Source organism: Pseudomonas peradeniyensis (assembly GCF_014268935.2).
Taxonomy (GTDB): domain Bacteria; phylum Pseudomonadota; class Gammaproteobacteria; order Pseudomonadales; family Pseudomonadaceae; genus Aquipseudomonas; species Aquipseudomonas peradeniyensis.
This window is the reverse complement of the sequence record NZ_JABWRJ020000004.1, coordinates 461,373-672,813: the sequence shown is the minus strand read 5'-3', so window position 1 is coordinate 672,813 and position 211,441 is coordinate 461,373. Positions and strand designations below refer to the sequence as shown.

Genomic DNA, 211,441 nt, shown 5'->3' with positions numbered 1-211,441 from the left:
TGTGCTGGAACAACAGCGCCGTATCGCGTTGTCGCGGATGTGCCAGCTCCAGTTGCACCTGCTCGCCGATGCGCCCCGGATTGGCCTCCATCACGATCACCCGGTCTCCCAGGTACAAGGCCTCCTCGATATCGTGGGTAACCATGATCACCGTGCAGCGCTCCTGCACCCAGATGCGCTGCAGCTCCTGCTGCAAGCGCACGCGGGTCAGGGCATCGAGGGCGCCGAAGGGCTCGTCGAGCAGCAACACCTTGGGCTTGTTCACCAGCGCCCGGGCAATCGCGCCGCGCTGGGCCATGCCGCCGGAGAGCTGGTGCGGATAGGCCTGCTCGTAGCCCCGCAGGCCGACCAGGGCGATGTGCTCGTCGACCAGGCGCTGCTTCTGCGCCGTGCCCAGGTCATGGTTCTTCAAGGCCAGGGCGATGTTCTGCTGCAATGTCATCCAGGGAAACAGGCGGTGGTCCTGGAACACGATGCCGCGCTCCAGGCCCGGGCCGTTCAGCGGCTGGCCGTCGAGCAGGATCTGCCCCTGGTAGTCCGGGTCCAGGCCGACGATCAGGCGCAGCAGGGTGGACTTGCCGCAGCCGCTGGCGCCGAGGATGCTGACGAACTCGCCGGGGCGAATGTCCAGGTCGATGCCTTGCAGCACCGGCACGGGCCGGCCCTTGAGCGGGTAGGTCTTGCTCAGGTTGCGGATGCTCAGCGCGCCGGTCTGCACGTGGGCGGGAAAGGATGGGGCGATGGCGTTCATGGTCGGGCCTTTCAACGGGTGGGGCGCCAGCGCAGCAGGCGGCGGGCGAGCAGGGTGGACAGCCAGGTCATCAGGTAGCCGCACAGGCCGATGCACAGCACGCAGATCACGATGATCTCCATGCGTGCGCCGGCCTCGGCGTTCATCATCAGGTTGCCCAGGCCGGCGCCGGAGGCGAGGAACAGCTCGCTGCCGACCGCCGTGACCCAGGCGAAGGCCAGGGCCTGCAGCACGCCGGTGGCGATGCTCGGCAGGGCGGCGGGCAGCAGGACCAGGCGCAATTGCTGCCAACGCCCGAGCGCCAGTACCTGGCCGACTTCGCGATGGCGCACATCGACCTGGCGCAGGCCCTCGAAGGTGTTGAGCACCATCGGGTACAGCGCCGCCAGGCTGACGATCAGTAGCTTCGATGCTTCGCCGTTGCCCAGCCACAGGGCGATCAGCGGGATCCAGCCGAGCATCGGCACCTGGCGCAGGGCGTGAAACAGCGGTGCCACCAGGCGGTTGGCCAGGGGCGACAGGGCCATCAGCGCGCCCAGAGCGACGCCACCGACGATGCCCAGGGCGAGGCCGGCACTGGTGCGGGCCAGGCTGGCCAGCAGGTTGACCAGCAGCTCGCCGTTGCCCAGCAGTTCCACCAGGGCGTCGCCGATGGTCGCCAGTGGCACGAACGCATAGGCGCCGGCGGCGTCCTGGCGCGAGGCCAGTTCCCAGGCGCCGATCAGCAGCAGTGGCAGCAGCAGGCCACGCAGGTTGCGCAGTTTCATCATCACCTCCCGGCCACTTGCCAGCCGGACAGACGCCGCTCGACACGGCGCAGCGAGAAGTCCAGGGCAAAGCCGATCACTCCGGTGATCGCCACGCCCACCATCACCACATCGATGCGCAGCATCTGCCGGCCCATCTCGATCATCTGCCCCAGGCCGCTGTCGGCCGCCAGCAACTCGCAGGCCACCAGCACCACCCAGGCGCGGGTCAGGGCCACGCGCACGCCGGTGACGATGGCTGGCACAGCAGCGGGCAAGGCGATGCGTGCGACCAGGGTCGGCCAGCGCAGACGGTACACCGCGGCCACCTCGAAGTGGCTGCGGGGGATGGCGCGGATGCCCTCGACCGTGGCCAGGGCCACCGGGAAGAACGCAGTCTTGGCGACGATCACCACCTTGAAGGTCTCGTCGATGCCCAGCAGCAGCACCAGCATCGGGATCAGGGCGATGCTGGGGATCTGCCGCAGGGTATGGAACAGCGGCGCGCAATAGGCCTCGACCGTGTCCGACAGGGCCATGGCCGTGCCGAACGCAAGGCCGGCCAGCGCGCCGGCGGCGAAGCCCAGCGACAGGCGCGACAGGCTGCCGGCCAGGTGTTCCTGCAATTCGCCGGTGGCCAGCAGGTCTGCGAAGCTGCGCCAGACCTCCAGGGGTGGCACCAGCAGGTTGGCCGGGAACAGTGCGGCGTCGGCGACCGCAGCCCACAAGGCGAGCAGGGCCAGGGGCGAGACCAGCCAGGTGAGGGCTTTGAATGGGGACATGGCGAACCTTGTGCACGGCGGGTGATACCGAGGTATCGCAATCGCCGTGCCAGGGATCAGGCTACGGTTTTACAGGGGCTGCGAGCGGGGTTGCTGGTGGCGCAGCAGTGGGGTGTTGCTGTGGCAACAGTCGCTCAGCAATGGCCCGGGATATTCGCGGGGGACTGGCTTGCGGCGTCCTGGCGGGAAAGCCAGGCCACGGCACACAGCGCCATCCCCGCCACATTCAGCGAAACCGGGTTGAAGGCATCCACCAGCATCGAGGGTTGCATCACCGCTACATCCACCAGCAGGCCCAGCAGTACCGCTGCGCCGACCAGTAACGGCCAGGCCAGCCGTTGCACCAGCAGCAGGGCGGCGAGCGCCAGTTCGGCCACGCCGGCGGCCTGTGACAACCAGGTGGCGTGTGCCAGCCCGTGAGCTTGCAGCAGCACCTGTTCACCGGGGCTGAGAATGATCAGCTTGGGCACCAGCCCATGGTAGGCGAACACGAAGGCCAGGCTGGCCCGGGCCAGCCAATGGACCTGGTTTTGACGGTTCATGGCTGCTCCTCGAGGAAACGACGCTGGTGGTCCGGGCTGGGCAGCAGGCATTGCTCGTATCGGCCGAACAGCCGATAGCGGTTGAGCGCCACGCGGTCGTACAGCCAGTCCCGCAATCTGCGGGGACAGAGGCGCAGCACGCGCAGCAGCGGCCAGGCGCCGGGCAGTTGGCGCACCACCTCGAAGAAGGCCTCGGAGCGTACCCAGTAGTGTCGATCACGGATCACCGCCATGGTGTCGAACGCAGTCACCGGCAGGCCTGCCCAGGCCAGCAGGGCCTGGCCTTGCGCTGACTGGACCGTGGCCAGGCGGATACGCAGGTGGCGATCATGGCGGATAACGAACCTCGCCCAGCCGTTGCACAGCCTGCACACGCCGTCGAACAGCAACACGGTTTCCCCAGGCGCAAGCAGTGGGGCAGGGGAAGGGCGTATCAGTGAGGCGGGCATGGCTTGCTTCCGTTCAGGCTGGAAGTGGCATTTTAGAGGGCTTGAGCGGGAAATGGCGAGCCACCGGCGCAGGGGGCAAAGCGCCCACTCGGGGATTGGTCGGTTCAAGGACGATAGCCGAACCGTTATCATGCGCGCCCGACAGTGGAGCGCCCCATGGCCAAAGACATCGACAACCCCTGCGTCTCGCTGTGCCAGCTCAACAGCGAGTTGTGCGTGAGCTGCGGCCGTACCCGGGACGAGATCCGCAAATGGCGGGGCATGAAACGCCCGGAGAAGATGGCGACCGTACAGCGGGCCGCGACGCGGATGAAGGCTATCGTCAAGAAAAACGCCAGGCGTTCGATCTGAGAGACGCCGAACACCTAGACTTGCGCTGACGACCGTTTCCGTGGGAGAGCGCCCATGCGCAGACTCTGGCAAAAGTACCTCGCACTGCTCGACGCCGACCTCAGTGCCAAGGTCTTCGACAATTTCAAGAACCTGCTGGTGTGCGCGCTGCTGTTCGCCGCAGGCACCGAGGCGATCCACGGCAACCAGCAGGTCCTGCTGGGGCTGTGGGTGTTCAGTTTCACCGGTTGGGGGTTGATCCTGGTGTCGGCGCTGCTGTTTCTGCTGAATGTCAGCGATACCTTGCACCGCCTGGCGAAGTTGCCCTACCACACGGTACTGCAGGTGATCCTGTGCCTGGTCTACCTGATCCTGGCGTCGCGGGTGGTCGAGATTGTCTGGAGTTTTCGGGCAGCATGAACAAGTAGTCTGAGTCTTTCTCGCACTTGACGTCATTGGTCGATCAGATTGTCGGACGGTTGTAAGCCTGGTGATAGAATATCTTTCGAGTTCGACGAATCGTGTAGCGCTTTTCAGGTTCATCATCGACTTCGAATCTTATGAACTCCTCTGCCTCATCCCAGTCATGAGCAAGTACTTGGCTACTGCGTGGAGAAAATCGGCGTGAGGCAGGTTCGAGGATGAATGCATAGATATCGAATTCATTGTCTTTCGCTGGGATGATTTCGAGGTGCTCGTCCAGCGGGAAGTCTGCTGGGATGTCGCTGAGGTAGCCATTTTTATACTCCAGTTTGAGTTCACCTGTACGCCAGTCCGAGAAACTCAAGTGGTGTTGATTTCTGAAATGTTTGATAAAAGGCATCACGGTAGTCGTGCATCCCAGATAGGAGTCGACGATGTTCTTTTCATCATGAATAGAAAATACCAGCGGATAGCTTGAATATAGCTGCAGGTCTCGAGATTTTAGTTCGTTAACGACGTCTTCGTGCTCCTCAATAATCGCGCTGGGAGGTGCTTCGAAACTGCTGAAAGCGATGGCTGCATAGCGCGGGGCGTCAATTGCCTCGTAATTATCATTGATCAACTTCTCCAGTTTTTTACTGAAGACGAACCCCAAACTGCCGGCCTCGTCGTCAGAGGTGTCCAGGCTGAGCAAAGTATGGTGCAGTTGCCTGTCCATTTGGATGGCTGTTGCTGTGTGTCTGGACTTGTTGAGGATCACCACGTAGTCGAATCGGCCGGAGTCAAATATCCGCTGCGCCTCGAGTAGGGATTCATCCAAGGCATCATCGCAGGTTTTCCTATTGTCTTGTCCATTGCCGATAGTCAGGCACATATGGGTGTTTACAATGCAGAAATGATCTGGTTTTGTTCGTGTTAGTGTGCAGGTGGAATCACCCAGGTATGGCAATTCTCCGCACAGCAGATAACAGATATCGGGCTGCTCGTGAACGCCCTTCGTGGTGACATGTACGCCCGTGAAACTGCCGCCAATGCCGTTGTCAGACAATGTTGGATTATGCATTCCATATATCTGCAGTAACGCAAGCATGCGGATCAGCATGAATTCATTGGCTTTTTCATGCGTTTTCACTTCTTCCTTCCAGCAATCATGAAAGGCCTTGTGAAATACACTGGTATACTGCTTTAAATCTCTAGGTGGGCTGCCCAGCTCCACCAGTTGATTTGCTATCGATACAGGATTTTGCGCAAGCGTATCGAGAACGGTAATGGTCGGCTCAGGAGCGCAATGGACAGCTGCTATCTTCACTGGCGGTCGCTGGTTGAAGTCAGGGAAGTTGTTACAGGCGAGAGTGAGGGCCTCATGTGGTGACTTGTTGTTCTCCAGGTGGGTCAAGGTCAGGTTGACCAAGGATAGGCCAAATTCCAAATCGCCCGACAAGCAGAGTGCAACACTGGTAGTTCTGAAAATCTTGAAGGCTCCCTCGCATACATATTTTGTCCCAGCAATGAGTCCTTGGTGCTGGCCCAGAGAAGATGCGCCTTTGGGGTTGCCGCTTATATTGTTGCCATAGCTGGTCACCGCACTGTCAGCGGCAATGAAAGCCGCATGCTCGGTTTTCCATATTACACAGTAAGTCATTGGTGTTCCTAGTTGTATAGCAAAGGCTGCTAGTCGAAGCGGAGCGGTCTACCAAGGGAGCTGTTTTGACAGCAGCGTCATCGAATGAGTCAAGGGCGCACCTTGAAATGTCTCATTAGTGCCATTCCTTTTATAAAAGCTTGCATATCCTGATGGTTGATCTGGCCTAGGTCTCGATGTCGGCAGAAGTATTCGTGTCCTGCTGGAAGGTGGTTGTTTCCAAAAGCCCTATAATCTTCATCGGTCAATACAAATAATGTGCGCAGGTGTCGAATTGACAAGGTTATGTCTGCGCTCGGCTTGTGCTCGAACCAGCCTGAAGCCTCCCAGGTTTTTCGCTGACCACCTTTCTGCACTGTCGTTGGCGAATCAAGCCATTCATGGGGGAGCGTGATGTGGATATTTCCCGACACGGGCGTGTATCTGGATCGCTTGTCATTGAAATTTTGGTTGTTGCAACAAACCTCAATCGCGATGACGTCCGCAAAACCACTGGGGATGTGGACATAGAGGTACATGCCGTCCGGCCATGTCTTCAGGATTGTAGCTCCCGGCGAGTGCAGGAACGGGCGTTTTGCAGGGTGTGGACAGGCTTTGATCCAGTAACCTTTATATCCCGGAATTGGCCAGGCGTTGGTTCGTCCCGGCCATTTCCCTTTGTCCTCGAGGATCGCTTTCGCTTGTGCGTCGCTGAGTATCATTCCTTGTACCTCTTGGTTGACGTAGTGACCGCTGCCAGGGTTTGTATGAAAAGTCGCTGAGCGGCGATCAGGCAAGGCGAAAACAGGCGAGGTACGCTCGGAGTCGCGCTCGACTTTGCGGGTTGCAAATGAGCATTCCGAGCTTGTTTTCAATGCAGCCTGATCGTCGCGCAGGCACTTTTCGTACAAAGCAGGATGGCACTCTGCCATGACTGAGGTGTTGATACTACTAAAGCCTTGCAGCGCTCGGCTGACGCGCAAGGAGGGATGAGGGATGAGGCGCTCAATCCTGTGACGGGAAATTGCTCGTTCAGGTGCGTTTCAACACTTCCCGGCAAAAATCCCGGATAATGCCCGCCATTTATCCGTTCCCGCCCGCTTTTGGTACCCCTGCGCATGGAAATCAAGGTCAATTTTCTCGACAACCTTCGTCTCGAAGCCAAGTTCGACGACTTCACGGTGATCGCCGACCAGCCGATCCGCTACAAGGGCGACGGCTCGGCCCCGGGGCCGTTCGACTATTTCCTGGCCTCGTCGGCCCTGTGCGCGGCGTACTTCGTCAAGCTTTACTGCCAGACCCGCGATATTCCGACCGAGAACATCCGCCTGTCGCAGAACAACATCGTCGACCCCGAGAACCGCTACAACCAGATCTTCAAGATCCAGGTCGAGCTGCCCGAGGACATCTCCGAGAAGGACCGCCAGGGCATCCTGCGCTCCATCGACCGCTGCACCGTGAAGAAGGTGGTGCAGACCGGCCCCGAGTTCATCATCGAGGAAGTCGACAACCTCGACGCCGACGCCCAGGCGCTGCTGATGCCGGTGTCGGATACCAGCACCTACATCCCGGGCAAGGACCTGCCGCTGGAGCAGACCATCGCCAACATGTCGGCGATCCTCGCGGGCCTGGGGATGAAGATCGAGATCGCCTCGTGGCGCAACATCGTGCCCAACGTCTGGTCGCTGCACGTGCGCGATGCGCAGTCGCCGATGTGCTTCACCAACGGCAAGGGCGCGACCAAGGAAGCGGCGCTGGCCTCGGCGCTGGGCGAGTTCATCGAGCGGCTGAACTGCAACTTCTTCTACAACGACCAGTTCTGGGGCGAGGACATCGCCAACGCGGCGTTCGTGCACTACCCCAACGAGCAGTGGTTCAAGCCAGGCCCCAAGGACGCGCTGCCGGCCGAGATCCTCGACGAGCACTGCCTGGCGATCTTCAACCCCGATGGCGAGTTGCGCGGCTCGCACCTGTACGACACCAACTCGGGCAACAAGGAGCGTGGCATCTGCTCGCTGCCGTTCGTGCGCCAGTCGGACGGCGAGACGGTGTACTTCCCGTCCAACCTGATCGAGAACCTGTACCTGAGCAACGGCATGAGCGCCGGCAACACCCTGGCCGAGGCGCAGGTGCAGTGCCTGTCGGAGATCTTCGAGCGGGCGGTCAAGCGCGAGATCCTCGAAGGCGAGCTGTGCCTGCCGGACGTGCCGCAGGAGGTGCTGGCCAAGTACCCGGGCATCGTCGCCGGCATCCAGGGGCTGGAGGAGCAGGGCTTCCCGGTGCTGGTCAAGGACGCGTCGCTGGGCGGCGAGTTCCCGGTGATGTGCGTGACCCTGATGAACCCGCGCACCGGCGGCGTGTTCGCTTCGTTTGGCGCCCACCCGAGCTTCGAGGTGGCGCTGGAGCGCAGCCTTACCGAACTGCTCCAGGGCCGCAGCTTCGAGGGCCTGAACGACCTGCCGCAACCGACCTTCGACAGCCTGGCGCTGACCGAGCCGAACAACTTCGTCGAGCACTTCATCGATTCCAGCGGCGTGGTGTCGTGGCGCTTCTTCGGCGCCAAGGCCGACTTCGAGTTCGTCGAGTGGGACTTCTCGGGCCACGGCGAGGACTCCAACCAGCAGGAGGCGCAGACCCTGTTCGGCATCCTCGAGGACCTGGACAAGGAGGTGTACATGGCCGTGTACGACGACCTCGGCGCCACCGCCTGCCGCATCCTGGTGCCGGGCTATTCGGAGATCTACCCGGTCGAGGACCTGATCTGGGACAACACCAACCGCGCCCTGGGTTTCCGTGCCGACATCCTCAACCTGCACAAGCTGGACAACCGTTCGCTCAAGCTGCTGCTCAAGCGCCTGGACAACGCCGAGGTGGATGACTACACCACCATCACCACGCTGATTGGCGTCGAGTTCGACGACAACACGGTGTGGGGCCAGTTGACCATCCTCGAACTGAAGCTGTTGATCCACCTGGTGCTGCAGCGCTTCGAGGAGGCCAAGGAGCTGGTCGAGATGTTCCTGCAGTTCAATGACAACACCGTCGAGCGCGGGCTGTTCTACCAGGCGCTGAACGTGGTGCTGGAGGTGGTGCTGGACGATGAGCTGGAGATGGCCGACTACGAGCACAACTTCCGTCGCATGTTCGGCAATGAGCGGATGGACGCGGTGCTGGGCTCGGTTGACGGCAGCGTGCGGTTCCATGGGCTGACGCCGACCAACCTGCAGCTCGAAGGGCTGGACCGCCACCTGCGCCTGGTTGAAAGCTACAAGAAGCTGCACGCGGCGCGGGCGCGGGCGGCCGGGCTCTGAACCGAGTCGCTCGAATGAATGAAAAGGGTCGCTTGGCGACCCTTTTTCTTTAGCGCAACCGCAATACCCGGTCCAGGGACAGTGCCCCGCCGCCCCGGGCGATCAACAGCAGGAGCAGGCCGGCCCAGGAAAGGTGGGTGGGCCAGGCATCCGGGTAGACGAAGATCTCGATCACCAGGGTCATGCCCAGCAGGGCCAGGGCCGACAGTCGGGTGAACAGGCCGAGCACCAGCAACAGCGGGAACAGGTGCTCGGCATAGGTCGCCAGGTGCGCCGCCAGCCAGGGTGATACCAGCGGCAAGGCGTACTCGCTCTGGAACAGCTCGTAGGTGCCGGGGGTGATGCTCAGCAGGCCTTCGACCTTGGTCCGACCGGACAGAAAGAAGATCGAGGCGATGCCCAGGCGGGCGACCAGGCACAGGACGCTGTCGCCGAGCAGGCGTTGCAGTTGTTCGGCGACGAGGTTCCAGTAAAGGCGCAGGCCGTGGGGCGATGGGCTGGCGTGGCTGATGTCCATGGCGTTTTCCTCAGGTGAAGGCGAGCGGGCGCAGGGCCCGGGCATTCAGCAGCCTGCCAAGCAGGTCGCTGAAGTCCAGGTCAGGTTGGGCGTGCAGGGCGAGCTGTGAGGCTTTGTCCAATGTGCAGCCGGCGGCACAGGCATCGAGGAAGGTGCATCCCCCCAGGTTCAACGGCTGGTGGACGACGCCTTCGTGGTCGCCGCTGAGCAGGGCGCCCTCGGCCACCCAAGGCTGATCCTCGGGCCAGGCCCTGGCGTCGCGGCTGTGGTGCCAGAGGCTGTAGGCAGGGTGCTGGTCGAACCAGTGCCAGCGTACGCCGGTTCGCGGGCTCAAGTGGCTGCGTTCGAGGTCCGAGGCGGTCATGCCGGCCAGGTCGGCCAATGTCAGCCAAGGATCGTCGACGGTACTGAACGCTTCGCACCAGGCGAAATCCAGCCGTGCGACATCCGCCAGGTAAGACAGACCATGAACCGGCTGCAATGCCTCGAGAAACGCCGGAAATGCCGCGCCATAGCGGATCAGCCGCACGTCACAGGGCGGCGATTGCCGGGCATATTCCGCGGCGGTGTCGTGCATCCATTGCTGCCCGACCAGTGTTTCGACGCTCGGAAAGTTGGCGCGCAGGGCCTCGACGCAACCGGCCAGCACTGTGTTGCGATACACGGCGAACGCGGGCTGCGCCGTCAATGCCGCCAGCTCAGGCGCGGGACGCTGGTAGAGCGCGTCGATGAAGGTGTTCTGGAACTGGCCGAGGCTGAGGTTCATGGCAAGGCTCCTGCCAGGTCGAGGGTGGCCTGGGCGAGGGCGCGTTCGGCGAGCAGTTCGTCGAACGCGGGGATGTTGCCGTCGCGTTCTATCAAGGTCGGACGCGGACCGATGCGGGCGATCAACTGCTGGTACAGCGACCACACCGGCGCGGCGATGGCGGCATCGTGGGAATCGACCAGCAGTGTGCCCTGGGCGTCATGACTGTGTCCGGCCAGGTGGATCTCGGTGATGGCCTGGACAGGGAAGCGGGCGAGGTAGTCGGCGGCATCGAAGCCGAGATTGTGGGCACTGACGTACACATTGTTGACGTCCAGCAACAGGCCGCAGCCGGTGCGTCGCACCAGCTCGGCGAGGAAGTCGATCTCATCCAGGTCATGGCCCTGCAGGTGCAGGTAGTGGCTGGGGTTCTCGATGGAGATGCGGCACCCCAAAGCGTCCTGGGTGCGCTGGATGTTGTCGGCAATGCGGGCCAGGGCCTCGTCGCTGCGGGGGACGGGCAGCAGGTCCGGATGATACTGGCCGCGCCAGGTCGACCAGGCCAGGTGTTCCGACACCAGGGCCGGGTGTACCTGGTCGATCAGGGTACGCAGGCGTCGCAGGTGCGTGGCGTCAGGTTCGGCATCCGCCGCCAGTGACAGTGCCACGCCGTGCAGCGACAGCGGATGGCGCTCGGCCATCCGCGCCAGCCAGGCCAGGCGAGGGCCGCCGACCATGTAGTTTTCCGGATGGACTTCGAACCACAACCCTTCGGCGTGGCAGGCCCAGGCCTGGTCATAGTGCTCGGCCTTCAGGCCGAGCCCTGCGCCCATCGGCGTCTTTCCGTTCATGGTCGATGGCCTGTGCTCAGGATTTGATCGGGGTCAGCGAACCCATGCCGTTGGGGGTCTTGATCGAGGTGCAGGTACCCGCAGGCACGTTTTTCCACTGCATGCCGTCGTAGTCCTTTTTCGCGCTGCCGGCGCAGGTGGTACCGGCGCCGGCCTTGCAGTCGTTCTTGCCGGCCATGGCCACGCCGTAGCATTTCTCCATGGTGGCCGCCTTGGTGGTGTCGTCGGCCAGGGCTGCGCCTGCCAGCGAGGCGAGGGCGAGGGCGGCGGTGGCGAGGGCGAGGGTTTTCATGGTGTCGTCTCCAGAAGGTGGGGCCGTGGCGAGGTACCGGCGGCTCATGGAGTAGTTCGCGGCGATGGGCGAGGCGGTTACAGCGCCTGCAAAATATTTTTCGCCACCTGTGCCGGCCTCCTAAGGTAAGGAGGTAGCGTCGGTGCTTGCGCAGGGCGTTGCGGCGATGGTTGGATAAAAAAGAAACCCACAGACGGTGTAACCCCGGCGGCCGATGCAACGAACTAACCCACAGGATGTGCTCAGCGCACGCGAGTCGCAGCTGCAGGCCCTGCTATTGCTTGGGCTGGCCGGTGACGCCGGGGCCTATCGCGAATTCCTCGCGGCGCTGGCGGTGCACCTGCGTGGTTTTTTGCGTCGGCGCCTGGCGCAGCGGCCGGCCGAAGTCGAGGACTTGCTGCAGGAGGTGCTGCTGGCGGTGCACAATGCCCGTCACACCTACCAGGCGCAGCAACCGTTGACCGCCTGGGTGCAGGCGATTGCCCGCTACAAGCTGGCCGACCACTGGCGCGGCCAGGCCCGGCGTGAGGCGCGCCATGAGCCGCTGGAGGATGACAGCGAGCTGTTCGCCTGTGCTGATGAAGAGCCGGCCCAGGCCAGCCGGGACCTGAACAAGCTGCTCGGGCAGTTGCCCGACCGCCAGCGCCTGCCCATCGTCCACGTCAAGCTGGAGGGGCTGTCGGTGGAGGAAACCGCACGTATCACCGGGCTGTCCAGTTCGGCGGTGAAGGTGGGCATACACCGGGGGCTCAAGGCCCTGGGAAGGTTGATTCGAGGTAAAGACGACCATGAAGACCGATGAGCTGATCAGCCTTCTGGCGACCGCCGCAGAGCCGGTGGATCGTCATGCGCTGGCGCGTCGCCTGCTGCTGGCGCTGCTGGCCGGCATGTTGGGCGCGTTGCTGATGACCGTGGCCATCTACGGCGTGCGCAGCGATCTGGCCGAGGTGGCGCGCACGCCGCTGTTCTGGGCCAAGCTGGCCTTGCCCACCAGCCTGGGCCTGCTGGCCCTGTGGCTGACCCAGCGCCTGGCCAGGCCGGGTGTGCGCGGTGGCGCGCTGTGGGGGTTGCTCGGCCTGCCGCTGCTGCTGGTATGGCTGGGGGCCGCCGTCAGCCTGGCCGGCGCGCCAGTGGAAGCCCGCGCCGACCTGATCTTCGGCCGCACCTGGCGCACCTGCGCGTTGAACATCGCCCTGCTCTCGGCACCCGTGTTCGCCGCCGTGTTCTGGGCCCTGCGCGGCCTGGCGCCGACCCGGCTGCGCCAGGCCGGCGCAGCCGGTGGGTTGCTCGCTGGATCCACCGCGACCCTCGTGTACTGCCTGCACTGCCCGGAAATGGCGGTGCCGTTCTGGGGGCTGTGGTACCTGCTGGGGATCTTGTTGCCGACCGTAATCGGGGCGTTGGCAGGGCCACGACTGCTGCGTTGGTGATCGGGTGCGGGGTTGCGGTGCTGCGCAGCCCTTTCGCGGCACAAGGCCGCTCCTACAGGGCAACGTGTTAAGCCTTCAGGCTGTCGTGACCAGAGGCAATGTTACCTGCAGTGCCAGCCCGCCTTCGCTCCTGCGCTGCGCCGAGATGCGGCCACCATGGGCCTCGCAGATGGCCTGGGCGATCGACAGGCCCAGACCACCACCACCGCTGACCCGCGCCCGCGACTGCTCCGCGCGCCAGAAGCGCACGAACATGTTGCCCAGGTCCTTCTGCTCGACCGCTTGCCCACGATCAAGGAATTCCAGCTGCACGCAGCCTTTGGCCTGGCGCACGGCGACGCTGAGCTCGCGGCCGTCGGAGGCGTACTTGAGGGCATTCTCGATCAGGATGTTGATCAGCTGGCCGACCCGCGCCGGGTCGGCCTCGATCACCACGTCATCGGCCAGCGCCGTGTGCAACTGCATCCCGGCGGCCTCGAACTGCGGCGCGAACCAGGCCAGGCGCTCCTCGACCAGCCTGGCCGGGGAGAACCGGCTGATGTGCAGGGACAATTGCCCTGCATGGGCCAGGGACAGCAGGTGCAGGTCGCCCACCAGGGTATTGAGGTTGTACAGCTGGTTCTGCACCAGGCGCAATTGCTCGGGGCACAGCGGGAACACCTCATCGAGCATGCCCTGTACCCGGCCCAGGGCGGCATTGAGCGGGGTGCGCAGTTCATGGGCCAGGTTGGAGCTCGACTCGGCCACTTCGCTTTCGTACAGCGCCAGGCGTTCGACCAGCTTGTTGAAGTCGGTGCACAGGCGCTGCATTTCCTTGGGCTGGCGCGGGTGCTGGCTGACCCGCACGCTGAGGTCGCCCTCGGCCACCCGCCGTGCCCCAACGGCGATCTGGCGGAACTGCCGGGACAGCGGCCTGGACAGGTACAGGCCGACCATCAGGGTGAACGGGATGACCACGATGACGAAACCGTACAGCACCAGCCAGTCGATGCTGTTGCCGGGACCCGGAAGGAAGTCGTGGATGTCGTAGTAGGTCTGCAGCAACTGCCACAGCCTGGACTCGTTGCGCGGCACATCGGCCAGACCGGCCAGCATCGCGGCGCGGTCCTCGGGCCGCATCGACTGCAGCACCAGGAAGTCGCTGATCCAGAAGTACAGGTACATGCACACGGTGATGGTGATCACCGCGCCGACGGCGAGCAGGGTCATTCTCAGGCCGACCCACAGCCACAGCGGACGTTTGCGCATGGCGGTCAGCGGAATCGGTAGCCTACGGAGCGGACGGTCACCAGCACGCCAGTCACGCCCAGGGCCGCTAGCTTGCGCCGCAGGTTGAGCACGTGGGTGTCGATGATGCGCATCAGTGCATCGCTCTCGGGCATGCACAGCTCCAGCAGTTCCTCGCGGCTGAAGGCCTTGGTCGGGGTGCGCAGCAGCGCGGCGAGCAGCAGCAGTTCCGAACGGGTCAGGTCGAGCACCTGCTCTTCGCCATCGCCGGCCCGCACTCCAGCCACGAAGCGCTCTGCATCGACCCAGACACCCTGGCACTCCAGGCGCTGGCGACTGTCGGCCGGCGCGCCGTAGCGGCGCAGCACCGCGTGTACCCGGGCCACCACTTCCTTGGGGTTGCAGGGTTTGACCACGTAGTCGTCGGCGCCGTAGCGCAGGGCGCCGATCTTGTCCGGCTCGTCGCCGATGGCGGTGACCATGATCACCGGGGTGTCGGCGCCGCGGCGGATCTCGGTCAGCAGCTCCGGCCCGGACATTTTCGGCAGCATCATGTCCAGCAGCACGATCGCCGGCATGCGCTGGCGGAACAGGGCCAGCCCACGGGCACCGTCTTCGGCGATGTCCACCTCGAAGCCGTCGCGCTTCAGGTAGGCCTCGAGGATGCTTGCACCATCGGCGTCGTCCTCGACGATCAATACGCGCTTGGCGGTCATGGGTTGCCTCGTGGGTCGCGCAGCCCGGCCAGTACCTCGGCGGCGGTGGTGACGTGGCCGAAATGGTGTTTCCACAGGTCGATGCCCAGCTGCCCGGAACGGTCCAGCGAGGAGCCCATGGTCAGGTCGGTAACCAGCGTCGGCGTCAGGCCCGCATCGAACAGGGCGAAGCCGGCGGCCAGTACGCAGGTCTCGGTCTGCAGCCCGCACACAAGCACGCGCTCGACGCCCAGGCGCTTGATGTAGTCCAGTGTCTCGGCGGTCTGGCCATAGCCATGCTTGACGAACACCTTGTCCGCCTCGACCAGGGCCACGTCCTCAGCAGCCGGGTGCCAGCCGAGCTGGCGCTGGAACGGGGTCACCTGCTCGTCGTGCAGCTCGATCGAGGCGATGGTGGGGATGTGCGCCGACAACACGCGGATGCCATCCACCAGTTTCTCGGAGGGGCTGAAGGTGGATTGCACATCGACGATGAGCAGGACTTGCTGCATGGCGGATTCCCGGGCGCGGTTCGAAGGTGGGCGAGTATACCGCCGCGCGCGGGAATTTTGCGCCAAGGGGCTGGCACCGTGCCCAGCCAGGGCTCATACAAGCTGCTAGGCCGCCAACCGCCCGCTGGCAATCGCCTCCGACGCCGCCAGCATCGCCCGCAGCAGCACCGCGCAGCCGGCCGCGAGGTCCTCGGGGGCGGCGTTCTCGATTTCGTTGTGGCTGATCCCGCCCTCGCAGGGCACGAAGATCATCCCGGCTGGGCCCAGCTCGGCGAGGAAGATCGCGTCGTGCCCAGCGCCGCTGACGATGTCCATGTGCGCCAGGCCCAGGTTGCGCGCCGAGTCGCGCACCGCCTCGACGCAGCCCTTGTCGAAGTACAGGGCCGGGAAGTCGGCAGTGGGCACCAGTTCGTAGCTCAATCCGTGCTTGGCGGTGGTGGCCTCGATCACCTGGCGCACCTCGGCGATCATCGCGTCCAGTTGCTGGCCTTCGAGGTGACGGAAATCCAGGGTCATGCGCACTTCGCCGGGGATCACGTTGCGTGAGCCGGGATAGGCCTGCAGGCAGCCGACCGTGCCGCAGGCGTGGGGCTGGTGGGCGAGGGCGGTGCGGTTGACCGCCTCGACCACGGCGGCGGCGCCGACCAGGGCGTCCTTGCGCAGGTGCATGGGGGTGGGGCCGGCGTGGGCCTCGACACCGCGCAGGGTCAGGTCGAACCACTTCTGGCCGAGGGCACCGAGCACCACGCCGATGGTCTTGCGCTGGTCCTCGAGGATCGGGCCCTGCTCGATGTGCGCCTCGAAGTAGGCGCCCACCGGGTGGCCGGTCACGACGCGGCTGCCGGCGTAGCCGATGGCGTTCAGCGCCTCGCCGACGCTCACGCCCTGGGCGTCACGCTTGGCCAGGGTCTCCTCGAGGGTGAACTTGCTGGCGAACACCCCCGAGCCCATCATGCAGGGGGCGAAGCGCGAGCCTTCCTCGTTGGTCCACACCACCACCTCCAACGGCGCCTCGGTCTCCACGCCCAGGTCGTTGAGGGTGCGGATCACCTCCAGTCCGGCCATCACGCCGAAGCAACCGTCGAACTTGCCGCCGGTGGGCTGGGTGTCGATATGGCTGCCGGTCATCACCGGCGGCAGCTTGGCGTTGCGCCCGGGGCGGCGGGCGAAGATGTTGCCGACCGCATCGATGCTCACCGTGCAGCCGGCCGCTTCGCACCACTGCACGAACAGGTCGCGGGCCTGGCGGTCGAGGTCGGTCAGCGCCAGGCGGCAGACGCCGCCCTTGGCCGTGGCGCCGAGGCGGGCGAGGTCCATCAGGGACTGCCACAGGCGGGCGCTGTCGATGTGGTGCTTGCTCGATTGCAGGACTTCCTTGGCGAGGGTGGTCATGGGTGTCTCCTCAGACTGTTGTTATGAGCATCACGTGGGAGCGGGCTGCCCCGCGATGCGCTACATCACGGCAAAGGTTTCGCCAGCCGCGCCGGCCCGCGCACCGCGAGGCCGCCGAGTGCGTAATAGAGCCCGCCGCCAAGCAGCGAGCCGGTGAACCAGCCATAGTCGTAGAACCAGCTGAAACTGCTGTTGCCGATGGCCATCACGGTCAGTGCCACCGGCACGCCGAAGGCGACGAACCCGGCCCAGTTCCAGGCCGGGTACACGTCGTCGCGGTACAGCCCGGCCAGGTCCAGGTGCTGGCGGCGCACCAGGAAGTAGTCCACCACCATGATCCCGGCGATCGGCCCAAGCAGGCTGGAGTAGCCCAGCAGCCAGTTGGAGTACACGCTCTCCAGGCTCAGGTCGGAGACGATCCAGCCAAGCTTCTTGAGCAGCTCGTGACCCATCAGCGCCAGGCCGATGAAGCCAGTCAGCCAGACCGCGCGGCTGCGCCCGATCAGGCGTGGGGCGATGTTCTGGAAGTCGTTGGTGGGCGAGACGATGTTGGCCGCGGTGTTGGTCGACAGCGTGGCGATGATGATCAGCGCCATGGCCAGGGCCACCCAGCCGGGGCTCTGGATATGGCCGATCAGGCTCACCGGGTCGGACACCGTCTGGCCCACCAGCGAGGCGGAGGCGGCGGTCATGATCACGCCCAGCGAAGCGAACAGGAACATGGTCAGCGGCAGGCCGAAGATCTGCCCGAGGATCTGGTCCTTCTGGCTCTTCGCGTAACGGCTGAAATCGGGGATGTTCAGCGACAGCGTGGCCCAGAAGCCGACCATGGCGGTAAGCCCGGCGCAGAAGTAGCCAACCACGCTGGCGCCCTCGGGGCGCTTGGGCGGCTGCGCCAGCAGCTCGCTCATCGACATGTGCGGCAGCGCCCAGAACAGCAGGCCGACTCCGACCGCCACCAGCAGCGGCGCCGACAGCGTCTCCAGCCACTTGATCGACTCGGCGCCGCGCAGCACCACCCACAGGTTCAGCGACCAGAACAGCATGAAGCCGATCACCTCGCCGGTGCCGCCCAGTGCCTTCCACTCGGGGAACAGCGAGCCGAGGAACAGGTGGATGGCCAGCCCACCGAACATGGTCTGGATACCGAACCAGCCGCAGGCCACCACGGCGCGGATCAGGCACGGCACGTTGGAGCCGAACACGCCGAACGAGGCGCGCAGCAGCACCGGGAAGGGAATGCCGTACTTGGTCCCGGGGAAGGCGTTGAGGGTCAGCGGAATCAGCACGATGAGGTTGGCCAGCAGGATCGCCAGCAGCGCCTCGCCCACGCTCAGGCCGAAGTAGGCAGTGAGCACGCCGCCGAGGGTGTAGGTGGGCACGCAGATGGACATGCCCACCCACAGCGCGGTGATGTGCCACTTGTTCCAGGTGCGCTGGTGCACCTTGGTCGGGGCGATGTCGTGGTTGTAGCGGGGGCTATCGAGGACGTCGCTGCCGGCGTCGAGCTCGAACAGGCCATGCTGCTCGACCACTTGCGATCTGCTCTGTTGCATGGGGTTCTCCAGGTCTTTTTTCTTGTAGTTGTCGCTCATCGGGCTGACGCGATGGCCGGAGTACACACACCAGCAGTACTGCACCTCCGGCCCGGCCAGGCGGTTGTGGCCTGCGTTTTCAACAAACGTGCCGGGAAAGCCCGCGCCTTCCCGGCGGCCGCCGCCAACCGGAGGTAACTCACTGTCTTGCAAAGGCATTCTTCAGCGCGACGACGAGGGTGGGGTGGGCACCCTGGTACGCCGTCCGTCTGGCCGGTCCATCACCCGCGTGGTTCAAACGGGTGCAACCTGGAAAACCACCGGCGCGGCCTGCGCCATCCAGCCAGGAAACAAACAGCTGATTTTGCATAGGAAATCTTGACCAATTTGGCTTCCTGTCAAGTGCGTCAAAATAGTGAAGGGGTGTCACATTTTGGTGATTTATATAAATTATTGTTAATAATCAACAAGATACAAAATAGGAAATTTGCATAGATTTTTTCTTGATCAATATCCGATCAGATACTAGCCTCGATTCTTGTCAGGCCTGACAGGATTGAGTGAATCGCCTCCAGCGCCCGGCCCGAAACAATTCCAAGAACCGGCCAAAAGACCGGTCAGCCTGCGAGGAAAACGGCATGTCCCTGTTGATCCGTGGCGCCACCGTGGTTACCCATGAAGAGAGCTACCGTGCAGATGTCCTGTGTGTCGACGGCCTGATCCGCGCCATCGGCAGCCACCTCGAAACCCCCACTGATTGCGAAGTCCTCGACGGTTCTGGCCAGTACCTGATGCCCGGCGGCATCGACCCGCACACCCACATGCAGCTGCCGTTCATGGGCACGGTGGCCAGCGAGGACTTCTTCAGCGGCACCGCTGCGGGCCTGGCCGGGGGCACCACCTCGATCATCGACTTCGTCATCCCCAATCCGCAGCAATCGCTGCTCGAGGCGTTCCACACCTGGCGCGGCTGGGCGCAGAAGAGCGCCAGCGACTACGGCTTCCACGTCGCCATCACCTGGTGGAGCGAGCAGGTGGCCGAGGAGATGGGTGAGCTGGTGGCCAAGCATGGGGTGAACAGCTTCAAGCACTTCATGGCCTACAAGAACGCGATCATGGCCGCCGACGACACCCTGGTGGCCAGCTTCGAACGCTGCCTGCAACTGGGCGCGGTGCCGACAGTGCACGCCGAGAACGGCGAGCTGGTGTATCACCTGCAGAAAAAGCTGCTGGCCCAGGGCCTGACCGGGCCCGAGGCGCACCCGCTGTCACGCCCGTCGCAGGTCGAGGGCGAGGCCGCCAGCCGCGCCATCCGCATCGCCGAGACCCTCGGCACGCCGCTGTACCTGGTGCATGTCTCCAGCCGCGAGGCGCTGGACGAGATCACCTATGCCCGGGCCAAGGGCCAGCCGGTATACGGCGAGGTGCTGCCGGGCCACCTGTTGCTGGACGACAGCGTCTACCGCGACCCGGACTGGGCCACCGCTGCCGGCTACGTGATGAGCCCGCCGTTCCGCCCGCGCGAGCACCAGGACGCATTGTGGGGGGGGCTGCAGTCGGGCAACCTGCACACCACCGCCACCGACCACTGCTGCTTCTGCGCCGAGCAGAAGGCCATGGGCCGCGACGATTTCAGCCGCATTCCCAACGGCACCGCCGGCATCGAGGACCGCATGGCGGTGCTGTGGGATGCCGGGGTGAACAGCGGGCGCCTGTCGATCCACGAGTTCGTCGCGCTGACCTCCACCAACACCGCGAAGATCTTCAACCTGTTCCCGCGCAAGGGCGCGATCCGCGTCGGCGCCGACGCCGACCTGGTGCTGTGGGATCCGCAGGGCACGCGCACGATCAGCGCCCAGACCCATCACCAGCGGGTTGATTTCAACATCTTCGAAGGCCGCACCGTGCGCGGCATCCCCAGCCACACCATCAGCCAGGGCAAGGTGCTCTGGGCCGATGGCGACCTGCGCGCCGAGCCGGGCGCAGGGCGCTACGTGGAGCGACCGGCGTATCCGTCGGTGTACGAGGTGCTGGAACGCCGGGCCGAGCGGCAGAAACCGACGCCGGTTCAGCGCTGAAGCCGTTGGGCTGCTGCGCAGCCCTATCGCCGGCAAGCCGGCTCCCACAGACGTACCGCAGACCCTGTGGGAGCCGGCTTGCCGGCGAAAGGGGCGCAAAGTGCCCCCTGATAACAACACACATGCTCCTGTTGACTGCCATCCCCCAGAACGGACCGGCGCCTGACCACCGCCGCCTCCAATAAAAACGAGAGAGGCTACAACCGTGATCGACGCCCTGAACCACTTGCCGCGCCCCCGGGCCGGCGCCGACCAGTTGGCCGAGGCCTTCAGCGACCTTGCGCCCCCGCTCACCGCCCGCCAGGCCGCCGTCGAGAGCGCGCGCTGCCTGTACTGCTACGACGCGCCCTGCGTCAATGCGTGCCCCAGCGAGATCGACATCCCCTCGTTCATCCACCGCATCAGTGACGAGAACCTGCAGGGCGCCGCCGAACGCATCCTCTCGGCCAACATCCTCGGCGGCAGCTGCGCCCGGGTGTGCCCGACCGAGATCCTCTGCCAGCAGGCCTGCGTGCGCAACAACGCCCAGGAATGCGCGCCGGTGCTGATCGGCCAGTTGCAGCGCTACGCCCTGGACCACGCCGGCTTCACCGAGCATCCGTTCCAGCGCTCGCCGGCCAGCGGCAAGCGTATCGCCGTGGTCGGCGCCGGCCCGGCCGGGCTGTCTTGCGCGCACCGCCTGGCCATGCACGGCCATGACGTGGTGATCTTCGAGGCGCGGGAGAAAGCCGGTGGCCTCAACGAGTACGGCATCGCCCGCTACAAGCTGGTGGACGACTACGCCCAGCGCGAAGTGGAATTCCTGCTGGGCATCGGCGGTATCGAGATCCGCCATGGCCAGCGCCTGGGCGCCAACCTGTCGCTGGGCGAGCTGCATGCCCAGTACGACGCGGTGTTCCTTGGCCTGGGCCTGGCTGCCGTGCGCCAGCTGGGCCTGGCGGACGAAGACGCACCAGGCCTGCTCGCCGCCACCGAGTACATCCGCGAGCTGCGCCAGGCCGACGACCTCACCCAGCTGCCGCTGGCCGACCGCTGCCTGGTGCTCGGCGCCGGCAACACCGCCATCGACATGGCCGTGCAGATGAGTTGCCTGGGCGCCCGCGAGGTCAACCTGGTGTACCGCCGTGGCGTGTCCGACATGGGCGCCACCGATCATGAGCAGGAGATCGCCAAGCACAACCAGGTACGCCTGCACACCTGGGCCCGGCCCGAGGCCGTGCTGCTGGATGATACCGGGCGCGTGCGCGGCATGCGCTTCGCGCGCACGCAACTGGTCGATGGACGCCTGGGCGATACCGGCGAGACCTTCGAGCTGGCCGCCGATGCGATCTTCAAGGCCATCGGCCAACGCTTCGACGACGCAAGCCTGGCTGACCCGCTGGCGGCGCAACTGGCCCGCGACGGCGAGCGCATCCAGGTGGATGCGCATATGCAGACCTCGGTCCCCGGGATCTACGCCGGCGGCGACTGCACCGCGCTGGGCCAGGACCTTACCGTCCAGGCGGTGCAACATGGCAAGCTGGCCGCCGAAGCCATCCATGCCCAACTCATGCTCAACGTGGAGGCTGCGTAAATGGCCGACCTGTCCATCGAATTCGCCGGCATCAAGGCACCCAATCCGTTCTGGCTGGCCTCCGCGCCACCCACCGACAAGGCCTACAACGTGGTCCGCGCCTTCGAGGCCGGGTGGGGCGGGGTGGTGTGGAAGACCCTGGGCGAGGATCCGGCGGCGGTCAACGTGTCGTCGCGCTACTCGGCGCACTTCGGCGCCAACCGCCAGGTGCAGGGCATCAACAACATCGAGCTGATCACCGACCGCTCGCTGGAGATCAACCTGCGCGAGATTACCCAGGTGAAGAAGGACTGGCCTGACCGCGCGCTGATCGTGTCGTTGATGGTGCCGTGTATCGAAGAATCCTGGAAGTTCATCCTGCCGCTGGTGGAGGCCACCGGCGCCGACGGCATCGAACTCAACTTCGGTTGCCCCCACGGCATGCCCGAGCGCGGCATGGGCGCGGCCGTCGGCCAGGTGCCGGAGTACGTGGAGATGGTCACCCGCTGGTGCAAGACCCACTGCGCGCTGCCGGTGATCGTCAAGCTCACCCCCAACATCACCGATATCCGCCAGTCGGCGCGTGCCGCGCACCGGGGCGGGGCGGATGCGGTGTCCTTGATCAACACCATCAACTCGATCACCAGCGTCGACCTCGACCGCATGGTCGCCCACCCCATCGTCGGCGACCAGAGCACCCATGGCGGCTATTGCGGTTCGGCGGTCAAGCCGATCGCCCTGAACATGGTCGCGGAAATCGCCCGTGATCCCGAGACCCAAGGCCTGCCGATCTGCGGCATCGGTGGTATCGGTACCTGGCGCGACGCCGCCGAGTTCATCGCCCTGGGCAGTGGCGCGGTGCAGGTGTGCACGGCGGCGATGCTGCATGGCTTTCGCATCGTCGACGACATGAAGGACGGCCTGGCGCGCTGGATGGACCAGCACGGTCACCGCAACCTCGAGGCGTTTCGCGGCCTGGCCGTGGGGCACACCACCGACTGGAAGTACCTGGACATCAACTACCAGTCGGTGGCGCACATCGACCAGGACGCCTGCATCGGCTGCGGGCGCTGCCACATCGCCTGCGAGGACACCTCGCACCAGGCCATCGCCAGTACCCTCAAGGCCGATGGCACCCACGCCTACAGCGTGATCGAGGCCGAGTGCGTCGGCTGCAACCTGTGCCAGATCACCTGCCCGGTGGAGGGCTGCATCGACATGCAGGCGCAGGACACCGGCAAGCCGTACATGAACTGGACGCAGGATCCCCGTAATCCCTATCGCGAGGCGGGTTGAGGTCGGCGCAAGGCAGACCTCACGCAGTTCTCTCGTGGGAGCGAGCTCTTGCCTAGCCGTACAGGCCGCTGTGTGAGGTTTGCCCGATCACCTCGAGGAACGCCCGCACCAACGGGCTGCGTTCATGCCGGCGGGTCAGCACCAGCAGTGGCGCGCAGGCCTCGGGTTCGGCCAGGGGCAGATAGGTCACGTCACGCCTGCCCAGGTTGCGGGTGCAATGCGGTACCACCGCCACGCCACGGCCTGCGGCCACCAGGGCGATGATCGAGGTGATCTGCCGTCCGGCCGGCCCCAGGCGAGGCCGCACGCCATGGCGGCGGTAGAGTGGGTCGAGGATTTCGTAGAGGCCCGAGCCGTAGTCACTGGGGAAGGTGATCAGCGGGTAGGCACTCAGCTCGGCCAGGCTCACCTGCTGGCGGCGGGCGAGGGGATTGTCGCTGGCGATGGCGGCGATCAGAGGCTCGCTGCCCAGGCTCAGGACCTGCACCCGCGCATCATCGTCGGGGGGCGGCATGCGGCTCATGGCGATGTCCAGGCGGCCTTCGACGAGTTGCGGCAGCAGGGTGCTGGAGGCCCCTTCCTCCGCGGTCAACTGCACATCCGGATTGGCCGAGCAGAACGCCTGGATGGAATGGCTGAAGACCTCCGACAGCGCGATCGAACTGGCATGGCCAAGCGCCAGGTGTCCGGCGGCCCCGGCCGCCAGCTTGGCACTGATGGCGGTGGTCAGGTCGACCTGCTCCAGCACCGAGCGGGCATACGGCAGGAACTGCCGACCCTCGGCGGTGAGCGTGACATGGCGCGTGCTGCGGTCGAACAGGCGAAAGCCCAGTTCGCTTTCCAGTGCCGATATCTGCCGGGTCAATGGCGGCTGGGCCATGTGCAGGCGGGCCGCTGCCCGGCCAAAGTGCAATTCCTCGCTGACCAGCAGAAAACAGCTTAGGCGACGTAGGTCCATCATCTTCGTCCTTGAGGTGTCAGTCAGTTGGTCGGGCATGCCATTGGATCCAATCCCTGGTCCATCTTATAAGGCATCGGGAAAGCTTGACGAGGGGGCAGGGATGCTTTTGCGTGGTTGTCTTCGAAACATCCTGTTACTTGGCCGATGTGCGGTATGCCTCCATCGCCGCAGACGCTGATCCGTTCGTCAGCATCCTGACCCTGCAAGTATCAATGGCGACCGAATCGGTATTGGCATTTTCTCAGGTTTCCTTCGCAGAATCCGGCCAATCGCTCCCTGATCGGGGATATTCACGACAATGTCGTCATGCAAGGAACGCCTTATGCAGCTCATCGTTTTCTGCCCGCCGAAGATCATTCTCCAGCACGACGCTGCCAGCTGGACCGCCGCGCTTGGCGAGGGAGGGCTGCTGCTGAGCTGCAGCTCCCGGGCCCGGGAAATCACCGCGCACCTCGGCGATCAAGTGGCGTACCGGCTGTTCGACAACTTCAACGACAATGCGCTGGTCGAAGTGGATGTGCATGAACTGGCCCGTGGATTGACAGCGCCCTTGTGCGTGGCCCTGGCCGAGATCGATGTGCTGCGTGTCGCGCGGATCAACGATCGCCTCGGTGTCAGCACGGGTGCCGAGGGGCGGGCGATGTTCTACCGCGACAAGTTCTTCATGAAACAGCGTACCCGTGACCGAGGCCTGAAGATTGCCGAGATGGCGCCTCTGCCCCATGCCAGCGAAGCGCTGCGCTTCAGCGAGGCGCACGGTTTTCCGGTGGTGGTCAAGCCGCGCGACGGCCGAGGCTCCAACGGCGTGGAAGTGCTGCGCGACCTGGCCCAACTGCGCCAGTGGCTGGCCCGGCAACCGTCGACCACCTTCCACAATCTGATGATCGAGCGTTTCGTGCGCGGCAGTCACTACATCGTCAACGGCCTGTACATCGACGGCAAGCCGATCCTGGTGTCGCCGGTACGGGTGATGACCTCGGCGCTGGATTTTCTCGGCGGCAAGTCCCACGACCTGCACATGCTCGATGCCGGCAACCCGATGCGCGATCGTCTGGTGCGCTATGCACGAACGCTGGTCGAGGATGTGCTGCCCTCCGAGCCGACCATGCTCTTTCACCTGGAACTGTTTGTCGACGAGCAGGACGAGATCGTCCTGTGCGAGATCGCTTCGCGTCTGGGCGGGGTGTTCTTCAACCAGGAGATCACCCATGCCTGGGGCCTCGATCCGCGCATGGCATTCCTGCGGGCGCTGCGTGACCCGGCGTATCGCCCGGCGGCGATGAGCGAGCCGCGACAGATGGTCGGGCACATCAGCATTCCGCCGCGGGTGGGCCTGCTGCGCGCGGTACCGACCGAGTGCACGCTCGACGAGGTGCTGGAGCACCGCATCTCGGCAAGCCGGATGACCACCTACCGTTCGATGGAGTTCACCAACTCGGAAATCTTCAACGCCATCGTCGCGGGGCGTGACGAGCGTGAACTGCAGCTGCGGCTCGCCGAGGTGGAGCGCTGGTTCCATGCCAGCTGCGACTGGGCGGGCATCGAAGTCGCCACTCCGGCCTGAGTCTGGCCTCGCTCGATTTTTCCTTCATTGCTGACGCCCTCCGGCAACAAGGGGCGTCAGTCCGCAGACAGGTAAGCCTGCCATGAAACCCTTGATAGAAAGCCTTGTTCCCATTCCAGTAGCGGCCTTCGGCGCCTGGGTCGGATTTCTCAGCGGCCTGCCGCTGGGCGAGCTGATCGGCGCCATCTGCGCGGTCACCGCCTTGAGCAAGTGGGGCGTGCGCATGCGCATGCCGTTCCCGTTCGTGGCCACCGTGCAGTTGCTGCTGGGGATCAGCGTCGGCTCCACGGTCACCGCCTCGATGATGCACGAGCTCACCGACTTCAGCATTCTGCTCGGGCTGCTGGTGTGCATGACCACGCAGATCCTGGTGGGCTACAACTGGCTGCGACGCATGGAGAAGTGGGGCCATATCGAAAGCCTGCTCAGTGCGATTCCCGGCGCCATGGCGGCGGTGATGACGGTGTCGGGAGAAGAGGGGCCGGCCTCCGGACGCATCGCCTTCGTGCACATTGTCCGGCTGCTGGCGCTGTTGCTGGTGGTGACGCTGATCGCAGGCGGGCATGGCGACAGTGCGGCGCCGGCCACCGGCACCCTGGGCGACTACCTGCGGATCGTCCCGGTGGCGCTGGTCGCGGTCGCCGCCGGCTATCTGCTGGAGCGCTTCGATGTGCCCGCGCCGTACATGCTGACCGGCCTGGTCTGTGCGGCTGCGGTCAATATCGGCATGCCCTCGGTCAACCTGCATGTGCCCGACCCGGTGGCGATGGTGGCGTTGATCCTGCTGGGCGGCTTGATCGGCATCCGCCTGCGCGACATCACCCTGGGGGACGTGCTGCGATACGTGCGTGCGGGTCTGGTGGTGACCACGCTGACGTTCTGCACCACCTTGCTGGTGGCCGCGCTTGCCGCCCAGCTCACTGGCAAACCCTTCCTCGCACTGTTCATGTCTTGGGTACCGGGCGGGGTCGAGGTCATGACCGCCGCAGCGCTGTTGCTCAAGCTCGACCCTGCTTTCGTCATGCTCAACCACGTGGTGCGCATGTCGATCATCCATATCTCGCCGGCGTTCCTGCCCAAGCGGCTACTCCAGCCCGAGCCGGTTACCGAATCACCGCGCAACTGAACCTTCGATCACAAGGACTCGATCTCGATGACCGCTGCAATCGCCATTCATGATCCGACCCTGCGCGACGGCAATCATGCCGTCTCCCATTCGTTGAGCCTGGAAGACATCGCCGCCTATTGCCGTGCAGTCGACGGCTGCGGCCTGAGCGTGGTCGAGGTGGGCCACGGCAATGGCCTGGGGGCATCGTCCCTGCAACTGGGCCTGGCCCGCCACGCCGACACCGAGATGCTCGAGACCGCGCGCGCCAATCTCAGTCGCACGCGCCTGGGCATCCATATGATTCCAGGCTTCGCCAGGCTCGATGATATCGATACCGCGTTGCGGATCGGTGTCGAGGTGCTGCGCATCGCCTCCCATTGCACCGAGGCGAGCGTGACCGAAAGCTATATCGAGCATGCCCGCGCCAACGGCGCCTATGTGCATGGCGTGCTGATGATGTGCCACATGGCCAGCCCCGAGCGGTTGCTCGAGGAGGCGACTAAACAGCAGGGCTATGGCGCCAACGCCATCGTGCTGATGGACTCGGCGGGCCACCTCGATCCGGACAGCACCCGTGAGCGTATTGCCTTGCTCAGCAGCGAACTGTCGATTCCGCTGGGCTTCCATGGCCACAACAACCTGGGCCTGGCTATCGCCAACTCGCTGGCCGCGGTCCAGGCCGGGGCGACCATCGTCGACGGCTGCATGCGCGGCTTCGGCGCCGGCGCCGGCAACACCCAGCTGGAGACCCTGTGCGCGGTGCTGGAGCGCTACCGCTTCGCCACCGGCGTGGACATCTTCGCCCTGTGCCGCGCCATCGAACAGCTGGAGAGCATCGCCCCGGTCAGCACGCCCACGGTCGTCAAGACCGCCAACCTGATCAGTGGCCTGTATGGCGTGTGCAGTGGTTTCGAGAAGCATGTCGCACGCGCCGCCAGCGAGTTCGGCGTCGAACCACGGCGAATCTACGAAGCCCTGGCCCAGTGCAATGCGGTGGCCGGCCAGGAAGACCTGATCATCTCGGTGGCCAGCCGCCTTTCCCAACCTTCCGTTGCCTGACCCTGGAGTGCGTTCATGTCCCTGAAAACCGCCATTATCGGCAGCGGCAACATCGGTTGCGACATCCTGTGCAAGGTCCTGGCCCACCCTGACCTGGACTGCACGCTGGTCGCCGGACGTTCCCCGCACTCCGCGGGCCTTGCCTTCGCCCGTGAACGCGGGGTCGCCACCACCGCCGATGGCATCGAAGGCCTGTTCGCCCGGATCGGCGAGTTCGACCTGGTGTTCGACGCCACCTCGGCCGCCGACCATGAGCGCCACGCGCCGCGCCTGATCGAGGCCGGCAAGGTGATCATCAACCTCACCCCGGCGGCCCTGGGCCAACTGTGCGTGCCTTCGCTCAACGGCCTGGAGCTGACCGGGGCGAGCAACGTCAACATGATCACCTGTGGGGGGCAGGCCTCGATTCCGCTGGCCGCCGCCATCGCCCGGGCCAACCCGGCGGTGCGCTACATCGAGGTGGTGTCGTCGATCAGCGCCGAAAGCGCAGGCCCCGCCACCCGCCGCAACCTGAGCAACTACATCACCACCACCGAACAGGCGCTGCGGCGCTTCACCGGCTGCGCTCAGGTCAAGGCGATCCTCAACATCAACCCGGCCAAGCCCAATGTCTACATGCAGACGGCGGTCTCGGCACTGATCGCCCAGGCCGACCTGGCCGCCACCCGTCGCGAGGTGGAGCGGGCCGTGGCGCTGGTGCGCGAGGCCGTGCCGGGCTACGAGGTGATCGTCGACCTGCACTACAGCGAAGGTCGCCTGTTCACCATGGTGCGGGTCGAGGGAGCGGGGGACTACCTCGATCCGAGTGCCGGCAATCTCGACATCATCACCGCGACGGCCACCCACATGGCCGCGCTCATGGCGCGTGGCCGCATGGCCGTGCGCGCCGCCTGAAACGGACTTCTGGAGAATCCTGCATGCCTACGCTTTCAGCAGACCTGGAATTCGCGCGATTCTGTCCGATCCTCGGGGTGGCGCAGAAGGTCAGGGAGGCGCCGCAGCCGGTCATCGACCTGGGTGTCGGCGTGCCCGGCTTCCTGCCGGCGCCCCATATCGTCGAGGCGGCAGTGCGGGCGGCGCACGAGGACACCGGCGGCTATGGCGCCAGCCGTGGCGACCCGGCATTGCTCAAGGCCTACCTGGGCTACCTGCGGCGCCTTGGCCACGCGCATTTCGACGAACGCAACCTGGTCGCCGGCCTCGGCGCCAAGCACCTGCTGTTCAGCGTGCTGCGGGCGATCATCCGCCCAGGTGACAAGCTGCTGGTGTCGACCCCGTGCTGGCCGACCTACTTCGATATCGCCGATCTGGTCGGAGCGGGTGTCGTCGATGTGCGCTGCACCGCGCACAGCGGCTACAAGATGTCCCCCCAGGCCCTGGAACAGGCGCTCGACGAACAGGTGCGGGTGGTGCTGCTCAACTCCCCCGGCAATCCCACAGGTGCCGTGTACTCGGCCGAGGAACTCCAGGGGCTGGCGCAAGTGCTGCGCAATCATGACGTCTGGATCATTTGCGATGACGTCTACCAGCGCTTCGTCTACGACATGGACAGCTGTCCCGACCTGCTGACGGTGGCGCCGGATCTGGCCGGGCGCATCATCAAGATCGACAGCGTCTCCAAGCTCTATGGCATGCCGGGGTGGCGGGTCGGCTTGCTGGCGGCGGACCGGCGGATCGCCGACGCGGTCACCACGCTCAACTCCAACTCGATCTCCAACCTGCCGGCCCCCGCGGCGGCGGCGGCGACGGCGGCGCTGGAGGGTGACCAGGCGTTCTCCATCGCCGCCCGGCAGCGTCTTGCCGGGCAGCGCCAGGCCTTGCTCGAGGTGCTGCACGGTGCGCCGTTGCTGCGCTTCTGCGAGCCTGCCGGAGCGTTCTACCTGTTCCTCGATATCGGCCAGGCGCTGGGCCGGTCGTTCCGCGGGCAGGTGATCGGTGATGACGAGTCGTTCTGCGACGTACTGCTCAGGGATTTTGGCGTTGCCCTGATCCCCGGCAGTTTCTTCGGCGCGGCGGGGCATGCCCGGCTGTCGTACTCCGGCGAAGCCGGCAAAGTCCTGGCCGGTGCCGAGCGCATCAAGGCTTTCCTGGGCGAGCTCGCCTGAGGCTGGAGCGGAATCCGTGGACAGGGACGCATTACTGGAGAGGGACGCAAGTTGATGAAAAACGCCTTTGCAATCGTCGGCTGCGGCGCGACGGCCATTGCCTTCCTGCAACGCCATCTGGACCGCGTGGCCGCCGGCAGCGCGCCGGCCGGCGTCATCCACCTGTTCGAGAAGCGGGATGATTTCGGACGCGGCGCGGCCTATGAGGCCGACCTGGAGAGCAACCTGCTCAACACCAGGACCGGCCTCATCACGCCATACCCGCATCTGCCCGGGCATTTCCTGCAGTGGTTGCAGCAGAGCCCGCAGGCCTGGCGCCGCGCGTACCCCGATTTTCGTCCCGAGGCGGACGGATTCGCGCCGCGGGCGCTGTTCGGCATCTACCTGCAGCACCAGCTCAAGCAGATCGTGCTGCGCGGCGCGACCCTGGGTTGCCAGCTGGTGCAATTGCAGGCTGAGGTCTGTGCGATCGACCTGATCGATGGCGTGGAAACCCTGCGCACCCGCTGTGGCCTCAGCCTGCCGACTGGCAAGGTCGTGCTGTGCTGTGGCCCGCTGGGCAAGAAGCCGGAGCCGTCCGGTGACCCGCGGGTGCTGGATACGCCGTATCCGGTTTCCCGCCTGCTGCGCGTGGTGGCGCCCCACGAGCGGGTGGCGGTGGTTGGCGCACGGCTGAGCGCCATCGATACCGTCATAGCCCTGATCGAGCGGGGGCATCGAGGCCCCATCCGCATGCATTCGCGCAGTGGTTACTTTCCCGTGGTGCGGGGGACCCAGGAACCGGTCACGCTGCGCTACCTGACCCGTGAAGGGCTCCATGCGCTGGTGGCGCAGAACGGCCGCCTGCAGATCAGCGACCTGGTCGGCCTGTTCCGCAAGGAACTGGCTTTCCAGGAACCGGGCAAGGCCAGCGCGGTGATCCCCATGCCCGCGCCGCCGGCCGACATCGCCGGTTTCATCGAGGCTGAACTCGAGCATGCCCGCTCAGCGCGGACCTGGCAGGCGATCCTCTATGCCACCAACGGGTTCGTCGAGGATATCTGGCAGGCACTGGACGATGCCGCGCAGGCGCGTTTCCTGCGCGAGTACTTCAGCTTTTTCATGGCTTATCGGGTCTCCATCCCGGCGCAGAATGCGCGCAAGATCCTCAGCTACCTGCGCAGTGGCCAGCTGGAGTTCGTCGCCGGTCCGTTCGCCGCGCCGCAGCGGGGCGGCGATGGGCTGGTCCTGCAGGGCAGCGGCTGGCGCCATGTCTACGACCGGCTGATCCATGCCATCGGCTCTCCGCGCGACGCCGACCTGCTCGACTCGCCGTTGCTCGCCACGCTGCTGGAAAACGGCACGGTCACCCGTCACCCGCAGGGGGGGGTCTGCATCGACCCGACGAGCTATCGCGTGCAGGGCCGGACCGGCAGCACCCGGCAGATCCATGCGGTGGGCGAGCTGACGGTGGGCCAGTTCTTCTTCACCTCAGCGTTGGACATCAATGGTCGTCACGCCGCCAGCTGTGCCGATGGGCTCGACTGGAAGCAGGGCGTGCGCGCGGTCGGGCGTGTGGAAGAGCATGTCTGAGCTATCGTTGCCGGGGCACCTTTGACCGGCAACTTCACAGGATGAACCATGACCTATCGATTCGAACGCATTCTGTTGACCAACGACGATGGCATCGACGCGCCCGGCCTGGCCGTGCTGGAACAGGTGGCGGCCAGGCTGGCCAGGGAGGTGTGGGTAGTGGCGCCGCACCGCGACCAGAGCGGCACTTCCCATTCGCTGAGCCTGCACGCCCCGCTGCGGGTAAGCAGCCATGGCGAGCGGCGCTTCGCCGTCACCGGCACGCCGGGTGACTGCGTGGCGCTGGCGCTGGGGCATCTGCTCAAAGACGCCAGGCCTGACCTTGTGTTATCCGGTATCAACCGTGGGGCGAACCTGGGCACTGAAACCGTATTCTCCGGAACGGTCGGCGCGGCGATGACCGGGCTGCTGCTGGGGGTACGCTCGATCGCCCTCAGCCAGGCCTACAGCGACCGCGACGCGGTGCCCTGGGACATCGGCCTGAACCTGGCGCCCGAGGTGATTCTCGGCGTGCTGGATATGCCTTGGCCGGCCGATGCCTGCCTCAACGTCAACTTCCCTGATTGTGCCCTGGAGGCCGTCCGGCCGTTGAAGGTGACGCGCCAGGGTGTCGGGCCGTTGAACAGCGTCTCGGTGCGTACCGAGGTCGACCCGCGACACTTCGAGTACCACTGGTTGCAGCTGAACAATCACCGCACCGAGGATGAGCCCGGCAGCGAAATGGCGGAACTGGCACGAGGTCACGTGACGGTGACGCCGTTGCAGTTCGAGCGCACCCATGGCGCTGTGGAACGAGCCATGTCTGATTGATTGGCCGGGGTTGCAGACGCGCAATCGCCTAGGCAATCGCGGTTTCATGCAGGCAGCGCCACACCACCCCACGGTCACTGCATTCGAGCAACGCCAGCGACCAGCGCGCCTGCGCCATGCCCTGCGAGCGGTGGGTTTCCTTGTAGCGCACCGCCACATTCAACCCGGCCTGCCACACCACTTGCACATCGCTGACGGTGATCTGCAGCCCGGGCCTTGTCCCGGCGGCCCCCTTGAACAGCTGCTCGACCTGCTGGCGAGTGACCTGCGTGCCTGTCGTGCCAACCATGCTGAAATCATCGGCGAACACCGCCATCAGCCCCCCGAGCACCGAGAGGGTCTCGGCCGCCGGGCGAGTGAAGACCATCTGGATCAGTTCGTGGACGTGATGAATGCTGCGCTCGGCGCGGGCAATCGCGTGTTCAGGCATGGGCGTGATTCTCCTTGGGCAGTGTGTTGAGTGACAGCAGTGGCGTCAGCCCCAGCAGCGCGGCCAGGGCGAAGGTCAGGTGATAGGCCGCAGGTGAGTCCAGACCCACCAGCAATAGGTTGAAGATCATCAACAGCAGGGCGGCGCCGACGCTGAACGCCATCTGCCGATTGAGGTTCCACAGCACGCTGGCCTGCTGCATCCGCTCGCCGCCGAAGTCGAGCAGCGCGGTGGTCTGGGCGGTGTTGGCGCCGATGCCGCCGCCAATGCCCATGAGGCCGTAGGCCGCAACCAGTACCGCGCTATCGGTCTGCGTGTCGACCATGACCAGCAGGCCGATACCCAGGCTGTGCAGGAGCAGGCCGAGCAGCAACAGTCGGGCGGCACCGACGCGGTTGTAAAGCCGGCCGGCCAGCAGCATGGCGGCGAAGGCCCCGGCGGCATAGACCAGCATGAACAGGCCGGTGGCCTGGGCGCTCAGGCCCAGCACGTCCTGCAGGTAGAAGATGTTCAGCAGGTTGACCCCGGTGAACACCCCGGGGATCGCATGGTAGACCTGCATCGAGACCCGCAGGCGAGGGCTGCCGAGCAGCTTCAGCTCAATGATGCCCCCGGCCGAGCGTTGGTAGTGGGCGCGGTAGAGCAGGGCGCAGGACAAGCCGGCCAGCAGGCAGGCGATGGCCAGCGTGATGCCATGGCCGGCACCGTACAGCGACAGGCCCAGCAGCAGGCAGGCGAGGGCGGCGCTGACCAGCAGCAAACCCTTGAAGTCCGGGCGTGGCGCCGCCGGGGCCGGTGCCTGGTCAATCCAGGCCCAGGCCAGCGCCGCCGTGAGCAGGGCCAGCGGGATGTTGCAGTGAAAGACCCACGGCCAGCGGCCATGGTCGACGATCATTCCGCCGAGGGTGGGTGACAGCGCCGGCGCCAGCAGCGCCACGGCCATCACCAGGGTGGACACGCGGGCGCGCTCCGGGCCCTGGAACCGCTCGAAGGTCAGTGCTTGCCCCACCGGGATCAGCAAGCCACCGGCCATGCCCTGGAGCAGGCGCCAGGTGATCAGCGCGGCGAAGCTTGCGGCTTCGCCGCAGCCCCACACGGCCACGCTGAACCCCAGCATGGCGGCGCACAGCAGGCGCCGCGCGCCCCAGCGGCTCGCCAGCCAGGTGCTCACCGGCACGGCCAGGGTCAGCCCGAGCATGTAGGCATTGCCGACCCAGGCGCTGCTGGCGTTGCCAATGGCGAACTCGGCCGCGATCCGCGGCAACGCCACGGTCGGCATGAACAGGTTGATGCAATCGATGAAAAAGCCCATCAGGAAGATCGTTGCCACGCGATACCGATACGTCATTGCTACTCCTTTTCGGCGCGCAGCGTAGGTGCCGTGGACTGTCCCTGTCGATGTCGCTACCCTTGAAACTCTGTTTGATGGAAGTGAACAATGCCGCGCACGGCCCTCCACACCCAGCTCAACCGGGTGCAGACGTTTCTGGCGGTGGTCGATTTCGGCTCCTTCACCAAGGCGGCGGACTTTCTCGGCATCAGCAAAGCCATGGCCAGCCAGCACGTCAAGGCACTGGAGCAGGCCCTGGGGGTGACGCTGCTGGCGCGCAGCACCCGCGCCGTTGCCCCGACCGAAACCGGCCAGGGCTTCTACGACGATTTCAAGGTGATCGTCAGCGACGTCGAAGGCGCCTTCGACAGTGTGCTGCGTCGGCACAACGGCGTATCGGGCAGACTGCGCATCAGCACCACCGGGGAGTACGGCGAGCGCTTCATCCTGCCGCTGATCCCGTTGTTCGCCGAGCGCTACCCGGCGCTGTCGATCAGTTATGAAACCGACTCGTCGCTGAGCGACCTGATTGCCGAACGGCTCGACCTGGTGGTGCGCCTCGGCGCCTTGACCGACTCGAACCTGCGCAGTCGCAAGTTGGCCGACTACGACATCCTGCTGGTGGCCTCACCGGACTTTCTCGCCCGCCATGTAATCGCCCAACCCGCCGACCTGGCCGATGTGCCCTGGATCGCCAACAGCAACCTGCACAGCCCGACCAGCTGGACCTTGCACGGCGCGCGGACGGGCAGCATGAGCGTGGTGGGCAGGGCGGCCTACCAGTCAAATGCGTCCCACGCCATCCGCGCGATGGCCTGCGCCGCGCTGGGAGTGGCGGTGCTGCCTGCCTGGCTGGTCGAGGAGGATCTGGACGCCGGCAGGTTGCGGCGTGTGCTACCGGATTACAGCCTGCCGGCGCAGCCGATCAGCGTGGTCTACCCCAACGGCAACCATGTGCCGCACAAAACCCGGGTGTTCATCGACTTCCTGTGCGAGCACCTGGGCCGCTAAGGCTCCAGGCCGATACCGCGCAGGATGACGCCGGTGACGGTCTGCACCGCCTGCTCGAACGCCAGGTCGGACAGCGGCTCGCCGCCATTGAGCAGGTTGACCTGGTAACCGAAGTCGGCGTAGTGCTGGGTCGCGGCCCAGATCATGTACAGCAGCGCCGACGGCTCCACCGGCAGGATGCGCCGGTCCTCGACCCAGCTGCGAATCTTCGCTTGCTTGAGCTGCGCCCAGGGCACCAGGATTTCGTCCAGGCTGGCGCCGAGCAGCGGGGCGCCATGGAGCATCTCCTCGGCCCAGATCTTCGAGCCCAGTGGCCTTGAGCGCGAGTGGCCCATCTTGGCGCGGATGTAGCTGGTCAGCACCACCCGCGGGTCGTCGAAGTGCTCGAAGCACAGGGCGTCCTGCTTCCACACATCCAGCAGGTCCTGCAGCACGGCGCGGTACAGTTCGTCCTTGGTGCTGAAGTAGTAGTGCAGGTTGGAGCGCGGCAGTTGCGCCCGCTCGGCGATATCGCCCATGGAGGTGGCGGCGTAGCCCTTGTCGGCGAACACCTGCTCGGCGGCTTGCAGGATCTTCTCGACGTTGCGCCGGCGGATCTCGATCTTGTGGTTGGCCATGGGCTGTCCGTGGTGACCTGAACAGGGCAAGGCTAACAGCTTTGCCGTGTCCGAAGTAAACGGGCCGCTCCTACAGGTGAACGCGTCAGCCCTGGCTGTTCGGCAGCAGGGTCAAGGTCTGGTGGCTTGCCTCGCGCAGATCATGCGCAGGCACGCCGTCGCGGGCCTGTACGGAAATGCCGTGGAGAAAGGTGGCATAGAAGTGGCCGAGGGCCTCGACCTGCGTGTCGGCCGGCAGTTGCCCTTGGTCACGGGCCTGGCGCAGGCGCTCGATGATCGACTCGGTGCGCTGCCGGCGATGCCCGGACAACCACTGCTGGACGGCCAGGTTGTCCGGCGCCACGCCGCTGGCGGCGCTGACCACCAGGCAGCCCCTGGGCTCGTCGGCGCGGGTATAGGTGCTGATGGCGTCCTCGAACATCCGCGCCAGGGCCTGGTGGATGTCCGGCAGGGCCAGGGCGCGGTCAGCGAAGCCACCCTCGGCTGACTCGTACAAGGCCACGGCCTCCTCGAACAGTTGCTGCTTGCTGCCGAAGGCCGCGTAGATACGTGCGGAGGCGATGCCCAGCGCGGACACCAGGGCCGACATAGAGGTGCCTTCGTAGCCATGTTCCCAGAACAGGCGCATCGCCTTGCGCAGCGCCTGTTGCTTGTCGAATTCCCGAGGTCGCCCTGCCATCGCTCGCCTGCCTGAATACGCAAAATGCGCATTCTAGCCAATTTGCGATTGACGGGCAGCGTCGTTCGATCCTATTGTTTGTCGATCAACAAATAATAGGATGAAATCATGCGAACACTCAAGGGACCGAGCCTGCACCTCGCGCAGTTCAGCAGTGACAAACCGCCGTTCGACAGCCTGGACAGCATTGCCGACTGGGCCGCGGGGCTTGGCTTCAAGGGCTTGCAGGTGCCGGCCTGGGATGCCCGGCTGTTCGATCTGGAACTGGCCGCGCAGAGCAAGGGTTACTGCGATGAGATCAAGGGACGGCTGGCCGAGCGCGGCTTGCAGGTCAGCGAGCTGACCACCCACCTGATCGGCCAACTGGTCGCCGTGCACCCTGCCTACGACACGATGTGCGACGCCTTTGCCCCGGCCGCGCTGGCCGGGCATCCGGCGGAACGCACCGCCTGGGCGATCGAGCAGATGAAACTGGCGGCGCGGGCCAGCCGCAACCTGGGGCTGGACGACATGGGCACGTTCTCCGGCGCGCTGGCCTGGCCCTACCTGTTCCCGTTCCCGCAACGTCCCCAGGGCCTGGTCGAGGCCGCCTTCGAGGAGCTGGCGCGGCGCTGGCGGCCGATCCTCGACTGCTGTGATGAGCAGGGCGTCAACCTGTGCTTCGAGATCCATCCGGCCGAGGACCTGCATGACGGCACCAGCTTCGAGCGTTTCCATGCCCTGGTGGGCGAACACCCGCGCTGCCGCATCCTTTTCGACCCCAGCCATTTCGTCCTGCAGCAGCTCGACTACCTGGCCTACCTGGACCTCTACCACCCGTTGATCCGCATGTTTCACGTCAAGGACGCCGAGTTCAATCCGAGCGGCCGGCAGGGCCTGTACGGCGGCTACAGCGATTGGACCGAACGTGCCGGGCGCTTCCGCTCGCTGGGCGATGGCCAGGTGGACTTCAAGGCGATTTTCGCCAAGCTGGCGCAATACGACTTCGCCGGCTGGGCGACCCTGGAGTGGGAGTGCTGCCTGAAGAACCAGGAGGACGGCGCCCGTGAAGGCGTCGAGTTCATCAACCGCCACATCATCCAGGTCACCGACCAGGTGTTCGACGACTTCGCCGGCGCGCCGATCGACGCCCGGCAGATCCAGCGCATGCTGGGCATCGACAAGGAGGTGCGGGTATGAGCTTGTCCGTCGAGTCCTTGGGTGATGCCTTCGAGCATGTCTATGTACAGGTACAGGGCCAGCGTCTGCACTGTGTCGTGGCCGGCGCGGGCGAGCCGGTGCTGTTGCTGCCGGGCTGGCCGCAGACCTGGTACGCCTGGCGCCATGTCCTGCCGATCCTGGCTGCGCGCGGCTTTCGCGCCATCGCCATCGACCCGCCGGGCCTGGGTGATTCGGATCGTCCCGAGCAGGGCTACGACACCGGCAACGTCGCCCGTGTGCTGCATGCCGCCATGGCCCGACTGGGGCATGAGCGCTACCACCTGGTCGGCCACGATGTGGGGATGTGGGTGGCCTATGCCATGGCCAGCGACCTGCCGCAGGCGGTCCGTTCGTTGACGGTGGCCGAGGCGGTGATCCCCGGGCTGGCCGAGGCGCCGCCGATCTTTGTAACGCCGCAGGAGAACATCTTCCTCTGGCATTTCCTGTTCAACCAGGTGCGTGACCTGCCGGAGTTCCTGATCGCCGGGCGCGAGGAGGGCTACCTCAACTTCATGTTCGATCGCTGGGCGGTGCGCAGGCACGCGGTGGCGGCGGATGTCTATATCCGCGCCTACGCCTCGCCGGGCGGAATGCGGGCGGGCTTCGCCTATTACCGGGCGATCCCCGAGACCATCCGGCAGAACCTCGAACGCGCCAGGACGCCGCTGCCCATGCCGGTGCTGGCGATCGGTGCCGAGCATGCCACGGGTGATGCGCCGCTGCTGACGATGCAGGGGCACGCCGACTCGGTGCGTGGCGTGATTCTGCCGGGTTGCGGGCATTTCGTGATGGAGGAAGCGCCGGTATCGTTCAATGAGCACTTGCTGGCGTTTTTGGAGGAGGTCGAGGTCAACCGCTGATCGCGGTCCCGGCCCTGGCGGCGTCGGTCACCACCTGCGGGCGGCCGGCGCGCGATACAGCCAGTTTGCGCTGCTCGTATTCCTCCAGGCTCAGGCCCTGACGCTGCAACGCTTCGAGTTGCAGCTGGCGGGCTTCCTCGGCGGTATAGGGGCGCAGCTCGGGATGACTGGCACAGCCGCTCAGCACGGCGATAGCCAGGGCGGCGAGGAAGAGGCGGGCGGTGGTGTTCATCGGGGCGGTTCCGTGAGCCTGGGATTCGAGGGTGTCGAATCGATGGGCTCAGGTTATTGGCCACGTTGACGCTTTGGAAATTGCTGCGCTCGATAGTGACTATTGAAGGATAAGCATATCCTGCAGATACGGGCTTGCGCTGTCTGGTCCGTCCTCAGCGCGGCATGTAGCCCAGTTGCCAGGCCCGCGGAATGACCACTGTCACCAGCGCCAGCAGACAGGCCAGGCCGCAACTGGCCGCCAGCGCCTGCAAGCCGAGCCGCTGCTGCAGCCAGGCACCGAGCGCGGCGCCCAGCAGCATGCCGCTCCAGGGCACCAGTTGCACCCGCCAGCCATCGCGCCGCTCACCCAGCAGCCAGCGTCCCAGGCCACGGCCGAAGCGCGACAGCGCGCCGGTGACGTAGGTCAGGCCGATCGGCAGGCCGTTCACCTGTTCGACCACGGCATTGAGCATGCCCATGGCCAGGGTGGCGGCGATCAGCGCGGGGAAGGTGATCGACGCCGGCCAGGCCGCGGCGAAGGCCAGCAGGGTGGCGACGATCAGTAGCAAGGGCGCGGCGCGCCGGTTCAGGCGCCGGGCCAGCAGGACGCCCAGGGTGTTGCCCAGCACGAAACCGAGGATCGCCAGGGCCAGGCGCAGGATCAGCGCCAGGTCCGCCTGGCTGATGGCCACCGCCAGGCGCGTGGTGTTGCCGCTCATGAACGAGACGAAGTCGCCCAGCGCCAGCAGGCCGATGGCATCGGTCATGCCGGCCAGCACCGACAGCCCGGCCACCAGCCCCAGGCCGACCCGCCCGCGCAAGGCCTGCAAGCGAACGCGGCGGGCACTGTGCTGGGAGGAGGCGGTGGGCAGCATGGGACGGGTCTCCGGGGCAGGGGGCTCTGATCTTATACCCGAGCCATGGCCTTGCGCATGGGGATGCAGGACAGTTCGAGGCCAAAGGGCGACTGGTAGCTCGATAGTGCGTCACCGATGTAGCCGCAGCGGCGATAGAACGCGGCGGCGTTGAGGGTGGCATCCAGATGGACCGTTTCCAGGCCCTCGGCCCGGGCGATACCTTCGAGGTGTTCGACCATCCTGCGGGCGATGCCCCGGCCCATGAACGACGGCAGCACGAACAGCGCGCCCAGCTCGCCGCTGTGCAGGTCGAGCATGCCGGTGGCGGCAATCGTGCCGTCCACGCAGGCAAGGTGGAAATGGTCGGCGACCAGCGCCGCGTAGCCTTCGGTGAACGGTACGTCGGCCCAGGCCTGGGCCAGCACGTCGCCGTAGGCCTCGGCGCATTGATGCAGGATTGCCTGGCGGCGGATGGTGTAGGTTTCCAGCGCGTCGTGGCGGCTGGCGCGGCGTATTTCGAGCATGGGTTCCCTCCCGGTTGAGCCCGGATGATAACAAGGGCGTCCGGGAAAACGCTGATTGGCGCGGTGCAATGGGATTGTGCTGTTCAATCACCGTGGCAGGTCGCATGCTGCGGGCTTCCCGCAAGCACAGTGTCGAGGCAGGCAATGGCAATGGATACGCCCGTGGTAATGGTCAATGGCCTGATCGGCTGCCTGGATCACCCGACGTTTCAGCGCACCCTGCGACCCAGGAAGGTGTTTGCCCCGGACCTGCTCGGCTACGGCAGCCTGGACGACACGCCATTGAAATTGATCGACATCGACGCCCAGGTCGAGCACCTGCGGCGGATCCTGTTGGCGCGCAACCTGCCCTATGTGCACCTGCTCGGCCACTCCGTGGGCGGGGTGGTGGCGATGCTGTTCGCCCGGCGCTATCCGGCCAGTGTGGCGAGCGTGATCAGTGTCGAGGGCAATTTCACCTTGAAGGATGCGTTCTGGTCGGCGTCGGTGGCGCGCATGGCCCCAGTCGAGGCCGAGGTGTTGTTGCAAGGTTATCGTGACGATGCCTCTGCCTGGCTGGCGCGCTCCGGCATCATGGCCGATCCTGGGCGCCTGGCCCTGGCGGAACAGTGGCTGGCCCACCAGGGCGCGGGCACGTTGCAAGCCATGGCGCGCTCGGTGGTCGCGGTGACCGGCGCACCCGGCTACCTGACGGAGCTGCGTACGTTGTTCACCACGAAACCGGTGCACCTGGTCGCCGGCGAACATTCGCGGGCCGGCTGGGATGTGCCGCACTGGGCCGAGGAGCAGGCGGCCAGTTTTACCGTGCTGCCGCGGGTGGGTCACCTGATGATGCTCGAAGACCCGCAAGGCTTCGCCAACACCATCGCCCGCCTGCTCGACTGACCGGGCTCAGAACGATCCTGTCTGCACCTCGCCGCTGCGCACGTAGTGGGCCAGTAGTACCCCGTTGGGCGTGCTGCTCGATTCCACCAGCTTGAAGGCCGCGGCCTGTGCATCGTCACCGAACAGGCGCTTGCCGCGCCCCAGCAGCAGGGGATGGATCAGCAGGCGCAGCTCGTCCACCAGCCCGGCCGCCAGCAGTTGGCGTACCAGTTCACCGCTACCTTGGGTAAGCAGCGCCGGGCCATCCTGTTGCTTGAGCGCGCGCACCGCACCCATCACATCGGCGCCCAACGGGTGGCTGTTTTTCCAGTCGATGGATTCAGGGTGGTGGGTGGCGACGTGCTTGGCCACGCCATTGAACAGGTCGGCCAACGGACGATCCGGCGCCTCGGGCCCGACTTCTGGCCAGAACCCGGCGAAGATGTCGTAGGTGCGCCGCCCCAGCAGCAGTTCGAACGGTTGGCTGAACAAGGTCTGCATGGCCTGGCCGAAGGCCTCGTCGGCCAACGGTGGGATCCAGCCGCCATGGGTGAAGCCGCCGCTGGTGTCCTCCTGCGGACCGCCGGGGGCCTGCATGACGCCGTCGAGGGTGATGAAGGCGGCGACGATGAGCTTGCGCATGGGATGAATCTCCTCGGGTGGGTGTGCTGGATAGTCGAACGGGGTTGGCGAGAATCGACAGCAGTGCTGAACGATAGTCAGGGTTCGGCGGGTAGGTGCATATGAGGAGAGAAAGCAGGGGAGGGATATGCGTTCGTCTGTAGGAGCGGCTTCAGCCGCGATGCAGGCACCGCGGTATCTGGCACCCGCTTTGCGGGTGATCGCGGCTAAAGCCGCTCCTACAGATGGTTCGGCTACAGCCAGTAGGTCACCGCCCACCAGCCCAGGCCACCCATGACCACGGTGTAGGGCAAGGCCATCCACACCATGCGTCCATAGGACAGCCGCACCAGCGGCGCGATCGCCGAGGTCAGCAGGAACAGGAACGCCGCCTGGCCATTGGGCGTGGCCACGCTGGGCAGGTTGGTGCCGGTGTTGATCGCCACCGCCAGGGTCTCGAAGTGCTCGCGGCTCATCGCGCCATTGACGAACGCCTGCTTGACCTCGGTGATGTAGATGGTGGCGACGAACACGTTGTCGCTGATCGCCGACAGCAGGCCGTTGGCCAGGTACAGCATGCCCGGCTGCTGCTCGCTGGGCAGGGCCAGCACCCAGGCGATAAGCGGGCTGAACAGCTGCTGCTGGTGGATCACCGCGACCACGGCGAAGAACACCACCAGCAGCGCGGTGAACGGCATGGCGTCCTGGAACGCGCGGCCCAGGCGGTGCTCGTCGGTGATGCCGGTGAAGGCGGTGATCAGCACGATGACCATCAGGCCGATCAGGCCGACCTCGGCAATGTGCAGGCCCAGGCAGACGATCAGGATCAACGCGGCCAGGCCTTGCACCACCAGGGCGATGCGTTGGGCCGGAGTGCGCGCGGCGTCGTCCTCGGCGGCGTAGGCGGCCAGTACCTGGCGCACGCGTTCGGGCATCAGCGTGCCGTAGCCGAACAGGCGCAGCTTCTCCAGCAGCACGCAGGTCACCAGGCCCGCCGCCAGCACCGGCATCGACACCGGCGCGACCTTGAGGAAGAAGTCGGCGAAGTGCCAACCCATTTCATGGCCGATCAACAGGTTTTGCGGCTCGCCCACCAAGGTGCATACGCCACCCAGCGCCGTGCCCACCGCGCCATGCATCAGCAGGCTGCGCAGGAAGGCGCGGAACTGGTCGAGGTCGTCACGGTGCAACTGTTCGACCTGGTGGTCGCTGTCCAGCGCCGACTCCTCCCGTGGGTTGGTACCCGAGGCGACCCGGTGGTAGACGGCATAGAAGCCCACCGCGGCGCTGATGATCACCGCGGTCACGGTCAGGGCGTCGAGGAACGCCGAGAGAAACGCCGAGAGCACGCAGAACAGCAGGCTCAGTATCGCCTTGGAGCGCACCCCCAGCAGGATCCGCGAGAACAGGTACAGCAGCAGCTCCTTCATGAAGTGAATGCCGGCGACCATGAACATCAGCAGCAGGATCACCGGGAAGTTGTGCTGCAGCTCTTCGTACAGGGCCTCGGGCGTGGTCATGCGCAGCAGCAGCGCCTCGACCAGCAGCAGGCCGCCGGGCATCAGCGGGTAGCACTTGAGCGCCATGCCTAAGGTGAAGATGAACTGGATCACCAGCACCCAGCCGGTGACCACCGGGCCAAGGGTTGCCAGCAGCAACGGGTTGAGGACCAGGAACAGGCAGATGACGGCCTTGTACCAACGCGGCGACTGGCCCAGGAAGCCGTGGGCGAGGGCGCCGGTCAGGGAACGGGACATGAATTTGTATCCTTTTGATTCAGCAGTGGCGCAAGGTGCCGCATCGCGCCTCGGGGTGCAAGCCATCCAGTCCGGCTTTTGGCACATGTGCAGCCTTGCGGGTGCGCTAAGATCCGGCGTTGTGAATCCTTTTCCCACAGGAGTGCCGCTCGTGACCGAATACACCGCGTTCAAGGTCGAACTGACCGACAACATCGCCCACGTGCAGATCAACCGCCCGGACAAGATCAACGCGATGAACGCCGCCTTCTGGGAAGAGCTGGTCGAGATCTTCCAGTGGATCGACGACACCGACGCGGTGCGCGTGGTGGTCATCAGCGGTGCCGGCAAGCACTTCTCCTCCGGCATCGACCTGACGATGCTGGCCACCCTGGCGCAGCAACTGGGCAAGGACGTCGGCCGCAACGCCCGGGTGATGCGCCGCACCATCCTGCGCCTGCAAGGCTCGTTCAACGCCGTGGACAACTGCCGCAAGCCGGTGCTGGCGGCGATCCAGGGCTACTGCATCGGCGGCGCCATCGATATGGTCTCGGCTTGCGACATGCGCTACTGCGCCGCTGACGCGCAGTTCTCGATCAAGGAGATCGACATGGGCATGGCCGCCGATGTCGGCACCCTGCAACGTTTGCCGCGTATCATCGGCGACGGCATCATGCGCGAGCTGGCCTACACCGGCCGTCGGGTCGACGCCCAGGAGGCGCTGCGCATCGGCCTGGTCAACCGCGTCTATGATGACCAGGCGGCGCTGCTCGACGGGGTCTTTGCCATCGCCCGCGAGATTGCCGCAAAATCGCCGATCGCCGTGGCCGGCACCAAGGAGATGATCAGCTACATGCGCGACCATCGTATCGACGATGGCCTGGAGTACATCGCCACCTGGAACGCCGCCATGCTGCAGTCCGAGGACCTGCGGGTGGCCATGGCCGCGCACATGAGCAAACAGCAACCGACGTTCGCCGACTGACTGGACAGTGGCGGGCGCCATCAAGGGACCCGAACCATGTCAGCACGCTGGACAACCGCAGTACTCGACCCGCAGATCACCGGGGGGCTGGCTGTCGCCCGCAGCCCGGAGGGGTTCCTGGTGGACGCCAACGGCGCGCTGTTCCCCCGTGACTGGCTCAAGCGCCAGGGCCTTGATGTGCTGTGCGAGCATGGTATCGGCCATTTCGACGGCCAGCCGGTGTTCCTGCTGGAGCTGCGCGGGGCCGGCGAGGTGCCGGGGTGTCACTGGCAGGGGCTGCGCCGGTTCATGCTTGAAGGCGACTTCGATACCTACAAGGTACTCGGGTACGCCGCGCAGATCGGCACCTGGGCTCGCGAGCACCGCTTCTGCGGCAGTTGCGGCCAGGCCATGACGCAGATTCGCTGGGAGCGGGCGATGTACTGCCAGCCGTGCGACTTGCGCAGCTATCCGCGGATTTCACCGAGCATGATCGTGTTGATTACTCGTGGCGACGAGGTGCTGCTGGCCCGTTCGCCGCGCTTCGTCACCGGGGTCTATAGCACCCTGGCGGGCTTCGCGGAGCCTGGGGAGTCGGCCGAGGACTGCTTGGTACGTGAGGTGCGTGAGGAGGTGGCGGTCGAGGTGAAGAACATCCAGTACGTTGGCAGCCAGTGCTGGCCGTTTCCGCATTCGATGATGCTGGGGTTTCATGCCGAGTATGCTGGGGGGGAGATTGTCATGCAGGCGGATGAGATCGAGGATGCGCGGTGGTTCAATGTGCATGAGTTGCCGCCTTTGCCGGCGGGGCGGTCGATTGCTCGGTATCTGATTGATCTGTATGTTGCTCGGCGGTTGGGTTTTCCTGAACCGGTTTTGTCTGCCTGAGTTGGGTTGGTTTGTTGGTTTTGGAAGTTGTATGCGCATTCATTTGTGATGGTGACGCTTATTCACCTTTCCGCCCTTACGTGAACTGACCCCCGAAAGTTGGACAGGGTACGCTATGGGTTCAGCGCTTGGGTCCGAAATTGTACCGGACTCAAGCCATTTAGTCTGAGACTGATGCGTTCTTGGTTGTAGTAAGCGATGTAATCCTCTAGCCCTGATGCCAGTTGTTCAACACTCTCAAACGATTCCAGATAAAAGAACTCGCTCTTGAGCGTGCCAAAAAAGCTTTCCATCGCGGCGTTGTCCAGGCAGTTTCCCTTTCGCGACATGCTCTGCTCGATATTCTTCCCGGCCAACATGTGCCGGTAAGCTGGCTGCTGATACTGCCAGCCTTGATCGGAGTGCAATATTGGTTTGTCATCTTGATTCAGCCGCTCGAAAGCTTGCTCCAGCATTGTCGAAACCATCCTGAACTCAGGGCGTCGGTTGATCTGATAAGCGAGGATCTCGCCGTTGTACAGGTCCATCACCGGCGAAAGAAATAGCTTCTGGCCCTTTACCTTGAACTCTGTCACGTCGGTTACCCATTTTTGATTAGGGGCCTGCGCCTTGAATTCACGCTTGAGCAAATCAGATGCAACAAGCCCCTCGGAGCCTCGATACGAGCGATATTTCTTCACTTTGACTAGCGATTTGAGGCCCATCAACTGCATCAGCCGCTGCACCTTCTTGTGATTGATCACCTCGGCATTGTGCCCAAGAACCGCAGTGATACGGCGGTAGCCATACCGCCCCTTATGCTGGTGATAGACCCTGTCGATGCGTTCCTTGAGGGCAGCATGCCTGTCGGTCTGCAACACTTTGCTTTGGTAGTAAAAGGTACTGCGTGCCAGGCCTGCAGCGCGCAACAGCAGAGCGAGTCGATGCTCACGCCTTAATCCTTGGACAGCTTGCGTTTTCTTGCCTGCGCAGTGCGTGGGTCCGCTTGGATCAAGGCATCGAGCTTTTTTAGATAGGCATTCTCCGCGCGCAGATATTCCAGCTCTTCGAGCATTTGCTCAGGCGTGAGCTCACGATCCGAAGGTGCAGAAGGTCCTGCGCTGGATTGCTTTGATGGCTTGCGGGGCATGTTTAACTCTCGGGCACGGTTCGGATGAAGGGCTTCTATTCCGCCTTCATCGTACAGCCTTTTCCATTGCCTGATGCTGCTCGGCCCACGGATATCAAACCTTACGCATGCTTGCTGAGCAGACAGCCCGTCTTGCTCGATGCATTGCAAAACCTTTAATTTGAACTGAGCATCGTAGTGACTGTACTTGGGAATCAAACCGGCTGCGCCGTGTTTCTCATAGCCCTTTACCCAGCGGCGCAGCAGCGAAGGGCTCAGCTCATGCTTCAGTGCCACTTCATGAACACTGCGGGCAGAAAGGCACTCTTCGATGAGTGCCTGCTTGAGCGCCAGGTTGTATTTCGTCATGGAACACCCTCCAAGGGATAAGGTGTCCAACTTTCGGGGGTCAGTTCAACGGCGGGTCACTTTTTGTCAAACGCGACAAAAAGTAACCAAAAAACGCTGCGCTCCGTTCATCCGGCCCTACGCTTCGCTCCGGGTTCCCTCACTCCGGTCTTGCTCCCGGGAGGACCGCGCTGCAGGGCCCATCCTGGGCCCCAGCGCTTGACGGGCATCCATGCCCGTCACCTCCCTCCGCAAGACCTCCGTTCGGCCTCCTGAAGTCGCGAAGTTACGGGCGGCGCCTAGACTGGCGCAGCTGTCGCTAGTTGGAGATTAATTAATCTCTCGATCGCATCGCGGGGCAAGCCCGCTCCCACGCAATAGTCGCCGTTATATATAACCCTGTAGGTGCGGACTTGCCCCGTGAAAGGGCCGGGACAGTCAATACATAACTAATGGTCAAACAACTAACTTCGCATTTCTTGCTCTTGCTCTTGCTCTTGCTCTTGCTCTTGCTTCTAAGCGCGCAATAGTCCAAGCGCCGCCAATTGCGACTTCAGGAGGCCGAGCGGAGTTCTTGCGAAGGGAGGTGACGGCCATGGATGGCCGTCAAGCGCTGCGCCCCAGGATGGGGCGTTCAGCGCGGTCCTCCCGGGAGCAAGAACGGAGCGAGGGAACCCCGGAGCGCAGCGTAGGGGCCGGATGAACGGAGCGGAACGGTTTTGCCTACTTTTCCCTAGAGAAAAGTAGGTCGCCGTAAAGGCGAAAAGGTGACTAAATGTCGACATCGCCTACGAATGCGCATGCAAAAATCAAAACAATCACCCCCAAACCTTACCCGAACCAGTGTTGCCACGCCAAGCGAACGGTTAACGCCAACACCACAGCAATAAACACCGGCCGAATAAACCTGCTCCCCCCACTGATCGCCGTACGCGCCCCGAAGAACGCCCCGACCATCACCGACACCCCCATGCACAGCCCAACGATGTAATCCACCTGCCCGGAAATGATGAACACCGTCAGCGCCGCAATGTTGCTGACGAAGTTCATGCTCCGCGCCACACCACTGGCGCGAACCAGGTCGATGGGATAGAGCAGCAACGTGCTAACGGTCCAGAAGGCACCGGTGCCGGGCCCGGCGACGCCGTCATAGAAGCCCAGGGTGAAACCTTGCGGGAACTGCCACTTCTTCCTGATCGGCGCCTCGGCGTCCAAAGGCGCCTTGGGCGTGCCGCCGAACAGCAGGTAGACGCCACAGGCAAAGACGATCACCGGCAACATCTTGTTCAGCCATTCTGCGGGCATGTAGTGGGCCACCACTGCGCCGATCAGCGCGCCTACCAGGGTGCCGACGATTGCCAGGCGCCACTGCGCCGGGTGGAACAGCTTGCGCCGGTAGTAGGTGATGCTGGCGGTGGCGGCACCGAAGGTCGAGCTGAGCTTGTTGGTGCCCAGCACCAGGTGCGGCGGCATGCCGGCGGTGAGCAGCGCCGGAGTGGTCAGCAGGCCGCCGCCGCCGGCAATGGCGTCGATGAAGCCGGCGACGAAGGCGACCAGGGCGAGGATCAGCAGGGTGAGCGGTTCAACGGTGAGTTCGAAGGGCATGGGTGGCGTGCGCAGGCTGGAAGGCGGGGTGCGGCAAAAGGCCGCGCTAGAGGTTGTGCATGGTAATACCAGGAGATAGCGGGTGCCAGTGCCGGTCTCATCGCGGGGCAATCCCGCTCCCACGCCAGTCCGGGATCGTTGCGTGGGAGCGGGCGTGCCCCGCGATGGATGTCAAAGGAACCAGCGATATTCCCGCGCACTGACCTCCTGCAGAAACGCCAGGTGGTCCTGGCGCTTGTTCTCGCAATAGACCATCACGAATTCCGCGCCCAACCCTTCGTTGATGGCCGGATGCCCGCGCATCGCCGCCACCGCGCCGAGCATGTCCTTGGGGAAGTCGATCCCGCTGCCTCGATCCTCGTTCAGCGGCGCGATCGGCTCCTGCGCGGCATCCAGCCCATGCTCCATGCCGCAGAGTATCGCCGCCAGCACCAGGTATGGATTGGCATCCGCCCCGGCCAGCCGGTGCTCGATCCGCAGGTTGCGCGCATCCGACTCGGGGATGCGGATGCAGGCGTCGCGATCCTCGAAGCCCCAGCTCGCACGGCTGGCTGTGTTGACCATGGCGCCGTAGCGACGAAACGCGTTGTGGTTGGCGGCGAACACCGGCATGCAGTGCGGCAGCAGCGCCAGGCAGCCGGCCACGGCATGGCGCAGCGGGCGCTGGGCGTCGGCGGCGAGCAGGTTGTTGCCGGCCGGGTCGTAGAGGCTGACGTGCACATGCATGCCGCTGCCCGGCGCATGCAGGTAGGGCTTGCTCATGAACGAAGCGCGCAGCCCATGCTTGAGCGCCACGCCCCGGGTGCTGCGACAGAACAGCGCCGCCCAGTCGGCGGCGCGCAGGCCGTCGTCGCAGTGAGCGAAATTGATCTCGAACTGGCCAGGGCCCAGCTCGGCGGTAATGACATTGGCGTCCACGCCCTGGGCGTTGGCGGTCTCGACCATCTCGCGCAACACATCGGAAAACCGCGAAAGGCGCTCGATATGCATGTTCGGCTGGTCGTCGGCATCGCCACTGGCCGGGTCGCGGGGGAACTGCGGCAGGCCGTCCTTCAGCGCCCGGTCGAACAGGTAGAACTCCAGTTCGAACGCCACCACCGGGCGGATGCCGCGACGCTCGAGACGCTGCAGGACGCGGGCCAGCACCTCGCGAGGCTCGAATTCGATGGGCGCCGCAGTACCGTCCGAAGTGATCAGCATCTGCCCCAGCGGCTCGCGCTCCCAGGTCACCGGCTTCAGCGTGCCGGGTACCAGGCGGCGCGGGGCATCCGGGTCGCCGTCGTTGAAGCAGTAGTCGCCGATGGGGAACAGCCCACCCTGCGCGCCGAGCAGCACGCAGTTCTGCGGCAGCTTGAGTGGGCTGCCGGCGGCCACCTTTTCCAGCATGTCGATGGGGTAGCGCTTGCCGTAGAAGTGCCCGGGGATGTCCAGGCTGATCAGGTCGACATAGCGCACCTCGGGGTGTCGGGCGCGGAAGGCGCGTACTTCGCTGAGCAGATCGGGGAAGCCTGTTGTACTTGTCATTGGCATGCTCTCAACGGAAGACCCAGAGAACCCGGGTCGTTCGGGCGGTCAGGTTGGCGTAGCGGAACTGGCTGTGGGGTGGCAGTTGAAAGCTGTCGTTGGGGTACAGGGTGACGGCATCTTCCTGGCCTTCGAGCCACAGGGTCAGCTCGCCCTCAAGGACGAAGCCACCCTGTTCCGAGCTGTCGTCCAGATGCCCTTCGCCGCTGCTGGCGCCGGGCGCCAGGTGGCTTTCGAGCATGGCGAAGCGGCCGGTGAGGGTCGGCGAGACCAGCACGTCGGTGACGCCAGCGGCGTAGTACAGGGTGCGCCGCTCGCCGGGGCGGGTGACCCAGTCGAGCGCCCGGGGCGGCACGGCCTGGTAGAAGTAGGTGGTGGGAACCTGCAGCGCCTCGCTGATGGCGGTGAGGTCGGCCACCGTGGGACGCGACAGACCGCGCTCGACCTGCGAGAGAAAGCCCAGCGAGCGCTTGACCCGCCCGGCCAGCTCGTCCAGGGTCAGCCCGCGGTGCTTGCGCAGGTCGCGCACCAGCCGCGCCAGGCCCTGGTTGTCGTCGATCGGCTCAGACATGGTCGCGCATCCTGTACCAGGCCTTGGCGGCCGCTTCCAGCGGCGCGGCCAGCAGATCACCGCCGGGGAAGCGGCCATTGTCGATGCCCTGGTAAAGCGCGAGCAGGTCGTCGTCACCCAGGATCGCATCACTGACGGCGCGTGCGCCGGCCAGGGTCGGCAGCACGCCGTGGCCGGAGAATCCTTGCAGCCAGTAGCGTTGGCCTTGACGGCCGATATCCGGGGTGCGCTGGATGCTGCAGTCGAGGTGCCCCCCCCAGGCATGTTCGATGGCCACCCCACGCAACTGCGGAAACACTCGCTCCAGATAGGGCCGTGTGGCGCTGGCGATGTCCTTGGGGATGCCGCCCAGGTAGGTGCAGCCGCCGCCGAACAGCAGGCGGTGGTCGGGCGTCAGGCGGAAGTAGTCGGGAACGAACTGGTTGTCGATCACGCAGCTGTTGCGCGGCAGCAGCGAGGCGGCGAACTCGGCGTCCAGCGGCGCCGTGGCCACCTGGTAGGAGCCCACCGGCAACAAGCGCCGCGACAGGGTGCGGTCGAGGCGGTCGATATAGGCGTTGCAGGCCAGCACCAGTACGCGACTGCGCACTTCGCCCTGATCGGTGCGGGCAACGAAGCCGTCGGCGTGTTCGTGGTAGTCGAGCACCTGGCTTTGCTCGAAGATCCGCCCGCCGTTCGCCTCGATCACGCCGGCCAGGCCCTGGGCCAGCTTCAGTGGGTTGAGGTGGGCGCCATTGGGGTCGTACAGCGCGGCCTGGTAACGGGGGCTGTCGATCCACTCGGGCAGTTCGTCGCGGCCGATCAGGCGCAGGCAGTCGTAGTCGAACTTCTCCTGTGCTTCGCGTCGGGCCTCCTCCAGCAGTTTTACCCGGCGTGGCAATACGGCGGTCCACAGGCTGCCCAGGCGATAGTCGACGTCGAAGCCATGGCGCTGGGGCAGTTGGCTCAGCTCGCGGGCGGCCCAGCACATGCTGTCCCATAGGCGTCGGCTGCGCTCCAGGCCCAGGGCTCGCTCCAGCGGGGGCATGTCGCACGACCAGCCCAGCAGTGCCTGGCCACCGTTGCGGCCCGAGGCGGCCCAGGCCACCCGGCTGGCTTCCAGCAGGGTCACGCGCTGGCCGGCCAGTGTCAGGCGCAGGGCCGTGTGCAGGCCGCTGAAGCCGGCACCGACGATCAGGATGTCGGTGTCATGGGGGCCCTGCAGGGTGGGGCGAAGGGGGATGGTGGCGGGATAGGTGCTGGCGTAGTAGCTGGCGACGTGCTGGGCGGATTGCTTGAACATGTCGGGGCCTCGTGAAATTTTTTCTGATTATTTTCATGAAAAAATAGCAGAGGATTTTCATAGCGCCAGTAGATGGCGCCATCGCGGGGCAAGCCCGCTCCCACGCGTCGAATACGAACAGGCGTGGGAGCGGGCTTGCCCCGCGATTGGAACGCGCTAGGTCGCTGCCTTGCGCCGCGGCTGCCGGGGCTTGCCGGTTGCTGTCTTGCCCTTGGCAGCACCCTTGCGCTTCTTCTTCCACGGCGCCGCCGACTTGCCCGCCGCAGGCCCGCTGATGGTCAGGCGCAGGCCGCTGCAGCGTTGCACCAGCTTGCCCATCCAGGCCGACTGGCGGGTGACGAACTCGTCCAAACTCATCTCGCCGCTCTGCACCATGTCCAGCGCCTGTTCCCAGATCGCCGTGGTGCCGGGGTCGGCGATGGCCCGCGGCACGGCATCGATAAGGCTGAAGGCGGTGGGCGTGGCCGACAGGGCCTTGCCGTTCTTGACCAGGTAGCCACGGTCGAGCAGGCCCTGGATGATGCTGGCGCGGGTGGCCTCGGTGCCGATGCCGGTGGTTTCCTTGAGCTTCTGTTTCAGCCGAGGGTCGTCGACCAGCTTGGCGACGTTCTTCATCGCCTTGATCAGGTCGCCTTCGGTGAAGGGCTTGGGCGGCTGGGTCCACAGGTCCTTCAGTTGCAGGTCCCGCACTGCGCAGTCCTGGCCTTCGCGCAGCGTCGGCAGCACCTGGGCCGGTGGCGCCTCGCGGCCCTTGGTTGGGGTCAGTGCCTCGGGCAGCGCCCGGCGCCAACCCGGCTCGACGATCTGCTTGCCCACCGCCCGCAGCGCATGACCGGCGCAATCGAACTCGGCCTGGGTGCGGTCGTACTCGTGGTTGGGCAGGAACTGCGCCAGGTAGCGGGCGCGGATCAGGGTATACACGGCCTTGTACTTGGGCGGCAGGCGCGACGGGTCGCTGGCGGCGGCGGTGGGGATGATGCCGTGGTGGGCGCTGACCTTCTGGTCGTTCCATGCCCGTGAGCGGCGGCCCGGATCCAGGTGCGGTCGCAGCGGCGCGAGGCTGTCGTCGGCGCGCTGCAGGGCAGCGAGGATGCCGGCGGCCTCGCCGTGCTGGCTGAGGGGCAGGTAGCCGCTGTCGCTGCGCGGGTAGGTGATGAGCTTGTGGGTTTCGTACAGGGCCTGGGCGATGTCCAGGGTCTCCTGGGCGCCGAGGCCGAGCTTCTTCGAGCACACTTCCTGCAGGGTGCCGAGATCGAAGGGCAGGGGAGCCGCCTCGCGCACGCGTTCGGTGACGATCTTGCGCACCCGGGCGCTGGCGGCCGCCTGCATGTCGGCGGCAGCCTGCTGGGCCAGTTCCTGCTTCAGGCAGCGGCCCTGGTCGTCACAGGCGTCCTCCGGCGCGCGCCACTGGGCGTTGAACACGCTGCCGGCGCTTTCCAGCTGCACCTCGATGGCCCAGAAGGGCACCGGCACGAAGTCGGCGATGCTGCGGTCGCGGTCCACCACCAGGCGCAGCGTCGGTGTCTGCACACGGCCCACCGGCAGCACGCCCTGGTAGCCGGACTGGCGGCCGAGCAGGGTGAACAGGCGGCTCATGTTCATGCCGATCAGCCAGTCGGCGCGCGAGCGGCCAAGGGCCGAATGGTACAGGCTGAAGGTCTCCTGGCCCGGCAGCAGGCGGCCGAGCGCCTTGCGGATCGAGGCATCGTCCAGCGCTGACAGCCACAGGCGCTGGATCGGCCCCCGGTAGCGACAATGCTCGACCAGCTCCCGGGCGATCATCTCGCCCTCGCGGTCGGCGTCGGTGGCGATCACCAGTTCGCGGGCCTCGCCGAGCAGACGCTTGACCGCCTTGTACTGGCTGGCGGTCTTGGGCTTGACCGTCATCTTCCACTTTTCCGGGATGATCGGCAGGTCTTCGAGGGTCCAGCGCTTGTAGCGCTCGTCGTAGCTGTCGGGTGGGGCGGTCTCGAGCAGGTGGCCGATGCACCAGGTCACGCAGACATCGGTTCCTTGCCAGCAGCCGTCGCCGCGACGCTGGGCGCCGAGGACCTTGGCGATGTCTTTTGCCTGGGAGGGTTTTTCGCAGAGGAAGAGGCGCATGGCCGAAACGCTTGATCACGGAAGATGGGCACTAGGATGCGCAAGCCAGGGCGTGCAGGCAAGCTTTATCTGTATGCATGTACAGGTTTTTCGCCCGCATGTTTGGCAGGGTAGTCACCCCTTGGGGTTGGACGATTCGGCAATTGCGTGCCAGCTTTGCCTTTCGCCCGCCAGTCGTGTCACTGGACGATGTCGCTGGGGTGTCCTTCCTACAAGAACAACAGGGATGTAAACCAATGCCCGTTTTCGATTACCGACAGCTCGACAGCACTGCCTCTTCCTCGCTCTATAAAGATGCCATGGCCCTGGCCACCTATGCCTACCATGGCATCGACGATGGCTTCAGCGCCGGCTACCAGAAGCACGGCTTCGGCCTGGGCCTGCCGGCCACCCTGGTCAAGGCGCTGATCGGTGGCACCGACAGCCAGGGTGTGATCCCCGGCATTCCCTGGAACCCCGACTCCGAAGCCCGCGCCCTGGCCCAGGTCAAGGCCGCCGGCTGGACGCCGATCAGCGCGGCGCAACTGGGCTACCAGGGCAAGACCGACGGCCGTGGCACCTTCCACGGCGAAGCGCCGGGCTACACCTCGGCGCAGGTGGAAATCCTCGGCCGCTACGATGCCGCCGGCCAACTCAGCGGCATCGGCATCGCCTTCCGCGGCACCAGCGGGCCGCGCGAGAACCTGCTGGGCGACACCATCGGTGACGCCATCAACGACCTGCTGGCGGCGATCGGCCCGGCCGGATATGCCCGCGACTACGCCGGTAACGCATTCGGGCAACTGCTCGCCGATGTGGCGGCTTTCGCCAAGGCCAACGGTCTGAGCGGCGCCGATGTCACCGTCAGTGGTCACAGCCTCGGCGGCCTGGCGGTCAACAGCCTGGCCGATCTGAGCGGCTCGCGCTGGGGCGGCTTCTACCAGGATGCGCGCTACGTCGCCTTCGCCTCGCCGACCCAGGCCGCCGATGCCAGCAAGGTGCTCAATATCGGCTACGAAAACGACCCGGTGTTCCGCGTGCTCGACGGCACCTCGGCGACCTGGGGCACCCTGGGCGTGCACGACGGCGCCAAGGCTTCGGCCACCAACAACATTGTCAACTTCAACGACCACTACGCCTCCGACGCCTGGAACCTGCTGCCGTTCTCCATCGGCAACATCGCCACCTGGCTGTCGCACCTGCCGACGGCCTACGCCGATGGCCTTGGCCGGGTGCTGGGGTCGTCGTTCTATCAATGGACCAGCCGCGACTCGACCATCGTGGTCAGCAACCTGTCCGATGTCACCCGAGGCTCGACCTGGGTCGAGGACCTCAACCGCAATGCCGAGCCGCACAAGGGCAGCACCTTCATCATCGGCTCCGAGCAGGACGACCTGATCCACGGCGGGCGCGGCAACGACTACCTCGAAGGCCGCGCCGGCAACGATACCTTCCGCGACGACGGCGGCTTCAACCTGATCGACGGCGGTGCCGGCCAGGACACCCTGAAGCTGCAGGACGCCCTGGCCAACCTGAGCATCGCCCGGGACGGCGAGGGCATGCTGTACGTGCGTGACGCCCAGGGCGGCATCAGCCTGGTGCGCAATGTCGAGAACCTGGTGAGCAAGGAGTCGAGCCTGCTGATCTTCAGCAAGGAGGTCAGCCACGGGGTCGCGGCGCAGGGTCTGTTCGAGAGCGGCAAGGTCACGCCCTACGCATCCTCGCTCAATGGCACCCAGGCCGGCGACCAGCTGGTGGCCGGCAATCAGGGCCAGTGGCTGTTTGGCCTCGGCGGTGATGATCGGCTGCAGGGCGGCGCTGGCAATGACGTGCTGGTGGGTGGCGCGGGCAACGATGTGCTCATTGGCGGCGCGGGGCGCGACACCTTCCTGTTCAGCGAGCATTTCGGCCAGGACCGGGTGCTGGACTTCACCGGGCAGGACCGGCTGGTGTTCATTGGCGTGGACGGCGGCACGGCGGCGCCGGACTGGCGTGCCCATGCCAGCCAGGTTGGCGATGACCTGGTGCTGAAGTTCGGCGGGGACAGCGTGACGCTGGTGGGGATCTCGGCTCAGGGGGTGGGGGATGGGCAGATCGTGATTGCCTGACCCAGGGGGCCGCTGGGCGGCCCTTTCGCCGGCAAGCCGGCTCCCACAGGTACAGCGCCGTTCGTTGTGGGAGCCGGCTTGCCGGCGATGGCCGGCGGCAGCCGGCCCGTTGCTCAGGCCATCTCGCGCGAGTCGCGAACCATGTCCACGTGCGGGATGCCGGCCTCGAGGAACTCCTCGCTGACCACGCGGAACCCCAGGCGTTCGTAGAACGGCGTGGCGTGCACCTGGGCGCTGAGCATCTGCTGCTTGAGGTCGCGGTTCTGCGCCTCGACGATCACCGCGCGCATCAGCGCGTCGCCCACGTTCAGGCCGCGCCAGTCCTTGAGCACCGAGACCCGGCCGATGGTGCCGTCGGGCAGCAGGCGGGCGGTACCGATCGGGTAGTCGCCCTCCATGGCCAGGAAGTGCACGGCGGTCGGGTCCTCGGCGTCGAATTCCAGCTCCGGCGGCACGTGCTGCTCGGCGACGAACACGGCGCTGCGGATGCGGTGGATGTCGGCGTTGTCCTTGTGCCAGTCGGCCAGTCGAACACTGATCTTATTCATCGGCGAATCCCAGGCTGCCTTGCATGACCAGCTGTTGTACCAGCATCAGGCCGTCTTCGTCCTCCAGCCACTGCCCAAGGTTCTCGCTGTGCAGGGCGTCGGCGGAGCAGATCAGCTTCAGCAGTTCGCGCAGTTTGCCTGGCAGCGGGCAGCTGCGACCGCTGGCGAACAGCAGCAGGTCGTCGCCGAACTCCGACCAGGCCAGGCGCGCGCTCGGGTTGCGGATCAGGATGGCGCCCTGGCCGAGGTAGTCGAGCAGCTCCTGCTCGCTTAGCTCTTCGCCTACCACCTGCTCGGGATAACGCGGCTCGGTCATGAACTGGCCGAACCAGGTCAGCAGCAGGTCCTTGTCGGCCATGTGCTTGTCGATCAGCGCCTTGAGGCGGTCGAGGGCATCGTGCTGGATCTGGTGCGGGTCGCTGACCGGCTGGGCGTCGGCGTCGCTGTAGCGTTCTTCATCGGGCAGGAACTGGCCGAGGAAGTCGGTGAAGTGGGTCAGCACTTCGGCGGCGCTCGGGGCACGGAAGCCTACCGAGTAGGTCAGGCACTCGCTCTCGGCAACGCCGTAGTGGGCCAGGCGCGGCGGCAGGTAGAGCATGTCGCCCGGCTCCAGGGTCCACTCCTCGCTCTGCTCGAAGTCGGCCAGGATGCGCAGGTCGGCGTGGTCGATCAGCGCGCTGTCGCTGTTGCACATCTGCCCGACTTTCCAGTTGCGCGTGCCGTCGCCCTGCAGCAGGAACACGTCGTAGTTGTCGAAGTGCGGGCCGACGCTGCCGCCGGGCGCCGCGTAGCTGATCATCACATCGTCGATGCGCCAGCTGGGCAGGAAGCGGAATTCTTCGAGCAGCTCGGCGACTTCCGGCACGAACTGGTCAACCGCCTGCACCAGCAGGGTCCAGTCGCGCTCGGGCAGGTCGGCGAAGGCGTCCTCGGCGAACGGGCCGCGGCGCAGCTCCCACGGGCGCTCGCCGTGCTCGAGCACCAGGCGCGACTCGACTTCTTCTTCCAGGGCCAGGCCGGCCAGCTCGTCGGCGTCGATGGGGCTGACGAAGTCGGGGAAGGCCTGGCGCACCAGCAGCGGCTTCTTCTGCCAGTAGTCGCGCAGGAATTCACGGGCCGTGAGGCCGCCCAACAGTTGCAGTGGAGTATCAGAATTCATGTTCAACCTATTGAAAAAACTTAGTTTTCGTACGGGAATAAAAACGCCCGGCCAGGCCGGGCGTTAAGCGCGGAGCGCAGGTCAGATGCGTTTGGCCTGGGCTACCGCGTTGCCGATGTAGGTGGCAGGAGTCAGTTGCTTGAGCTCGGCCTTGGCTTCGGCTGGCATGTCCAGGCCGTCGATGAAGGTCAGCAGTGCTTCAGGGGTGATGCCCTTGCCACGGGTCAGCTCCTTGAGCTTCTCGTAGGGGTTCTCGATGTTGAAGCGGCGCATCACGGTCTGGATCGGCTCGGCCAGGACTTCCCAGCAGGCGTCCAGGTCGGCGGCGATGCGGGCGGCGTTGACTTCCAGCTTGCCGATGCCCTTCAGGCTGGCTTCGTAGGCGATGACGCTGTGGGCGAAGCCCACGCCCAGGTTGCGCAGCACGGTGGAGTCGGTCAGGTCGCGCTGCCAGCGCGAGATCGGCAGCTTGCTGGCCAGGTGCTGGAACAGCGCGTTGGCGATCCCCAGGTTGCCTTCGGAGTTCTCGAAGTCGATCGGGTTGACCTTGTGCGGCATGGTCGAGGAGCCGATTTCGCCGGCGACGGTCTTCTGCTTGAAGTAGCCCAGCGAGATGTAGCCCCAGACGTCACGGTCGAAGTCGATGAGGATGGTGTTGAAGCGGGCGATGGCGTCGAACAGCTCGGCGATGTAGTCGTGCGGCTCGATCTGCGTGGTGTAGGGGTTGAACACCAGACCCAGCTCGTCTTCGATGAAGGCACGGGCATTGGCTTCCCAGTCGATCTGCGAGTAGGCCGACAGGTGGGCGTTGTAGTTGCCCACGGCGCCGTTGATCTTGCCCAGCAGCGGCACGGCGGCCACCTGGGCGATCTGGCGCTCCAGGCGGTAGACGACGTTGGCCAGCTCTTTGCCCAGGGTGGTCGGCGAGGCCGGCTGGCCGTGGGTGCGCGACAGCATCGGCACTTCGGCGTGGGCGTGGGCCAGGGCGCGGATGGATTCGGCGATCTGGCGCATCAGCGGCAGCAGCACTTCATCACGGCCAGCGCGCAGCATCAGGGCGTGGGACAGGTTGTTGATGTCCTCGCTGGTGCAGGCGAAGTGGATGAATTCGCTGACCTTGGCCAGCTCAGGCAGTTGAGCCGCCTGCTCTTTGAGCAGGTACTCGATGGCCTTGACGTCGTGGTTGGTGGTGCGCTCGATTTCCTTGACGCGTTCGGCGTGCTCGAGCTTGAAATCGGTGGCCAGGCTGTCCAGCACGGCGTTGGCTTCGGCGGAGAACGCCGGCACTTCGCCGATCTGCGGGTGGGCGGCCAGGCGCTGCAGCCAGCGTACTTCGACCAGGGCGCGGAAACGGATCAGGCCGAATTCGCTGAAGATGGGGCGCAGGGCCTGGGTTTTGCCGGCATAACGGCCGTCTACAGGGGAAACCGCAGTGAGCGAGGAGAGCTGCATGGGGTGTTCTCGGACAGTCAGGCTTTTGGAAGGGCGCATATCATACATGAAAATCGCGCCCGAGTCGGGTGGCTGACCAAAGGTCGGGCCAGTATTCAGCAAACTGTGGGCCCTGTGGGAGCGGCCTTGTGTCGCGAAAGGGCTGCGCAGCAGCCCCAACAATATTGAGTCAAGTTCGAGCCCCTGGGACCGCGTTGCGGTCCATCGCGACGCAAGGCCGCTCCCACAGGGGCCGATGTACGCCCGTCAATCAGCGGTACGCATCATCCCGTACAGTTCATTGAGCAACTTGCGGCGGCTGAACACCAGCTGCCAGCGGTGCCCGCCCAGCTGGCGCCACAGGCGCGCGGCGCGGATGCCGGCCAGCAGCAGGGCGCGGATCTTCGAGGCATTGCTGGCCTGCTGCAGGAAACGCATGTCGCCGTGTACCTGGATGCGCTGGCGCAGGGTGCTCAGGGTGTCCTGGTACAAGGCTCCGCTGGAAGCGATGACGTTTTCGTGAACCAGGCCGAAATGCTCGGCCTGGGACTGGATCTGCGGCAGGCGGTTGCCGATGGTGTCGAGCATGTCGCCACGCTTGTTCAACTGGCGCTCCAGGCCCAGCATCGACAGGGCATAGCGCAGCGGCTCGCGTTGCAGGCTGCTGGGGTCGCGCTCCAGGGCGCCGACCAGCGCGCGGTAGCCGTCACGCAGGTTGAGGTCGTCGCCGCCGAACACCTCCAGGGTGTCCTTCGGGTCGCGCACCAGCAGGCTGCCGAGCATGCAACCGATGTTGGCTTCGCTGGCCTGGCCGGTACGGGCAATGCGGTCGACCAGCACCGCGGCCTGGAACACGCCGCCCAGGGCGACCAACTGCTCCTGAAGGTTATTCATCGACGCGGGCTCCACGGCTCGGCGATCTCGATCACACCGCCGCCCAGGCATACCTCGCCGTCATAGAACACCACCGACTGGCCCGGGGTCACGGCGCGCTGCGGCTCGTCGAACACGGCGCGGTAGCCGCTCTCGGTGCGTTCCAGGGTGCACTGCTGGTCGCCCTGGCGGTAGCGCACCTTGGCGGTCAGCCGGCGCGGGCTGGACAGGTCGATCGGGTTGACCCAGAAGATCTCCGAGGCCAGCAGGGCACGGGAGAACAGCCACGGGTGCTCGTTGCCCTGGCCGACCACCAGCACGTTGCGCGAGAGGTCTTTTTCCAGCACGTACCACGGCTCGTCGCCGGCGTCCTTCAGGCCGCCGATGCCCAGACCCTGGCGCTGGCCGATGGTGTGGTACATCAGGCCATGGTGCTGGCCGATCACCTCACCCTCGGTGGTCTGGATCTCGCCGGGCTGGGCCGGCAGGTACTGCTTGAGAAAATCGCTGAAGCGGCGCTCGCCGATGAAGCAGATGCCGGTGGAATCCTTCTTCTTGGCGGTGGCCAGGCCGTGTTTCTCGGCGATGGCCCGTACCTCGGGCTTTTCCAGTTCGCCGACCGGGAACAGGGTGCGGGCGATTTCCTTGCCGCCGACGGCGTGCAGGAAGTAGCTCTGGTCCTTGTTCGGGTCCAGGCCCTTGAGCAGCTCGGTCAGCTCGCCTGTGTCGCGGCGGCGCACGTAGTGGCCGGTGGCGATCAGGTCGGCGCCCAGGGACAGGGCGTAGTCGAGGAACGCCTTGAACTTGATCTCGCGGTTGCAGAGGATGTCCGGGTTGGGCGTGCGGCCGGCCTTGTACTCCTCGAGGAAGTGCTCGAACACGTTGTCCCAGTATTCAGCGGCGAAGTTGGCGGTGTGCAGCTTGATGCCGATGCGGTCGCACACGGCCTGGGCGTCGGCCAGGTCTTCGCGGGCGGTGCAGTATTCGGTGCCGTCGTCCTCTTCCCAGTTCTTCATGAACAGACCTTCCACCTGGTAGCCCTGCTCGATGAGCAGAAGGGCGGAGACGGAAGAGTCCACGCCGCCGGACATGCCGACGATGACGCGGGTCTTGGCGGGGTCTTTGAGTGCTGGGCTGGTCATGGCTACCGATGTGTATCAGAGGGGAAAAACGCCGATTCTATCAAACCCGCGGGCTGGCGTCAGTCGCGCAGCAACTCGAGGCTGTGCAGCGGGCCTGCCAGGTAATCGTCGAGGCAGCGCGGTACCAGCTCGCTGCGCCAGCGCGACGGCTCGGCCAGCAGCTCGTCGCGGGTCAGCCACACGGCGCGGACGATGTCGCTATCCAGCGCCAGGTCCTGGTGATGGCGCAGCGGGCGGGCGGCGAAGCAGATGCGCTGGTAGGTGACGCCGTTGCTCGGGGCGGTATAGAGGTAGATGCCGACCACGCCGGTGAGTTCGACTTCCCAGGCGGTTTCCTCGAGGGTTTCGCGCAGGGCGGCCTGGGCGATGGTTTCGTTGGCTTCGAGGTGGCCAGCGGGCTGGTTGAACACGTGCTGGCCGGCCTTGAACTCCTCGACGAAGAGGAACTTGCCGTCGTGTTCGACGATGGTGGCGACGGTGATGTGGGGTTGCCAGGTCATGCAGTGGGCTCCATGGCGGGGGCGTGGGAGCGGGCTTGCCCCGCGATTGCGCCCATACAGGTTCAGCGCAATCGCGGGGCAAGCCCGCTCCCACGGGAGATTTCACAAACTTCAAAAAGCACAAACCCCGGTGCGTGGCCGGGGTCTGTGCTGTTACGTCAAGCGAACCTTACAGTGCGGCGATGGCGCTGTTCAGGGTCTGGCTTGGGCGCATCACCTTGGCGGTCAGCTCGGCATCCGGGGCGTAGTAGCCGCCGATGTCGGCCGGCTTGCCCTGGACGGCGTTGAGCTCGGCGACGATGGTCGCCTCGTTCTCGCTCAGGGTCTTGGCCAGCGGGGCGAAGCGCGCCTGCAGGGCGGCGTCGTCGGTCTGGGCGGCCAGCGCTTCTGCCCAGTACAGGGTCAGGTAGAAGTGGCTGCCACGGTTGTCGATACCGCCGACCTTGCGCGAAGGCGACTTGTTGGTGTCGAGGAACTTGCCGGTGGCCTGGTCCAGGGTGTTGGCCAGGACCTTGGCGCGCGGATTGTCGTAGGTGTTGCCCAGGTGCTCGAGGGAAGCGGCCAGGGCCAGGAACTCACCCAGCGAGTCCCAGCGCAGGAAGTTCTCTTCGACCAGCTGCTGCACGTGCTTCGGTGCCGAACCGCCGGCGCCGGTCTCGAACAGGCCGCCGCCGTTCATCAGCGGAACGATCGACAGCATCTTGGCGCTGGTGCCCAGCTCCATGATCGGGAACAGGTCGGTCAGGTAGTCGCGCAGCACGTTGCCGGTCACCGAGATGGTGTCCTTGCCTTCGCGGATGCGGGCCAGGGAGAACTTGATGGCGTCGACCGGGGCCAGGATGCGGATGTCCAGGCCGGAGGTGTCGTGATCCTTCAGGTACTGTTGCACCTTCTCGATCATCACGCCGTCGTGGGCGCGGGCCGGGTCCAGCCAGAACACCGCAGGGGTGTTGCTCAGGCGGGCGCGGTTGACGGCCAGCTTGACCCAGTCCTGGATCGGCGCGTCCTTGGTCTGGCACATGCGGAAGATGTCACCGGCTTCGACGTTCTGCTCCAGCACGACCTTGCCCTTGCCATCGACCACGCGCACGACGCCGTCGGCCTTGATCTGGAAGGTCTTGTCGTGGGAGCCGTACTCTTCGGCTTTTTGCGCCATCAGGCCGACGTTCGGCACGCTGCCCATGGTGGTCGGGTCGAAGGCGCCGTTGGCCTTGCAGTCTTCGATGGTGGCCTGGTAGATGCCGGCATAGCAGCGGTCCGGGATGATCGCCTTGGCGTCCTGCAGTTCACCGGCGGTGTTCCACATCTTGCCCGAGTCGCGGATCATCGCAGGCATCGAGGCGTCGACGATGACGTCGCTCGGTACGTGCAGGTTGGTGATGCCCTTGTCCGAGTTGACCATGGCCAGGGCCGGGCGAACCGCGTACAGGGCCTGGATGTCGGCTTCGATCTCGGCTTGCTTTTCAGCAGGCAGATCCTTGATGCGGGCGTACAGGTCGCCGATGCCGTTGTTGGCGTTGAAGCCCACCTGGCCGAGTGCTGCTGCGTGCTTGGTCAGCACGTCGCCGTAGAACTCTTCGACGATCACGCCGAACATGATCGGGTCGGAGACCTTCATCATGGTGGCTTTCAGGTGCACCGACAGCAGCACGCCGGAGGCCTTGGCATCGGCGATCTGCTCGGCGATGAAGGCTTTCAGGGCCTTGCGGCTCAGGGTGGCGCAGTCGATGACTTCGGCGGCCTTGACGGCGGTTTTTTCTTTCAGGACGGTGGTGGCGCCGTCCTTGCCGACCAGCTCGATGCGCAGGCTGTCGTCAGCCTCGATCAGCGCGGCCTTTTCGCTGCCGTAGAAGTCGCCCTGGGTCATGTGGGCAACGTGCGACTTGGAGTCGGCGGCCCAGGCGCCCATCTTGTGCGGGTGCTTGCGGGCGTAGTTCTTGACCGACAGGGGGGCGCGACGGTCGGAGTTGCCTTCGCGCAGGACCGGGTTCACGGCGCTGCCCTTGATGCGGTCGTAGCGGGCGCGGGATTCTTTTTCCTCGGCGCTGGCCGGCTCGTCGGCGTAGTCAGGGATGTTGAAGCCCTTGGCTTGCAGCTCCTTGATCGCGGCCTTCAGCTGTGGAACCGACGCGGAGATGTTCGGCAGCTTGATGATGTTGGCTTCCGGGGTGGTAGCCAGTTGGCCCAGTTCCGCCAGGTGATCGCCTACCTGCTTCTCGGCGCCCAGTTGCTCCGGGAAGGCGGCGAGGATACGGCCGGCCAGGGAGATGTCGCGGGTTTCGACGGCGATATCGGCCGAAGCGGTGAAGGCCTCGACGATCGGCAGCAGCGAGTAGGTGGCGAGGGCGGGGGCTTCGTCGGTGAAGGTGTAGATGATCTTGGAACGGGTGGGCATGCGGGTTAACTCTCTATGTGCTGAGCGTACTCGAGTCTCGAGGTGCGCAGGGTAGGCGCTTCGCCCTGGCGACGCCATGAGCGGAAAGTCGAGAGGCTGCGAGCGGTGATGGTGGATGCATCAGTCGAGCGTCAAGTGCTGGGCCGCGGTAACAACCCAGGCTTTGCGGTCATTCATGACCAAGGGCGAGCCGCATTTTCCTAGGGTTCGCCCCGATGACCCCATGGTCGCGCCGGAGTATATCAAACCCTTTGGGCTATTCAGCAAGGCGAAGTGGTATCAGCGCATTTATAAGACCAAAGACGTAGGAGCAATGTGGCGTGTTGCCGCAGGCTGCCAGGGGGATTTTCCAGTCCTTTTTCGGCTGTCGTGGCAGCGAGCTTGCAGGTCGGCAGATGTGGTTTAGGCTCAGTGGATCGCACGATTTCCAATCACACCAGGAAAAGCGGAGTAGTGCAGCATGGGATACCAGAAAATCAAGGTTCCGTCTGATGGTGCCAAGATCACCGTCAATGCAGACCATTCGCTCAATGTTCCCGATAACCCCATCATTCCCTACATCGAAGGCGACGGCATTGGCGTGGACGTCTCGCCGGTGATGATCAAGGTAGTCGACGCAGCCGTGCAGAAAGCCTACGGCGGCAAGCGCAAGATCGCCTGGATGGAGGTGTACGCTGGCGAGAAGGCCACCCAGGTCTACGACCAGGACACCTGGCTGCCCCAGGAAACCCTGGATGCGGTGCGCGACTATGTGGTGTCGATCAAGGGGCCGCTGACCACCCCGGTCGGCGGCGGCATCCGCTCGCTCAACGTGGCCCTGCGCCAGCAGCTCGACCTTTATGTGTGCCTGCGGCCGGTGGTCTGGTTCCAGGGCGTGCCAAGCCCGGTGAAAAAGCCGGGTGACGTCGACATGGTGATCTTCCGCGAGAACTCCGAGGACATCTATGCCGGTATCGAGTGGAAGGCCGGTTCGCCCGAGGCGAACAAGGTGATCAAGTTCCTCAAGGAGGAAATGGGCGTCACCAAGATCCGCTTCGACCAGGACTGCGGCATCGGCGTCAAGCCGGTCTCGAAGGAGGGCACCAAGCGCCTGGTGCGCAAGGCCCTGCAGTATGTGGTGGACAACGACCGCAAGTCGCTGACCCTGGTGCACAAGGGCAACATCATGAAGTTCACCGAAGGGGCCTTCAAGGACTGGGGCTACGAGGTGGCACGCGACGAGTTCGGCGCCGAGCTGCTCGATGGCGGCCCGTGGATGAAGTTCAAGAATCCGAAGACCGGCCGCGAGGTGATCGTAAAAGATGCCATCGCCGACGCCATGCTCCAGCAGATCCTGCTGCGTCCGGCCGAGTACGATGTGATCGCCACCCTCAACCTCAACGGCGACTACCTGTCCGACGCCCTGGCGGCGGAAGTGGGCGGCATCGGCATCGCGCCGGGGGCCAACCTGTCGGACACCGTGGCCATGTTCGAGGCCACCCACGGCACCGCGCCGAAGTACGCCGGCAAGGACCAGGTCAACCCGGGCTCGGTGATCCTCTCGGCCGAGATGATGCTGCGGCACATGGGCTGGACCGAGGCGGCCGACCTGATCATCAAGGGCACCAATGGCGCCATCGCGGCCAAGACCGTGACCTACGACTTCGAGCGCCTGATGGAGGGCGCGACCCTGGTCGGCAGCTCGGGCTTTGGCGAGGCGTTGATCAAGCACATGTAAGCGGGGCAAAAAAACCGGTCGCCTCTTTATTAAAGGGACGACCGGTTTTTTCGTTTACCGGCAGACAGGTCGGGGATCAGACTTCGACGGTGTTGCCCGGGTTCGTCGCGCTGGCCTGGACGCTGCTGGTGGCGCTTCGGATGTCGGTCGCGTGCAGCCCTTTGGGGCCCTGGATGATCTCGAAGTTCACGGCCTGGCCGGCTTTCAGCGTCTTGTATCCGTCCATCTGGATCGCTGAATAGTGGGCGAACAGATCATCGGTCTTGCCGTCCTCGTTGATGAATCCGTAGCCCTTGGCATTGTTGAACCACTTGACTTTACCGCTTGCCATCCCTATGTCCCTCTGCAAAGGACTCCATCACTGGAGTATCATCCACTTCATCCGCATACGAACCTTGCGAGAAAATCTGGTTGACTGCGCGGATCTTTATCGACCACGGTGGGTTCTTATTGGTTGTAACACCGTTTTGCCGATAGTCAAGGTCAGCCGGCGCCCGCGCCGGGAAAGGCCTGCGCGGTCAACCCACAACCTTAACTTGTCGCTCATGATGAAATTCTTTCCATGCATGTACTCAGTGAGATTCGACTAACATTCAATCAGGATCGCCCGCAGTCGAACGAGGACGGGCATGAGGACGATGGCGCCGGCCTTGCCGTCCAGGAGGCCAAGCCGATCCTGCAGGCGCCGCCGATGTACAAGGTGGTTTTGTTCAACGATGACTACACGCCGATGGATTTCGTCGTCGAAGTGCTCGAGACGTTCTTCAATCTGAACCGCGAGCTGGCAACGAAGATCATGCTGACTGTCCATACCGAAGGGCGGGCAGTATGCGGATTGTTTACCCGTGACATCGCCGAGACAAAGGCCATGCAGGTCAACCAATACGCCAGGGAAAGCCAGCATCCGCTACTCTGTGAAATCGAGAAGGACGGTTAATCGCCGACCACTTGGGTATGAGGTGAAGCTATGTTAAACCGCGAGCTCGAAGTCACCCTCAATCTGGCCTTCAAGGAGGCTCGTTCGAAGCGTCATGAGTTCATGACCGTCGAACATCTGCTGCTGGCACTCCTTGACAATGAGGCTGCCGCGACCGTTCTGCGCGCCTGTGGCGCCAATCTCGACAAACTCAAGCACGACCTGCAGGAGTTCATCGATTCGACCACCCCGCTGATCCCCGTGCATGACGAGGATCGCGAGACGCAACCGACCCTGGGCTTCCAGCGTGTGCTGCAGCGTGCCGTGTTCCACGTGCAGAGCTCCGGCAAGCGCGAAGTGACCGGGGCCAACGTGCTGGTGGCGATCTTCAGCGAACAGGAAAGCCAGGCGGTGTTTCTGCTCAAGCAGCAGAGCGTGGCGCGCATCGACGTCGTCAACTACATCGCCCACGGCATCAGCAAGGTGCCGGGCCATGGTTCGCACAACGAAAGCGAGCAGGACATGCAGGACGAGGAGGGCGGCGAAGCGTCGTCTTCCAGCAACCCGCTGGATGCCTATGCCAGCAACCTGAACGAACTGGCCCGGGCCGGGCGCATCGACCCGCTGGTCGGGCGCGAGCAGGAGGTCGAGCGCGTGGCGCAGATCCTCGCCCGCCGGCGCAAGAACAACCCGCTGCTGGTCGGCGAGGCCGGCGTGGGCAAGACCGCCATCGCCGAAGGCCTGGCCAAGCGCATCGTCGACGGCCAGGTCCCCGACCTGCTGGCGCAGAGCGTGGTCTACTCCCTTGATCTCGGCGCACTGCTGGCCGGTACCAAGTACCGCGGCGATTTCGAGAAGCGCTTCAAGGCGCTGCTCGGCGAGCTGCGCAAGCGGCCGCAGGCGATCCTGTTCATCGACGAGATCCACACCATCATCGGCGCCGGCGCGGCTTCCGGTGGCGTGATGGATGCGTCCAACCTGCTCAAGCCACTGTTGTCGTCCGGTGAGATCCGTTGCATCGGCTCCACCACCTTCCAGGAATTTCGCGGCATCTTCGAGAAGGACCGTGCCCTGGCGCGGCGCTTCCAGAAGGTCGATGTCACCGAACCGTCGGTGGAAGACACCGTGGGCATCCTGCGCGGGCTCAAGGGCCGCTTCGAGAGCCACCACAACATCGAGTACAGCGACGAGGCCCTGCGCGCCGCCGCCGAACTGGCCTCGCGCTACATCAATGACCGGCATATGCCGGACAAGGCCATCGACGTGATCGACGAGGCTGGCGCCTACCAGCGCCTGCAACCGGAAGCCAATCGGGTCAAGCGCATCGACGTGCCGCAGGTCGAGGACATCGTCGCCAAGATCGCGCGGATTCCGCCGAAGCACGTCACCAGCTCCGACAAGGAACTGCTGCGCAACCTCGAGCGTGACCTGAAACTGACCGTGTTCGGCCAGGATGCGGCGATCGACTCGCTGGCCACCGCCATCAAGCTGTCCCGTGCCGGCCTCAAGGCACCGGACAAACCGGTTGGCTCGTTCCTGTTCGCCGGCCCCACCGGCGTGGGCAAGACCGAGGCCGCCCGCCAGCTGGCCAAGGCCCTGGGCGTGGAGCTGGTGCGCTTCGATATGTCCGAGTACATGGAGCGGCACACCGTGTCGCGCCTGATCGGTGCGCCGCCCGGCTATGTCGGGTTCGACCAGGGCGGTCTGCTGACCGAGGCCATCACCAAGCAACCGCACTGCGTGCTGCTGCTCGACGAGATCGAGAAGGCCCACCCGGAAGTCTTCAACCTGCTGCTGCAGGTGATGGATCACGGGACCCTGACCGACAACAACGGGCGCAAGGCGGACTTCCGCAACGTGATCCTGATCATGACCACCAACGCCGGCGCCGAAACCGCCGCGCGGGCCTCGATCGGCTTCACCCACCAGGACCACTCGTCCGATGCGATGGAGGTCATCCGCAAGAGCTTCACGCCGGAGTTTCGCAACCGCCTCGACACCATCATCCAGTTCGGCCGCCTGTCCCACGAGACGATCAAGAGCATCGTCGACAAGTTCCTCATCGAACTGCAGGCGCAGCTGGAAGACAAGCGTGTGCTGCTGGAGGTCACCGATGCCGCCCGCGGCTGGCTGGCGGCCTCGGGCTACGACGTGCAGATGGGCGCGCGGCCGATGGCGCGGCTGATCCAGGACAAGATCAAGCGGCCGCTGGCTGAGGAGATCCTGTTCGGCGAGCTGGCCGAGCACGGTGGCGTGGTGCACATCGACCTGCGCGATGGCGAGCTGGTGTTCGATTACGAGACCACGGCTGAAGTCGCGTAAGGCTGGGGCCGCTGTGCGGCCCTTTCGCGGCGCAAGGCCGCTCCTACAGGGGATTGCATGTTTCTGTAGGAGCGGCCTTGCGCCGCGAAAGGGCTGCAAAGCAGCCCCGCTTTATGAAGGCCCACAAAAAAGCCCGGCACATTGGCCGGGCTTTTTCATGGCTGGAGCTTAGCGCGCACGGTAGGTGATGCGGCCCTTGCTCAGGTCATACGGCGTCAGTTCGACGCGGACCTTGTCGCCAGTGAGAATACGGATGTAGTTCTTGCGCATCTTGCCAGAGATGTGCGCGGTAACGACGTGCCCGTTTTCCAACTCCACGCGGAACATGGTGTTGGGCAGGGTGTCGACGACAGTGCCTTCCATTTCGAAGCTGTCTTCTTTCGACATGCAGTAAAGCCCTCGGTATCCAGTGATGGCCCGACGCACGACTGCACCGGGCAAAAAAAGTGGCGTGGATTATGCCCGAAATTTGTGTTTCAAGCCAATGCCTTTCAGTTGAGGGTGACCCAGCGCTGGTTGATCAGCAGTTCGATGGGGCGATACTGGGTCTTGTAGTTCATCTTCTTGCAGTTCTTGATCCAGTAGCCGAGGTAAACCGCCTCGAGGTCCTGGCGCAGGGCCTCGGTGATCTGCCAGAGGATGGCATAGCGCCCCAGGCTGCGGCGCTCCTCGTCGGGCTCGTAGAAGGTGTACACCGCCGACAGTCCGTTGGGCAGCAGGTCGCACACCGCCACGGCCAGCAGCCGGCCCTCCAGGCGGAACTCGTAGAACCAGCAGAACGGCAGGTCACGGACCAGAAAGGTGGAGAACTGGTCGCGGCTGGGCGGGTACATGTCGCCGTCGGCGTGGCGCTGCTCGATATAGCGCCGGTACAGGTCGAAGTATTCTTCCTTGAAGGACGGGCGGGCGGCAGTGACGGTCAGGTCGGCGTTGCGCTTGAGGATTCGGCGCTGCTGGCGGTTGGGAATGAAGCGCGCCGCCGGGATGCGCGCCGGCACGCAGGCGTTGCATTGCTGGCAATGCGGGCGATAGAGGTGATCGCCGCTGCGGCGAAAGCCCATTTCCGACAGGTCGGCATAGACGTGCACGTCCATCGGCTGGCTCGGGTCGAGGAACAGCGTGGTCGCCTGCTCATCCGGCAGGTAGCTGCAGGAGTGGGGTTGAGTGGCATAGAACTTCAACCGCGCCAGCTCTGTCATGATCAACCCCTTAGGTGAGACGTTGTCTCTAAGTGTAAGCCAGCTCCGGGAACTCGCCTAGGCAACCCAGCGGGCGCCGCTGGGCTGGTCCAGGTACTGCGCCAGATGGCTGGCGAAGTCGGCCCGGCTGATGGCGCGGGCGCCCAGGCTGTGCAGGTGGTCGGTAGGCATCTGGCAGTCGATCAGCACGAAACCGGCCTGCCTGAGGTGCTCGACCAGCGTCACGAAGCCCACCTTGGAGGCGTTGTCGGCGCGGCTGAACATCGACTCGCCGAAGAACAGTCGGCCCATGGCCAGGCCGTACAGGCCGCCGACCAGCTCGCCGTCGCGGCGCACCTCCACCGAATGGGCGATGCCGCGCCGGTGCAGTTCGCAGTAGGCGGCGCGCATGTTGTCGGTGATCCAGGTGCCGTCGGCATAGTCCCGTGGCGCGGCGCAGGCGTCGATCACGGCCGCGAAGTCGCTGTCGAAGCTCACCTGGTAGCGGCCCTGGCGGATCAGCTTGGCCAGCGAGCGCGAAACGTGCAGCTCGTCCGGGAACAATACGGTGCGCGGGTCGGGCGACCACCAGAGGATCGGCTGGCCGTCCTGGTACCAGGGAAAGCAGCCATGGCGATAGGCCGCGACCAGGCGGTCCGGGGTCAGGTCGCCGCCGGCGGCGAGCAGGCCGTTGGGATCGTGCAGGGCCTTTTCCAGGGGCGGGAAGGTCAACGAGTCGCGGGTGAGCCAGGTGAGCATGGGTTCTTGAGCGGCGGGGGAGGGGAGAGGGCAGCATGGCGTGGCTTGCAAATGAGGTCAACGCCTTGCCAGGTCGATAAATTGCGCCTGGCTTTGGCAGCTCCAGGCACCATCTGGCGCTTTTGCTGTCACACCTGTGCAAAAACACAGCATAAGCCTTTGTCACAAAAGAAAATGCATGCTCAAATTGCATCTATATGAAAGTAGCCCCCGTTCACGCCCCACACGGCGTGCCGCCATGGCGGCTGGCGGGCAGTAATGTTAAAAGTAGTGGTTCATTGGCCAGTGACCGGCCAATCACTATTGGACGCGCAGCACGCGCAGGAATAGACGCGTTTTGAAGAAATCCACCGCAACTCCAGCCCCCTTGCCAGTGCCCCTGTGGCGGCAACAGCTGCACTACCGCCTGAAGGAAGGTGCGCTGATCGCCGTCGGCGCGCTGTGCCTGTACCTGTGGATGGCATTGGTCACCTACGACACCGCCGACCCGGGCTTCAGCCACACCAGCAACGCCGAGCAGGTGCAGAACGCCGCCGGCCGCGCAGGGGCCTATTTCGCCGACATCCTGTTCATGGTGCTCGGCTATTTCGCCTATATCTTCCCGCTGCTGCTGGCGATCAAGACCTGGCAGATCTTCCGCGAGCGCCACCAGCCCTGGCAGTGGAGCGGCTGGCTGTTCTCCTGGCGCCTGATCGGCCTGGTGTTCCTGGTGTTGTCGGGCGCGGCGCTGGCGCATATCCACTTCCACCCGCCGGCGAGCATGCCGTTTTCCGCCGGTGGCGCCCTGGGCGAGAGCCTCGGCGACCTGGCACGCAACCTGCTGAACGTGCAGGGCAGCACGCTGATGTTCATTGCCCTGTTCCTGTTCGGCCTGACGGTGTTCACCGACCTTTCGTGGTTCAAGGTGATGGACCTCACCGGCAAGATCACTCTCGACCTGTTCGAACTGGTGCAGGGCGCCGCCAACCGCTGGTGGGAGGCGCGCAACGAGCGCAAGCGCCTGGAAGCCCAACTGCGTGAAGTCGACGATCCGGTCTTCGACCTGGGCGGCAAGGGCGACAAGCGCGAGCCGGCCAAGCCGCAGCCGCGTGAACGCGCCGAGCCCGTGGTGATGCGCGAAGAGCCGCCGGCCCGCCCGGTCGCGCCGCGCGAAACCGTGGTGGCTCGCCCGCAGCCCGCCGCCCCGGTGATCATCCCGCCAACCGCGGACAAGGCGCCGGAGCCGAGCAAGCGGGTCATGAAGGAAAAACAAGCACCGCTGTTCATCGACAGCGCTGTGGAAGGCACCTTGCCGTCGATTTCCATCCTCGACCCGGCCGAGCAGAAAAAGATCGAGTACTCGCCGGAGTCCCTGGCCGGCGTCGGCCAGTTGCTGGAGATCAAGCTCAAGGAATTCGGCGTGGAAGTCGCGGTCGACTCGATCCACCCGGGCCCTGTGATCACCCGCTACGAGATCCAGCCGGCCGCGGGCGTCAAGGTCAGCCGTATCGCCAACCTGGCCAAGGACCTGGCGCGCTCGCTGGCGGTGACCAGCGTGCGCGTGGTCGAGGTCATTCCCGGCAAGACCACCGTGGGTATCGAGATCCCCAACGAGAACCGCCAGATGGTGCGCTTCTCCGAGGTGCTGTCGTCGCCGCAGTTCGACGAGAACAAGTCGCCGGTCACCCTGGCCCTGGGCCACGACATCGGCGGCAAGCCGGTGATCACCGACCTGGCCAAGATGCCGCACCTGCTGGTGGCCGGTACCACCGGTTCCGGTAAGTCGGTGGGCGTGAACGCGATGATCCTGTCGATCCTGTTCAAGTCGGGCCCGGAAGATGCGCGGTTGATCATGATCGACCCGAAGATGCTCGAACTGTCGATCTACGAAGGCATCCCGCACCTGCTTTGCCCGGTGGTCACCGACATGAAGGACGCCGCCAACGCCCTGCGCTGGAGCGTCGCCGAGATGGAGCGCCGCTACAAGCTGATGGCGGCCATGGGCGTGCGCAACCTGGCGGGCTTCAACCGCAAGATCAAGGACGCCCAGGAAGCCGGCGAGATCATCCACGACCCGCTGTACCGTCGCGAGAGCATGGACGACGAGCCGCCAGCGCTGAACACCCTGCCGACCATCGTGGTGGTGGTCGACGAATTCGCCGACATGATGATGATCGTCGGCAAGAAGGTCGAAGAGCTGATCGCCCGTATCGCCCAGAAGGCCCGTGCCGCCGGTATTCACCTGATCCTGGCCACCCAGCGCCCATCGGTGGACGTGATCACCGGCCTGATCAAGGCCAACATCCCGACCCGCATGGCGTTCCAGGTGTCGAGCAAGATCGACTCGCGGACCATCATCGACCAGGGCGGTGCCGAACAGCTGCTCGGCCACGGTGACATGCTCTACATGCCGCCGGGCACCAGCCTGCCGATCCGCGTGCATGGCGCGTTCGTTTCCGACGACGAGGTGCATCGCACGGTCGAGGCCTGGAAGCTGCGCGGCGCGCCGGACTACAACGACGATATCCTCAACGGCGTCGAAGAGGCCGGCAGCGGCTTCGACGGCGGCGGTGGTGGCGGCGGCGATGGCGACGACCCGGAAGCCGACGCGCTCTACGACGAAGCCGTGCAGTTCGTGCTGGAAAGCCGCCGGGCGTCGATCTCGGCGGTGCAGCGCAAGCTCAAGATCGGCTACAACCGCGCCGCGCGGATGATCGAGTCGATGGAAATGGCCGGCGTGGTCACGCCGATGAACAGCAACGGCTCGCGGGAAGTGATTGCCCCGGGCGGCCCGCGCGACTGATGAACAACCTGCCGGGCGCCATTGATGGCGTCCGGCCCCTTCACTGTGCAATGAGGATTTCCATGCGCGCGATTCGCATGCTGTTGGTTTCTGCCCTGGCTACGGCCAGCCTGTCGGCCCAGGCCGGCGAACAGGACGTCCAGCGCCTGACGCAATTGCTGGAAAAGTCGCAGACCATCGAAGCCAACTTCTCCCAGCTGACCCTGGATGCCGGCGGCACCAGCTTGCAGGAGACCAACGGCAAGATGACCGTCAAGCGCCCGGGCCTGTTCTACTGGCACACCGATGCGCCGCAGGAGCAGGTAGTGGTGTCCGACGGCAAGAACGTCACCCTGTGGGACCCGGACCTCGAGCAGGCGACCATCAAGAAGCTCGACGTGCGCCTGAACCAGACCCCGGCGCTGCTGCTGTCCGGCGATGTGTCGAAGATCAGCCAGAGCTTCGACATCACCTCCAAGGAACAGGGCGAAGTGATGGACTTCACCTTGAAGCCGAAGACCAAGGACACCCTGTTCGACTCGCTGCGCGTGTCGTTCCGCAGGGGCCTGATCAATGACATGCAGCTGATCGACAGCGTCGGCCAGCGCACCAACATCCTGTTCAATGGCGTCAAGGCCAACCAGGCGGTGCCGGACAGCAAGTTCCAGTTCGACATCCCCAAGGGCGCTGACGTCATCAAGGAGTAAGCGGAGCCTGTGATGGACCTGTTTCGAAGCGAACCCGTCGCCCAGCCCCTGGCCGCCCGCCTGCGTCCGTCCAACCTGGACGAGTACGTCGGCCAGGAGCACCTGCTGGCGCGTGGCAAGCCGCTGCGCGAGGCGCTGGAGCAGGGTGCGCTGCACTCGATGATCTTCTGGGGGCCGCCAGGGGTGGGCAAGACCACCCTGGCGCGGCTGCTGGCGCAGTTCTGCGACGCCCACTTCGAAACGGTGTCGGCGGTGCTGGCCGGGGTCAAGGAGATCCGCCAGGCGGTCGAGGTGGCGAAGCAGCAGGCCGGCCAGTATGGCCGGCGCACCATCCTGTTCGTCGACGAGGTGCACCGCTTCAACAAGTCGCAACAGGACGCCTTCCTGCCCTACGTGGAGGACGGCACGCTGATCTTCATCGGCGCCACCACCGAGAACCCGTCGTTCGAGCTGAACAACGCGCTGCTGTCGCGGGCGCGGGTCTACGTGCTCAAGAGCCTGGACGAGGCCGCGCTGCGCAAACTGGTCGATCGCGCCCTGAGCGAGGAGCGCGGCCTGGGCAAGCGCAACCTGCGGGTGGGCGATGAGGCGTTCAAGATGCTCATGGCCGCCGCCGACGGCGATGGCCGGCGCATGCTCAACTTCCTCGAGAATGCCTCGGACCTGGCCGAAGACGGCGGCGAGATCGGCGTCGAGCTGCTGCAGAGCCTGCTCGGCGACAGCCGCCGGCGTTTCGACAAGGGCGGCGAGGCCTTCTACGACCAGATCTCGGCGCTGCACAAGTCGGTGCGCGGCTCCAATCCGGACGGCGCGCTGTACTGGTACGCGCGCATGCTCGACGGCGGCTGCGACCCGCTGTACATCGCCCGCCGGGTGGTGCGCATGGCCAGCGAGGACATCGGCAACGCCGATCCTCGCGCCCTGAGCCTGTGCCTGGCGGCGTGGGACGTGCAGGAGCGCCTGGGCAGCCCCGAAGGCGAGCTGGCGGTGGCCCAGGCCATCACCTACATCGCCTGCGCGCCGAAGAGCAACGCGGTGTACATGGGCTTCAAGGCGGCCATGCGCGAGGCCGCCGAGCACGGCTCTCTGGAGGTGCCGCTGCACCTGCGCAACGCGCCGACCAAACTGATGAAGCAACTGGGCTATGGCGAGGAGTACCGCTATGCCCACGACGAGCCGGACGCCTATGCCGCCGGCGAGGACTATTTCCCCGAACAGCTCGAGCCGCGCCAGTACTACCAGCCGGTGCCGAGGGGGCTTGAGCTGAAGATCGGCGAGAAGCTCAAGCACCTGGCCGAGCTGGACCGCAACAGCCCCCGGCAGCGGAGAAAACCGTGATCGCACTTATCGCTGCCGTCAGCGCCGGCGGGATTGCCGGCACGCTGCTGCGCTTTGCCACCGCCAACTGGGTCGCGGCCCACTGGCCACGGCACTTCTATGCCGGTACGCTGGCGGTCAACCTGGTCGGCTGCCTGCTGATCGGCCTGCTCTACGGGTTGTTCCTGCACAAGCCGCTGGCGCCGGTCGAGCTGCGCGCCGGGCTGATCGTCGGCTTTCTCGGCGGCCTGACCACTTTTTCCTCCTTCTCGCTCGATACCGTGCGCCTGATGGAAAGCGGGCAGGTCCCGTTGGCCTTGGGCTATACCATTATCAGCGTGGTAGGCGGCCTGCTCGCGACCTGGGCCGGCCTGTCCCTGACCCGATTCTGAACCAACATCTACACATAACGAGAGAACGACATGCTCGATTCCAAACAGTTACGCACTGAACTTCAGGTAGTGGCGGAGCGCCTGGCCACCCGTGGCTTCAGCCTGGATGTCGCGCGCATCGAATCGCTGGAAGAGCGCCGCAAATCGGTGCAGACCCGCACCGAGCAACTGCAGGCCGAGCGTAACGCCCGTTCCAAATCGATCGGCCAGGCCAAGGCCAAGGGCGAGGACATCGCGCCGCTGATGGCCGACGTCGAGCGCATGGCCAATGAACTGGCCGCCGGCAAGACCGAGCTGGACGCTATCCAGGCCGAGCTGGACGCGATCCTGCTGACCATCCCCAACCTGCCGGACGCCAGCGTGCCGGTCGGCGCCAGTGAAGACGACAACGTCGAAGTGCGCCGCTGGGGCACCCCGGCCACCTTCGATTTCGAGATCAAGGACCACGTCGCCCTGGGCGAAGTCAGCGGTGGCCTGGACTTCGAGGCCGCGGCCAAGCTGTCCGGCGCCCGCTTCGCCGTGCTGCGCGGCCCGATCGCCCGCCTGCACCGTGCCCTGGCGCAGTTCATGATCAACCTGCACACCGGCGAGCACGGCTACGAGGAACACTACACCCCGTACCTGGTGCAAGCCCCGGCCCTGCAGGGCACCGGCCAGCTGCCGAAGTTCGAGGAAGACCTGTTCAAGATCAGCCGCGAAGGCGAGGCCGACTTCTACCTGATCCCGACCGCCGAAGTGTCGCTGACCAACCTGGTGGCCGGCGAGATCCTCGACGCCAAGCAACTGCCACTGAAACTGGTTGCCCACACCCCGTGCTTCCGCAGCGAAGCCGGCGCCTCGGGCCGCGACACCCGCGGCATGATCCGCCAGCACCAGTTCGACAAGGTCGAGATGGTGCAGATCGTCGAGCCGGCGAAATCCATGGAAGCCCTGGAAGGCCTGACCGCCAATGCCGAGCGCGTGCTGCAGCTGCTGGAGCTGCCGTACCGCGTGCTGGCGCTGTGCACCGGCGACATGGGCTTCGGCGCGGTGAAGACCTACGACCTGGAAGTATGGGTCCCAAGCCAGGACAAGTACCGCGAGATCAGCTCCTGCTCCAACTGCGGTGATTTCCAGGCGCGCCGCATGCAGGCCCGCTGGCGCAACCCGGAAACCGGCAAGCCGGAGCTGGTGCACACCCTCAACGGTTCGGGCCTGGCCGTTGGCCGTACCCTGGTGGCGGTGCTGGAGAACTACCAGCAGGCCGACGGTTCGATCCGCGTGCCGGAGGTGCTCAAGCCGTACATGGGTGGCGTCGAGGTCATTCGCTGAATGGACTACCTGCCGCTTTTCCATAAGCTGCAGGGCGGCCGTGTGCTGGTCGTCGGCGGCGGCGAGATCGCCTTGCGCAAGGCGCGCCTGCTGGCCGATGCCGGCGCCGCGCTGCGGGTGGTGGCGCCGGAGGTCGACGGCCAGCTGGCCGCGCTGGCCCGCGAGGGCGGTGGCGAGGTGCTGGTGCGTGGCTACCAGGCGAGCGACCTGGAGGGCTGCCGCCTGGTGATCGCGGCCACCGACGACTCCGCGCTCAACGCCCAGGTCTCGGCCGAGGCCCAGGCGCGCAGCCTGCCGGTCAACGTGGTGGATGCGCCGGCCCTGTGCACGGTGATCTTCCCCGCCATCGTCGACCGTTCACCCCTGGTGGTGGCGGTCTCCAGCGGTGGCGACGCCCCGGTGCTGGCGCGCTTGATCCGCGCCAAGCTGGAAGCCTGGATCCCGTCCGCCTACGGCGAACTGGCCGGGCTGGCGGCGCGTTTCCGGCACAAGGTCAAGGCCTTGTACCCGGACGTCAACCAGCGTCGCGGCTTCTGGGAGAGCGTGTTCCAGGGCCCGGTCGCCGAGCGCCAGCTGGCCGGGCAGGGCGCCGAGGCCGAGCGCCTGTTGCAGGCGCTGGTCGACGGCGCGCCGGTGCAGCAGGGCGGCGAGGTGTACCTGGTGGGCGCGGGGCCGGGCGATCCGGACCTGCTGACCTTCCGCGCCCTGCGCCTGATGCAGCAGGCCGACGTGGTGCTGTACGACCGCCTGGTGGCCCCGGCCATCATCGAGATGTGCCGGCGTGACGCCGAGCGCATCTATGTCGGCAAGCGCCGCGCCGATCACGCCGTGCCACAGGACAAGATCAACCGCCTGCTGGTCGACCTGGCCCGCCAGGGCAAGCGCGTGCTGCGGCTCAAGGGTGGCGATCCGTTTATCTTCGGTCGGGGCGGCGAGGAAATCGAGGAGCTGGCGGACGAGGGTATTCCGTTCCAGGTGGTGCCGGGCATCACGGCGGCCAGTGGTTGCTCCGCCTATGGCGGGATTCCGCTGACTCATCGCGATTATGCCCAGTCGGTGCGTTTCGTCACCGGTCACCTGAAGGACGGCACCAGCAACCTGCCCTGGGATGACCTGGTGGCGCCGGCCCAGACCCTGGTGTTCTACATGGGGCTGGTCGGGTTGCCGACCATCTGTGCCGAGTTGATCCGCCATGGTCGCGCGGCGAGCACGCCGGCAGCCCTGGTGCAGCAGGGGACCACGCGCAATCAGCGGGTGTTCACCGGTACCTTGGCTGACCTGCCGGAGCTGGTGGCGCGTCATGAGGTGCATGCGCCGACCCTGGTGATCGTCGGGGAAGTGGTGCAGCTGCGCGAGAAGCTGGCGTGGTTTGAAGGGGCGCAAGACGCCTGAGCACGTTGTAGATCCACGTGGGAGCGGGCTTGCCCCGCGATAGCGTCAGAGGCGGCAACATTGTTGCCTGATCCGGCGCCATCGCGGGGCAAGCCCGCTCCCACGTGGGGTCTTCATCCTCTCTGCCAGATTCCCTTGCCCGACAACCGCTCCCGGTCATGCGGCAAGCCAAAGTCCTGCAACGGCCCCTTGGGCACGATCCCGTTCGGGTTGATGGTCTTGTGGCTCATGTAATAGTGCTTCTGGATATGCTCCATGTTCACCGTACCCGCCACGCCCGGCCACTGGTACAGCTCGCGCAGCCAGTTGGACAGGTTCGGGTAGTCGCTCAAGCGGCGCAGGTTGCACTTGAAGTGCCCGTGGTACACCGCATCGAAACGCACCAGGGTGGTGAACAGGCGCACATCGGCCTCGGTCAGGTACTCGCCGGCCAGGTAGCGTTGGCGACCCAGCAGCCCCTCCAGATGATCCAGCTCATTGAACACCTCGTCGAAGGCGGTCTCGTAGGCGTCCTGCGAGGTGGCGAAGCCGGCGCGGTACACGCCGTTGTTCACCGCCGGGTAGATACGCTCGTTGAGCGCATCGATGGTCGCCCGCAGCGGCTCGGGGTAGAGGTCCAGGGTATTGCCGGTCAAGTCGTCGAAGGCGCTGTTGAAGATGCGGATGATCTCGGCCGACTCGTTGTTGACGATGCGTTTCTCCTGCTTGTCCCACAGCACCGGCACGGTCACGCGCCCGGTGTAGTGCGGGTCGTCCTGGGTGTAGCGCTGGTGCAGGTACTGCAGCGCATCCAGTTGATCGCCGCTGGAGCCTTGCTGCTGGTCGAAGGTCCAGCCATGCTCGCCCATCAGCCAACTGACCACCGAGACATCGATCAATGGCTCCAGGCCCTTGAGGGCGCGGAAGATCAGGGTGCGGTGCGCCCACGGACAGGCCAGCGACACATACAGGTGATAGCGGTCGGCCTCGGCGGCGGGCAGCGGGTTGCGCCGCTGCGCGTTCTCGCGCTGGAAGGCGCCGTCCTTGCTGCTCTGGTACCACTGGTCATGCCAGCGGCCATCGATCAAAAGGCCCATCTCGGAGCTCCTCGAAAACTAATCGTTTGTCGTTGGAGCTCAGTCTAGGGCAAAGCGTTCGAAGAAATAGCGCAAAGACTGCCCTATTCCTATCGGTTTATTCGATATCTTTGCGGGCGGCCCAGTAGGTGCTGGCGTTGCTGAACGCCTGCTCGCGTTCCTGGCCGAGCCCACGCAGGGCCAGGGCCATGGTCGCAACCACGGCCAGTTCGCCGTAGCTGTCCTGCGCCTCGCCGCGCCACACCGCCAGCAGGTGCTCGGGCTGCAGGCTGGCCGGCTTCACATGGCGCTGGGCACTGAGCGCCGGCCACTCTTCGTCCCAGGCCTCGCCGGCCGAGGTGCCGTACAGGTGGCTGATGACATCCGGGTTGACTTCGATCTCGCCACCGTCGCCCTTGATGACCACGGCATGATCGCCAAGCAGGCGGCTGGCTTCGCGGTGCACCGCCTGGTAACCGGGGTGGAAGATGCTCTGCAGGCCGCAGCGGGCGGCAAGCGGGTTGAGCACCCGGGCCAGCGAGTGGATGGGCGAGCGCAGGCCCAGGGTGTTGCGCAGGTCGATCATGCGCTGCAGTTGCGGCGCCCAGTCCTGCAACGGGAAGAAGGCCAGCCGGCGGCTGTCCAGGGCCTGCTCCACGGCCGTCCAGTCACGGCAGAGCGGGATGTCCAGCAGATCGAGCAGTTGCTCGGTGTACAGCCGCCCGGCGGTATGGGCGCCACCGCCGTGCATCAGGATGCGCACGCCATTGCCTGCCAGGCATTTGGCCGCCAGCAGGTACCAGGGCAGGTGGCGCTTCTTGCCGGCGTAGCTCGGCCAGTCGAGGTCTACGGCGATGCGCGGCGCCTGCAGGTGGGCGCGCAGGGCCTCGGTGAAGCCGGCCAGCTCCTCGGCGCTTTCTTCCTTGTGCCGCAGCAGCATCAGGAAGGCGCCCAACTGGGTGTCCTCGACCTTGCCTTCGAGCAGCAGGGTCATGGCGGCGCGGGCCTCCTCGCGGATCAGGCCGCGGGCGCCGCGCTTGCCCTTGCCGAGGATGCGCACGAATTCGGCGAACGGGTGTTCGGCCGGGGTTTTCAGGGTCAGCGGGCGTACGTCGTTCAGCTGTGGCTCGGTCATATGCAGTTGGTCGGCTTGGGCAGGCCCGCCAGCTTGGCGGCGAGTTTGGCGGGGGTGCCATTGAACAGGCGGTTCAGGTGCGGGCTGTTGCCTTTTTCCGCACCGAGCTTGAGCGCGGTGTACTTGATCAGCGGGCGGGTGGCTGGCGACAGCTGGTACTCCTGGTAGAACTGGCGCAGCAGCTCGAGGATCTCCCAGTGGTCCGCGGTCAGGGCGATGCTTTCGCGCGTGGCGAGGGCCTCGGCGACTTCGTGGGACCAGTCCTGCAGCTCGACCAGGAAGCCGTCCTTGTCCAGGGCGATGTGGCGATCGCCGACAGTCAGGGTACTCATAGCCAGCTGTTGACCTTGTCGTGGTGCAGGGAGAGCTCGACGAAGGCGGCGTAGTCCACGGCCTTGGCCAGCGGATTTTCGAGGGCGCGGGCCTGCAGGTCTTCGGCGAGGGCGAACAGGCGCTCACCGAGGTTGGCGGCCTGCAGGGCGGCGAACGGCTCGCTGCCGGCCTTGAGCGCGTAGGTGGCGTCGCCGCACAGCAGCAGCGCGTCTTGCGGGCCCAGCAGGCGCAGGCAGCTGGCCAGGCGCTCGTCGCCGAAGGGCGAGTGGGCGATTACATGCAGGGTCGTCATCAGAGCGTCACCACCTGGTCGAAACGGGCAATCAGCGCGGCCAGCGCACTATCGTCGAGCACCTCGACCGGCAGCGCCAGGGTATCACCGGCCAGCCCCCGGCGGGCCAGGCTGTGGCCGCAGGCGAACAGCTCCTCGACCCCGAACATCGGCAGGGCCTGGAGGTTGGCGGTCAGGTTCTTCTGCTGCAGGGCGTCGGGTTGCTGCGCGGCGGCGAGCTGGAACACGCCGTCATCGAGGAACAGCATGCCCAGCGGCAGGTCGAAGGCGCCACCGGCCAGGGCGATGTCCAGCGCCTCGCGGGCGGACGGGCCGCTCCAGGGCGCCTGGCGGCTGATGATCAGCAAGGACTTGGCCATCTCAATCACCTCCGAAGCAGACCAGGCGGTCGGCCAGTTGCGCGGCTTCGTGCAGCTGGCCCAGGCCGGACAGCTCCCACGGCATCGGCAGGTTCACCGCCGGGCGCTGGTAGCGGTTGGCCTCGGTGTCGTCGAGCACGCCCCGGCGCAGGGCTGCGGCGATGCACACCACAGCGTCCAGGCGGTGGTCGCTGACGAAGGCGCGCCACTGCGCGGCCACGTCGAGTTCGTCCTGGGGCGTGACGATATTGGCCGAGGCGCTGTGCACCCCATCCTGGTAGAAGAACAATCGGGCGATTTCATGCCCGCCGGCCAGCACCGCCTCGGCAAAGCGCAAGGCGCGGCGCGAGGAGGGCGCATGGGCCGGAGAAAAGACCGCGATGGCGAATTTCATGGAAGGCTCGTGCAAATGAATGCGGCCATGATAAAGCAAAAAGCCCGCGCTGGTGGGCGCGGGCTTTGTGCTCAAGCGGGCACAGCTCAGGCCTGTTCCTTGCCCTCGGGCAGGAACCAGTTGAGCAGCAGGGCGCAGATGCCGCCGGTGGCGACGCCCGACTCCAGCACGTTGCGCAGCGCCGCCGGCATGTGCGCGAGGAACTCCGGCACCTGGGCCACGCCCAGGCCCAGCGACAGCGACACGGCGATGATCAGCAGGGCGCGGCGGTCGAGGCGGGTGCTGGCGAGGATATTGATGCCCGAGGCCGCCACGGCGCCGAACATGACCATGGCCGCGCCACCGAGCACCGGCTCCGGCACCGCCTGGATCACCCCGGCGACGCTGGGGAACAGGCCCAGCAGGATCAGCATGACGGCGATCCAGATGCCGATATGGCGGCTGGCGATGCCGGTCAGCTGAATCACGCCGTTGTTCTGGGCGAAGATCGAGCTGGGGAAGGTGTTGAACAGGCCGGCCAGCAGCGAGTTGGCGCCATTGACCAGCACTCCGCCCTTGATCCGTTGCATCCATACCGGGCCTTCCACCGGCTGGCGCGAGACCTTGCTGGTGGCGGTCACGTCACCGATGGCTTCCAGCGAGGTGACCAGGTAGATCACCAGCATCGGGATGAACAGCGACCAGGAGAAGCCCAGGCCGAAGTGCAGCGGCGTCGGCACCTGGAACAGCGCGGCCTGCTGCATGCCGGTGAAGTCCAGGCGGCCCAGGTAGCCGGCCAGGGCATAGCCCACGGCCAGGGCGATGACGATGGCGCAGCTGCGCATCCACACCACCGGAATGCGGTTGAGTATGACGATGATCGCCAGCACCACGCCCGACAGCAGCAGGTTCTCGCCATCGGCGAAGGTGCCGTTGGCCATGGCGCCGAAGCCGCCGCCCATGCTGATCAGGCCGACCTTGATCAGGGTCAGGCCGATCATCAGCACGACGATGCCGGTCACCAGCGGGGTGATCAGACGCTTGACGAAGGGCAGGATGCGCGACACGCCCATTTCCACGAACGAACCGGCGATGACCACGCCGAAGATCGCCGCCATCACGCTCTCCACCGGCGTGCCCTGCTTGACCATCAGCGCGCCGCCGGCGATCAGCGGGCCGACGAAGTTGAAGCTGGTGCCCTGGACGATCAGCAGCCCGGCGCCGAACGGCCCGAAGCGCTTGCACTGGACGAAGGTGGCGATACCCGAGATCACCAGCGACATCGACACGATCAGGTTGGTGTCACGCGCCGACACGCCCAGCGCCTGGCAGATCAGCAGGCCCGGCGTGACGATCGGCACGATGATCGCCAGCAGGTGCTGCAGTGCCGCCAGCAGGCCGATCAGCAGGCGAGGCTTGTCCTCGAGGCCAAGGACCAGTTCATTGGCAGGCGCCGCCGCGCCTGGGCCGTGTTCGTGTGAACTCATGGGAAAATGCCGCCCCGGAAGAAAAAAGGAGCGCATTCTACGGGCAGAAAGCCCATAGGGGTAGAGGCAAGCACGATGGCCGCACAATCGCGGCGGAATGGGGTAATAAGCTGACTTTTAAGTCAATCTTTGTCGGCTTTTGCGGTCAGGCCTTCCAAAGTGTTCGACGTTAGAGCTTCAGCGCCTATCAGATCAAGCGCCGCCCGCGCGGCGCATCGCGGATGAATCCGCTCCTACATTTGTTGCAACGTGGCCATGCCTGATAGGCCATGGTTGTAAGCCTTGTGCGCTCGACGCGATTTTTCGGTGGGCATTGCCGCCGCCCCACCTGTCTCAAGCCCTGCACCAAGGCTGGCAACCATGGCCTGACAGGTTCGGTACGTTGCAACAAATGTAGGAGCGGATTCATCCGCGATGCGCCGCGCGGGCGGCGCTCGATCTGATAGGCGCTGCAAGGGCTGTGGCGAGCACCTGGCGGCCCTAACGCGGTCGCGCCCCATCCGAGGCCCCCAAGACGGTAATGCCACTGTTCAGCGGGCACGAAAAAACCCGCTGAAGCGGGCTTTTTGCGAGGCGCTGTCGACCGATTCGATCAGTCGTCGCGGCCCATGATGCCGAACAGCTGCAGCAGGCTGACGAACAGGTTGTAGATCGACACGTACAGGCTGATGGTGGCCATGATGTAGTTGCGCTCGCCGCCATGGATGATGGCGCTGGTCTGGAACAGGATGCAGACCGACGAGAACAGTACGAAGCCAGCGCTGATCGCCAGTTGCAGGCCGCTGATCTGGAAGAAGAAGCTGGCCACCACGGCACCCAGCAGGACGAAGAAGCCGGCGGTGATGAAGCCGCTGAGGAAGCTCATGTCCTTGCGGGTGATCAGCACGTAGGCCGACAGGCCGCCGAACACCAGGGCGGTCATGGCGAAGGCCGAGCTGACCACTTCGGCGCCACCGGCCATGCCCAGGTAGCGGTTGAGGATCGGGCCGAGGATGAAGCCCATGAAGCCGGTGAGGGCGAAGGTGGACACCAGGCCCCAGGCCGAGTCACGCAGCTTGTTGGTGAGGAAGAACAGGCCGTAGAAGCCGATCAGCACCACGAAGATGTTCGGGTAGCCGACACGCATCTGCTGGGCGACGAAGGCCATGATGCCGCTGAAGGCGAGGGTAAGGGCCAGCAGGCTGTACGTGTTGCGCAGGACCTTGCTGACCTCCTGCTGCTCGACCTGCTGGCCGTGTTGGACGGCGTAATCCTGTTCGCGCATGGCGCACTCCTTTGGGGTGAGACCGCGGTCCGGGACCGGCGGTAGTGGAACGTATGAGGCAGAGCATATCAGAGCTGTCGCAGGGCGCGACACAGAGAGTTTGACAGCTTGTTACATTACGGTATGATTGCCGCCGCAAAACAAGCTGGAAGCGTGGCCGAGTGGTTTAAGGCAACGGTCTTGAAAACCGTCGATGGGCAACTATCCTAGGGTTCGAATCCCTACGCTTCCGCCATACAAAAGCCCCTGAATTCGGGGCTTTTCGTGTTTCTGGGGTATGTGTTTACGCCAGATGATTCGCGCATGTGTTCCGCATCTTTTTAGTGGTGTTCCGCAACTTGGCTTTTTGAACCCATCACCGGGTGGGCTTTACAACTTCGCCGACGCGGCGGTAAACCACCTCCGTTATACGCTTGTCGGTGTGGCCGAGAAGCCTGCTTGCATGGGCCAGGTCCTCGATTTCGCTGGCGGCCTTTGGGCGGATATCTCGGAACTGGAAGCCCTTGATCATCTCGGCCAGGGCCGGGTCCATTTCCTCAATCGCCCTCTCTGCCGCCGCCTTTCTCGCGTCATCCCATCGGAGTCGAAGCATCGACTTGGTGACGTTTCGGCCGTCCTCTGTGTTGATCAGGTAAGGGCCGCGCACACCTCTCTCCCTACGCTGCAGCAGCAGACGCTCAAGCAGCAGCGACAACTGGCTCTGCTCACCGTCTGTGGCCAGGCGTATCCGAAGCTTCTTGGCCGTCTTGCCCTGGTCGATTTGCAGGTAGCCGTCGACCACATCTGAGGCCCTTGAAGCCAGGACATCGGCTGGTCGCTGACCGGTGAGGTAGGCCAGGTTCATCGCATCCTTGAGTTCCGGTACGGCGACTGCGTACACCGCATCCCAGATTGCAGGGCCGGCGTAGAAGTCCCGCGGCTTCTCCTTGTTCTTGCGAACCCCAGCCGCTGGGTTGACCTGAGAAGTCACGCCCCATTCCCTCGCCATGTTGAAGATATGCGACAACAGGGCGATCTCTCGATTTGCCCGCACCTTCCCAGTGCGCCTGTCGCGGTATTGAGCAAGCGTGTGCGGCGTGATTGCTTCGATCGGCGCGTCGCTGAAAGCCTTCCTGAGCTGCCGAAGCTCGGCCAGATTGTCCTTCTGTGTCCGAGGCTTCTTGGTTGGGATGACGTCTCGCTCATATCGATCGAAGAGATGGCTCATCAAGCGAGTGACCTTCGGCACGGCTTTGCTATCAAGCTTCGCCCATTCCACCTTTGCCACGTCCAGATCGCTCCCCAGTGGTATCTCCTTGCGGTTTCCCTCCTCATCCCTCCCGTTGTAGTAGTACCCAACCCAGACCTTTCCATTTTTCCGCTTGCGGCTGCGCCGGATCATGCGTGGCGGGAGATCCCTGTTTCCTGCTTTCTTCTGGCGCATCCATTACCCCACCCGCGACAAATCCAAAGTCCATGTTTCTGCCGCGACGTTCGTTGTCGTCGGCTTCACTCCTGCCATTTTCATCCGAAAGTAAATCCGGCCGATGATTGGGCGCCGCGCCCGGGTCAACGTGTATTGCCAGCCGTTACTGGCCAGCCACGCAATTTGCTTGCTTGGGATCTGGTAGCCGGTCAGGCGGGCTACTTCCTCCTCGTCGAGGATCTCGCTTGGTTGTTCCATGGGATGGTCTCCACGCCGCCGGTGGCGGCAGGTTGGTGGTCAGGCCAGGTCAGCCAGGGCGAACACGACCCCGCGGCAGTAGGGCTCTTCGTCCTCTACGACCTCGAACGTCGCGTGCGGAATGTCGGTCTTGTAGGTCCAGCTGTAGCCGTCTTCCTTGCACCACAGCGCCTCGATCGGCTTGGCCAACTTCTGGCGCTGCACGTACTCGGCGATCTCCTCTTCGCCATCCAGACAGTCGCGGTCGGGGAGGATGCCGTCTGCATCGACGAATGCCGTGCCGCCGTCGTAACAGCTGATCTCCTCGCGGCGGGCACCATAGAACTCCATCAGGTCGTCGCTGGCGCCGCAGAGGATTACAAGGCCGGAGCTCTGCGCGGCGGCGACCAGTGCGCCAGGGATCCGGACGGGGTACTCGAGACCGCTCAGCTGGGCGGCCAGTTCTTCTTTCGTCATGGCAATAGCTCTCCATGCCCGCGCATGTCGGCGGGCTTGAGTAGTTTGGGGAGGGGTTACTCGCGGTACTGCTTGCGGATGCGGCGGGCGATGTCACGCAGTCGGTAGTCCAGCTCGAACATCTCGTTGTTGTCACGGCGCGAGACGACCCCGGACCTGGTGACGTTGCGGCCGCCCAGGATCCAGGCGGCCAGCAGGATCAGTGCCGACTCGAGCTGGCGCCGTAGCCAGCCTGTATGCGGGATCATCGCGGTGCCCGATAGATCAGGTAGGCCATGTAGGCGAGGGCGATCATGGCTGCGCCTCCTTGGCCATGGCCGACTGAGCGACAGGGGTGCACCTCGGGCATGGAAGGTTGCCGAGACCATGGTGATACTCCCCACAGGCCAAGCACTTGTTCGATGCTCGGTAGTCCTGGGGCGGTGCGTTCTTGAATGGCGACAGATCTGCTACCTGCTTGCGCAGTGCCTCGTTCTCGGCAGCCAGCTTGCCCAGCAGGCCGTAGCACTCGGCCAGAAGGTTGTTTGCCACCTCGATCGCCGGGCCTTTGCCGGCCACGCCGCGCTGGCAGGCCTTCATCAGGGCCTGTACGTTTGTTGCTTCAGTGGTCATTGCTGGACCTCCTTCGGCGGATGAACCGGGCACGGCCAGCGCAGTGAGCCGTCTCCGGATGGGCAGGTGCAGGTCATGGCGCCTCCTGTTCTTTGCTTGCGCGCAGGGCCTTCACCGCATCGAGCATTGCGGAGATTTCTTCGTCGCTGAGCCTATCCGCCCTGTAGGTCAGCGTGCTGAACTCGGAACGGTTCTTGTCCGCCAGGATGCGGGCACGTGCCTCACTGGTCACCGGGGTGATGGTCGCGCCATAGGTGGTGCCGACTTCCCGGCCATACTGCTTGTTGAACCGGCGACTGCGGTCGCTGACGATGACCTGAGTTGCCGTAACGCGCTCAACTGTGGTGATGCTCTTGCGCCGCGCAATGTCGCGCTCGGTGATGACCACGCCGTCGCCGGCCTTCAATGACTGACGCCAGGCTTTGCCTTCCTCGAATTTTTCGTTCATGGCGCCACCTGCTTCACAGGTGGCCAGGGCGCGTACTTGCCGGGTGGCAGGTCGTCGGTCACATCATGGCCCGCCCACTCCAGGAACTTGCTGATCGGAACGCGCGGATATTTCCTTCCAGGCGCCACGGACGGACCGTCGTACTGGACCTCGTCAATGCCGATGTAGATGACGGTGCGGTCGTTCACCAGGCCGCAGCTGCGGACGCAGGATGGCTTCTTGCCGCGGTAAGTGCGGCCACGCTTCAGTTCGAGTTGTTGGGCGGTCACAGCTGATACCTCTCATCATTCCAGGCTGCCGGCGCGGCAGCAGGTGTAGGTTCGGGTTGGGTTTCGTGCGGGGAGAGCTGGCGCTCGTTGCCGGCCTGCAGCTGGCTGTCGGGGATGCAGCTGATCGACGACTCGTTGAGGATGTAGCAGGTGACGCCGCGGCGGGCGTCGTGCTGCACATCGATGTAGCGCTCGTTTGCGCTGGCGCCGGTGGCCAGCAGCAGGAAGCAGAGGGCGAGGCGGGTCATCGGTTCACCTCCACGCCAGGCATGTGCTCATCTGCCAGTGCCTGGGCCAGGCCTACGGGCCACCAGTAGAGTGGGCGCTGGTAGCGCGGATTGTAAGTCTCGCGGATGATCAGGCCCTTCTTCTCCAGGGCTTTGAAGGTGCTGAGCACCGCCGCTGCGGCAAGCCCCAGTCGCTCGCCTACCTGCCAAGTCAGGCCGCCAAGGCCAAACACACACGCCTCGTCCCCTTTCAGAAGCTTCTCGCAGTCCTGCTGGTAGAGGTAGGGCGTCTTGCTGCGGTAACGGACCGCGTTATCTCGGCCGATATCGCGCAGTGTTTCGAGAACATCTTGCTGCCGATCTGTGAGCTTCGGGGCTTCTGCCTTTTCTGCAGGCATGACTTCGTCCTTGGCCGCCATATCGCGGCAGTGAATAGAGGGGAGAGGGGTTACAGCTGGGTGGAGTACAAATGTTCTCTTTCGGTCATTCTGCGGTCAGGCTGTAACGCTTGAGGATTCCAATCAGCTGGCGTAGGTCGTTGATGGGCTGCACGCAAGGGTCGCCGGTGATATCGCCAGGGTGCTCAAAGCAAACACGGTCATAGCCATTGCCGCCCACATGCCATGCTATCGGCTCGCTGGAGCCTTGGCCGGAAGACGGCTTGCGCTCCAGGGCGGCGCGGGCTTGCCAGCCTCCCCAGGCCATCGACTCGTCATCTTTACTCATAGAATCGCGACGCTGGACCTTGTGATGTACTCCTTCGAACTCGTGGGTACCAATGACCTCATGAGTCCATTTGGCAAAGTCAGCCCGCTCATCGCGCTCAACCGGCGCGCTCGGCTCTGCGCTGGTTTCTCGCGTCTCCGTGAGCCACGCGGCAACCTGGTCGGCGCTCACAACAGCAAGCGTCTCGGAGCAGTGGTCGCAGCCCAGTACAAACTGGCAGCGGATGTCTTGCGTGGTCAGGCGACCGTGCTGCGCTTGGCTGATGTTCTTGTTGTGGGTATCCCACGTCAGGGAGGTGCTGCCGCACTCGCGGCACTCGGTGATGCTTGGCATGTTCATGGATTCAGCTCCGGCTCTGCGCTGGCGGATAGGGCGGCGTCGCAGAGTTCATCAATGCGCTTGCTTTCGATCTCGGAAGGAATAGACCAGTCAGGATGTGGCGGCGGAAAGTCGGAAACGAGCATGCGCTCACGCAAAAGGCGGTAACGTTCAGCATCTTTTGCAACACCCGAGTACATATCGCTCACGTCGTCCGGCTCAACGCCAAGGTCACGCAGCAGTCCGTACACCTCGGCCAGCTGGGCGCGCAGGGTGTCGCGCTCTTTCGCCCAGTCTTCGGCTTCTTCCTTACGCAGTGAGGTTTGCCCATTTGCAATGGCCCTGGCTTCGCTCAGCTCGAATTGCAGCCGCTCAACCTCGCCAGGATCGGCGTGGATGTAGACGTCGACCTCGCGACCTGGCTTGAATACTTGCGCCGTGAATTTTATGACCTCGACTTTCGGGCCGATCGCGGACTGATAGCAGCGCAGACGCGCCACCGGCTCCTGCTGAACTGCTGGTTCCGGACGCGTATACAGCGGTCCGAGCTTGGCGATTTCGTCGAGGCAGTTGTTCCAGCCGTTGTCGTAAGCGTCGTCTCGCTGGTCATTCATGCGGCGGGGCCTCTTCGCAGGCAGCGCCACTGGCTCGCCCTGGTGCTGATCGGATGGCTGGGACAGGAGTGCTTGCACTTCACTGGACTCCCTGAAGATCTGAGCTTTCGAGAAGCGTTCCTGCCAGGCCTGCAGCTTGTCGCGCGGCACGCTTACCATCTCTGTGTTGCTGGATCGGTTTTCTGTGGGCATGGGGATACCTCGATATGGTAATCAGCTGCCGAACAGGCTGAACTGGCTGCTCGAGCGTTGGCATGCGGGGTTTAGCCAGAGGCATTCGGTGCGGCAGGCTGTGCCCCGACCTGCGGAAATCCGGGCTGAAGTGGTGTGTCTAGTCCAGCCGGTCAAGGTGTCGTCATAGAGCTCGCTCGGGTAGCCGGACAGGGCGACCATTCCTTCTAGCTCGAGCAACGACTTGAGTAGATCGGCGTGCTGGCGGTCGTCCATCTCGTGCCGGTAGTACCGGCCGCTCTGTGCGTTTTTGTATCTGGTTTCGTGCACGTACGGCGGATCTACGTAGTGCAGGGTCGTCCTGGCATCGTGCGCCTGCATGACCTCGATCGCCGGTCGGTTCTCGATGAGAACGCCAGTCAGTCGCTGTCCGATCGTGGCGATCGACTCTGGATACTCGAGCCAGAGTGATTGGGCAGTGCCGTATTCGCGCTTGGTATCGATCCGGAATCCGGTTATGCCTTTGGTGGCACCGGCAGAGCCGAAGCCCATCTGCGCCCTGATGATGGTGCGGCGTGCACGTTCAACTGGATCTTCGGAGGGCTCCCAGGCTCGCTCGAACTCCTGCCTGGCATAGGGCGTCAGAACCACCGCCTCAAACAGCGCCACCCGGCTTTTCGGGTCCTGCAGCACGCGGAACAAGTTCACGATGTCGCCGTCCAGGTCGTTGTAAACCTCGGCATAGGAGCGGGGCTTCTGCATCAGAACGCCGGCGGCGCCGCCAAAGGGCTCGACATAGCACGTATGCCGCGGGAAATACTGGGTGACCCACGACGCAAGCCGGAACTTGGAGCCGTGGTACCGGATCACCGGCGCTGAGATGGTCATGGAACACTCCATTGCAGGCGCCTCCCTCGCCGGGGCGGCGTTATCGTTGAATAGGGGAAGGCGCTGGCGGGCAGCGCCGGAGGGTCAGGCGGCGGCGCGAACCTTGAAGGTCAGCATGGCTGTGGCGTCATCAAAGCACTCGTCCAACTCTTGATAGGCCCGATACTTGGCCTGGCTGCGGGTGGCTGCCCACACGCGTTGCACGTAATGGCGGGCATCGCCCAGCATGTACTTCACGTCGTCCCAGTCGTACATGCCGTTGGTGAGGACTTCCCACTGCTTGAGCGGCAGCGTTTCGGCCATCTCGCCGTACTGCATTTCCCAGGTGGGGTGGTAGTTGCGGATGCGCTTCTTCGGGTCGCTGTCGAGGATGACGCCGATGTAGTTGCCGCGGTCGGCCATGATCACGCCTGGCTCGCCGTTGGCGATCACCCGGCGCCCGACCTCGGCCGGCACGTCGTAGTGGCGGCGAACGTAGTCGCAGTTGTAGTTGCTCATGGCTTTCTCCAAGCATGCGCCGCCCTCCGTGCTGGTGGCGGCATGGTGGCAATTTGGGGTGGGATGGGGTATTACGGGTGACCGGCATGGGGCCGGATCAAGGAGCGTGTATGCAACAGCGCCAGAAAGGCTTCTTCCAGTTCTTCGAAAAATATCCAATGGCTGAACGCCACGAGCACAAGCATGGCAATGGCCATTACTCGACCGTGAGCGTTGGGCTTTTCCAGGGGCAAGTTGACGGCGCGTTCATTGGAATCTACGACGAGCACGGCCGCCTTCGCAGCGAGGAAAATCTGCCATGGGACATCATCGAAAACAGCTACGGCCGGAACATCAGCCCGGTTGATCTCCTATCCAAGCTGACGGAGACCGCTGTGGCCAAGGCTGGGGCGCCGATCGCGTCCTAGTTTTCTGCTGATATTCTGAGAGCTTCTCGTGCTCTGAAGTTCTCAAGCTTCCGCACCACAGACGGTGACACCGTGATTTCGTGGCGCGGAGGTTCCAGCAGCGGCAGCGCGCCGCCCGGACCCAGTCCATGCAGGTGATGAATCATCAGAGTCATCGCCTCGCCCTGTTCCTCGATCCCGGCCCACTCCATCAGCTCCAGCAGGGCCTGTTTAGTCCCTGGTCGAACCTTCAAGCGTAGGTCTTCTTCCTGCAGGCGCTCGGCCTTGGCCCTGCGCTTCTCATCACGCTGCTGCTGCGTCAGAGCCATCATCGCCTCCATTGCGCACAAAGCGGGTGCCCGGTCCGTACTCCAGCAGATCGCACACCCGGTTAATGATCTTGAGCGCGGCGTCGAACACTTTGGCGTCGTCGGGCTCGCGGGCCAGGCGCTTCATGTTCGGCTGGTGCTCGAGGCAGACCTTGTCGACCAGGCGCCGGGCCAGCCTGCGCAGGTGATCGGCGCTGTCGTGCTCCCGCAGGCTCAGCGCAAAGGCAAGAGCAACCTCGTCAGGCCGGTACTGGCCGCCGCTGCGGGTGTTGTACAGCTTCTTGACCGGGCGATTCAGCCAGGCCGGCAGGGTTACCACTCCAGAAGGTGCTTTTTGCATGTCTGTGCTCCAGTAGGCCGCTGGGCGGCAGGTGAAACTGTTCTTGCCGCCGGCGCTGGCGGACCAGGTTGTTGATGCGCCTCATGGGTGGCACACCTCAATTGGCGATTTCTTCGTCGATCCAGAGGGCATGACGACCAGCAGGTGCTTGCTTCCCCGATATACACCCCAAGGCTGGCCAGTCGATTTGGCCATGGCCGCCGCGTACTTCACGGCTGGAACGGGCTGGGACATGGTTGCGATCATGGCCTACCTCTGGCGCTGTTGAACTGGGAAGTCGATATCGAACACCACGATAATCCGCACCAACCGGCAGTTGCCGATGCCCAGCTCAACCGTAGTCCTGCATCTGGACCTGCCGGCATCACGCAGAGCAATGATCTTGTCGGCCAGCTCGCGGTCCTCTGGACTTGGCTCGGCCTTTACCTTCTCCGGCCGGGGCGGCTTAGGCGGACTGAAGAACCTGAACCCACTACGCGCCGCTACGCCCCACAGCGCGGTCTTGGTTTCGCCCAGGAGCTTGGCCACCTCGCCACAGCTCATGGTCTTGGCGAGTTCTTCGATCTGAGCTGCACGCTCTTTGGCGCGGATCTTGCGCTCGCCGCCGGGCTCTTGCTTGGCTGGCCTGGCCTGCTTCGGCTTCGGCTCGGGGTGATGGCGCTGGCGGAAGGGGACGTACTGGAAGCCTTCGAGCTCAACGATCCGGCCGCCAGACGAGAAGAAGGCCGCTTTTGCGGCCTCCAGGTCGATTGATGGGTTCATGCTGCCTTGCTCCTCAGCTTCGCCTCGAAGTCGTCCACCAGCAGCTTGAACTGCCAGAGATCGGCTTCAAGTTGCTCGATGTAGTTGTCGTCGCGCTTGAATTCAGCCCACCAGAGCTGACGGCCAACTGCCTCCAGGGCAGGGCAGTACATGCCGACATGCCAGAACTTACGACCCGTGATCCACATGCAGCCCTGGACCTGGTCCATGATCCCGCTGGCGTCGTTGTCGATGTGGAAGGCTCGGAGCTTGTCGGGGGCGATGAAGCACTTGTACTCGCTGCCTCCGTCTTCGCCGATCAGGCCGTCGGCACTGGCGCCGAATGCTCCGTCGTCGGTGGTCACGAAGCCGGCTCGCTGAACGAGCAGGCCCGTCTGCATCTCGTGCTCCATCCGGGCCATAGGCTCAAGCTCGTGACCGCGTTTCATCTGCCAGGTCTCGAAACCGCTATCCAACGCCTCGCCGGCGATCCGCTCAACGGCCAGGTTGAAGGCGTAGTTCAGGGCAGCTTCGGTTGGCTGGCCGACCGGCTTGCCTTGCAGGGCAAGCTGGATCGATTCGGCGCGGGGCGATGTTTTGTAACCGGCCACAGCGCGGGCCTCTCCTTCGCTTGCACCGCCAAGAATGGCAGTCACATAGGCCTGCTGCTTCTCGTCCAGGCCGCCGGTGCGCGACCGGGCGATACCGAACATGCTGGCGGTGATGCAGCCGGCGCGCGCCCGGTGCCACTCGGCGCTGCCTTGTTCGCATTCGATCAGGATCATTGCGGTTCGCCCTCCAGAGTTACGGGTTCGAGCTCAAGCAGTTCTGCGCGGCGTTTCTCCACCTGCGCCTTGAACTGGCTGTATGCGGCCATGTCCCTGGCGGCTTTGATGTCTGCCAGGCCGGCCTGCCAGATCTGCTGCAGCGCGTCGACCGACTGGCACGACACGGTCTGGTCGATCCAGCGCCGAGCCAAGTCAGCATCAGCCTGTGGCTTGCCGTTGATTGGCGACAGACCTTCGTTGCCATCGGTGTTGAGGTAGTGGATGGCCTCTTCCAGGCGCTCGGTCTTCGGCCAGTATTTGTAGGCCCGTTTCACGCAGGTTTTCTTGGCCATCTCGCCCCAGTCGGTGACCCATGGGCAGGATTTCTGCTTCGAGATCCAGGCCTTCCAGGCGCTGGACCGGTCACGGATGGCGTTGACCTCGTCCACGCTCATGGTCTCGGTCAGGTAGTCGCCGTCGGCAGTCTTGACCACCACGTACACGCCGATCACCTCTCCGCGATCCTTGGAGAACGGGTTGTAGGAGTGGGTTGGCGGCTTGTCGAATCCGTTGAGCGCGAAGTTGTCGCTCGTGTAGACCAGCTCAGACTGGGCCCAGCGTATGGCACCGGTGTTCATGGCCAAGTCCATGAGGCCGATGTAGCTGATGTCGAGGCAGATCTTGCCGTCCCGTGGCACCAGGTATGCCTGCTTCTTGGCCGGGTTGAGGCTGATGCCGATGGCGGCGATGTTGGTCACCGCGTTGACCACCGACTGCCGATTCTGCACGGCCAGCTTCATAGAGTAGTCGTTGGCGGTGATGGTCTGGATCGCGAATTCGGCCTCGCGCTCGAAGTTGAGCGAGCGGTCGGTCAGCACCGAGGCGAAGGAGTCGCGGGTGCTGTAAATGTCCTGGGAGATTGTGGCAACGGCGTTGCTCATGATCGCCTCCGGTTGATGTTGGGGAAATGCCAGATCAAGCAGCGGGCATGCGGCCATGGTTGGGATGGAATCCAAGCTCACGCTCTGCGGATTCCCTCGCGGCAATGGCGAGCGCTTTTGACTTGAAGCGGCCAAGGATCTTTTGCCGGCCCTCGACTTTTATGTGCGCCACCCACTCTGACCTGGCTGAGTACCAGCTAACCCCTACACGGCCACTCTTATTGCTGGCCAAAAGGGGCATGTTCCGATTGTTCTCGAGACTGCTGACATCTCGGAGATTGGTGATTCGGTTGTCCAACTTGTTGCCGTTGATGTGATCGATATGCTGAGTCGGCCACTTGCCGTGTGACGCAAGCCAGGCCAAGCGATGGGCCCTGTAGCTCTTTCCGTTGATCTGGATGAGCAGATATCCGTTGCTGTTCACCTTTCCCGCTCGCGAGCCGGCATATCTGGTGTTCCAGGCCTTCATGCGCTCCTCAGACACAAAGTCGCAAAGCGGGCGAGGTAGCCAGGTGAAGGATCCGGTATTTGCGCAGTAAGAAAGGCGAGCGGATAGATACTGTTGATCAATCATGGGTTCCGCCGTGCTCGGCTACGTGAATCAGGAAGTGATGCTGCCGGCCAGAGCGCTGGCGAGCATGAAGAAGGTGCAGGCGAAGAGCATGGAGATGGAACCCCGCAAGATGTAGAGGCGCTTGGCTCTCTGGTAGCTGGTCATGGCTCGTGCCTGCCTGCGCCATTGCATTTGTGGCAGGTCGAGGTTGAGCCGTGGTACGGCCCTTGGAAGCGCAAAAGACCGGAGCCTTTGCAGACTCCACAAGCAACCTTGTTGCGCTCTCGCTCAAGTTGTTTGCGAAGTTCGGCAAGCTCACTGTCGCGCGGGTCGCCAGCCGGAACATGGAAGGCCATACCGATGCACTCGGCCCAGCCAACAACGTCACCTGCAATTGCTCGAATCTGTTCAGGGGTTGCGGTAACGCCGTGCTCTTCGAATGCTTCCGCCAAACCCTCTGCGTAGTAGTCGGTGCGTGAATAGCTCATGTCCGCACCTCGTAGGCCAGCGTGCACATGCCGCAGAGGTAGGCCCGGCCCGACCAGGCGGCCGGGTTCTCGATGTGAGCCAGGCGCGCCTGGTTCATGGCGTCCTCCATGGTCAGGCCCTTGAACACCATCAGGATGCGGTCGTCTGGCACGGCCTGGGAAACCTCGGCCACCTGGTCGTCGATGATCGATGGGACGATTGGCGTAGTCATGCAGCCTCCTTGCGCCGCTCGGCGATGCGGCGGACACGTTCGCAGTAGTGCTTGAGCTCGTCGGCGTCGATGTCGCCGGCAGTGAAGTGGGCAACGATCAGCGATTCAGTTTCTCGGTCGGTCTCGGCGGTGCAGTGCGCAGCCAGCCGGTCGATGGCCTCGCCAATTCGCACATGCGGGCTCAAAACCCACACTCCTGAATGTCGCGCTCCTTGTCGCGCTCGGCGGCGACGGCCTTGGCCGCTACCGGGCGCAGCAGGTCGGCGGCGATCTCCTTGAGAGCCCTCGGACCGCCAAGCAGGTACGTGCACAGCTCCATGATGAAGCCCGCGCTGCCGGTACCCATGCCCGCCATGACCAGCTTGCCGAAGGCGTCCTGCTGGTCCAGGCCGTCGATCTGGCGGTTGTTCAGGTGATCCTGCACAGCCCGGGCAAAGTCGGCCTGGGTGATCTCGCCGCGTTCGCCGCGGTAGCCCCAGCTGACCCGGTAGCCCAAGACCAATTGGGCCGCGTGCTTCTCGATCCACTCCACCTGGTCGGCGTCATCGTCGCTCACCGCCGGAGGCATCCGGTTGTCGTACTCAAACTGTGCTGCTCGAAGTGCGCCCATGGCGTTCTCCTGATGGGGTGGGGCAACCGCATTAGGCAGATGCCAGCGCAGGTGACCAAACCCGAGCCGTGAAGCTCGCTGGCACCTGTCTGATGCGGTCGGAGTGAAGGGAAGGGGTGAATCGTGAAAGCCCGAGGATTCCCCGGGCTTTCTTCCATAGGCTCAATGGCCTTGCGTCAGAGTCGATAATTTTTGGCGGGACGTTGACCTCCAGAAAGGCCTTGCCCCGCTGGTACATCGCCAGCGCTCGCGGTGTGAACGCAATGGACCGGTTGGCAGGCCGCTTTCAGGATGAGGTTCTGGCCTCATGTGGCTGAGCGCTGCGCCGATCAGGATGAGAAGGAGCATGTGGTACTCCAGTTGGGATGCGGGATGCATCGGGGCGCGCCCTGTATGACGTATGTCGACCTTTGCTCTCGCGCTGGTAGGCGGTACTCAAGGCGCGCTCCGATGCAGCCTGCGATGGGGAGCAGGGCATCGGGCTAGTCTTCCCTGGCAGTCAAGGGATAGGTGCAGCCCCGCCACGTGACCCACGATCAAGTCGCGTTGGGATTTCACCGCTCGGCGGCGGGGCTGCGGGCGGTGTTGATGGCCGGCGCTGATCTCCGGCTTGCTGGCGGCTACCCTCCAGCGCGTACAAGGGTTCACTTGTTTCCTTTCGCGCCTAACGCGGATGTGATCTTGCTCATCAAGAGTCCACCCGGTCGTTCACGCTGCGCATCAGCCTGCGCATTCATCAACACCGCAGAACGCCCTGTTCTGCCTCCCCTGAACCGTTTATGGGGCAGGACGCTCTGCGCTGGTGATGAAGTCCCGCATGGGCGGGCACAGATGGGGCAGTTAACGTCAGGCTGACGTGGCGCTGGTTGTCTACTTGGTGCGAGCCTCTGCCATCCAGTCGTCGCGACTGATTCGGCATTGAAGGACCAGGCTCCACTGGCGGGTTTTCCGAGCTCTGACCAGCTCCCGGTTTTGATAACGGGCGTGTCGCACGCAGCCTTGCTTGGATACTCCGGTCATCTCTTGCCCTCCAGGGCGGTTGATTTCAGGTTGCGGCGAGCCGATCCGCCCTATCCAGCAGGGCAGTGCAGACACGCTCGTCGAATCGGTCAGTGGTGCGGTATTGGTCGACCGCTTGCCGGATGACGCCAGCTTTGGCGGTCGCCCAGGCCCTGTGCGCCTCGTGCGGGCAATCAAAGCTGCCGATGAAAAGGCGTTTGCCATGACCATCATGTGCACGAGCTATATAGCGCTTGCGGAACAGGTAGACGCCTGTCGGAAAAGCACCTGAACTGGCAGCGCAGTCGTTAAGCAGGGTGTTGATCCAGATCGGTACAAAGACACAGGTATCAGGCGAGTAGCGTTTCTCCTGAGGCCTGAGAATGTCCTTGTCCAGGTGATTCCCTTCCCAAGGCTTGTCCTGCATCCAGCGCTTGAACGCGCTAAATCTCAGCCATTCAGGGTCAACTGAGCAGCCTGCATAGCGAGCCGCTTCGTTCTTGCCTGGAGCGAAACACCTTCTGATTACGCCCTTCCATCGGTTGTAGAAGGGACAACCATTTGTTACTCGCTCGTCGGTGATCCCCACGCCGTAGATGATGCCTTTTCGCATGGTCGTTCCTCTTTCCACCAAAACCACCTGGTGCAAGTGGCTTTGGTGAGCCGCCTCATCGAAGCGGCATCAGTGAATCTCGTGGTGCGCCGCGACCCGCTACTGGCGTCGGTCGCTGGCTCAAGTTGTTCTTGCTGGTCACTCACCGCGCCGCCGGTTACCGGTGGGCGCCGCTCGCTTCCTCCCTACTGCCGCCGGGGAAAGGCGGGGCGCATTGCTTGCCAGGTCATTCGCTCGGTTCAGGCATTTCGCCTTCGTCAGCCGTACAGGGTTCTCCCTGTCGTGGGCAGCCTTTCGGGGCTGTCTGGCGCCGGTCGCCGGTAGAGGCAATGCGGTCTGTTGGTTGTTGCGCTGGCTGTTAAAGAGCGGCGGCCTGTGAGGGCCTGGCCAGCCCCTGGTTGGTGACTGCTTGAGGTGAAATTTATCTGTGCGATAAATTGGTGTCAATATCAATTTGATAAATTTATCTCCTGTCGATGATCGGTCGTTTATCAAGGCGCTTTCTTGAGGGCGAAAAAAAGCCCGCACGCGGCGGGCTTGATGGGTTCCGGCAAGCTAGAAGAAGGATGCGCCCCAGAACACGCGACCGATGATGGTTATCTCTTCGGCCATTAGTTCATCTGCGGTGTACTCCTCGTCGGGGTGCTCGTCACGATTGAAGCTGCGCAAGCGAAGGCCGCCGCGAGCTGTGCGGTAAAGCTGTTTAACCCGAACGTGGCCAGCGTGGCTGATGGCGTACATCTTGCCGTCCACCACGTCAGACACCTTGTTTTTAGCTCTATCGACGGCAACCGTCCCTCCATTCTGAAGGACCGGTTCCATAGAGTTGCCGGAAATCGATACACATACCGCTTGGTCTGGCTGGACCCCAAGGTTCCGCACCGTGTATTTGCCGAAGCGCAGCTTTCTAGTACCGCTTACCTCGATCACTGTTTTTCCGCCTCCTGCGGACAGCTCGACTTCCTTCAAAAAAGGCAGTTCGATTTCGTCGTCGTCGAGCGGAGTATCGTCCGCCCACTCTTGAATGCCTTCCGACTCAATGGAGGCGTTCGGCTGTACCGAACGTTTCGCGATCTGTCCTTGGACCTGGTCCATCCAGCCATGTGGCAGCCCAGCGGCGGCCTCTATCCTCCTGGCTAGCTTGTCGCCGAGATTTCTCTTTGGGTTAGGGGAGACGATCTGGCTGATAACAGAGGGTGCAGTCCCGCACGCCGCTGCGAACTCAGCCTGAGTTGGGTAGCGGGCCGAGAGGGCGCGCAGGTTGTCGCGTCGAATGGTGTTCATATCCATGCGCGGATGATCGCCGCTTTTATCCATGTGATAAATAACCTTGCAGATCAATCATCGGTTGCCTAAAAATTATCCATGAGATAAATTTGGTTTATCTCCCGGAAAGGTGACGAAGATGAAAACCCCCATCCCTGATATGCAGACCTGGCTTTCTGGCGCCAGCGCCGATGAGCGCCAGCGCGTGGCCGACGCATCGGGAATCTCGGTCGGCTACCTGTGGCTGATCGCTGGAGGCCATCGGAAACCATCCGAGGACGTAGCCGCGAACCTGCACAAGGCAACCGACGGCCGCGTCTCGGCCTTCTCGTTCTTCCCGAAACTCGCAGCGATCGCGGCAACGACTGCCGAATCCGCCGCTTAACCAATTCACAAGCAAGGAACCATCAACCGATGAGCTACGACGATAGCCGCCACCTGAAAGACAGGGAGATCAAGTCTCGCTACGACGAGGACACGTACGAGGCAGTCAGGGCAGTGGCGAAGCTCCACCGCCTGCAGCCAGCCGTATTCGTGCGCATGTGTGTGGAGGAGAAGCTCGCTCACCTGATCTCTCAGGATGATAACGAGACAACGCAGACGGCCTGAAGGCCCGGAAGGGGGACCCATGGCTGAAACCACGATCTGCCACGGCCTCGAGGAGCGCTTTTACCGAAAGCTTGAAGAGAAGGCGAGGGAAGCCGGGATGACCCCGGAACAGTACGCCGTCCAGATAGTGCGGGAGAGCCTGGTCGAGAAAACGAGGCCTAAAGGCGCCGGAAAAATCCGGCACCTGCCTCGGCCTTAAAAGGCCCTGAAAAGGGAAGCCCTGGAGACAGGCACAAAAAAGCCGGGATTGCGGCCCGGCTATCTGCAACATCACATAAGTGAGACCAATTATGCACATGCAGACCCCAAGTGTACAGGCCCTCAATCGGCCCGCGCCACAAAATGCGAACCACGATTCTGTGGCGCGCATGTCGTCGCGGGAGATTGCCGAGGTCACTCAAAAACGCCACGACAATGTCTGGCGGACCATCGAATCCCTTCACGCCAAAGGCCTGATCGGACTCCCTCAGTTTGAGGAAGTCCCTAATCCGGGGCCTGGCCCGCTTTGCATCAAGCAGTACCTGATCGGAAAGCGCGACAGCTTCGTGGTCGTCGCCCAGCTGTCGCCCGAATTCACCGCCGCGCTGGTGGACCGCTGGCAGCAGCTGGAGACCCAGGTATCGAAGCCGATGCCTGCCGACCTCAGCAAGCTGGAAATCCTCCAGATGGCCCTGGAGTCGGAGAAAGCCCGCGTCCTGCTCACCGTCCAGGTCGAGGCCCAGGCCAAGAAGATCGACCACCTGGAGAACCTGTTCAAGGAAGGCATGAGTCACGTTCAGTTCTGCAAAGGCCTGAATGGGGTCAACGTGATGCAGGTGGGTCACTTCCTTGAAGGCCGCAACTGGCTCTACAACGAGAGCAAGTCCGGCACCCGGTACCGCGTCGCCGCCTATGCCCGCGACAAGTACATGACCGAGCACCAGCAGGAGATCACTCCGCACGGGAAAGAGGCGTTCATCAGCTACACACCGATCCTCCTGCGCAAGGGCGCCGTGCGCCTGTACGAGCTGTACCTGGCCGGAGAGCTGCCCATGAAGAAGAACTGGGACGGCCTGCACACCCACGACAAAGCCGTGCGGGGTGCGGCATGAGCATCCACGACATGACAGATGACATGAAATCCGAGTTCCTGACCGCGTTCCGCGCAGAGTTTGGCTTCGGCGAGATGACCGCCACCGCCAACGACGATGCAGCCGCGATGCTCAAGGCTGCCGCATGGGCCTGGCAAGCATCACGTTCAACCGTGGTGGTTGAGCTGCCATCGGCGTGCGCATACGAAGGCCTGACCGAGCACTTGGGCTCAGTGATCGAGCTTGCCTACGAAGCTCCAGAGCACGATCCTGTGGGGCTCGCTCGCATTCCTGATGTTCGTGCCGCCATCGAGGCCGCTGGTCTCAAGGTGGCACCATGACCATCGATAAGCAAAAGCTGAAAGCGCTGGCTGAGGCGTTCCCATCTGATCTGGACTGGGACAGCAACACTCAGCCGTTCTTCAATGGCCCGTCTGGCGAATCTCTTGGCGGAGGCTCAACGGGTTTTTACAGCGTGTACGGGCAGCCCTTCACCATTGATGGCGAAGAATACGACGGCACTGAATACGTGAGCATCTGCACCAGAGAATTCGCTGAGTTCGTATGTTCCGCGAGGTCCGCGGTTCTGGCGCTGCTCGCGGAAAACGACGCGCTGCGCAAGGACGCCGAGCGGTACAGCTGGCTGCGTCAGAAAAGCCTTCCATTGGATGGCCATGATTTTCTGAGCACTCAGGAAATTCTCGACCGCCGTATCGACGCGGCCATGGCCAAGGAGTGCGGCCAATGAGCGTCCAATCCATGTCCTGGGCCTTGGAGCAGCGCGACATCGTAGACGCCACTGCGCGCTACGTGCTGCTGGTCCTGGCCAACTATGCCGACAAGAACGGCCGAGGGGCTTTTCCGTCCTCCGCCAGCATCAGCGATGACACCGGCCTGTCTATCCGCACGGTGAAGTACAAGCTCGATCACCTGCTGGAGATCGGCGTGATTCGCCTTGGAAATCAGGCCATTGCCGGCGCCTACATCGACCGTCACGACCGCCGCCCGACCGTCTACGACTTGTGCGTAGAACGGGGTGCAACAGCTGCACCCGGTTCCGAACGGGGTGCAAATGAAGACACAACGGGGTGCAGCTCACGACAGAACGGGGTGCAAACCACGACAGAACGGGGTGCAGGAGCTGCACCCAATCCATCAATTAACCATCAAAGAACCATCAAAGAACCTAAGAAGCCAGTCGCTGACGCTCCTGCGGCTCCGAAGAAGGCTCCTAAGTTCGATCCGATGACTGCAAAGCCGGCAAACGTCAGCGACGCCGTATGGGCTGATTGGTGCCAGCACCGCAAGGAAATCGGCAAGCGCCTGACCAAGACGTCGTGCGAGCGCCAGGCCGCCCAGCTGGCCAAGCACCACGCAGCAGACGCCGTGATCAACCAGTCCATCAGCAACGGCTGGACCGGCCTGTTCCCGGAGAAGGTGCTGCCTGGTGCCCAGCAGGGCCAGCGCCGCAACGGTCCCGACTTCAACGACACCAGCTGGGCTGATGACCTGGGGGCCTTATGAGCGCACAACCAAAGCTGAGAAGCGTCACGCAGATCATGGCCACGGCCCGCAATCTGCCCGCCGAGGTGCAGGCCCCGGTCAAGCAGCTGGACCCCGGCACCACCGAAGTGGTCAACGCGCTGTTCAAGGAGTTGCAGGCCATCTTCCCAGCGTGGAAGCAGGCCTGGCCGGATGACGAGGCCCTGAAGGCTGCCAAGCGCAGCTGGATCAAGTCCTTCGTCGCCGCGGGCATCAACACGCTCGAGCAGATCCGCTTCGGCATCCAGAAGTGCCGGGTGCTGGGTACCGATTTCGCACCGAGCAGCGGCAAGTTCATCAAGCTGTGCCAGCCGACTCCAGAAGAGATGGGCATTCCGCCGCTTGCGCGGGCCCTGGCAGAGGCGCTGGAGAACTTCCACCCCAGCAGGGCAGGTTCCCGCACCTGGTCGCACGCAGCGGTGCGCCACGCGGCCCTGCAGTGCGAGGCGCAGAACCTGGGGTCGATGGAGGTGGAGCGGGCAGAGAAGGTGTTTGCGCGGGCCTACGACATCACGATCCGGATGCTGGTGGCCGGCGAGCCACTGGGCGATATCGCCACCGGCATTGGCCACGACAGCCAGAAGGGTCTGGCCCAGCTCGCTGACGAATACGCCGCCCAGCGCCAGGTCCGCCTGCTGGAGATCCAGCAAATCCCAACCAGCGCCGCCGCGTGCCGTGCACACCTGCTGGCCAAGTTGAACATCAAGCGCGCCGGGCAGCCGGCCGGGGAGGGCGTATGACCGAGCAACGCAAATTCCTGGGTCACCAGTACATCGCTCGCCGGGACTGCGGAAAGGTCTCTGCTGCGTGCTGGGACGACAAGGGGTACGAGAAGAGCACCGCCAAGTTCGTGGCCGGCTGCGTACGCCGCGGCGACGCCGTGGAGCGGATCGAGCGCCGAGAAGGCGACCCCATGCCGGAGTGGATCTGCCGGCCTGGCTGCAACGACTGCCGCAAGGAGAAGCCATGACCGAGTTCGCCATTCGCAGCACCCAGGACCTCAACCGCCTCTACGGCGCCCTGCACGCTATAGACCTGACCAAGCCAAAGGTGGTGGTCATCAAGGACGAGAAGCGTCCCGACGTCTGCAACCGGAAGATGTGGGCAATGCTCCGCGACGTCTCCCAGCAGGTGGAGTGGTATGGCCGCAAGCTCACCGACGAGGACTGGAAGCACATCTTCAGCGCCGCGGTGCAGAAGCAGGACGCGGTGCCGGGTATCGACGGCGGCTTCGTCGTCCTGGGCGTCTCGACCCGCAAGCAGTCGCAGAAGTGGTTCAGCGATCTGTTTGAGGTGATGCACGCCTTCGGCGCCGAACACGGGGTGCGCTGGACTGAGTCGGATCGGTGGGGAGGGCAGTACTGATGCTGGCCAAGGAGATCAAACCGAAGAAGTGCAAAGCCCCAGGCTGCGGCAAGCTGTTCAAGCCGACGATGACCACACAGAAGGTGTGCAGCATCGCCTGTGCCAAGGCCATAGCCAAAGACCCGAAGCTGCAGAAGATCGCGGCCAAGGCCATCACCAAGCAGGCCCGCCAGGACCTGCAGGAGCGCCGGGAGAAGCTGAAGACCCGCCGCGAGCACATGGCTGAAACCCAAGCCGCGTTCAACGCCTACATCCGCGAACGGGACGCCGGGCTGCCGTGCATCAGCTGCGACTCGCTGCCGAGCGACCACGACCTCATCACCGGCAGCCGCTGGGACGCCGGCCATTACCGGTCAGTCGGCGCCTGCCCGGAGCTGCGGTTCGAGCCGCTGAACGTCCACCGGCAGTGCGTGAAGTGCAACCGGAACCTGTCGGGTAACGCGGTCGAGTACCGTATCCGGTTGGTGAAACGCATCGGCGCCGACCGGGTCGACTGGCTCGAAGGGCCTCATAAGCCCCAGCGCCTGACCATCGAAGACCTGCAGGCAATCAAGGCCCTATACCGCCAGAAGCTCCGCGACCTCAAGAGGACAGCAGCATGAACTACCACAACGTCATTTCCGCGGTGGTGCGTGCACTCGCCGCCGAGACAATCAACAGCGCCGGCGGCTGCGACTTCGAGCCGAGGGTCCAGATGGCCAAGCAGAAGGGCGAGATCTCCGGCAAGGATGCCGCTTTGCTGGCTGACTGCATCGTGCACAAGCTGCTGCACGCCCAGCTCAGCCCGCGACACTGGAATGCCCTGGTGGCGAAGTACAGCACGCACCGAGGGCGGAAAATCGATTCCATTGGGCGCCTGGTGGCTGTGGTGGAAAGTCCAGCGCCGCGCCGGTTCACACAACAGGCGGTGCTGACCTGGGCAGTGCCGCAGCAGTACAAGGGCATCACCCGCAAGGTCACGCAGGCAAAGGCGCCGGAGCCGCGCGAGAACGAAAGGGAAGGGCAGTGGGATTGGCGGAACAAGGCGGCTGCCGAATCAGTCGCGCGCGCGAACAGGCATGCCCGAGCCATGGCCGAGTCGAAACCGGGCGAGATGATCGTTCTTACCGAGTCGAACTACGACATGACCACATGGGATTCGCAGGGGCTCACCGAGCGCACCTACCAGCGCTGGAGCAAGGCGATCCGTGACAACCTGGAGTCGATGGTGGACGAGGCCCTGGTCGAGGCTCAGCACATGCTGGAGGCGGTTGGCGTGCTGGCCGGCGAGGCGGCATGAAAAAGGCCCTCAAAAGTGCTTGCAATATCATGTCGCCATGTCGTAAATTTGCTACATCCTGTCATTCCTGCGCGTGTTGAGGAGTGAAAAATACGAACCCGGCCATAAAGCCGGGTTTTTTATGCGAACTTCCAGGTTACATCGCTGATTCCAAGCGCCTCAACTTGAGGTCGAAGTCTTTCGACTCCGCGCGCGTCCGGGTTCACGTCTACTCCGATGCGAACTCCTTGGTAGCTGGAGAGTAAGTGGTACAACACGGTCTCCTCGGATGCGTGGATCGGGACCATGTCCTGAGCAATCTGCAGGTCTCGGCCTCCCTGCCGGAATGAAATAACGAGTGTTCCTTTTTCGCTCATGTCGGTATGGCTCGCTAAATGGTGAGGCTTTGATCGTAGCAGGGAGGAATGGAAAGCGCATGAAGCCATCAACCGCATGGAGCCTCCTGGCATTCGCCCTGGCCCTGGCCAGCTACGCCCTGCACCGCGACATCAGCGCCAACGTCTTCCTTGGCTGCGTCTTCATCATTCAGGGCCTCAAGAGGCCCGACGGTTCGGCCCAGGAGCGCCGGGCCACATTCCTGGCTGCCGCACTGAGCGCTGGCATCCTCCTTTTCGCGTTATGGGCGCTCGCCACCGGCCTCGACATCCGCGGCCCGGCGCCATTCCGCTACAAACACTAAGGGACTGAACATGGCCGATGCCGCTACCCCAGCAGCTTGCACGGTTGTAGGGTTGGGCGGCATTGCCCTCGCAAGCTGCCTCCCCACGATCGACCTCAACGCTGTTGTCTGCGCCTTCGGTGGCGCACTGCTCTTCATCCTCTGGGCGAAGGACATCAACCTGTGGCAACGCCTCGGGTACTTGCTCGTCGGCTGGATCGGCGGGTACTACGGTTCGGCCGAGATCCTGGCCCAGGCCTGGACGAAGACCAGCGGTATCGCCGCCTTCGCCTGCGGCCTAGCCACGGTCCTGGTGAGCATCAGCGTTCTGGAGTCGTTCAACACCGGCAAACTGCCGAAGTGGGTAACCGAGCTGCCAGCAGCGATTGGCAGCCTGTTCCCCAAGCGAGGGGGCCAATGACCCTAGACCAAACCATCACCCTGGCTCATGCCGGGTTCTGCGGCGGTATCTGCTTCGTCATCGCGTTCATGTACCGGCGTGGCGGCTCGAGCTACAAGTTCCTGCCCAGCCTGTGCGCCTTCTGCCTGGCATCCCTGTTCGGCCAGGAGTGGCTGAGCATCATCGGCGCGATCCTGCTGTACGGGCAGTGGCCGGTCACCTCGGTGCCCAGCACCCTGATATTCGGGATCCTGTTCATCCTGGCGCTGCGCTCGAAGGGCAACGTGGCCAGGCTGTTCGATCAGTCGCGGCGCCGGTAAGCGCGCCACAAAATGTAGGTGCGCCGTTTCGTGGCGCGGGAGCTAACATGAGCAGACCGATGCCGCCGGCCGACCTGCTCGAATCGCCATTCCTAATCCTCAAGCCTGCTCCAGAATTGTGGGAGTGGATACAGCGAGAGATCCTCGCCGCAACCGGCGGCATTCACAACGAAGACCACGCTCACCTGATCGACGCCAATGTCGGGGTGCTGTGGGCTTCCTCTGCCTTCAACAAGAAGGGCCGCTCAGTACTCGGCCAGGCCGAGCAAATGATGATCCGCGCAGGCGGATGGCAGAAGGCGCGCCAGGAACAGCAGATGCGTGACTGGTTCGGCGAAGAGCCGGAGTTCCTCATCACGCTGGCCGGCGACTACTGCGCCCAATGCAGCGAGGCTGAGTTCTGCGCCCTCATAGAGCACGAGCTGTATCACATAGGGCACAAGCTCGATAGGTATGGCGCCCCAGCATTCGGGGATGACGGCATGCCCAAGCTGGAGATGCGCGGCCATGACGTCGAAGAGTTCGTCGGGGTGGTGCGCCGTTATGGCCCGAGCCACGACGTACAGCAGCTGATCGAAGCTGCAAGCAGGCCGCCCGAGGTGGCCAAGATCAACATTTCGAGGGCCTGCGGAACCTGCCTGCTCAAGTCGGCCTGAATCCTGACAGGTCCTGACGGACGACATTCAAATGGCAGCACTACGAAGCGAGGTCAAAGCCTTCATTGTTCAGGCTCTGGCCTGCTTCGATACACCGACCCAGGTGGTGGAGGCTGTCAAGAAAGAATTCGGGGTAGATGTCAGTCGCCAGGTGTGCGAAGGGCATGACCCAACCAAGTACGCCGGGCGCGGTCTGGCAAAGCGCTGGGTGGAAATGTTCCATGCATGCCGGGAGCGGTTCACGACCGAGACGGCAGATATTCCGATCGCGCACCGCGCCTACCGCCTCCGTGCGCTGGGCAGGATGGCGGAGAAGGCCGAGTCCATGAAGAACATGGCCCTGACTGCCCAGCTGCTGGAGCAGGCGGCAAAGGAGGTCGGCGACGTCTATGTGAACCGCCAGACCAAGGCTGACGTGCCGCAGGACAACGCGGTGCCGACCAGTATCAGGGTCGAGGTCGTGAACGCGAGGAAGCCAGATGCCGACGCTTAACGTCCCACAGGCGCGCTTCCTCCAGATGGAGCACAAGTTCCGCGGCTTCGTGGCCGGCTTCGGCTCTGGCAAGACCTGGGTAGGCTGCGCTGGCATCTGCAAGCACGTGTGGGAATGGCCTCGGATCAACTCCGGCTACTTCGCCCCGACCTATCCGCAGATTCGCGACATCTTCTTCCCGACCATTGAGGAGGTCGCCTTCGACTGGGGCCTGAAGGTCAAGACGAAGGAGAGCGACAAGGAGGTCGAGTTCTACAGCGGCGGCCAGTACCGCAGCACGACCATCTGCCGCTCGATGGAGAAGCCGCAGACCATCGTGGGCTTCAAGATCGGGCACGGCCTGGTCGACGAGCTCGACGTGCTGCCCAAGCTCAAGGCTGAACACGCCTGGCGCAAGATCATCGCCCGGATGCGCTACAGCGTACCCGGGCTCAAGAACGGTGTAGACGTCACCACGACCCCGGAGGGGTTCAAGTTCGTCTATCAGCAGTTCGTGAAGCAACTGCGCGAGAAGCCGGCGCTGAACGACATGTACGGCTTGGTCCAGGCCAGCACGTTCGACAATGAGTTAAATCTGCCGCCGGACTACATCCCGTCGCTGAAGGAGTCGTACCCCGAGCAGTTGATCATGGCCTACCTGAACGGGCAGTTCGTCAACCTGACGTCTGGGACGATCTACACCGCCTACGACCGCAAGCTGAACGGCAGCCAGGAGACTATCCAGCCTGGCGAGGCTCTGTTCATTGGTATGGACTTCAACGTCGGCAAGATGTCGGCAATCGTCCATGTGAAGCGCCTGGGCCTGCCGCACGCGGTGGACGAGATCATCAACGGCTACGACACGCCGGACATGATCCGCCAGATCAAGGAGCGCTACTGGCTGTATGCCGATGGCGAGTTCCGTAACACGCGGCAGATTCGGGTATACCCCGACGCCTCGGGCGACTCTCGCAAGTCCGTCCGAGCCAGCGAGACCGACATCTCACTGCTCAAGCAGGCAGGTTTCATCGTCTCGGCCCCCGGCGCAAACCCGCCGGTCAAGGATCGCATCAACTCTATGAACGCCATGTTCTGCAACGCAGCAGGGCAGCGCCGCTACCGCATCAACGCCGACAAGTGCCCGACCTATGCCGACGACCTCGAGCAGCAGATCTGGGGCGACAACGGCGAGCCTGACAAGAAACAGGGCAACGACCACCGGCCAGACGCCGGCGGCTACTTCATCCACAAAGAGTACCCAATCAACAAGTACTCCCTCACAGGTGTTTCCTAATGGGCGTAGTCCGATACCTCAGCGACAAGCTGGTGAACCTGGTGGCGAACCTGGGCACCGAGCGCGACAAGGCATCGGGCTCGGCGTATGCGCCGGTGATACTGACCGATGAGCAGCTGATCAACGCCTACCGGGGCGCATGGCTGCCGCGCAAGATCGTGGACATCCCGGCCCTGGACGGCACGCGCCGCTGGCGGGCATGGCAGGCCGACAAAGAGCAGATCGAGAAGATCGAAGCGGAGGAGGCTCGGCTTGGCCTTCGTGCCAAGGTCAAACAGGCTCTTACCCGGGCCAGGCTTTTCGGAGGATCGGCGATCTTCATTGGAACAGGCGAGACGAACACGGCAGCTCCGCTCAATGCGGCAAGTATCCAGGCTGAGGGCCTCAAGTACCTGGCTGTGATGAACCGTCGGCAGCTGTCGCCCACCGAGATCGAGCAGGATCCACAGTCGGAGCGCTTCGGCAAGCCAAAGGCGTACCGCCTGGCTGATAGCCAGCTGCAGATCCACCCTTCGCGGCTGGTGATCTTCAACGGGGCAGAGCATCCCGACCCCGACCTGGCTCCGGCCAATATCTTCGGTTGGGGTGACTCGGTCCTGCAGGCGATCTTCGAGGCCATTAAGCAATCGGACAGCACCATGGCCAACGTGGCCAGCCTGGTGTTCGAGGCCAAGGTCGACGTAATCCGCATCCCTGACTTCATGCAGAGCCTGCAAGACGACGCCTATCGCAAGCAGGTGCTGGAGCGCATCACCCTGGCGGCCACGGCCAAAGGCATCAACGGCACGCTGCTGCTGGACAGGGAAGAGGAATACGAGACCAAGTCGGCGAGCTTCGGCACGCTGCCGGACATCATCGACCGCTTCCTGCAGGCCGTATCCGGTGCGGCCGACATTCCGGCTACCCGGTTGCTCGGGCAGTCGCCGTCCGGCCTGAACTCCACCGGTGAGGCTGACCTACGCAACTACTACGACCGCATCCAGGCGCTGCAAGAGCTAGACATCACCCCGGCCCTGAAGCTGCTAGATGACTGCCTGATCCGCTCGGCGCTCGGCTCCAGGCCGGCCCAGATCCACTACGTGTGGAATCCCCTCTGGCAGCCGACGGCAAAAGAGCGGTCAGAGATCAGCAAGCAGACGGCCGAGACCGTCAAGATCCTTGGCGAAACGAAGCTCTGGCCGGAAGACGCGCTAAGCAAGGCAGCTACCACGCTACTTGTCGAGCAGAGCGTTCTGCCAGGGCTGGAGGCGGCGGTCGCTGAGTTCGGCTCTGAGCTGCCCGACGAAGAAGAGCTAGACGACGCTCCGGCCACGCCCTGAGGTAAACCATGCACATCACTGACACAGTCAGCCTGGGCGACACCAGGCTGAACGATTCCGGCTACCTGGAAGCTTTTGCGCTCACTGCGCGCACCGGCGTTCAGCAGTACCTGGGCGCCGAAGTAGGTCGGCCTGACCTGAAGGTCGTGAACGTCTACCGCGACGAGAAGGAGGTCTTCTCCAAGCGATCGCTGGAGTCGTTCTCCAAGATCCCGATGACCAATGATCACCCGGGCCAGCCGGTCACGGCCGCCAACTGGAAGCAGGTGGCGGTGGGCACGACCGGCGACGAGGTGCTGCGCGACGGCGAGTACCTGAAGATCGGCCTGAAGATCACCGACGGTGACGCCGTAGCCGCGGTTCAGGCCGGCAAGCGCGAGCTGAGCGTGGGCTACAGCTGCGAACTGGTCTGGGAGGACGGGGAAGCCCCGGACGGCACCAAGTACCAGGCCAAGCAAACCAACATCATCGCCGACCACATCGCCATCGTTCAGCGCGGGCGGGCCGGCAGCCGGGCAAGCATCGGCGACTCCTGGCCACAACACACCCCAACCCCCGAGGAAAGACCCATGACCCTGAAGACGGTTACCGTCGACGGCATCCCGGTTGAAGTAACCGACCAGGGCGCCGTTGTCATCGCCACCCTGCAAGGCCGCCTGGCCGACGCCGCCACCAAGCTCAGCACCACCGAGGCTGCGCACGCCACTGCAATGGCAGCTAAGGACGCTGACCTGGCCAAGAAGGACGCCGAGATCGACGACCTAAAGTCCAAGCAGATCACCGATGCGCAGATCGACGAGCGCGTGAAAGCCCGCGGCGACCTGATCGCCAAGGCCAAGGCTATTCACGACGGCGATTACGCCGGGAAGAGCGATGCCGAGATCCGCAAGGCCGTGGTCATCGCCAAGATCGGTGACGCGGCCATCGCCGGCAAGACCGATGCCTACGTCGATGCGCGGTTCGACCTGCTGGTCGAAGATGCCGCCAAGGACCCGGTTCGCCAGCACCTGATCAATCAGGACGGCAAACCGCCGAAGCCTAATGACAACGGCCAGCAGGCCTACGAACAGCGTCTGAACGACGCCTGGAAAGGGGGTGCCAAGTAATGGCCGTTCAAACCAGCTACACCGCGACCATTCGCGCCGGCTTGCCGGGCATGATCGTGGACATGATCCCGAAGACCCTGATCTCCCGCACCGTTCAGGCGGCCGGTGGGCTGGCCTTCGGTGTTCCGGTCATCCAGGGTACTGCTGACAAGGCAGGTCGTGCGTCGACCACCGGCGACACCGCCGCCAAGTTCGTTGGCATCAGCGTCCGAGATCGCTCGGTCAAGGCCGAGGCCAACCAGTACAGCCAGTACGAGTCGGCGCGCGTCATGACCAAGGGCGCCATCTGGGTGACCGCCTCCGTGCAGGTCGCCGCTGGTGACCCGGTGTACTTCGTGCCGGCAACCGGTGTGTGGACCAACGTCGCTACCGACAACGTCCTGGTGGCAAACGCCCGCTTCGACACCAGCACCACCGGTGCCAACCAACTCGCTCAAGTCCGCCTGGGCTAAGGAGAAACCATGCGACACATTCAGCTCCTCGATGCTCAGGCCGCTCTGGGCTTCGTGGTCTCCCAGACCTCGTACATCGAGCGTCAGGTGAACGAAATCGTCTATGCGGACATCCAGTACCCGCAGCTGATTCCGGTCGACACCTCGGCCCCCGAGTGGATCAAGACCGTCACGTACTACTCGGCCGACAAGGTCGGTAAGGCCGACTGGATCAACGGCAATGCCGATGACATCCCGCTGGCCAGCACCGAGCGGTCGAAGTTCGAGACCCAGATCCATATGGCCGGTATCGGTTACGGCTACGGCCTAGAAGAGATCAGCCAGGCGCAGATGCTCGGCATCAACCTGACTGCTGACGACGCCATGGCGGCCCGCCGGGCCTATGAGGAAATGGTCGACCGCGTTGCCCTGCTGGGCGACTCGTCGAAAGGCTTCTCGGGCCTGTTCAACTTCCCGGGCGTCACCGCTGGCACCGCTGTGACCGGCAACTGGGCCACCGCGACCGCCGACCAGATCCTGGCCGACGTCAACACCGCACTGACCGTGCAGGCCCAGGGCACCCTGTTCACCGCGTTCTCCGACACCCTGCTGCTGCCGTACAGCAAGTTCCTGCTGTTGGCCACCCGCAAGGTAAACGACCAGGGCCTGGAGTCGATCCTGACCTACCTGCAGAAGAACAACGTCTACACCGCCACCACCGGCCGCCCGCTGATGATCAAAGGCCTGAACGGCCTGGACACCGCCGGCGCCGGCAACACCGCACGCATGATCAGCTACCGTCGCGACCCGTCGGTGCTGAAGATGCACATCCCGATGCCTCACCGCTTCCTGCCTGTGTACCAGGCCGGCCCGATCCGCTGGGAAGTGCCGGGCATCTTCCGCCTGGGCGGCGTGGACGTTCGCCGTCCTGCCGAAGTCCGCTACACCGACGGCATCTAAGGGGGTCCCATGGCTAAGGTAACCAACACCCATAGCAAAACCCCCATCGGCCTCCCTGACGGCTCCGTGGTGCCTCCTGGCGGCACCGTCGACGTGCCGCAGTGGGTCGACTACAGCAACCGCCAGAACCTGGCGTTCTACGTCGAAGCAGGCGTGCTCGTGGTCGAGGGCGGCGAGCCTGTCGAGCTCAGCAAGGAAGAGCTGATCGCCAAGCTGAAGGCGCTGGGCATCGAGGCTGGCAAGAACTCCAGCCTCAAGACCCTGCAGGAGCGCCTGGCTGAGGCAGAAGAGAAGGCCAAGGCCGACATCATCGCCAAGCTCACCGAGAAGGGTGTGGCCGTGGGTGAAGGCGTCACCCTGGAAGAGCTGCAGGCCGAACTGGCCAAGCACCAGTAACAACCCCCGGGCGTTCTGGCAAATCCGGCGCCCACTTATTCGAGAGCGATGATGGCTGACTACTACGGTACCGTGGCGGGCGCAGATGCCTACCACACGGCCCGTGGCAATGCCGCCTGGGCGGCTGCTACTCAGGCCGACAAGGAAGCGGCACTGGCGCGAGCCTCAGCCTACATCGACGGCCTTGGCACCCAGCTGCCGGTCACCGGCTGCGTTCTGTCGTTCCCCGGTCGCAAGGTCGGTGGCCGTGACCAGGCGCTGCAATGGCCGCGCACCGGCGCAACGGACCGAAACGGCGACCCAATCGACTCAGGCTCGGTGCCGCGTGAGGTTGAGCAGGCCTCCTATGAAGGCGCACTGCGTGAACTGGTGAAGCCTGGCAGCCTGAACCCTGACTATGTGGCATCCAAGGCCGTCAAACGCGCCAAGGTGGGCCCACTGGAAACCGAGTTCTTCGGCCCTGATGATGTCGACGGCCAGCCCAACAAGCCCGTGGTCGGCATCATCAACGACATCCTGGCACCAATCATGGTGCTGCGGTGCCCGCTGCCAGCAGTGGTGGTCGTGTGAACCAGGCAGAACTCATCCGGCAGATCGATGGCATGGAGCCAGCGATGGCCAAGGCCTACCTCGACCAGATTCGGGCAACCCTGGACGCGGCCACCATCGCCGAGATCGAGCGCCTCATCGCGACGCGAGACGAATCCGCCCTGGGCGAGTTGCTCACGGTTGGGGTGTTCGGCGCGCTGATGGAGTTGATCCGGTCGGGATTCATGGCCGGCGCCAAGGTCGAGGCGAATAGCGTGCCGCGCAGCCTGGGCAGGCAGGAGCTGGATGTGAATGCCGAAGGAGCCCAGTCGTGGCTGTCGCAGCGCATCGCCACCCTGAAGGCGCAAATGGCCATGGATCAAATCGACGGGATCAGTGTTACGGTTTCCTCTGGCCTGCAGGCCGGCAGAAGCCCTAGGCAGATCGCGCTGGACCTGGCTGGTCGTGTGAGCAAGCAGACCGGGCGGCGCACAGGCGGAACGGTAGGGCTGCCTGGCAATTTCTCACAGTACGTGGCCGATGCCCGCACCCAGTTGCGCAGCGGTGACCCTGAGCAGCTGCGCAAGTACCTGACTCGCACCCGCCGCGACAAGCGCTTCGACTCCATGGTCATGCGGGCGCTGAAGGCGGGTACGCCAGTCAACAGCGCTGATGCAGACCGCATCGCCGGGCGCTACGCCGACCGCCTGCTACAGACCCATGCACAGATGATTGCCCGAACCGAGGCGCTTGAGTCGTTCAGCGCTGGCCGGGACCGGGTGTATGAGCAACTGGTCGAGCGCGGGCTGCCGCGGGAAGCCATCGTCAAGGACTGGGAGACTAGGCGAGACGAGAAGGTGCGCAACAGCCACGCCGGCATGCAGGGTCAGACCCGGGCGTTGGGTGAGCCATTCAGCACCAACTCTGGCGCACTCCTGCGGTACCCGGGCGACCGGTCCCTAGGCGCCGGGTGGGACGAAACCGCGAATTGCCGGTGCCAAGCCCGGTACACCATAAGGGCGAACTATGCGCGACGAGATGCAGGAAATCTTCGGGGAGCTATTCGATGACGTCTTCGCGGAGTCGGTGACCGCGTTCACTGGCGAGTACATGGGCCCAGGCGTCTTCGATCCGGTTGCCGAGGAAACCACTGCGCAGCCTGTGATCTACGCTGGGCGCGGAGTGTTTCATGAGTACGATGAGAAGCGTGTGGACGGGCAGAACATCAAGTTCGGCGACATCCAGCTGATCGCGCTCACCAACGAAGTGGCCGACCGACCCGACATCGGACACCTGGTGGAAACCATCTCCAACGTTGGAATCCTCGGCATACCCGCGAAGGGATATCGCATTGTGCGCGTGGGTGGTGACCCTGCCGGGGTGCACCATGACCTTCAGCTGAGGAAGGCGTGATGGCCAAGCAGAGAGGAGGGCGCGCCTGGACCGTGCCGCCGTCGGCATTCATCGGAGTGGTGGAGGATGCCCTGGCCGAGAGGCACCGGTCGATCACGCTGGCAATGCTTGGCGAGATCGTACTGCGAGCCCCTGTGGATACCGGGCGCTTCCTGGCCAACAACATCGTCAGCATCGGCTCGCCGGTGTACTACTCCCTCGACGAATACGACAAAAGCGGCCGGGAGACAGTCGCCAAGGGCGAGAGCGCGCTGTCAGGCCTTGAGCCCTACACCGTCACCTTCATCCAGAACAACCTGGCATACGCCGGCGCGCTCGAAGACGGCCACTCGCGGCAAGCGCCCGCGGGTATCTACGGCATCGCCTTCTACGGCGCGACACAGGCCTTCAACAAATGACCTTCGAACAGATCCGCGCCATCGTGATCGGGCGCATGCAGCACTGGGCTGGTATCCCGGCTGACGCTGTGGACTACCCGAACCCCCTCAAGGGACCGTTCGACCCGGCCGGCAAACCGATCTGGGCCAGGCTGGCCGATGTGCCGGGTCTTTCCAGTGCGCAGGAGATCGGCATCGGCCCCTGCGTGCGCCGCACCGGAATCATCATCGTCCAGCTGTTTGTGCCCAGCTACAAGGGCACCTTGGCCATCACCAAGGCCGCCGACACGCTGGTCGAGCACTTCCAGTTCTACAGCGACCCGGCCGGGCCATTCGAGTGCTACGCGGCATCTGCCAGCACTATCGGCGATGACGGCCACGGCTGGTACCAGGTCAACCTGTCCATTCCATACCGGGCCTACTGAGGCCGCCACCCACCGCCCATGGCGGTTTTTTTACGCCTATTGATAGGAGAATCACGCCATGTCGAGTGGTGCCAAGGTTGCAACCGCCTGGATTCGTGAAGTCACGCCAGGCACCACCCCGCCGGGCTCCTGGAACGTACTGACGCGTACCAGCTTTGGTGTCGGGCCCACCTACAACACCGCCGAGAACAATGAGATCGGCGAAGACCGCATGTCGCAGGGCACCGCCCAGACCACCGTGGACGTGGCCGGCGATGTCGGCACCAAGATGCGCTTCGGCGCGCTGGACGAGTTCATGGCGTCCTGCTTCGGCAAGGATTGGGACAACAACGTCCTGACCATGGGTAATGACCGCATCAGCTTCAGCCTGGGCTACTACGCCGCGGATGTCGGCATCGCCGGCAAGGCCACCGGCGCCCAGGTCGCCACCATGAACATCCAGGTGCCGAACGACGGCGAGATCGAGGTGACTACCACCTTCGCCGCGACCGGCTGGCAGGACAAGGACGACGACACCAACTTCATCCTGACGCCGGTGGCCGAGGCCTTCCAGCGGCGCTACGGCTTCAAGGATGTCTCTGGCCTCAAGCTCAACGGGGCCCAGGTCGGCGACAACAACGTCTGCGTCGATACCTTCAACCTGCAGTTCGACAATGCGGTGCAGACCCAGCGCTGCATCGGCAACGGCAACCCCTTCGCCGGCAACATCATCCCGACCACCTTCACGCCGTCGGGCAGCATCACCCTGAGCTGGGCCAAGACGGCCTACGAGCTGTGGAAGAAGCAGCAGACCGGCGATGCGATCAGCTTCGAGTTCACCCTGGGCAATGCCGACGGCGCCTACGACTTCCTGATCCCGGAGATGGAGATCAGCGGGTCCTGGCCGGATGGCGGCGCCACCGACATCATCCAGGTGGAGTTGACCTACACCGCCCGCCGCGTGTCGCCGACCATCACCCGCCGCCAGGCACCGCCGGCGCCCACCGGCGTGACCGTGGCCCCGTCGACCGCCAGCGTGGCAGTGGCAGCGACCACCAACTTGGCTGCCACCGTAGCCCCGGCTGGCGCGACCCAGGCCGTCACCTGGTCCAGCTCCGATGTGAGCAAGGCCACTGTCAGCGCCTCCGGTGTCGTGACCGGTGTGGCCGTCGGCAGCGCGACCATTACCGCCACCAGCACCGCGGATGGCACCAAGAAAGGCACCGCGGCGATCACCGTCACGGCGTAACCATTGCCCGGCGCGCCCTGCGGTGCGTGCCGGGCCTTTTACCGCAGAGGAAGACCATGGGATTCACCATTGCTCGCAAGCCAGAGCTGGACCTCCACGGCCAGCGCTGGGTGGAGTTCGCCCCAGGCGCCAAGATCCTGGTTGGCTCCGCCGCCGACCCGGTGTACCGATCGCACCGCGCGCTGATCAACCGCCACCTGGCGGCAGTCGACTCCCAGGCCGGCGTCGGCACCAAGCAGTTCAGCGTTGCGCAGATCCCTCAGGCTGAGATCGAGGTCGACGACGAGCTCTACATGGACCTGGTGGCGCACCACCTGATCAAGGATTGGCAGGGCGTCGACGTGGCCGAGCGCCCGGGCGAGCCGGCGCAGTACACCCCGGAGCTCGGCAAGGCCCTGATCGAGCAGATGCCCAGCGTCTACTTCCTGGCCCTGCGCACCGGCGTCGACATCGCCAACCGCGTCGAGGAGCGCATCAAGGAGTCGGCGGGAAAGCTCTCGCCGTCTACCGATGGGGCCGCGACTGGGCGGGCGAAGAGAACGAGAAAAAGCGCTGGAAACGCGAGCGCCTGAGCGGCGTAGGCGCGGTACCGGAGGCCCCAGAGATTGACCCGGTAACTGACCAGCTGCTCGACGCCTACAACGCGATCAGCAGGTCACGGCAGTACGTCGGAATGATGGCCGCGCCGGCGCCGATCACCGCAGGCATGGTCAGCGAGTACCTGGTCCGGCACCCGACCGCCATCGATCGCGACGAGCTCGAGGCCGTGGTGTTCGCCCTGGATGAAGAGTTCCGCGCCAACTGGGCGGAGCAGAACAGTAACGACTGACGCGGCCAGGCCGCAGGAGAGGGATATGCAAAGAAAACGACGTAAGCCGGCGCGCAAAGAGAAAAGAGAGAAAAAGGTTGCGCGCCAGATTGATGCACATGAGGCGATGATAAGCAATATCGTCAAGACCGTTGCTTCATCGCCTCTCTAGTCTCCTTGGCAATAGCAGCAACTTGCTGGGCTGGTCCTTCGAAAACACGCTTCGTTTGAGGGTCTGTGAAGTTGTCGGGTGCTTTCACAGCCTCCATCGCCTTATCGATCAGGGCGTTGTCCTTGCCGGCTAGGATCTGTACGACCCGTGTCAGGGCCAAGAGCGCGGAAAGGGTGCCAAGTGCAAAAGGCGAACTCAGGCCTTCAAGTGGATCAAGCTTGCCATCATCACGCATAGTGACCTCCTAGGTCGTCGTGCCCCAGTCCATGGGCTTTCCGGCAACGGGCCGGGGCGGTTTGTTGGGAGGCACAACGCTACTACGCCCCGGACATGGCCATGTACTGGCTTTCCGTCCAGGGTGGATGGGTGGACAGGGTGGCTTTTGTCGGCGAGCGCCGGCTGGCGCAGATGGTGTTGGTTGCCATGGTCCGAAATGCTAGCATCAAGCCATATACATTCAGCAGGGATGAACAATGTTTGCACTGAGGTTCGTGGTTCTCGCATTCCTCGCGGCGTACAGCGTCAGCATGGGCTCTATTCCAAGTGATGAATTGAACGCCTTCGGTCACCTTGTAGTGTTCTCAGGCCTGGTGACCGTGCCACTTCTTTACATGTTGCCAACCATTGAGGCGAAGCTTCGTGGGCACACAAATATTGCGTCTATCGCCTTGGTGAATTTCTTCCTGGGCTGGACCCTGCTTGGATGGGTCGTCGCGCTGGTGTGGGCGTTCAAGCGACCAGAGACGATACCTGCAAGCACTCCTCCTCAGCCGGTAGGCGATACAGTTGCGCGCCCGGAGGTAAAGGTACAAACCAAGACCTGCCCATTCTGCGCAGAAGACGTCAAGTTTGAGGCAATCAAGTGCAAGCACTGCGGAAGCGAGCTTGCTGCGAGCTGAACAAAACCAATCAAGAACCCGCTTCGGCGGGTTTTTTTGTGCCTGGAGAAAGTGATGGCTCAAGAATCGCGCCTTGCCGTAACCATTGACTCGCGCGGGGCGAAGCGAAATGCGGATGACCTCACTGGATCGCTGCAGCAAATGGAGAGGGCCGGGGATGCTGCGGCAGCGTCCGCTGAAGGGGTATCGGAAAGCCTTTCTGATCAGCGCAAGGCCCTTTCTCAGCTGCTCGGTCAGATCAACCCGTCAGTCGCAGCTCTGGGTCGTCTAGACGAGATGCAGGAAAGGCTCGCCAAGTACAAGAAGGCTGGAATTGTCGAGAGTGATACCTTCGTTGAGTACACCAATCGTATCAACACGATGCGCGACGCACTTGGTGAAACAACCACGAGCATGAATAGGGCCGGCATGTCCGCGAAGGCATACCAGGCTGCGCTGCGTGGAGTGCCAGCGCAGTTCACCGATATTGCTGTGAGCCTCCAGGGCGGCCAAGCACCGCTCACCGTGTTTCTGCAGCAGGGCGGGCAGCTCAAGGATATGTTTGGTGGCGCAATTCCGGCTGCACGCGCTCTGAGCGGATATGTCCTTGGCCTCGTGAATCCGTTCACGGTAGCGGCAGCCGCCGCCGCTACGCTTGGTCTTGCCTACTACAAGGGCTCGGAAGAGTCGGACCGACTAACGGATTCCATTATCAAGAACGGCAATGCGGCCGGCACCAGCTACAACGAACTGGCGGGCCTGGCCGAACAGGTTGCTAGAACGCAATCGACAGTCGGAGCAGCGTCCGAGGTCCTGGAGCAGCTCGCTGCCGCAGGAAATAAGCTGACACCGATGTACGCCCAGATCACGAGGGCTTCCCTCGCATGGTCGAAGCAAACCGGCGCTGACATATCGGATGTGGTCAAGACGTTCAACGATATCGCCAAGAGTCCGGTAGAAGCAGTAAAGAAGCTGGATGAGGAGCTGAATTTCCTCACTGCGACCCAGTACGCGAACATCGCCGCACTGCAGGAGCAAGGAAAGACCATCGACGCCGCAAAAGTGGCGACAGAGGCATATGCCTCAACCCTGACCAGCAGGGCCAGTGAGATGGAGAGCAACCTGGGGTCGCTCGAGAGCGCCTGGGATTCCCTTGCGTCGCGGGCAAAGCGGGCATGGGATGCGATGCTTGATGTCGGTCGCAAGAAAACCCCAGAGCAGGAGCTTGCCGAGGTCTACAAGGAAATCGCTGACGCACAAAAGAGCATTGCCCAGAACGGTGTTGCCGCATCGAGCCTTATGGGGATAAACCCTCAAAGCATGGCGGCGCTCCAAAAGCGTGCCACTGAACTTCAAGGACAGATCGCCAACGCCTCTTGGAAAGCTTGGGAAGGTACGTCGACGCGGATCGTTAACGACGCCGGAAAGAAAGGCGTGGACGTCATCAACTCGACGTTCAAGAGTGCACAAACTCAGACAGAAAAGCTGAGTAAGCAACTGGTTGATCTCGATAAGGCAAGAGCTGATGCATTGAAGTCTGGCGGACTTACTGCCGAAGAAGAGAAAAAGTACGCGGTTGCCCGCAAGAACATCGAGAAGGAAATCGCCGACATCAAGGAGCGGGAGGCGAAGAAGAACGCGCCGAAGAACGTCAATCGCGGCGTGGCCGAGGCTGAGAACACCTTCTCCCGCCTGTACGCGCAGTACGACCCGGCATCCCAGGCCGCCCGCGCCCTGACCAAGGAACAGCAGCAGCTGGACCTGGCCTTTAAGAAGGGCAAGATCAGCCAGGAGGAGTACGGAAAGGCGCTGGCGCAGGCCTCGACGAACTATGCCGCGGCGATCAAAGGCGCCCAGGGCCTGACCCAGGCCGAGCAGTACCGCGCCCAGATGGAGCGCAAGCTGGCCACCGAAAGGATGGAGTACGCCGCCCGGGCCGATGCAGTGGGCATGGGCCAGAAGGAAGCGGCGCGGATGCAGGAACGCCTGCAGCTTGAGCAGGAGACCAACAACCGCATCCTGCAACTGCAGACCGAACTGGCCAACGCCCAGGGGGAGAAGCAGCGGCAGGACCTGCAGGCGCAGATCGACCTGGAGCGCGAGTACCTGGGCAAGCGCATCGCGGCTCAGCAAGAAGGCTGGGCCAAGCTGGACCAGGCTCAATCCAGCTGGAGCGCCGGCGCGCGCGGTGCGTTCCAGGACTACCTGGACAGTGCCCGTGACGTTGCCGGCCAGTCGCGTTCGTTCTTCACCAACGCCTTCAGTTCCATGGAGGACGCGGTGGCGAATTTCGCCATCTCCGGCAAGCTCTCGTTCTCGGACTTCACCAAGTCGATCCTGGCTGACATGGCGCGCATCGCCACTCGTCAGGCCGCCACTGGCATTTTCGCCAGCATTGCTGGCAGCGCGATCGGCGGTTGGTTCGGTGGTGGTGCGAACGGGATGGCCTCTGGAAGCGCGGGCGAAGTCTCGTCCAGGCTCGGCGCTTCTTCGGCCGGATATTCGCCTGAATACGGATTCGCGACTGGTGGCTACACCGGGGACGGCGGCAAGTTCGAGCCGAAGGGCGTTGTCCACGGTGGGGAGTTCGTCGTGCGCAAGGAGGTGGTGAGCCAGCCTGGTATGCGCGACCACCTGGATCGGCTGAACAAGAAGGGGTATGCGTCAGGAGGCATGGTCGGTAGTTCTCAGCAGGCACCTGCCGCCTCGGCGACCTACAACTTTCCGATATCGGTTCAGGTAGACGCCGGCGGCCAGGCTGCAGCGAATGTCCAGTCGGATCAAAGCCCGGAACAAACAGGACGCAATATCCAGGCCGCCACGCAGGCTGAGGTGGAAAAAGCCATCGCGGCCGGCTTGCGATCCGGCGGCGCAATCTGGCGAGCGATTAACAAGAGGTAACCATGGCCATCGAAACCTTCACCTGGTGCGTGCACGCGCAGACATCCGGGACGACGAACTATGCCACCAGGTCGAGCAGGTTCGGCGATGGCTACGAGCAAATCACCGCCGACGGCCTGAACAACGTGTCCGAGGAGTGGAACATCTCCATCAGCGGGCGTGGCGCCATCATTAAGCAGGTCAAGGCGTTTCTTGACCTGCACGCTGGCGCCAAGTCGTTTCTCTGGACGCCTCCTTTGGGAGAGCTGGGCATGTACCTGGGTGGGGCGCCAAGCGTCAGCGGCGGCCAAGGCGACTATTACACCCTGACCGCCACCTTCCGACAGTCCTTCCACCCATGAGGTCATAATGACCCTGATCAAAGACATCCAGCTGCTCCAGCCGGGTAGCGAGGTGCTGCTATTCGAGCTCGACGGCTCGGACTGGGGTGCCGACATCCTGCGCTTCCACGGACATGCGATCCCGCACACGCCCGCAGAGCTGGCAGCGGCCGGCGCGGATGCCGACCAACTGCCGGCAAAATCGATCTGGTGGCAGGGCAACGAGTACGACGCCTGGCCGATGCAGATCGAGGGCATTGAGGCGAACTCGGACGGTACCGCGGTGCGCCCGACGATCTCGGTCGGCAACGTCAACGGCCGTATCACAGCCCTGTGCCTGGCCTTCGACAACCTGCTCGAGTTCAAGCTGACGATCCGGCAGACGCTGAAGCGCTACCTGGACCCGGTGAACTTCCCCGCCGGCAACCCGGAGGCGGACCCTACCCAGGAGAGCACCGAGGTCTGGTACATCGACCAGAAGGTGTCGGAGAACGGCACGGTTGTGTCGTGGGAGCTGGCCAGTCCGGGCGACGTCGGCGGCGAAAGCATCGGCCGGCAGATGACCCAGCTCTGCCACTGGTCCATGACCAACGGATACCGCGGGCCGAACTGCGGCTACACCGGGCCGTACTTCGACTTCGACGGGAACCCCACAGACGACCCGGCCAAGGACCAGTGCAATGGCTGCCTGGACACCGGCTGTGTCGCGCGCTTCGGCCAGGGCAACCAGCTGCCGTTCGGCGGCTTCCCGGCTGTCTCCCTGATCGCCAGGAGCTGATCATGCTGAAACACATCCTCGCTACCGTGCAGAAGCACGCTGCGGCGGAGTACCCGCGCGAGTGCTGCGGGCTGATCCTGGCCGTGGGCCGCAAGCAGGTGTACTTCCCCTGCGCCAACGTGGCCACCGAGCCGACCGAGGAATTCCGCATCGCACCGGAGCAGTACGCCGAGGCGGAAGACCAGGGGCAGGTGATCGGCCTCGTGCACTCGCACCCGGACGCCACCAGCAGGCCTTCGCCGCGCGACCTGGCAATGTGCGAGGCCACGGGGCTGCCGTGGCACATCCTGTCCTGGCCGGAAGGCGACCTGCGCACGATCACGCCCACCGGCGAAACGCCGCTTCTGGGCCGGCCCTTCGTGCACGGTGCCTGGGACTGCTGGCAGGTCTGCGCCGACTGGTACAAACGGGAGTGGGGCCTGGACTTCCCGGCCTACACCCGGGAGGACGGATGGTGGGAGCAGGCCGCCGGGCCGAGCCTGTACGAGCAGGCCTACGAGGCTGCCGGTTTCTACCAGGTCGACCGACCGGCGCGCGGCGACATGATCGTCATGGCCGTGGGCCGGACGGTGCACCCTAACCACGCAGGCATCTATCTGGGCGGCGACCCCAAGCTGCCCGGCGAGCAAGCCGACCTTTACGGCCCCGGCCCGTTCCTGCTGCACCACCTGTACGGCAGGCCGTCCGAGGTGATCATCTACGGCGGCCCATGGCATGACCGCGCCCGCCTGATACTGCGCCACAAGGAGGCCCGATGAGTGCAATCGCCTACAAGCCAATGACGACCATCAAGCTGTCCGGGTCGTTGGCCCAGAAGTTCGGTCGCACCCACTGCCGGCAGCTCGACAGCGGAGACACCTGGGAGGCATTCAAGGCCCTGAAGGCAACGCTGGCCGGGTTCGAAGAGGAGATTCGGCGCCTGGACGGCATGGGCCTGCGTTTCGCGGTATTCCGGAATAGGCAGAACGTCGGCGCTGACCACTTCGAGCGCGGCGGTGTCCGCGAGCTGCGGATCGTTCCAGTGATCAGCGGAAGTAAGCGCGGCGGCATGCTGCAGACCATCATAGGGGTTGTCATGGTGGTTGCCGGCGCTTTCACTGGCCAGGCGTGGGCAATGCAGATGGGGGCGGCCATGGCGCTTGGCGGCGTTATCCAGATGCTCAGTCCGCAGGCAAAGGGGCTGTCACAGAGCGCCGCGCCCGAGAACCTGCCCAGCTACGCCTTCGGCAGCGCGAACAACACAACCGCCAGCGGCAATCCGGTCCCGATCTGCATCGGTGATCGGCGCTGGGGCGGGGCGATCATCTCCGCATCGGTCTACGCCGAAGACAAGGCCTAGCCAAAAACCCTCACAAACAGCGGAAGGACTGGCCTTCCCGCGCCTAATGGGGGTTTCTATGAACGCTTTGTTTCGTTTTGCCTTGAGCCTTGCTCCGCTGCTTTGTCGAGCTGCTTACTATTCAATCAAGCTGTATTTGAGCCTGCATGGCTCTTAAGCAAACCGCCTCCGGGCGGTTTTTTATTGCCCGGAGGAAAGCATGGGCGCAGCACTCCAACCTGTCGTCACCGGCGCCAAGGGCGGCGAGAAGAAGCCAAAGGCCCCATACGAGGCCCCCGACAGCCTTCGGTCAACCAACATCGCCAAGATCCTTCTGGCCGTGGGCGAGGGCGAGTTTGACGGCACCCCAACTGACCGGGATATCTACCTCGACAACACCCCGATCATGGACGTCAGCGGCAACGTGAACTTCCCGGGCGTGAAGTGGGAGTGGCGCCGCGGCACCGTTGAACAGGACTACATCCAGGGCATCCCGGCGATCGAGAGCGAGACGTCGGTCGGTGTGGAGCTGCGCAGTGACCAGCCGTGGACCCGCGCGCTGAGCAACACTCAGCTGTCGGCCGTGCGCCTGCGCTTCTCCTGGCCGCGCCTGCTCCAGCAGAACCCGACCACTGGCGACACCAGCGGCTATACCATCGAGTACGCCATCGACATCGCAACCGACGGTGGCGCCTTCGTCGAGGCGCACCGCAACGCCGTCAGCGGGAAGACCAGCGGCGGCTATCAGCGGTCCGTGCGCGTCGACCTGCCCGCCGCCACATCTGGCTGGGTGATCCGCGCCCGCCGCCTCACACCGAACGCCAACACCGGCACCATCGCCGACACAATGACGATCGCGGCCTACACCGAGATCATCGACCAGAAGCTGCGGTACCCGAACACTGCGCTGCTCTACATCGAGTTCGACGCCGAGCAGTTCCAGAACATCCCGTCGGTGACCGTGAAGTGCAAGGCCCGGCGCTGGCCGGTGCCGACCAATTACGACCCGATCACCCGCACCTATAGCGGCACCTGGGACGGCACCTTCAAGCAGGCCTGGACCAACAACCCGGCCTTCATCACCTATGGCCTGTGCGTCGAGGACCGGTTCGGCCTGGGCAAGCGCATCAAACCCTGGATGGTCGACAAGTGGGAGATGTACCGCATCGCCCAGTACTGCGACCAACTGGTGCCTGACGGGGTAGGGGGGCAAGAGCCGCGGTTCCTGTGCGACATGAACCTGCAGGGCAAGGCCGAGGCCTGGACGCTGCTTCGCGACCTGTCGGCCATCTACCGTGGCATGGTGTACTGGGCGCAGGGCGCGCTGTTCATGCAGGCCGACATGCCCAGGGCGCAGGACTTTGACTACGTGTTCACCCGGGCGAACGTCATCGACGGGGAGTTTACCTATGGCGGCGCTGAGCGCAGCACGCACTACAGCCGCGCCCTGGTCAGCTACGACAACCCAGGCAACAACTACGACACGGACGTGATCCCGGTCACCGACCTGGCCCTGCAGCGCCGGTACCAGGATCGGCCCATCGAGATCTCGGCTATCGGTTGCACCAGGGCCAGCGAGGCCCAGCGCCGCGGCAAGTGGGCGCTGCTGAGCAACAACCAGGACCGCACCGTCACCTTCAAGACCGGCATGGAGGGGCGCATTCCGCTGCCTGGCCATGTCATCCCGCTGGCTGATGAACTGCTGTCTGGTCGGCCCAATGGCGGTCGGATCTCTGCGGCGGCCGGCAAGGTCGTGACCCTGGACCGTGACACGCAGATCAAGGCCGGCGACCGGCTGATCATCAACCTGCCCAACGGCAGCGCCCAGGGCCGCACGGTGCAGTCTGTGGCTGGCCGCGCCGTGACTGTGACCACGGCCTACAGTTTGCAGCCAGAGCCCGAGCTTCAGTGGGCGATCGATGCCGACGACCTGGCCATCCAGCTGTTCCGGGTGCTGAAGACCTCGCGCACCGCCGAGGGCGAGTATGAGATCACCGGCCTGGAGTTCAACCCAAGCAAGTTCGCCGCGATCGACACCGGCGCCAAGCTCGAGGAACGGCCGATCAGCGTCATCCCGATAACGACCGTGCCGCCGCCGGCGAGCGTCACCCTGACGTCCGACTACGCGATTGCCCAGGGGCTGGCCGTCAGCACGATGACGATCAGCTGGCCAGCCGTGGAAGGGGCGGTGGCGTACGACGTCGAGTGGCGCAAGGACAGCGGCAACTGGATCCGCCTGCAGCGTGCCGGCACTGCTTCTGTCGACGTGGTCGGGATCTACGCCGGCCAGTATCTGGCGCGCGTGCGCGCGGTCAGCGCCTTCGATATCACGTCGACCTGGCGCAGCTCTGTGCTCACCGACCTGAAAGGGAAGGAGGGTACGCCGCCAGCGGTGACATTCCTCACGGCGACCAGCGAGATCTTCGCGATTCGTCTGAAGTGGGGGCTGCCGCCAGGCGCAGAGGACACCCAGCGCACGGAGATCTGGAGCAACGCGATCAACGACCTGAGCAGTGCCACCAAGCTTGCCGACCTGGCCTACCCGCAGTCGGAACACGTGATGTCTGGCCTAGCCGCCGGCGCAGCGTTCTTCTTCTGGGCGCGTCTGGTCGATCGGACCGGAAACATTGGGCCGTTCTTCCCGGTGCCGCCGACGGCTGTGCAGGGCATTGCCCAGACCGACCCTGGCCCCATCCTCGACATGATCTCCGGCGAGATCGACGAGTCGATGCTCGGCGAGGATCTGAAGAACAAGATCGACGGGCTGCAGGACCAGATCGACGCCCTGGACGGACTTAAGGCCTACGACAAGGACGAGCCCTACGAGGAAGGACAGATGGTCGTGGTCGACGGCCGGATCTACCAGGCGGTGCACGATGTACCGGCCGACCCGAGCGGCGCCAATGCCCCGCCAAACGTCGCGTTCTGGATCGACGTTGGGCAGTCGGTAGAGGCAGCCAACGGCCTGGCCCAGCAGGTCCAGACCAACACCACCAAGATCGAGGAAGTCGACGGCAAGGTCACGTCCACGGCTGAAAGCGTGCAGGTCCTGCGCGCATCTGCTCGCGATGACGACCCTGACGGCGATCTGGCTGGCGCCCTGAAGCTCTGGGACTCGACCGCAGCGATCGCCCGCGAGCAGCTCGTGCGGGCCACCGAGACAGATGCTTTGGCGCGAAGCTCGGAAACGCTCGAGGCCAAGGTCGGTGAGACCAATGCAGCAGTGCAGACGGTCAGCCAGGCCCAGGCGAACTTCGAAGGCAAGGCCAGCGCCATGTGGGCTGTAAAGCTGCAGCTTAACGCCCAAGGGCAGTATGTGGCGGCGAGCGTTGGCCTCGGCATCGAGAACGGACCTGGCGGTCTGCAAAGTCAGTTCCTGGTGTCTGCCGATCGGTTCGCAGTGGTGAACAACATCAACGGTACGCTCACTTCGCCGTTCACGGTGCAGGGCGGCCAGGTGTTCATCAGTCAGGCGCTGATCGGCACCGGCTGGATCACGAACGCAATGATCGGCGACACCATCCAGTCGAACGACTTCATTACCGGCCAGCGCGGTTGGCGCATCCAGAAGAGCGGGGCAATCGAGATCAACGGTACAGGTGCCAGTGGCGAACGACTGACGATCACGAACAGTTCGGTGAACACCTACTACGCGAATGGCCAAGTCGCCACGAAGATGGGTATCAATATCTGATAGGTAACTTAGATGGCGACTGGCTTTCTAGCATATCGCGAAGACGGCACTCTCATGGTCGATATGACCGTGAACTTCAGCCAGATGCAGGGCAGCTTTGTTACTGGCTCGGCAAACGGAAGTGGCACGATGGCGTCGCTTCCGCCTGGCAAGACACGGTTCTACATGATCACCTCCCTGGTGGATAGAAACGCCTGGCTCGGTAAAAGGCCGGGAGTTTCTATCTCAGGAAATGTGATGTCCTGGGTGTACTCCTACAACACAAACAACTGGGGCTTTTTCTCTGCGAACTGCAGGATCTACTACGGCTACTACTAGGTGGACTAGATGGCTACAGGATTCCAAGCGTTCAAGGAAGATGGAACGCAATTCATCGATACTAGCCTTATGTGCTACGGGCTCACCAAGAGCGCATATCTAACGTTCTACGCGTACTGGCCTCGTTACACGCTTAAGTCTATTCAACTTGATCCTGACAATGGTGCTAACTATAACCAGGGCACTCCAATAGAACCGATCTACGGTATCACTCTGCCCAACTGGCGTTCGCCCATTGCGTTTCTAGTAGGAGACGGAAGCCCTTGCGGGGAGGCCATTGTAAATGGGGAGAAGACTCTCCTCTTTGTTGGCGCTAGCGCTTCAACAAAGTGCTACGTCTTTGACTTGATGTATGACGCCCCGCTGGCAGCTGGATTCAAATGCTATCGAGAGAGTGATGGTGAACTGACGTTCAATTCAGGACAGCCGCCGCTGAACATTCTTACAGCCATTCAGCCGCCGGGGAATGGCAGCGGGCCGGGCGGGGACTTTTATTACACAGCATATGCCGGAGGATACAACAGCATCGGCGGCATTGTTATGAAGTCCTATGTGGATGTCCCAATAGCCGCCGGAGAGCATGCCGCTTACATCAACTTCACTAGAAGCGCTGGGTGTAACGGGTCTGCCTCTGGCATGGGTGGATTCGAGTATGACTCTCAAGAAGGTGCGTTCGGATACTCTGGCGGCGTGCGTTTCATGTTCACGATTGCCGCAGGCGCCCGTCAGATGATCGTGGGTAGTTACCCATACAACTACTGGCGACAGATACCAGCACTCAAGCCAACAGCACTTGTAATTTCAACTTCGAAGTATCCATTTCCGTTCAATTAGAGGTGTTTTCCGATGCCATGGTACAGACAAGGCACGGTGGCGGTCACGAATGGCCAGACCACGGTGACCGGAACCGGCACAAGTTTCGCTGCAAACGGTCGCGTCGGTGACGCGTTCCAGGGCCCGGATGGCCAGTGGTACGAAGTGACCAACATCGCGAGCCCGACGGTCATGAGCATCCTCCCGGCGTATCTCGGGGCCACTGCAGCCTCAGGTTCGTACGGCCTGGCCCCGATGCAGGGCTACGTGAAGGAATCGGCGGATCGCCTGCGGCAGCTTGCCGAACAATTCGGTAGCACGTTGGCGCTCCTGGGAAACCCAACCGACGTTGCAGCCCTTCGCGCCAACATCGGCGCGGCGGCGCGCGGTGCGAACAGCGACATCACGTCGATTACCGGCCTGACTACCGCCCTCAGCATCGCCCAGGGCGGTACGGGCGCGAAGACAACGGCGGATGCCAGAACCTCCCTCGGCGCGACCGTCACAGGTTCCGGTCTCTTCACTGCTCCAACGCCTTCTTCGGCTCGAACAACTTTGGGGCTCAAGACGGCCGCTGTTGCGGATATCGTCGGCACCGTAAGCCAGGCCGGCGGAGTGCCGACAGGGGCGATCATCGAGCGCGGCAGCAATGCGAACGGCGAATACACCCGTTATGCAGATGGCACGCAGGAGTGCTGGTTCATGGCCTCTGACACTACAGCTATCAACGCGGCCCTTGGATCGGGGTTCCGTTCCGGTGGCTTCATATGGACGTTTCCGATCGCGTTCTCTGCGCTGCCTCGGTGCGTTGCCACACCTTTCCTCACGTCGTGTACGGGCGCCGCTATCAACGCATCGAGCGCTGCATCCTGCGCATACGTGTACACCGCGCCGGCGGTCCAGGCCTCCAGCTCAATGAGTGTTTACCTGTTCGCCAAGGGGAGGTGGTTCTGATGATCATCAAGCTTTCACCTGTGCGCTCCGATGCGCCGCTCGCGGTGTTCCGCCTGGGCGACATGCTGACGATCAACAACGTCGCGCTGGACTTCGCACGGCTGCCTGAGGGCGCCTCGATCCCTGCATCTGCGGTGGTCAGTCCTTTCATGCACGACCCAATCGAGCGCCACGACGGCAAGCTGATCGTCACGCTGCGCTTGCCGCACGCTGCTGATGCGCCGGAGTCGGCCAGATTCCCGGTCGATATCGTTGATCCTGCCGAAGGTGCAGTGCAACTGCCAGGGCAGGAGGTGAGGGAGGCAGAGCCGGCGGCTACAGGCGTCATCGACTGGAGCCAGGTCATCACAGCAGAGCAGAAGGCTGCAAACCTGCTCGAGCAGCAGCGTTTAGAAGCAGTGGGTGAGATTGCGCGCCGCCGTGCGCAGGCTGACCAAGCTATCACCCCGCTGCAGGATGCCGTCGATCTGGACAAAGCAACGGAGAGCGAGGCCGCGCTACTGAAAGACTGGAAGCTCTATCGCGTTGCGCTGAACCGGTTGCCTGGCCAGCCTGGCTATCCCGAGGAGATCGACTGGCCCGCGCCGCCGGCCTGATCCGCCCAAAACCCACCGACCGCCGACTGGCGGTATTTTTTTGCCTGGAGAAAACCCATGCGTACATCGCAACGCGGCTTGAGCCTCATCAAGTCGTTCGAAGGTCTGCGTCTGCAGGCCTATCAGGATGCCGTCGGCGTCTGGACCATCGGCTACGGCACCACTCGGGGCGTGAAGGTTGGCATGTCGATCAGCAAGGAGCAGGCCGAGCGGATGCTGCTGAACGACGTGCAGCGCTTCGAGCCAGAGGTGCAGCGACTGGTGACGGCGCCGTTGAACCAGAACCAGTGGGACGCCTTGATCAGCTTCACCTACAACCTTGGCGCGGCGAACCTGGAGTCGTCGACGCTGCGGCGCCTGCTCAATGCCGGGGAGTATGCCGCCGCCGCTGAGCAGTTCCCGCGGTGGAACAAGGCGGGAGGCAAAGTTCTGCCGGGCCTGGTCCGCCGCCGCGCCGCTGAGCGTGATCTGTTCCTGGGGGCTGCGTGAGCGGCTGGGGCGTTCGTGTGATCGCGCTGCTGGCTGTGGTCGGGTCGTACTGGCTCGTCTACCAGCACGGGAGATCAGTGGAGCGCGCCGAGGCTGCCACAGCATCAGCACAGCGGGACAGCGGCGATCTCCTGGCCGAGGTGCTGGGCGAGCGCGGGGCGCGTCAGGAAGAACAACGCCGCGCCGCGGCACATGAAGAGGTGAGGGCGCATGCTCGGGAACAACGGAAGATCGCTGAAGGTTCTGCTGCTGGGGCTGATGCTGCTGGCCAGCGGCTGCACGACGAAGCTGGCAAACTCGCTGCCACCGTCGGTTGCCCCGGCCAGGATCCCGCCGTTGCCGCTCGAAGCGAGGCAGCCCGCCGCTCCGCCATGGTGCTCTCCGACCTGCTCGCACGGGCTGATGCTCGAGCGGGAGAACTGGCGGCAGCGTATGACCGAGCCCGAGTAGCTGGCCTGGCCTGCGAGGCGTCGTATAATTCCTTGGTCAAGCCACCAGGATAGAGCCGTGAAGCGAACCATAGAGGGAATGGTAGAAGCGGGTGAGCCGCTGATTAGCGAGGCTATTGAAGCATTGCGCCTCTATCACAATGCCCAGGCCGCCGGTGTTCCGCCAGAAGAGGTTGAGCGCCTTCGGATCATTGCTGAATCAGCGTTTCAGGCTGTGACTGATTACCAGCTCTACGCGTTAGGGCACCAGCCTTTGGTCCGTCACTGAGGCGCCGGACGGTAGTGGCCTGACCCTCCAGGTGAATGGTCAAATACTGTATCGATATACAGTATTGGTGTCGCATGTACTTCCTCCTTGTTCGCCGCCGAGAGCGCGGCGTTGCCATTCCCAACGACAAGCTCGCCAAGATCAAGCCGCTGCGCGCAGATGTGCACATCGAGTACGGCCACAGCAAGGTGCTCGGGCGCCCGTGCATTGAGGCCTGGGTGTTCAACCCGACGCCGAGCGGCGACATCATCCCGCGCCTTCACGATGCCTGCGTCAACGGCATGGCCCAGATGGGCATGAACATCACCGGCTTCGAAGAGGTCGACGGCGTGTTGTACTCGCAGTCGTGGTGGTGCCGTGTTGAGTAGCCTGGCCGGGATACCGCAGCCGTGGCTTGATGAGCTGGGCGACCAGTCGGCCCTGGTCACAAATCCAGATGGGCGCGCCGCGGTTCTGAACGAAATGGCCTATGCGGCCAGCCGCCGACGAGAGGTCGATGCCGGCGTGCTTTCCGACATGCTGGAGCTTGCCGAGGCGGCCAGGACCTGGGCGCTACTCGAGCACGAAGAGGCCTGGGCAATCGGCCTGCTCAGGTATGAATCTGCAGAGGAGTGGGAGAGGGACGAGCCAGGACGGATCGTGGTCGGCAGGACGCCGGAGGAGGGGTGAAAATCAGTTCCGCAACCAAAATCAAGCCCCTTGCACAGCTAGGGCTGTAGGAGTCCTCGTGAATGAGCAGTGCGGAACTGATTATCTTGTAAGCTGTTGTTTTTAAATGGTTAACTTGCGGTCTTGAAAACCGTCGATGGGCAACTATCCTAGAGTTCGAATCTCTACGCTTCCGCCACATTCAAAGCCCTGATTTTTCAGGGCTTTTTGCGTTTTTAGGGCATAGTAAAACCACCCATGGGAACGCCCTTGGGAATGGTTTGTTGTGGAAGCGCTTCCGAAACTTTCCCTATTTGGTGGGTTTCGCCAGGGCTCCAACTCGGCGATATACCCGCTCTGTGATGTCGCCCTTGGTGTGACCTAGCAGCAGACTGGCGTGGTCGACATCGGTTATTTCCGAGGCTGCTTTCGGGCGAATGTCGCGGAACTGGAATTGGCTGATACGGCCGGCCAGCGCCTGGTCACCAGTTGCAACTGCTTCCTTCACAGCTTCTTCCCTAGCATCGTCCCATCGATGGCGCAACATCGGTGCCGTGACACGTTTGCCGTTATCAGTGAGCAGTAGATATGGTGAGCAATGCGGAGCATTGCGCTCCAGGATCTTTCTTATCAGCGCGCCCAAGCTGCTCTCTACTCCGTCCACCTCAAGCATGATTCGCAGCTTCTTTTGGGTCTTCTTCTGCTTTACGCCGAGGGCTTTGTCCTCGATGTCGTCCCTCCTCATCACCAGCACGTCCGCCGGACGCTGGCCCGTCAAATACGCCAAATCCATGGCATCCTTCAGTTCACCCACCGCTTTCGCGTAAACCGCGTTCCAGATCGCATCGTTAGCGTAGAAGTCTCGCGGCACCTCCTTGTTCTTGCGCACGCCCTGGCACGGATTCTCGTTGGTTGTGAGCCCCCATTCCCGGGCTATGTTGAAGATGTGCGATAGGGTGGCGATCTCGCGATTCGCCCTTACTGGGGCGGTCCTGGCATCGCGATACTTCGCCACATGCGCAGGGGTGATGCCGTCGATTGGGGCCTTCTCGAAGTAGTTTCGCAACTGGCGTATCTCGGCCAGGTTGTCCTTCTGTGTGCGTGGCGCCTTCTTCGGGATGATGTCGCGCTCGTAGCGGTCGAAGATGGCGCCCATGGTGACCAGGTCTTTGGGTTTCTCCTTCGCCTCTAGCTCTGCCCACTTCAGTCGGGCCAGGCTCAGGTCGGTGCCCAACGTTATCTCTTTGCCCGACTTGTCCCGGTAGTAGTAGCTAATCCATTCCTTGTCGGGATTTTTCTTGCTCTTACTGGTCCGCTTTCGTCGGTACACACCCGGGGGCAAGTCCCTGTTTTCTGTCTTCCTAGGACGCATTTCACCTCACCTTCGAAATGTCAGGTGTCCACGCAGGGACTACAGGTGGTGGTGACGCCGTTGGCATTACTCCAAGGCTCACGCCCAGCTTCATGCGGACGTAATGGCGACCAACCAGTGGGCGCCCGCTTCGGGTCTCAACGAATACCCAACCTCGTTCTTCTAGCCAGCGGCGCTGATAGCCTCTGGCCTTGTAGCCGGTAAGGTCGGCCAGCTCTTCGTCCGAAAGGATCTCGGTTTCCATGATGGTCTCTTTGGATATGCAGCCCCGTTACCCGCACCAATCGGGGTAAAGGGGGGTATAGTGGGGAGCGAGTCGGCATTCGTCCGGCTCATCGAAGGGGTAAGAACATGTACGAATCCGCGACGCATCAGGCGCATTTGCACCTGAAGCAAAAGATTGAACAGTTCTTGTCCAAAGGCGGGGAAATTCAGAATGTCCCCTCAGGTGTCAGCGGCTTTAACCGAAGCTTACCTAAGGCCCACTGGGCCAAAGGGCAGTCAGTAAAATCGTGATCATGATGCTTAGAGCCGTCTTCAAAAGGCGGCTTTCTAGCGTGCAGTGAAAACTCGGGGCGAATAGCTCAACGCCGCTTCAAGGAAGGCGATGAGCCACGACCAGTAAAGGATCATGCAGCTAGAACAGGCGCCGCCTGCAACTGTCAGTGCGATTTATTCGCGTGTTGCGGCGTATTGGTGGCATCCCGGCGCAAGGCCAGAAGGAGCATCACCGATGGATCGCGAACCTACCAATCGAGAAGTGGCAGCTGAGATTGGCATTACTGAAGCAGAAGTGGAGCGCTACCGTAGCGATACGTTCCGTCTCGATGATGGTTCCTGGTTGATTCACTTCGGCTTCTTGATGCCGAAGGAGCTTCGCCAAGGACTCACTGGGAGCTTCACCTTTATCCTGAAAGCCGATCGGAAACCGGGCGATTTGAGGCGTCCCGACTGGTGAGGCTGTGTAAGTGCAGCGTGACAGCAGTTGGAGGCGAGGGTAAGGCAGTCGATGCATGGAACAGACTCGGTAAAGGCAGAGTCCACCGTAATGAGCCGTTGAAGCTGATAGCTCATCCATTCCACCACTTAGGTGAGCTACATGCCCAGCGCAAAGGAAGGCCGTTATCAGGCCTATAAGTTATTAAGGGAGCTTGATGCTCAAATTGCCGCCACGATGAACCAGGTGGCCTACGGTCGAATGAGCGGGGTCGACTGGGAGAAAACGTGCAAAACCCACCGAATTGCCTTTGATGAGTGGATTAAATTCGCTGACCTGCAGACCGGCGAAGAGAACGACTCAGCTCCGAACAACCCCGACGATATGTGACTGATCGACGGCTATCGGCACCGTAGCTCGATATCTCGGGGTTTAGGTGCCAAATCCGCCAGGAACCACCAGTCTTTGGCCACTGGTCGCATTTAAGCGAAACGGATATCTATCTCTCTGATTACCGCGCCTACTGAGGTATCAGAGGAGATCGATATGAGATGTCGCGGTGAGAAATTCTGGACGTGGGCAGATCCAGCGCTTCACCTCCGCCATCATGAGGAAACTCTTGATGACGGGAGGAGTATCGACGTGCAAGCCCGACTCTCGCGGACAGGCGAAACGCAGCTCTTCATCGGGGTGTACGCCAAAAGCGGGGACCGAATCATAGAGGAGACGTATAGCTCCAGGCCGAATGAAACGATGAGTCGGGCCTTGCTCTGGGGAGTGCTCCGGGCGAAGACGTTCGTGGCTGGCGGGTGGAGGTAGATTTACTCTCTGCATACGAGTTTGCTGTAGGCATGGGGGCCCTCACACTGGCACCTCCTTCAATTGAACCTTGATTGGCCCATTCCTCGGGCAGCCGGACACGACACCGTCCAACTCGTTGATCTCTTGGCGCGTAAGATTCCGCCATTTGGCGATGACATAGTCGCCCTTAAGTACACCAATTGGCTCGCCCCGACAGGTTGAACCGTAGCTATAGCCGTTGTCCCGCAGCCAGTTCTGTGCGGCATAGAGGGCCTGGAATGTGCCTTCTTGATCAAACGTCTTGGAGAAGGCAAACGGTTTTTCTGTGGTCATGGTTGTACCTCGCCGCCATATCGCGGCACTGAATGGAGGGGAGAGGGGTTACAGCAGGGCGGGGTTACGATTTCAGCGCCAGGCCCTTCACGGCCTCGCTGTAGATGAATTTGATCTGGTCCCACGGGATGGTGTGGCGTTGCGCATATTCGCCTTGGCCATCGCAGATCTCGCAGCCATCTGCTGGCTCGTCCAGCTCGAGGCATTCGGGACATTCGCGGGTCACTTCCAGCTTGAACTCACCAAGCAACAGGGCTTTGGCGCCGTTCTCGGCTGTGAGTCGCCTGGGCATCAGGCAGTAGCCGTCGGGTATTGATACAGCCGGCTCCCCCTGGTGCTGCTGGGTTGGCTGAGCCAGGATGGCACGCAGTTTGTCCTGCGCATGTCGCTGATCGGTGTGTTGCTCGGTCAGGTTCTTGTAGCCATGGGTCTTGAAGCCAACGGCGAATTTGATGATGTCGCGCGGCACGCTGACCATCTCTGTGTTGCTGGATCGGTTTTCTGTGGGCATGGGGATACCTCAAGCGGAATAGGCTAGAGTCAATTGGCCACTACAAGGAGGGCTTTTCGATGGCTTGTTTCGTTTGTAGAGAGGAAGCAGAAGCTATTTCGCCAACAGGCGGCGACTATGAAGAGCGGAACTGTGGAGGATGCGGCAGGTATCGCATGTCGCGTTCGCTGCTGGCTGAGATTGAGGCTCAGAATATGCGGTTCGATGTTCAGGCTGCGCGCCGATGGATAGAGGTGAACCGAGTCACAAATCCTGTTCCGACAATGTCCTCATTCGATGCCAAGCAACACCACTTGCTGCATTCGTAGCTTGTGTCACGCGGCCCTGCTAGCCGATTCTGGGATGTAGTCAGCCCACCCAATAACGGGCATCTTTGTTTTTGGGCTGATGATCGTTCGCCCATTTTCGTCGAGGAGGGCTGCCTTTGATCGAATGCGCAGGTCGCGGCAGGCGCCCGATCGCTTGGCCAGTTCGATGAACTGCTGGGCGTGCTGCGGGGTGTCGTACAGGGCAGCTGAGCTGCTTGACCCTCTCGCCGGTCATGATCGCCTCAACGTTGCGCTGCACCGCCTCTTGCCACTCAGCGAGCGCCAGGTCCAGGGGGGGACAGCCAGCCTTACCGCTGGGCTTGGTGGTCTTGGTTTTCTTTCGGGCATCGGCAAGCGCTGCTGCGGCAGTCATGCCGAACACTGCGAACGTACTCATTGAAAACTCCTGCGTGCGCATTGGTGATGGCAGAATGTCGCCATCATTTGGCGTAAGGGGATGCTATGGAGGCTTGGCTCGCTGGTTTGTTGGGGGCATTGGTAGGAGCTGCAGGCTCGTTTGGCGGGATCTGGATCCAGAGCCGGTACCAGCACCAAAGAGAAATGGCGAAGATGGTTATGGAGTCTGCGACTAAGGATCGCGACCATCTGCTCGAAATGGCGCGTAAGAATGGTGGAGGGGGGCCTTTGCCGCCAGTGGTGCTGTTCGTTCACTACCATGGCGAAATGTTCAAGCTGATGGGGAAAGGGAAACTGAACCATAAGCGCCTGAAGAAGCTGCACGAAGAGAACTCGGAAATGTGGCGCTTGATACGTGAGCTTGACGAAAAGCGTCGCGCCGCCGGTCTTTGACTTTGGCACGTGGAAGGCGCTGGCGGGCAGCGCCGTAGGGTCAGTAGTCGGAGTGGCTGTAGCGCACGTCGAAGGTGTCGATCTCCTCGAAGTCGATCTTCACGCCGCCGGTGTACAAGTTCAGCAGCAGCGCCTCGATACCGTAGGTCGCCCCCAGGAACAGGCTCTTCTTGGGGTTGAACTCGTTGATGGTTAGGTCGAAGCACTCTCCGTCACCGCGGAACATCATCTTGGTCGAGCAAGACCATTTGTCTTTGCCCTCCTCAGCATCCGCATACAGCTGCCAGTATCCGTCGCAAATTCCCTCTGATTTTTCAATGATGATGGTCGGGCACTCCTCGCCTCGACTGTCGGACATGCCCTCGAAGGCCTTGGTGATCTGCCTGACCAGCTCAGTCAGTGTCATGCGATCAGGCATAGGCTTGAGCATTGCTGCGAGCTTTTCCTCGATCGATTGTTTCACTGCCTGGTTTTGCATGTCTTGCAGGTAACCGGACACGGTCTTCAGCACCAGGTCGCCATATCGACCGACATCCCGTACATCCGTCGGCATCACGCCGGTCAGCTTCTCTTCAAGCAGCTTCTTAAACGGTGAGTGGTAGCTGAACTGCTCTTCGATGGCGCGCTGAACTGTTGACGCCACGTTCTTCTCGATGATCGGTTGCAGCTTTTCCGGGCTCAGTGCAGCGGCTACCGACTCGGCTACGATCCCTTCGATGTTGATGTCGAGTTGCATGGTGTATCTCCTAGTTATGCGAAGCCCTCCGTGCCGGTGGTGACATGGTGGCATTTTGGTTTGGGATGGGGTATCAAGGGTGACCGGCACGGGGCCGGATCACAGAATGGAGCTTGTGATGTCACTTCAGAATGCGAAGCGTGTTGCTGATCTAAATGAAAAAATCAGCCAGGTGGGAGAGGCGTTATCGGAAAAACATGATGGTATTCGTCAAGCCATTACAGATGAAACTATGGCTGAATTCATCAGTTATCTAAGCGATAACGGTTTTGCAGTTTCTGACACCGTTCTTGGAAAAAAAGCTACATACAAAGATCTTACCCTGGAATTAAGGGCCGCCAAGACTGCGTACGTCGGTTGTTATCATAGCTTTGACTTGCTGGTTAATGGGAAGGAGATCTTTGTTCGCGTACACGCAGACCTTGGAGAAGATGCGCCAAGAGCTATAACTGCAGGTACCGAAGTTGAGCGACTGGAAGCTGAGCTTCAGCGAATCGAGAAGATCCTCGCTGACCTTTCGCTTGAATCTTACGTCTTTGCATTCGGACCTAAACCAAAGCCCGGCAAGAAGGTTGAAACTGTTCAGAAGAACACAATTACAGAGGTCGTAGACCATCTAACTGCATAGGGTGGACCTCTATTTTTCGCTGAGTGCTGGAGTATCATCCAGATGCTTGGCCTGTTGGTCACCCTGCGGCGCTATTTCAATCGACTTGCGGTAAAGCACACCGATGTAGTCTTGGCAAAAGACGCTGAGATAAATGGTCATTGGTGCGAGTATGTCGCATACGGCGTCGACCACCTGACGCACGCGGATCTGCTTGAGATTCTTCTAGCTGATCAGAGCTTGCTGGCCGCTGGGGTCGATGTTCACCACAGCAGCGTGGTTGGCCGACACCAGGGCCCGGCATGTGCTCTCCAGGCGTGCCCGCATGTTGTGGGTTTTTCGCCTGCTCATGGTTTATCCAGCTGTGTGCGTTAGGCCGCTGCCTCCAGAGAAATTTTGTATTGCCCACTCTGGATCGCAGAAGGGACGAATGTTGGCTACACTCAACGCACCGAGTGGTGTTCTGCCCCGTTCACGCGCTCGGCATTAGCCCGCTTCGGCGGGCTTTTTCTTGTTCTCCTGAACGGCTGAGCTCAATTCATGGCGCAACTACTACCGATTACGTCTTACTCGCCGCCCCGACCTCCATCGCATCAACGAAGCGCAGGGCCGTGCGGTAGCTGAAGGCGAAGCCCTGAACTGCGCCGGTGGCGATCTCGACAACATCCCAGGTGCCCCCATGGCCTGAGGCCTGGTAGCGGGGACTTCCTTTTTCAGCCTTTGCGCGGGCTTCGTCCCGAACCGCCTGACTGCGTTCGAGCAGTGCCGCGAGCACGGCGAGTTTCGCCTTGAAGGCGGGATGCATTTCTGTTTGCATGGAGCGTTCCTCGTGGGGAATCAGGCGTGGTATTCGAAGGCTTCGGCCTTGCGCACGATGCGAATCTGAGCAGTGCGCCGCTCTGGCGCCCTCCGGTCGCGGCGCAGTGGATCGCTATCATCAATGACCGCATGCATAGCTATCAGGCCGGCGAGGGCGATACACAGCGGGCTGATGATCTGGCGGCGCATGGCTTCGGCCACCGCAGCTGCTCGACGCGCTACGCCGAGCTTGAACATGGCGTTCTCGATGCGGTTGGCAGCTGTGCCGGGGGTGATCTGCATCTGTTGGGCGATCTGCTTGGCGGTCATGCCTTGGGCGACGCCGAGCAGCGCCTCTAGCTCACGGGGAGCCAGCCCTTTGCCAAGGTGGCCTGTCCATGTGCCGCAGGTGATCGTTTCCATGAGTTATCTCGGTAGAGCGCCTTCCAGGGCTTTGCGCAGCTCAAGAACCAGCGCGGTTGGCAGAGTGAGATGTCCGCTGTCTTCGTCGATGGAATCCAGCGTTGCAATCAAATTGCGTGAGGCGGTGTGGACGGCCATCAGCCTGGGCTTCGGAATCGTCGGGCCTTTCATCGTGCCCGCCGTGACCTTCTTCTTTCCTTTGGCCTGAGCTTTTTCCAGCTCGGCGCCTAGCACCTTGCCGGCACCGTCTCCGTGCTCGCGGACAACCTGGGCAGCTGTCGTCGCCGATACATGTCCGGCTGCTACGAGGTTCTGCACGTCGGTGTTTGCATTGCCTACGGTGAGCACCTGCTCGACATGCTGTCGTGTCTTGGCGACCTTCTTGGCGATCTGCTCGGGCGTCCACCCGAAGGCTCGCAATCGCTTGTAGCCCTCGGCCAGCTCAAGAGGGGAAAGCTTTTCGTTTTCCTGGCTGGTGATGATCCGTGCGACTCGATCTGCATCGCTGCCTTCGAAGGCGGTGACTGCAATCCAAGCCTCGGGAGGCTGCTTAGGATCCTTGCTTGGCGTGCGAGGTAACCGCCCGGCGTTATCGAGCTTGAGGAGTGAGCGACGGCGCCGGTGACCATCGACTACCCATACGCCACCTTCTGCGCGAGGTCGCACTTCGAGCGGCGGGATCTGGCCGCCCCCGGCGATGAATTCTGCAAGGGCGTCGATACTTGCTTCGAGAGCATCGCCCTCTGTGCGCAGGTTAAAGCCGGGTTCCTCATGGAGGTCTTCCAGCTTCACCTTCATGGCGTCTGCGCGGCGCACATCGCCATCTTTGATCATTTGCTTGAATGACTTTGTCATTGCAATTCACTTCCGTTGGGGCTGCATTGGAGAGCCAGTCCCGCCTGTCTCCCTGAACATGTTGATGTAGGGTCGGGAAGGGCTCTCCGATGCAGCCTGGTGCTGGGGAAGACCAGGTGATCGGGCCAGTCTGTTCCTGGCAGTCAAGGGAAAAGGGCCGGTTAGTCCCGGCGGCTCACCACTACTCAGGTGACGGGCCTTGTGACAGGCTGGGGCGGGGAAAGAGAAGACGTGCTTAACGATTTTCGATTACTCAATCTTTACCCCGCCCATTGCCGCCTCCCGCAACGCTTCGAGCCCGAAGTGGACTTCAGCTCTTTTGGCCGTCAGCCACGCCTTCGCAGTTTTGAGGCGATTTTCCAGATCCTCTACTAGCTGAACGGCTTTCTGTTCTTCTGCGCAGCTAGTGCGCAGATTTCTCATCAATACGTCGTCGGTGCTCATAGGGCCTCTCATAAGGTGATTTCCTATCTGACCCTCAACGGCGAAGGCCAGTCAGTGAAATCTGTTGAATCCTCCAGCCGCGGCGCTTGCCCGCTGGAAAACTGATTTAGCGCTTTACGCTGCACGCTCAGGGCAGTTGCCACCCCTCTGAACAGTTGAGGCCTGTCCATCGCTGCCTTCGTTGCTGGCCGGTGTTGATCCGGCGAAGGCAAATATCACGTATTGTGTTAATTGATGCCAACACGAAACGTGATTATTTTTCAGGCGAGCAACAAAAAGCCCGGCATTTAGCCGGGCTTGGTTGGCGAAAGGAGTGCTACCAGAGGACCGAGGACCAGAAGACTTTCCCTAGAATGACGATCTCTTTAGCGACCATCTCTTCTGCACTGTATTCCTCGTCAGGATGCTCATCACGGTTGAAGCTGCGCATCCTGATCCCACCACCAGGCAAGCGGTATAGGGTTTTCACCCGCAGCTGGCCGCCATGGTTGATTGCGTACATCTTGCCATCGATTACGGTAGTGGCACCCTGATCAACGCCGACTGTACTTCCATCGGGTAGCACGGGCTCCATGCTATTGCCGCCAACGGTCACACAAACTGCTTCGCTTGGTTGCACGTTCTGTCGGCGAAGGGTGATCTTGCCGAACCGCAATTTGCGCGTATGCGATTGCTCAACAACCGTGCGGCCTCGGCCTGCTGAAAGCTCGACCTCTTTCAGGTAGGGCACGTATACCTCATCTCCATCCAATGGCGTTTCGTCATCCCACACATCAAATGGGCCAATCATCGTCGCGTTTGATTCGACAGCCTCAGCGCCCGCTTCCGGGGCGCTCGGTTTGTAATCCAAGATGATTTCCGACTCATCCACACCAATCGCATTTGCGATTAGGCGCAGATCCGCGAGAGATGGCTCCCGCGTATCAGTTTCGTAGTTGCCCACCCGTGATTGGGATTTCCAGCCGCAGGCAGTCGCCAGCGCGGCCTGGGAGAGCCCGGCAGCCTTACGGTGGCGTTTGATGCGTTGTCCGAGTGTCTCTTTCATAGCCGTGATTGTAATCACGTTACGAAATAGCTCGCTTTCACTCTTCGTGATTGAAAATAACACGTTACGTGTTTATCCTGGGGCCCAGTCAAGAGGAACCCCTATGAACCACGTTCGACAGATCCGAAAGGGGGCGGGTATCAGTCAGGCCAGTCTCCGGCGAAAGCTCGATTGGAACCAATCAAGGCTCGCCAATTATGAGGCGGGGCGGAGGGCCCCAGGGCTGGAAGAGGCAAGACAGATCGTCTCGGCCCTAAATCAGCTTGGAGCGACTTGCGCCCTGGATGATGTTTTCCCTGTTTCAGCCGGAGGTCTGACACCAAGTGGTGCAGATTCTGATCTAGCCAGCCTTGTGCGAGTAGATGGCCAAAACACCTGCTAATTCATCCAGTACCCAAATCGCGGGCATAAAAAAACCGGGTGGCAGCCCGGCTTTCTCAACTTCTGAATCGGGATCAATTATGCATTTCTCCAATGCAACGCGCAATGCTGCGCCTGTCGCTCTATGTCTATCGCAATGGTGGCAAGCGTGAGCGTACAAGCTATGACCTGGGCACTCGCCATTCCCAAAGCTGCACTTGGGAATCCTGCAGCCCGTCATGTCCTGCTCTGCCTCGCCAACTACGCAGGCAGCGATGGAAGAGGGGCTTTCCCTTCTGCCGGGACTCTCTCTGACGACACCGGCCTTTCTGAGCGAACAGTGCGGTTAAAGCTAGATGAGCTCGCCCAGGCCGGTTGGATCGTTGAGGGTAACCAGGCAATTGCTGCTGCCCATATCGATCGCCGTGACCGTCGCCCCGTTGTTTACGACCTGCTGCTTAAGCGGGGTGCATCTGCTACACCTCGCCCTGAACGGGGTGCAGGAAACCGCACGGGGTGCAGCTCGCAGCAGAACGGGGTGCAGCAAAACGCAGAACGGGGTGCAGCAGCTGCACCCAATCCGTCATTGAACCAATCTACTCTCTCTCAGCGCGAGCCGTTCGCAATGTCCCTCGAATGGGAACCGAATCAGGAACTGCTGAAAGCCTATGCCCGTCGGGCAGGTCTGACCCTAGATCAATTCAACGCGGTTGCCATATCCGGCTTCGTGCTCCACCACGATGCCAAGGGCGTGGCCCAAACCGAAAAGCAGTGGCTGGCCGCCCTGGTCAGTTGGGTGAAGTCCGATCTCGCCCGTGCTGCGCGCTCGCCCGTTGTTCGCACCGGCGGAGTGCAGCGATCCAGCTTCGATGACGATGACACGTCGTGGATCGTTGAAGGGGGCAGCCAATGAATCAAGTTGCAACCGTGGCCCATGGCTTGTGGGCAAAGGTCCAGGCTGGCCAATACGTGCCCTCGGATTACTCGCTGCCTCCCGATGTGAAGGCCGAGCTCAATCGCAAAACTGCGGCGGTGATCAACGATCTGTTCCGTGATCTGCGCACGATCTGCAGCGCCTGGCAGCGAGCGTGGCCGGACGAAGCAACGTACAAGGCCGCCAAGCAGCAATGGCTGACTGCGTTTCTCGAGGCCGGTATCAACACCCCGGAGCAACTGCAGTTCGGTTTGATGCGCTGCCGGCAATCCGGCCGCGAGTTCATCCCGGCGCCCGGGAAGTTCATCGAGTGGTGCCAGCCTTCGCCGGAAATGCTGGGCCTTCCCCCGCTGGCTGCAGCCTTCCGTGAGGCTTGCCGTAACGCGCATCCCGCCATGGCAGGGAAGGGCAAGTGGACCCATGACGCGGTCTGGCATGCCGCCAAGGAAAGTGGTTTCGAGAACCTGAACAAGCTGGCTACCGATGTGAGCGCCAAGCTGTTCGAGCGCAACTACACGATTGCCGTTCGGCGCCTGGTCGCAGGTGAGCCGTTGCAGAGGATGCCGCTGGCTCTCCCTGCGGAGGTGCCAGGCCAGCGCACGCCAAAAGTGGGGAATGAAGCCCTGGCGGCGATCCGATCCAGGATGCTCGGCCGATGATCGAGCTTCCCGCACCTGACCTCACCGAATACCGATACGCGCTGTACTGCCGCTCCGACCTGTTCGGGCTCTCCAGTACCTCGCATCCACCCATTGCGCTCTACCGCGACGAAGCTGCGGCCATCGCTCATGGCCAACTCATGTGGCCGAGCGCTTACACCGTCATTGACCTTCATGGAGAAGACAGCCCATGCGGCAATCAAAGCTGACCAAGGCCGCACGCGGCCGGGAGTGCCAAGTACGCATTCCCGGGGTGTGTAACGGCAATCCAGAAACGACCGTACTTGCGCATTACCGCATGGCGGGCACTTGCGGTGTCGGCATGAAACCACACGACATGCAGGGCGCTTGGGCCTGCAGCGCCTGCCATGACGCCTGTGATGGCCGTAGTCGCAATGTCGACCGCGACACAGCGCGGCGGTACCACGCTGAGGGCGTGATGCGTACCCAGGCCTCTTTGATCAACGAGGGGGTGCTGATCGCATGAGTGCGACCCGGGAAGTGAAGTTCAGCGAGGCCGAAGTCCGCCGGCAGGCTGCCGACAAGGCCGTACGCGACCTGCGCGACCCTCGTCACCCTGGCCTGTACCTGCGGTTCTGGATCACTCGCGAGCGTGGCACCTGGCACCTGGTGCGTGGCAAGAGGTGGGTGCCGGTTGCACGTTGGCCCGACTTGGGCGTTGCAGCGGTGATTGCCGAACTGCCCGCGCTGCGTCGGCGCCTGCTGCGAGATCCGGCCACCGCGCCCGTGGCGTCCGGCATGGGTACCGTGGGCCAGCTCCTGGATTGGTACGGCGACCGGATGGCTCGCGATCGCTCGTTGTCGGCGAAGCGCAAGGCAGGCGCACGGTCTGCCATCGCTCAGCACCTGAAACCGCGACTGGCGGATCTGGCCCTGACGGACGTGAGTGCCGACTCTCTCGACAAACGACTGATGTGGCCGGCTCAGGCCGATGTGTCGCTCTCGTACCTGCGGCAGATGTTCGCCCTGTTGCTGACCGCCTTCCGCCAGGCCTTGAAGCTGGGCCTGATCGATGGGAACCCCATGGCCGGGATGCGCTTCAATGACTTCACCAAGGCCAAGATTCTGCCGAAGGCGGCGCGCCTGCGTGACGTGCAACTGCCCGAGCTGATGCAGCAACTGGCTCAGGCCTTCGACGCGACCCCTGGTGACGCCATGCTGGCCCTAATGATGTTGGCCCATGGCACCCGAATCGGCGAGACCCGTGTGGCACGGTGGGCTGATGTCTCGTTGGCGGCGGCCGAGTGGTTCATCCCAGCGGCGAACACCAAGACCCGCACCGAGCACCGCTTGCCTCTGACCGCCCAGCTGCAAGCACTGCTGACCCGGTACTGGGCGATTCAGCAGGCTCAGGGTTACCGGGGTGCCTACCTGTTCCCGAGTCGACGCGGGCTGCCGCTCAGCGAGACGCAGGCCAGTGCCGTCTTCACCCGGTTGGGGCAGGGCGCTTGGACCAGTCACGATCTACGCAAGGTGTCCCGCAGCACTTGGACCGACCTCGGCATCGACGGCCACATCGGCGAGATGCTGCTGAATCACTCGCTGGGCAAGATCGCCAGCACCTACATCCACACCCAGGCCATGCAGCAGCGCCGGGCAGCCCTGGTGAAGTGGCACGCCTGGTTAGACGGCATTGGCTTCGGTGCCATTCACGGCCTTACAGAGGCCTTATCCGAGATTTCTCATAACGGCGCGCAGCCCGCTAATGGCGGGGCTTCGAGCGACCTTACCGAATTTGTTACTAGCGAGGATTCGAAAGCATGAAAAAGAGCCACGGACCGGCCCTGAAGAAGCCGGCGATTGAGCTCGCTCAATGCCCGGAGTGCTTCGGGAAAGCGCTTATCAAGGGCTTGTTTTATGAGCTGTCGTGCGAACGCTGCAATGCCTCGGGCTGGGTAGCAGCAGCAACTGGCGAGGCCCTGGCCCTGGATGATCTGGTGACTCAGCTGAGCATGAGACTGCAGGCCGCGACACGACAGATCGAGCAATTGAAGAAAGTCCGGGTGACAGGCCCGGAGGCGCTGTATCAGGAAGGCAACCGGCTGGGCGCCGGCGGCACAAACTACACCGGGGACTGAAGGATGAACACAAGAAAGCCGCTGCACCGCCCATTAGGCGATACCGAGTACATGTTGGAACAGTGGGGCTGGTGGCGGATGGATGGAATGGGGGTTCCGGGCTATACGTCGCCTGCTTTCGCGCTGATGCGCGATCATCTTCCATCTGCCTCTAAGCCGTATGCACTTATCGATGAGCTTGCCATGGCTGTAGATGGAGCCGTGGCCAGACTCTGCCGGCGTGACCAGATGATGGGCGACATGATTTGGTTGTATTACGGGGCGAAATGGCCTGCGGTGCGGGTAGGGCGCCACTATTGTGTCAGTGAAATGAAGGCGCGAGAGCTGATTAAGGCAGGTGTGGCTTGGGTTGATTGCGTGCTTGAGGACTTGAAGGGCGCGGCTTGATAAAAGGGGTTGTCCATATGGAATAGCTCTGTTTTCATAGCAGCGTGTCCAGCTTGCAAGCAACGCGACACAGATGAACCCCGGCCATTGCGTCGGGGTTTTCTGTTTCTGGGCCAGTTGCGATAACCTCGGTGCTTATCTACGAGCGAGCCGAGGTTGTCCATGAAACGCGACATGAAGCTGGTTAAGGAGATTCTGGGGCTCATCGAGCATACGGGGACCCTCGATGGGTTAACCCACTCTGAGCTCATGGAGGAGGTATTGGCCACCCATGGAGTTCTGGATAGCGGCGGTGAAGCTGAGGAGGCCTTGGTTGAGGATGTAACTTACCAGCTGGGCATTTTGGAGTCCGGCGGCTTGTTGCTGAGGACCGAGATCGATCCAATAGGTGATCGTCCCGATGAGACCTACTACCAGCTGACATGGGCTGGGCATGACTATCTTGACGAAAGTCGGTCCAAACCATCATTGGATTACAAGGGCATGCTCTGATTTGAGAACCGTGTTTCAAGCTTCACCATCGACCGGGGCTTTTTGATGGAGCTTTACCAGCAGGTATTCACCATCAATTGCTAATGATCGCCGTGAGTGGTATTCATTTCCTCATAACTGAGGAGAGGCAATGGCTACCTACACTTGGCAGAAAAATGCGATTGATGAGTATGAGGTTTGGAATGTCTATGTGGATGGGAAGCTATACCCTATTCCATTCTCAAGCGAATCCTTAGCCAAGGATGAGATCGAGCTTCTGAAGCGAAAGGAAGTGGAACTGGAGCTTGAACGGAATCGCAATGTTAGGAAACCGGGTGACGACTGACAAAGAGTCCCCCGCTACTTTTTAATCAAAGCCCAGTCACCGTACTGGGCTTTTTCATTTGAACTCCCGGCAACGGGGGAAATCGAGATGCCGAACATGCCCGAAAAGGATCCTGGCCTTTGGGCCGCTGTGCTTGCCTGGCTCCTAGCGCACCAACCCCAACTTTCCACAGGGGGCATTGCTGCTGCCGTTGCGATGTTCCGGGTAGTTTACGGCGGCGGCAGGGGGCGAAAAGTTCTACTGGAGGGAGTAATCTGCGGCTTGATTGCCGTGAGCCTGCTGCCTCTGCTGGAGTACTTCGCTCTACCTGCCAATCTTTCTGTTTTCGCAGGCTGCATGGTTGGCTTTGTGGGAGTTGATAAGCTCCGTGAATACTCCGACCGTTTCATGGGCAAGAAGATAGAAGGTTGATCTATGCCTCCTAAAGCCAAGCGGCCATGCCGTAAGCCAATGTGTCCGGTCAAGACGAACAGTGAACATGGGTATTGCGAGGTCCATGCCTCGCTGGCCATTGGCTGGAATAACCCCGAGCGCGGCACGGCGGAGCAGCGTGGCTATGGCTGGGAGTGGCGCAAGCTGGCCCAGGCGATCCTCAAGCGTGATCGCTACCTGTGTCAGTGCGAAAACTGTGGTGGGAAGCATCTTCCGGCATCGGAAGTTGACCACGTTATGCCGAAAAGCTTGGGCGGAACCAACGATCCAGGCAATTTGCGGGCAATAAATCACGACTGCCACAAGGCCAAAACCGAGCGCGAAGCCCGGAGGGCGCGCCGGCGATCGTGAGGCGATTAGGTGGCGAAAAGTGGTCGAAAAGTCACCAAGTGGGGGGGTAGGTAAAATCTCTACAGCCATCGCCCCTCTCCACCGATCGCCCAGCCTTTTTCACACACCCGCGAAATTAAAAAAAATCGCATTCCAGAAAATCGGGAGGCCTGAACGATGGGGCGACCCGCGAAACCTACCGCCCTCAAGCTGCTGCAGGGCAACCCCGGCAAGCGAAAACTCAAGAAGGACGGCCCCGCGCCGGCGCCGCTGGCGGAAACCCCGGACGCCCCGGAGTGGCTGGGGGAATGGGCCGTTGAAATGTGGGGCGCCATTGCGCCGTGGTTGACCCAGACCGGGATCATGACCCGCACCGACACGCACAACCTGGCGGTCTTTTGCGCCGCCTATGAGCGGTGGCGGCTGGCTGAGGAAGAAGTGGCCAGCAAGGGCATCACCGTCGTGGACGCCAAAGGCGTGCTCAAGAAGAATCCCGCCTGCACCGTGATCAATGAGGCGCTGCGTCAGCTGGCCAGCTTCGGGGCAGCCCTCGGGCTGGACCCGGCCAGCCGTGCGCGCCTGATGGGCAGCGGCGGGCCGGAGAAACCAGAAAACCCGTTCATCGTGCTCAAAGGAGGGCGGGCCTCGAAGTGAGTTAGGACATGGCCAGCTACCCGAACGTAAACGCGGCGAACAAGTACGCCCGCGACGTGGTGGCCGGCAAGATCCAGGCATGCAAGTACGTGCGTCGGGCCTGTCAGCTCCACCTGGATGACCTGGCCAAGTCGAAGAAGCGCAATTTTCGCTGGACCTTCGACCGCGACACCGCCGAGCAGGTGGCGGTGTTCATCCAGCTGCTGCCGCATGCCAAGGGCAAATGGGCGGCGCTGCGCGAGCTGATCAAGCTGGAGCCGTGGCAGCTGTTCATTTTCTGCAGCATCTTCGGTTGGGTCGACAAGAAGACCCGCCGCCGGCGGTACCGCGAGGTGTACATCGAGGTGCCCCGCAAGAACGGCAAGAGCGTGCTGGCCGCCGGCGTCGGCCTGTACATGCTGGTCATGGACGGGGAGTTCGGCGCCGAGGTGTATTGCGGTGCGACCACCGAGCGGCAGGCCTGGGAGGTGTTCAAGCCGGCGCGACAGATGGTGCGACGCACCCCCGAACTGGTCGAAGCCTTTGGCATCCAGGTCGCGGCAAAAAACCTGTCGGTGATCGGTGACGAAAGCAAGTTCGAACCGCTGATCGGCGACCCCGGCGACGGTCAGTCGCCGAGCTGTGCCATCGTGGACGAGTTCCACGAACACACCTCGGCCGCGCTCTACGAAACCATGCTGACCGGCATGGGTGCCCGAGATCAGCCGATGATGTTCGCCATCACCACGGCGGGCTACAACATCGCCGGGCCGTGCTACCTGCAGCGCGCTCAGGTGATCGACAAGCTAGAAGGGACGGTGCCGAACGACGAGTTGTTCGGAATCATCTACACGATTGACGAGGACGACGACTGGAAAGATCCGGCGGTCCTGCGCAAAGCCAACCCCAACTATGGCGTCTCGGTCGGGGCTGAGTACCTGCTGAAACGCCAGGCTGATGCGACGCGTTACCCGTCACGGCAAAACGCGTTCAAGACCAAGCACCTCAACATCTGGGTTAGCGCCAAGGAAGCCTGGCTGAACATGGCCGACTGGGAGGCGTGCGGCGACCCCACGCTGACCCTGGACCAGTTCCTGGGCCAGCGCTGTTGGATCGGCATTGACCTGGCCAGTAAGTCGGATATCTGCGCGGTGTCGCTGGTGTTCCTGGACAAGGTGGAGCTGGTCCCGGGCAGCGGCAAGTGGGTCAACCGCTGGACCATCTTCTGCAAGTCGTTTTTGCCCGAAGGCGCGATAGAGCGGGGCGGGCCGAACAAGGCCGCTTACGAGGCCTGGGCCAACGCCGGGTTGCTGGAGGTGTGCGACGGCGAGGAAATGGACTTCGACCTGGTGCGCGACATGGTGGGCGAATTCGCTGGCATGTTCGACGTGCAGGAGGTGGCCTACGACAAATGGCGCGCCACCCAGCTGGCCCACCAACTGCAGAAGGACGGCGCCGAGGTAGTCGAAATGGGCGGTGGCGTAGCCAGCATGAACCTGCCCATGCGCGAGCTGGAAGCGGCGCTACTGTCCGGTCGCGTGCGCCACTGCAGCGACCCGGTATTGGCCTGGCAGGCCGGAAACGTCGTGGTGCGTCCGTTCAAGGGCTGCATCACGCCGATGAAGGCCGATGAAGGCAAGACCGACATGCGCAAAATCGACGGCATTGTCGCCGCGCTGATGGCGATGAACCGCGCCATGGTCAGCGAATTTGAGCCGGAAGGGCTGTTGGCCAGCCTTACCGAAGACGACCTATTAGCTATGTGAGTCCATACGATGAAATGGCTTCCTGAATCTATCGGGACGGCAGGCTTTTGCCTGTTCGTCGCGGGCCTCTACGTCCAGTTTGGAGCGGGTGTGGCCCTGATGGTCGGTGGCGGCCTGCTGGTGGCCGGCGCCGCCAAGGCGGTGTGGCGATGATCCTGGGCGCGATGTTCGAGCAGCGCAGCAGCTTGGAGGTGCCCAGCACGCCGATGAACAGCAAGGAGCTGACCGAATACCTGTTCGAAGGGCAGGGTATCAGCGTCAGCCCAGCGTCGGCCATGCGCCTGACGGCGGTGTATGCGTGCATCTACGTGCTGTCCAGCTCCATGGCCCAGTTGCCGCTGAGCGTGTTGCGCAAGGTCAACGGGCGGATCGAGGTGGCCACCGACCACCCGGCCCATTACCTGCTTCACGATGAGCCGAACACCTGGCAGACCTCTTACCGCTGGCGGGAAACCAAGCAGGCCCATGTGCTCGGCTGGGGCAACGGCTACACGCGCACGGTACGCAGTCGCCGCGGTGAATTGCTGTCGCTGGAAATGCACGAGCCGCAACACACCGAGCTGGTGAGGAACGGCAATCGCTGGGTGTATTCGACCCAGGACGAAGAAGGCGCGCCGCTGGCGGTGTCGCCCGAGGACATGATTCACCTGCGCGCCATCGGCTCGCACCGGCGCATGGGCATCAGCCCCATCCGGCAGAACGCCGACACCATCGGCCTGGGCATGGCCACGGTGCGCTACGGCAAGGAGTTTTTCGAGGGTGGCGGTCGGCCTACCGGCCTGGTCACCGTCAAGGACGGGAAGCTGGATAACACCAGCTGGGAGCGCCTGAAAACGGTCTGGCGGGCCGCCGTGGAACGGCTCAAGCGTTCGGACAACAAGACGCTGCTGTTGCCCGCCGACCTCGATTACAAGGCGCTGACCATCGCCCCCGAGGATGCGCAATTTCTCGAGACTCGCAAGCTGACCCGCAGCGAGATTGCCAGCATCTTCAACGTGCCGGCGCACATGATCAACGACCTGGAAAAGGCCACGTTCTCCAACATCAGCGAACAAGCCATCCAGTTCGTGCGCCACACGGTCATGCCGTGGGTGAAGAACTGGGAGGAAGAAGTTAATCGCCGCGTCTTCACCCGCGCCGAGCGCATGGCCGGCTACTACGTCAAGTTCAACTTGGCCGGCCTGTTGCGCGGTACTCCGAAAGAGCGCGCCGAGTTCTACCGCATCGCCATTCAAGACGGTTGGATGAGCCGCAACGAAGTGCGCGTGCTGGAAGACCTCAACCAGCTGGAAGGCCTCGACTCGATGTTGCTCAACGTCAACACGCAGTTGCTCGGCGCAGACGGCAAGCCGTTACCCGTAACGAAGCAGGAATAACCCATGAGTGAATTCGAACAACGCATGCTGCAGGCGCAGCATTGCGAGCTTCGTGCTGTCCAGCCGGATGAGCAGGGCAGCGCGCCGAAGATCGCCGGCTATGCCGCTGTCTTCAACCAGCGTAGCGACCTGCTGGGCGGCACCTTCGTGGAAATCATCGCCCCGGGCGCGTTCGATGACGTGCTGAACCAGGACACCCGAGCGCTGTTCAACCACGACCCGACCTACCTGCTGGGTCGCACAGCCAGCGGCACGTTGCGCCTGAACGTGGATGAACGCGGCCTGGCCTATGAAATCGACACGCCCAATACGCAGACCATCCGCGACCTGGTGGTCGAGCCGCTGCGCCGTGGCGACATGAGCGGCAGCAGCTTCGCCATGCGCGTGGCCAAGGGTGGCGACACCTGGCACGAAGAGAAAGACGGCCTGATCGTCCGCACGATCTTCAAGATCGCCGAGCTACGCGATGTAGGGCCGGTGGCGTTCCCCGCTTACCCCGACTCCAGCGCTGCCCAGCGCTCCCTGTCTGCCTGGAAGCAGGCGCAAACCGAAGGCGACGAAGCCCGCGCACATTTTGAGCGCGAGGCCCGCGAGCGCCTGCTTGACCTAACTGAACTGTGATCCCAAGGGGGAGCTATGACCCTGCAACAAATGAAAGAAGCCTATAACAAGCTGTCGGCCGAAATGCGCTCGTTGCATGACACCACCCCGGACGACGGCTGGACCGGCGAAGTCCGCGCCAAGTGGGAAGGCATGAAAGCCGACCTCAAGGGGCTGCGCGAGAAGATTGAGCGTGAAGAAGAACTGCGTGCCCAGGATCAGAGCTTTGTCGAAGGCCTGGACCGTGAGCGTCCGACCGGCGCACCGAAGAACGAAGCGGAGGCTGAGCAGCGCAGTGCCTGGGATAACTGGGTGCGTCGCGGCCTGGAGTATCTGACCCCCGAGCAGCGTTCCGTGGTTCTGGAAATGCGTGCTCAAGGTACCAATCCGAACGAGGCGGGCGGTTTCACCGTGCCGACCACCCTGCAGGCCAAGGTGATCGAATCGCTGGTGACCTACGGCGGTATTGCTTCGGTTTGCCAGCTGCTGCAGACCGACAACGGCGCGCCCATCGCCTGGGCCACCAGCAACGGCGGCGAGGAAGAAGGCGAGCTGATCGGCGAGAACAAGCCCGCCGGCGAAAAGGATGTCGAGTTCGGGATGGGCACCATGGGGTCGCACACCATCAGCTCGAAGATCATCCGCGTCTCTGAACAGCTGCTGCAGGACTCGGGCATTGACATGGAAGGCTACCTGGCCGGCCGTATCGGTAAGCGCGTGTCGCGTACCCGTAACCGCCTGATCGTCCAGGGCACCGGTACCGGCGAAACCGCCGATGCGCCGGCGCAGCCGAAGGGCCTGGAACACTCGACCCCTCAAGGTGCCATGACCGCCAAGGCCACTGCTTTCACCTGGCAGGAGGTCAACAGCCTGATTCACTCCATTGACCCGGCGTACCGTGCGGCCGCCAAGTTCCGCTTGGCGTTCAACGACAAGACGCTGCAGGCGATGGAAGAGATGGTGGACGCCAACAATCGCCCGCTGTGGCTGCCCGGCATCGACAGCGACCGTCCGGCCACCATCCTCAAGCATCAGTATGTGATCGATCAGGCCGTTGCCGATATCGGCGCCGGTAAGAAATTCATGTATGCCGGCGACTTCAACGAACTGGTGCTGCGCGCGGTCCGTAGCCTGACCCTCAAGCGTCTGGTGGAGCGTTACGCCGAGTACGGCCAGGTCGGCTTCCTGGCGTTCGTGCGCTTCGGCTTGGTGCTGCAGGACACGGCCGCTATCAAGCACCTGGTGGGCAAGACCGCCTGACGGGAGGGTTGCCCATGCTGACGCTTGAGCAGATCAAGAGCCATTGCAAGCTGGAGCTGGACGAAACCGAGGAAGACACGCTGCTGCAGGCCTACGCCCGCGCAGCGCGACGCCAGGTCGAGAAGGACAGTGGCCGGAGGTTGTACTGGGTCACGCTGCCGGCCGACGCGCCGGCCAACGCGACCGGCGATGAAGCCTACCTGCGCGGGCTGCTGCCGATCGATGCGTCGGAGAACGCGTTACCCGTAACGGACGACTTGGCGCTGGCCATGCTGCTGTTGGTCGCCCACTGGCACCGCAACCGCGAGCCGGTCACCGAGTCGACCAGCAACGGCACCAAGGCGCTGCCGCTGGCCTATGACGCCCTGGTGCAGCCTTACCGCTGGTTCACGCTGTGAGGGAGCCGGAAGCGGGCGAACTGTGCACCCGGGCGGTGGTGCGCATCCGCAGCGACACGCCAAAAGGCTCTGCAGGCCTTGAGTCAAATTTCGAGTCGGTAGCCAAACGCTGGTGCAAGATCGAGCCGTTAGGCACGGCCACCTACACCGGGTCGGTGCAGACCGGGACGACCATTACGCATCGGATCTACTGTCGATTCGTGCGGGACCTGGACACGCGGCATGAACTGGTCGCCGGCGGCCGGGTGTTCCGCGTCAAGCGGGCTACCGGTATGCGCGGGCGGCAGGTGTGGTCGGTGATCGAGGTCGAGGAGCTGCAGGCGGCGAATGCGCCGGCGGGAGGTGGCCGTGGCCAACTCCGTTTCGATTGACGGCTATCTGCATGTCGAGGGCTTCGACAAGTTCGACCAAGAGGCCTTCAACAAGCGAAAGATCCGCGCTGGCATGCGCAAGGTTGGCCAGCTGATCACCGGCCGGGCACAGATGAATCTAGCGCTCGGCGGTGGCCAGGACGGCTACCCCGTAAACCGTAGCGGGGCCACCACCGACTCCATCGGCTACAAGGTGTCGCGCTCGGGCTTTCTGGTGCGTGTCGCACCCAGCAAGACCGCGAGCATGAGGGCCTTCTATCCCGCTTACCTGCACTACGGCGTGCGCCGCAAGAGTGGGGGCGGGTGGCGGATCAAACCCCGCGACAACTACATGACCGACGCCCTGGTCGACAGCCGAGACGAGGTGCGGCGCATCCTGCAGCAGGCCTTTTCCGCCGCGCTGCTCAACTGAGTACCTGACATGAAAATCACGCCTGTGATCGAGCAGCTGCGCGCCTATGCGCGTGGATTCGAAGGGCGCGTGGCCGGCGGACTGGATTGGGACCCGACCGCCGACAGCGCCAAGATGAAGCCGCCGGCGGCCTATGTCATCGCTGTTGGTGACTCGGCCGACGAGCCGCAAGCGCAGAACGTTTACACCCAAGTTGTGCGCGACGCCATCGACGTATGCGTTGTGCTGCCGACTGACGACGAGCGCGGGCAATCGGTGGCTGACCCGCTGCACGACCTCCGCGCCCAGTTGTGGCGTGCTCTGGTGGGCTTCGAGCCTGACCCGGAGTCGGGGCCGTTGTTGTACGACGGCGGCCAGCTGCTGCTGATCGATCGCGAACGGGTGGTTTACCGCTATCGCTTCTATGCCGACCTGCAGTTGGGGCGCTGGGAGCAGACCGGCGAAGGCAAGCCGCAGACCTGGCAGGAATGGCAGCTGGCCGGCCTGCCAGCCCTGGAAGGCATCGACACCCGTTTGGACTTCCTCAACCCCCTGAAAGACCCCAACGTCACGGCCTCGGGGCCAGACGGGCGGGTCGAGTTCACCATCCGTGAGGACTTGAACCCATGACCACGATTCACCTCAAGCCGGCACCGGGGCGCGATTGCCCGCTGCCGGATCAGCCGGGCAAGTACCTGCCCGCCGAGGGCGCTGCAGTGCCCCGTGATGCCTATTGGGAGCGCCGTATCATCGACGGCGACGCCCTGGAACAGAAGACCACCACCTGGGGGAGCAAAGCGCGATGAGCGTCAGTTTCAGCAACATCCCCAGCGACATTCGCGTGCCGCTGTTCTATGCCGAAGTCGACAACTCCATGGCCAACAGCGGCGGGTCCAGCCTGCGCCGGCTGATCGTCGGCCAGGTCAACGACGACGCCGACAGCGACGAAATCGGCCGCTTGGTGCTGGTGTCGAAGACCAGCGACGCCAAGGACATTGGCGGCACCGGCTCGATGCTCGCCGCTATGCATGCACGCTGGCGGGCCATCGACGTGGCCGGCGAGGTCTGGTGCCTGCCGCTCAAGGTGGCCACCGGAGCGGCCGCGACCGCCACCGTTACCGTAACGGGCAGTGTCGCCACCGCCGGCCTGGTCAATCTGTACGTGGCCGGCCAGCGCGTGCGCGCCGATGCCGTGTTCGGGGCTTCGGCCGAGGCCGTGGCGGCCAGCCTGGCAGCGGCCATCAATGCCGCCATTGATCTGCCGGTGACGGCCACGGCCGCCGCCGGCGTGGTCACCCTGCAGGCCAAGTTCAAGGGCGAGCTGGGCAACGATATCCAAGTCCAGCTGAACCGCCTGGGGCGCGCCAATGGCGAAACCACGCCGGCCGGCCTGACGGTGGTGGCCACGGCCATGACCAACGGCGCCGGCACCCCGGCTGTATCGGCGGCGCTGGCTGCACTGGGCGACGAAGAATTCGAGTTCATCGCCCAGCCCTGGACCGATGCCGACACGTTGGGCGCCTGGAAAACCGCCATGGACGACAGCGCCGGCCGCTGGTCCTGGGCGAAGCAGCTCTATGGCCATGTGTACAGCGCGCAGCGCGGCACGTTGGGCCAGCTGGTCGCCGCCGGGCGCCTGCGCAACGATCCGCACGTTTCCGTGCATGGCTTCGAGCGCGGCGTGCCGCAGCCGGCGTGGGAAGTGGCGGCGGCCTGGGCGGCACGTACCGCTGTGTTCATCAGTGCCGACCCGGCGCGACCGACGCAGACCGGCGCGTTGACGGGCATCGACCCGGCGCAGGCGAGTGACCGTTTTACCCTGACCGAGCGCCAATCGCTGCTGACCAGTGGCATGGCCACCGCTGTCTACAACGGCGGCAGCTACCGCATCGAGCGGGCCGTTACGACCTACCAGCGTAACGCCTACGGCCAGCCGGATGACTCCTATCTGGACAGCGAGACACTGCACCAGTCGGCCTACGTGATTCGCTACTTGCGCAGCATCATCACCAGCAAGTACGGCCGTCACAAGCTGGCCAACGACGGGACGCGCTTCGGCCCTGGCCAGTCCATCGTCACGCCGAAGGTGATTCGCGGCGAGCTGATCGCGGCCTATGGCGCGCTTGAGCGTGAGGGCATTGTCGAGAACGCCGAGGCGTTCAATCAGTACCTGATCGTGGAGCGCGACCCGAAGAACCCGAATCGCCTGAGTGTGCTGTTCCCGCCGGACCTGGTGAACCAACTGCGTGTGTTCGCGCTGCTGTACCAATTCCGCCTGCAGTACCCGGACGCGGCGTAACCCTCATCGTTCAACCCCAGCCCGCCCAGTGCGGGCTTTTTTATGGGAGTGCCCTTTATGGGTCAGAAAGTCGCGGGCACCTGCTTTGTGAAGGTCGACGGCGATCAGCTGGTGATCACCGGCGGCGTGGAATGCCCGCTGTCGGACACAAAACGCGAAACGATCACGCGGGGCTACTTCAAGGAAGAAGACCTGATCCCCTATGTGGTGGTCGATGCGGTGAAAACCGCCAATTTCCCCCGGGCCAAGCTGGCCAACGGGACCAATATGACCATCACCGCCGAGCTGGCAGACGGCTCGGTGTATGTGCTGAGCGGCGCGTACCAAGTGGATGAGTCCAAAGTGACCGGCGATGACGCCAAGGTCTCGCTCAAATTCGAAGGCATCCAAGGAGACTGGCAGTAATGACCACTGTAACTCACACCCTCGCTACCCCAATCCAGGCCCATGGTGAAGAGGTCACCGAACTGACCTTGCGCCGCCCGACCGTGCAGGAGTGCCGCGCAATCAAGGCGTTGCCCTACGTCGTTGGTGAGAGCGGCCACCCGATCATGGAGGTGGAAGCGGTCGGCAAGTACATCGCGATCTGCGCTGCCATCCCGGCCAGTTCGGTGAACCAGCTGGACCTGGCTGACCTGAACACCATCGGCTGGCTGATCGTGGGTTTTTTCATGCCCCAAGATTCGAAGCAGTCGGCGGCCTGACCGAGCTGGCCTACGACCTTGCCTGGTGGTGGAAAGCCACCCCGGGCGAGGTGCTGGACTGGACCCTCGACACGCTGTTCGAGAGTGAGGAAAACGCGTGGCGCATCAACGCGCTGAATGGGGGAGGCGGTGGCGGATAAATTCCAACTCAAGGCGCTGATTACCGGCGTCGACAAGCTGTCACCGGTGCTTAACGGTGTTCGCAAAAACGCCGCGGTGCTGCGCAAGCAGTTGAACAGCTCGGGCCTTGGCAAGATCACCTTCGGTGAGGCCCTGCAGGGCGGTGCGATTGCGGCCCCGTTCGTGATGGGTGTGAAGGCGGCCATTGGCTTTGAAAGCGCCATGGCCGACGTCAAGAAGGTGGTCAACTTCGAGTCGCCGGCGCAGTTCAAGGCCATGAGCGACGACGTGCTGAACCTGTCTGAGCGGCTGCCCATGGCGGCCGAGGGCATCGCGCAGATTGTCGCCGCCGGCGGCCAGTCCGGCATTGCCCGGGAAGAGCTGAACCAGTTCGCCGAAGACGCCGTGAAAATGGGCGTCGCCTTCGATCAGACGGCCTCTGAGTCCGGGGAAATGATGGCGAAGTGGCGGACGGCGTTCCGCATGAACCAGACCGAAGTGGTCGCGCTGGCCGATCGGATCAACTACCTGGGCAACACCGGGCCGGCAAACACCAAGCAGATTTCCGCGATCATCACCGAAGTGGGCGCGTTGGGCGAGGTGGCGGGCCTGTCATCGGCGCAGGTGGCGGCCATCGGCGCGACCATGGCCGGCGTCGGCGTTAAGCAGGACGTGGCGGCGACCGGCATCAAGAACTTCATGTTGGCGATGACCAAGGGCTCGGCGGCCACTAAGGCGCAGGCCGAGGCCTTCAAGTCGCTGCGCCTGGATTCCAAGCATGTCGCGGACGCGATGCAGAAAGACTCCCAGGCGACCATGTTGGACCTGCTCAAGCGGATTTCCCAGGTGGACGCGGCCAAGCGTCCGGCGCTGCTGACCAATCTTTTTGGCAGCGAGTCGGTGGCGGCCATTACGCCACTGGTGACCAACCTGCAGTTGCTGAGTGGCAACCTGACGAAGGTGGGCGACGCTACGGCCTATGCCGGCTCGATGGAAGCCGAGTACAAGTCGCGGTCGGAAACAACGGCCAACGCCATGCAGCTGCTGCAGAACCGGGTAACCCGCCTGGGTATCACGGTCGGTAGCATGCTGCTGCCCCCGCTCAACGACTTCATGGCGACGGTGGGGCCGATCATCAGCGGCGTGACCAGCTTGGCCGGGGCGCATCCCTGGCTGATCAAAGGGCTGCTGGGTGCGGCGGTGGGCTTCACCGTACTGCGCTTGGCCACGGCCGGGGCCTCGGCGGCGCTGGCCCTGATGAACGGGGTCGCGAGTATGAGCCCGGTGGGCATGATCGTCCGGGGTATCGCCATTGCCGCCGGTGTCCTGATTGCCAACTGGTCGACCGTGGCGCCGTACTTCCAAGCGGTATGGGACAAGATCAAGGCCCCGGCGATGGCGGTGTGGGAGTGGATGAAAACCGCTTTCGCCTGGTCACCGCTGGGCCAGATCGTCGCCAACTGGGAGCCGCTGACGGCGTTCTTCGGCGCGCTGTGGGAGCTGGTCAAAGCCCTGTCGGTGCCGTTCTTCGACTTCCTCAAGTCGGTCTTTGACTGGTCGCCGCTGGGTTTGATCATCAAGCACTGGGAGCCCATCACCGGCTTTTTCAAGGGGGTCTGGGACAAGCTGCGACCCATTATCGAGCCCATGATGAAATTCCTGGGCTTCGACAGTGAGTCGAGCGGCGACGGCGTGATCAGCGCGGCGACGGCCAAGGTCAACGACTGGGCCGAGCAGCAGAAGGCGCGCAACGCTGCCGGCGAGCCGGTACCGGGGGCGCTGGTCAAGCCGATGGCGCAGCCGGTGCAACTGATGCCCGAAGCCACCAGCGTGGCCAGCCTGATGCGTGCGCCGAATCAGCCGGGACCGTGGGCGGCGATGCCGCTGTCGGCCTCGCAGATGGCCGAGCATGCACAAGAAAGCCTGGCCAAAGGGCTGACCCCGCAGGAGGCGGCGAAACGCGCTGAAATGGGCCTGCTGTCGCGTCCTGGGCAAACCAGTCTGTCGGCGCCGGCACCCGGTGCCCTGGCCGCGTCGCGGGGTTCCCTGGTGCAGCAGGCGGCCCAGGCCAGCAAAGCCCAGCTGGAAGGGCAAATGGTCGTGCGCTTCGACAACGCACCGCCGGGCATGCGGGTGGAGCAGGCCGACACCAACCAACCCGGGCTGCAGGTCAGCCCACAAGTGGGCTACCGATCCTTGGGGAGGGCGTCATGAGTACCTGGCGGGATCAGCTGCACCCGGCCTCATTCCGGGGCGTGCCGTTCCACGTCGACAACGACAGCATGCCGGCGGGACGGCGCACACAGACGCATGAGTATCCGCAGCGGGACAAGCCGCTGGTGGAAGACCTGGGCCGCGTCACGCGGGAAATCAAGCTGGCCGCCTTCGTAATCGGGGAGGACTGCTATTTCCAACGTGACAACCTGCTCAACGCCCTGGACAAGCCCGGGGCGGGCGAGCTGGTCCACCCCTGGTATGGCCGGCTGACGGCCACCGCGACGGTCTGTAGCGTCAGCCATGAGCGCCGTGAAGGCGGCATGGTCCGCTTTGACCTGGTGTTTGTGGAGGACGGCGAGAAGGGCTTTCCTGCCGGCGTGCCGAACACGGCGCGGCAGCTGGAGGACTCATCGGAAAGCCTGCTTGAGTCGGCGATTGCCCGGTACAAGGCCGCCATGGCGGTGGTCAACCGGGCGCGCCTGGCCGTGGTCGCGCTGCAGAACGGTGTGGCCGGGGTGCAGATGGCCATTGCCTCGGAGCTTCGCCAACTGACGGGCCTGGTCAGCTCGGTGGAGGCGCTGGCCGACATGCTGATTAACGCCCCGGGCAACTTCGCGGCGATGATCCGGGGCCAGTTCGCCAGTGTCGGCGGCAGTTCACGGTCGTCGGGATATCGCTGGGGGCCGTCCAGCGGCGGCGAGTCGGCCAGCCTGGAGGCTGACCCGGAGTTTGCCCGCACCGTCGCGGCGCTGCCCGAGGCGACGCCGGAGTTTGCCAGCTTCGCCGAGTCCGGCCGGGCCATCACCGGCCAGGTGGAGCAGGCCCGCCAGTTGGCCAACGCGCCGCCGCCGGCCGGAGGAACCGACACCGCCGCCGTGGTCACCGCTGCCCGCGAGCTGGTGCGCGATGCACTGATCGCTCTGGCTGTGCGCGAGGCGGTGGCCATGCCGGTGGTGCAGGCGCCCGAGCCGTTGACCGGTTTCGCCACCCTGGAGCAGCAGGTGGTGGCCCCGATCCAGCGCCCCGAGGTGCCGGTGACAGCCGATGTGGTCGCGCTGCGTGACGCCATCAGTGACGCCCTTTGGCTGGCCGCGCTGGCGTCGCCGGTCGAGCATGTCGAGCGGCTGGAGGTGGTGCGCAACCAGGTGCGGGCGCACTTGACCGAAGTGGCCCGCGCCGGCGTGCGGCTGGCCGAGGTCACCACGCGGGAAAGCCTGCCGGCGGTGGTGCTGGCGTACCAGCGCTATGGCGACGCCACCCGCGCCGAGGAAATCGTTACGCGTAACAAGGTGCAGCACCCGGGCTTTCTGCCTGTCGGCGCGCTGACCATCGCTCGAGAGTGAATCCATGGACAACCAAAATGCTGTCACGTTGAGCGTGAACGGCCTGGACTATCGCGGCTGGAAGAAAGTCAGCATCAGTGCCGGCATCGAACGCCAGGCCCGGGATTTTCGCCTGGGTGTGACATGGAGCTGGCCGGGCCAGGTGCAGGAAATCCCGGTGCGCCAGGGTGACCGCTGCGAAGTGCGGATCGGTGCCGACCTGGTGCTGACGGGTTGGGTGTTCGGCACGCCGATCAGCTACGACGCCCGCAGCGTCGAACGGTCGGTCGCCGGCCGCTCGCTGACCGCCGACCTGGTGGACTGCTCGGCGGTGAACAAGCCCGGCCAGTGGCGCGGGCAGAGCGTGCAGAAGATCGTGCAGGCGCTGGCTGAGCCCTACGGGGTGCGGGTGCTGAGTGAGGTGGCGGAAACCACCAAGCTGGCCGACCACCAGATAGAGCCCGGCGAAACCGCCTTCGAGTCCATCGACCGCCTGCTGACGCTGTCGCGGCTGCTATCGACCGATGACGCCCGGGGGCGGGTGGTGATCATCAAGCCGGGCAGCGCCGGCCGCGCCGTCGACCGCCTGGAACTGGGGCAGAACCTGTTGACCGGCAGCGCCGAGCTGGATTTCTCGGGGGTGTTTTCCGAGTACCGCGTCACTGGCCAGCGCTCAGGCACCGACACTGACTACGGCGCGGCGGCTAGCGAAGTGAAGGCCGGCGTCACCGATCCGCGCGCCACCCGGCGGCGGGTGCTGCTGATCCACGAAAGTGGCCAGATGACCCCGGAGCTGGCTCAGGCGCGGGCCAACTGGGAGCGCGGCAGCCGCATGGGCAAGGCGCTGACCCTACGCTACAAAATCCAGGGATGGCGGCAGTCCACCGGCGCCCTGTGGGTGCCGAACATGATCGTGCGCGTGGTCGACCCGCTGATCGGCATCGACCGCGACATGCTCATCAGCGAAATCGAGTACGTGCTCGATGACGCCGGCACCGTGGCCAACATCGTGGTAGGGCCGCCGGATGGCTTCGACCCTGAGCCGAAAGACCCGCACAAGTCGCGCAAGCTCAAGAAGGGCGGCAAGGCCGACAACTTCGAATACCTGATCCCCGCCGACTGGAAGCCTGGCCAATGAAACCCATGAGAAATTTTCTCGCCCGGGGCGTGGTCGCCCTGGTCGATGCTGGCCGCAAGCTGCAGGGCCTGCAGATGCGCCTGACCGCCGACGAAGTGAAAGACGGCATGGAGCACTTCGAGCCCTACGGCTTTACGTCCAACCCGCTGCCCGGCGCCGAGGCCCTGGCGGCGTTCCTGGGCGGCGACCGCTCCCATGGGGTGGTCGTCTGCGTCGCCGACCGGCGCTTTCGCCTGCAGGCGCTCAAGAGCGGTGAGGTGGCTATTTACACCGACGAGGGCGACCGCCTGCACTTCAAGCGCGGCCGCGTGATCGAGATCGAGACGCTGACGCTCAAGATCAAGGCCGATACGGCCGTGGAGTTCGATACACCGGTGATCCGCACCACGGGCCAGATCGTGTCGCAGGGCGACCAGATCGCCGCCGGCGTCAGCCAGGTCAACCACCCGCATGAGGGAGTGGCGAAGGGTAACCAGCAGAGCGGTAAGCCGGTGGTGACGGCATGACGCTGCTCGATGCCGAGTCCGAACGCGCCTGGCAGCGCGCCGTGGTGATCAGCCTGTTGACCTGGCGCCGCGCCGACGACGGCGACCTGCTGGACGACGACCAGCGTTACGGCTGGTGGGGCGACACGTTCCCGACCCTGGCCAATGACCGCATCGGGTCACGCCTGTGGCAGCTACGCCGGCGCACGCTGACCGACGACACGGTGCGCACGGCCGAGGCGTTCGCCCGCGAGGCGCTGCAGTGGACGGTGGATGACGACCGGGTGAGCGCCGTTACGGTAACGGCGTCGCGCAAGGCCGACCGCCTCGACATGCAGGTGCAAGTCGGCCTGCGCGATGGCCCGGTGATCGATGTTCAACTAGACAACCTGTGGCAGGTGATCAATGCCGTTTGAAATCCCAACATTGCCCGCCCTGGTGGCCAGGGCACAGGCCGATTTGGCCGGCGGCAGCGCCCTGGTCCGTTCTGACGCCGAGGTGCTGGCCCGCGTGCTGGGCGCGGCCTCGTCCGGCCGCTACGGCCATCAGCGCTACATCGCCGACCAGATCCTGCCGGACACGGCCGACGACGAAACCCTACTGCGCATGGCCCGGGCGCGGCTTAAGCGGGGGCGCCTGGAGGCCGTGAAGGCCAGCGGGGCGGCCAGCTTCACCGGCGCCGCCTCGGCGCTGCTCGACGCCGGCACGCTGCTGCAGCGCGATGATCAGGTGCTGTTCAGGGTGCGGGCCTCGGTCAAGCTGAGCAGCACGGATGGCGTCGCCCAGGTCGAAGCCCTGGAACCGGGCGAACTGGGCAACACGCCCGCCGGCACCCCGCTGCGCGTAGTGTCGCCGGTGCTGGGGGTCAATGATACGTTCACCGTGGCAGCGCCGGGCCTGACCGGCGGCACCGAGCAGGAGAGTATCGAGGCGCTGCGCGCTCGGGTGATCCGCTCGTACCGGGTCATTGCCCACGGCGGCAGCAAGAGCGATTACGAGACCTGGGCGCTGGAGGTCGCCGGGGTGACCCGGGCTTGGGTTGTGCGGCGCTGGGTGGGGCCGGGAACGGTGGGATTGTTCTTCGTGCGCGATGGCGATATCGACATCATCCCCAACGCTGAGGCCCTGGCGACCGTTGCGGCCTACATCGAGCAAGAGCGCCCGGTGACAGCCGAGGTGTACGTGCTGCCCCCGGCAGAGAAGCCGGTGCAGTACCAGCTGACAGTCACCCCGGACAGCAGCGCGGTCCGCCGCGCTGTGGAAGCCGCCCTGGTGGACCTGCACAACCGTGAATCGGAGCTGGGCGCCACGTTGCTGGCCACCCACATTGCCGAGGCCATCAGTGGCGCCACGGGTGAACGTGATCACTCCGTCATCAGCCCCGCCGGCGACGTGCAGGCGGCCCCTAATGAGCTGCTGACCTATGGGGGTGTGCTGTGGTCGTGAGGACGGTGCAGGACTACTACGCGCAGTTGTGCGCGCTGCTGCCGCCGGGGCCGGCATGGGATCGCGAGTTCAACCCAGGCGTTGACCAGGTGCTGCAGGCGGCGGCTCATGAGCTGGCCACCGAGGATCGCCGCGCCGCTGACCTGCTGGCCGAGAGCGAACCCGCCACCGTGCGCGAGCTGGTCCCCGATTGGGAGCGGGTCATGCAACTACCCGACCCCTGCATGGGCGATTCGCCGGCGTTTGCCGATCGGCAACTGGCCGTGCGCCGCCGGCTGCTGGAGGTGGGCGGGCAGACGCCGGCCTACTTCGTTGAACTGGCCTTTTCGCTGGGCTACCGCAATGCCCGCGTGGTCGAGCACCGGGCGCCGCGCTTCGGCCGGTCGCGGTACGGCTCGGCCCGCTTCGGTACCTGGGGCGCGCAATTCATGTGGACCCTGGAGACGGGGCCGCGCCTGGCCCAGGGCAGCCGCTTCGGCTTCAGCCATTGGGGGCAGACCTTCGGCGGCGCCGCCAACGGCGCGCTGGAGTGCCTGGTCAGCCGCGCCGCCCCGGCGCACACCCTTGAAACCATTACCTACGGATAACGCGATATGGACTACCCGAAACGCATTCCCAATGTCGGCCTTGTTGGCGGCAAGTTCGTGGACGAGAACGTCAGCACGGGCCTGCCGGGCTCGCTGATCCCCTCGGCCTGGGGCAATGCCGTCACCGACGAGCTGTTGGCCGTGATCAAGGCTGCCGGCCTCACACCGAGCGAGGACGACAACGCCCAACTGCTGCAGGCCATTCAGGGGCTCGCCGCCAGTGACGTCAAGCGCGCTGTGCGGGTGGCTACCACCGGCCCCATTGCTTTGTCTGGCCTGCAGACCATTGACGGCGTGGCCCTGGCGGCCGGTGACCGGGTGCTGGTGAAGGACCAGGCCAACGCCTCGCAAAATTGGATCTACAACGCCGCCGCCGGGGCCTGGGTGCGGGCGCTCGATGCCAACGACAGCGCAGAATGCACGCCGGGCCACCTGATCATCGTGCAGGCCGGTACGGCTTACGCAGGGTCGATGTGGCAGCTGAGCAACACCGCACCGCCGCAGGTCGGTACCACGGCGCTGACCTTCGCCCAGCTGTTCGGCAATACGGGCGTGGTCGCTGGCAGCTACCGGCAGGTTACGGTCGATGCACTAGGCAGGGTCACCGTCGGTAGCAACCCTACGACGCTGGGCGATTACGGTATCACTGATGCCTACAACAGACAGCAGGTGGACACGGCGCTGGCCCAGAAAGCCCCGCTTGCCAGTCCTGCCTTTACCGGCGTGCCAACGGCAGTTACGGCAACGAAGGGCACCAAAACCACCCAGCTGGCCACGACAGAGTTTGTGCAGAACGAAGTCGTAAGCAGATTAGTCGTGGGGGCTGTCAGCCGCCAACAGCCCGTGCTGGCCTCGCCGGTTAACGGCTCTGATTACTCGGCCGGCGCGACGTTGATCCGCGAGGCGGGGGAAATTGGCGCATCCAACCCCGTGGAAGTGCGTGATGACTATGCGCCTGCGATCGGCTTCAGCTGGCAGGGCAAGGCCTCGGGCAAGCTCAGCATGGACTATACCGGCGCCCTCAAGTGGAACGGCTCGCCGCTGCTGTCCTCGGCTGCGCTGATGGCATATGGCATCGGCGGGCAAGCGACCTCGACCGAAACGGACTTAAACAAGTACAAAACCGGCGGCAAGTTCATCACCCCGGCCTCGGGCCTTGCAGGTCTGCCGCAAGGCTGGGCGCAAGGTCGCCACGTTATCGATGTCAGCGGGGGAGATGCCTATTGCGAGCAGACCCTGAACGGCATCGGGGCGAACAACGGACGTAAGGCCTGGCGGGTCTGGGATGGCTCTGCGTGGAGTGGCTGGTTCGATGCGTTCAGCTACCAGCTGGAGGCCACACTCACCGACATGGTGAACAAGAGCTCGTACAACACCTACGTTTCGCCGCGACGGTTCGCGGATGTTGCGTTTGGCATGAATCAGTCGCCGCAGGACATGACTGCCAACCGAAATTGGGGGGTCAATTATCCCAACACCACGAACAAGACGATCTGGGTCTCCGTCCACGTTCGCGACCCAGGTGGTGGGAACCTGTCTGCCAGTCTCCACATCAATGGAAGTCCTTGGGCCAAAGCGTTCATGACAGGGGGGAGTGAGACGACGCTTGAAGGTCCGGTGCCGCCAGGTGGAACTGCCGGGATGTTCCGTGAAGACGGCAATGACCTGATTATGAAATGGAGTGAATACCGATGAACAAGCACTATCGACAGAAGGGAACGAACCAGGTCTATGCCTACGCGGCGGACGGTTCTGAGGACGCATTCAAGGTCAAGGACCTGGTGCTGATGACTGACGCCGAGTTGCAGGCCTATTTGAACCCGCCGAGGACACGAGAGCAGATCGAAGCTACCGAGCGGGTATGGCGCGATTCTGCAGTGAGCGACGTGCTGTGGTTACGCGAACGCCATCGTGACGAACAGGATCTGCAGCGCAGCACCACGCTTACCGGCGAGCGCTTCGCCGAGCTGCTGGCCTACCTACAGTCCCTGCGTGACTGGCCCCAGTCGGAGCAGTTCCCGGAGATCAAGCACCGGCCTGTCGCGCCGCCCTGGATCGCCGAACAAACCCAATGAAGCCCCGCACTGACGGGGCTTTTTCTTGCCTGGAGAAAACCATGACTCAATTACTTCCTCGCGGCGTGCGCAATCGCAACCCGGGAAACATCGATTTCAATCCCGCCAACAACTGGGTTGGCCAGATCGGTAAAGAGCCCGGCGGCCGATTCTGTACCTTCGACACTCCGGAGAATGGGATTCGTGCGCTCGGCAAGCTTTTGCAGACCTACTACAACAAGCATGGCCTGCGCACTGTTGCGGCGATCATCAAACGCTGGGCACCGGAGGTAGAGAACGACACCGATGCCTACATTCGCACCGTGGCGCAGCGCTGTGGCCTTGCCCCGAGCGATCCGATCAAGGACATCAAGAACCTGCTGATCCTGGGCGGCCTGGTGCACGCGATCATCAAGCACGAGAACGCGAACTACGAGTATCCGGCGGCGGTGTTCGCTGAGGGCTTGCGAAGGGCGCTGGGATGAACACTTGGAACGTGCGCGTGATTGCGCTGCTGGCTGTGGTCGGTTCGTACTGGTTCGTCTACCAGCATGGGCGGTCAGTTGAGCGCGCCCAGGCCGCCACAGCATCAGCACAGCGGGACAGTGGCGACCGACTGGCTGAGATGCTGGGTGAGCGAGGGGAGCGGGCAAAGGAGCAACAGCGCGTCGAAGCGCAAGAGGAGGTGAGTGCGCATGCTCAGGAACAACGAACGATCGCTGAAGGCGCTGCTGCTGGTGCCCATGCTGCTGGTCAGCGGCTGCGTGACGAAGCCGGCAAGCTCGCTGCCTCCGTCGGTTGCTCCGGCCCGGATCCCGCAGTTGCCGCTCGAAGCGAGGCAGCCCGACGCGCCGCAATGGTGCTCTCCGACTTGCTCGCACGGGCTGATGCTCGAGCGGGAGAGCTGGCGGCAGCGTTTGACCGCGCCAGAATAGCTGGGCTTGCCTGTGAGAAATCCTATAATGCCTTGGTTAAGCCGCCAGGATAGGCTTCGGCCGTTCGAGGCGGGGATGAAGGTGTGAGTATTTTGCTCTGTTCAGGTCGAAAGGACGTCGTCGATGCGTAGTTTGTTCATGTGTGCGGCACTGTGTTTGTCAGCCGTAGCCCAAGGTTCGAATTTTGAAATGGACAGTGCAAAGCCGCAGGTACTGAAAGTGGATCGTTGTGCGAATGCTGCGTTTATTGCTGTATCCATTTTGGAAGACAGTGATGATGGAGTTAAACAACATCTCGCATTAACGGGCGCTTTGGAGGGACTGAGCAAAGGTAAGCTGGGAGAGGCAACACCTACTGCGCTGGAACTGAAGGTCACCCATCAGTATGCCTATCGAGAGTCTATTGGTATGCCCAGGCCCTTCGGCAAGCGTGAACATGACTGGTTGATCGCCCAAGCGGCAGGGGGATGTGTCATGTGGATGCCGCTTGAGGGGTAGAGGCTAGGGCTTGATGCGCCGCAGCGCGATCAGCACGTTTCGGCAGGAGAATGTCGTGAAACGAACCATCGAAGGAATGATTGAGGCGGGAGAGCCACTTATCCGTGAGGCCATTGAGGCTTTGCGTGCCTACCATAACGCTCAGGACGCTGGAGGTTCGGTAGAAGAGATCGAGCGCTTACGGCTTATCGCGGAATCCTCATTCCAAGCGGTGACCGATTATCAGCTTTACGCCTTGGGTCATCAGCCACTACCCCGCCATTGAGCTTCGTTTCGCTCAACAGGGCATCGGGCTGCTATGGCCCGCAGGTCATGCACATGCAGCGATGGGTTGGGCTGCTCGATTCAGCCTGCCGATAGCTTCATGCAGCTCAAGCAGTATTGCTGCGAATCGTTCCGATTTCTGTCGTTTTCTGTGCTTGAAATTATTTCTTACAACTAGACCTTGGTATTATTTCTTTTTGCAGGAAGATCCGGATGAGCGGTAGTGAGCCCCAATTTCTTGCTCGGAGGACATTATGTAATCTCGCCGACATTTAGCGCTAGGCTTCGTGGGGGCTTTGGGGTGGTAGAGCAAGAGCAAAATCTGGTCATTGCTGACTGGACGGGTAGGTACCTTGGTGCGGGCGTGCTACGAGAGTCAGAATATGATCAAGCCCTGGCAGTAGCCCAGCGTCTTCAGCATTCCGGCTTGGTAAGCTCAACTGAGTGGATTGCAATGGTTCGCCAGGCCAATGCAGCGCTGCTGATGTGCGCTGAAGGCGACTGGACTTAGCCGGTTTCGTCTTATTCAGAAAAGAAAAAGCCCGCAGGGGAGCGCGGGCGAACGTAGGGGATCGGATGAGCCTTCACCATGCGGCATTGAGTGTGAAAAAAGCGTGAAGGCAAAAAACCTGAATCTCCCGTGGTTTCCTATGCACTCTCCAAACTCAGGAAATAGCGTTTCTCATACCCTAGTGGAGACAGCTGCAAAGTACTGCTGTGTCGGAGAAACTCTAAGATAGTGTCGTGAAACGGAGGCTCTGGAGGGCCTACGCGCTCCTAAAAGCGCGTAACACTGTGGTGCCCCTACCGATGAGGTTGTGGATTTACGCCCAATCGCGGAGTTGTCATCCGAGGCTGTGACGGCCTAACAGCTATAGTCGCGTGACCATCAGGAACTCATACGTTCCTTATAGTATTAGGTGACTATATATAAGTTGAGATTGTTGAGTGTTTTGACGTGTTGTGAGGCTGGGCTATATTGGAGGGGCTGTAAGCAAATTTTTGATATTTTCAGGGAGAGAATAATGTCAGCCCAAAGCATGGTTCTTGCTCGTAATGACTTTGAGAGTATTATTGATGATATGGCTGCCCATTTCAAAAGTGATAGGCGGGCACAAGGCTACAGTGCGGAATCGAAGGCGCTGAATGAGCTGTATGAAAGCTTGCAGCCAGTGTCGTTGGCTGTAAGTTATGTTTCCGATGGTGGGAATGATCAGGTCATTGATCGGTTTGTTGGTGACTGCAAGGCGGACTTGAATTCCGATAGTGCTGGTTTTCACGGCAAGACTTCTGAGTATACTAAGGCGCTAGAGTCCTCGAATAATCAGGATGACTTTAGCAGGAAAATTGACGAAATGGCCGATAAGGCCAAAAGGGATAATGCGGCGGCAATTGATCGTTGGCGTGATAAGGCTAAGGAGATTTATAAAGAAAACCCTGGGGCCGGTAATGCGATCGTCTTTGCCTTTCAGAGCGTGTGCTCGCTGGCTAACAAGGTGTATAGTGCAATTATTGATTTTTTCAGTTCGATAATCCAAAGTGTTGCTAAGTGGCTGGCTAATGCTTGGTCCTCCATTAAAAACTTTTTCTCTGATGTCGGGAACGTGATATCAGGTTGGTTCTAGTGGGTGTGGCCTGCTCTCGCTTTTTCTTGTTGAGGGCAGGCCCTTGCGCTTTCGGTGGTGATCTGTGGCTTTGATATGCTCGTTTGGCGTGACGGTTGCCATTGATTTTTAGGGGCTTTTCATGAGTTTTTGCTTTATAAAATAAACCGCATGATTTGCTGCTGCAGTTCCTGGTGTTCTCCCACGCTAGGCGTCCTTTTAATGTTCTGGTCAATCCATAGGGGTTGTCCCATGATAAGAACTAAAGAAGGGGTGGGTGACTCTAGAGAGATACTTGTTCGGGAGGCTCTGGAGGGGTTGCGTGCATATAGAGATGCTAAAGATAATAAGGCGCCCTTTTGCGAAGTTGAACGATTGCGTTTGAGCGTAGCTGCTTTATGTCGGGCGGCTTTTGATATACAGATTTTCTCGTTTGATCAGCAATCGACTAGTCAATCGTCACTGATTTTGCTAGTGGTGTTCTATAGCGTCTCGGTGTAGGTAGTGGTGCTTCGTCGTTGATGGCTAATCCGTAGCTTGCGTCTGAAAATCGGTTCCAAAACCAAAATTACGACCCTTGTGCTATGCGGCCTGTAGCCGAGCCTCCTCGTGTTAGTTTTGGAATCGTTTTTTGCGTTAACACCTTGATAAATGGGCGCTTATGGTACGGTCTTGAAAACCGTCGATGGGCAACTATCCTAGGGTTCGAATCCCTACGCTTCCGCCATACAAAAGCCCCTAAATTCGGGGCTTTTCGTGTTTCTGGGGTATGCGTTTACGCCAGATGATTCGCGCATGTGTTCCGCATCTTTTAAGTGGTGTTCCGCAACTTGGCTTGTTGAACCCATCACCGGGTAGGCTTTACAACCTCGCCGACGCGGCGGTAAACCACCTCCGTTATACGCTTGTCGGTGTGGCCGAGAAGCCTGCTTGCATGGGCTAGGTCCTCGATTTCGCTGGCGGCCTTTGGGCGGATATCTCGGAACTGGAAGCCCTTGATCATCTCGGCCAGGGCCGGGTCCATGTCCTCAATCGCCCTGTCTGCCGCCGCCTTTCTCGCGTCATCCCATCGGAGTCGAAGCATCGACTTGGTGACGTTTCGGCCGTCCTCTGTGTTGATCAGGTAAGGGCCGCGCACACCTCGCTCCCTACGCTGCAGCAGCAGACGCTCAAGCAGCATTGACAACGGGCTCTGCTCACCGTCAGTGGCCAGGCGTATCCGAAGCTTCTTGGCCGTCTTGCCCTGGTCGATTTGCAGGTAGCCGTCGACCACATCTGAGGCCCTTGAGGCCAGGACATCGGCTGGTCGCTGACCGGTGAGGTAGGCCAGGTCCATCGCATCCTTGAGTTCCGGTACGGCGACTGCGTACACCGCATCCCAGATTTCAGGGCCGGCGTAGAAGTCCCGCGGCACCTCCTTATTCTTGCGTACACCCTGGCAGGGGTTCTCCCGGTTGGTCAGGCCCCATTCACGGGCGATGTTGAGGATGTGCGACAGGGTGGCGATCTCTCGGTTTGCCCGGACCGGCGCCGTCCTGGCGTCGCAATACTTCGCTACGTGAGCGGGTGTAATGCCGTCGATTGAAGCCTTCTCGAAGTAGCTGGGCAACTGGCGTATCTCCGCCAGGTTGTCCTTCTGAGTGCGCGGCGCCTTCTTCGGGATGATGTCGCGCTCGTATCGGTCAAAGATCGCACCCATGGTGACCAGATCCTTGGGTTTCTCCTTCGCTTCCAGCTCGGCTCACTTCAGCCTTGCCAAATTCAGGTCAGTGCCCAGCGGTACCGGCTTCCCAGACTTATCCAAGTAGAAGTAGCTGATCCACTTCTTGCCAGGGTTTTTCTTGCTCTTAATAGTGCGCTTGCGCCAGTACATGCCTGGCGGCAGGTCACGGTTCTCAGTCTTCCTTAGGCGCATTTCACCTCACCTTCGAAATGTCAGGTGTCCACTCAGGGAATACTGGTGGTGGCGACGCCGTTGGCATTATTCCAAGGCTCACGCCTAGCTTCATGCGGACGTAATGGCGGTCAACCAGTGGGCGCCCGCTGCGGGTTTCAACGAATATCCAGCCACGTTCCTCTAGCCAGCGACGCTGATATCCCCTGGCCTTATAGCCAGTCAGTTCGGCTAGCTCTTCGTCCGAAAGAATCTCGGTTTGCATGTGATGGTCTCCACGCCGCTGGTGGCGGCAGGTGTGATTAAATGGGGCCTCAATCAGGAGGATCGATATGGGCAAGACAGCCAAAAAACCTTTCTACTTCGCAGGTGCACCGCTCATTGCGATTGGTGCCGCGTTCGCCGCTATAGGTGCGTCGGGGCAGGAAGCCTTCGGCTACACCGCAGTTGGGCTACTGGTGCCTGGCTTGTTGTTGCTCAGTGCGGGCTATAGGTCGAGTCGCCAGCGGGCTTAAGTTGGTGGGGCGGGGTTAGGTTCGTGTTTCGAGCAGGTCAGTCATGGCTCGATCCTCTTGAACTCGACGACCCATACCCACGGATTGTTTTCCCAGGCTTCCGGACCGTTGATGGAAACCCACAAGTCCTTGAGCATGGGCTTTGGCAGTGACTCTCCTTGCGGTTTGGTGAGCTTCATGTCCACGGCGTGCTCGCTCGTGCCAACACCCTCGGCCACACACTGCTCGTCGTTGATGTCCTGCAGCCGCTCGAACAAACTAAAAAATCGTGGTTTGCGTTGCTCGTTGGGGAGCTAGTGGAGAGAGCTGGGGCTGCATTTTTATAAGGTATTTTTCCAGGATGTTTTTATCATGAATTTGTATGTTGAGATTTTTTTGGGGTTTGTGTTTGTTTCAATTTCTGTGCACGCTTTGCATCTAACTTTCTTTTCTGGGGTTAAAGAGGTTCAGAGGGATGTAAGTCCTTTAAATAGCACTTTCATTATTTCGTTGGCGTTGGCAGTGGCGGTGGTGGTTCTGATAGCGTTTATTATATTGGGTAAATCTGATCTTGCGATATCTAGTAATATTGGTCAGGTGGGGGATTTTATTGGAGGTCTCTTAAATCCAGTTTTGAGTTTTTTGGCGTTGTTGGTTCTGCTTAGAACCACCTTGATACAAACCAATGAGGCAAAGAAGACAACCGCGTTCATGGCTACTCAGCAAGGTATTATGGAGAGGGAAAAATTCGAGAATACTTTTTTTCAGCTTGTCGGGCGATTGGATGACTATGCTGAAGTGCTGTTTCGATCCGAAACTGATAGGTCGAAACGGTACGCATATCAACTGCGTCAAAAGCTAGTAAAGAAAAGGGATGAGTTTGATTTGATGTCCTGGAAAGCCGGGGTTGATGCATCGGCCGAATATGTCAGGGGTATAATTGCGGGGGACTTTGATCGTTTAAATGGTTTCGCTAGAAAAGCGTCTCATTGCCTATATTTTATTGATGGCTCAGGTATAACGCCGGATGAAAAAAATTCTATTATAACTACTTTATTGAGGTCTTTCATCAGTATGAGTATTCGCTTTTTTTGACAATAATTTTCCTGAGGAGCCCTAATTCTGTAAGTATTGTGAAGGGTAATAATCTAGCTAATACGTTGCGCTCAGGCTCTCTTTGTTCTGTTCATGTGTATAATTTGTTTGGTGCTGATGATACGTCGTCGGTCTATCCGTTATTGACACATCCTGAGGGTATGAGGAGGACGGAATCATCGGAGCCTTCATGATATTATCCAAGTGCATGATTTTGAAAGTTGATTCTTCTGGTGGCGTTGTGAATCTGCTTGGCTTTTCGCCGTCCGTGCCGAACGCGTTCGGTGATGTGTTTCATGCTGCTCTTTGCTGATTCCAGGCGCTGACAGCGGCAAAGATCTTGGCGGCTTTTGCTTCGCCGAGCGGTGTCGGTTGGGGTGGCGATCCAGCTGGACGCTACCAGGTGATTGGGGGGGCCGTGCTCCAGCCTCAGTCTGGTCTTTCTTCCCCCCTACACCGGTCTTCGTGGCCGGGAGGAATGGTGGCAATTTGGGTTGGGGTGGGGTATTACGGGTGACCGGCATGGGGCCGGATGGATGGATGGATGGATGGATGGATGGATGGATGGATGGATGGATGGATGGATGGATGGATGGATGGATGGAGTTTTGCCAATGAGTCAGATGGACTTTGAGAAAGACTTTCGTGAATTCAGGCAAAAGATTGGAGTGCGCAGAATTGATGTGAGCTCTGCGATTGGCTATTTAGAGATGCTCGCAAAAAACTGGAGCCAGTGCAGTGCCGAGAGCCTCGATAACATAGTTTCAATTGCCCATGATGACATGGCCAGCAGGATTAACGGTGAAGTACTTGGCAAGAGGTTCATCATCCACTATGCCCCAATTGGCCTGGAAGCTCATGGGGCTGTTGAGGTCGCATTAAGTATTCCCGATCTAGTTACCGGCGAACCAATTGAGCTGACTCGGTTCATGATAACTCCCAAAGGACTAGTCCTTTCGCCTGACGGCAACGGGTTGATCGATCTGTCCTATCAAGGCCAGGACTTGAAGTTTCTCGCTGCTATAGCGAGCCATGTGATGGACTCTCCCTCAAAGGCTTAAGCCGGATTCACTGGGTTCTACCGCCTCATCTCCAGGAAACCGCTTCAGCTCAGCCATACTGGCCTCTTTGAACTGACGCGCTAGTTTCGGCGAGATGAAAAAGGCTGGTGCGTCAGATCGTTCATGTCAACGCGCCCACTCATCATGGTCCTGCGCGAACCAGCCATGGCGCTCGATCTCGGCAGCCAGCACAGCCTTGATCCCGGCAGGCATGTTGAAAAACACCTTCTCGATGTCCAGCTTCGCAGCCTTCTTCTTCTCGCGCTCGCGGTAGTCCGCAGAGTGCTTGGCGGCTCCCGCCTTCTGCTCCGTCATGGCCGATGCCTCTCGATTTGCATGCGCCGCCCTCCGTGCTGGTGGCGGCATGGTGGCAATTTGGGGCGAGATGGGGTAATAGAAGAATGTAGAAAAGGTGGATGGAAATGGAGTTTTTATGGCAGTAAAACGGGTCTATCATTTTTGTAACGCTAAATATGGTATTGAGAACTTGGAGCGGCAGCGGCTCAAAGTGGCTACCATTATGGATTTAAATGATCCATTTGAATTTTCATGCAATCATCAATCGGACAAGGCAGTCAGAAGGACGTTTAAGGAACTAAAAAAAACAGTATCGGAAAATCTTGGGTTGATCTGCTTTAGCGCAAAATTCAATAATCCTGTCCAATGGGCGCACTATGCCGAAAAGCATCAAGGGCTTTGTCTTGGATTTGATGTCAGTGAAAGTGATTTGATGCAAGTAAAATACAGGTCCAGCAAGATTAGGCTGACGGACACTGACTTGAATGATCCTATGGCGTTCAAGCGCTGGATGGAGGCATATGCATCTACTAAATTCGTTCATTGGAGATACGAGCAAGAACATAGACTGTTTGTTGATATTTCTAATCTCAATAGGTCTGAGTTGATTTTTCAAGAAATCAATGACCGAATTAAGCTGCGGCAGGTAATAGTCGGGAGTCGAAGCAGGATTACACGCCAGCAGGTTCAGGATGCATTGCGTGGCTTTGATCATGCTGTGGAGACTTTTAAAGTTAGGCCGGCTTTCAGCACATTTAATATGGTGAGAAACAAAGACAAAACGATGTGGCTGTGACAATTAGGTGGCCACGTTCGGCGCCGAAGTCGAAAACAGCCTCTTTCACTGGGTCATGGCCAATAACTACCAAGCCGCTGGGCGGCAGATTGATGTGTTGCTGGCGCCGGCCGTGCGGGCCAGTGCTGGCGGCATGATGGCAATTGGGGCTGTAATGGGGTATTACGGGTGACCGGCATGGGGCCGGAACAGGAAGTGAACAGTGGGGAAGCGCAATTTCACCGGGGTGAAGAATCCGCGCCGGGTAATGGCTGGGAAAATCGCATATGAGCGCCGTAAAGCGGCACAGGACGAAGCAGACAAGGAGGCGATGAAGTGGATTTCGCCAATTATTTTGGCCCTATTCGTAATCGGCCTGTTTGTTGCGTTAGCAAAGTGAGCATCAGGTATCTGAGGTGAGCCGAAGAGCCTCGCACGCGCGGAAATTCTCAAGCTTTCGCACCACAGACGGTGACACTGTGATTTCGTGGCGCGGAGGCTCCAATAGCGGAAGCGCGCCGCCTGGGCCGAGCCCATGCAGGTGATGAATCATCAGCGTCATTGCCTCGCCTTGTTCCTCGATCCCTGCCCACTCCATCAATTCCAGCAGGGCCTGTTTAGTGCCTGATCGGACCTTCAAGCGCAGATCTTCTTCCTGCAATCGCTCGGCCCTCTCACGCCGGCGTCGGTCGCGCTCGGCTTGGTCCATGGCCATTCGGCGCCTCCGTTAATCTGCAGGGCTGTAAAGTACGGTTTTGCTCGATACGCCCGCTTCCATCGCCTCTACAAAACGCATGAGGCTCAGTCCACAATAAAGAGCTTGGCTCCAGTAGCCGTCGACGACCGGTGCGCCTCCGCATTGTCCCCCACTTGATAGCTCATACCCGGCTGCAAGGTGAAAACCCGACCATCCTCCAACTCGGTGTCCAGCCGACCTTCCAGGCAAAATAGAATATGACCCTTCCGGCACCAATGATCGGCTACATATCCTGGTGTGTACTCAATCCATCGAACCCGAACCTCCCCAAACAGACAGGTACGCCAATACGCCGTACCGTTCTCGCCCGGATAAGCGACAGGATCGATTTTTGACCAGTCCGTGGTACCAAACGGGATTGCTGTCAGCTCCATGACAATCTCGCAGAAACAGTGAGCCCTGAACCGTACCGATGAAATCGCTCTGTCGATAGGCACAGACCGCTGGGAATTTGGACATACAGACAGTCCAGCGAACCTGCCTCAGGGGCCAAGCTGCTTGAGAACTGCCGCCACAATCGCTTCCGGCCTGTCTTCCTGCATCAGGTGGCCTGAGTTCTCTACTCGCACGCAGGGCTGTCGGGAGATAAGCCCAGCAAGACGCTCCCCCTGGGAATAGGGAATCCAGGCGTCCTCCGAACCCCAAAGTACCGATACGGGGCAATCCAGCTTCCCGTATAGCGGTTCGACTTCGTCGGTGTAGCGCTGATTCATCTGTGCGATCTGCCTGTAGAAGGCCGCCTGGCCAATCGGCCCCAGCCATGGAGCGCTGTACGCTTGCAGGGCTTCGTCACTGAGGGGATTGGCCGCAGCGGTTTGCAGATAGGCTGCCAGCAGCGCCCGGTGCATGTAGTCGGGCATCCCGGTAAAGGCGGCCTCATGTTGACGGACATGCTGAACGAAAGGAGAGCCCCAGGGGGCCAGGGCTACCGCATCAAAAATGGTGAGGGACGCATAGCGCAGGCCATTCAGGTAGTACGCGCGCAGCGCTGTCGCGCCTCCAAAGTCATGAGCCAGGACATCAGGGCGCTCGATGCCCCATTCCTCGAAAAGCGCAGCCATGACGTTGTTCTGCATCGCCAGTGAAACGTCCTGGCCTTCTCTCATTTCAGACAGGCCATAGCCAACCAGGTCGAAGTAATACACGGTCCTGCGGTCAGCGAGATGAGGTATGACGCGCCTCCATACCTGCGAAGAGAAAGGGGTACCATGGATGGCGACCAGCGGCGCGCCTGTCCCCATTTTTCCCCATCTGACGGTGTTGCCTTCGATGCTCGATGCGTAGGGTAGGTCCAACATTGCTCACCTCACATTGTCATTTAGCTAAATGACTATATGATGCAGGCATGGACAGATCAATACAGATGAAAGCGATGAGCAGTGAGGTTCGCATGGCGATCCTTCGGCTGCTCGCAGCACCTCGTGACCACTTCGCTGAACAATGGTCGGCAGACCCCGTCGAGTTCGGCGTCTGCATGACCCTTATCGCAAGTGCGCTGGGTATTGCCCAGCCAACAGCGAGCCGGCACCTTGAAATTCTCAAGCAGGCGGGGTTCATCTCGGTTTCAAAGCAGCAAAAATGGTCGTACTGCAAGCGTAACGATGCCGAGATTCTCGAGTACCTGAAGTGGCTCAGGCTTGAGTTGGCGCCGGGTGGATGTGTCTAGCAGTTTTGGTTCGCTGGTGCTGCGCAGCACAGTAGGCGATCCGCTTCACCGCAGAGCAAACAAGGAGAGTGAGTGCCAATGGGCAGAAGGTTGGAAAAGGTCCGAGAGTGGCTCACGCCACGCAGGCGCATCTGGGCAGGCGTAGGTCTGTTAGCCGCGTTTTTTTTGATTCCGGCAGTCAGCTCAGGAACGACGGTGGATTGGCTGATAGGGCCAGCAGCCGTTCTCCTTACAGGCGGCATCATGCCCGAGCCGACCAGAAGGCAATAAGGCGCTGACGCGCATCGCCCTCATGTACTACACGTGAACCGCAGACTTCCCTTGGTGATGGCATGTTGCTACATTGCGCCCCGCCCATTTCCAAGGATTGAAGCTCAACATGAAACCAATGCTTTTTCTGGCAGTTATTGCGACCAGCGCTGTTTTGAGCGGCTGCGTTGTCCAAAGCTCCTACAGCAAGACCATTGCTGTCACGAAGGACGCTGAGGGAAAAGTCGTGCAGACCGTTGAAACCGAGACTGTTATTCAGCCTGGTCAGGGCTACCCAATGCGCCTTCAGTTGATCAAAGGCATTCAGCCAAACTGATAATTGCCCGCGTGTAGAACCCGCCCTCCGGCGGGTTTTTAGTCCAGGCGTCAGCTGCTGCTGGTTGGATGCCGAGTGGGGTGATGCGCTCAAACTTCCGGTATCCCTTTTTCCCAGGCTGCCCAATTCTTCAGAATCTCCTGCACCAGCGGATTCCCAGTCCGATAGAGATTTTCCAACGCCGGAACAAAACCGCCCTGGTCGGCATACTCGAGCAGATTCTCAACCTCGCTGCCCCCCGGCTCAGGCCGATCAAAGTCAGACCCCGCCCGCACCACCGCCACCCGCTGCACATCCACCAACCCTTCACGACTGGCCCGCAGCAGCGCTTCATAGGTGGAGTTATCTTCCTGCTGTGTAGTGCAGTACTCCCCCTTGTTATCCGTCAGCAACCGAGTCCAGGCCTCGGCCCGCTCACTCAGGCGCGTCCCGGAAAACCAGGTGTTGCCCGCCACGGTGTCGCACCGGGTCACCACTGGCGGCTGGTTGGCCGGCGCCATCGGGTACTTGAGCCGCCAGGCCGCCGATTCCTTGCTCTCGCTCAGGCTCACCCCGCGTGACAGGGCATAGGCCTTGGCCTGCAGCTTCGGATTGAGCTCGAAGACCTCGGTCTTGTAATCCAGCGGCGGCTTCTCGTTCGGGCCCTTGGTGTTGATCCCGAGGTAGCCCGTCGGCCAGTCCTTGGGCGCATCCCGCGAGTCCAGCTCCCATTGGGTGCCGAACTCCACCAGGTAATGGGCCCAGGCGGTGGTGCCAAGGGTCCCGTGCTTCGGGCTGATCCCGGCAATCCCCGCGACCAGGAAGTAGCTCTTGCGCAGGTCGAACTTCGGCGACAGCGCCAGTGCCAGGGTCGAGGCCGCGGCGTTGGTCTGGCCCATGCCGGTCACCAGCAGGCAGACGTCCCGGCTGTTGCAACGTATCACCGGATATTCCGCCGACAGGCCTGGCACACGCACCTCCTGCTTCAGTTCCAGGCGCTCGATCCAGTGCTGGGCCTCGGGGGCGAACATGGCGATCAGCATCACCTTGGGCTTGATCGGCGGCGCAGCCGTCTCGCCGGCCTGGGTCGGCGAGGTGAGCAGGATGCCGCAGGCCAGGCCCACGGCGAGGGAAAGACGGTGCATCGGGTGCATGCGAGCCTCCATGGCGCAAGTGATCAGAACTGGTAGCCGACCCCGGCGTAATACCCCCAGCCATCGGACCGGCCGCGGAAATCGCCGTCGCCGAAGTTCAGCTGGCTGCCATCCTGCCAGTTGCCGCCATTGTGGAAATGGCGGCCCACCAGGGTGAAGCGCAGGTGGGTGAAGGCGTACAGCAACACGTTGGTGGATACCGTGGCATTGGCCGTGCGGTTGGGGTTGTCCTTGTGCAGGTCCGAGCCGAAATCGAAGTTGGTGAAGCCGATATAGGTCAGCGAGGCGCCGTTGTCGAACTTGCCGAGGGGCACGATGTACTTGAGCTGGGCCCGGTAGCCGTCCCACGAGTACTCGTTGCTGGCTCCATAGTTCTCCCACTGGTAACGGCCATAGAAGTTGGCCGACAGATTGACCCGCGAATGGGTGTCGATGTCAGTGCCCAGGCCGCTGTACAGGGTATTGGCGCGGTTGGCGCTGTTGCTGCCGTGGTCGTAGATCCAGTCGAAGGCTACATACCACTCCTTGAACGGGCCGACGGCCAGGCTGCGGCCGGCCAGGTAGTCGATGGAGATCCGCGGCTCGTGCTCCATGAACAGCGGCGAGCCGTGGTCCCACGCGCCTTTGTCATGGCTGTTGCCGATGTCGAGGATCTTCGGGATGTCGATGTAGCCGTACAGCTCGAACGGCCCTTTGCGGCCGAAGTACTCGTATTCCAGGTAGATATCGTCGACAGGGCGGGGTCCGAAACTGATGTCCTTGGTGCCGATCAGGGTGAAGTTCTGGTTGTACCAGTCCGACAGGTAGGGCCCCGATTTGGCCGGTGCGGCGGCCGGGCTCAGGGTCTCGCCCTGGGCTGACTCGCTGGGGGGATTGTCCTGGGCCTGGGTGGTGACGCTGAGTAGTCCCGTAACAGCGCCCAGTAGCAGTTTGGCAGCCAGGGAGGAGCGGGCCGTTGTGGAGAAAGACGGTCGGTGCATTGAAAATCCTTGTTCATGCGGGGGTAAGCCCCTGGGGGCTGCGATGTGTCGAGAGCTGCGGCGATTGTTCGTTCAATGGCCATGAGCAAACGTTTGCATAGTCTGTACCAGATCACCCGAGGTCGTTGAAATAAAAGCTGATTCGGCGTTGGAGCTGATCCCTTGGTTAGAAAAACGCCCTGAAACCGGGCATGGCGCGCAGGCATGACCGAATCGGGGGGCCTGATGTTCCTGCCTCGCAGCAACCCGCTCGATTGAAATAATTCAGCAAAAAATGGGTTCTAGGATGGCCGCCGCCCACGGACGGCATGTGTGCCGAGCCGCTGACGTGTTGCACCATTTGAGTCTCGCAAGGAGAACGCAGGATGAGATCGACCATGATCAAGCGGCTGCACCTGGGGATACTGACTGCTCTGTTGGCGGTCTCGGCAGAGTCCGTCGCGCAGGCGCTTGTCCAGGCACCGGCGGGGCCGGTCCAGGGTGTCGTCATCGACAATGTGGCCGTCTACAAGGGTTTGCCCTACGCCCAGGCGCCGATCGGCCCGCTGCGCTGGCGGGCGCCAGTGGCCCTGGCGGCCTGGACGCAGACGCGTGTCGCGGACGATTTTGCCGCCGCCTGCCCTCAGCCAAGGCCGGCAGGCCCGAGCCTTTACGCGCCAGCGCTGCCCAAGATGTCCGAGGACTGCCTGTACCTCAACATCTGGACGCCGCCGGAGGTCGAGAAGGCCCCGGTCATGGTCTGGATCCACGGTGGCAGCCTGATGGCGGGTGCCGGCAGCGACGGCCTCTATGATGGTGCGGCGCTGGCCGCCCAGGGCGTGGTTGTGGTGACGATCAACTACCGTCTCGGCGTGCTGGGCTACCTGGCCCATCCTGAACTGAGCGCCGAGAACCTTGATGGCGTTTCGGGCAACTATGGCTTGCTGGATCAGATCCAGGCGCTGAAGTGGGTGCGCGACAACATCGCGGCTTTTGGCGGCGATCCGTCCAATGTGAGCATCGTCGGGGAGTCCGCCGGTGGTCTCAGCGTGCTCTACCTGATGGCTTCGCCCCAGGCGCGAGGGCTGTTCCACAAGGCGGTGGCGCAGAGCGCCTACATGATCTCCACGCCTGAGTTGCAACGCGCCAGCCATGGCGATGTGCCGGCGCAGGAGAGCGGTCGGCGATTGGCGCAGCGCCTGAAGCTGGATATCGCGGGCCTGCGCAAGATGGAGGCGATGGCGTTGGTCAGGGCCGCCGAGGCCATCCGCTTCATGCCATCGGGGACTGTCGATGGCAAGATTCTGCCGCGCCAGTTGGTCGATACCTTCAACCGTGGCGAGCAGGCACCGGTACCACTGCTGGCGGGCTTCAATGATGGCGAGATCCGCTCGTTGCCGTTCCTGGCGCCTCCGGCTCCGGCGACTGCGCAGGCGTATGAGGCCACCATCCGCGCACGGTATGGGGATCTTGCCGATACGTTCCTGCGTCAGCATCCGTCATCCGCGATGACAGAAAGTGTCCAGACTGCCGTTCGGAACGCCATGTACGGCTGGACGGCCGAGAAGCTGGTGCGCACACAGACCGAACTCAGCCAGCCTGCCTACTTCTATTACTTCGATCACGCCTACCGCGCGACGAATGAAGCCAAGCTCCACGGGTTCCATGCGGCGGAAATCCCCTACATTTTCGCGACCTTCGACCGCACGCCGGCCGCTTGGCCGCGCCCCCCGCTGACCCGTGGCGAAGCGCGTTTCAGCGAAGCCATGAGCCAATACTGGGTTTCGTTCATCCGCACGGGCCAGCCGCAGGCCGAGGGACAGGCGCAATGGCTGCCCTATGGGCAAGACCGCAATTACCTGGCCTTTGAGGACGCTCCACGAGCAGGCCGACATCTGGCGCAGGGCATGTTCGAGTTGAACGATGAGGTGGTGTGCCGTCGCTTCAAGGAGGGCGGCGTACCCTGGAACTGGAACGTCGGGCTGCGGGCGCCTTTGACAATGCCGCCTGGCTGCTGACCCGCTTCGGGGCTGAGCGATGGGGTTGCGGTGCGCCTGCGCGAGCGCCGCATATCCATCGCCATCTGCCGGGCATCACGTCACTGCAATGTTTCGGGCTTCCTCCCCTTGGAGGCCTCCTTCAATCCCTGTTCCATCCGCCCGATTACCTGCGCCAGTATCGCCGCTCTTTCCAGCTCTCCCGACGCCTTCATCCGTGCATGATCCCGGCGCAGGTTCAGCAGGCATTTCTGCAGTCCAAGCGCCGAGCTGTCGTAGTTGTCCATGTCGTTCTCACTGGCCGTGGGCATCCGTGCCGTTGTAGGAAAGGCTCGACGGTATCAGGTCAATTCCCCAGCCAATACTGATTATTCATACACCGGATCACAAACGCGTAGAAACGTCCTACAGCGACAAAAGAGCCGTCTTACAGGATGGCCGGGGTGAATGTTTCGGCATGCGTCCGCTCATTTTGCGGCAGGCCCCGGAGTACAAGGCCTGCCACGGAACAGACGGGTCGCATAGCCAATCCGCGCATCCCGGCACCCGACACGCGCCTCCGAAACGATATGTTGCAATTGCCCTTACAGATGGTCCGCATCCACCACGGCCTTGACGAACGCCTCGGGCGCTTCCTGCGGCAGGTTGTGGCCGACGCCGCCGCTCACCAGGCGGTAGGCGTACTTGCCGGTGAAGCGCTTGGCGTAGGCCTCGGCCGGTGGATGCGGCGCGCCGTTGGCATCGCCTTCGAGGGCGATGGTGGGCACGCCGATGGCGGGGAAGGTGGCCAGCTTCGCCTCCAGCGGGTCGTAGCGGGTCTCGCCCTGGGCCAGGCCGAGCCGCCAGCGGTAGTTGTGCACGGTGATGGCGACCTGGTCGGGGTTGTCCAGGGCCTTGGCGCTGCGCTCGAAGGTGGCGTCGTCGAAGGCCCACTGCGGCGAGGCGGTCTGCCAGATCAGCCGGGCGAAGGCGTGGCGGTTGCTGTCGTATCCGGCGCGGCCGCGCTCGGTGGTGAAGTAGTACTGGTACCACCACTGCAGCTCGGCGCTGGGCGGCAGCGGCGCCTTGGCGGCTTCCTGGCTGCTGATCAGGTAGCCGCTGACCGACACCAGCGCCTTGACCCGCTCGGGCCACAGGGCCGAGACGATATCGGCGGTGCGCGCGCCCCAGTCGAAGCCGCCGAGCACGGCGCGCTTGATCCCCAGGGCGTCCATGAAGGCGATGACGTCACTGGCCAGGGCGGCGGGCTGGGCGTTGCGCGGGGTGTTCGCGGAGAGGAAGCGGGTGTCGCCGTAGCCGCGGGCGTAGGGCACCAGCACCCGGTAGCCCTGGGCGGCCAGTTGCGGCGCCACCTGCTCGTAGCTGTGGATGTCGTAGGGCCAGCCGTGCAGGAGGATCACTACCGGGCCGTCGGCGGGGCCTTGTTCCACGTAGGCGACATCCAGCACGCCGGCCTGGACATGCTTGAGCGGGCCAAAGGGAGTGGACTGGCGGGCTGCGGCAGGCGAGCTGGTTTCCTCGGCCTGACCGGGGGTGGCGGTCAGCAGGGCCAGGGGCAGCAGGGCGCAGGCGAGCAGGGCTGAGCGGTTTAGGCGGTTGGCGGTGGCGAACATGGTGCATCTCCTTGGCGGGCCATCGGTGTGGGCTGGATGGCGTGTAGTTAAGGAGGTGGCTGTGTCCGGGGTGTGTCGGGTGGTGGTGGGGTGGACGTTTGTGTGTATCAGGAGGCGGTTGGTACACAGAAAGCTACAAAGGCAGGGCCGCATTGCGGCCATCGCCGGCAAGCCGGCTCCCACAGGAAACTCGCAATTCAGGTGTTTGCGCCGTACCTGGGAGCCGGCTTGCCGGCGATGGGCTGCGCAGCAGCCCCAGCAGGGTGAGGCAAGATCAGTCTTGCTTGTTCGCCTGGGCCTGCAGCCAACGCACCACCTGCTCGGCGGCCGAGCCTGCCTGCGGCGCATGGTCGGCGAGCAGGTGGAAGCCGGCATCGCTGTGCAGCTCATGACCCTCCAGGGCCAGCACCAGGGTGCCGGCCTTGAGGGCATTTTCCACCAGCAGGCGGGGCACCAGGGCGATGCCCATGCCTTGCTCGGCGGCCTCGATGGCGAGGATGGTCTGGGAGAACACCGGGCCGCTGAAGCGCGTGCCGGGCAGCGCGTAGTGATCGAACCAGCGCTTCCAGTTGTTGTGGCTGTCGGAGATCAGCGGCTGCTGCGCAAGATCCGCGGCTTGCCGCCAAGGGCGCTCGCCGCGCAATGCCGGCGCGCACACCGGCACCGCCACACCGGGCAGCAGGGGCAGGGCGTAGGCGTCGACGAAGGGCGGTGCTCCCCAGCGCACGGCCAGGTCCACGGCGCCCTTGCCGCTCAACGGGCGGGTACTGTCGGAGGCATCGATCATCAGTGCCACCTGCGGGTGGGCCTGGGCCAGCAGGCCCAGGCGCGGGATCAGCCAGCGGCTGGCGAAGGCGGGGGTGGTGCTGAGCAGGATTTGCCGGGGATCACGCTGGCTGTCGCGCTCCAGCAGTTCGCTGGTGGCGTCCTCGATGATGTCCAGGGCCAGGCGCACGCGGGTCAGGTAGTCGGCGCCGTCCCGGTTGGGTCGCAGGCCCCGGGGCAGGCGCTCGAACAGTGGGCGGCCGAGCTTGTCCTCGAGGGTGCGCACCTGCTGGGCGACGGCGCCGGGGGTGACGTGCAGCTCGTCGGCGGCGGCGCGGAAGCTGCCCAGGCGGGCGGCGGCCTCGAAGGCCACCAGGTGGTTGACGATGGCGGGGGCGTTGCGTCGCTTGGGCGCGCTCATCCAGTAGATTTCCTGCAGGCTGCTGCCAGTATTTGTGATTGGTGCGGTCAGCCGGATTCTGGCTTCATGGGCCTACTTGATCAACTCCCCCGAAGGAGCAGCATATGTCTTCGCAGAAAGTCGCAATCATTACCGCAGGTGGCAGTGGCATGGGTGCCGAGGCCGCGCGGCGGCTGGCCGCCGATGGCTTCAGGGTGGCGATCCTGTCGTCGTCCGGCAAGGGCGAGGCGCTGGCGGCCGAGCTGGGCGGCATCGGTGTGACCGGCTCCAACCAGTCGGTAGAAGACCTGCAGCGTCTGGTGGATACCGTGATGCAGCAATGGGGGCGGGTCGATGTGCTGGTCAACAGCGCAGGCCACGGGCCGCGTGCGCCGGTCCTCGAGCTGAGCGACGACGACTGGCACCGTGGCATGGAGGTGTACTTCCTCAACGTGGTGCGCCCGACCCGCCTGGTGACGCCGATCATGCAGCGCCAGGGCGGCGGTGCCATCATCAACATCTCGACCTTCGCCACCTTCGAGCCGGATCCGGCGTTCCCCACCTCCGGGGTGTTCCGCGCCGGGCTCGCGGCCTTCACCAAGCTGTTCGCCGACCGTTACGCGGCCGAGAACATCCGCATGAACAACGTGCTGCCGGGCTTTATCGACAGTCTGCCGGAGAAAGCGGAATTCCGTAGCCGGATTCCCATGGAGCGGTACGGCAAGGCCGAGGAAATTGCGGCCACTGTCGCCTTCCTGGCCTCCGAGGGCGCGGGCTACATCACCGGGCAGAACCTGCGGGTCGATGGCGGCATCACCCGTTCGGTGTAACTGGCGTGGCGGGCATACAGCTGGGCGGCGACTTCCGTTAGCATGTCGCCCCTGTTTACCGCTATCCGGATCCGCCCCATGAGCACCCCGATGTTCCGCCAGGCCACGGCAACCGACGTGGACCGTTGCTACCAGATCGAAACCAGCGCCTACGAAGGCGACGAAGCCGCCACCCGGGAGAAGATCGCCACGCGCATCGCCCAGTACCCGGAGGGCTTCCTGGTGCTGGAGGCCGATGGCCAGGTGATCGGCTTCATCAACAGCGGCTGCGCCGACCAGGTGGTGATGTCCGACGAGGCCTTCAAGGAGCTGGTCGGGCATGATCCGCTGGCACCTAACGTGGTGATCATGTCGGTGGTGCTCGACCCTGCGTACCAGGGCCTGGGCCATGCCCGCCGGCTGATGGCGCGCTTCGTCGAGCAGATGCGCGAGCGCGGCAAGGCGACCATTCACCTGATGTGCAAGGAGCGGCATGTCGGGCTGTACGAGAAGATGGGCTACGCCTATGTACGCCCGTCGGCCTCCGATCATGGCGGCATGGCCTGGCACGAAATGATCATGGTGCTCTGAAGGGCCTTCGACTAGCATCGACGCTTTTCGCAGCCAGGGAGAGGCCTGTGAACTACGTCGTGATTGCCGCACACCGCAGTGAGTATCCTGCGCCCATCACCTTCGCCCGAGGCACGCTGCTGGACATCGGCCAGCGTTACGAAGGCGACGAGCACTGGGAGGACTGGTACCTGTGCAGTTGCCAGGGCCAGGAGCCAGGCTGGGTGCCCGGCCAGCTCATCGAGCGGCTTGGCGTTGGCCGGGGCAGGGCAGTGGAAGCCTATTCGGCCCATGAGCTGGACGTCGACCCCGGCCAGTCGCTGGAGGGCCTGCGGCCCCTGAACGGCTGGCTCTGGTGCCGTCGGGCTGGCAACGGGGAGCTGGGCTGGGTGCCGCTGGCGAAGCTGCGCCTGCAGGACTGAGCTCAGGCCATGGCCAGTACAGCCGCGCTGTCGAGAATCCGCGCATAGTCCATGGCCAGGTTGCCCAGGGCCAGGGCATGGACGTCCTCCGCCGGCCACAGCCGGCCTTGCAGGTCATGCTGGTCGAAGGTGTAGCAGGCATCGGCCACCACCACCGTATCAAACCCCAGGTTGCCCGCCGAGCGCGCGGTCGATTCCACCGAGTTGTTGGTGATCACGCCGACGATGACCAGTTGGCTGATGCCGCGCTGGTGCAGCCAGCGTTCAAGGCCACTGTTGCAGAAGGCGTCGGGCACGTGTTTTTCGAACACGGTCTCGCTGGCCCGCGGGGTGAAGGCTGGCTGGAACTCGCAACCGGGCTGGCCAGGCCAGAACACCGAATCCGGATCGCGGGAAATGTGCCGCACGTGTATCACCGGACGGGTGCTTGCGCGCCAGGCGGCGAGCAGCTCGCTGATGCGCTGTTCGGCTTCGGGGTTGTTACGACGGCCCAGGCGTGGGTGGTTGATGCCGTTCTGCATGTCGATGATCAGCAAGGCGGCGTTGCTGGCGGGCGCGGTCATCTCCGGGAGTTCTCCTTGTCTGGGCTTCGGACCGTAGCACAGGTGTGTTGCTGGCGCGGATGTCATCGCGGGGCAAGCCCGCTCCCACGCCGATCGCATTAACCTCGCGTCGTTTACCCGTGGGAGCGGGCTTCCCCGCGATGGGAGAAATCATCATCTGATATGCTTTTTTTCCACGAACCTGAATCTGTAACCGTATCAGCCGCTGCCGGACAATACGTTCAGGCCCAGCCTTCCAACCCGGTGTGCGCTGGGCAGGCTGCCCCGCTGCACTGCCGCAGCGGCCAGCCCCGCCGTTACGTCATCACACTGTAGAGGTTCCGATGGGCAAGCTCGCGCTGTTTCTGGGTGGTTTTCTGCTGCTGACTATCATGATTGGCCTGCTGGGCACCATTCCGCCAAGCTGAGCCGTAAAATTTTCCTGTCCCGGCCCGCCTGGCGCAATGGCGGGCCAGACCCTTCCCCAAGATTTTCCCGCCTCCTGGCCGCAGTCGTCTAGACAAGCGGTAGCTGCAAGTCGTTCTCAAGTACAAGTCGCTCGTGTAATCTCCCGCCCCCAATCCCAGGGCCCGGGTACACGGGCCGTTTACTTGCCTTGGAGACAATACACACTATGGAATGCAAGAAAGGCACTGCAGCGATGCTGGAGTGGCGCGGTCGTTTTCTCGGTGAGGGCATCCTCCACGAAGCGGACTACGATCAGGCACTGCGCCGTGCCGAAGAGTTGGAGCGTTCCGGTGTGATCAGCGCAAGCGAATGGATCGAGTTGGTCAAGTTGGCCAATGCGGCCTTGCTGCGCTTGTAAAAAATCCTTCAAGGCTTGTAGAAACTGTCCACAAAAATCGTGGGTAGGTCTGTGGATAAAGCGCTACAGGCCATTGTTTTCAAGGCCTCTGTCAGATTGAGCAGAAAGTGAACAGCCCTGTTCAGGACTGTTTAACACTCCGCGCGCCTGCCTCGCGCAGGGTCTGCAGCAGCTCACGGACCTTCGCCGGCAGGTCGCCGGCCGGGTACACGGCGTGCATCTGCGGGTCCTGCCCGGTACTGGATGTCAGGTGGTAGTCGGGGCAGACCCGCACCAGGCGCCCGGCACGTACCTCCGGCTCCCCCAGCCAATCCGCCAGCCGGGCGATACCGGCCCCCGCCAGGGTACTTTGCAGCACCGCCACCCCCGAGCCCAGGCGCAGCCGTGGTCGCGGGCGCAGGCTGACGATGTGTCCGTCCTTGCTGAAATGCCAGGCCTTCAGGATGCGCGGCGCGGTGTGCAGGATCAGCGTATGCCGCTCCAGGTCTTCCAGTGCCTGCGGTGTGCCGGCCAATGCCAGGTACTGAGGGCTGGCGTAGAGATGGCGGCGGTAACGCCATAGTGGATAGCCGATCAGCTCGCTGGACTGCGGGAAGGCCCCGCGGATCACGAAGTCCAGCTTGCCTTGCAACGGGTCGAAGGCCTGGTCGCCGTACTGTACGTCGAGGGTGACGTGGGGGTGGCGTCGGGCAAATTCGGCCAGCACCGCTGGCAGCACTTGCTGGGCCAGCACCTCGGGCGCGGCCAGGCGGATCCAGCCCTGGGCGTCGCCGGTCAGCGCCGCCAGTTCATCGGCGGCATCCCGTTGCACATCCAGCAAGCGTTCGGCGTGGGGCAGCAGCCGTTCGCCAGCTTCGGTCAGGGATACCGAGCTGGCGCTGCGGTTGAACAGCTTGGCGCCGCTGTTATCCTCCAGGGCCTGCACGGCCCGTGTTACCGCGCTGGGTGAGCGACCCAAGGCACGGGCGGCGCTGACGAAGCTGCGCTTGTGCGCGACGCTGACGAACGCCTGTATTTCACGCAGCATGTCCAGTGCCATTGCGGGGATCCTTATTGCAGTTTTCGCAATATGGCATTTCAACACAAGCGCGCCGCTTTGATTAGTCTGGCAGCCTGTTTTATGCCGCCCGGACCCCCGAGATGATGGATATCGCCCTGCTTTCACTGTTTGCCTTCGCCGCTGGCCTGATCGACGCCGCCGTGGGAGGCGGCGGGTTGATCCAGATCCCGGCGCTGTTCAACGTGCTGCCCAATGCCCAGCCGGCGGCGTTGCTGGGCAGCAACAAACTGGCCTCGGTGTGCGGCACCAGCTTTGCGGCGCGTTCGTTCATTCGCAAGGTCAAGCTGGACTGGGGGCTGATCGTGCCGGCGGCGCTGAGCGCCTTCGTGATGTCGTTCTGCGGCGCGGCCACCGTGTCGCTGGTGCCGGCCAGCGTGATGCGGCCGATGGTGCTGGTGCTGATCGTGCTGATGGCCATCTACACCTTCTGCAAGAAGGACTTCGGTACCTTGCACAAACCCAGGGTGATCGGCGGCAAGGAACAGTGCCTGGCGGTGCTGATCGGCGGCGCCATCGGCTTCTATGACGGATTGTTCGGTCCAGGCACCGGCAGCTTCCTGATCTTCCTGTTCATCCGCTTCTTCGCCCTGGATTTCCTGCATGCCTCGGCCTCGGCCAAGCTGGTCAACATCGCCACCAACCTGGCCGCGCTGGTGTTCTTCATTCCGTCGGGCAATGTGCTGTGGGCCATCGCGCTGCCGATGGCGCTGTTCAACATTCTCGGCGCGCTGACCGGCACCTGGCTGGCGGTGCGCAAGGGTGCCGGGTTCGTGCGCGGTCTGTTCCTGGTGTTGCTATGCGTGCTGATCGCCAAGCTGAGCTGGGACCTGCTGGCCGGCTGAGTCATACCACCTGGCGCTGCCCCTCGGCCTGCTCGACCCGGTTGCGGCCCTGGGCCTTGGCTCGGTAGAGCGCCTGGTCGGCGCTGGCCAGCAGTTCGTCCAGGCTGGGCGCCGGGGTGTCGGCGGCGCAGCCGCTTACGCCGATGCTCACGGTGATCCGCAGCGCCTGCCCGGGCTGCGCGATGTGCTGGTCCTGTACCGCCCGGCGCAGGCGCTCGGCGGTGAACCTGGCCAGCTCCGGCGCCAGCCCCGGGACGACGATGACGAATTCCTCGCCGCCCAGGCGGGCGAACAGCTCGCCGTCATGCAGCTGGTCCTGCAGGGTGGTGGCGAACTGGCGCAGCACCTGGTCGCCGACTGCGTGGCCATGCTGGTCGTTGATGGTCTTGAAGTGATCGATGTCGAGCATCATCAAGGTCAGCGGCGCTTGCTGGCGGTTGTCGAGCAGGGCGTGGGCGCGGCGGATGAAGGCGCTGCGGCTGAGGGCCCCGGTCAGGTGGTCGATGGTCGCCTGATGCGCCAGGCGCGCCATCAGGCTGCGGTTGGCGCTGCTGACGCAGGCCAGCACCAGCGGGCCGAGCACCAACATGGCGATGCCCAGGCGCGCCGACATCAGGGTGGTGACCCCCGATTCGCTCTGCGGGATGCTGAAGTGCATGAGGTTCTGCGCCACGGCGACGATCAGCGTGCTGCCGGCGGTGAGCGCCAGCAGCGCTACCAGGAACGGTGAGTAGCTGAGCGCGCACCACAACAGCGCGGCGATCGGGAAGGCGATCGCCCCGGGGCCGCCGAAGAGGATGCTGACCGCCAGTGAGGCCAGCAGCACCAGCAGCGGCGCCAGGCGGATCGGCTGGCTGGCGCTGCCGTGGCCGCTCAGGGCGCGTGGCGAGGGAGCGGTGAGCAGCACGGGCAGGACCAGCACGCTGGTGGAGAACTGTTCGCTGAACCAGGCAAGCCAGGTGGCGCGCAGCGATTGTTCGAACCAGGGCGTGGCCATCACGCAGGCCAGGCTGGCGGCGACCATGGCACCGACCGCGCAGGCGCCGAACAGGTACAGGGTGCCGTGGGGCGTGCGCAGGCGTCGATGCACGCGTGGCAGGCGGGCCATCAGGTACCAGATGCTGACGATGGCGCCAAGGTTGCACAGGTTGAACCACAGGGCTGGCTTCCAGGCGCTGCCGCAGGCCAGGTCGGCGACCACCATGGCCAGGTAGATCAGGGCGAAGCCGGAGGGGGTGGCCTGGCGCGGATTGCGCAGCAGCACCCCGGCGAGCACCGCGTTCACCGGCCAGAACAGCGACAGCGATTCGATGGGGCGGGCGAGGATGCCGGCCAGGGTCAAGGCCAAGGTCAGGCCGAACAGGCTCAGCAGGGGCAGCAGGCGCGACAGGGCTGGTGACACCATGGGCTCGACCGGCAAGCGAAGACAGAATCCAGGAAAACGGCTGTAGGCACCTGGGACGATAGTCTGTGAGTGTCTTTCAAGTCGCCAATTGATGTCAATTCGCCGCAAATCGCCTGGATCGTGCCGCCGACTACAGGCCGAACACCCACGGCACCATCAGCACCGTGACCAGCATCACCAGCAGGGTGAAGGGCACCCCGATTTTGACGAAGTCGGCGAAGCGATACTGGCCGGGGCCCAACACCAGGGTGTTGACCGGCGACGACACCGGGGTCATGAACGCCGCCGACGCCGCCAGGGCCACGGTCATGGCGAACGGGTAGGGCGACATGCCCAGCTGCTGCGCGGTGCTGACCGCCACCGGGGCCATCAGCACCGCCGTCGCGGTGTTGGAGATGAACAGGCCGATCAGCGCGGTGAGGGCGAACAGACAGGCGAGGATCACGCTCGGCCCGGCGCCGCCGAGGGCACCGACCAGCGCGCCGACGGCCAGGTCGATGCCGCCGGTCTTCTGCAGGGCCAGGGCGAATGGCAGCATGCCGACGATCAGCACCAGGCTCTGCCAGTGGATGGCGCGGTAGGCGCTGTTCATGTCGATGCAACGGCCGGCGCCCATCAGCAGGCAGCCGATCAAGGCGGCGATGACGTTGGGTACCAGGCCGCTGACCATCAACCCGACCATCACCGCCAGGCTGATCAGCGCGTAGGGCGCGCGGGCGCGGGCCGGGGCGACCTGGTCGATCTCCGCCGGCAGACTCAACACCAGGAAGTCGCGGGGCTTGCCCTGCAGCTGGCGCACTGCCTTCCACGGACCAACCACCAGCAGGGTGTCGCCCAGGCGCAGCTTTTCTTCCACCAGCTGCCCTTCGATCGCCTGCTGGTCGCGGCGCAGGCCGACCACGTTGAGGTCGTAGCGGGTGCGGAAGGTCAGCTCGAGAAGGGTCTTGCCGATCAGTTGCGAGCCCGGAGGCAGCGAGATCTCGGCCATGCCCACTTCCTGGGACTGGTCGATGAAATAGGCCGCCTTGAAGTGCAGGGGCTCGAGCAGCATCGACTGGCACAGGCTGCGCAGGTCGTCGCGGTTGGCGAACAGGTCCAGCAGCAGCACGTCGTCCTGTTGCAGCAGGGTACCGGAGTCGGCGGTGATCACCCGGGTGGTGAACTTGTGCTGGCGCTCGATGCCGATCACGTTGGCGCCGTGGCGGGTGCGCAGTTCCAGCTCGCCCAGGGTGTGGCCGATCAGCGGCGAATGGGGGCGGATGCGCAGGCGCCGCTCGCGGCCGCTGAGCTTGTAGTCCAGCACCAGGTCGAGCAGGGTGCGGCGGCTCTCGACGCGGCCGTCCTTGCGTACCTCGCCGTTGAGCCAATGGCGGGTCAGCAGCATGTAGCCGATGCCCAGCACCAGCACCACCAGGCCGAAGGGGGTGAAGCTGAAAAAGCCGAAACCGCTTTCGCCGTGGCGCACCAGCTCGCTGTGCACCACCACGTTCGGCGGGGTCGCCACCAGGCTGAGCATGCCGCTGATCAGGCCGGCGAAGCTCAGCGGCATCATCAGCCGGCTAGGCGAGAGCTGCAGGCGCGCGGCGATGCTCAGCACCACCGGGATGAAGATCGCCACCACGCCGGTGGAGCTCATCACCGAGCCCAGGCCGGCCACTGCCACCATCAGCAGCACCAGCAGGCGCGCCTCGCTGTTGCCGGCGCGCTCGCTCATCCATTCGCCGATGCGATAGGCGATACCGGTGCGCACCAGCCCTTCACCGATCACGAACAGCGCGGCGATCAGCACCACGTTGGGGTCGCTGAAACCGGCCAGGGCCTGCTCGACGGTGAGAATGCCGGACAGCGGCAGCGCGAGGATCACCAGCAGCGCGACCACGTCCATGCGCGGACGGTTGATGATGAACAGGACGACGACGACGGCCAGCAGGCCTAGGACCCAGAGCAGCTCATGGTTCATGGGGAGGGGATGTTCCTTCACACAGGGGCACGAAAGGCGATGGCCCTAGTGTGGCAGCTTGACGCGAATGCGTCGTTGACGTGCTGCAGTGTTTTTCCGGGTGGTGATCCGGTGCGCGATGGTAGATTGCTTGGGGCAGATGTGTGGGAGAGCGGGCCTGCAGGCCCGCCCGTGCTACTTAATTAGTGGCGATGCTTGTGCTTGCGGTTGTTGTCGCCCATGTGGTTGCCGATCGCACCGCCCGCCGCGCCGCCCAGGCCTGCGCCGATGGTCGAGCCGGTGGAACCGCCGAGCTTGCCGCCGATCAGCGAGCCGCCGGCCGAACCCAGGCCACCGCCGATGGCGGCTTCGGCCCGGTTGCCCTTGCGTGCGCCCACCGCGCTGCCGGCCGCGCCGCCCAGGCCCGCGCCGATGGCCGCGCCGGTGCTGCCGCCGATCTGTTTGCCGACGACGTTGCCCAGGGCACCGCCCAGGCCGCCGCCGATGGCCGCGGTGCCGTCACCGGCGAAGGCGCCCTGGCAGAGCAGCAGGCCGAGGGCGAGGGAAGGCAGAGTCAGACGCATGTTGTGAACCTCAGGGGAATCATCAGGGGTAGGGTGCCGCGTGGTCGGCGGCGAGTCAGGGTTTGGAAGACGCTTCAGCGGTAGTAGCGGTCACGGTACTGGCGGTCGTCATCGTCACGGTCGTGGCGATGGTGATGACGGTGGCCGCGGTCACGGTCGCGCCAGCCGTCGTCATCGTCGTGGTAGTGGTTGCTGTAGCAGCCACCGAGCAGCAGCAGGGTGGCGACCATCGAAAGGCTTGCAAAGCGTTTCATCACGTTATAGGTCCTTGATCCGCAACGGTTTACGCGGTACCTCCTGTGACCTGTGGCGATCGATTTGGTTCTTTGCCGCGCAAACTTTTATCGCGGCGGCGATGAGCGGCAGCGGCGATTCCCCGGCCGGCCCGGCAGTGCTAGAGTCTGCTTCTTTTTTGTCCCGAGGATGGAACATGCGAGCAATTCTGCCGATCACCGTGGCGCTGCTGCTGGCGGGCTGTGCATCGTCGACCATGGAAGCGGCGCGCAACGGCTCGCCCACCGCACGCCTGGATTCGCACAAGACGCCGGACCTGGTCGCCCAGTGCATCCAGTTCAGCTGGCAGGAAGAAAACACCTTCGGGGTCGATGCCAGCGGCTACCTGGAGGCGCGCAAGCAGGGCGGGTTCACCGTGTATACCCGGGAGGCGGAGTCGTTCGTCGATGTCTACGCCCAGGCGGGGGGCACGCGGGTGGACTATTACGCGCAGAAGAATGACGGCGTGGCGTTGCAGCGCCGGGCGGCGGCGGCCACCTGCCTGTAATGCCTGGGAGCGGCCGACTACTTAGCTTGGCTGCGCCTCGCGCTCGGCAGTGATGTCCTCGAACACGCTGATCAGGTGCTCCGGCTGCCCGTCGGCGCGCCGTTCCAGCGAGGTGCGTGCCCGCACCCAGATATAGCGCCCGTCCTTGTGGCGCACGCGCTTCTGCACCTCGTAACGCTCGATCTCGCCGGCCAGCATGCGCTGCAGCAACGCCAGGTTGCCCGGCAGGTCGTCGGGGTGGGTGAGCTGCTGGAAGGTCGTGCCGTACAGTTCGTCCTCGCGGTAGCCCAGCAGCTCGCAGAAGCTGCCGTTGACCCGCTGCCAGCTGCCATCCGGGTCGATGTAGGCCAGCGCCCCCCAGGCCAGTTCGAAGATGGTGCGAAAACGCGCCTCGCTCTGGCGCAACTCCTCTTCGGCCACCTTGCGCTCGGTGTTGTCCATGCTGATACCGACCATCTTCACCGGGCGCCCGACGCTGTCACGCAGCACCGTGGCGCGCGAGGCGATCCAGCGCTGGCCGCCATCGGGGCGGGTGATGCGAAAATCGCATTCGCAGCCAGTGCCATCGGCCACCGCCTGGGCATACATGCCCTGCATGTGGCGGGCGTCATCGGCGTGAATGTGTTCCCAGAAGTCTTCGTTGCGGCGCAGCGGCCAGCCATACACCGCCTCGACGTTGGGCGAGTAGGTCACTTCGTCGGTGACCAGGTTCCATTCCCAGGTGACGATGCGCGCGCCTTCCTGGGCCAGCTTCATGCGCGTCTCGCTTTCCATGATCTCGGCGGTGTAGCGGCGGCGCACGTCGGTCATCGGCAGCTCGACCACCTCGGCCTGCTGCACGCTGTGCAGGGCCTCCTCGCCGTAGCGCAGCCAGATCCAGTTGACCTTGAGCAGGTCGGCCAGGCGGCGCAGGTTGTCGTAGTCGATCTCGCCGCCGCGGGTCCACTTGTGCACCGCCGTGCGCGAGATCCCCAGCGCCGTGCCTACGGCCTGCAGGGTCAGCTTGTGGTGTTCGAGCAGTTCCTTGAGGCGAAAGGCGAAGCTGTTTTCGGTCATGGGCGCTGGATCCTTGGGCGTGCACGAAGCGGGCAGTATACCCGAGCCGTCAACTTCTGGTTGACGGGGTGGTTGCCGGGTTTGTCGGGTCTGGTTATCGTGGCGCCTGACTCACTCAGGACAGGGAAGCACCGCTATGAGCCGATCACTGGAACTCAACCGCGCCAGCTGGGACGAGCGCGCACCTCTGCACGCCGCCTCCGGGGACTACGAGGTCGAGCGTTTCGTCGCCGAGCCCGGGCACCTGTCCGAGGTGGTGCGCTTCGACCTGCCGCGCCTGGGTGATATCCACGGCCTGCGCGCGGTGCACCTGCAATGCCATATCGGCACCGACACCCTGTCGCTGGCGCGCCTGGGTGCCGAGGTCTGCGGCCTGGATTTCTCCGCGGCGTCCCTGGCCCAGGCACGCCAGTTGGCCGAGCGCTGTGGCGCGGGCATCGCCTATGTCGAATCGGACGTCTATCAGGCCGTGCAGGTATTGCCTGCGGGGGCCTTCGACCTGGTCTACACCGGCATCGGCGCGCTGTGCTGGCTGCCGAGCATCGAGCGCTGGGCGCAGACCGTGGCGGCGTTGCTCAAGCCGGGCGGGCGGCTGTTCCTGCGCGACGGCCACCCGATGCTGATGGCCGTGAACGAGGACCATCAGGACCGTCTGCAACTGGAGTACCCGTATTTCGAGCGCGAGGCGCCGACGGTGTGGCACAGCGACGAGACCTACGTCGAGACCGACCAGGCTCTGACCCAGACCGAAACCCATGAGTGGAACCATGGCCTGGGCGAGGTGATCACCGCGCTGCTGAACAATGGCCTGCGCATCACCGGCCTGGAGGAGCACCAGAGCATCCCCTGGGAAGCGCTGCCGGGGCAGATGACGCTGGGCGATGACGGCGAGTGGCGCCTGAACGAGGCGCCGTGGCGGTTGCCGCTGAGCTATACGCTGCAGGCGGTCAAGGGGTAGAGGACGAGAATTGCGTGTACGCGAGTCGTGGGAGCGGGCTTGCCCCGCGATAAGGGCCGCCATTGCAATCGCGGGGCAAGCCCGCTCCCACGAACCCCGCGCCATTTCAGCCAGGGGCCAGCGTCCTCAGGACAGGAACCCACCATCGACATTGAGTGCGGTGCCGGTGGTATAGCTGGAGGCATCGCTGGCCAGGTACAGCACCGCGCCGGCCATCTCGCTCGGGTCGGCCACGCGCTTGAGCGGGATCTGTTGCAGCGCGGCGTTGCGGATGCTGTCGTTCTTCACCAGCGCCGAGGCGAACTTGGTGTCGGTCAGCCCCGGCAACAGGGCGTTGCAGCGGATGCCGAACTGCGCGCATTCCTTGGCGAAGACCTTGGTCATGTTGATCACCGCCGCCTTGGTCACCGAGTAGATGCCCTGGAACAGCCCGGGCGAGACGCCATTGATCGAGGCCACGTTGATGATGCTGCCGCCGCCGTGCTCGCGCATCAGCTTGCCGGCTTCCACCGACATGAAGAAGTAGCCGCGGATGTTGACGTCGACGGTCTTCTGGAATGCGCCCAGGTCAGTGTCCAGGACGTTGCAGAACTGCGGGTTGGTGGCGGCGTTGTTGACCAGGATGTCGAGGCGGCCGAACTGCTCGCGGATGCCGGCGAACACCTGCTGGATCTGCTCCATCTCGCCGATGTGGCAGGCCACCGCGGTGGCCTTGCCGCCGGCGGCGACAATCGCCTCGGCCACCTGCTGGCAGCCGTCGAGCTTGCGGCTGGAGACGATGACATGGGCACCCTGCTGGGCCAGCAGGTGGGCGATGGCTTCGCCGATGCCGCGGCTGGCGCCGGAAACGAAGGCGATCTTGCCGTCGAGGTCGAACAGGTGGGTCTTGGACATTCGCGTATTCCTTGTTGTCTGCCGAAGTTACAAGCTGGATTTGCCGATCAGTTGCAGGCTCATCTGCTCCAGCAGCCGGTTCATGTGGATGAACTGGGCGAAGCGCTTGTCCTGGGTCTGGCCGTGGAAGAAGCGGTAGTAGATCTGCTGGACGATGCCGGCCAGGCGGAACAGGCCGTAGCAATAATAGAAGTCGAAGTTGTCGATGCGGATGCCGGCGCGCTCGGCGTAGTAGTCGACGAACTGCTGGCGAGTGAGCATGCCGGGGGCGTTGCTCGGCTGGCGGCGCATCAGTTGCACCGGCGCCGGGTCGCCGGCCTCGATCCAGTAGGCCAGGCTGTTGCCCAGGTCCATCAAAGGGTCGCCGATGGTGGCCATCTCCCAGTCCAGCACGCCGATGATGCGCATCGGGTTGGTGCTGTCGAGGATGACGTTATCGAAGCGATAGTCGTTGTGCACGATGCCCGGGCGCGGGTGGTCGGCGGGCATCTTCTCGCGCAGCCAGGCGATCACCTGCTCCCAGCGCGGCGCGTCGGGCGTCAGGGCTTTTTCGTAGCGGCTGGCCCAGCCTTCGACCTGGCGCTGCACATAGCCTTCCGGCTTGCCCAGGTCGGCCAGGCCGCAGGCCTGGTAGTCCACCTGGTGCAGCTCGACCAGGCGCTCGATGAAGCTTTTACACAGGGCTTCGGTGCGGCCGGCGTCCAGGTCCAGTTCGGCGGGGATGTCCGAGCGCAGGATGATGCCGTTGACCCGTTCCATCACATAGAATTCGCCGCCGATCAGCGACTCGTCGGTGCAGTGCACGTAGGCCTTGGGGCAATAGGGGAAGCCGGCGTTGAGCTGGTTGAGGATGCGGAACTCACGGCCCATGTCGTGGGCCGACTTGGCCTTGTGGCCGAACGGCGGGCGGCGCAGCACGAACTCCCGGTCCGGGTAGCTGACCAGGTAGGTCAGGTTGGAGGCGCCGCCGGGGAACTGGCTGATGCTCGGCGTGCCCGCGAGACCGGGAATGTGATCCTTGAGGTACGGATCGATGACGGCCGCGTCGAGTTCTTCGCCGGGGCGTACCTGGGTGGACTGGTCGGTGAGCGTCATGCGATTTCCTTATGATCGGTAGCAAGGACTATTGGCTAATCTAATTTCCTGTCAAAGCTGGTACAAGCGTGCCAGACGTTTATTGGCCTGGGTGTTGCCGGGCGATCAATGGCCCTGATGGGCGGGCCTTGCGGCAGGCGAAAAAAAACCGAAGCACATGCGGCTTCGGTTTTTTCATTGGCAATTCGCCGCGCCGATCAGGCCGGGAACAGCTCGCTGAGCTTCATCGACAGCATCATGTCGCCTTCGACGCGCAGCTTGCCGCTCATGAAGGCCTGCATGCCGTCGGTGTCACCGCTGACGATGCCCTTGAGGGTGTCGCTGTCCATCACCAGGGTGCAGTTGGCGTCGGCGTTCTCGCCTTCCTGGATCTCGCAGGTGCCATCCTTGACCAGCAGGGCGTAGTGCTTGTCTTCGTCGGTGATGTTGAAGCCGAACACCAGGTCCAGGCCGGCGGCAGCGGATGGGTTGAATTTTGCCTTCATCGCCTCGACGGCTTTAGCTACATCGCTCATGGTGTATTCCTTGTTAAGTGATTTTCGCGTCCGCAAGGACACAACAGACCGGGCTCATCGGTAGGTGACGAGCTCCGGCAACCGCAACAGCCGCACATGGGCTTGGCTGTTGAAGGAAGCCAGGGTGACGTCGCGGCCACGGAACTTCAGGTGGCTGAGCGACGTATTGATGATCTGCCAGTTCAGGGTGAACGCCTGAGCCGGCGTGATTCCGCTTACCAGGTGGAGCAGGGCGGCGATGGTGCCGCCGGAGGTGAACAGGGCGATGTTGTCGCCGCTGGCCGCGCTGTCGAGCAGGCGCCGCAGGCCATCGCCAACCCGGCCGGTGAAGGCCTGCCAGGTTTCCAGGTGTTCGTCGTGGGCATGTTCGCCGTCGTGCCAGCGCTGCACCATCAAGGCGAACAGGCGCTGGAACTCGCTGCGGTGCTGGGCGCCGTTGCGCAGCACATGCAGGGCCTCGGGCTCTTCGGGCAGCAGGGCCGGGAGCAGGGCGCGGATCACGCCGTCGGCGTCGAACTCGTTGAAGGCCGCGTCGGTCTCTATGGTCGGGACTGCCTCGCCATGGGCTTGCAACGCGTCCAGGGCCAGGCGGGCGGTATCCTGCTGGCGGCGCAAGGTGCCGGCCACGCAACGGTCCAGGCGCAGGCCCAGCTGGGCGAGGTGCTCGCCCAGTGCCTGGCTCTGACGCTCGCCCACCGGCGAGAGGACGTCGTAGTCAGCGGCACCGAAGGAGGCTTGGCCATGTCGGATCAGGTAGAGATTGCCCACGTTGAAGTCCGGCCCGGTTGGAGGTTGCTGCGAGGTTAGGTTGCCCCAGGCGGGCTGTCAACGAAAAAACATACAAGCGTTTGAAAAGGTCGTTTGAACTGTGTTGCCAGCATTTTCACCGGCTGGCAGCGGCTCTGGCGCCCCGGTATGCTTGCATCCAGTTCGCGCCCTTGCGGCGCTGGTTTATCAAGGAGTCAATGTGGAGTTTCTTGCCGAATACGCAAGCTTTCTCGCCAAAACCGCCACCCTGGTGATCGCCATCCTGGTGGTGCTGTCGGCCATCGCCGGCCTGCGTGGCAAAGGGCGGCGCAAGCCGGGCGGGCAATTGCAGGTTACCCGTCTCAACGAGTTCTACAAGGAGCTGCGCGAGCGCCTGGAATCGGGCCTGCTCGACAAGGCCCAGCTCAAGGCCCTGCGCAAGCAGCAGGCCAAGGCGGAAAAACAGCAGAAGAAAAAGCCCGAGGACAAGCGCCGGGTGTTCGTCCTCGACTTCGACGGCGACATCAAGGCCTCGGCCACCGAGAGCCTGCGCAACGAGATCACCGCGCTGCTGACCCTGGCCACCCCGCGTGACGAGGTGGTGTTGCGCCTGGAGAGCGGCGGCGGCCTGGTGCACAGCTATGGCCTGGCGGCTTCGCAACTGGCGCGTATCCGCGAGGCCGGCATCCCGCTGACCATCTGCATCGACAAGGTTGCCGCCAGCGGCGGCTACATGATGGCCTGCATCGGCGAGAAAATCGTCAGTGCGCCGTTCGCGGTGCTGGGCTCGATCGGCGTGGTGGCGCAGATGCCCAACGTCAACCGCCTGCTGAAAAAGCACGACATCGATTTCGAGGTGCTGACCGCCGGCGAATACAAGCGCACCCTGACCGTGTTCGGCGAGAACACCGACAAGGGCCGGGAGAAGTTCCAGGAAGACCTGGACATCACCCACCAGCTGTTCAAGGACTTCGTCGCCCGCTATCGCCCGCAGCTTCATATAGACGAGGTGGCGACCGGCGAGGTCTGGCTGGGCATCGCCGCGCTCAATCGCCAGTTGGTCGATGAACTGGGCACCAGCGACGAGTACCTGAGCCGCAGTGCCCGCGAGGCCAATGTGTTCCACCTGCGCTTCGCCGAGCGCAAGAGCCTGCAGGAGCGTATCGGCGTGGCCGCCAGCGGGGCGGTGGAGAACACCCTGGTCGGCTTGTGGAGCAAACTCGGGCGTCTGCGCTAACACCTTGAACCCCTTGAAGATTTTTTTCTTCAAGGGGGTTGCAAGGTGCATCGAATGCCGACATAATGGCGTCCATCGAAACGCAGCTGACTTGAAAAAGCCCAGCGGTTTCAAGGAGATAGCGAAAGCTGACTCCGACTTTGAGGCCGAGTAGCAAAGTGGTTATGCTCCGGATTGCAAATCCGTCTACGCCGGTTCGATTCCGACCTCGGCCTCCACCATTCGAAAGCCCCGCAATCATTTAGGTTGCGGGGCTTTTTTCATGCCTGCGGATTGTCCCGGGACGTCCTATTTGGGACAAATTTGGGACACCGAAGGAAATTTCGCGTCCCGCAAGCCGGGTATCACCGGAGCATGTCGATCAGCGAATTCACTCAAGCGCGGTGGATGCGTCGAAGTTCACTGAATAAAAACCAGAGAATACTGGTTGAATATACAGTGCTTGTGTGGCATAATCTCCTACATCAGCGACAGGTCTGAGGCTGGTGAAACCTCATCACCCCTGATCTTCGCCAGAGGACCTCGAGTCTCGAACCATCGCCCATGAGCGCCATACGCCCAATACAGAGGCCTGAACTTAAATCAGCTCAGTAACGGAGTTTAAAATGGATAACGCAAACTCGGCGTCTCAAACCTTGCAAGATCTTTGGACTCAAGTACAACCGGTGGAGAACACCGGCATGCTTAGGCGCGTGGTTTTTGCGCAAGGCAAGTTTTATGCGGCTGGTGGCAACGGTCTTCCCACAACCACTCAGGTTGTCACTGGAGACGCAACTGGTACAGCGTGGACCAAGCTTAAGGGCGCCGTCACCTCTGATAGCGGAAAGGTCTTCAACGAGCTGTACTGGAACGGTCTTGGGACAACGCTTCAAGGCCTTTCTCAATCCGGCAATGTGGTCCAAGGCAGCATTGCACGCCCTTTAAATGATTGGACAGACCTTACGGCAGCTGCTCGCGCGTATGTAGACTTGCATGGCATTGTGTATTATCAGCCAATTTACGGCGACATCGCGACCTGGATACTGGTTGGGTCTAACGGTAAAGTCTTTTCCCGTTATGAGGATTGGTCAGGCACGGTGGAGCGCACTACGACCTTCACTTCTAGCGAGACTGTGCACTGCGTCAACGTCATTGGCGTTTTTGTGTTGATTGCGGGATCGAATGGGAAGCTGCTTAGCGCTGTGAAGATGCCAACGGGTAATCCGCAATCATTCGCGACCAGAACCAGCACCTTCGGCACTAGCACCATCCTTTCCATGAAGCTTTGCAACGGGAAAATGTTTATCGTTGGTGCGGATGGCAAGATGGCATATTCATCCGATGGGCTTACCTGGACTGCTGTTGAAGATACCAGTTTCGGTGGAACCATCATCCGCGACATTGCTTACGGTAATGGCAAGTATGTAGCTGTCGGCGACGGCGGCAAGACAGCCGTTTCCGAGGATGGGATCGGCTGGGTTCAGCAAGCCAACACTTTCGCAGGAACCGATATCCGGAGCGTCGCCTACGGCAACGGCAATTTTGTAGCTGTTGGTGCAGCCGGTAAGATTGCTTACTGGACTCCATGATCTTCTACCTCCTTGCGTAATAGAGCCCAGCCGTCGCGCTGGGCTTTTTCATTTCTGATTCAGGCTCGCCACAGCCAGGGTGGCCCTTCGGGGGATGCCTGGACGCGCGGCGAGACTGGTTCAGTTGGGTGCCAGCGCTGCAAGCTCATTGGCGGACAAGCTGGAAGATTGGCAAAACCCCGCAGATCTGGGTCTGCGTTTTTTTAATGCCTGTGAATTGTTCGTTGCCCCGCCATCTGGGACAATCTTGGGCCACGAAGGAAAGTGTGTGACCACCGGTAAATTCGCTGTGATCCTCTACGGGTTATTCAAGGATGAAACGCAATGAAAAAGCTCAAAGAACTGGACGCAGCCGCCACCCGTTACCTGAGCAGGTATTCCCGCAAGCAGTTTTTCTCGATTTTCGTTGTGATTACGGCGATCAACTATTGGTGCGCCTACAACGTGGAGGGATACAAATCGATCTGGCTGGCAATGATCGGCGGCTGGTTCTTCGGTATGACCTTCGCGCCGTTCCACGCTAAAAAGGGCCAATCCTGAAGGCGGCTACCGGGTAGCATCCGGGGTGAGAGGAAGGGCGGCCAGCGTGGGACAGCAAGCGGCCTGGATCAGCCGCGTCTGCGCAGCCATTCATCCGCAACTTCCCCCATGGTGGCAGGCGCTCCGCTCTTGATCCAGGCCATGAAGGCGCGGTCGAACTTGAAGGTCTCGCCACATTCACCGACCAGGAACCGCCGGACCTTCTGCGTGTTCCGGTAGTGCCGGTCCAGCGGGGTGGTGCGGGTGATCGGTCCAGCGTGCCAGTCGAAGCTCATCTTCATTCCCTTGGATGGCTGTGATCCCAGGAGCGTAGCATTGTCGGCGGCTGCGCGGGCGCGCCCTGACCTGATGGTCTGCGCCGTCTCATTAAGCCAGGCGGCTTGCCAGCAGCTCGATGAATGCACGTACCTTGACCGGTCGAAAGCGGGCCGTTGGAAAGACTGCATGGATCTCGCCTCGAGGCAGCGACCATTGCGGCAGGACCTCGATCAGCCGGCCTACTTGCAGGTCTGGTTCCGCCACATAGTCCGGAAGGACCGATAGCCCGGCCCCGAGTAGCGTGGCTTCGCGCACTGCCAAGGTGGCGTTGAGCGACAGGCTGGCTTTCATCTCCACTGTTTCGCGCTGCGAGGCACCCTTGGCAAATAGCCAGCGGGTCGGTTCTCGCAGCGCCAGGTTCGCCACGATCGGTAGGTCGGCCAGATCCGCCGGGGCCTGCAGTTTGTCCACACGCGCTTGCCACTGAGGGCCGGCCACCAACCGTTGTGCAAACTCGCCGATTCGCCGGGCCTGCAGATGTTGCTCGGTAATCCAGCCAACGCGAATGGAAAGGTCCAGATCGTTGGCGCCCAGATCCAGGGTCTGGTCGCTGAAGTGTGCCTCGACCTTGCACTGCGGATATCGCTGCGAGAATGCGGTGATGGCCGGCACCACGACACCGATGCCGTAATCGAAAGGGGCGGTCAGGCGTAGGGTGCCCGTCGGCTCGCTGGCGGCTTCGGACAATTCCTCGAAAGCCTCTTCAGCCTCTTTGAGGATCAATGCACAGCGGTGATAGAACTGTTGGCCCGCCTCGGTGGTGCGGACTTTGCGCGTGCTGCGAACCAGCAGTGTGGTGCGACAGTCGCTTTCCAGCCGCGCCACCTGTTGGCTGACCACGGCCTTGGTGATGCCGAGGCGCTCTGCTGCTGCGGTGAAGGAGCCGGTTTCGACCACTGCGGTGAAGTACGCAAGCCTGTTCAGGCTGGAAGCGCCGGTCATTGATATATCTCTTTAATGTGTGCATATAGCATACAGTGTGTTTATTTTGTATGCGTTTAAATGTCAATGCGCGCACTATAAGATTCGAGGCATTCCATTCAAGGCGTTTCACCATGAACAAGACCCTGGTTTACCTCTACGATCCCCTGTGCGGCTGGTGCTACGGTGCAGGGGGACCTTTGCCTCAGGTTCTCGAATCCACGGGCCTTGCGTTGCGCCTGATACCGACGGGGCTGTTTGCCGGCAGCGGTGCTCGCGCCATGGATGATGATTTTGCGGCCTACGCCTGGAGCAACGACCAGCGTATTGAGCGCCTGACCGGGCAAACCTTCACTGAGCGCTACCGCGACCAGGTACTCGCCGACCGTCTTCAGGCGTTCGACAGTGGTCCGTCTACCCTGGCGCTCAGCGCAGTGAGTCTGACTTCGCCTGAGCGCGAGTTCGAAGCGCTCAAGGCGATTCAGGCGGCGCGCTATGTCGACGGTCTCGACGTGACTCGGCTGGAGACGTTGACAGCAGTGCTGGCGGACCTGGGTCTGGATGCCGCCGCGCAGCGGCTGACGCGTCTGGATTCGGCCTTGCAGCAGGCCAACGATGATCGTGTGGGGCAGGGGCGTGCCTTGTTGCGTCGCGTGGGCGGCCGAGGCGTGCCGACATTCGTTCTGCAACAAGCGGACGATGCCCTGCAGCTGTTACCTGGCGGCGCTATCTTTTCAGATCCTCAGGCCTTCATTCGCGAGCTGAACGTGGGGGTAAAACCATGAGCAAGAGCAACCTGGACATCATCCGAGCCTCGTACGAAGGCTCAGCCGAACAGAATGGCCGGAATCTGCTGGAGGCGCTGGCTGCGGACGTGACCTGGACCGAGGCGGCCGGCTTCCCCTATGCCGGTACCTATGTCGGCCCGCAGGCGATCATGGAGGGTGTGTTCCATCGCCTGGCCAGCGAATGGGATGGCTACCAGGCCAAGGTGCATACCTATGTGGCCGAGGACGACCGGGTTGCCGCCTTTGGCGTCTACTCGGGCACCTATCGCAAGACCGGGAAGGCGATGACCGCTACCTTTGCCCACCTGTACCGGCTGAACAACGGCAAGATCGTCAGCATGGAGCAATACGTCGACAGTGCGCAGGTCAACGCGGCGCTTACCTGAGCCGTTTCACGGTCGCCGTCGGTTCCAGGCGCAGGCCGCCGCGGGGCGGCCTGCGCCGACTGGCAATTACTTGCCCGAAGCGTCCTGCTCGACCACCAGGTCCAGCACATAGACCTGCGACGAGGCGTCGGCCGGCGGGTTCTTCCATTCGTATTGCTTCACGCGCAGCACGGTGCGCACGCCGTCACGGTGCTCGAAGCCCTCGATGGACTGGTACAGCGGGTGCCAGCTGTCCTGGGTCGCCAGCTGCAGGCCGGCGTCGTCATAGCGACGCTCGCGCACTTGCAGGCACTGGTAGTTGGGGATCAGTGGATGGCTGCACTTGACGGTCTTGGCGGCCACTTCCAGGAACTTGATCTCGCCCTTGCTGCCATAGCGGGTCTCCGGGGTGGCTTCACCCTGGAACTTCAGCACCGAGCCGTCCTGGGTGGTCAGTTGCAGCACCGGCTCCCCGGCATCGTCGGAGAGGATGGTGCGCAGGTCGCCCTTGAACAGGCGCCCGACCTGGGCGTCCAGTTCCATCAGGGGCTTGTCGCAGGCCTTCAGGGTCGAGGCCAGTGACTGCACCTTCAGTACGCCGTCCTGGACGGTATAGCCGCCAAACTGGTTGTTGCAGCCGCCGCTGATGTTCAGGTTACGCTCGGCGAAGTTCAGGCGCAGCTTGCCCTCGATGCCAGGCGCCATGGCGGCAATGGCCTTGCCCGACGCATCGTTGGCAGCGACCAGGTTCCAGTAGTAGGCCGAGAGTTTGGGCTGGGTTGCGGTAGACGCGGCAGTAGCAGGCATGGAAGGCGTCCCTTCATGGGAAGTGGAAGCCGGGGCACAGGCCTGGAGCAGGGCGGCGCAGACGGCAACGAGGAGAATATTCTGTTTCATGGTTCGCTCTTTCAGCCTTGAAAAATGGGGGCGGCATCCTCGCCAGGCGGGATGCGCGCGCCGGTAAACCGGGATATCGAGTCCGTTTCAGGATCGCTTCGCGATGTGGACCTTGCCACGTCTGTGAGCGCTATCGGACGGCCTCGGCGGTAACCGATGGCAATGGGACAGCATCGATTCCATTGAGTTTCATCGACGGGGTGGCCGGCAAGTGTTGCCAGATTTTGCAGAACAGCCAGTGCCCTCTAGACCTGCGGACCTTTGCAGGGATATCCACTCATTTTCGCGGCCTGCAGCGCCCGCTCGCTGGTCAAGGGCTTGAGTGCTCCCTCTGCGTAGCCGTTCTTGATGTAAAGAAAATAGTTGCCCTCCAGATCGTGGAAGATCCGGTACACATCGGCAGCTCTATGGGGGGTTGGCAGCGTGACGTTGTCGACCACCAGTTCATAGCCCTCGATACCCAGCTTGCCCAGCTTGGTCGTGAAGTCTGCTTCGAAGGCTGCGCGCCAACGATTGCGCTCGAAGGTGCATGCCCAGAAGAGGGCGATCAGTAGCAATAGCCCCGCGCACAGGAAGGCTATGTCGGTGAGCAGTTTCAGCATGTCGTTCCTTTGACCTGTGGTCCTTCAATACCGGCTGGATGCCACTTTACCAAGTCGCAACGGTAATATGCGCGCCCGCCGTGGTGCCGATAGGCCTGATTGCTCAGGCAGGCGCATGGTGAAGCCCCATGTCATTGTCATGGTCTAGGATTGCACAGACCCCAATCTTCAGAGGCAAGCAGCAATGAGCAAGCGCCGCACCGTCATTGCCACACTGACATCCATCGCGCTGGTACTGGCGCCCTGCATATCCTTCGCCGACCCGGGTAATGGCAAGGGGCACGGCAAGGGGCAATCCCAGCAGAACCATGGCAACCAAGGGGCGGGCAAGCACGAGGGTGGTCACGGCGGCCCGGTGATTGACCGGGGCGATGTGCTCGGCATCCTGGGTGGGCACCGCGACTACTGGAGCCCGGGTCCTGCATTGCCTCCCGGCATCCAGAAGAACCTGGCGCGTGGCAAGCCGCTGCCCCCAGGCATCGCCAAGAAGCTCGATGGCCGGTTGCTGGGCCAGCTGCCGCGTTATGACGGTTATGAATGGATGCAGGCGGGTGTCGACCTGATTCTGGTGGCAGTCGCCACGGGGGTGATATACGAAGTACTCAACGGTGCTTTCGACTAGGCTCTGTCCGAAATGTATCTGCACTCGGCCATACTGCGTTGAAACGGGGCTCGGAATGCTCATGTACTCCAGTACACTCCGCTTCCTCCCCCCGTTTCGCCTTGTCTGGCCTTCGCGCAGACACATTTCGTACAGACCCTAGGCAAAGAAAAGGCCCGCTGGGGAGGGCGGGCCAAGTGTTTCACGGATGAGTCATCACCTTGGCACGGCAGACGTGAAAATGTTGTCAATTGGCGCTGCTTTCGCGTAGGCGGGGAGCACAAAAAAGAAAACCCGCCAATCAGGCGGGTTGAACAGAACGTATCGAAGCCAGGTCAGTCTGCCTGGGCGTTTGTCAGAATTTCGTGAAGGCCACCCGGGTAATCGTGCAGTAAACGTTACTGAGTTTTTCATTAGTCCGGCGAACGTTCCCCGGCAACGGCTCCCGAGCCTCTAACGGTGTAGCAGTTCCAGCTGGCTGATCACGCAGACAGACGCATCCGTGGACGGGGTGTCATCGCTGAAGTCCACCTGGTTGTACACGCCGCCATGGAAGTTGAAGGTGTGGTCCTTCCAGCCCGAGGTCATTTGCAGCAGGCCGGAGTCGCCGCTGCGGCCGTTGCAGGCAGCGGTCACCGTCGCGGCCCTGGCCGCAGTCACTTCGAGGGTGATGTCGAAGGGCGTGCCCAGGGGCACATCGACGAGGAGCGTGCTGTTGGCTGGCGTCGCCTGGTTGAAGTCACGGCGAAAACCGAGGGTGATCTTGCCCTTGTTCCAGAACACCTTGATCGCCGGGCTGTCGTCGTCTTTCACATGCAACTGCGCGATCACCACCTTCTGTGCCGAGTTGACCTGCTCCAGCACCATGCGCTGGTGGCTGAAATGTCGGCTGGCGCTGCTCATGGCCCAGTAGGTGGCCTCCTTCCATTCGCAGCGGGTTCGATGGGTACTCTTGCTCGATGCGCCCTTGGTCGGCGCGGTCATGCGCACTGCGCCACTGCTCAGCCGGCTCACAACCTGGGGCTGGCTGGCGAGGGCCTGGGCGCCGGTGACCTCCAGGGCCACAGGGTTGGTAGCGGATTTGGGCAGCGGGGTAGTAATGATCAGTTGGTCGATGTTCACGGCCATGGGGAAAGCTCCTTGATGAAAAAGATCCTGCACCCATGCGAGCGCTGAAATGGCGGGCGGTTCAGTGGTGCGCGGGACGGCCGGGCAAAAAAAGCCCGCCAGGGCGGCGGGCAAAGTGCGTTTTTGAAGGGAGAGCCTGCACCATGCGCCTTGTCGGTTAAGCCGGGGTTAAGCGCCGCGAGGATTGACCGCCCGCGCCGATGCGCCTATACAGGCGTGCCGTTGTTACCGGAGCCTGCGATGCACGACGAAGACGATCTGCCCGAACCCGAGCACGACCACCTGCTCGA

At 63.0% G+C, this 211,441-nt stretch carries 263 protein-coding genes, 2 tRNA genes and 1 pseudogene (2 of these 266 only partly in view); 148 read left to right on the top strand and 118 right to left on the bottom strand.

What is annotated here, in order from left to right; all coding sequences use genetic code 11:
* The 5 genes from HU751_RS23610 to HU751_RS23590 all read right to left on the bottom strand — a co-directional run.
* A protein-coding gene (locus HU751_RS23610) for an ABC transporter ATP-binding protein (protein WP_186715068.1) crosses the window boundary here: on the bottom strand, positions 1 to 751 show its 5' portion. 35 nt of this gene lie to the left of the window's left edge; the window shows 751 of its 786 coding nt (coding positions 1–751); it begins with the start codon at positions 749 to 751; its stop codon lies off the left edge, out of view.
* A gap of 11 nt (positions 752 to 762) precedes the next feature.
* The gene (locus HU751_RS23605) at positions 763 to 1,518 is read right to left on the bottom strand and encodes an ABC transporter permease (protein WP_186734556.1); all 756 of its coding nucleotides are present in this window, start codon (positions 1,516 to 1,518) and stop codon (positions 763 to 765) included.
* A 2-nt stretch (positions 1,519 to 1,520) separates the two neighbouring features.
* The gene (locus tag HU751_RS23600; protein ID WP_186734555.1) at positions 1,521 to 2,279 is read right to left on the bottom strand and encodes an ABC transporter permease; all 759 of its coding nucleotides are present in this window, start codon (positions 2,277 to 2,279) and stop codon (positions 1,521 to 1,523) included.
* 134 nt (positions 2,280 to 2,413) lie between these two features.
* Complete coding sequence (locus HU751_RS23595) at positions 2,414 to 2,821, bottom strand: DoxX-like family protein (protein ID WP_186734554.1); 408 nt, start codon at positions 2,819 to 2,821, stop codon at positions 2,414 to 2,416.
* Positions 2,818 to 3,270: a thiol-disulfide oxidoreductase DCC family protein gene (locus tag HU751_RS23590; RefSeq protein WP_186734553.1), complete on the bottom strand. Its 453-nt coding sequence runs from the start codon at positions 3,268 to 3,270 to the stop codon at positions 2,818 to 2,820. Before HU751_RS23590 ends, HU751_RS23595 begins: the two co-directional genes overlap by 4 nt.
* Before the next feature lie 156 nt (positions 3,271 to 3,426).
* Here HU751_RS23590 and HU751_RS23585 point away from each other — a divergent pair, with 156 nt between their 5' ends.
* Positions 3,427 to 3,621, top strand: coding sequence for a DUF1289 domain-containing protein (locus HU751_RS23585; protein ID WP_186734552.1), 195 nt, complete (start codon positions 3,427 to 3,429; stop codon positions 3,619 to 3,621).
* A gap of 54 nt (positions 3,622 to 3,675) precedes the next feature.
* Complete coding sequence (locus HU751_RS23580) at positions 3,676 to 4,020, top strand: hypothetical protein (RefSeq protein WP_186734551.1); 345 nt, start codon at positions 3,676 to 3,678, stop codon at positions 4,018 to 4,020.
* A 43-nt stretch (positions 4,021 to 4,063) separates the two neighbouring features.
* Here the strand turns inward: HU751_RS23580 and HU751_RS23575 are convergent, their stop codons facing one another.
* Complete coding sequence (locus HU751_RS23575; RefSeq protein ID WP_186734550.1) at positions 4,064 to 5,665, bottom strand: hypothetical protein; 1,602 nt, start codon at positions 5,663 to 5,665, stop codon at positions 4,064 to 4,066.
* Positions 5,666 to 5,754: 89 nt separating this feature from the next.
* Positions 5,755 to 6,576: a hypothetical protein gene (locus HU751_RS23570; RefSeq protein WP_186734549.1), complete on the bottom strand. Its 822-nt coding sequence runs from the start codon at positions 6,574 to 6,576 to the stop codon at positions 5,755 to 5,757.
* A 186-nt stretch (positions 6,577 to 6,762) separates the two neighbouring features.
* On the opposite strand from HU751_RS23570, the gene HU751_RS23565 reads away from it, so the two are divergent.
* Entirely contained in the window at positions 6,763 to 8,955 is a 2,193-nt protein-coding gene (locus tag HU751_RS23565) for an OsmC domain/YcaO domain-containing protein (RefSeq protein ID WP_186734548.1), read from the top strand.
* A 49-nt stretch (positions 8,956 to 9,004) separates the two neighbouring features.
* On the opposite strand, the gene HU751_RS23560 is transcribed toward HU751_RS23565, so the two are convergent.
* The 4 genes from HU751_RS23560 to HU751_RS23545 are packed head-to-tail and all read right to left on the bottom strand — an operon-like array spanning position 9,005 to position 11,360.
* Positions 9,005 to 9,472, bottom strand: a complete 468-nt coding sequence (locus HU751_RS23560) for a DoxX family protein (protein WP_186734547.1) — start codon at positions 9,470 to 9,472, stop codon at positions 9,005 to 9,007.
* 10 nt (positions 9,473 to 9,482) lie between these two features.
* Complete coding sequence (locus HU751_RS23555) at positions 9,483 to 10,238, bottom strand: HvfC/BufC N-terminal domain-containing protein (protein WP_186734546.1); 756 nt, start codon at positions 10,236 to 10,238, stop codon at positions 9,483 to 9,485.
* A complete protein-coding gene (gene bufB / locus HU751_RS23550; RefSeq protein ID WP_437181062.1) occupies positions 10,235 to 11,068 on the bottom strand; it encodes an MNIO family bufferin maturase in 834 nt (277 codons plus the stop codon). Before bufB ends, HU751_RS23555 begins: the two co-directional genes overlap by 4 nt.
* Positions 11,069 to 11,084: 16 nt before the next feature.
* On the bottom strand, positions 11,085 to 11,360 hold the full coding sequence (locus HU751_RS23545; RefSeq protein WP_186734545.1) for a BufA1 family periplasmic bufferin-type metallophore: 276 nt from the start codon (positions 11,358 to 11,360) through the stop codon (positions 11,085 to 11,087).
* Between the two features lie 214 nt (positions 11,361 to 11,574).
* Here HU751_RS23545 and HU751_RS23540 point away from each other — a divergent pair, with 214 nt between their 5' ends.
* Positions 11,575 to 12,162 carry a sigma-70 family RNA polymerase sigma factor gene (locus tag HU751_RS23540; RefSeq protein WP_186734544.1) on the top strand — a complete coding sequence of 196 codons (588 nt, stop codon included), beginning with the start codon at positions 11,575 to 11,577 and terminating at the stop codon, positions 12,160 to 12,162.
* Positions 12,149 to 12,790, top strand: a complete 642-nt coding sequence (locus HU751_RS23535) for a DUF1109 domain-containing protein (protein WP_186734543.1) — start codon at positions 12,149 to 12,151, stop codon at positions 12,788 to 12,790. The genes HU751_RS23540 and HU751_RS23535 overlap by 14 nt, the downstream gene beginning before the upstream one ends.
* A gap of 75 nt (positions 12,791 to 12,865) precedes the next feature.
* Here the strand turns inward: HU751_RS23535 and HU751_RS23530 are convergent, their stop codons facing one another.
* From HU751_RS23530 to HU751_RS23510, 5 genes are all read right to left on the bottom strand, one after another.
* Positions 12,866 to 14,038, bottom strand: coding sequence for an ATP-binding protein (locus HU751_RS23530; RefSeq protein WP_225933376.1), 1,173 nt, complete (start codon positions 14,036 to 14,038; stop codon positions 12,866 to 12,868).
* Between the two features lie 5 nt (positions 14,039 to 14,043).
* A complete protein-coding gene (locus tag HU751_RS23525; RefSeq protein ID WP_186734542.1) occupies positions 14,044 to 14,733 on the bottom strand; it encodes a response regulator transcription factor in 690 nt (229 codons plus the stop codon).
* Positions 14,730 to 15,224, bottom strand: a complete 495-nt coding sequence (locus HU751_RS23520) for an isochorismatase family protein (protein WP_050706389.1) — start codon at positions 15,222 to 15,224, stop codon at positions 14,730 to 14,732. Before HU751_RS23520 ends, HU751_RS23525 begins: the two co-directional genes overlap by 4 nt.
* Before the next feature lie 105 nt (positions 15,225 to 15,329).
* A complete protein-coding gene (locus HU751_RS23515; protein ID WP_186715086.1) occupies positions 15,330 to 16,616 on the bottom strand; it encodes a Zn-dependent hydrolase in 1,287 nt (428 codons plus the stop codon).
* A gap of 65 nt (positions 16,617 to 16,681) precedes the next feature.
* Positions 16,682 to 18,172: an NCS1 family nucleobase:cation symporter-1 gene (locus HU751_RS23510; protein ID WP_050706415.1), complete on the bottom strand. Its 1,491-nt coding sequence runs from the start codon at positions 18,170 to 18,172 to the stop codon at positions 16,682 to 16,684.
* Between the two features lie 617 nt (positions 18,173 to 18,789).
* Here HU751_RS23510 and hydA point away from each other — a divergent pair.
* The 3 genes from hydA (at position 18,790) to preA (ending at position 23,077) form a co-directional block, all read left to right on the top strand.
* Positions 18,790 to 20,229, top strand: a complete 1,440-nt coding sequence (gene hydA, locus HU751_RS23505) for a dihydropyrimidinase (protein WP_186734541.1) — start codon at positions 18,790 to 18,792, stop codon at positions 20,227 to 20,229.
* Positions 20,230 to 20,434: 205 nt separating this feature from the next.
* Positions 20,435 to 21,802 (top strand): NAD(P)-dependent oxidoreductase, encoded by a 1,368-nt coding sequence (locus HU751_RS23500; RefSeq protein ID WP_186734540.1) that lies wholly within the window; start codon positions 20,435 to 20,437, stop codon positions 21,800 to 21,802.
* Entirely contained in the window at positions 21,803 to 23,077 is a 1,275-nt protein-coding gene (gene preA / locus HU751_RS23495; RefSeq protein WP_186734539.1) for an NAD-dependent dihydropyrimidine dehydrogenase subunit PreA, read from the top strand.
* Positions 23,078 to 23,129: 52 nt separating this feature from the next.
* Here the strand turns inward: preA and HU751_RS23490 are convergent, their stop codons facing one another.
* Positions 23,130 to 24,038, bottom strand: coding sequence for a LysR family transcriptional regulator (locus HU751_RS23490; protein ID WP_186734538.1), 909 nt, complete (start codon positions 24,036 to 24,038; stop codon positions 23,130 to 23,132).
* Positions 24,039 to 24,360: 322 nt separating this feature from the next.
* On the opposite strand from HU751_RS23490, the gene HU751_RS23485 reads away from it, so the two are divergent.
* From HU751_RS23485 to surE, 7 genes are all read left to right on the top strand, one after another.
* Positions 24,361 to 25,602 (top strand): ATP-grasp domain-containing protein, encoded by a 1,242-nt coding sequence (locus HU751_RS23485; protein WP_186734537.1) that lies wholly within the window; start codon positions 24,361 to 24,363, stop codon positions 25,600 to 25,602.
* Positions 25,603 to 25,684: 82 nt separating this feature from the next.
* Complete coding sequence (locus HU751_RS23480; RefSeq protein ID WP_186734536.1) at positions 25,685 to 26,728, top strand: AbrB family transcriptional regulator; 1,044 nt, start codon at positions 25,685 to 25,687, stop codon at positions 26,726 to 26,728.
* 27 nt (positions 26,729 to 26,755) lie between these two features.
* Positions 26,756 to 27,769 carry a 4-hydroxy-2-oxovalerate aldolase gene (gene dmpG / locus HU751_RS23475; protein WP_050706399.1) on the top strand — a complete coding sequence of 338 codons (1,014 nt, stop codon included), beginning with the start codon at positions 26,756 to 26,758 and terminating at the stop codon, positions 27,767 to 27,769.
* Between the two features lie 15 nt (positions 27,770 to 27,784).
* A complete protein-coding gene (locus HU751_RS23470) occupies positions 27,785 to 28,663 on the top strand; it encodes an acetaldehyde dehydrogenase (acetylating) (RefSeq protein WP_186734535.1) in 879 nt (292 codons plus the stop codon).
* Between the two features lie 23 nt (positions 28,664 to 28,686).
* Positions 28,687 to 29,874 (top strand): pyridoxal phosphate-dependent aminotransferase, encoded by a 1,188-nt coding sequence (locus HU751_RS23465; RefSeq protein WP_186734534.1) that lies wholly within the window; start codon positions 28,687 to 28,689, stop codon positions 29,872 to 29,874.
* Between the two features lie 54 nt (positions 29,875 to 29,928).
* Positions 29,929 to 31,446 (top strand): FAD/NAD(P)-binding protein, encoded by a 1,518-nt coding sequence (locus tag HU751_RS23460; RefSeq protein WP_186734533.1) that lies wholly within the window; start codon positions 29,929 to 29,931, stop codon positions 31,444 to 31,446.
* A 48-nt stretch (positions 31,447 to 31,494) separates the two neighbouring features.
* Complete coding sequence (gene surE, locus HU751_RS23455) at positions 31,495 to 32,256, top strand: 5'/3'-nucleotidase SurE (RefSeq protein ID WP_186734532.1); 762 nt, start codon at positions 31,495 to 31,497, stop codon at positions 32,254 to 32,256.
* A 28-nt stretch (positions 32,257 to 32,284) separates the two neighbouring features.
* Here the strand turns inward: surE and HU751_RS23450 are convergent, their stop codons facing one another.
* Together HU751_RS23450 and HU751_RS23445 are read right to left on the bottom strand one after the other, a co-directional pair.
* Positions 32,285 to 32,686, bottom strand: a complete 402-nt coding sequence (locus HU751_RS23450) for a DUF4440 domain-containing protein (RefSeq protein WP_186734531.1) — start codon at positions 32,684 to 32,686, stop codon at positions 32,285 to 32,287.
* Complete coding sequence (locus HU751_RS23445) at positions 32,679 to 34,034, bottom strand: MFS transporter (protein WP_186734530.1); 1,356 nt, start codon at positions 34,032 to 34,034, stop codon at positions 32,679 to 32,681. The genes HU751_RS23450 and HU751_RS23445 overlap by 8 nt, the downstream gene beginning before the upstream one ends.
* Positions 34,035 to 34,124: 90 nt before the next feature.
* Here HU751_RS23445 and HU751_RS23440 point away from each other — a divergent pair, with 90 nt between their 5' ends.
* Positions 34,125 to 35,027: a LysR family transcriptional regulator gene (locus HU751_RS23440; RefSeq protein ID WP_186734529.1), complete on the top strand. Its 903-nt coding sequence runs from the start codon at positions 34,125 to 34,127 to the stop codon at positions 35,025 to 35,027.
* Here the strand turns inward: HU751_RS23440 and HU751_RS23435 are convergent.
* Together HU751_RS23435 and HU751_RS23430 are read right to left on the bottom strand one after the other, a co-directional pair.
* The gene (locus HU751_RS23435; protein WP_186734528.1) at positions 35,024 to 35,644 is read right to left on the bottom strand and encodes a TetR/AcrR family transcriptional regulator; all 621 of its coding nucleotides are present in this window, start codon (positions 35,642 to 35,644) and stop codon (positions 35,024 to 35,026) included. The genes HU751_RS23440 and HU751_RS23435 overlap by 4 nt on opposite strands.
* Positions 35,645 to 35,729: 85 nt before the next feature.
* Positions 35,730 to 36,323 carry a TetR/AcrR family transcriptional regulator gene (locus tag HU751_RS23430; RefSeq protein WP_186734527.1) on the bottom strand — a complete coding sequence of 198 codons (594 nt, stop codon included), beginning with the start codon at positions 36,321 to 36,323 and terminating at the stop codon, positions 35,730 to 35,732.
* A 108-nt stretch (positions 36,324 to 36,431) separates the two neighbouring features.
* Here HU751_RS23430 and HU751_RS23425 point away from each other — a divergent pair, with 108 nt between their 5' ends.
* Entirely contained in the window at positions 36,432 to 37,502 is a 1,071-nt protein-coding gene (locus HU751_RS23425; protein WP_186734526.1) for a sugar phosphate isomerase/epimerase family protein, read from the top strand.
* Positions 37,499 to 38,383 (top strand): alpha/beta fold hydrolase, encoded by an 885-nt coding sequence (locus HU751_RS23420; protein ID WP_186734525.1) that lies wholly within the window; start codon positions 37,499 to 37,501, stop codon positions 38,381 to 38,383. The genes HU751_RS23425 and HU751_RS23420 overlap by 4 nt, the downstream gene beginning before the upstream one ends.
* On the opposite strand, the gene HU751_RS23415 is transcribed toward HU751_RS23420, so the two are convergent.
* The 3 genes from HU751_RS23415 to HU751_RS23405 all read right to left on the bottom strand — a co-directional run bounded on the left by HU751_RS23415 (position 38,373) and on the right by HU751_RS23405 (position 39,977).
* Positions 38,373 to 38,615, bottom strand: coding sequence for a hypothetical protein (locus HU751_RS23415; protein ID WP_186734524.1), 243 nt, complete (start codon positions 38,613 to 38,615; stop codon positions 38,373 to 38,375). The genes HU751_RS23420 and HU751_RS23415 overlap by 11 nt on opposite strands.
* A 154-nt stretch (positions 38,616 to 38,769) precedes the next feature.
* Positions 38,770 to 39,471: a YoaK family protein gene (locus HU751_RS23410; RefSeq protein ID WP_186734523.1), complete on the bottom strand. Its 702-nt coding sequence runs from the start codon at positions 39,469 to 39,471 to the stop codon at positions 38,770 to 38,772.
* A 32-nt stretch (positions 39,472 to 39,503) separates the two neighbouring features.
* Positions 39,504 to 39,977, bottom strand: a complete 474-nt coding sequence (locus HU751_RS23405) for a GNAT family N-acetyltransferase (RefSeq protein WP_186734522.1) — start codon at positions 39,975 to 39,977, stop codon at positions 39,504 to 39,506.
* A gap of 150 nt (positions 39,978 to 40,127) precedes the next feature.
* Here HU751_RS23405 and HU751_RS23400 point away from each other — a divergent pair, with 150 nt between their 5' ends.
* Positions 40,128 to 40,862: an alpha/beta fold hydrolase gene (locus tag HU751_RS23400; protein ID WP_186734521.1), complete on the top strand. Its 735-nt coding sequence runs from the start codon at positions 40,128 to 40,130 to the stop codon at positions 40,860 to 40,862.
* Between the two features lie 6 nt (positions 40,863 to 40,868).
* Here HU751_RS23400 and HU751_RS23395 read toward each other — a convergent pair whose 3' ends face one another.
* Both HU751_RS23395 and nhaB read right to left on the bottom strand, forming a co-directional pair.
* The gene (locus HU751_RS23395) at positions 40,869 to 41,483 is read right to left on the bottom strand and encodes a dihydrofolate reductase family protein (RefSeq protein WP_186734520.1); all 615 of its coding nucleotides are present in this window, start codon (positions 41,481 to 41,483) and stop codon (positions 40,869 to 40,871) included.
* Positions 41,484 to 41,716: 233 nt separating this feature from the next.
* On the bottom strand, positions 41,717 to 43,219 hold the full coding sequence (nhaB, locus tag HU751_RS23390; RefSeq protein WP_050705228.1) for a sodium/proton antiporter NhaB: 1,503 nt from the start codon (positions 43,217 to 43,219) through the stop codon (positions 41,717 to 41,719).
* A 151-nt stretch (positions 43,220 to 43,370) separates the two neighbouring features.
* On the opposite strand from nhaB, the gene HU751_RS23385 reads away from it, so the two are divergent.
* On the top strand, positions 43,371 to 44,183 hold the full coding sequence (locus HU751_RS23385) for a crotonase/enoyl-CoA hydratase family protein (RefSeq protein WP_028692407.1): 813 nt from the start codon (positions 43,371 to 43,373) through the stop codon (positions 44,181 to 44,183).
* Between the two features lie 36 nt (positions 44,184 to 44,219).
* Positions 44,220 to 45,050: an NAD(+) diphosphatase gene (gene nudC / locus HU751_RS23380; protein WP_186734519.1), complete on the top strand. Its 831-nt coding sequence runs from the start codon at positions 44,220 to 44,222 to the stop codon at positions 45,048 to 45,050.
* A gap of 113 nt (positions 45,051 to 45,163) precedes the next feature.
* Here the strand turns inward: nudC and HU751_RS23375 are convergent.
* The 6 genes from HU751_RS23375 to HU751_RS23350 form a co-directional block, all read right to left on the bottom strand.
* Positions 45,164 to 46,527, bottom strand: a protein-coding gene (locus HU751_RS23375) for an IS3 family transposase (protein WP_437181031.1) whose coding sequence is annotated in 2 segments (ribosomal slippage) — positions 45,164 to 46,012 and positions 46,015 to 46,527 — 1,362 coding nt in all. Because the reading frame shifts where the segments join, the coding sequence is not laid out codon by codon here.
* An 810-nt stretch (positions 46,528 to 47,337) separates the two neighbouring features.
* Positions 47,338 to 48,111 carry a TSUP family transporter gene (locus HU751_RS23370; RefSeq protein WP_050705230.1) on the bottom strand — a complete coding sequence of 258 codons (774 nt, stop codon included), beginning with the start codon at positions 48,109 to 48,111 and terminating at the stop codon, positions 47,338 to 47,340.
* Positions 48,112 to 48,282: 171 nt separating this feature from the next.
* Positions 48,283 to 49,635: a glutamine synthetase family protein gene (locus tag HU751_RS23365; RefSeq protein ID WP_186735350.1), complete on the bottom strand. Its 1,353-nt coding sequence runs from the start codon at positions 49,633 to 49,635 to the stop codon at positions 48,283 to 48,285.
* Between the two features lie 10 nt (positions 49,636 to 49,645).
* Positions 49,646 to 50,206, bottom strand: a complete 561-nt coding sequence (locus tag HU751_RS23360; protein WP_186735349.1) for a helix-turn-helix domain-containing protein — start codon at positions 50,204 to 50,206, stop codon at positions 49,646 to 49,648.
* Complete coding sequence (locus tag HU751_RS23355) at positions 50,199 to 51,488, bottom strand: NAD(P)/FAD-dependent oxidoreductase (protein ID WP_186735348.1); 1,290 nt, start codon at positions 51,486 to 51,488, stop codon at positions 50,199 to 50,201. The genes HU751_RS23360 and HU751_RS23355 overlap by 8 nt, the downstream gene beginning before the upstream one ends.
* A 156-nt stretch (positions 51,489 to 51,644) precedes the next feature.
* Positions 51,645 to 53,591 (bottom strand): DNA topoisomerase III, encoded by a 1,947-nt coding sequence (locus HU751_RS23350; RefSeq protein WP_186735347.1) that lies wholly within the window; start codon positions 53,589 to 53,591, stop codon positions 51,645 to 51,647.
* Positions 53,592 to 53,827: 236 nt separating this feature from the next.
* On the opposite strand from HU751_RS23350, the gene HU751_RS23345 reads away from it, so the two are divergent.
* A complete protein-coding gene (locus HU751_RS23345; protein WP_186735346.1) occupies positions 53,828 to 55,678 on the top strand; it encodes a polyurethane esterase in 1,851 nt (616 codons plus the stop codon).
* A 113-nt stretch (positions 55,679 to 55,791) separates the two neighbouring features.
* Here HU751_RS23345 and HU751_RS23340 read toward each other — a convergent pair whose 3' ends face one another.
* From HU751_RS23340 to HU751_RS23310, 7 genes are all read right to left on the bottom strand, one after another.
* Positions 55,792 to 56,226, bottom strand: a complete 435-nt coding sequence (locus HU751_RS23340) for a GNAT family N-acetyltransferase (protein WP_050706370.1) — start codon at positions 56,224 to 56,226, stop codon at positions 55,792 to 55,794.
* On the bottom strand, positions 56,219 to 57,385 hold the full coding sequence (locus HU751_RS23335; protein WP_050706369.1) for a ribosomal protein uL16 3-hydroxylase: 1,167 nt from the start codon (positions 57,383 to 57,385) through the stop codon (positions 56,219 to 56,221). The genes HU751_RS23340 and HU751_RS23335 overlap by 8 nt, the downstream gene beginning before the upstream one ends.
* Before the next feature lie 81 nt (positions 57,386 to 57,466).
* Positions 57,467 to 58,837 (bottom strand): adenylosuccinate lyase, encoded by a 1,371-nt coding sequence (gene purB, locus HU751_RS23330; RefSeq protein ID WP_186735344.1) that lies wholly within the window; start codon positions 58,835 to 58,837, stop codon positions 57,467 to 57,469.
* A 246-nt stretch (positions 58,838 to 59,083) separates the two neighbouring features.
* On the bottom strand, positions 59,084 to 59,710 hold the full coding sequence (hflD, locus tag HU751_RS23325; protein WP_062573538.1) for a high frequency lysogenization protein HflD: 627 nt from the start codon (positions 59,708 to 59,710) through the stop codon (positions 59,084 to 59,086).
* The gene (gene mnmA, locus HU751_RS23320; RefSeq protein ID WP_050706366.1) at positions 59,707 to 60,831 is read right to left on the bottom strand and encodes a tRNA 2-thiouridine(34) synthase MnmA; all 1,125 of its coding nucleotides are present in this window, start codon (positions 60,829 to 60,831) and stop codon (positions 59,707 to 59,709) included. The genes hflD and mnmA overlap by 4 nt, the downstream gene beginning before the upstream one ends.
* A 59-nt stretch (positions 60,832 to 60,890) precedes the next feature.
* On the bottom strand, positions 60,891 to 61,331 hold the full coding sequence (locus tag HU751_RS23315; RefSeq protein WP_186735342.1) for an NUDIX hydrolase: 441 nt from the start codon (positions 61,329 to 61,331) through the stop codon (positions 60,891 to 60,893).
* Positions 61,332 to 61,500: 169 nt separating this feature from the next.
* Positions 61,501 to 63,726, bottom strand: coding sequence for an NADP-dependent isocitrate dehydrogenase (locus tag HU751_RS23310; RefSeq protein ID WP_186735340.1), 2,226 nt, complete (start codon positions 63,724 to 63,726; stop codon positions 61,501 to 61,503).
* 460 nt (positions 63,727 to 64,186) lie between these two features.
* On the opposite strand from HU751_RS23310, the gene icd reads away from it, so the two are divergent.
* Entirely contained in the window at positions 64,187 to 65,443 is a 1,257-nt protein-coding gene (gene icd / locus HU751_RS23305; RefSeq protein ID WP_186735338.1) for an NADP-dependent isocitrate dehydrogenase, read from the top strand.
* 76 nt (positions 65,444 to 65,519) lie between these two features.
* Here the strand turns inward: icd and cspD are convergent, their stop codons facing one another.
* Complete coding sequence (gene cspD / locus HU751_RS23300) at positions 65,520 to 65,774, bottom strand: cold shock domain-containing protein CspD (RefSeq protein ID WP_186716100.1); 255 nt, start codon at positions 65,772 to 65,774, stop codon at positions 65,520 to 65,522.
* Positions 65,775 to 66,005: 231 nt separating this feature from the next.
* Between cspD and clpS the strand changes: the two genes are divergently transcribed.
* Both clpS and clpA read left to right on the top strand, forming a co-directional pair.
* A complete protein-coding gene (clpS, locus tag HU751_RS23295; RefSeq protein ID WP_050706361.1) occupies positions 66,006 to 66,380 on the top strand; it encodes an ATP-dependent Clp protease adapter ClpS in 375 nt (124 codons plus the stop codon).
* A 30-nt stretch (positions 66,381 to 66,410) separates the two neighbouring features.
* Positions 66,411 to 68,681, top strand: coding sequence for an ATP-dependent Clp protease ATP-binding subunit ClpA (gene clpA / locus HU751_RS23290; protein ID WP_028692389.1), 2,271 nt, complete (start codon positions 66,411 to 66,413; stop codon positions 68,679 to 68,681).
* A 168-nt stretch (positions 68,682 to 68,849) separates the two neighbouring features.
* On the opposite strand, the gene infA is transcribed toward clpA, so the two are convergent.
* The 3 genes from infA to aat all read right to left on the bottom strand — a co-directional run bounded on the left by infA (position 68,850) and on the right by aat (position 70,618).
* Positions 68,850 to 69,068: a translation initiation factor IF-1 gene (gene infA, locus HU751_RS23285; RefSeq protein WP_002553999.1), complete on the bottom strand. Its 219-nt coding sequence runs from the start codon at positions 69,066 to 69,068 to the stop codon at positions 68,850 to 68,852.
* A gap of 104 nt (positions 69,069 to 69,172) precedes the next feature.
* Positions 69,173 to 69,880 (bottom strand): arginyltransferase, encoded by a 708-nt coding sequence (locus HU751_RS23280; protein ID WP_028692388.1) that lies wholly within the window; start codon positions 69,878 to 69,880, stop codon positions 69,173 to 69,175.
* A gap of 57 nt (positions 69,881 to 69,937) precedes the next feature.
* The gene (aat, locus tag HU751_RS23275; protein WP_186735336.1) at positions 69,938 to 70,618 is read right to left on the bottom strand and encodes a leucyl/phenylalanyl-tRNA--protein transferase; all 681 of its coding nucleotides are present in this window, start codon (positions 70,616 to 70,618) and stop codon (positions 69,938 to 69,940) included.
* Between the two features lie 337 nt (positions 70,619 to 70,955).
* On the opposite strand from aat, the gene HU751_RS23270 reads away from it, so the two are divergent.
* From HU751_RS23270 to cysG, 6 genes are all read left to right on the top strand, one after another.
* Entirely contained in the window at positions 70,956 to 73,400 is a 2,445-nt protein-coding gene (locus tag HU751_RS23270; protein WP_186735334.1) for a DNA translocase FtsK, read from the top strand.
* A 62-nt stretch (positions 73,401 to 73,462) separates the two neighbouring features.
* Positions 73,463 to 74,086: an outer membrane lipoprotein periplasmic chaperone LolA gene (gene lolA / locus HU751_RS23265; protein ID WP_028692385.1), complete on the top strand. Its 624-nt coding sequence runs from the start codon at positions 73,463 to 73,465 to the stop codon at positions 74,084 to 74,086.
* Between the two features lie 12 nt (positions 74,087 to 74,098).
* On the top strand, positions 74,099 to 75,424 hold the full coding sequence (locus tag HU751_RS23260) for a replication-associated recombination protein A (protein ID WP_110733657.1): 1,326 nt from the start codon (positions 74,099 to 74,101) through the stop codon (positions 75,422 to 75,424).
* A complete protein-coding gene (gene crcB, locus HU751_RS23255; RefSeq protein ID WP_028692383.1) occupies positions 75,421 to 75,795 on the top strand; it encodes a fluoride efflux transporter CrcB in 375 nt (124 codons plus the stop codon). The genes HU751_RS23260 and crcB overlap by 4 nt, the downstream gene beginning before the upstream one ends.
* Before the next feature lie 30 nt (positions 75,796 to 75,825).
* On the top strand, positions 75,826 to 77,106 hold the full coding sequence (gene serS, locus HU751_RS23250; RefSeq protein ID WP_186735332.1) for a serine--tRNA ligase: 1,281 nt from the start codon (positions 75,826 to 75,828) through the stop codon (positions 77,104 to 77,106).
* Complete coding sequence (cysG, locus tag HU751_RS23245) at positions 77,107 to 78,498, top strand: siroheme synthase CysG (protein ID WP_186735330.1); 1,392 nt, start codon at positions 77,107 to 77,109, stop codon at positions 78,496 to 78,498.
* Positions 78,499 to 78,611: 113 nt separating this feature from the next.
* Here cysG and HU751_RS23240 read toward each other — a convergent pair whose 3' ends face one another.
* The 8 genes from HU751_RS23240 to HU751_RS23205 form a co-directional block, all read right to left on the bottom strand.
* Positions 78,612 to 79,574 carry a glutathione S-transferase family protein gene (locus HU751_RS23240; RefSeq protein ID WP_186735328.1) on the bottom strand — a complete coding sequence of 321 codons (963 nt, stop codon included), beginning with the start codon at positions 79,572 to 79,574 and terminating at the stop codon, positions 78,612 to 78,614.
* 97 nt (positions 79,575 to 79,671) lie between these two features.
* Complete coding sequence (locus HU751_RS23235; RefSeq protein ID WP_186735351.1) at positions 79,672 to 80,655, bottom strand: glycosyl transferase family protein; 984 nt, start codon at positions 80,653 to 80,655, stop codon at positions 79,672 to 79,674.
* A 29-nt stretch (positions 80,656 to 80,684) separates the two neighbouring features.
* Entirely contained in the window at positions 80,685 to 81,020 is a 336-nt protein-coding gene (locus HU751_RS23230) for a TusE/DsrC/DsvC family sulfur relay protein (RefSeq protein WP_028692378.1), read from the bottom strand.
* Positions 81,017 to 81,313, bottom strand: a complete 297-nt coding sequence (tusB, locus tag HU751_RS23225; RefSeq protein WP_186735326.1) for a sulfurtransferase complex subunit TusB — start codon at positions 81,311 to 81,313, stop codon at positions 81,017 to 81,019. Before tusB ends, HU751_RS23230 begins: the two co-directional genes overlap by 4 nt.
* Positions 81,313 to 81,672, bottom strand: coding sequence for a sulfurtransferase complex subunit TusC (gene tusC / locus HU751_RS23220; protein WP_186735324.1), 360 nt, complete (start codon positions 81,670 to 81,672; stop codon positions 81,313 to 81,315). Before tusC ends, tusB begins: the two co-directional genes overlap by 1 nt.
* A 1-nt stretch (position 81,673) precedes the next feature.
* On the bottom strand, positions 81,674 to 82,066 hold the full coding sequence (gene tusD / locus HU751_RS23215; RefSeq protein WP_028692375.1) for a sulfurtransferase complex subunit TusD: 393 nt from the start codon (positions 82,064 to 82,066) through the stop codon (positions 81,674 to 81,676).
* Positions 82,067 to 82,152: 86 nt separating this feature from the next.
* Entirely contained in the window at positions 82,153 to 83,532 is a 1,380-nt protein-coding gene (locus HU751_RS23210) for a nucleobase:cation symporter-2 family protein (protein ID WP_186735323.1), read from the bottom strand.
* Between the two features lie 592 nt (positions 83,533 to 84,124).
* Positions 84,125 to 84,796 (bottom strand): Bax inhibitor-1/YccA family protein, encoded by a 672-nt coding sequence (locus HU751_RS23205; protein ID WP_028692373.1) that lies wholly within the window; start codon positions 84,794 to 84,796, stop codon positions 84,125 to 84,127.
* 147 nt (positions 84,797 to 84,943) lie between these two features.
* Between HU751_RS23205 and HU751_RS23200 the strand changes: the two genes are divergently transcribed.
* Positions 84,944 to 85,031, top strand: a tRNA-Ser gene (locus tag HU751_RS23200).
* A 120-nt stretch (positions 85,032 to 85,151) separates the two neighbouring features.
* On the opposite strand, the gene HU751_RS23195 is transcribed toward HU751_RS23200, so the two are convergent.
* From HU751_RS23195 to HU751_RS23135, 13 genes are all read right to left on the bottom strand, one after another.
* Entirely contained in the window at positions 85,152 to 86,219 is a 1,068-nt protein-coding gene (locus HU751_RS23195) for a tyrosine-type recombinase/integrase (protein ID WP_186733557.1), read from the bottom strand.
* A 3-nt stretch (positions 86,220 to 86,222) separates the two neighbouring features.
* The gene (locus tag HU751_RS23190; RefSeq protein WP_186733558.1) at positions 86,223 to 86,459 is read right to left on the bottom strand and encodes a DUF4224 domain-containing protein; all 237 of its coding nucleotides are present in this window, start codon (positions 86,457 to 86,459) and stop codon (positions 86,223 to 86,225) included.
* 39 nt (positions 86,460 to 86,498) lie between these two features.
* Positions 86,499 to 86,915, bottom strand: coding sequence for a hypothetical protein (locus HU751_RS23185; RefSeq protein WP_186733559.1), 417 nt, complete (start codon positions 86,913 to 86,915; stop codon positions 86,499 to 86,501).
* Positions 86,916 to 86,971: 56 nt separating this feature from the next.
* On the bottom strand, positions 86,972 to 87,163 hold the full coding sequence (locus HU751_RS23180; RefSeq protein ID WP_088851926.1) for a hypothetical protein: 192 nt from the start codon (positions 87,161 to 87,163) through the stop codon (positions 86,972 to 86,974).
* A 43-nt stretch (positions 87,164 to 87,206) separates the two neighbouring features.
* Positions 87,207 to 87,527 (bottom strand): hypothetical protein, encoded by a 321-nt coding sequence (locus HU751_RS23175; protein WP_186733560.1) that lies wholly within the window; start codon positions 87,525 to 87,527, stop codon positions 87,207 to 87,209.
* Positions 87,528 to 87,600: 73 nt separating this feature from the next.
* Positions 87,601 to 87,975: a hypothetical protein gene (locus HU751_RS23170; RefSeq protein WP_186733561.1), complete on the bottom strand. Its 375-nt coding sequence runs from the start codon at positions 87,973 to 87,975 to the stop codon at positions 87,601 to 87,603.
* Positions 87,972 to 88,244 (bottom strand): hypothetical protein, encoded by a 273-nt coding sequence (locus tag HU751_RS23165; protein WP_186733562.1) that lies wholly within the window; start codon positions 88,242 to 88,244, stop codon positions 87,972 to 87,974. The genes HU751_RS23170 and HU751_RS23165 overlap by 4 nt, the downstream gene beginning before the upstream one ends.
* On the bottom strand, positions 88,241 to 88,492 hold the full coding sequence (locus HU751_RS23160; protein ID WP_186733563.1) for a hypothetical protein: 252 nt from the start codon (positions 88,490 to 88,492) through the stop codon (positions 88,241 to 88,243). The genes HU751_RS23165 and HU751_RS23160 overlap by 4 nt, the downstream gene beginning before the upstream one ends.
* On the bottom strand, positions 88,489 to 88,869 hold the full coding sequence (locus HU751_RS23155) for a helix-turn-helix domain-containing protein (RefSeq protein ID WP_186733564.1): 381 nt from the start codon (positions 88,867 to 88,869) through the stop codon (positions 88,489 to 88,491). The genes HU751_RS23160 and HU751_RS23155 overlap by 4 nt, the downstream gene beginning before the upstream one ends.
* Before the next feature lie 85 nt (positions 88,870 to 88,954).
* On the bottom strand, positions 88,955 to 89,536 hold the full coding sequence (locus HU751_RS23150; protein WP_186733565.1) for a hypothetical protein: 582 nt from the start codon (positions 89,534 to 89,536) through the stop codon (positions 88,955 to 88,957).
* Positions 89,533 to 90,321 (bottom strand): hypothetical protein, encoded by a 789-nt coding sequence (locus tag HU751_RS23145; protein ID WP_186733566.1) that lies wholly within the window; start codon positions 90,319 to 90,321, stop codon positions 89,533 to 89,535. The genes HU751_RS23150 and HU751_RS23145 overlap by 4 nt, the downstream gene beginning before the upstream one ends.
* Positions 90,322 to 90,342: 21 nt before the next feature.
* Positions 90,343 to 91,188 (bottom strand): DNA adenine methylase, encoded by an 846-nt coding sequence (locus HU751_RS23140; RefSeq protein WP_186733567.1) that lies wholly within the window; start codon positions 91,186 to 91,188, stop codon positions 90,343 to 90,345.
* 84 nt (positions 91,189 to 91,272) lie between these two features.
* Positions 91,273 to 91,686 carry a hypothetical protein gene (locus HU751_RS23135; RefSeq protein WP_186733568.1) on the bottom strand — a complete coding sequence of 138 codons (414 nt, stop codon included), beginning with the start codon at positions 91,684 to 91,686 and terminating at the stop codon, positions 91,273 to 91,275.
* A gap of 110 nt (positions 91,687 to 91,796) precedes the next feature.
* Here HU751_RS23135 and HU751_RS23130 point away from each other — a divergent pair, with 110 nt between their 5' ends.
* Positions 91,797 to 92,093, top strand: a complete 297-nt coding sequence (locus HU751_RS23130; protein WP_186733569.1) for a hypothetical protein — start codon at positions 91,797 to 91,799, stop codon at positions 92,091 to 92,093.
* Here the strand turns inward: HU751_RS23130 and HU751_RS23125 are convergent.
* The 12 genes from HU751_RS23125 to HU751_RS27085 all read right to left on the bottom strand — a co-directional run bounded on the left by HU751_RS23125 (position 92,090) and on the right by HU751_RS27085 (position 99,982).
* Positions 92,090 to 92,401, bottom strand: coding sequence for a hypothetical protein (locus tag HU751_RS23125; protein WP_186733570.1), 312 nt, complete (start codon positions 92,399 to 92,401; stop codon positions 92,090 to 92,092). The two genes, HU751_RS23130 and HU751_RS23125, sit on opposite strands and share 4 nt — an antisense overlap.
* The gene (locus tag HU751_RS23120; protein WP_186733571.1) at positions 92,376 to 92,741 is read right to left on the bottom strand and encodes a DUF7740 domain-containing protein; all 366 of its coding nucleotides are present in this window, start codon (positions 92,739 to 92,741) and stop codon (positions 92,376 to 92,378) included. The genes HU751_RS23125 and HU751_RS23120 overlap by 26 nt, the downstream gene beginning before the upstream one ends.
* Positions 92,742 to 92,990: 249 nt before the next feature.
* Positions 92,991 to 93,503: a hypothetical protein gene (locus HU751_RS23115; RefSeq protein WP_186733572.1), complete on the bottom strand. Its 513-nt coding sequence runs from the start codon at positions 93,501 to 93,503 to the stop codon at positions 92,991 to 92,993.
* Positions 93,500 to 94,267 (bottom strand): lambda exonuclease family protein, encoded by a 768-nt coding sequence (locus HU751_RS23110; protein WP_186733573.1) that lies wholly within the window; start codon positions 94,265 to 94,267, stop codon positions 93,500 to 93,502. Before HU751_RS23110 ends, HU751_RS23115 begins: the two co-directional genes overlap by 4 nt.
* Entirely contained in the window at positions 94,264 to 95,190 is a 927-nt protein-coding gene (locus HU751_RS23105) for a recombinase RecT (RefSeq protein WP_186733574.1), read from the bottom strand. Before HU751_RS23105 ends, HU751_RS23110 begins: the two co-directional genes overlap by 4 nt.
* A 34-nt stretch (positions 95,191 to 95,224) precedes the next feature.
* Positions 95,225 to 95,764, bottom strand: a complete 540-nt coding sequence (locus HU751_RS23100; protein ID WP_186733575.1) for an HNH endonuclease signature motif containing protein — start codon at positions 95,762 to 95,764, stop codon at positions 95,225 to 95,227.
* Positions 95,765 to 95,904: 140 nt separating this feature from the next.
* Positions 95,905 to 96,231, bottom strand: coding sequence for a hypothetical protein (locus HU751_RS23095; RefSeq protein ID WP_137108991.1), 327 nt, complete (start codon positions 96,229 to 96,231; stop codon positions 95,905 to 95,907).
* Positions 96,228 to 96,443, bottom strand: a complete 216-nt coding sequence (locus tag HU751_RS23090; RefSeq protein WP_186733576.1) for a hypothetical protein — start codon at positions 96,441 to 96,443, stop codon at positions 96,228 to 96,230. Before HU751_RS23090 ends, HU751_RS23095 begins: the two co-directional genes overlap by 4 nt.
* Positions 96,440 to 96,628, bottom strand: a complete 189-nt coding sequence (locus HU751_RS23085) for a hypothetical protein (RefSeq protein WP_186733577.1) — start codon at positions 96,626 to 96,628, stop codon at positions 96,440 to 96,442. The genes HU751_RS23090 and HU751_RS23085 overlap by 4 nt, the downstream gene beginning before the upstream one ends.
* A complete protein-coding gene (locus HU751_RS23080) occupies positions 96,625 to 97,053 on the bottom strand; it encodes a hypothetical protein (RefSeq protein ID WP_186733578.1) in 429 nt (142 codons plus the stop codon). Before HU751_RS23080 ends, HU751_RS23085 begins: the two co-directional genes overlap by 4 nt.
* Before the next feature lie 1,045 nt (positions 97,054 to 98,098).
* A complete protein-coding gene (locus HU751_RS23075) occupies positions 98,099 to 98,665 on the bottom strand; it encodes a hypothetical protein (protein WP_186733579.1) in 567 nt (188 codons plus the stop codon).
* A gap of 555 nt (positions 98,666 to 99,220) precedes the next feature.
* Positions 99,221 to 99,982 (bottom strand): S24 family peptidase, encoded by a 762-nt coding sequence (locus HU751_RS27085; protein WP_275967726.1) that lies wholly within the window; start codon positions 99,980 to 99,982, stop codon positions 99,221 to 99,223.
* 88 nt (positions 99,983 to 100,070) lie between these two features.
* Between HU751_RS27085 and HU751_RS23065 the strand changes: the two genes are divergently transcribed.
* The 31 genes from HU751_RS23065 (at position 100,071) to HU751_RS22915 (ending at position 118,608) form a co-directional block, all read left to right on the top strand.
* Positions 100,071 to 100,316 carry a hypothetical protein gene (locus HU751_RS23065; protein WP_186733580.1) on the top strand — a complete coding sequence of 82 codons (246 nt, stop codon included), beginning with the start codon at positions 100,071 to 100,073 and terminating at the stop codon, positions 100,314 to 100,316.
* 29 nt (positions 100,317 to 100,345) lie between these two features.
* The gene (locus HU751_RS23060; protein ID WP_160290763.1) at positions 100,346 to 100,540 is read left to right on the top strand and encodes a hypothetical protein; all 195 of its coding nucleotides are present in this window, start codon (positions 100,346 to 100,348) and stop codon (positions 100,538 to 100,540) included.
* Between the two features lie 19 nt (positions 100,541 to 100,559).
* On the top strand, positions 100,560 to 100,739 hold the full coding sequence (locus HU751_RS23055; RefSeq protein ID WP_186733581.1) for a hypothetical protein: 180 nt from the start codon (positions 100,560 to 100,562) through the stop codon (positions 100,737 to 100,739).
* Positions 100,740 to 100,836: 97 nt separating this feature from the next.
* The gene (locus tag HU751_RS23050; RefSeq protein ID WP_186733582.1) at positions 100,837 to 101,631 is read left to right on the top strand and encodes a Rha family transcriptional regulator; all 795 of its coding nucleotides are present in this window, start codon (positions 100,837 to 100,839) and stop codon (positions 101,629 to 101,631) included.
* Positions 101,628 to 101,951 (top strand): phiTE_015 family protein, encoded by a 324-nt coding sequence (locus tag HU751_RS23045; protein ID WP_186733583.1) that lies wholly within the window; start codon positions 101,628 to 101,630, stop codon positions 101,949 to 101,951. Before HU751_RS23050 ends, HU751_RS23045 begins: the two co-directional genes overlap by 4 nt.
* On the top strand, positions 101,948 to 102,358 hold the full coding sequence (locus HU751_RS23040; RefSeq protein WP_186733584.1) for a hypothetical protein: 411 nt from the start codon (positions 101,948 to 101,950) through the stop codon (positions 102,356 to 102,358). The genes HU751_RS23045 and HU751_RS23040 overlap by 4 nt, the downstream gene beginning before the upstream one ends.
* The gene (locus HU751_RS23035; protein ID WP_186733585.1) at positions 102,355 to 103,134 is read left to right on the top strand and encodes a phage replication initiator YdaU family protein; all 780 of its coding nucleotides are present in this window, start codon (positions 102,355 to 102,357) and stop codon (positions 103,132 to 103,134) included. The genes HU751_RS23040 and HU751_RS23035 overlap by 4 nt, the downstream gene beginning before the upstream one ends.
* Positions 103,131 to 103,892: a replication protein P gene (locus tag HU751_RS23030; RefSeq protein WP_186733586.1), complete on the top strand. Its 762-nt coding sequence runs from the start codon at positions 103,131 to 103,133 to the stop codon at positions 103,890 to 103,892. The genes HU751_RS23035 and HU751_RS23030 overlap by 4 nt, the downstream gene beginning before the upstream one ends.
* Positions 103,889 to 104,122 carry a hypothetical protein gene (locus HU751_RS23025; RefSeq protein WP_186733587.1) on the top strand — a complete coding sequence of 78 codons (234 nt, stop codon included), beginning with the start codon at positions 103,889 to 103,891 and terminating at the stop codon, positions 104,120 to 104,122. The genes HU751_RS23030 and HU751_RS23025 overlap by 4 nt, the downstream gene beginning before the upstream one ends.
* Positions 104,119 to 104,517, top strand: coding sequence for a recombination protein NinB (locus HU751_RS23020; RefSeq protein WP_186733588.1), 399 nt, complete (start codon positions 104,119 to 104,121; stop codon positions 104,515 to 104,517). The genes HU751_RS23025 and HU751_RS23020 overlap by 4 nt, the downstream gene beginning before the upstream one ends.
* Positions 104,517 to 105,119 carry a recombination protein NinG gene (locus HU751_RS23015; RefSeq protein WP_186733589.1) on the top strand — a complete coding sequence of 201 codons (603 nt, stop codon included), beginning with the start codon at positions 104,517 to 104,519 and terminating at the stop codon, positions 105,117 to 105,119. The genes HU751_RS23020 and HU751_RS23015 overlap by 1 nt, the downstream gene beginning before the upstream one ends.
* On the top strand, positions 105,116 to 105,796 hold the full coding sequence (locus HU751_RS23010) for a hypothetical protein (RefSeq protein ID WP_186733590.1): 681 nt from the start codon (positions 105,116 to 105,118) through the stop codon (positions 105,794 to 105,796). The genes HU751_RS23015 and HU751_RS23010 overlap by 4 nt, the downstream gene beginning before the upstream one ends.
* A 415-nt stretch (positions 105,797 to 106,211) precedes the next feature.
* Entirely contained in the window at positions 106,212 to 106,475 is a 264-nt protein-coding gene (locus HU751_RS23005) for a hypothetical protein (protein ID WP_186733591.1), read from the top strand.
* A 10-nt stretch (positions 106,476 to 106,485) separates the two neighbouring features.
* A complete protein-coding gene (locus tag HU751_RS23000) occupies positions 106,486 to 106,875 on the top strand; it encodes a putative holin (protein ID WP_046854952.1) in 390 nt (129 codons plus the stop codon).
* The gene (locus HU751_RS22995) at positions 106,872 to 107,174 is read left to right on the top strand and encodes a phage holin family protein (protein WP_023379912.1); all 303 of its coding nucleotides are present in this window, start codon (positions 106,872 to 106,874) and stop codon (positions 107,172 to 107,174) included. The genes HU751_RS23000 and HU751_RS22995 overlap by 4 nt, the downstream gene beginning before the upstream one ends.
* Positions 107,175 to 107,221: 47 nt before the next feature.
* On the top strand, positions 107,222 to 107,830 hold the full coding sequence (locus tag HU751_RS22990) for a putative metallopeptidase (protein WP_186733592.1): 609 nt from the start codon (positions 107,222 to 107,224) through the stop codon (positions 107,828 to 107,830).
* 31 nt (positions 107,831 to 107,861) lie between these two features.
* Positions 107,862 to 108,323, top strand: a complete 462-nt coding sequence (locus HU751_RS22985) for a DUF2280 domain-containing protein (RefSeq protein WP_186733593.1) — start codon at positions 107,862 to 107,864, stop codon at positions 108,321 to 108,323.
* Positions 108,310 to 109,596: a terminase large subunit domain-containing protein gene (locus HU751_RS22980; protein ID WP_186733594.1), complete on the top strand. Its 1,287-nt coding sequence runs from the start codon at positions 108,310 to 108,312 to the stop codon at positions 109,594 to 109,596. Before HU751_RS22985 ends, HU751_RS22980 begins: the two co-directional genes overlap by 14 nt.
* Positions 109,596 to 110,915: a DUF1073 domain-containing protein gene (locus HU751_RS22975; RefSeq protein ID WP_186733595.1), complete on the top strand. Its 1,320-nt coding sequence runs from the start codon at positions 109,596 to 109,598 to the stop codon at positions 110,913 to 110,915. The genes HU751_RS22980 and HU751_RS22975 overlap by 1 nt, the downstream gene beginning before the upstream one ends.
* A gap of 8 nt (positions 110,916 to 110,923) precedes the next feature.
* The gene (locus HU751_RS22970) at positions 110,924 to 112,021 is read left to right on the top strand and encodes a DUF2213 domain-containing protein (RefSeq protein ID WP_186733596.1); all 1,098 of its coding nucleotides are present in this window, start codon (positions 110,924 to 110,926) and stop codon (positions 112,019 to 112,021) included.
* Complete coding sequence (locus HU751_RS22965) at positions 112,021 to 112,473, top strand: structural cement protein Gp24 (RefSeq protein ID WP_186733597.1); 453 nt, start codon at positions 112,021 to 112,023, stop codon at positions 112,471 to 112,473. Before HU751_RS22970 ends, HU751_RS22965 begins: the two co-directional genes overlap by 1 nt.
* 9 nt (positions 112,474 to 112,482) lie before the next feature.
* Positions 112,483 to 113,412, top strand: a complete 930-nt coding sequence (locus HU751_RS22960) for a DUF2184 domain-containing protein (RefSeq protein WP_186733598.1) — start codon at positions 112,483 to 112,485, stop codon at positions 113,410 to 113,412.
* Positions 113,413 to 113,421: 9 nt separating this feature from the next.
* Positions 113,422 to 113,808, top strand: coding sequence for a hypothetical protein (locus HU751_RS22955; RefSeq protein ID WP_186733599.1), 387 nt, complete (start codon positions 113,422 to 113,424; stop codon positions 113,806 to 113,808).
* A 51-nt stretch (positions 113,809 to 113,859) separates the two neighbouring features.
* Positions 113,860 to 114,378: a DnaT-like ssDNA-binding protein gene (locus HU751_RS22950; RefSeq protein WP_186733600.1), complete on the top strand. Its 519-nt coding sequence runs from the start codon at positions 113,860 to 113,862 to the stop codon at positions 114,376 to 114,378.
* Complete coding sequence (locus tag HU751_RS22945) at positions 114,375 to 115,406, top strand: phage minor head protein (protein WP_186733601.1); 1,032 nt, start codon at positions 114,375 to 114,377, stop codon at positions 115,404 to 115,406. The genes HU751_RS22950 and HU751_RS22945 overlap by 4 nt, the downstream gene beginning before the upstream one ends.
* Positions 115,363 to 115,749 carry a hypothetical protein gene (locus HU751_RS22940; protein ID WP_186733602.1) on the top strand — a complete coding sequence of 129 codons (387 nt, stop codon included), beginning with the start codon at positions 115,363 to 115,365 and terminating at the stop codon, positions 115,747 to 115,749. Before HU751_RS22945 ends, HU751_RS22940 begins: the two co-directional genes overlap by 44 nt.
* Entirely contained in the window at positions 115,749 to 116,147 is a 399-nt protein-coding gene (locus HU751_RS22935) for an HK97 gp10 family phage protein (RefSeq protein WP_186733603.1), read from the top strand. Before HU751_RS22940 ends, HU751_RS22935 begins: the two co-directional genes overlap by 1 nt.
* Entirely contained in the window at positions 116,144 to 116,551 is a 408-nt protein-coding gene (locus tag HU751_RS22930) for a phage tail terminator-like protein (RefSeq protein WP_186733604.1), read from the top strand. The genes HU751_RS22935 and HU751_RS22930 overlap by 4 nt, the downstream gene beginning before the upstream one ends.
* Positions 116,552 to 116,609: 58 nt before the next feature.
* The gene (locus HU751_RS22925) at positions 116,610 to 117,779 is read left to right on the top strand and encodes a phage tail tube protein (protein ID WP_186733605.1); all 1,170 of its coding nucleotides are present in this window, start codon (positions 116,610 to 116,612) and stop codon (positions 117,777 to 117,779) included.
* A gap of 56 nt (positions 117,780 to 117,835) precedes the next feature.
* Positions 117,836 to 118,351, top strand: a complete 516-nt coding sequence (locus tag HU751_RS22920) for a phage-derived protein YdaY family protein (RefSeq protein ID WP_225933375.1) — start codon at positions 117,836 to 117,838, stop codon at positions 118,349 to 118,351.
* 101 nt (positions 118,352 to 118,452) lie between these two features.
* Positions 118,453 to 118,608 carry a hypothetical protein gene (locus HU751_RS22915; protein ID WP_202892794.1) on the top strand — a complete coding sequence of 52 codons (156 nt, stop codon included), beginning with the start codon at positions 118,453 to 118,455 and terminating at the stop codon, positions 118,606 to 118,608.
* A gap of 122 nt (positions 118,609 to 118,730) precedes the next feature.
* Here the strand turns inward: HU751_RS22915 and HU751_RS22910 are convergent, their stop codons facing one another.
* A complete protein-coding gene (locus tag HU751_RS22910) occupies positions 118,731 to 118,994 on the bottom strand; it encodes a hypothetical protein (protein WP_028688995.1) in 264 nt (87 codons plus the stop codon).
* Positions 118,995 to 119,232: 238 nt separating this feature from the next.
* Here HU751_RS22910 and HU751_RS22905 point away from each other — a divergent pair, with 238 nt between their 5' ends.
* From HU751_RS22905 to HU751_RS22830, 16 genes are all read left to right on the top strand, one after another.
* Complete coding sequence (locus HU751_RS22905; RefSeq protein WP_202892795.1) at positions 119,233 to 119,658, top strand: superinfection immunity protein; 426 nt, start codon at positions 119,233 to 119,235, stop codon at positions 119,656 to 119,658.
* A 54-nt stretch (positions 119,659 to 119,712) separates the two neighbouring features.
* A complete protein-coding gene (locus HU751_RS22900; RefSeq protein ID WP_186733606.1) occupies positions 119,713 to 122,538 on the top strand; it encodes a phage tail tape measure protein in 2,826 nt (941 codons plus the stop codon).
* A 2-nt stretch (positions 122,539 to 122,540) separates the two neighbouring features.
* Positions 122,541 to 122,879 carry a phage tail protein gene (locus tag HU751_RS22895; RefSeq protein ID WP_186733607.1) on the top strand — a complete coding sequence of 113 codons (339 nt, stop codon included), beginning with the start codon at positions 122,541 to 122,543 and terminating at the stop codon, positions 122,877 to 122,879.
* Between the two features lie 7 nt (positions 122,880 to 122,886).
* Positions 122,887 to 123,636, top strand: coding sequence for a phage minor tail protein L (locus HU751_RS22890; RefSeq protein ID WP_186733608.1), 750 nt, complete (start codon positions 122,887 to 122,889; stop codon positions 123,634 to 123,636).
* A 2-nt stretch (positions 123,637 to 123,638) separates the two neighbouring features.
* A complete protein-coding gene (locus tag HU751_RS22885; protein WP_186733609.1) occupies positions 123,639 to 124,394 on the top strand; it encodes a C40 family peptidase in 756 nt (251 codons plus the stop codon).
* Positions 124,391 to 124,975 carry a tail assembly protein gene (locus HU751_RS22880; RefSeq protein WP_186733610.1) on the top strand — a complete coding sequence of 195 codons (585 nt, stop codon included), beginning with the start codon at positions 124,391 to 124,393 and terminating at the stop codon, positions 124,973 to 124,975. The genes HU751_RS22885 and HU751_RS22880 overlap by 4 nt, the downstream gene beginning before the upstream one ends.
* 199 nt (positions 124,976 to 125,174) lie before the next feature.
* A complete protein-coding gene (locus HU751_RS22875) occupies positions 125,175 to 128,648 on the top strand; it encodes a TipJ family phage tail tip protein (protein WP_186733611.1) in 3,474 nt (1,157 codons plus the stop codon).
* Positions 128,649 to 128,660: 12 nt separating this feature from the next.
* Complete coding sequence (locus HU751_RS22870) at positions 128,661 to 128,966, top strand: hypothetical protein (protein WP_028688986.1); 306 nt, start codon at positions 128,661 to 128,663, stop codon at positions 128,964 to 128,966.
* 9 nt (positions 128,967 to 128,975) lie between these two features.
* Complete coding sequence (locus tag HU751_RS22865; protein ID WP_186733612.1) at positions 128,976 to 129,800, top strand: hypothetical protein; 825 nt, start codon at positions 128,976 to 128,978, stop codon at positions 129,798 to 129,800.
* A gap of 12 nt (positions 129,801 to 129,812) precedes the next feature.
* Entirely contained in the window at positions 129,813 to 130,733 is a 921-nt protein-coding gene (locus HU751_RS22860) for a phage tail protein (protein WP_186733613.1), read from the top strand.
* Positions 130,733 to 131,329 carry a tail fiber assembly protein gene (locus HU751_RS22855; RefSeq protein ID WP_275967725.1) on the top strand — a complete coding sequence of 199 codons (597 nt, stop codon included), beginning with the start codon at positions 130,733 to 130,735 and terminating at the stop codon, positions 131,327 to 131,329. The genes HU751_RS22860 and HU751_RS22855 overlap by 1 nt, the downstream gene beginning before the upstream one ends.
* Before the next feature lie 57 nt (positions 131,330 to 131,386).
* Positions 131,387 to 131,818, top strand: coding sequence for a lysozyme (locus tag HU751_RS22850; RefSeq protein ID WP_186733614.1), 432 nt, complete (start codon positions 131,387 to 131,389; stop codon positions 131,816 to 131,818).
* A gap of 210 nt (positions 131,819 to 132,028) precedes the next feature.
* Positions 132,029 to 132,268 carry a hypothetical protein gene (locus HU751_RS27420; RefSeq protein ID WP_496197681.1) on the top strand — a complete coding sequence of 80 codons (240 nt, stop codon included), beginning with the start codon at positions 132,029 to 132,031 and terminating at the stop codon, positions 132,266 to 132,268.
* Positions 132,269 to 132,346: 78 nt separating this feature from the next.
* Positions 132,347 to 132,535 carry a hypothetical protein gene (locus HU751_RS22840; RefSeq protein WP_186733691.1) on the top strand — a complete coding sequence of 63 codons (189 nt, stop codon included), beginning with the start codon at positions 132,347 to 132,349 and terminating at the stop codon, positions 132,533 to 132,535.
* Positions 132,536 to 132,609: 74 nt separating this feature from the next.
* Positions 132,610 to 132,903 carry a hypothetical protein gene (locus HU751_RS22835; RefSeq protein ID WP_186733616.1) on the top strand — a complete coding sequence of 98 codons (294 nt, stop codon included), beginning with the start codon at positions 132,610 to 132,612 and terminating at the stop codon, positions 132,901 to 132,903.
* A complete protein-coding gene (locus HU751_RS22830) occupies positions 132,896 to 133,204 on the top strand; it encodes a hypothetical protein (protein ID WP_225933374.1) in 309 nt (102 codons plus the stop codon). The genes HU751_RS22835 and HU751_RS22830 overlap by 8 nt, the downstream gene beginning before the upstream one ends.
* A gap of 289 nt (positions 133,205 to 133,493) precedes the next feature.
* Here the strand turns inward: HU751_RS22830 and HU751_RS22825 are convergent, their stop codons facing one another.
* A complete protein-coding gene (locus HU751_RS22825; RefSeq protein ID WP_186733617.1) occupies positions 133,494 to 134,555 on the bottom strand; it encodes a tyrosine-type recombinase/integrase in 1,062 nt (353 codons plus the stop codon).
* Position 134,556: 1 nt separating this feature from the next.
* Entirely contained in the window at positions 134,557 to 134,799 is a 243-nt protein-coding gene (locus HU751_RS22820; protein ID WP_186733618.1) for a DUF4224 domain-containing protein, read from the bottom strand.
* A gap of 107 nt (positions 134,800 to 134,906) precedes the next feature.
* Here HU751_RS22820 and HU751_RS27135 point away from each other — a divergent pair, with 107 nt between their 5' ends.
* The 4 genes from HU751_RS27135 (at position 134,907) to HU751_RS26925 (ending at position 136,311) form a co-directional block, all read left to right on the top strand.
* A complete protein-coding gene (locus HU751_RS27135; RefSeq protein WP_155952720.1) occupies positions 134,907 to 135,071 on the top strand; it encodes a hypothetical protein in 165 nt (54 codons plus the stop codon).
* 217 nt (positions 135,072 to 135,288) lie between these two features.
* Complete coding sequence (locus HU751_RS22815; RefSeq protein ID WP_186733619.1) at positions 135,289 to 135,513, top strand: hypothetical protein; 225 nt, start codon at positions 135,289 to 135,291, stop codon at positions 135,511 to 135,513.
* A 141-nt stretch (positions 135,514 to 135,654) separates the two neighbouring features.
* A complete protein-coding gene (locus HU751_RS22810; protein ID WP_186733620.1) occupies positions 135,655 to 135,882 on the top strand; it encodes a hypothetical protein in 228 nt (75 codons plus the stop codon).
* Positions 135,883 to 136,038: 156 nt separating this feature from the next.
* A complete protein-coding gene (locus HU751_RS26925) occupies positions 136,039 to 136,311 on the top strand; it encodes a hypothetical protein (protein WP_225933373.1) in 273 nt (90 codons plus the stop codon).
* A 42-nt stretch (positions 136,312 to 136,353) separates the two neighbouring features.
* Here the strand turns inward: HU751_RS26925 and HU751_RS22805 are convergent, their stop codons facing one another.
* The 3 genes from HU751_RS22805 to HU751_RS22795 form a co-directional block, all read right to left on the bottom strand.
* Positions 136,354 to 136,626, bottom strand: coding sequence for a hypothetical protein (locus HU751_RS22805; RefSeq protein ID WP_186733621.1), 273 nt, complete (start codon positions 136,624 to 136,626; stop codon positions 136,354 to 136,356).
* Between the two features lie 64 nt (positions 136,627 to 136,690).
* Complete coding sequence (locus HU751_RS22800) at positions 136,691 to 137,137, bottom strand: hypothetical protein (RefSeq protein WP_186733622.1); 447 nt, start codon at positions 137,135 to 137,137, stop codon at positions 136,691 to 136,693.
* 348 nt (positions 137,138 to 137,485) lie between these two features.
* Positions 137,486 to 137,842 (bottom strand): hypothetical protein, encoded by a 357-nt coding sequence (locus HU751_RS22795; protein ID WP_225933372.1) that lies wholly within the window; start codon positions 137,840 to 137,842, stop codon positions 137,486 to 137,488.
* Positions 137,843 to 137,907: 65 nt separating this feature from the next.
* On the opposite strand from HU751_RS22795, the gene HU751_RS22790 reads away from it, so the two are divergent.
* Entirely contained in the window at positions 137,908 to 138,255 is a 348-nt protein-coding gene (locus HU751_RS22790) for a hypothetical protein (RefSeq protein ID WP_186733623.1), read from the top strand.
* A gap of 40 nt (positions 138,256 to 138,295) precedes the next feature.
* Here the strand turns inward: HU751_RS22790 and HU751_RS22785 are convergent, their stop codons facing one another.
* Complete coding sequence (locus HU751_RS22785; RefSeq protein ID WP_186733624.1) at positions 138,296 to 138,991, bottom strand: hypothetical protein; 696 nt, start codon at positions 138,989 to 138,991, stop codon at positions 138,296 to 138,298.
* 118 nt (positions 138,992 to 139,109) lie between these two features.
* Here HU751_RS22785 and HU751_RS22780 point away from each other — a divergent pair, with 118 nt between their 5' ends.
* Positions 139,110 to 139,619: a hypothetical protein gene (locus tag HU751_RS22780; protein WP_186733625.1), complete on the top strand. Its 510-nt coding sequence runs from the start codon at positions 139,110 to 139,112 to the stop codon at positions 139,617 to 139,619.
* A 9-nt stretch (positions 139,620 to 139,628) separates the two neighbouring features.
* On the opposite strand, the gene HU751_RS26920 is transcribed toward HU751_RS22780, so the two are convergent.
* The 7 genes from HU751_RS26920 to HU751_RS22750 all read right to left on the bottom strand — a co-directional run bounded on the left by HU751_RS26920 (position 139,629) and on the right by HU751_RS22750 (position 143,163).
* Entirely contained in the window at positions 139,629 to 139,802 is a 174-nt protein-coding gene (locus HU751_RS26920; protein WP_225933371.1) for a hypothetical protein, read from the bottom strand.
* Positions 139,803 to 139,823: 21 nt separating this feature from the next.
* The gene (locus HU751_RS27060; protein ID WP_264082624.1) at positions 139,824 to 139,949 is read right to left on the bottom strand and encodes a hypothetical protein; all 126 of its coding nucleotides are present in this window, start codon (positions 139,947 to 139,949) and stop codon (positions 139,824 to 139,826) included.
* Between the two features lie 208 nt (positions 139,950 to 140,157).
* Positions 140,158 to 140,415, bottom strand: coding sequence for a hypothetical protein (locus HU751_RS22770; RefSeq protein WP_186733626.1), 258 nt, complete (start codon positions 140,413 to 140,415; stop codon positions 140,158 to 140,160).
* A gap of 20 nt (positions 140,416 to 140,435) precedes the next feature.
* Positions 140,436 to 140,819, bottom strand: coding sequence for a helix-turn-helix domain-containing protein (locus HU751_RS22765; RefSeq protein WP_186733627.1), 384 nt, complete (start codon positions 140,817 to 140,819; stop codon positions 140,436 to 140,438).
* Between the two features lie 3 nt (positions 140,820 to 140,822).
* Complete coding sequence (locus HU751_RS22760; protein ID WP_186733628.1) at positions 140,823 to 141,674, bottom strand: ParB/RepB/Spo0J family partition protein; 852 nt, start codon at positions 141,672 to 141,674, stop codon at positions 140,823 to 140,825.
* A gap of 249 nt (positions 141,675 to 141,923) precedes the next feature.
* Positions 141,924 to 142,118 (bottom strand): hypothetical protein, encoded by a 195-nt coding sequence (locus HU751_RS22755; RefSeq protein ID WP_186733629.1) that lies wholly within the window; start codon positions 142,116 to 142,118, stop codon positions 141,924 to 141,926.
* A gap of 316 nt (positions 142,119 to 142,434) precedes the next feature.
* Positions 142,435 to 143,163, bottom strand: a complete 729-nt coding sequence (locus HU751_RS22750) for an XRE family transcriptional regulator (RefSeq protein WP_050706358.1) — start codon at positions 143,161 to 143,163, stop codon at positions 142,435 to 142,437.
* On the opposite strand from HU751_RS22750, the gene HU751_RS22745 reads away from it, so the two are divergent.
* The 40 genes from HU751_RS22745 (at position 143,138) to HU751_RS22550 (ending at position 171,670) form a co-directional block, all read left to right on the top strand.
* Positions 143,138 to 143,545, top strand: a complete 408-nt coding sequence (locus tag HU751_RS22745; RefSeq protein WP_437181061.1) for a helix-turn-helix transcriptional regulator — start codon at positions 143,138 to 143,140, stop codon at positions 143,543 to 143,545. The two genes, HU751_RS22750 and HU751_RS22745, sit on opposite strands and share 26 nt — an antisense overlap.
* Positions 143,546 to 143,707: 162 nt before the next feature.
* Complete coding sequence (locus HU751_RS22740; protein WP_186733693.1) at positions 143,708 to 144,436, top strand: DnaT-like ssDNA-binding domain-containing protein; 729 nt, start codon at positions 143,708 to 143,710, stop codon at positions 144,434 to 144,436.
* Between the two features lie 14 nt (positions 144,437 to 144,450).
* Complete coding sequence (locus tag HU751_RS22735) at positions 144,451 to 145,116, top strand: replication protein P (protein ID WP_367616986.1); 666 nt, start codon at positions 144,451 to 144,453, stop codon at positions 145,114 to 145,116.
* A complete protein-coding gene (locus tag HU751_RS22730) occupies positions 145,113 to 145,325 on the top strand; it encodes a hypothetical protein (protein ID WP_186733631.1) in 213 nt (70 codons plus the stop codon). Before HU751_RS22735 ends, HU751_RS22730 begins: the two co-directional genes overlap by 4 nt.
* Positions 145,307 to 145,603: a DUF1364 domain-containing protein gene (locus HU751_RS22725; RefSeq protein WP_186733632.1), complete on the top strand. Its 297-nt coding sequence runs from the start codon at positions 145,307 to 145,309 to the stop codon at positions 145,601 to 145,603. The genes HU751_RS22730 and HU751_RS22725 overlap by 19 nt, the downstream gene beginning before the upstream one ends.
* The gene (locus tag HU751_RS22720; protein ID WP_186733633.1) at positions 145,600 to 146,901 is read left to right on the top strand and encodes a tyrosine-type recombinase/integrase; all 1,302 of its coding nucleotides are present in this window, start codon (positions 145,600 to 145,602) and stop codon (positions 146,899 to 146,901) included. The genes HU751_RS22725 and HU751_RS22720 overlap by 4 nt, the downstream gene beginning before the upstream one ends.
* Entirely contained in the window at positions 146,898 to 147,215 is a 318-nt protein-coding gene (locus tag HU751_RS22715) for a hypothetical protein (protein ID WP_186733634.1), read from the top strand. Before HU751_RS22720 ends, HU751_RS22715 begins: the two co-directional genes overlap by 4 nt.
* Positions 147,216 to 147,218: 3 nt before the next feature.
* On the top strand, positions 147,219 to 147,602 hold the full coding sequence (locus tag HU751_RS22710; protein WP_186733635.1) for an antiterminator Q family protein: 384 nt from the start codon (positions 147,219 to 147,221) through the stop codon (positions 147,600 to 147,602).
* 162 nt (positions 147,603 to 147,764) lie between these two features.
* Complete coding sequence (locus tag HU751_RS22705) at positions 147,765 to 148,094, top strand: DUF2513 domain-containing protein (RefSeq protein WP_186733636.1); 330 nt, start codon at positions 147,765 to 147,767, stop codon at positions 148,092 to 148,094.
* Positions 148,095 to 148,224: 130 nt separating this feature from the next.
* Positions 148,225 to 148,419 (top strand): hypothetical protein, encoded by a 195-nt coding sequence (locus HU751_RS22700; RefSeq protein WP_186733637.1) that lies wholly within the window; start codon positions 148,225 to 148,227, stop codon positions 148,417 to 148,419.
* 87 nt (positions 148,420 to 148,506) lie between these two features.
* Entirely contained in the window at positions 148,507 to 148,830 is a 324-nt protein-coding gene (locus tag HU751_RS22695; protein WP_186733638.1) for a phage holin, lambda family, read from the top strand.
* A gap of 3 nt (positions 148,831 to 148,833) precedes the next feature.
* Positions 148,834 to 149,202 carry an HNH endonuclease gene (locus tag HU751_RS22690; protein WP_225933370.1) on the top strand — a complete coding sequence of 123 codons (369 nt, stop codon included), beginning with the start codon at positions 148,834 to 148,836 and terminating at the stop codon, positions 149,200 to 149,202.
* A 156-nt stretch (positions 149,203 to 149,358) separates the two neighbouring features.
* Positions 149,359 to 149,835 carry a phage terminase small subunit P27 family gene (locus tag HU751_RS22685; RefSeq protein ID WP_186733639.1) on the top strand — a complete coding sequence of 159 codons (477 nt, stop codon included), beginning with the start codon at positions 149,359 to 149,361 and terminating at the stop codon, positions 149,833 to 149,835.
* Positions 149,836 to 149,843: 8 nt separating this feature from the next.
* Positions 149,844 to 151,580, top strand: a complete 1,737-nt coding sequence (locus HU751_RS22680) for a terminase large subunit (protein WP_186733640.1) — start codon at positions 149,844 to 149,846, stop codon at positions 151,578 to 151,580.
* Between the two features lie 9 nt (positions 151,581 to 151,589).
* On the top strand, positions 151,590 to 151,733 hold the full coding sequence (locus tag HU751_RS22675; RefSeq protein WP_052896001.1) for a hypothetical protein: 144 nt from the start codon (positions 151,590 to 151,592) through the stop codon (positions 151,731 to 151,733).
* A complete protein-coding gene (locus HU751_RS22670; RefSeq protein ID WP_186733641.1) occupies positions 151,730 to 152,956 on the top strand; it encodes a phage portal protein in 1,227 nt (408 codons plus the stop codon). The genes HU751_RS22675 and HU751_RS22670 overlap by 4 nt, the downstream gene beginning before the upstream one ends.
* Before the next feature lie 3 nt (positions 152,957 to 152,959).
* Entirely contained in the window at positions 152,960 to 153,577 is a 618-nt protein-coding gene (locus tag HU751_RS22665; protein WP_186733642.1) for an HK97 family phage prohead protease, read from the top strand.
* Positions 153,578 to 153,592: 15 nt separating this feature from the next.
* A complete protein-coding gene (locus HU751_RS22660; protein ID WP_186733643.1) occupies positions 153,593 to 154,816 on the top strand; it encodes a phage major capsid protein in 1,224 nt (407 codons plus the stop codon).
* Positions 154,817 to 154,830: 14 nt separating this feature from the next.
* Positions 154,831 to 155,214: a head-tail connector protein gene (locus HU751_RS22655; protein WP_186733644.1), complete on the top strand. Its 384-nt coding sequence runs from the start codon at positions 154,831 to 154,833 to the stop codon at positions 155,212 to 155,214.
* A complete protein-coding gene (locus HU751_RS22650) occupies positions 155,211 to 155,585 on the top strand; it encodes a head-tail adaptor protein (protein WP_186733645.1) in 375 nt (124 codons plus the stop codon). Before HU751_RS22655 ends, HU751_RS22650 begins: the two co-directional genes overlap by 4 nt.
* The gene (locus tag HU751_RS22645; protein WP_186733646.1) at positions 155,563 to 155,997 is read left to right on the top strand and encodes a hypothetical protein; all 435 of its coding nucleotides are present in this window, start codon (positions 155,563 to 155,565) and stop codon (positions 155,995 to 155,997) included. Before HU751_RS22650 ends, HU751_RS22645 begins: the two co-directional genes overlap by 23 nt.
* 9 nt (positions 155,998 to 156,006) lie before the next feature.
* A complete protein-coding gene (locus tag HU751_RS22640; protein WP_186733647.1) occupies positions 156,007 to 156,606 on the top strand; it encodes a phage tail terminator protein in 600 nt (199 codons plus the stop codon).
* The gene (locus HU751_RS22635; RefSeq protein ID WP_186733648.1) at positions 156,603 to 156,782 is read left to right on the top strand and encodes a DUF2635 domain-containing protein; all 180 of its coding nucleotides are present in this window, start codon (positions 156,603 to 156,605) and stop codon (positions 156,780 to 156,782) included. Before HU751_RS22640 ends, HU751_RS22635 begins: the two co-directional genes overlap by 4 nt.
* Positions 156,779 to 158,275 carry a phage tail sheath subtilisin-like domain-containing protein gene (locus HU751_RS22630; RefSeq protein WP_186733649.1) on the top strand — a complete coding sequence of 499 codons (1,497 nt, stop codon included), beginning with the start codon at positions 156,779 to 156,781 and terminating at the stop codon, positions 158,273 to 158,275. The genes HU751_RS22635 and HU751_RS22630 overlap by 4 nt, the downstream gene beginning before the upstream one ends.
* A 57-nt stretch (positions 158,276 to 158,332) precedes the next feature.
* Positions 158,333 to 158,680, top strand: coding sequence for a phage tail tube protein (locus HU751_RS22625; protein WP_186733650.1), 348 nt, complete (start codon positions 158,333 to 158,335; stop codon positions 158,678 to 158,680).
* Positions 158,680 to 158,979 (top strand): phage tail assembly protein, encoded by a 300-nt coding sequence (locus HU751_RS22620; RefSeq protein WP_104444102.1) that lies wholly within the window; start codon positions 158,680 to 158,682, stop codon positions 158,977 to 158,979. The genes HU751_RS22625 and HU751_RS22620 overlap by 1 nt, the downstream gene beginning before the upstream one ends.
* Positions 158,980 to 159,096: 117 nt before the next feature.
* Positions 159,097 to 161,313, top strand: coding sequence for a phage tail tape measure protein (locus tag HU751_RS22615; RefSeq protein WP_189657361.1), 2,217 nt, complete (start codon positions 159,097 to 159,099; stop codon positions 161,311 to 161,313).
* A complete protein-coding gene (locus HU751_RS22610; RefSeq protein WP_186733651.1) occupies positions 161,310 to 162,659 on the top strand; it encodes a DNA circularization protein in 1,350 nt (449 codons plus the stop codon). Before HU751_RS22615 ends, HU751_RS22610 begins: the two co-directional genes overlap by 4 nt.
* 4 nt (positions 162,660 to 162,663) lie before the next feature.
* The gene (locus tag HU751_RS22605; RefSeq protein WP_110698321.1) at positions 162,664 to 163,776 is read left to right on the top strand and encodes a phage baseplate assembly protein; all 1,113 of its coding nucleotides are present in this window, start codon (positions 162,664 to 162,666) and stop codon (positions 163,774 to 163,776) included.
* Entirely contained in the window at positions 163,773 to 164,282 is a 510-nt protein-coding gene (locus HU751_RS22600) for a phage baseplate assembly protein V (RefSeq protein ID WP_186733652.1), read from the top strand. The genes HU751_RS22605 and HU751_RS22600 overlap by 4 nt, the downstream gene beginning before the upstream one ends.
* Entirely contained in the window at positions 164,279 to 164,677 is a 399-nt protein-coding gene (locus tag HU751_RS22595; RefSeq protein ID WP_186733653.1) for a phage GP46 family protein, read from the top strand. The genes HU751_RS22600 and HU751_RS22595 overlap by 4 nt, the downstream gene beginning before the upstream one ends.
* Positions 164,667 to 165,707 (top strand): baseplate J/gp47 family protein, encoded by a 1,041-nt coding sequence (locus HU751_RS22590; RefSeq protein ID WP_186733654.1) that lies wholly within the window; start codon positions 164,667 to 164,669, stop codon positions 165,705 to 165,707. The genes HU751_RS22595 and HU751_RS22590 overlap by 11 nt, the downstream gene beginning before the upstream one ends.
* A complete protein-coding gene (locus tag HU751_RS22585) occupies positions 165,698 to 166,294 on the top strand; it encodes a YmfQ family protein (RefSeq protein ID WP_367616985.1) in 597 nt (198 codons plus the stop codon). Before HU751_RS22590 ends, HU751_RS22585 begins: the two co-directional genes overlap by 10 nt.
* 6 nt (positions 166,295 to 166,300) lie before the next feature.
* Entirely contained in the window at positions 166,301 to 167,989 is a 1,689-nt protein-coding gene (locus HU751_RS22580) for a hypothetical protein (RefSeq protein WP_186733655.1), read from the top strand.
* Positions 167,986 to 168,369 (top strand): tail fiber assembly protein, encoded by a 384-nt coding sequence (locus tag HU751_RS22575; protein ID WP_186733656.1) that lies wholly within the window; start codon positions 167,986 to 167,988, stop codon positions 168,367 to 168,369. The genes HU751_RS22580 and HU751_RS22575 overlap by 4 nt, the downstream gene beginning before the upstream one ends.
* Positions 168,370 to 168,410: 41 nt before the next feature.
* Positions 168,411 to 168,833 carry a structural protein gene (locus HU751_RS22570; protein ID WP_186733657.1) on the top strand — a complete coding sequence of 141 codons (423 nt, stop codon included), beginning with the start codon at positions 168,411 to 168,413 and terminating at the stop codon, positions 168,831 to 168,833.
* 210 nt (positions 168,834 to 169,043) lie between these two features.
* Complete coding sequence (locus HU751_RS27415; RefSeq protein ID WP_496197680.1) at positions 169,044 to 169,283, top strand: hypothetical protein; 240 nt, start codon at positions 169,044 to 169,046, stop codon at positions 169,281 to 169,283.
* Between the two features lie 123 nt (positions 169,284 to 169,406).
* Positions 169,407 to 169,781, top strand: coding sequence for a hypothetical protein (locus HU751_RS22560; protein ID WP_225933369.1), 375 nt, complete (start codon positions 169,407 to 169,409; stop codon positions 169,779 to 169,781).
* Positions 169,782 to 169,857: 76 nt separating this feature from the next.
* On the top strand, positions 169,858 to 170,046 hold the full coding sequence (locus HU751_RS22555; protein WP_186733697.1) for a hypothetical protein: 189 nt from the start codon (positions 169,858 to 169,860) through the stop codon (positions 170,044 to 170,046).
* A 1,024-nt stretch (positions 170,047 to 171,070) separates the two neighbouring features.
* On the top strand, positions 171,071 to 171,670 hold the full coding sequence (locus HU751_RS22550) for a hypothetical protein (protein WP_186733659.1): 600 nt from the start codon (positions 171,071 to 171,073) through the stop codon (positions 171,668 to 171,670).
* Between the two features lie 826 nt (positions 171,671 to 172,496).
* On the opposite strand, the pseudogene HU751_RS22545 reads toward HU751_RS22550, so the two are convergent.
* From HU751_RS22545 to HU751_RS22535, 3 genes and pseudogenes are all read right to left on the bottom strand, one after another.
* Positions 172,497 to 173,564, bottom strand: a pseudogene (locus HU751_RS22545) (tyrosine-type recombinase/integrase).
* Between the two features lies 1 nt (position 173,565).
* On the bottom strand, positions 173,566 to 173,808 hold the full coding sequence (locus HU751_RS22540; RefSeq protein ID WP_186733660.1) for a DUF4224 domain-containing protein: 243 nt from the start codon (positions 173,806 to 173,808) through the stop codon (positions 173,566 to 173,568).
* 291 nt (positions 173,809 to 174,099) lie between these two features.
* A complete protein-coding gene (locus HU751_RS22535; protein WP_186733661.1) occupies positions 174,100 to 174,315 on the bottom strand; it encodes a hypothetical protein in 216 nt (71 codons plus the stop codon).
* Positions 174,316 to 174,409: 94 nt separating this feature from the next.
* Here HU751_RS22535 and HU751_RS22530 point away from each other — a divergent pair, with 94 nt between their 5' ends.
* A complete protein-coding gene (locus tag HU751_RS22530; RefSeq protein WP_186733662.1) occupies positions 174,410 to 175,132 on the top strand; it encodes a hypothetical protein in 723 nt (240 codons plus the stop codon).
* Positions 175,133 to 175,680: 548 nt separating this feature from the next.
* Positions 175,681 to 176,193 carry a hypothetical protein gene (locus tag HU751_RS22525; protein WP_186733663.1) on the top strand — a complete coding sequence of 171 codons (513 nt, stop codon included), beginning with the start codon at positions 175,681 to 175,683 and terminating at the stop codon, positions 176,191 to 176,193.
* A 126-nt stretch (positions 176,194 to 176,319) separates the two neighbouring features.
* Here the strand turns inward: HU751_RS22525 and HU751_RS26915 are convergent, their stop codons facing one another.
* The gene (locus HU751_RS26915) at positions 176,320 to 176,508 is read right to left on the bottom strand and encodes a hypothetical protein (protein WP_225933368.1); all 189 of its coding nucleotides are present in this window, start codon (positions 176,506 to 176,508) and stop codon (positions 176,320 to 176,322) included.
* Between the two features lie 118 nt (positions 176,509 to 176,626).
* On the opposite strand from HU751_RS26915, the gene HU751_RS22515 reads away from it, so the two are divergent.
* Positions 176,627 to 177,286 carry a DUF2971 domain-containing protein gene (locus tag HU751_RS22515; RefSeq protein WP_186733664.1) on the top strand — a complete coding sequence of 220 codons (660 nt, stop codon included), beginning with the start codon at positions 176,627 to 176,629 and terminating at the stop codon, positions 177,284 to 177,286.
* A 202-nt stretch (positions 177,287 to 177,488) separates the two neighbouring features.
* Positions 177,489 to 177,665 (top strand): hypothetical protein, encoded by a 177-nt coding sequence (locus tag HU751_RS22510; protein WP_186733665.1) that lies wholly within the window; start codon positions 177,489 to 177,491, stop codon positions 177,663 to 177,665.
* A 3-nt stretch (positions 177,666 to 177,668) separates the two neighbouring features.
* On the opposite strand, the gene HU751_RS22505 is transcribed toward HU751_RS22510, so the two are convergent.
* The 3 genes from HU751_RS22505 to HU751_RS22495 all read right to left on the bottom strand — a co-directional run bounded on the left by HU751_RS22505 (position 177,669) and on the right by HU751_RS22495 (position 179,320).
* A complete protein-coding gene (locus HU751_RS22505; protein WP_186733666.1) occupies positions 177,669 to 177,980 on the bottom strand; it encodes a hypothetical protein in 312 nt (103 codons plus the stop codon).
* An 86-nt stretch (positions 177,981 to 178,066) separates the two neighbouring features.
* On the bottom strand, positions 178,067 to 178,396 hold the full coding sequence (locus HU751_RS22500; RefSeq protein WP_186733667.1) for a DHCW motif cupin fold protein: 330 nt from the start codon (positions 178,394 to 178,396) through the stop codon (positions 178,067 to 178,069).
* A gap of 108 nt (positions 178,397 to 178,504) precedes the next feature.
* Positions 178,505 to 179,320, bottom strand: a complete 816-nt coding sequence (locus HU751_RS22495; protein WP_186733668.1) for an alpha/beta fold hydrolase — start codon at positions 179,318 to 179,320, stop codon at positions 178,505 to 178,507.
* Between the two features lie 65 nt (positions 179,321 to 179,385).
* On the opposite strand from HU751_RS22495, the gene HU751_RS22490 reads away from it, so the two are divergent.
* Together HU751_RS22490 and HU751_RS22485 are read left to right on the top strand one after the other, a co-directional pair.
* Positions 179,386 to 179,688, top strand: a complete 303-nt coding sequence (locus HU751_RS22490; protein WP_202892796.1) for an ArsR/SmtB family transcription factor — start codon at positions 179,386 to 179,388, stop codon at positions 179,686 to 179,688.
* Between the two features lie 388 nt (positions 179,689 to 180,076).
* Complete coding sequence (locus HU751_RS22485) at positions 180,077 to 180,274, top strand: hypothetical protein (protein WP_437181064.1); 198 nt, start codon at positions 180,077 to 180,079, stop codon at positions 180,272 to 180,274.
* Between the two features lie 89 nt (positions 180,275 to 180,363).
* On the opposite strand, the gene HU751_RS22480 is transcribed toward HU751_RS22485, so the two are convergent.
* Positions 180,364 to 181,407, bottom strand: coding sequence for a purine-nucleoside phosphorylase (locus tag HU751_RS22480; RefSeq protein WP_186733671.1), 1,044 nt, complete (start codon positions 181,405 to 181,407; stop codon positions 180,364 to 180,366).
* Positions 181,408 to 181,430: 23 nt separating this feature from the next.
* Complete coding sequence (locus HU751_RS22475) at positions 181,431 to 182,387, bottom strand: nucleoside-specific channel-forming protein Tsx (RefSeq protein ID WP_186733672.1); 957 nt, start codon at positions 182,385 to 182,387, stop codon at positions 181,431 to 181,433.
* 377 nt (positions 182,388 to 182,764) lie between these two features.
* Here HU751_RS22475 and HU751_RS22470 point away from each other — a divergent pair, with 377 nt between their 5' ends.
* Positions 182,765 to 184,384 carry a carboxylesterase/lipase family protein gene (locus HU751_RS22470; RefSeq protein ID WP_186733673.1) on the top strand — a complete coding sequence of 540 codons (1,620 nt, stop codon included), beginning with the start codon at positions 182,765 to 182,767 and terminating at the stop codon, positions 184,382 to 184,384.
* Positions 184,385 to 184,464: 80 nt separating this feature from the next.
* Here the strand turns inward: HU751_RS22470 and HU751_RS22465 are convergent, their stop codons facing one another.
* The 3 genes from HU751_RS22465 to HU751_RS22455 all read right to left on the bottom strand — a co-directional run bounded on the left by HU751_RS22465 (position 184,465) and on the right by HU751_RS22455 (position 187,162).
* A complete protein-coding gene (locus HU751_RS22465; RefSeq protein ID WP_062573563.1) occupies positions 184,465 to 184,650 on the bottom strand; it encodes a hypothetical protein in 186 nt (61 codons plus the stop codon).
* A 297-nt stretch (positions 184,651 to 184,947) separates the two neighbouring features.
* Positions 184,948 to 185,976: an alpha/beta fold hydrolase gene (locus HU751_RS22460; protein ID WP_186733674.1), complete on the bottom strand. Its 1,029-nt coding sequence runs from the start codon at positions 185,974 to 185,976 to the stop codon at positions 184,948 to 184,950.
* 274 nt (positions 185,977 to 186,250) lie between these two features.
* Positions 186,251 to 187,162 carry a LysR substrate-binding domain-containing protein gene (locus tag HU751_RS22455; protein ID WP_186733675.1) on the bottom strand — a complete coding sequence of 304 codons (912 nt, stop codon included), beginning with the start codon at positions 187,160 to 187,162 and terminating at the stop codon, positions 186,251 to 186,253.
* 104 nt (positions 187,163 to 187,266) lie between these two features.
* On the opposite strand from HU751_RS22455, the gene HU751_RS22450 reads away from it, so the two are divergent.
* The 3 genes from HU751_RS22450 to HU751_RS22440 all read left to right on the top strand — a co-directional run bounded on the left by HU751_RS22450 (position 187,267) and on the right by HU751_RS22440 (position 188,942).
* Complete coding sequence (locus tag HU751_RS22450; protein ID WP_186733676.1) at positions 187,267 to 187,971, top strand: SDR family oxidoreductase; 705 nt, start codon at positions 187,267 to 187,269, stop codon at positions 187,969 to 187,971.
* Positions 187,972 to 188,049: 78 nt separating this feature from the next.
* Positions 188,050 to 188,541 carry a GNAT family N-acetyltransferase gene (locus tag HU751_RS22445; RefSeq protein ID WP_186733677.1) on the top strand — a complete coding sequence of 164 codons (492 nt, stop codon included), beginning with the start codon at positions 188,050 to 188,052 and terminating at the stop codon, positions 188,539 to 188,541.
* Between the two features lie 47 nt (positions 188,542 to 188,588).
* Complete coding sequence (locus tag HU751_RS22440) at positions 188,589 to 188,942, top strand: SH3 domain-containing protein (RefSeq protein ID WP_186715179.1); 354 nt, start codon at positions 188,589 to 188,591, stop codon at positions 188,940 to 188,942.
* A gap of 2 nt (positions 188,943 to 188,944) precedes the next feature.
* Here the strand turns inward: HU751_RS22440 and HU751_RS22435 are convergent, their stop codons facing one another.
* The gene (locus tag HU751_RS22435) at positions 188,945 to 189,505 is read right to left on the bottom strand and encodes a cysteine hydrolase family protein (RefSeq protein WP_186733678.1); all 561 of its coding nucleotides are present in this window, start codon (positions 189,503 to 189,505) and stop codon (positions 188,945 to 188,947) included.
* A gap of 613 nt (positions 189,506 to 190,118) precedes the next feature.
* Between HU751_RS22435 and HU751_RS22430 the strand changes: the two genes are divergently transcribed.
* Positions 190,119 to 190,310 carry a hypothetical protein gene (locus HU751_RS22430; protein ID WP_028691846.1) on the top strand — a complete coding sequence of 64 codons (192 nt, stop codon included), beginning with the start codon at positions 190,119 to 190,121 and terminating at the stop codon, positions 190,308 to 190,310.
* Positions 190,311 to 190,431: 121 nt separating this feature from the next.
* Here HU751_RS22430 and HU751_RS22425 read toward each other — a convergent pair whose 3' ends face one another.
* Complete coding sequence (locus tag HU751_RS22425) at positions 190,432 to 191,349, bottom strand: LysR family transcriptional regulator (RefSeq protein ID WP_186733679.1); 918 nt, start codon at positions 191,347 to 191,349, stop codon at positions 190,432 to 190,434.
* Positions 191,350 to 191,450: 101 nt separating this feature from the next.
* Between HU751_RS22425 and HU751_RS22420 the strand changes: the two genes are divergently transcribed.
* Entirely contained in the window at positions 191,451 to 192,212 is a 762-nt protein-coding gene (locus HU751_RS22420; RefSeq protein ID WP_050706287.1) for a sulfite exporter TauE/SafE family protein, read from the top strand.
* Position 192,213: 1 nt separating this feature from the next.
* Here HU751_RS22420 and HU751_RS22415 read toward each other — a convergent pair whose 3' ends face one another.
* From HU751_RS22415 to HU751_RS22400, 4 genes are all read right to left on the bottom strand, one after another.
* The gene (locus tag HU751_RS22415; protein ID WP_186733680.1) at positions 192,214 to 193,632 is read right to left on the bottom strand and encodes a GGDEF domain-containing protein; all 1,419 of its coding nucleotides are present in this window, start codon (positions 193,630 to 193,632) and stop codon (positions 192,214 to 192,216) included.
* A gap of 115 nt (positions 193,633 to 193,747) precedes the next feature.
* On the bottom strand, positions 193,748 to 195,577 hold the full coding sequence (locus HU751_RS22410; protein WP_186733681.1) for an SLC13 family permease: 1,830 nt from the start codon (positions 195,575 to 195,577) through the stop codon (positions 193,748 to 193,750).
* Positions 195,578 to 195,759: 182 nt separating this feature from the next.
* Positions 195,760 to 196,140: a glycine zipper domain-containing protein gene (locus HU751_RS22405; protein ID WP_186733682.1), complete on the bottom strand. Its 381-nt coding sequence runs from the start codon at positions 196,138 to 196,140 to the stop codon at positions 195,760 to 195,762.
* 74 nt (positions 196,141 to 196,214) lie between these two features.
* Positions 196,215 to 196,394, bottom strand: coding sequence for a hypothetical protein (locus HU751_RS22400; RefSeq protein ID WP_186733683.1), 180 nt, complete (start codon positions 196,392 to 196,394; stop codon positions 196,215 to 196,217).
* A gap of 176 nt (positions 196,395 to 196,570) precedes the next feature.
* On the opposite strand from HU751_RS22400, the gene HU751_RS22395 reads away from it, so the two are divergent.
* Positions 196,571 to 196,921 carry a hypothetical protein gene (locus tag HU751_RS22395; protein ID WP_186733684.1) on the top strand — a complete coding sequence of 117 codons (351 nt, stop codon included), beginning with the start codon at positions 196,571 to 196,573 and terminating at the stop codon, positions 196,919 to 196,921.
* A 21-nt stretch (positions 196,922 to 196,942) separates the two neighbouring features.
* Here HU751_RS22395 and HU751_RS22390 read toward each other — a convergent pair whose 3' ends face one another.
* Positions 196,943 to 197,977, bottom strand: coding sequence for a helix-turn-helix domain-containing protein (locus HU751_RS22390; RefSeq protein WP_186733685.1), 1,035 nt, complete (start codon positions 197,975 to 197,977; stop codon positions 196,943 to 196,945).
* A gap of 136 nt (positions 197,978 to 198,113) precedes the next feature.
* Between HU751_RS22390 and HU751_RS22385 the strand changes: the two genes are divergently transcribed.
* A complete protein-coding gene (locus tag HU751_RS22385; protein WP_186733686.1) occupies positions 198,114 to 198,935 on the top strand; it encodes a class I SAM-dependent methyltransferase in 822 nt (273 codons plus the stop codon).
* A gap of 126 nt (positions 198,936 to 199,061) precedes the next feature.
* On the opposite strand, the gene HU751_RS22380 is transcribed toward HU751_RS22385, so the two are convergent.
* From HU751_RS22380 to HU751_RS22365, 4 genes are all read right to left on the bottom strand, one after another.
* Positions 199,062 to 199,829, bottom strand: coding sequence for an SDR family oxidoreductase (locus tag HU751_RS22380; protein WP_046856224.1), 768 nt, complete (start codon positions 199,827 to 199,829; stop codon positions 199,062 to 199,064).
* Between the two features lie 27 nt (positions 199,830 to 199,856).
* A complete protein-coding gene (locus HU751_RS22375) occupies positions 199,857 to 200,924 on the bottom strand; it encodes a phosphotransferase family protein (protein WP_186734263.1) in 1,068 nt (355 codons plus the stop codon).
* A gap of 197 nt (positions 200,925 to 201,121) precedes the next feature.
* Positions 201,122 to 201,439, bottom strand: coding sequence for an SCP2 sterol-binding domain-containing protein (locus HU751_RS22370; protein WP_186734264.1), 318 nt, complete (start codon positions 201,437 to 201,439; stop codon positions 201,122 to 201,124).
* 54 nt (positions 201,440 to 201,493) lie between these two features.
* Positions 201,494 to 202,207: a histidine phosphatase family protein gene (locus tag HU751_RS22365; protein ID WP_186734265.1), complete on the bottom strand. Its 714-nt coding sequence runs from the start codon at positions 202,205 to 202,207 to the stop codon at positions 201,494 to 201,496.
* 199 nt (positions 202,208 to 202,406) lie between these two features.
* Between HU751_RS22365 and sohB the strand changes: the two genes are divergently transcribed.
* The 4 genes from sohB to HU751_RS22345 all read left to right on the top strand — a co-directional run bounded on the left by sohB (position 202,407) and on the right by HU751_RS22345 (position 205,531).
* Positions 202,407 to 203,423 (top strand): protease SohB, encoded by a 1,017-nt coding sequence (gene sohB, locus HU751_RS22360; RefSeq protein ID WP_050706271.1) that lies wholly within the window; start codon positions 202,407 to 202,409, stop codon positions 203,421 to 203,423.
* A gap of 144 nt (positions 203,424 to 203,567) precedes the next feature.
* Positions 203,568 to 203,641: transfer RNA gene (locus HU751_RS22355), tRNA-Cys, on the top strand.
* 387 nt (positions 203,642 to 204,028) lie between these two features.
* Entirely contained in the window at positions 204,029 to 204,991 is a 963-nt protein-coding gene (locus HU751_RS22350) for a DUF6242 domain-containing protein (RefSeq protein ID WP_186734266.1), read from the top strand.
* 324 nt (positions 204,992 to 205,315) lie between these two features.
* Positions 205,316 to 205,531, top strand: a complete 216-nt coding sequence (locus tag HU751_RS22345; protein WP_028692450.1) for a hypothetical protein — start codon at positions 205,316 to 205,318, stop codon at positions 205,529 to 205,531.
* A gap of 68 nt (positions 205,532 to 205,599) precedes the next feature.
* Here the strand turns inward: HU751_RS22345 and HU751_RS22340 are convergent, their stop codons facing one another.
* Positions 205,600 to 205,806 (bottom strand): DUF6434 domain-containing protein, encoded by a 207-nt coding sequence (locus HU751_RS22340; RefSeq protein ID WP_186734267.1) that lies wholly within the window; start codon positions 205,804 to 205,806, stop codon positions 205,600 to 205,602.
* A 91-nt stretch (positions 205,807 to 205,897) separates the two neighbouring features.
* On the bottom strand, positions 205,898 to 206,791 hold the full coding sequence (locus HU751_RS22335) for a LysR family transcriptional regulator (protein ID WP_186734268.1): 894 nt from the start codon (positions 206,789 to 206,791) through the stop codon (positions 205,898 to 205,900).
* A gap of 113 nt (positions 206,792 to 206,904) precedes the next feature.
* Here HU751_RS22335 and HU751_RS22330 point away from each other — a divergent pair, with 113 nt between their 5' ends.
* Both HU751_RS22330 and HU751_RS22325 read left to right on the top strand, forming a co-directional pair.
* Positions 206,905 to 207,555, top strand: coding sequence for a DsbA family protein (locus HU751_RS22330; protein ID WP_186734269.1), 651 nt, complete (start codon positions 206,905 to 206,907; stop codon positions 207,553 to 207,555).
* A complete protein-coding gene (locus HU751_RS22325; protein ID WP_186734270.1) occupies positions 207,552 to 207,944 on the top strand; it encodes a nuclear transport factor 2 family protein in 393 nt (130 codons plus the stop codon). The genes HU751_RS22330 and HU751_RS22325 overlap by 4 nt, the downstream gene beginning before the upstream one ends.
* Positions 207,945 to 208,010: 66 nt before the next feature.
* On the opposite strand, the gene HU751_RS22320 is transcribed toward HU751_RS22325, so the two are convergent.
* Positions 208,011 to 208,730 carry an META and DUF4377 domain-containing protein gene (locus tag HU751_RS22320; RefSeq protein WP_225933367.1) on the bottom strand — a complete coding sequence of 240 codons (720 nt, stop codon included), beginning with the start codon at positions 208,728 to 208,730 and terminating at the stop codon, positions 208,011 to 208,013.
* A gap of 335 nt (positions 208,731 to 209,065) precedes the next feature.
* Positions 209,066 to 209,422 carry a hypothetical protein gene (locus HU751_RS22315; protein WP_186734272.1) on the bottom strand — a complete coding sequence of 119 codons (357 nt, stop codon included), beginning with the start codon at positions 209,420 to 209,422 and terminating at the stop codon, positions 209,066 to 209,068.
* Positions 209,423 to 209,606: 184 nt separating this feature from the next.
* Here HU751_RS22315 and HU751_RS22310 point away from each other — a divergent pair, with 184 nt between their 5' ends.
* Positions 209,607 to 210,044, top strand: coding sequence for an anti-virulence regulator CigR family protein (locus HU751_RS22310; protein WP_186715197.1), 438 nt, complete (start codon positions 209,607 to 209,609; stop codon positions 210,042 to 210,044).
* A gap of 432 nt (positions 210,045 to 210,476) precedes the next feature.
* Here HU751_RS22310 and HU751_RS22305 read toward each other — a convergent pair whose 3' ends face one another.
* Positions 210,477 to 211,151, bottom strand: a complete 675-nt coding sequence (locus tag HU751_RS22305) for a polysaccharide lyase family 7 protein (protein ID WP_186734273.1) — start codon at positions 211,149 to 211,151, stop codon at positions 210,477 to 210,479.
* Positions 211,152 to 211,391: 240 nt separating this feature from the next.
* On the opposite strand from HU751_RS22305, the gene HU751_RS22300 reads away from it, so the two are divergent.
* Positions 211,392 to 211,441 carry the start of a hypothetical protein gene (locus HU751_RS22300; RefSeq protein ID WP_050706261.1) on the top strand. It continues 139 nt past the right edge of the window, so only the first 50 of its 189 coding nucleotides appear in the window; it begins with the start codon at positions 211,392 to 211,394; its stop codon lies beyond the right edge, outside the window.

What these genes read in the sequence shown, in the direction of transcription:
- HU751_RS23605 (WP_186734556.1), bottom strand. Translation starts at nt 1,518, where the DNA reads ATGAAACTGCGCAACCTGCGTGGCCTGCTGCTGCCACTGCTGCTGATC.
- HU751_RS23600 (WP_186734555.1), bottom strand. Translation starts at nt 2,279, where the DNA reads ATGTCCCCATTCAAAGCCCTCACCTGGCTGGTCTCGCCCCTGGCCCTG.
- HU751_RS23595 (WP_186734554.1), bottom strand. Translation starts at nt 2,821, where the DNA reads ATGAACCGTCAAAACCAGGTCCATTGGCTGGCCCGGGCCAGCCTGGCC.
- HU751_RS23590 (WP_186734553.1), bottom strand. Translation starts at nt 3,270, where the DNA reads ATGCCCGCCTCACTGATACGCCCTTCCCCTGCCCCACTGCTTGCGCCT.
- HU751_RS23585 (WP_186734552.1), top strand. Translation starts at nt 3,427, where the DNA reads ATGGCCAAAGACATCGACAACCCCTGCGTCTCGCTGTGCCAGCTCAAC.
- HU751_RS23580 (WP_186734551.1), top strand. Translation starts at nt 3,676, where the DNA reads ATGCGCAGACTCTGGCAAAAGTACCTCGCACTGCTCGACGCCGACCTC.
- HU751_RS23575 (WP_186734550.1), bottom strand. Translation starts at nt 5,665, where the DNA reads ATGACTTACTGTGTAATATGGAAAACCGAGCATGCGGCTTTCATTGCC.
- HU751_RS23570 (WP_186734549.1), bottom strand. Translation starts at nt 6,576, where the DNA reads ATGGCAGAGTGCCATCCTGCTTTGTACGAAAAGTGCCTGCGCGACGAT.
- HU751_RS23565 (WP_186734548.1), top strand. Translation starts at nt 6,763, where the DNA reads ATGGAAATCAAGGTCAATTTTCTCGACAACCTTCGTCTCGAAGCCAAG.
- HU751_RS23560 (WP_186734547.1), bottom strand. Translation starts at nt 9,472, where the DNA reads ATGGACATCAGCCACGCCAGCCCATCGCCCCACGGCCTGCGCCTTTAC.
- HU751_RS23555 (WP_186734546.1), bottom strand. Translation starts at nt 10,238, where the DNA reads ATGAACCTCAGCCTCGGCCAGTTCCAGAACACCTTCATCGACGCGCTC.
- bufB (WP_437181062.1), bottom strand. Translation starts at nt 11,068, where the DNA reads ATGAACGGAAAGACGCCGATGGGCGCAGGGCTCGGCCTGAAGGCCGAG.
- HU751_RS23545 (WP_186734545.1), bottom strand. Translation starts at nt 11,360, where the DNA reads ATGAAAACCCTCGCCCTCGCCACCGCCGCCCTCGCCCTCGCCTCGCTG.
- HU751_RS23540 (WP_186734544.1), top strand. Translation starts at nt 11,575, where the DNA reads ATGCAACGAACTAACCCACAGGATGTGCTCAGCGCACGCGAGTCGCAG.
- HU751_RS23535 (WP_186734543.1), top strand. Translation starts at nt 12,149, where the DNA reads ATGAAGACCGATGAGCTGATCAGCCTTCTGGCGACCGCCGCAGAGCCG.
- HU751_RS23530 (WP_225933376.1), bottom strand. Translation starts at nt 14,038, where the DNA reads ATGCGCAAACGTCCGCTGTGGCTGTGGGTCGGCCTGAGAATGACCCTG.
- HU751_RS23525 (WP_186734542.1), bottom strand. Translation starts at nt 14,733, where the DNA reads ATGACCGCCAAGCGCGTATTGATCGTCGAGGACGACGCCGATGGTGCA.
- HU751_RS23520 (WP_050706389.1), bottom strand. Translation starts at nt 15,224, where the DNA reads ATGCAGCAAGTCCTGCTCATCGTCGATGTGCAATCCACCTTCAGCCCC.
- HU751_RS23515 (WP_186715086.1), bottom strand. Translation starts at nt 16,616, where the DNA reads ATGACCACCCTCGCCAAGGAAGTCCTGCAATCGAGCAAGCACCACATC.
- HU751_RS23510 (WP_050706415.1), bottom strand. Translation starts at nt 18,172, where the DNA reads ATGCAACAGAGCAGATCGCAAGTGGTCGAGCAGCATGGCCTGTTCGAG.
- hydA (WP_186734541.1), top strand. Translation starts at nt 18,790, where the DNA reads ATGTCCCTGTTGATCCGTGGCGCCACCGTGGTTACCCATGAAGAGAGC.
- preA (WP_186734539.1), top strand. Translation starts at nt 21,803, where the DNA reads ATGGCCGACCTGTCCATCGAATTCGCCGGCATCAAGGCACCCAATCCG.
- HU751_RS23490 (WP_186734538.1), bottom strand. Translation starts at nt 24,038, where the DNA reads ATGATGGACCTACGTCGCCTAAGCTGTTTTCTGCTGGTCAGCGAGGAA.
- HU751_RS23485 (WP_186734537.1), top strand. Translation starts at nt 24,361, where the DNA reads ATGCAGCTCATCGTTTTCTGCCCGCCGAAGATCATTCTCCAGCACGAC.
- HU751_RS23480 (WP_186734536.1), top strand. Translation starts at nt 25,685, where the DNA reads ATGAAACCCTTGATAGAAAGCCTTGTTCCCATTCCAGTAGCGGCCTTC.
- dmpG (WP_050706399.1), top strand. Translation starts at nt 26,756, where the DNA reads ATGACCGCTGCAATCGCCATTCATGATCCGACCCTGCGCGACGGCAAT.
- HU751_RS23470 (WP_186734535.1), top strand. Translation starts at nt 27,785, where the DNA reads ATGTCCCTGAAAACCGCCATTATCGGCAGCGGCAACATCGGTTGCGAC.
- HU751_RS23465 (WP_186734534.1), top strand. Translation starts at nt 28,687, where the DNA reads ATGCCTACGCTTTCAGCAGACCTGGAATTCGCGCGATTCTGTCCGATC.
- HU751_RS23460 (WP_186734533.1), top strand. Translation starts at nt 29,929, where the DNA reads ATGAAAAACGCCTTTGCAATCGTCGGCTGCGGCGCGACGGCCATTGCC.
- surE (WP_186734532.1), top strand. Translation starts at nt 31,495, where the DNA reads ATGACCTATCGATTCGAACGCATTCTGTTGACCAACGACGATGGCATC.
- HU751_RS23450 (WP_186734531.1), bottom strand. Translation starts at nt 32,686, where the DNA reads ATGCCTGAACACGCGATTGCCCGCGCCGAGCGCAGCATTCATCACGTC.
- HU751_RS23445 (WP_186734530.1), bottom strand. Translation starts at nt 34,034, where the DNA reads ATGACGTATCGGTATCGCGTGGCAACGATCTTCCTGATGGGCTTTTTC.
- HU751_RS23440 (WP_186734529.1), top strand. Translation starts at nt 34,125, where the DNA reads ATGCCGCGCACGGCCCTCCACACCCAGCTCAACCGGGTGCAGACGTTT.
- HU751_RS23435 (WP_186734528.1), bottom strand. Translation starts at nt 35,644, where the DNA reads ATGGCCAACCACAAGATCGAGATCCGCCGGCGCAACGTCGAGAAGATC.
- HU751_RS23430 (WP_186734527.1), bottom strand. Translation starts at nt 36,323, where the DNA reads ATGGCAGGGCGACCTCGGGAATTCGACAAGCAACAGGCGCTGCGCAAG.
- HU751_RS23425 (WP_186734526.1), top strand. Translation starts at nt 36,432, where the DNA reads ATGCGAACACTCAAGGGACCGAGCCTGCACCTCGCGCAGTTCAGCAGT.
- HU751_RS23420 (WP_186734525.1), top strand. Translation starts at nt 37,499, where the DNA reads ATGAGCTTGTCCGTCGAGTCCTTGGGTGATGCCTTCGAGCATGTCTAT.
- HU751_RS23415 (WP_186734524.1), bottom strand. Translation starts at nt 38,615, where the DNA reads ATGAACACCACCGCCCGCCTCTTCCTCGCCGCCCTGGCTATCGCCGTG.
- HU751_RS23410 (WP_186734523.1), bottom strand. Translation starts at nt 39,471, where the DNA reads ATGCTGCCCACCGCCTCCTCCCAGCACAGTGCCCGCCGCGTTCGCTTG.
- HU751_RS23405 (WP_186734522.1), bottom strand. Translation starts at nt 39,977, where the DNA reads ATGCTCGAAATACGCCGCGCCAGCCGCCACGACGCGCTGGAAACCTAC.
- HU751_RS23400 (WP_186734521.1), top strand. Translation starts at nt 40,128, where the DNA reads ATGGATACGCCCGTGGTAATGGTCAATGGCCTGATCGGCTGCCTGGAT.
- HU751_RS23395 (WP_186734520.1), bottom strand. Translation starts at nt 41,483, where the DNA reads ATGCGCAAGCTCATCGTCGCCGCCTTCATCACCCTCGACGGCGTCATG.
- nhaB (WP_050705228.1), bottom strand. Translation starts at nt 43,219, where the DNA reads ATGTCCCGTTCCCTGACCGGCGCCCTCGCCCACGGCTTCCTGGGCCAG.
- nudC (WP_186734519.1), top strand. Translation starts at nt 44,220, where the DNA reads ATGTCAGCACGCTGGACAACCGCAGTACTCGACCCGCAGATCACCGGG.
- HU751_RS23370 (WP_050705230.1), bottom strand. Translation starts at nt 48,111, where the DNA reads ATGCCCTTCGAACTCACCGTTGAACCGCTCACCCTGCTGATCCTCGCC.
- HU751_RS23365 (WP_186735350.1), bottom strand. Translation starts at nt 49,635, where the DNA reads ATGACAAGTACAACAGGCTTCCCCGATCTGCTCAGCGAAGTACGCGCC.
- HU751_RS23360 (WP_186735349.1), bottom strand. Translation starts at nt 50,206, where the DNA reads ATGTCTGAGCCGATCGACGACAACCAGGGCCTGGCGCGGCTGGTGCGC.
- HU751_RS23355 (WP_186735348.1), bottom strand. Translation starts at nt 51,488, where the DNA reads ATGTTCAAGCAATCCGCCCAGCACGTCGCCAGCTACTACGCCAGCACC.
- HU751_RS23350 (WP_186735347.1), bottom strand. Translation starts at nt 53,591, where the DNA reads ATGCGCCTCTTCCTCTGCGAAAAACCCTCCCAGGCAAAAGACATCGCC.
- HU751_RS23345 (WP_186735346.1), top strand. Translation starts at nt 53,828, where the DNA reads ATGCCCGTTTTCGATTACCGACAGCTCGACAGCACTGCCTCTTCCTCG.
- HU751_RS23340 (WP_050706370.1), bottom strand. Translation starts at nt 56,226, where the DNA reads ATGAATAAGATCAGTGTTCGACTGGCCGACTGGCACAAGGACAACGCC.
- HU751_RS23335 (WP_050706369.1), bottom strand. Translation starts at nt 57,385, where the DNA reads ATGAATTCTGATACTCCACTGCAACTGTTGGGCGGCCTCACGGCCCGT.
- purB (WP_186735344.1), bottom strand. Translation starts at nt 58,837, where the DNA reads ATGCAGCTCTCCTCGCTCACTGCGGTTTCCCCTGTAGACGGCCGTTAT.
- hflD (WP_062573538.1), bottom strand. Translation starts at nt 59,710, where the DNA reads ATGAATAACCTTCAGGAGCAGTTGGTCGCCCTGGGCGGCGTGTTCCAG.
- mnmA (WP_050706366.1), bottom strand. Translation starts at nt 60,831, where the DNA reads ATGACCAGCCCAGCACTCAAAGACCCCGCCAAGACCCGCGTCATCGTC.
- HU751_RS23315 (WP_186735342.1), bottom strand. Translation starts at nt 61,331, where the DNA reads ATGACCTGGCAACCCCACATCACCGTCGCCACCATCGTCGAACACGAC.
- HU751_RS23310 (WP_186735340.1), bottom strand. Translation starts at nt 63,726, where the DNA reads ATGCCCACCCGTTCCAAGATCATCTACACCTTCACCGACGAAGCCCCC.
- icd (WP_186735338.1), top strand. Translation starts at nt 64,187, where the DNA reads ATGGGATACCAGAAAATCAAGGTTCCGTCTGATGGTGCCAAGATCACC.
- cspD (WP_186716100.1), bottom strand. Translation starts at nt 65,774, where the DNA reads ATGGCAAGCGGTAAAGTCAAGTGGTTCAACAATGCCAAGGGCTACGGA.
- clpS (WP_050706361.1), top strand. Translation starts at nt 66,006, where the DNA reads ATGCATGTACTCAGTGAGATTCGACTAACATTCAATCAGGATCGCCCG.
- clpA (WP_028692389.1), top strand. Translation starts at nt 66,411, where the DNA reads ATGTTAAACCGCGAGCTCGAAGTCACCCTCAATCTGGCCTTCAAGGAG.
- infA (WP_002553999.1), bottom strand. Translation starts at nt 69,068, where the DNA reads ATGTCGAAAGAAGACAGCTTCGAAATGGAAGGCACTGTCGTCGACACC.
- HU751_RS23280 (WP_028692388.1), bottom strand. Translation starts at nt 69,880, where the DNA reads ATGACAGAGCTGGCGCGGTTGAAGTTCTATGCCACTCAACCCCACTCC.
- aat (WP_186735336.1), bottom strand. Translation starts at nt 70,618, where the DNA reads ATGCTCACCTGGCTCACCCGCGACTCGTTGACCTTCCCGCCCCTGGAA.
- lolA (WP_028692385.1), top strand. Translation starts at nt 73,463, where the DNA reads ATGCGCGCGATTCGCATGCTGTTGGTTTCTGCCCTGGCTACGGCCAGC.
- HU751_RS23260 (WP_110733657.1), top strand. Translation starts at nt 74,099, where the DNA reads ATGGACCTGTTTCGAAGCGAACCCGTCGCCCAGCCCCTGGCCGCCCGC.
- serS (WP_186735332.1), top strand. Translation starts at nt 75,826, where the DNA reads ATGCTCGATTCCAAACAGTTACGCACTGAACTTCAGGTAGTGGCGGAG.
- cysG (WP_186735330.1), top strand. Translation starts at nt 77,107, where the DNA reads ATGGACTACCTGCCGCTTTTCCATAAGCTGCAGGGCGGCCGTGTGCTG.
- HU751_RS23240 (WP_186735328.1), bottom strand. Translation starts at nt 79,574, where the DNA reads ATGGGCCTTTTGATCGATGGCCGCTGGCATGACCAGTGGTACCAGAGC.
- HU751_RS23230 (WP_028692378.1), bottom strand. Translation starts at nt 81,020, where the DNA reads ATGAGTACCCTGACTGTCGGCGATCGCCACATCGCCCTGGACAAGGAC.
- tusB (WP_186735326.1), bottom strand. Translation starts at nt 81,313, where the DNA reads ATGACGACCCTGCATGTAATCGCCCACTCGCCCTTCGGCGACGAGCGC.
- tusC (WP_186735324.1), bottom strand. Translation starts at nt 81,672, where the DNA reads ATGGCCAAGTCCTTGCTGATCATCAGCCGCCAGGCGCCCTGGAGCGGC.
- tusD (WP_028692375.1), bottom strand. Translation starts at nt 82,066, where the DNA reads ATGAAATTCGCCATCGCGGTCTTTTCTCCGGCCCATGCGCCCTCCTCG.
- HU751_RS23210 (WP_186735323.1), bottom strand. Translation starts at nt 83,532, where the DNA reads ATGAGTTCACACGAACACGGCCCAGGCGCGGCGGCGCCTGCCAATGAA.
- HU751_RS23205 (WP_028692373.1), bottom strand. Translation starts at nt 84,796, where the DNA reads ATGCGCGAACAGGATTACGCCGTCCAACACGGCCAGCAGGTCGAGCAG.
- HU751_RS23195 (WP_186733557.1), bottom strand. Translation starts at nt 86,219, where the DNA reads ATGCGCCAGAAGAAAGCAGGAAACAGGGATCTCCCGCCACGCATGATC.
- HU751_RS23190 (WP_186733558.1), bottom strand. Translation starts at nt 86,459, where the DNA reads ATGGAACAACCAAGCGAGATCCTCGACGAGGAGGAAGTAGCCCGCCTG.
- HU751_RS23185 (WP_186733559.1), bottom strand. Translation starts at nt 86,915, where the DNA reads ATGACGAAAGAAGAACTGGCCGCCCAGCTGAGCGGTCTCGAGTACCCC.
- HU751_RS23180 (WP_088851926.1), bottom strand. Translation starts at nt 87,163, where the DNA reads ATGATCCCGCATACAGGCTGGCTACGGCGCCAGCTCGAGTCGGCACTG.
- HU751_RS23175 (WP_186733560.1), bottom strand. Translation starts at nt 87,527, where the DNA reads ATGACCACTGAAGCAACAAACGTACAGGCCCTGATGAAGGCCTGCCAG.
- HU751_RS23170 (WP_186733561.1), bottom strand. Translation starts at nt 87,975, where the DNA reads ATGAACGAAAAATTCGAGGAAGGCAAAGCCTGGCGTCAGTCATTGAAG.
- HU751_RS23160 (WP_186733563.1), bottom strand. Translation starts at nt 88,492, where the DNA reads ATGACCCGCCTCGCCCTCTGCTTCCTGCTGCTGGCCACCGGCGCCAGC.
- HU751_RS23155 (WP_186733564.1), bottom strand. Translation starts at nt 88,869, where the DNA reads ATGCCTGCAGAAAAGGCAGAAGCCCCGAAGCTCACAGATCGGCAGCAA.
- HU751_RS23150 (WP_186733565.1), bottom strand. Translation starts at nt 89,536, where the DNA reads ATGAACATGCCAAGCATCACCGAGTGCCGCGAGTGCGGCAGCACCTCC.
- HU751_RS23145 (WP_186733566.1), bottom strand. Translation starts at nt 90,321, where the DNA reads ATGCCCACAGAAAACCGATCCAGCAACACAGAGATGGTAAGCGTGCCG.
- HU751_RS23140 (WP_186733567.1), bottom strand. Translation starts at nt 91,188, where the DNA reads ATGACCATCTCAGCGCCGGTGATCCGGTACCACGGCTCCAAGTTCCGG.
- HU751_RS23135 (WP_186733568.1), bottom strand. Translation starts at nt 91,686, where the DNA reads ATGAGCAACTACAACTGCGACTACGTTCGCCGCCACTACGACGTGCCG.
- HU751_RS23130 (WP_186733569.1), top strand. Translation starts at nt 91,797, where the DNA reads ATGCAACAGCGCCAGAAAGGCTTCTTCCAGTTCTTCGAAAAATATCCA.
- HU751_RS23125 (WP_186733570.1), bottom strand. Translation starts at nt 92,401, where the DNA reads ATGGCTCTGACGCAGCAGCAGCGTGATGAGAAGCGCAGGGCCAAGGCC.
- HU751_RS23120 (WP_186733571.1), bottom strand. Translation starts at nt 92,741, where the DNA reads ATGCAAAAAGCACCTTCTGGAGTGGTAACCCTGCCGGCCTGGCTGAAT.
- HU751_RS23115 (WP_186733572.1), bottom strand. Translation starts at nt 93,503, where the DNA reads ATGAACCCATCAATCGACCTGGAGGCCGCAAAAGCGGCCTTCTTCTCG.
- HU751_RS23110 (WP_186733573.1), bottom strand. Translation starts at nt 94,267, where the DNA reads ATGATCCTGATCGAATGCGAACAAGGCAGCGCCGAGTGGCACCGGGCG.
- HU751_RS23105 (WP_186733574.1), bottom strand. Translation starts at nt 95,190, where the DNA reads ATGAGCAACGCCGTTGCCACAATCTCCCAGGACATTTACAGCACCCGC.
- HU751_RS23100 (WP_186733575.1), bottom strand. Translation starts at nt 95,764, where the DNA reads ATGATTGATCAACAGTATCTATCCGCTCGCCTTTCTTACTGCGCAAAT.
- HU751_RS23095 (WP_137108991.1), bottom strand. Translation starts at nt 96,231, where the DNA reads ATGAGCTATTCACGCACCGACTACTACGCAGAGGGTTTGGCGGAAGCA.
- HU751_RS23090 (WP_186733576.1), bottom strand. Translation starts at nt 96,443, where the DNA reads ATGACTACGCCAATCGTCCCATCGATCATCGACGACCAGGTGGCCGAG.
- HU751_RS23080 (WP_186733578.1), bottom strand. Translation starts at nt 97,053, where the DNA reads ATGGGCGCACTTCGAGCAGCACAGTTTGAGTACGACAACCGGATGCCT.
- HU751_RS23075 (WP_186733579.1), bottom strand. Translation starts at nt 98,665, where the DNA reads ATGCGAAAAGGCATCATCTACGGCGTGGGGATCACCGACGAGCGAGTA.
- HU751_RS27085 (WP_275967726.1), bottom strand. Translation starts at nt 99,982, where the DNA reads ATGGATAAAAGCGGCGATCATCCGCGCATGGATATGAACACCATTCGA.
- HU751_RS23065 (WP_186733580.1), top strand. Translation starts at nt 100,071, where the DNA reads ATGAAAACCCCCATCCCTGATATGCAGACCTGGCTTTCTGGCGCCAGC.
- HU751_RS23060 (WP_160290763.1), top strand. Translation starts at nt 100,346, where the DNA reads ATGAGCTACGACGATAGCCGCCACCTGAAAGACAGGGAGATCAAGTCT.
- HU751_RS23055 (WP_186733581.1), top strand. Translation starts at nt 100,560, where the DNA reads ATGGCTGAAACCACGATCTGCCACGGCCTCGAGGAGCGCTTTTACCGA.
- HU751_RS23050 (WP_186733582.1), top strand. Translation starts at nt 100,837, where the DNA reads ATGCAGACCCCAAGTGTACAGGCCCTCAATCGGCCCGCGCCACAAAAT.
- HU751_RS23045 (WP_186733583.1), top strand. Translation starts at nt 101,628, where the DNA reads ATGAGCATCCACGACATGACAGATGACATGAAATCCGAGTTCCTGACC.
- HU751_RS23040 (WP_186733584.1), top strand. Translation starts at nt 101,948, where the DNA reads ATGACCATCGATAAGCAAAAGCTGAAAGCGCTGGCTGAGGCGTTCCCA.
- HU751_RS23035 (WP_186733585.1), top strand. Translation starts at nt 102,355, where the DNA reads ATGAGCGTCCAATCCATGTCCTGGGCCTTGGAGCAGCGCGACATCGTA.
- HU751_RS23030 (WP_186733586.1), top strand. Translation starts at nt 103,131, where the DNA reads ATGAGCGCACAACCAAAGCTGAGAAGCGTCACGCAGATCATGGCCACG.
- HU751_RS23025 (WP_186733587.1), top strand. Translation starts at nt 103,889, where the DNA reads ATGACCGAGCAACGCAAATTCCTGGGTCACCAGTACATCGCTCGCCGG.
- HU751_RS23020 (WP_186733588.1), top strand. Translation starts at nt 104,119, where the DNA reads ATGACCGAGTTCGCCATTCGCAGCACCCAGGACCTCAACCGCCTCTAC.
- HU751_RS23015 (WP_186733589.1), top strand. Translation starts at nt 104,517, where the DNA reads ATGCTGGCCAAGGAGATCAAACCGAAGAAGTGCAAAGCCCCAGGCTGC.
- HU751_RS23010 (WP_186733590.1), top strand. Translation starts at nt 105,116, where the DNA reads ATGAACTACCACAACGTCATTTCCGCGGTGGTGCGTGCACTCGCCGCC.
- HU751_RS23005 (WP_186733591.1), top strand. Translation starts at nt 106,212, where the DNA reads ATGAAGCCATCAACCGCATGGAGCCTCCTGGCATTCGCCCTGGCCCTG.
- HU751_RS23000 (WP_046854952.1), top strand. Translation starts at nt 106,486, where the DNA reads ATGGCCGATGCCGCTACCCCAGCAGCTTGCACGGTTGTAGGGTTGGGC.
- HU751_RS22995 (WP_023379912.1), top strand. Translation starts at nt 106,872, where the DNA reads ATGACCCTAGACCAAACCATCACCCTGGCTCATGCCGGGTTCTGCGGC.
- HU751_RS22990 (WP_186733592.1), top strand. Translation starts at nt 107,222, where the DNA reads ATGAGCAGACCGATGCCGCCGGCCGACCTGCTCGAATCGCCATTCCTA.
- HU751_RS22985 (WP_186733593.1), top strand. Translation starts at nt 107,862, where the DNA reads ATGGCAGCACTACGAAGCGAGGTCAAAGCCTTCATTGTTCAGGCTCTG.
- HU751_RS22980 (WP_186733594.1), top strand. Translation starts at nt 108,310, where the DNA reads ATGCCGACGCTTAACGTCCCACAGGCGCGCTTCCTCCAGATGGAGCAC.
- HU751_RS22975 (WP_186733595.1), top strand. Translation starts at nt 109,596, where the DNA reads ATGGGCGTAGTCCGATACCTCAGCGACAAGCTGGTGAACCTGGTGGCG.
- HU751_RS22970 (WP_186733596.1), top strand. Translation starts at nt 110,924, where the DNA reads ATGCACATCACTGACACAGTCAGCCTGGGCGACACCAGGCTGAACGAT.
- HU751_RS22965 (WP_186733597.1), top strand. Translation starts at nt 112,021, where the DNA reads ATGGCCGTTCAAACCAGCTACACCGCGACCATTCGCGCCGGCTTGCCG.
- HU751_RS22960 (WP_186733598.1), top strand. Translation starts at nt 112,483, where the DNA reads ATGCGACACATTCAGCTCCTCGATGCTCAGGCCGCTCTGGGCTTCGTG.
- HU751_RS22955 (WP_186733599.1), top strand. Translation starts at nt 113,422, where the DNA reads ATGGCTAAGGTAACCAACACCCATAGCAAAACCCCCATCGGCCTCCCT.
- HU751_RS22950 (WP_186733600.1), top strand. Translation starts at nt 113,860, where the DNA reads ATGGCTGACTACTACGGTACCGTGGCGGGCGCAGATGCCTACCACACG.
- HU751_RS22940 (WP_186733602.1), top strand. Translation starts at nt 115,363, where the DNA reads ATGCGCGACGAGATGCAGGAAATCTTCGGGGAGCTATTCGATGACGTC.
- HU751_RS22935 (WP_186733603.1), top strand. Translation starts at nt 115,749, where the DNA reads ATGGCCAAGCAGAGAGGAGGGCGCGCCTGGACCGTGCCGCCGTCGGCA.
- HU751_RS22930 (WP_186733604.1), top strand. Translation starts at nt 116,144, where the DNA reads ATGACCTTCGAACAGATCCGCGCCATCGTGATCGGGCGCATGCAGCAC.
- HU751_RS22925 (WP_186733605.1), top strand. Translation starts at nt 116,610, where the DNA reads ATGTCGAGTGGTGCCAAGGTTGCAACCGCCTGGATTCGTGAAGTCACG.
- HU751_RS22920 (WP_225933375.1), top strand. Translation starts at nt 117,836, where the DNA reads ATGGGATTCACCATTGCTCGCAAGCCAGAGCTGGACCTCCACGGCCAG.
- HU751_RS22915 (WP_202892794.1), top strand. Translation starts at nt 118,453, where the DNA reads ATGATGGCCGCGCCGGCGCCGATCACCGCAGGCATGGTCAGCGAGTAC.
- HU751_RS22910 (WP_028688995.1), bottom strand. Translation starts at nt 118,994, where the DNA reads ATGCGTGATGATGGCAAGCTTGATCCACTTGAAGGCCTGAGTTCGCCT.
- HU751_RS22905 (WP_202892795.1), top strand. Translation starts at nt 119,233, where the DNA reads ATGTTTGCACTGAGGTTCGTGGTTCTCGCATTCCTCGCGGCGTACAGC.
- HU751_RS22900 (WP_186733606.1), top strand. Translation starts at nt 119,713, where the DNA reads ATGGCTCAAGAATCGCGCCTTGCCGTAACCATTGACTCGCGCGGGGCG.
- HU751_RS22895 (WP_186733607.1), top strand. Translation starts at nt 122,541, where the DNA reads ATGGCCATCGAAACCTTCACCTGGTGCGTGCACGCGCAGACATCCGGG.
- HU751_RS22890 (WP_186733608.1), top strand. Translation starts at nt 122,887, where the DNA reads ATGACCCTGATCAAAGACATCCAGCTGCTCCAGCCGGGTAGCGAGGTG.
- HU751_RS22885 (WP_186733609.1), top strand. Translation starts at nt 123,639, where the DNA reads ATGCTGAAACACATCCTCGCTACCGTGCAGAAGCACGCTGCGGCGGAG.
- HU751_RS22880 (WP_186733610.1), top strand. Translation starts at nt 124,391, where the DNA reads ATGAGTGCAATCGCCTACAAGCCAATGACGACCATCAAGCTGTCCGGG.
- HU751_RS22875 (WP_186733611.1), top strand. Translation starts at nt 125,175, where the DNA reads ATGGGCGCAGCACTCCAACCTGTCGTCACCGGCGCCAAGGGCGGCGAG.
- HU751_RS22870 (WP_028688986.1), top strand. Translation starts at nt 128,661, where the DNA reads ATGGCGACTGGCTTTCTAGCATATCGCGAAGACGGCACTCTCATGGTC.
- HU751_RS22865 (WP_186733612.1), top strand. Translation starts at nt 128,976, where the DNA reads ATGGCTACAGGATTCCAAGCGTTCAAGGAAGATGGAACGCAATTCATC.
- HU751_RS22860 (WP_186733613.1), top strand. Translation starts at nt 129,813, where the DNA reads ATGCCATGGTACAGACAAGGCACGGTGGCGGTCACGAATGGCCAGACC.
- HU751_RS22855 (WP_275967725.1), top strand. Translation starts at nt 130,733, where the DNA reads ATGATCATCAAGCTTTCACCTGTGCGCTCCGATGCGCCGCTCGCGGTG.
- HU751_RS22850 (WP_186733614.1), top strand. Translation starts at nt 131,387, where the DNA reads ATGCGTACATCGCAACGCGGCTTGAGCCTCATCAAGTCGTTCGAAGGT.
- HU751_RS27420 (WP_496197681.1), top strand. Translation starts at nt 132,029, where the DNA reads ATGCTCGGGAACAACGGAAGATCGCTGAAGGTTCTGCTGCTGGGGCTG.
- HU751_RS22840 (WP_186733691.1), top strand. Translation starts at nt 132,347, where the DNA reads ATGGTAGAAGCGGGTGAGCCGCTGATTAGCGAGGCTATTGAAGCATTG.
- HU751_RS22835 (WP_186733616.1), top strand. Translation starts at nt 132,610, where the DNA reads ATGTACTTCCTCCTTGTTCGCCGCCGAGAGCGCGGCGTTGCCATTCCC.
- HU751_RS22825 (WP_186733617.1), bottom strand. Translation starts at nt 134,555, where the DNA reads ATGCGTCCTAGGAAGACAGAAAACAGGGACTTGCCCCCGGGTGTGTAC.
- HU751_RS22820 (WP_186733618.1), bottom strand. Translation starts at nt 134,799, where the DNA reads ATGGAAACCGAGATCCTTTCGGACGAAGAGCTGGCCGACCTTACCGGC.
- HU751_RS27135 (WP_155952720.1), top strand. Translation starts at nt 134,907, where the DNA reads ATGTACGAATCCGCGACGCATCAGGCGCATTTGCACCTGAAGCAAAAG.
- HU751_RS22815 (WP_186733619.1), top strand. Translation starts at nt 135,289, where the DNA reads ATGGATCGCGAACCTACCAATCGAGAAGTGGCAGCTGAGATTGGCATT.
- HU751_RS22810 (WP_186733620.1), top strand. Translation starts at nt 135,655, where the DNA reads ATGCCCAGCGCAAAGGAAGGCCGTTATCAGGCCTATAAGTTATTAAGG.
- HU751_RS26925 (WP_225933373.1), top strand. Translation starts at nt 136,039, where the DNA reads ATGAGATGTCGCGGTGAGAAATTCTGGACGTGGGCAGATCCAGCGCTT.
- HU751_RS22805 (WP_186733621.1), bottom strand. Translation starts at nt 136,626, where the DNA reads ATGACCACAGAAAAACCGTTTGCCTTCTCCAAGACGTTTGATCAAGAA.
- HU751_RS22800 (WP_186733622.1), bottom strand. Translation starts at nt 137,137, where the DNA reads ATGCCCACAGAAAACCGATCCAGCAACACAGAGATGGTCAGCGTGCCG.
- HU751_RS22795 (WP_225933372.1), bottom strand. Translation starts at nt 137,842, where the DNA reads ATGAGTACGTTCGCAGTGTTCGGCATGACTGCCGCAGCAGCGCTTGCC.
- HU751_RS22790 (WP_186733623.1), top strand. Translation starts at nt 137,908, where the DNA reads ATGGAGGCTTGGCTCGCTGGTTTGTTGGGGGCATTGGTAGGAGCTGCA.
- HU751_RS22785 (WP_186733624.1), bottom strand. Translation starts at nt 138,991, where the DNA reads ATGCAACTCGACATCAACATCGAAGGGATCGTAGCCGAGTCGGTAGCC.
- HU751_RS22780 (WP_186733625.1), top strand. Translation starts at nt 139,110, where the DNA reads ATGTCACTTCAGAATGCGAAGCGTGTTGCTGATCTAAATGAAAAAATC.
- HU751_RS27060 (WP_264082624.1), bottom strand. Translation starts at nt 139,949, where the DNA reads ATGAGCAGGCGAAAAACCCACAACATGCGGGCACGCCTGGAGAGCACA.
- HU751_RS22770 (WP_186733626.1), bottom strand. Translation starts at nt 140,415, where the DNA reads ATGCAAACAGAAATGCATCCCGCCTTCAAGGCGAAACTCGCCGTGCTC.
- HU751_RS22765 (WP_186733627.1), bottom strand. Translation starts at nt 140,819, where the DNA reads ATGGAAACGATCACCTGCGGCACATGGACAGGCCACCTTGGCAAAGGG.
- HU751_RS22760 (WP_186733628.1), bottom strand. Translation starts at nt 141,674, where the DNA reads ATGACAAAGTCATTCAAGCAAATGATCAAAGATGGCGATGTGCGCCGC.
- HU751_RS22755 (WP_186733629.1), bottom strand. Translation starts at nt 142,118, where the DNA reads ATGAGCACCGACGACGTATTGATGAGAAATCTGCGCACTAGCTGCGCA.
- HU751_RS22745 (WP_437181061.1), top strand. Translation starts at nt 143,138, where the DNA reads ATGCGTTGTCCGAGTGTCTCTTTCATAGCCGTGATTGTAATCACGTTA.
- HU751_RS22750 (WP_050706358.1), bottom strand. Translation starts at nt 143,163, where the DNA reads ATGAAAGAGACACTCGGACAACGCATCAAACGCCACCGTAAGGCTGCC.
- HU751_RS22740 (WP_186733693.1), top strand. Translation starts at nt 143,708, where the DNA reads ATGACCTGGGCACTCGCCATTCCCAAAGCTGCACTTGGGAATCCTGCA.
- HU751_RS22730 (WP_186733631.1), top strand. Translation starts at nt 145,113, where the DNA reads ATGATCGAGCTTCCCGCACCTGACCTCACCGAATACCGATACGCGCTG.
- HU751_RS22725 (WP_186733632.1), top strand. Translation starts at nt 145,307, where the DNA reads ATGCGGCAATCAAAGCTGACCAAGGCCGCACGCGGCCGGGAGTGCCAA.
- HU751_RS22720 (WP_186733633.1), top strand. Translation starts at nt 145,600, where the DNA reads ATGAGTGCGACCCGGGAAGTGAAGTTCAGCGAGGCCGAAGTCCGCCGG.
- HU751_RS22715 (WP_186733634.1), top strand. Translation starts at nt 146,898, where the DNA reads ATGAAAAAGAGCCACGGACCGGCCCTGAAGAAGCCGGCGATTGAGCTC.
- HU751_RS22710 (WP_186733635.1), top strand. Translation starts at nt 147,219, where the DNA reads ATGAACACAAGAAAGCCGCTGCACCGCCCATTAGGCGATACCGAGTAC.
- HU751_RS22705 (WP_186733636.1), top strand. Translation starts at nt 147,765, where the DNA reads ATGAAACGCGACATGAAGCTGGTTAAGGAGATTCTGGGGCTCATCGAG.
- HU751_RS22700 (WP_186733637.1), top strand. Translation starts at nt 148,225, where the DNA reads ATGGCTACCTACACTTGGCAGAAAAATGCGATTGATGAGTATGAGGTT.
- HU751_RS22695 (WP_186733638.1), top strand. Translation starts at nt 148,507, where the DNA reads ATGCCGAACATGCCCGAAAAGGATCCTGGCCTTTGGGCCGCTGTGCTT.
- HU751_RS22690 (WP_225933370.1), top strand. Translation starts at nt 148,834, where the DNA reads ATGCCTCCTAAAGCCAAGCGGCCATGCCGTAAGCCAATGTGTCCGGTC.
- HU751_RS22685 (WP_186733639.1), top strand. Translation starts at nt 149,359, where the DNA reads ATGGGGCGACCCGCGAAACCTACCGCCCTCAAGCTGCTGCAGGGCAAC.
- HU751_RS22680 (WP_186733640.1), top strand. Translation starts at nt 149,844, where the DNA reads ATGGCCAGCTACCCGAACGTAAACGCGGCGAACAAGTACGCCCGCGAC.
- HU751_RS22675 (WP_052896001.1), top strand. Translation starts at nt 151,590, where the DNA reads ATGAAATGGCTTCCTGAATCTATCGGGACGGCAGGCTTTTGCCTGTTC.
- HU751_RS22670 (WP_186733641.1), top strand. Translation starts at nt 151,730, where the DNA reads ATGATCCTGGGCGCGATGTTCGAGCAGCGCAGCAGCTTGGAGGTGCCC.
- HU751_RS22665 (WP_186733642.1), top strand. Translation starts at nt 152,960, where the DNA reads ATGAGTGAATTCGAACAACGCATGCTGCAGGCGCAGCATTGCGAGCTT.
- HU751_RS22660 (WP_186733643.1), top strand. Translation starts at nt 153,593, where the DNA reads ATGACCCTGCAACAAATGAAAGAAGCCTATAACAAGCTGTCGGCCGAA.
- HU751_RS22655 (WP_186733644.1), top strand. Translation starts at nt 154,831, where the DNA reads ATGCTGACGCTTGAGCAGATCAAGAGCCATTGCAAGCTGGAGCTGGAC.
- HU751_RS22640 (WP_186733647.1), top strand. Translation starts at nt 156,007, where the DNA reads ATGAAAATCACGCCTGTGATCGAGCAGCTGCGCGCCTATGCGCGTGGA.
- HU751_RS22635 (WP_186733648.1), top strand. Translation starts at nt 156,603, where the DNA reads ATGACCACGATTCACCTCAAGCCGGCACCGGGGCGCGATTGCCCGCTG.
- HU751_RS22630 (WP_186733649.1), top strand. Translation starts at nt 156,779, where the DNA reads ATGAGCGTCAGTTTCAGCAACATCCCCAGCGACATTCGCGTGCCGCTG.
- HU751_RS22625 (WP_186733650.1), top strand. Translation starts at nt 158,333, where the DNA reads ATGGGTCAGAAAGTCGCGGGCACCTGCTTTGTGAAGGTCGACGGCGAT.
- HU751_RS22620 (WP_104444102.1), top strand. Translation starts at nt 158,680, where the DNA reads ATGACCACTGTAACTCACACCCTCGCTACCCCAATCCAGGCCCATGGT.
- HU751_RS22615 (WP_189657361.1), top strand. Translation starts at nt 159,097, where the DNA reads ATGGGGGAGGCGGTGGCGGATAAATTCCAACTCAAGGCGCTGATTACC.
- HU751_RS22610 (WP_186733651.1), top strand. Translation starts at nt 161,310, where the DNA reads ATGAGTACCTGGCGGGATCAGCTGCACCCGGCCTCATTCCGGGGCGTG.
- HU751_RS22605 (WP_110698321.1), top strand. Translation starts at nt 162,664, where the DNA reads ATGGACAACCAAAATGCTGTCACGTTGAGCGTGAACGGCCTGGACTAT.
- HU751_RS22600 (WP_186733652.1), top strand. Translation starts at nt 163,773, where the DNA reads ATGAAACCCATGAGAAATTTTCTCGCCCGGGGCGTGGTCGCCCTGGTC.
- HU751_RS22595 (WP_186733653.1), top strand. Translation starts at nt 164,279, where the DNA reads ATGACGCTGCTCGATGCCGAGTCCGAACGCGCCTGGCAGCGCGCCGTG.
- HU751_RS22590 (WP_186733654.1), top strand. Translation starts at nt 164,667, where the DNA reads ATGCCGTTTGAAATCCCAACATTGCCCGCCCTGGTGGCCAGGGCACAG.
- HU751_RS22580 (WP_186733655.1), top strand. Translation starts at nt 166,301, where the DNA reads ATGGACTACCCGAAACGCATTCCCAATGTCGGCCTTGTTGGCGGCAAG.
- HU751_RS22575 (WP_186733656.1), top strand. Translation starts at nt 167,986, where the DNA reads ATGAACAAGCACTATCGACAGAAGGGAACGAACCAGGTCTATGCCTAC.
- HU751_RS22570 (WP_186733657.1), top strand. Translation starts at nt 168,411, where the DNA reads ATGACTCAATTACTTCCTCGCGGCGTGCGCAATCGCAACCCGGGAAAC.
- HU751_RS27415 (WP_496197680.1), top strand. Translation starts at nt 169,044, where the DNA reads ATGCTCAGGAACAACGAACGATCGCTGAAGGCGCTGCTGCTGGTGCCC.
- HU751_RS22560 (WP_225933369.1), top strand. Translation starts at nt 169,407, where the DNA reads ATGCGTAGTTTGTTCATGTGTGCGGCACTGTGTTTGTCAGCCGTAGCC.
- HU751_RS22555 (WP_186733697.1), top strand. Translation starts at nt 169,858, where the DNA reads ATGATTGAGGCGGGAGAGCCACTTATCCGTGAGGCCATTGAGGCTTTG.
- HU751_RS22550 (WP_186733659.1), top strand. Translation starts at nt 171,071, where the DNA reads ATGTCAGCCCAAAGCATGGTTCTTGCTCGTAATGACTTTGAGAGTATT.
- HU751_RS22540 (WP_186733660.1), bottom strand. Translation starts at nt 173,808, where the DNA reads ATGCAAACCGAGATTCTTTCGGACGAAGAGCTAGCCGAACTGACTGGC.
- HU751_RS22530 (WP_186733662.1), top strand. Translation starts at nt 174,410, where the DNA reads ATGAATTTGTATGTTGAGATTTTTTTGGGGTTTGTGTTTGTTTCAATT.
- HU751_RS22525 (WP_186733663.1), top strand. Translation starts at nt 175,681, where the DNA reads ATGGATGGATGGATGGATGGATGGATGGATGGATGGATGGATGGATGG.
- HU751_RS26915 (WP_225933368.1), bottom strand. Translation starts at nt 176,508, where the DNA reads ATGACGGAGCAGAAGGCGGGAGCCGCCAAGCACTCTGCGGACTACCGC.
- HU751_RS22515 (WP_186733664.1), top strand. Translation starts at nt 176,627, where the DNA reads ATGGCAGTAAAACGGGTCTATCATTTTTGTAACGCTAAATATGGTATT.
- HU751_RS22505 (WP_186733666.1), bottom strand. Translation starts at nt 177,980, where the DNA reads ATGGCCATGGACCAAGCCGAGCGCGACCGACGCCGGCGTGAGAGGGCC.
- HU751_RS22500 (WP_186733667.1), bottom strand. Translation starts at nt 178,396, where the DNA reads ATGGAGCTGACAGCAATCCCGTTTGGTACCACGGACTGGTCAAAAATC.
- HU751_RS22495 (WP_186733668.1), bottom strand. Translation starts at nt 179,320, where the DNA reads ATGTTGGACCTACCCTACGCATCGAGCATCGAAGGCAACACCGTCAGA.
- HU751_RS22490 (WP_202892796.1), top strand. Translation starts at nt 179,386, where the DNA reads ATGAAAGCGATGAGCAGTGAGGTTCGCATGGCGATCCTTCGGCTGCTC.
- HU751_RS22485 (WP_437181064.1), top strand. Translation starts at nt 180,077, where the DNA reads ATGCTTTTTCTGGCAGTTATTGCGACCAGCGCTGTTTTGAGCGGCTGC.
- HU751_RS22480 (WP_186733671.1), bottom strand. Translation starts at nt 181,407, where the DNA reads ATGCACCCGATGCACCGTCTTTCCCTCGCCGTGGGCCTGGCCTGCGGC.
- HU751_RS22475 (WP_186733672.1), bottom strand. Translation starts at nt 182,387, where the DNA reads ATGCACCGACCGTCTTTCTCCACAACGGCCCGCTCCTCCCTGGCTGCC.
- HU751_RS22470 (WP_186733673.1), top strand. Translation starts at nt 182,765, where the DNA reads ATGATCAAGCGGCTGCACCTGGGGATACTGACTGCTCTGTTGGCGGTC.
- HU751_RS22465 (WP_062573563.1), bottom strand. Translation starts at nt 184,650, where the DNA reads ATGGACAACTACGACAGCTCGGCGCTTGGACTGCAGAAATGCCTGCTG.
- HU751_RS22460 (WP_186733674.1), bottom strand. Translation starts at nt 185,976, where the DNA reads ATGTTCGCCACCGCCAACCGCCTAAACCGCTCAGCCCTGCTCGCCTGC.
- HU751_RS22455 (WP_186733675.1), bottom strand. Translation starts at nt 187,162, where the DNA reads ATGAGCGCGCCCAAGCGACGCAACGCCCCCGCCATCGTCAACCACCTG.
- HU751_RS22450 (WP_186733676.1), top strand. Translation starts at nt 187,267, where the DNA reads ATGTCTTCGCAGAAAGTCGCAATCATTACCGCAGGTGGCAGTGGCATG.
- HU751_RS22445 (WP_186733677.1), top strand. Translation starts at nt 188,050, where the DNA reads ATGAGCACCCCGATGTTCCGCCAGGCCACGGCAACCGACGTGGACCGT.
- HU751_RS22435 (WP_186733678.1), bottom strand. Translation starts at nt 189,505, where the DNA reads ATGACCGCGCCCGCCAGCAACGCCGCCTTGCTGATCATCGACATGCAG.
- HU751_RS22430 (WP_028691846.1), top strand. Translation starts at nt 190,119, where the DNA reads ATGGAATGCAAGAAAGGCACTGCAGCGATGCTGGAGTGGCGCGGTCGT.
- HU751_RS22425 (WP_186733679.1), bottom strand. Translation starts at nt 191,349, where the DNA reads ATGGCACTGGACATGCTGCGTGAAATACAGGCGTTCGTCAGCGTCGCG.
- HU751_RS22420 (WP_050706287.1), top strand. Translation starts at nt 191,451, where the DNA reads ATGATGGATATCGCCCTGCTTTCACTGTTTGCCTTCGCCGCTGGCCTG.
- HU751_RS22410 (WP_186733681.1), bottom strand. Translation starts at nt 195,577, where the DNA reads ATGAACCATGAGCTGCTCTGGGTCCTAGGCCTGCTGGCCGTCGTCGTC.
- HU751_RS22405 (WP_186733682.1), bottom strand. Translation starts at nt 196,140, where the DNA reads ATGCGTCTGACTCTGCCTTCCCTCGCCCTCGGCCTGCTGCTCTGCCAG.
- HU751_RS22400 (WP_186733683.1), bottom strand. Translation starts at nt 196,394, where the DNA reads ATGAAACGCTTTGCAAGCCTTTCGATGGTCGCCACCCTGCTGCTGCTC.
- HU751_RS22395 (WP_186733684.1), top strand. Translation starts at nt 196,571, where the DNA reads ATGCGAGCAATTCTGCCGATCACCGTGGCGCTGCTGCTGGCGGGCTGT.
- HU751_RS22390 (WP_186733685.1), bottom strand. Translation starts at nt 197,977, where the DNA reads ATGACCGAAAACAGCTTCGCCTTTCGCCTCAAGGAACTGCTCGAACAC.
- HU751_RS22385 (WP_186733686.1), top strand. Translation starts at nt 198,114, where the DNA reads ATGAGCCGATCACTGGAACTCAACCGCGCCAGCTGGGACGAGCGCGCA.
- HU751_RS22380 (WP_046856224.1), bottom strand. Translation starts at nt 199,829, where the DNA reads ATGTCCAAGACCCACCTGTTCGACCTCGACGGCAAGATCGCCTTCGTT.
- HU751_RS22375 (WP_186734263.1), bottom strand. Translation starts at nt 200,924, where the DNA reads ATGACGCTCACCGACCAGTCCACCCAGGTACGCCCCGGCGAAGAACTC.
- HU751_RS22370 (WP_186734264.1), bottom strand. Translation starts at nt 201,439, where the DNA reads ATGAGCGATGTAGCTAAAGCCGTCGAGGCGATGAAGGCAAAATTCAAC.
- HU751_RS22350 (WP_186734266.1), top strand. Translation starts at nt 204,029, where the DNA reads ATGGATAACGCAAACTCGGCGTCTCAAACCTTGCAAGATCTTTGGACT.
- HU751_RS22345 (WP_028692450.1), top strand. Translation starts at nt 205,316, where the DNA reads ATGAAAAAGCTCAAAGAACTGGACGCAGCCGCCACCCGTTACCTGAGC.
- HU751_RS22340 (WP_186734267.1), bottom strand. Translation starts at nt 205,806, where the DNA reads ATGAGCTTCGACTGGCACGCTGGACCGATCACCCGCACCACCCCGCTG.
- HU751_RS22335 (WP_186734268.1), bottom strand. Translation starts at nt 206,791, where the DNA reads ATGACCGGCGCTTCCAGCCTGAACAGGCTTGCGTACTTCACCGCAGTG.
- HU751_RS22330 (WP_186734269.1), top strand. Translation starts at nt 206,905, where the DNA reads ATGAACAAGACCCTGGTTTACCTCTACGATCCCCTGTGCGGCTGGTGC.
- HU751_RS22325 (WP_186734270.1), top strand. Translation starts at nt 207,552, where the DNA reads ATGAGCAAGAGCAACCTGGACATCATCCGAGCCTCGTACGAAGGCTCA.
- HU751_RS22320 (WP_225933367.1), bottom strand. Translation starts at nt 208,730, where the DNA reads ATGCCTGCTACTGCCGCGTCTACCGCAACCCAGCCCAAACTCTCGGCC.
- HU751_RS22315 (WP_186734272.1), bottom strand. Translation starts at nt 209,422, where the DNA reads ATGCTGAAACTGCTCACCGACATAGCCTTCCTGTGCGCGGGGCTATTG.
- HU751_RS22310 (WP_186715197.1), top strand. Translation starts at nt 209,607, where the DNA reads ATGAGCAAGCGCCGCACCGTCATTGCCACACTGACATCCATCGCGCTG.
- HU751_RS22305 (WP_186734273.1), bottom strand. Translation starts at nt 211,151, where the DNA reads ATGGCCGTGAACATCGACCAACTGATCATTACTACCCCGCTGCCCAAA.